The 230,686-nt window shown below is 61.2% G+C and carries 211 protein-coding genes, 3 tRNA genes and 5 pseudogenes (2 of these 219 only partly in view); 106 read left to right on the forward strand and 113 right to left on the reverse strand.

Going from position 1 to position 230,686, the window contains the following annotated elements:
- The 4 genes in view from HPTL_RS06695 to HPTL_RS06710 are tightly spaced (at most 7 nt apart) and all read right to left on the reverse strand, a layout consistent with a single transcriptional unit that may run on beyond the window.
- Positions 1-606 carry the 5' portion of a PqiB family protein gene (locus HPTL_RS06695; RefSeq protein ID WP_170141293.1) on the reverse strand. It extends 1,065 nt beyond the left edge of the window, so 606 of the gene's 1,671 nt are visible here — the first part of the coding sequence; the start codon lies at positions 604-606; its stop codon lies off the left edge, out of view.
- The gene (locus HPTL_RS06700) at positions 593-1,228 is read right to left on the reverse strand and encodes a paraquat-inducible protein A (protein ID WP_119335292.1); all 636 of its coding nucleotides are present in this window, start codon (positions 1,226-1,228) and stop codon (positions 593-595) included. The genes HPTL_RS06695 and HPTL_RS06700 overlap by 14 nt, the downstream gene beginning before the upstream one ends.
- Entirely contained in the window at positions 1,210-1,854 is a 645-nt protein-coding gene (locus HPTL_RS06705; protein WP_119335293.1) for a paraquat-inducible protein A, read from the reverse strand. The genes HPTL_RS06700 and HPTL_RS06705 overlap by 19 nt, the downstream gene beginning before the upstream one ends.
- A gap of 7 nt (positions 1,855-1,861) precedes the next feature.
- Positions 1,862-2,602: a ComF family protein gene (locus tag HPTL_RS06710; RefSeq protein WP_119335294.1), complete on the reverse strand. Its 741-nt coding sequence runs from the start codon at positions 2,600-2,602 to the stop codon at positions 1,862-1,864.
- Positions 2,603-2,631: 29 nt separating this feature from the next.
- Between HPTL_RS06710 and bioB the strand changes: the two genes are divergently transcribed.
- From bioB to bioD, 6 genes are read left to right on the forward strand one after another with little or no spacing between them, the layout of a single operon-like run.
- Positions 2,632-3,621: a biotin synthase BioB gene (gene bioB / locus HPTL_RS06715; protein WP_119335295.1), complete on the forward strand. Its 990-nt coding sequence runs from the start codon at positions 2,632-2,634 to the stop codon at positions 3,619-3,621.
- Positions 3,618-4,994 (forward strand): adenosylmethionine--8-amino-7-oxononanoate transaminase, encoded by a 1,377-nt coding sequence (locus HPTL_RS06720; RefSeq protein ID WP_119335296.1) that lies wholly within the window; start codon positions 3,618-3,620, stop codon positions 4,992-4,994. Before bioB ends, HPTL_RS06720 begins: the two co-directional genes overlap by 4 nt.
- On the forward strand, positions 4,991-6,208 hold the full coding sequence (gene bioF / locus HPTL_RS06725) for an 8-amino-7-oxononanoate synthase (RefSeq protein ID WP_119335297.1): 1,218 nt from the start codon (positions 4,991-4,993) through the stop codon (positions 6,206-6,208). The genes HPTL_RS06720 and bioF overlap by 4 nt, the downstream gene beginning before the upstream one ends.
- Positions 6,208-7,041 carry a methyltransferase domain-containing protein gene (locus HPTL_RS06730; protein ID WP_119335298.1) on the forward strand — a complete coding sequence of 278 codons (834 nt, stop codon included), beginning with the start codon at positions 6,208-6,210 and terminating at the stop codon, positions 7,039-7,041. Before bioF ends, HPTL_RS06730 begins: the two co-directional genes overlap by 1 nt.
- A complete protein-coding gene (locus tag HPTL_RS06735) occupies positions 7,038-8,930 on the forward strand; it encodes an ATP-binding cassette domain-containing protein (protein ID WP_119335299.1) in 1,893 nt (630 codons plus the stop codon). The genes HPTL_RS06730 and HPTL_RS06735 overlap by 4 nt, the downstream gene beginning before the upstream one ends.
- 13 nt (positions 8,931-8,943) lie before the next feature.
- Positions 8,944-9,591, forward strand: coding sequence for a dethiobiotin synthase (bioD, locus tag HPTL_RS06740; RefSeq protein ID WP_119335300.1), 648 nt, complete (start codon positions 8,944-8,946; stop codon positions 9,589-9,591).
- Positions 9,592-9,661: 70 nt separating this feature from the next.
- Here the strand turns inward: bioD and HPTL_RS06745 are convergent, their stop codons facing one another.
- The 16 genes from HPTL_RS06745 to HPTL_RS06825 form a co-directional block, all read right to left on the reverse strand.
- Positions 9,662-10,219 carry a DUF3782 domain-containing protein gene (locus HPTL_RS06745; RefSeq protein ID WP_119336112.1) on the reverse strand — a complete coding sequence of 186 codons (558 nt, stop codon included), beginning with the start codon at positions 10,217-10,219 and terminating at the stop codon, positions 9,662-9,664.
- Between the two features lie 248 nt (positions 10,220-10,467).
- Complete coding sequence (locus tag HPTL_RS06755) at positions 10,468-11,019, reverse strand: chromate transporter (protein ID WP_119335301.1); 552 nt, start codon at positions 11,017-11,019, stop codon at positions 10,468-10,470.
- Complete coding sequence (locus HPTL_RS06760) at positions 11,016-11,621, reverse strand: chromate transporter (RefSeq protein ID WP_119335302.1); 606 nt, start codon at positions 11,619-11,621, stop codon at positions 11,016-11,018. Before HPTL_RS06760 ends, HPTL_RS06755 begins: the two co-directional genes overlap by 4 nt.
- A gap of 24 nt (positions 11,622-11,645) precedes the next feature.
- On the reverse strand, positions 11,646-13,484 hold the full coding sequence (gene ggt, locus HPTL_RS06765; protein WP_119336113.1) for a gamma-glutamyltransferase: 1,839 nt from the start codon (positions 13,482-13,484) through the stop codon (positions 11,646-11,648).
- A 28-nt stretch (positions 13,485-13,512) separates the two neighbouring features.
- Positions 13,513-14,835: a histidinol dehydrogenase gene (gene hisD, locus HPTL_RS06770; RefSeq protein ID WP_179949075.1), complete on the reverse strand. Its 1,323-nt coding sequence runs from the start codon at positions 14,833-14,835 to the stop codon at positions 13,513-13,515.
- A complete protein-coding gene (gene hisG / locus HPTL_RS06775; RefSeq protein WP_119335303.1) occupies positions 14,816-15,472 on the reverse strand; it encodes an ATP phosphoribosyltransferase in 657 nt (218 codons plus the stop codon). The genes hisD and hisG overlap by 20 nt, the downstream gene beginning before the upstream one ends.
- 9 nt (positions 15,473-15,481) lie before the next feature.
- Positions 15,482-16,753, reverse strand: coding sequence for a UDP-N-acetylglucosamine 1-carboxyvinyltransferase (murA, locus tag HPTL_RS06780; RefSeq protein ID WP_119335304.1), 1,272 nt, complete (start codon positions 16,751-16,753; stop codon positions 15,482-15,484).
- A gap of 4 nt (positions 16,754-16,757) precedes the next feature.
- Positions 16,758-17,012 carry a BolA family protein gene (locus HPTL_RS06785; protein ID WP_119335305.1) on the reverse strand — a complete coding sequence of 85 codons (255 nt, stop codon included), beginning with the start codon at positions 17,010-17,012 and terminating at the stop codon, positions 16,758-16,760.
- A gap of 32 nt (positions 17,013-17,044) precedes the next feature.
- On the reverse strand, positions 17,045-17,824 hold the full coding sequence (locus tag HPTL_RS06790) for an ABC transporter permease (RefSeq protein ID WP_179949096.1): 780 nt from the start codon (positions 17,822-17,824) through the stop codon (positions 17,045-17,047).
- 16 nt (positions 17,825-17,840) lie between these two features.
- Positions 17,841-18,569 carry an ABC transporter ATP-binding protein gene (locus HPTL_RS06795; RefSeq protein ID WP_119335307.1) on the reverse strand — a complete coding sequence of 243 codons (729 nt, stop codon included), beginning with the start codon at positions 18,567-18,569 and terminating at the stop codon, positions 17,841-17,843.
- Positions 18,566-18,829, reverse strand: coding sequence for an STAS domain-containing protein (locus HPTL_RS06800; RefSeq protein ID WP_119335308.1), 264 nt, complete (start codon positions 18,827-18,829; stop codon positions 18,566-18,568). The genes HPTL_RS06795 and HPTL_RS06800 overlap by 4 nt, the downstream gene beginning before the upstream one ends.
- A complete protein-coding gene (locus HPTL_RS06805; protein ID WP_170141294.1) occupies positions 18,822-19,496 on the reverse strand; it encodes an MlaC/ttg2D family ABC transporter substrate-binding protein in 675 nt (224 codons plus the stop codon). Before HPTL_RS06805 ends, HPTL_RS06800 begins: the two co-directional genes overlap by 8 nt.
- A 10-nt stretch (positions 19,497-19,506) precedes the next feature.
- Positions 19,507-20,289, reverse strand: coding sequence for an MlaA family lipoprotein (locus HPTL_RS06810; protein ID WP_145981797.1), 783 nt, complete (start codon positions 20,287-20,289; stop codon positions 19,507-19,509).
- A gap of 5 nt (positions 20,290-20,294) precedes the next feature.
- Positions 20,295-20,753 (reverse strand): outer membrane lipid asymmetry maintenance protein MlaD, encoded by a 459-nt coding sequence (gene mlaD, locus HPTL_RS06815; protein WP_119335311.1) that lies wholly within the window; start codon positions 20,751-20,753, stop codon positions 20,295-20,297.
- A 1-nt stretch (position 20,754) separates the two neighbouring features.
- On the reverse strand, positions 20,755-21,537 hold the full coding sequence (mlaE, locus tag HPTL_RS06820) for a lipid asymmetry maintenance ABC transporter permease subunit MlaE (protein ID WP_119335312.1): 783 nt from the start codon (positions 21,535-21,537) through the stop codon (positions 20,755-20,757).
- Complete coding sequence (locus tag HPTL_RS06825) at positions 21,534-22,337, reverse strand: ABC transporter ATP-binding protein (protein WP_197713621.1); 804 nt, start codon at positions 22,335-22,337, stop codon at positions 21,534-21,536. The genes mlaE and HPTL_RS06825 overlap by 4 nt, the downstream gene beginning before the upstream one ends.
- Before the next feature lie 143 nt (positions 22,338-22,480).
- Between HPTL_RS06825 and HPTL_RS06830 the strand changes: the two genes are divergently transcribed.
- Both HPTL_RS06830 and HPTL_RS06835 read left to right on the forward strand, forming a co-directional pair.
- A complete protein-coding gene (locus tag HPTL_RS06830; RefSeq protein WP_119335314.1) occupies positions 22,481-23,164 on the forward strand; it encodes a FlgO family outer membrane protein in 684 nt (227 codons plus the stop codon).
- A complete protein-coding gene (locus HPTL_RS06835; protein WP_145981798.1) occupies positions 23,164-23,763 on the forward strand; it encodes a FlgO family outer membrane protein in 600 nt (199 codons plus the stop codon). Before HPTL_RS06830 ends, HPTL_RS06835 begins: the two co-directional genes overlap by 1 nt.
- Before the next feature lie 63 nt (positions 23,764-23,826).
- On the opposite strand, the gene HPTL_RS06840 is transcribed toward HPTL_RS06835, so the two are convergent.
- Positions 23,827-25,809, reverse strand: coding sequence for a monovalent cation:proton antiporter family protein (locus tag HPTL_RS06840; protein WP_119335316.1), 1,983 nt, complete (start codon positions 25,807-25,809; stop codon positions 23,827-23,829).
- A gap of 58 nt (positions 25,810-25,867) precedes the next feature.
- Between HPTL_RS06840 and HPTL_RS06845 the strand changes: the two genes are divergently transcribed.
- The 9 genes from HPTL_RS06845 (at position 25,868) to dacB (ending at position 33,144) form a co-directional block, all read left to right on the forward strand.
- Positions 25,868-26,866: a KpsF/GutQ family sugar-phosphate isomerase gene (locus HPTL_RS06845; protein ID WP_119335317.1), complete on the forward strand. Its 999-nt coding sequence runs from the start codon at positions 25,868-25,870 to the stop codon at positions 26,864-26,866.
- Positions 26,867-27,400 carry a KdsC family phosphatase gene (locus HPTL_RS06850; RefSeq protein WP_119335318.1) on the forward strand — a complete coding sequence of 178 codons (534 nt, stop codon included), beginning with the start codon at positions 26,867-26,869 and terminating at the stop codon, positions 27,398-27,400.
- Positions 27,397-28,032: an LPS export ABC transporter periplasmic protein LptC gene (lptC, locus tag HPTL_RS06855; RefSeq protein WP_119335319.1), complete on the forward strand. Its 636-nt coding sequence runs from the start codon at positions 27,397-27,399 to the stop codon at positions 28,030-28,032. Before HPTL_RS06850 ends, lptC begins: the two co-directional genes overlap by 4 nt.
- The gene (gene lptA / locus HPTL_RS06860) at positions 28,029-28,586 is read left to right on the forward strand and encodes a lipopolysaccharide transport periplasmic protein LptA (protein ID WP_119335320.1); all 558 of its coding nucleotides are present in this window, start codon (positions 28,029-28,031) and stop codon (positions 28,584-28,586) included. The genes lptC and lptA overlap by 4 nt, the downstream gene beginning before the upstream one ends.
- Positions 28,583-29,371: an enoyl-CoA hydratase gene (locus HPTL_RS06865; RefSeq protein WP_119335321.1), complete on the forward strand. Its 789-nt coding sequence runs from the start codon at positions 28,583-28,585 to the stop codon at positions 29,369-29,371. Before lptA ends, HPTL_RS06865 begins: the two co-directional genes overlap by 4 nt.
- Before the next feature lie 100 nt (positions 29,372-29,471).
- Positions 29,472-30,059, forward strand: a complete 588-nt coding sequence (locus HPTL_RS06870) for a phasin family protein (RefSeq protein WP_170141295.1) — start codon at positions 29,472-29,474, stop codon at positions 30,057-30,059.
- Between the two features lie 160 nt (positions 30,060-30,219).
- Entirely contained in the window at positions 30,220-30,423 is a 204-nt protein-coding gene (gene lptM, locus HPTL_RS11630) for an LPS translocon maturation chaperone LptM (protein WP_119335323.1), read from the forward strand.
- Entirely contained in the window at positions 30,410-31,690 is a 1,281-nt protein-coding gene (gene lysA / locus HPTL_RS06880; RefSeq protein ID WP_197713622.1) for a diaminopimelate decarboxylase, read from the forward strand. The genes lptM and lysA overlap by 14 nt, the downstream gene beginning before the upstream one ends.
- A gap of 17 nt (positions 31,691-31,707) precedes the next feature.
- The gene (dacB, locus tag HPTL_RS06885; protein WP_119335324.1) at positions 31,708-33,144 is read left to right on the forward strand and encodes a D-alanyl-D-alanine carboxypeptidase/D-alanyl-D-alanine endopeptidase; all 1,437 of its coding nucleotides are present in this window, start codon (positions 31,708-31,710) and stop codon (positions 33,142-33,144) included.
- 131 nt (positions 33,145-33,275) lie between these two features.
- On the opposite strand, the gene pnp is transcribed toward dacB, so the two are convergent.
- The 8 genes from pnp to purL form a co-directional block, all read right to left on the reverse strand.
- A complete protein-coding gene (gene pnp, locus HPTL_RS06890; protein ID WP_119335325.1) occupies positions 33,276-35,417 on the reverse strand; it encodes a polyribonucleotide nucleotidyltransferase in 2,142 nt (713 codons plus the stop codon).
- Positions 35,418-35,488: 71 nt separating this feature from the next.
- Positions 35,489-35,755 (reverse strand): 30S ribosomal protein S15, encoded by a 267-nt coding sequence (gene rpsO / locus HPTL_RS06895; protein ID WP_119335326.1) that lies wholly within the window; start codon positions 35,753-35,755, stop codon positions 35,489-35,491.
- Positions 35,745-36,809, reverse strand: coding sequence for a tRNA pseudouridine(55) synthase TruB (truB, locus tag HPTL_RS06900; RefSeq protein ID WP_119335327.1), 1,065 nt, complete (start codon positions 36,807-36,809; stop codon positions 35,745-35,747). The genes rpsO and truB overlap by 11 nt, the downstream gene beginning before the upstream one ends.
- Entirely contained in the window at positions 36,784-37,203 is a 420-nt protein-coding gene (gene rbfA, locus HPTL_RS06905) for a 30S ribosome-binding factor RbfA (RefSeq protein WP_119335328.1), read from the reverse strand. The genes truB and rbfA overlap by 26 nt, the downstream gene beginning before the upstream one ends.
- A 10-nt stretch (positions 37,204-37,213) precedes the next feature.
- Positions 37,214-40,159, reverse strand: a complete 2,946-nt coding sequence (gene infB / locus HPTL_RS06910; protein ID WP_119335329.1) for a translation initiation factor IF-2 — start codon at positions 40,157-40,159, stop codon at positions 37,214-37,216.
- 13 nt (positions 40,160-40,172) lie between these two features.
- Positions 40,173-41,645: a transcription termination factor NusA gene (gene nusA / locus HPTL_RS06915; RefSeq protein ID WP_119335330.1), complete on the reverse strand. Its 1,473-nt coding sequence runs from the start codon at positions 41,643-41,645 to the stop codon at positions 40,173-40,175.
- 25 nt (positions 41,646-41,670) lie between these two features.
- Positions 41,671-42,105: a ribosome maturation factor RimP gene (gene rimP, locus HPTL_RS06920; protein WP_119336116.1), complete on the reverse strand. Its 435-nt coding sequence runs from the start codon at positions 42,103-42,105 to the stop codon at positions 41,671-41,673.
- A 121-nt stretch (positions 42,106-42,226) separates the two neighbouring features.
- Positions 42,227-46,177, reverse strand: coding sequence for a phosphoribosylformylglycinamidine synthase (gene purL / locus HPTL_RS06925; protein WP_197713623.1), 3,951 nt, complete (start codon positions 46,175-46,177; stop codon positions 42,227-42,229).
- 97 nt (positions 46,178-46,274) lie between these two features.
- Here purL and HPTL_RS06930 point away from each other — a divergent pair, with 97 nt between their 5' ends.
- The 9 genes from HPTL_RS06930 (at position 46,275) to trmD (ending at position 53,386) form a co-directional block, all read left to right on the forward strand.
- On the forward strand, positions 46,275-46,853 hold the full coding sequence (locus HPTL_RS06930; RefSeq protein WP_170141296.1) for a CBS domain-containing protein: 579 nt from the start codon (positions 46,275-46,277) through the stop codon (positions 46,851-46,853).
- Positions 46,850-47,632 (forward strand): phosphatase PAP2 family protein, encoded by a 783-nt coding sequence (locus HPTL_RS06935; protein WP_170141297.1) that lies wholly within the window; start codon positions 46,850-46,852, stop codon positions 47,630-47,632. The genes HPTL_RS06930 and HPTL_RS06935 overlap by 4 nt, the downstream gene beginning before the upstream one ends.
- A 17-nt stretch (positions 47,633-47,649) precedes the next feature.
- Positions 47,650-48,495, forward strand: coding sequence for a lysylphosphatidylglycerol synthase domain-containing protein (locus tag HPTL_RS06940; protein WP_119335332.1), 846 nt, complete (start codon positions 47,650-47,652; stop codon positions 48,493-48,495).
- Positions 48,492-49,538, forward strand: coding sequence for a glycosyltransferase family 2 protein (locus tag HPTL_RS06945; protein ID WP_119335333.1), 1,047 nt, complete (start codon positions 48,492-48,494; stop codon positions 49,536-49,538). Before HPTL_RS06940 ends, HPTL_RS06945 begins: the two co-directional genes overlap by 4 nt.
- Entirely contained in the window at positions 49,535-51,118 is a 1,584-nt protein-coding gene (locus tag HPTL_RS06950) for an ArnT family glycosyltransferase (RefSeq protein ID WP_119335334.1), read from the forward strand. Before HPTL_RS06945 ends, HPTL_RS06950 begins: the two co-directional genes overlap by 4 nt.
- Entirely contained in the window at positions 51,115-51,813 is a 699-nt protein-coding gene (locus HPTL_RS06955) for a hypothetical protein (RefSeq protein ID WP_119335335.1), read from the forward strand. Before HPTL_RS06950 ends, HPTL_RS06955 begins: the two co-directional genes overlap by 4 nt.
- 62 nt (positions 51,814-51,875) lie before the next feature.
- Complete coding sequence (gene rpsP, locus HPTL_RS06960) at positions 51,876-52,124, forward strand: 30S ribosomal protein S16 (protein WP_119335336.1); 249 nt, start codon at positions 51,876-51,878, stop codon at positions 52,122-52,124.
- 20 nt (positions 52,125-52,144) lie between these two features.
- The gene (rimM, locus tag HPTL_RS06965) at positions 52,145-52,660 is read left to right on the forward strand and encodes a ribosome maturation factor RimM (protein ID WP_119335337.1); all 516 of its coding nucleotides are present in this window, start codon (positions 52,145-52,147) and stop codon (positions 52,658-52,660) included.
- A 12-nt stretch (positions 52,661-52,672) separates the two neighbouring features.
- Positions 52,673-53,386 (forward strand): tRNA (guanosine(37)-N1)-methyltransferase TrmD, encoded by a 714-nt coding sequence (gene trmD, locus HPTL_RS06970; protein ID WP_197713624.1) that lies wholly within the window; start codon positions 52,673-52,675, stop codon positions 53,384-53,386.
- Here trmD and HPTL_RS06975 read toward each other — a convergent pair.
- Entirely contained in the window at positions 53,376-53,828 is a 453-nt protein-coding gene (locus HPTL_RS06975; RefSeq protein WP_119335338.1) for an Hsp20/alpha crystallin family protein, read from the reverse strand. The two genes, trmD and HPTL_RS06975, sit on opposite strands and share 11 nt — an antisense overlap.
- 187 nt (positions 53,829-54,015) lie before the next feature.
- Between HPTL_RS06975 and rplS the strand changes: the two genes are divergently transcribed.
- On the forward strand, positions 54,016-54,405 hold the full coding sequence (gene rplS, locus HPTL_RS06980) for a 50S ribosomal protein L19 (protein ID WP_119335339.1): 390 nt from the start codon (positions 54,016-54,018) through the stop codon (positions 54,403-54,405).
- A gap of 61 nt (positions 54,406-54,466) precedes the next feature.
- Here rplS and lptG read toward each other — a convergent pair whose 3' ends face one another.
- Entirely contained in the window at positions 54,467-55,558 is a 1,092-nt protein-coding gene (lptG, locus tag HPTL_RS06985) for an LPS export ABC transporter permease LptG (RefSeq protein WP_119335340.1), read from the reverse strand.
- Positions 55,555-56,619: an LPS export ABC transporter permease LptF gene (lptF, locus tag HPTL_RS06990; RefSeq protein ID WP_119335341.1), complete on the reverse strand. Its 1,065-nt coding sequence runs from the start codon at positions 56,617-56,619 to the stop codon at positions 55,555-55,557. Before lptF ends, lptG begins: the two co-directional genes overlap by 4 nt.
- Positions 56,620-56,643: 24 nt before the next feature.
- On the opposite strand from lptF, the gene HPTL_RS06995 reads away from it, so the two are divergent.
- From HPTL_RS06995 to HPTL_RS07035, 9 genes are all read left to right on the forward strand, one after another.
- Complete coding sequence (locus HPTL_RS06995; protein WP_119335342.1) at positions 56,644-58,194, forward strand: leucyl aminopeptidase; 1,551 nt, start codon at positions 56,644-56,646, stop codon at positions 58,192-58,194.
- A gap of 9 nt (positions 58,195-58,203) precedes the next feature.
- Complete coding sequence (locus HPTL_RS07000; protein ID WP_119335343.1) at positions 58,204-58,629, forward strand: DNA polymerase III subunit chi; 426 nt, start codon at positions 58,204-58,206, stop codon at positions 58,627-58,629.
- The gene (locus tag HPTL_RS07005) at positions 58,626-59,042 is read left to right on the forward strand and encodes a hypothetical protein (RefSeq protein ID WP_145981800.1); all 417 of its coding nucleotides are present in this window, start codon (positions 58,626-58,628) and stop codon (positions 59,040-59,042) included. Before HPTL_RS07000 ends, HPTL_RS07005 begins: the two co-directional genes overlap by 4 nt.
- Positions 59,043-59,073: 31 nt before the next feature.
- A complete protein-coding gene (locus HPTL_RS07010) occupies positions 59,074-61,929 on the forward strand; it encodes a valine--tRNA ligase (RefSeq protein ID WP_119335345.1) in 2,856 nt (951 codons plus the stop codon).
- 109 nt (positions 61,930-62,038) lie between these two features.
- A complete protein-coding gene (locus tag HPTL_RS07015) occupies positions 62,039-62,803 on the forward strand; it encodes an ABC transporter substrate-binding protein (RefSeq protein WP_119335346.1) in 765 nt (254 codons plus the stop codon).
- Between the two features lie 34 nt (positions 62,804-62,837).
- The gene (locus HPTL_RS07020; protein WP_119335347.1) at positions 62,838-63,596 is read left to right on the forward strand and encodes an amino acid ABC transporter permease; all 759 of its coding nucleotides are present in this window, start codon (positions 62,838-62,840) and stop codon (positions 63,594-63,596) included.
- A gap of 3 nt (positions 63,597-63,599) precedes the next feature.
- A complete protein-coding gene (locus HPTL_RS07025; protein WP_119335348.1) occupies positions 63,600-64,346 on the forward strand; it encodes an amino acid ABC transporter ATP-binding protein in 747 nt (248 codons plus the stop codon).
- Between the two features lie 21 nt (positions 64,347-64,367).
- Entirely contained in the window at positions 64,368-64,967 is a 600-nt protein-coding gene (locus tag HPTL_RS07030; protein WP_119335349.1) for a MarC family protein, read from the forward strand.
- 33 nt (positions 64,968-65,000) lie between these two features.
- Positions 65,001-65,942 carry a DMT family transporter gene (locus HPTL_RS07035; RefSeq protein ID WP_119335350.1) on the forward strand — a complete coding sequence of 314 codons (942 nt, stop codon included), beginning with the start codon at positions 65,001-65,003 and terminating at the stop codon, positions 65,940-65,942.
- Positions 65,943-65,997: 55 nt separating this feature from the next.
- Here the strand turns inward: HPTL_RS07035 and HPTL_RS07040 are convergent, their stop codons facing one another.
- The 3 genes from HPTL_RS07040 to HPTL_RS07050 form a co-directional block, all read right to left on the reverse strand.
- Positions 65,998-66,228 carry a sulfurtransferase TusA family protein gene (locus tag HPTL_RS07040; protein WP_119335351.1) on the reverse strand — a complete coding sequence of 77 codons (231 nt, stop codon included), beginning with the start codon at positions 66,226-66,228 and terminating at the stop codon, positions 65,998-66,000.
- A gap of 41 nt (positions 66,229-66,269) precedes the next feature.
- Positions 66,270-67,526: an ArsB/NhaD family transporter gene (locus tag HPTL_RS07045; RefSeq protein WP_119335352.1), complete on the reverse strand. Its 1,257-nt coding sequence runs from the start codon at positions 67,524-67,526 to the stop codon at positions 66,270-66,272.
- Between the two features lie 26 nt (positions 67,527-67,552).
- Positions 67,553-67,646: transfer RNA gene (locus HPTL_RS07050), tRNA-Ser, on the reverse strand.
- A 75-nt stretch (positions 67,647-67,721) separates the two neighbouring features.
- On the opposite strand from HPTL_RS07050, the gene HPTL_RS07055 reads away from it, so the two are divergent.
- Positions 67,722-68,588 (forward strand): fumarylacetoacetate hydrolase family protein, encoded by an 867-nt coding sequence (locus HPTL_RS07055; RefSeq protein ID WP_119335353.1) that lies wholly within the window; start codon positions 67,722-67,724, stop codon positions 68,586-68,588.
- Between the two features lie 39 nt (positions 68,589-68,627).
- Positions 68,628-70,037 carry a dihydrolipoyl dehydrogenase gene (locus tag HPTL_RS07060; RefSeq protein ID WP_119335354.1) on the forward strand — a complete coding sequence of 470 codons (1,410 nt, stop codon included), beginning with the start codon at positions 68,628-68,630 and terminating at the stop codon, positions 70,035-70,037.
- 122 nt (positions 70,038-70,159) lie between these two features.
- On the opposite strand, the gene HPTL_RS07065 is transcribed toward HPTL_RS07060, so the two are convergent.
- From HPTL_RS07065 to HPTL_RS07100, 8 genes are all read right to left on the reverse strand, one after another.
- Entirely contained in the window at positions 70,160-71,134 is a 975-nt protein-coding gene (locus HPTL_RS07065; protein WP_408610117.1) for a cytochrome-c peroxidase, read from the reverse strand.
- Positions 71,135-71,291: 157 nt separating this feature from the next.
- Entirely contained in the window at positions 71,292-72,614 is a 1,323-nt protein-coding gene (gene rimO, locus HPTL_RS07070) for a 30S ribosomal protein S12 methylthiotransferase RimO (protein ID WP_119335356.1), read from the reverse strand.
- Entirely contained in the window at positions 72,601-73,176 is a 576-nt protein-coding gene (phaR, locus tag HPTL_RS07075; RefSeq protein WP_119335357.1) for a polyhydroxyalkanoate synthesis repressor PhaR, read from the reverse strand. The genes rimO and phaR overlap by 14 nt, the downstream gene beginning before the upstream one ends.
- A gap of 99 nt (positions 73,177-73,275) precedes the next feature.
- Entirely contained in the window at positions 73,276-74,022 is a 747-nt protein-coding gene (gene phbB, locus HPTL_RS07080; RefSeq protein ID WP_197713625.1) for a beta-ketoacyl-ACP reductase, read from the reverse strand.
- Between the two features lie 116 nt (positions 74,023-74,138).
- Entirely contained in the window at positions 74,139-74,879 is a 741-nt protein-coding gene (gene phbB / locus HPTL_RS07085; RefSeq protein WP_119335358.1) for an acetoacetyl-CoA reductase, read from the reverse strand.
- A 63-nt stretch (positions 74,880-74,942) separates the two neighbouring features.
- The gene (locus HPTL_RS07090; RefSeq protein ID WP_197713626.1) at positions 74,943-76,736 is read right to left on the reverse strand and encodes a PHA/PHB synthase family protein; all 1,794 of its coding nucleotides are present in this window, start codon (positions 76,734-76,736) and stop codon (positions 74,943-74,945) included.
- 18 nt (positions 76,737-76,754) lie between these two features.
- Complete coding sequence (gene pgeF, locus HPTL_RS07095; RefSeq protein ID WP_170141298.1) at positions 76,755-77,513, reverse strand: peptidoglycan editing factor PgeF; 759 nt, start codon at positions 77,511-77,513, stop codon at positions 76,755-76,757.
- A 17-nt stretch (positions 77,514-77,530) separates the two neighbouring features.
- Positions 77,531-78,481: an RluA family pseudouridine synthase gene (locus tag HPTL_RS07100; RefSeq protein ID WP_119335360.1), complete on the reverse strand. Its 951-nt coding sequence runs from the start codon at positions 78,479-78,481 to the stop codon at positions 77,531-77,533.
- Between HPTL_RS07100 and HPTL_RS07105 the strand changes: the two genes are divergently transcribed.
- Positions 78,480-79,277 carry an outer membrane protein assembly factor BamD gene (locus HPTL_RS07105; protein ID WP_119335361.1) on the forward strand — a complete coding sequence of 266 codons (798 nt, stop codon included), beginning with the start codon at positions 78,480-78,482 and terminating at the stop codon, positions 79,275-79,277. The two genes, HPTL_RS07100 and HPTL_RS07105, sit on opposite strands and share 2 nt — an antisense overlap.
- Positions 79,278-79,405: 128 nt before the next feature.
- On the opposite strand, the gene HPTL_RS07110 is transcribed toward HPTL_RS07105, so the two are convergent.
- Together HPTL_RS07110 and ppsA are read right to left on the reverse strand one after the other, a co-directional pair.
- Positions 79,406-79,482, reverse strand: a tRNA-Arg gene (locus HPTL_RS07110).
- A 71-nt stretch (positions 79,483-79,553) separates the two neighbouring features.
- Complete coding sequence (gene ppsA / locus HPTL_RS07115; protein WP_119335362.1) at positions 79,554-81,917, reverse strand: phosphoenolpyruvate synthase; 2,364 nt, start codon at positions 81,915-81,917, stop codon at positions 79,554-79,556.
- A gap of 96 nt (positions 81,918-82,013) precedes the next feature.
- Between ppsA and ppsR the strand changes: the two genes are divergently transcribed.
- The 4 genes from ppsR (at position 82,014) to HPTL_RS11635 (ending at position 87,661) form a co-directional block, all read left to right on the forward strand.
- Positions 82,014-82,853 carry a posphoenolpyruvate synthetase regulatory kinase/phosphorylase PpsR gene (ppsR, locus tag HPTL_RS07120; RefSeq protein ID WP_119335363.1) on the forward strand — a complete coding sequence of 280 codons (840 nt, stop codon included), beginning with the start codon at positions 82,014-82,016 and terminating at the stop codon, positions 82,851-82,853.
- A gap of 13 nt (positions 82,854-82,866) precedes the next feature.
- Complete coding sequence (locus HPTL_RS07125) at positions 82,867-84,078, forward strand: DUF2863 family protein (RefSeq protein ID WP_119335364.1); 1,212 nt, start codon at positions 82,867-82,869, stop codon at positions 84,076-84,078.
- A 43-nt stretch (positions 84,079-84,121) separates the two neighbouring features.
- Positions 84,122-86,584 (forward strand): DNA internalization-related competence protein ComEC/Rec2, encoded by a 2,463-nt coding sequence (locus HPTL_RS07130; protein WP_119335365.1) that lies wholly within the window; start codon positions 84,122-84,124, stop codon positions 86,582-86,584.
- A 252-nt stretch (positions 86,585-86,836) separates the two neighbouring features.
- Positions 86,837-87,661 (forward strand): alpha/beta fold hydrolase, encoded by an 825-nt coding sequence (locus HPTL_RS11635; protein ID WP_408610118.1) that lies wholly within the window; start codon positions 86,837-86,839, stop codon positions 87,659-87,661.
- Between the two features lie 222 nt (positions 87,662-87,883).
- Here the strand turns inward: HPTL_RS11635 and feoB are convergent.
- The 4 genes and pseudogenes from feoB to HPTL_RS07155 form a co-directional block, all read right to left on the reverse strand.
- A pseudogene (gene feoB / locus HPTL_RS11365) lies at positions 87,884-90,028 on the reverse strand (ferrous iron transport protein B); the annotation flags it as partial.
- On the reverse strand, positions 90,025-90,315 hold the full coding sequence (locus HPTL_RS07145; RefSeq protein ID WP_170141299.1) for a FeoA family protein: 291 nt from the start codon (positions 90,313-90,315) through the stop codon (positions 90,025-90,027). The gene HPTL_RS07145 and the pseudogene feoB, both read right to left, overlap by 4 nt.
- Before the next feature lie 70 nt (positions 90,316-90,385).
- Positions 90,386-91,078 (reverse strand): lipoprotein-releasing ABC transporter ATP-binding protein LolD, encoded by a 693-nt coding sequence (gene lolD, locus HPTL_RS07150; RefSeq protein ID WP_119335369.1) that lies wholly within the window; start codon positions 91,076-91,078, stop codon positions 90,386-90,388.
- Complete coding sequence (locus HPTL_RS07155) at positions 91,071-92,318, reverse strand: lipoprotein-releasing ABC transporter permease subunit (protein WP_119335370.1); 1,248 nt, start codon at positions 92,316-92,318, stop codon at positions 91,071-91,073. The genes lolD and HPTL_RS07155 overlap by 8 nt, the downstream gene beginning before the upstream one ends.
- A gap of 30 nt (positions 92,319-92,348) precedes the next feature.
- On the opposite strand from HPTL_RS07155, the gene HPTL_RS07160 reads away from it, so the two are divergent.
- From HPTL_RS07160 to HPTL_RS07180, 5 genes are all read left to right on the forward strand, one after another.
- The gene (locus tag HPTL_RS07160; RefSeq protein ID WP_119335371.1) at positions 92,349-93,377 is read left to right on the forward strand and encodes a hypothetical protein; all 1,029 of its coding nucleotides are present in this window, start codon (positions 92,349-92,351) and stop codon (positions 93,375-93,377) included.
- 5 nt (positions 93,378-93,382) lie between these two features.
- Complete coding sequence (gene recJ, locus HPTL_RS07165) at positions 93,383-95,116, forward strand: single-stranded-DNA-specific exonuclease RecJ (protein WP_285614348.1); 1,734 nt, start codon at positions 93,383-93,385, stop codon at positions 95,114-95,116.
- Between the two features lie 43 nt (positions 95,117-95,159).
- Positions 95,160-96,297, forward strand: a protein-coding gene (prfB, locus tag HPTL_RS07170; RefSeq protein WP_119336123.1) for a peptide chain release factor 2 whose coding sequence is annotated in 2 segments (ribosomal slippage) — positions 95,160-95,240 and positions 95,242-96,297 — 1,137 coding nt in all. Because the reading frame shifts where the segments join, the coding sequence is not laid out codon by codon here.
- A gap of 34 nt (positions 96,298-96,331) precedes the next feature.
- Entirely contained in the window at positions 96,332-97,162 is an 831-nt protein-coding gene (gene map, locus HPTL_RS07175) for a type I methionyl aminopeptidase (RefSeq protein WP_119335372.1), read from the forward strand.
- A 17-nt stretch (positions 97,163-97,179) separates the two neighbouring features.
- A complete protein-coding gene (locus HPTL_RS07180) occupies positions 97,180-99,780 on the forward strand; it encodes a [protein-PII] uridylyltransferase (protein ID WP_119335373.1) in 2,601 nt (866 codons plus the stop codon).
- 39 nt (positions 99,781-99,819) lie between these two features.
- On the opposite strand, the gene HPTL_RS07185 is transcribed toward HPTL_RS07180, so the two are convergent.
- The 27 genes and pseudogenes from HPTL_RS07185 to HPTL_RS07315 form a co-directional block, all read right to left on the reverse strand.
- Positions 99,820-100,389: a DUF1640 domain-containing protein gene (locus HPTL_RS07185; protein WP_119335374.1), complete on the reverse strand. Its 570-nt coding sequence runs from the start codon at positions 100,387-100,389 to the stop codon at positions 99,820-99,822.
- 85 nt (positions 100,390-100,474) lie between these two features.
- Positions 100,475-100,990 (reverse strand): TIGR00645 family protein, encoded by a 516-nt coding sequence (locus tag HPTL_RS07190; RefSeq protein ID WP_119335375.1) that lies wholly within the window; start codon positions 100,988-100,990, stop codon positions 100,475-100,477.
- A 104-nt stretch (positions 100,991-101,094) separates the two neighbouring features.
- Positions 101,095-101,892, reverse strand: coding sequence for an undecaprenyl-diphosphate phosphatase (locus HPTL_RS07195; protein ID WP_119335376.1), 798 nt, complete (start codon positions 101,890-101,892; stop codon positions 101,095-101,097).
- A 45-nt stretch (positions 101,893-101,937) separates the two neighbouring features.
- Positions 101,938-102,987: a hydrogenase expression/formation protein HypE gene (gene hypE, locus HPTL_RS07200; protein ID WP_119335377.1), complete on the reverse strand. Its 1,050-nt coding sequence runs from the start codon at positions 102,985-102,987 to the stop codon at positions 101,938-101,940.
- On the reverse strand, positions 102,987-104,711 hold the full coding sequence (locus HPTL_RS07205) for an enoyl-CoA hydratase-related protein (RefSeq protein WP_119335378.1): 1,725 nt from the start codon (positions 104,709-104,711) through the stop codon (positions 102,987-102,989). The genes hypE and HPTL_RS07205 overlap by 1 nt, the downstream gene beginning before the upstream one ends.
- Positions 104,711-105,874: a hydrogenase formation protein HypD gene (gene hypD / locus HPTL_RS07210; RefSeq protein WP_231999970.1), complete on the reverse strand. Its 1,164-nt coding sequence runs from the start codon at positions 105,872-105,874 to the stop codon at positions 104,711-104,713. The genes HPTL_RS07205 and hypD overlap by 1 nt, the downstream gene beginning before the upstream one ends.
- Entirely contained in the window at positions 105,871-106,095 is a 225-nt protein-coding gene (locus HPTL_RS07215) for a HypC/HybG/HupF family hydrogenase formation chaperone (RefSeq protein WP_119335380.1), read from the reverse strand. The genes hypD and HPTL_RS07215 overlap by 4 nt, the downstream gene beginning before the upstream one ends.
- Entirely contained in the window at positions 106,052-108,547 is a 2,496-nt protein-coding gene (hypF, locus tag HPTL_RS07220) for a carbamoyltransferase HypF (protein WP_231999971.1), read from the reverse strand. The genes HPTL_RS07215 and hypF overlap by 44 nt, the downstream gene beginning before the upstream one ends.
- A complete protein-coding gene (hypB, locus tag HPTL_RS07225; protein WP_119335382.1) occupies positions 108,532-109,491 on the reverse strand; it encodes a hydrogenase nickel incorporation protein HypB in 960 nt (319 codons plus the stop codon). Before hypB ends, hypF begins: the two co-directional genes overlap by 16 nt.
- A gap of 12 nt (positions 109,492-109,503) precedes the next feature.
- On the reverse strand, positions 109,504-109,845 hold the full coding sequence (gene hypA, locus HPTL_RS07230; RefSeq protein WP_119335383.1) for a hydrogenase maturation nickel metallochaperone HypA: 342 nt from the start codon (positions 109,843-109,845) through the stop codon (positions 109,504-109,506).
- Entirely contained in the window at positions 109,838-110,614 is a 777-nt protein-coding gene (locus tag HPTL_RS07235) for a hypothetical protein (RefSeq protein WP_231999972.1), read from the reverse strand. The genes hypA and HPTL_RS07235 overlap by 8 nt, the downstream gene beginning before the upstream one ends.
- A 23-nt stretch (positions 110,615-110,637) precedes the next feature.
- Entirely contained in the window at positions 110,638-111,081 is a 444-nt protein-coding gene (hybE, locus tag HPTL_RS07240) for a [NiFe]-hydrogenase assembly chaperone HybE (RefSeq protein ID WP_170141301.1), read from the reverse strand.
- On the reverse strand, positions 111,078-111,290 hold the full coding sequence (locus HPTL_RS07245; RefSeq protein ID WP_119335386.1) for a rubredoxin: 213 nt from the start codon (positions 111,288-111,290) through the stop codon (positions 111,078-111,080). Before HPTL_RS07245 ends, hybE begins: the two co-directional genes overlap by 4 nt.
- Positions 111,287-112,150 (reverse strand): hydrogenase expression/formation C-terminal domain-containing protein, encoded by an 864-nt coding sequence (locus HPTL_RS07250; RefSeq protein WP_170141302.1) that lies wholly within the window; start codon positions 112,148-112,150, stop codon positions 111,287-111,289. Before HPTL_RS07250 ends, HPTL_RS07245 begins: the two co-directional genes overlap by 4 nt.
- Entirely contained in the window at positions 112,147-112,578 is a 432-nt protein-coding gene (locus HPTL_RS07255) for a thioredoxin domain-containing protein (RefSeq protein WP_119335388.1), read from the reverse strand. Before HPTL_RS07255 ends, HPTL_RS07250 begins: the two co-directional genes overlap by 4 nt.
- Positions 112,575-112,880, reverse strand: coding sequence for a HypC/HybG/HupF family hydrogenase formation chaperone (locus tag HPTL_RS07260; protein ID WP_119335389.1), 306 nt, complete (start codon positions 112,878-112,880; stop codon positions 112,575-112,577). The genes HPTL_RS07255 and HPTL_RS07260 overlap by 4 nt, the downstream gene beginning before the upstream one ends.
- Before the next feature lie 2 nt (positions 112,881-112,882).
- Positions 112,883-113,518, reverse strand: coding sequence for a HyaD/HybD family hydrogenase maturation endopeptidase (locus HPTL_RS07265; protein WP_197713630.1), 636 nt, complete (start codon positions 113,516-113,518; stop codon positions 112,883-112,885).
- Between the two features lie 5 nt (positions 113,519-113,523).
- Positions 113,524-114,228 (reverse strand): Ni/Fe-hydrogenase, b-type cytochrome subunit, encoded by a 705-nt coding sequence (gene cybH / locus HPTL_RS07270; RefSeq protein WP_119335390.1) that lies wholly within the window; start codon positions 114,226-114,228, stop codon positions 113,524-113,526.
- A 10-nt stretch (positions 114,229-114,238) separates the two neighbouring features.
- Positions 114,239-116,038, reverse strand: coding sequence for a nickel-dependent hydrogenase large subunit (locus HPTL_RS07275; RefSeq protein ID WP_119335391.1), 1,800 nt, complete (start codon positions 116,036-116,038; stop codon positions 114,239-114,241).
- A gap of 16 nt (positions 116,039-116,054) precedes the next feature.
- Positions 116,055-117,131, reverse strand: a complete 1,077-nt coding sequence (locus tag HPTL_RS07280; protein ID WP_119335392.1) for a hydrogenase small subunit — start codon at positions 117,129-117,131, stop codon at positions 116,055-116,057.
- Positions 117,132-117,150: 19 nt separating this feature from the next.
- Complete coding sequence (locus HPTL_RS07285; RefSeq protein WP_119335393.1) at positions 117,151-117,735, reverse strand: HupE/UreJ family protein; 585 nt, start codon at positions 117,733-117,735, stop codon at positions 117,151-117,153.
- Positions 117,736-117,864: 129 nt separating this feature from the next.
- Positions 117,865-118,005, reverse strand: a pseudogene (locus HPTL_RS11640) (ATP-binding protein); the annotation flags it as partial.
- Between the two features lie 45 nt (positions 118,006-118,050).
- A complete protein-coding gene (locus HPTL_RS07295; RefSeq protein ID WP_119334379.1) occupies positions 118,051-119,217 on the reverse strand; it encodes an IS256 family transposase in 1,167 nt (388 codons plus the stop codon).
- Positions 119,218-119,249: 32 nt separating this feature from the next.
- Entirely contained in the window at positions 119,250-120,527 is a 1,278-nt protein-coding gene (locus HPTL_RS07300; protein WP_119335395.1) for a PAS domain-containing sensor histidine kinase, read from the reverse strand.
- A 12-nt stretch (positions 120,528-120,539) separates the two neighbouring features.
- The gene (locus tag HPTL_RS07305; RefSeq protein WP_119335396.1) at positions 120,540-121,964 is read right to left on the reverse strand and encodes a nickel-dependent hydrogenase large subunit; all 1,425 of its coding nucleotides are present in this window, start codon (positions 121,962-121,964) and stop codon (positions 120,540-120,542) included.
- Positions 121,961-122,998, reverse strand: coding sequence for an NADH-quinone oxidoreductase subunit B family protein (locus tag HPTL_RS07310; RefSeq protein ID WP_197713631.1), 1,038 nt, complete (start codon positions 122,996-122,998; stop codon positions 121,961-121,963). The genes HPTL_RS07305 and HPTL_RS07310 overlap by 4 nt, the downstream gene beginning before the upstream one ends.
- Entirely contained in the window at positions 122,988-124,502 is a 1,515-nt protein-coding gene (locus HPTL_RS07315) for a sigma-54-dependent transcriptional regulator (protein WP_119335397.1), read from the reverse strand. The genes HPTL_RS07310 and HPTL_RS07315 overlap by 11 nt, the downstream gene beginning before the upstream one ends.
- Before the next feature lie 103 nt (positions 124,503-124,605).
- On the opposite strand from HPTL_RS07315, the gene HPTL_RS07320 reads away from it, so the two are divergent.
- From HPTL_RS07320 to HPTL_RS07370, 11 genes are read left to right on the forward strand one after another with little or no spacing between them, the layout of a single operon-like run.
- A complete protein-coding gene (locus HPTL_RS07320) occupies positions 124,606-126,381 on the forward strand; it encodes an NADH-ubiquinone oxidoreductase-F iron-sulfur binding region domain-containing protein (RefSeq protein ID WP_170141303.1) in 1,776 nt (591 codons plus the stop codon).
- Between the two features lie 43 nt (positions 126,382-126,424).
- Positions 126,425-127,153: a 2Fe-2S iron-sulfur cluster-binding protein gene (locus HPTL_RS07325; RefSeq protein ID WP_119335399.1), complete on the forward strand. Its 729-nt coding sequence runs from the start codon at positions 126,425-126,427 to the stop codon at positions 127,151-127,153.
- Positions 127,150-127,719 carry an NADH-quinone oxidoreductase subunit B family protein gene (locus HPTL_RS07330; protein WP_119335400.1) on the forward strand — a complete coding sequence of 190 codons (570 nt, stop codon included), beginning with the start codon at positions 127,150-127,152 and terminating at the stop codon, positions 127,717-127,719. Before HPTL_RS07325 ends, HPTL_RS07330 begins: the two co-directional genes overlap by 4 nt.
- An 8-nt stretch (positions 127,720-127,727) precedes the next feature.
- On the forward strand, positions 127,728-129,269 hold the full coding sequence (locus HPTL_RS07335) for a Ni/Fe hydrogenase subunit alpha (RefSeq protein WP_119335401.1): 1,542 nt from the start codon (positions 127,728-127,730) through the stop codon (positions 129,267-129,269).
- Complete coding sequence (locus HPTL_RS07340) at positions 129,266-129,868, forward strand: hypothetical protein (protein WP_119335402.1); 603 nt, start codon at positions 129,266-129,268, stop codon at positions 129,866-129,868. Before HPTL_RS07335 ends, HPTL_RS07340 begins: the two co-directional genes overlap by 4 nt.
- A gap of 46 nt (positions 129,869-129,914) precedes the next feature.
- Complete coding sequence (locus HPTL_RS07345; RefSeq protein ID WP_119336126.1) at positions 129,915-130,871, forward strand: TAXI family TRAP transporter solute-binding subunit; 957 nt, start codon at positions 129,915-129,917, stop codon at positions 130,869-130,871.
- A 17-nt stretch (positions 130,872-130,888) separates the two neighbouring features.
- Positions 130,889-133,495 (forward strand): TRAP transporter permease, encoded by a 2,607-nt coding sequence (locus HPTL_RS07350; RefSeq protein ID WP_119335403.1) that lies wholly within the window; start codon positions 130,889-130,891, stop codon positions 133,493-133,495.
- Positions 133,482-134,267 carry an enoyl-CoA hydratase/isomerase family protein gene (locus HPTL_RS07355; protein WP_119335404.1) on the forward strand — a complete coding sequence of 262 codons (786 nt, stop codon included), beginning with the start codon at positions 133,482-133,484 and terminating at the stop codon, positions 134,265-134,267. Before HPTL_RS07350 ends, HPTL_RS07355 begins: the two co-directional genes overlap by 14 nt.
- Position 134,268: 1 nt before the next feature.
- On the forward strand, positions 134,269-136,449 hold the full coding sequence (locus tag HPTL_RS07360) for an acetate--CoA ligase family protein (RefSeq protein ID WP_119335405.1): 2,181 nt from the start codon (positions 134,269-134,271) through the stop codon (positions 136,447-136,449).
- A 17-nt stretch (positions 136,450-136,466) separates the two neighbouring features.
- A complete protein-coding gene (locus HPTL_RS07365) occupies positions 136,467-137,267 on the forward strand; it encodes an enoyl-CoA hydratase-related protein (RefSeq protein ID WP_119335406.1) in 801 nt (266 codons plus the stop codon).
- Positions 137,268-137,278: 11 nt separating this feature from the next.
- Positions 137,279-137,821, forward strand: a complete 543-nt coding sequence (locus HPTL_RS07370; protein WP_119335407.1) for a hypothetical protein — start codon at positions 137,279-137,281, stop codon at positions 137,819-137,821.
- A 34-nt stretch (positions 137,822-137,855) separates the two neighbouring features.
- Here HPTL_RS07370 and HPTL_RS07375 read toward each other — a convergent pair.
- Positions 137,856-137,940, reverse strand: a tRNA-Leu gene (locus HPTL_RS07375).
- Between the two features lie 166 nt (positions 137,941-138,106).
- Here HPTL_RS07375 and HPTL_RS07380 point away from each other — a divergent pair.
- The 9 genes and pseudogenes from HPTL_RS07380 (at position 138,107) to HPTL_RS07420 (ending at position 145,358) form a co-directional block, all read left to right on the forward strand.
- Positions 138,107-138,493, forward strand: a complete 387-nt coding sequence (locus tag HPTL_RS07380; RefSeq protein ID WP_119335408.1) for a DUF302 domain-containing protein — start codon at positions 138,107-138,109, stop codon at positions 138,491-138,493.
- A 133-nt stretch (positions 138,494-138,626) separates the two neighbouring features.
- Positions 138,627-139,058, forward strand: a complete 432-nt coding sequence (locus HPTL_RS07385; protein ID WP_119335409.1) for a MerR family transcriptional regulator — start codon at positions 138,627-138,629, stop codon at positions 139,056-139,058.
- Positions 139,055-141,661 carry a heavy metal translocating P-type ATPase gene (locus HPTL_RS07390; protein ID WP_119335410.1) on the forward strand — a complete coding sequence of 869 codons (2,607 nt, stop codon included), beginning with the start codon at positions 139,055-139,057 and terminating at the stop codon, positions 141,659-141,661. The genes HPTL_RS07385 and HPTL_RS07390 overlap by 4 nt, the downstream gene beginning before the upstream one ends.
- Position 141,662: 1 nt before the next feature.
- Complete coding sequence (locus HPTL_RS07395) at positions 141,663-142,019, forward strand: cupredoxin domain-containing protein (protein ID WP_119335411.1); 357 nt, start codon at positions 141,663-141,665, stop codon at positions 142,017-142,019.
- Positions 142,020-142,102: 83 nt separating this feature from the next.
- A pseudogene (locus tag HPTL_RS11595) lies at positions 142,103-142,276 on the forward strand (BufA1 family periplasmic bufferin-type metallophore); the annotation flags it as partial.
- A 53-nt stretch (positions 142,277-142,329) separates the two neighbouring features.
- Positions 142,330-143,214 (forward strand): MNIO family bufferin maturase, encoded by an 885-nt coding sequence (bufB, locus tag HPTL_RS07405; RefSeq protein ID WP_119336127.1) that lies wholly within the window; start codon positions 142,330-142,332, stop codon positions 143,212-143,214.
- Positions 143,214-144,029 carry an HvfC/BufC N-terminal domain-containing protein gene (locus tag HPTL_RS07410; protein WP_119335412.1) on the forward strand — a complete coding sequence of 272 codons (816 nt, stop codon included), beginning with the start codon at positions 143,214-143,216 and terminating at the stop codon, positions 144,027-144,029. Before bufB ends, HPTL_RS07410 begins: the two co-directional genes overlap by 1 nt.
- Positions 144,030-144,103: 74 nt before the next feature.
- Positions 144,104-144,556, forward strand: a complete 453-nt coding sequence (locus HPTL_RS07415; RefSeq protein WP_197713830.1) for a DoxX family protein — start codon at positions 144,104-144,106, stop codon at positions 144,554-144,556.
- 16 nt (positions 144,557-144,572) lie between these two features.
- The gene (locus HPTL_RS07420) at positions 144,573-145,358 is read left to right on the forward strand and encodes a YiiX/YebB-like N1pC/P60 family cysteine hydrolase (protein WP_119335414.1); all 786 of its coding nucleotides are present in this window, start codon (positions 144,573-144,575) and stop codon (positions 145,356-145,358) included.
- Here the strand turns inward: HPTL_RS07420 and HPTL_RS07425 are convergent.
- The 3 genes and pseudogenes from HPTL_RS07425 to HPTL_RS11645 form a co-directional block, all read right to left on the reverse strand.
- Complete coding sequence (locus HPTL_RS07425) at positions 145,293-146,666, reverse strand: IS701 family transposase (protein WP_119335415.1); 1,374 nt, start codon at positions 146,664-146,666, stop codon at positions 145,293-145,295. The genes HPTL_RS07420 and HPTL_RS07425 overlap by 66 nt on opposite strands.
- A gap of 182 nt (positions 146,667-146,848) precedes the next feature.
- Positions 146,849-147,085 carry a zf-HC2 domain-containing protein gene (locus HPTL_RS11195; RefSeq protein ID WP_231999974.1) on the reverse strand — a complete coding sequence of 79 codons (237 nt, stop codon included), beginning with the start codon at positions 147,083-147,085 and terminating at the stop codon, positions 146,849-146,851.
- A gap of 85 nt (positions 147,086-147,170) precedes the next feature.
- Positions 147,171-147,497, reverse strand: a pseudogene (locus HPTL_RS11645) (sigma factor-like helix-turn-helix DNA-binding protein); the annotation flags it as partial.
- A 114-nt stretch (positions 147,498-147,611) separates the two neighbouring features.
- Here HPTL_RS11645 and metG point away from each other — a divergent pair.
- Both metG and HPTL_RS07440 read left to right on the forward strand, forming a co-directional pair.
- On the forward strand, positions 147,612-149,807 hold the full coding sequence (gene metG / locus HPTL_RS07435) for a methionine--tRNA ligase (protein ID WP_119335417.1): 2,196 nt from the start codon (positions 147,612-147,614) through the stop codon (positions 149,805-149,807).
- Positions 149,808-149,832: 25 nt separating this feature from the next.
- Positions 149,833-151,524, forward strand: coding sequence for a SulP family inorganic anion transporter (locus HPTL_RS07440; protein ID WP_119335418.1), 1,692 nt, complete (start codon positions 149,833-149,835; stop codon positions 151,522-151,524).
- Here HPTL_RS07440 and dnaE read toward each other — a convergent pair.
- The 3 genes from dnaE to HPTL_RS07455 are packed head-to-tail and all read right to left on the reverse strand — an operon-like array spanning position 151,518 to position 158,354.
- Positions 151,518-155,048 carry a DNA polymerase III subunit alpha gene (gene dnaE / locus HPTL_RS07445; protein WP_119335419.1) on the reverse strand — a complete coding sequence of 1,177 codons (3,531 nt, stop codon included), beginning with the start codon at positions 155,046-155,048 and terminating at the stop codon, positions 151,518-151,520. The two genes, HPTL_RS07440 and dnaE, sit on opposite strands and share 7 nt — an antisense overlap.
- A complete protein-coding gene (locus HPTL_RS07450; protein WP_119335420.1) occupies positions 155,045-156,025 on the reverse strand; it encodes a quinone oxidoreductase family protein in 981 nt (326 codons plus the stop codon). The genes dnaE and HPTL_RS07450 overlap by 4 nt, the downstream gene beginning before the upstream one ends.
- Before the next feature lie 13 nt (positions 156,026-156,038).
- Entirely contained in the window at positions 156,039-158,354 is a 2,316-nt protein-coding gene (locus HPTL_RS07455; protein WP_119335421.1) for an NADP-dependent malic enzyme, read from the reverse strand.
- A 192-nt stretch (positions 158,355-158,546) separates the two neighbouring features.
- Here HPTL_RS07455 and HPTL_RS07460 point away from each other — a divergent pair, with 192 nt between their 5' ends.
- The 12 genes from HPTL_RS07460 (at position 158,547) to HPTL_RS07515 (ending at position 169,698) form a co-directional block, all read left to right on the forward strand.
- Complete coding sequence (locus HPTL_RS07460; RefSeq protein WP_119335422.1) at positions 158,547-159,905, forward strand: Na(+)-translocating NADH-quinone reductase subunit A; 1,359 nt, start codon at positions 158,547-158,549, stop codon at positions 159,903-159,905.
- Entirely contained in the window at positions 159,905-161,116 is a 1,212-nt protein-coding gene (locus tag HPTL_RS07465; RefSeq protein WP_119335423.1) for an NADH:ubiquinone reductase (Na(+)-transporting) subunit B, read from the forward strand. The genes HPTL_RS07460 and HPTL_RS07465 overlap by 1 nt, the downstream gene beginning before the upstream one ends.
- A complete protein-coding gene (locus tag HPTL_RS07470) occupies positions 161,103-161,930 on the forward strand; it encodes a Na(+)-translocating NADH-quinone reductase subunit C (protein WP_119335424.1) in 828 nt (275 codons plus the stop codon). The genes HPTL_RS07465 and HPTL_RS07470 overlap by 14 nt, the downstream gene beginning before the upstream one ends.
- Positions 161,927-162,586 (forward strand): NADH:ubiquinone reductase (Na(+)-transporting) subunit D, encoded by a 660-nt coding sequence (locus tag HPTL_RS07475; RefSeq protein WP_119335425.1) that lies wholly within the window; start codon positions 161,927-161,929, stop codon positions 162,584-162,586. Before HPTL_RS07470 ends, HPTL_RS07475 begins: the two co-directional genes overlap by 4 nt.
- A 1-nt stretch (position 162,587) precedes the next feature.
- Positions 162,588-163,193: an NADH:ubiquinone reductase (Na(+)-transporting) subunit E gene (nqrE, locus tag HPTL_RS07480; protein WP_119335426.1), complete on the forward strand. Its 606-nt coding sequence runs from the start codon at positions 162,588-162,590 to the stop codon at positions 163,191-163,193.
- Positions 163,194-163,213: 20 nt separating this feature from the next.
- The gene (gene nqrF, locus HPTL_RS07485; RefSeq protein ID WP_119335427.1) at positions 163,214-164,428 is read left to right on the forward strand and encodes an NADH:ubiquinone reductase (Na(+)-transporting) subunit F; all 1,215 of its coding nucleotides are present in this window, start codon (positions 163,214-163,216) and stop codon (positions 164,426-164,428) included.
- Between the two features lie 21 nt (positions 164,429-164,449).
- Positions 164,450-164,647, forward strand: coding sequence for a (Na+)-NQR maturation NqrM (gene nqrM, locus HPTL_RS11650; protein WP_119335428.1), 198 nt, complete (start codon positions 164,450-164,452; stop codon positions 164,645-164,647).
- The gene (locus HPTL_RS07495) at positions 164,641-165,045 is read left to right on the forward strand and encodes a CBS domain-containing protein (RefSeq protein ID WP_170141304.1); all 405 of its coding nucleotides are present in this window, start codon (positions 164,641-164,643) and stop codon (positions 165,043-165,045) included. The genes nqrM and HPTL_RS07495 overlap by 7 nt, the downstream gene beginning before the upstream one ends.
- Before the next feature lie 74 nt (positions 165,046-165,119).
- A complete protein-coding gene (locus HPTL_RS07500; RefSeq protein ID WP_119335430.1) occupies positions 165,120-166,040 on the forward strand; it encodes a branched-chain amino acid transaminase in 921 nt (306 codons plus the stop codon).
- Between the two features lie 10 nt (positions 166,041-166,050).
- Complete coding sequence (locus HPTL_RS07505; protein WP_119335431.1) at positions 166,051-166,263, forward strand: zinc-finger domain-containing protein; 213 nt, start codon at positions 166,051-166,053, stop codon at positions 166,261-166,263.
- Positions 166,263-167,660 carry a phosphomannomutase/phosphoglucomutase gene (locus HPTL_RS07510; RefSeq protein WP_119335432.1) on the forward strand — a complete coding sequence of 466 codons (1,398 nt, stop codon included), beginning with the start codon at positions 166,263-166,265 and terminating at the stop codon, positions 167,658-167,660. The genes HPTL_RS07505 and HPTL_RS07510 overlap by 1 nt, the downstream gene beginning before the upstream one ends.
- A gap of 178 nt (positions 167,661-167,838) precedes the next feature.
- Positions 167,839-169,698, forward strand: a complete 1,860-nt coding sequence (locus HPTL_RS07515) for a GGDEF domain-containing protein (protein ID WP_119335433.1) — start codon at positions 167,839-167,841, stop codon at positions 169,696-169,698.
- 63 nt (positions 169,699-169,761) lie between these two features.
- On the opposite strand, the gene alaS is transcribed toward HPTL_RS07515, so the two are convergent.
- Genes alaS through HPTL_RS07545 form a run of 7 tightly spaced genes read right to left on the reverse strand, consistent with a single transcriptional unit; the run spans position 169,762 to position 181,387 of the window.
- On the reverse strand, positions 169,762-172,365 hold the full coding sequence (gene alaS / locus HPTL_RS07520; protein WP_119335434.1) for an alanine--tRNA ligase: 2,604 nt from the start codon (positions 172,363-172,365) through the stop codon (positions 169,762-169,764).
- Between the two features lie 36 nt (positions 172,366-172,401).
- Positions 172,402-174,402 carry a VC_2705 family sodium/solute symporter gene (locus tag HPTL_RS07525; RefSeq protein ID WP_119335435.1) on the reverse strand — a complete coding sequence of 667 codons (2,001 nt, stop codon included), beginning with the start codon at positions 174,400-174,402 and terminating at the stop codon, positions 172,402-172,404.
- A 12-nt stretch (positions 174,403-174,414) separates the two neighbouring features.
- The gene (locus HPTL_RS07530; protein WP_197713635.1) at positions 174,415-176,613 is read right to left on the reverse strand and encodes a 3'-5' exonuclease; all 2,199 of its coding nucleotides are present in this window, start codon (positions 176,611-176,613) and stop codon (positions 174,415-174,417) included.
- The gene (locus HPTL_RS07535; protein ID WP_119335436.1) at positions 176,613-176,993 is read right to left on the reverse strand and encodes a response regulator transcription factor; all 381 of its coding nucleotides are present in this window, start codon (positions 176,991-176,993) and stop codon (positions 176,613-176,615) included. Before HPTL_RS07535 ends, HPTL_RS07530 begins: the two co-directional genes overlap by 1 nt.
- On the reverse strand, positions 176,965-179,694 hold the full coding sequence (locus HPTL_RS07540; RefSeq protein ID WP_119335437.1) for an ATP-binding protein: 2,730 nt from the start codon (positions 179,692-179,694) through the stop codon (positions 176,965-176,967). Before HPTL_RS07540 ends, HPTL_RS07535 begins: the two co-directional genes overlap by 29 nt.
- Positions 179,687-179,842: a hypothetical protein gene (locus tag HPTL_RS11280; protein ID WP_170141305.1), complete on the reverse strand. Its 156-nt coding sequence runs from the start codon at positions 179,840-179,842 to the stop codon at positions 179,687-179,689. Before HPTL_RS11280 ends, HPTL_RS07540 begins: the two co-directional genes overlap by 8 nt.
- Before the next feature lie 12 nt (positions 179,843-179,854).
- Positions 179,855-181,387, reverse strand: coding sequence for a M48 family metalloprotease (locus HPTL_RS07545; RefSeq protein WP_119335438.1), 1,533 nt, complete (start codon positions 181,385-181,387; stop codon positions 179,855-179,857).
- A gap of 66 nt (positions 181,388-181,453) precedes the next feature.
- Between HPTL_RS07545 and moaC the strand changes: the two genes are divergently transcribed.
- On the forward strand, positions 181,454-181,942 hold the full coding sequence (moaC, locus tag HPTL_RS07550) for a cyclic pyranopterin monophosphate synthase MoaC (RefSeq protein WP_119335439.1): 489 nt from the start codon (positions 181,454-181,456) through the stop codon (positions 181,940-181,942).
- 43 nt (positions 181,943-181,985) lie between these two features.
- Here the strand turns inward: moaC and HPTL_RS07555 are convergent, their stop codons facing one another.
- From HPTL_RS07555 to HPTL_RS07605, 11 genes are all read right to left on the reverse strand, one after another.
- The gene (locus tag HPTL_RS07555; protein ID WP_119335440.1) at positions 181,986-182,822 is read right to left on the reverse strand and encodes a substrate-binding domain-containing protein; all 837 of its coding nucleotides are present in this window, start codon (positions 182,820-182,822) and stop codon (positions 181,986-181,988) included.
- A gap of 54 nt (positions 182,823-182,876) precedes the next feature.
- A complete protein-coding gene (locus tag HPTL_RS07560; protein WP_170141306.1) occupies positions 182,877-183,602 on the reverse strand; it encodes an ATP-binding cassette domain-containing protein in 726 nt (241 codons plus the stop codon).
- 2 nt (positions 183,603-183,604) lie between these two features.
- Positions 183,605-184,312 carry an ABC transporter permease gene (locus tag HPTL_RS07565; protein WP_119335442.1) on the reverse strand — a complete coding sequence of 236 codons (708 nt, stop codon included), beginning with the start codon at positions 184,310-184,312 and terminating at the stop codon, positions 183,605-183,607.
- A 15-nt stretch (positions 184,313-184,327) separates the two neighbouring features.
- Positions 184,328-184,579 (reverse strand): hypothetical protein, encoded by a 252-nt coding sequence (locus HPTL_RS07570; RefSeq protein WP_170141307.1) that lies wholly within the window; start codon positions 184,577-184,579, stop codon positions 184,328-184,330.
- 56 nt (positions 184,580-184,635) lie between these two features.
- Positions 184,636-184,893, reverse strand: coding sequence for a MoaD/ThiS family protein (locus HPTL_RS07575; protein WP_119335444.1), 258 nt, complete (start codon positions 184,891-184,893; stop codon positions 184,636-184,638).
- A gap of 9 nt (positions 184,894-184,902) precedes the next feature.
- A complete protein-coding gene (locus tag HPTL_RS07580) occupies positions 184,903-186,204 on the reverse strand; it encodes an NAD(P)/FAD-dependent oxidoreductase (RefSeq protein WP_119335445.1) in 1,302 nt (433 codons plus the stop codon).
- Between the two features lie 75 nt (positions 186,205-186,279).
- Positions 186,280-188,130 (reverse strand): aldehyde ferredoxin oxidoreductase family protein, encoded by a 1,851-nt coding sequence (locus HPTL_RS07585; protein ID WP_119335446.1) that lies wholly within the window; start codon positions 188,128-188,130, stop codon positions 186,280-186,282.
- Between the two features lie 13 nt (positions 188,131-188,143).
- The gene (locus tag HPTL_RS07590; protein ID WP_119335447.1) at positions 188,144-188,617 is read right to left on the reverse strand and encodes a 4Fe-4S dicluster domain-containing protein; all 474 of its coding nucleotides are present in this window, start codon (positions 188,615-188,617) and stop codon (positions 188,144-188,146) included.
- A gap of 77 nt (positions 188,618-188,694) precedes the next feature.
- Positions 188,695-189,552: a putative bifunctional diguanylate cyclase/phosphodiesterase gene (locus HPTL_RS07595; protein WP_170141308.1), complete on the reverse strand. Its 858-nt coding sequence runs from the start codon at positions 189,550-189,552 to the stop codon at positions 188,695-188,697.
- Positions 189,553-189,607: 55 nt separating this feature from the next.
- The gene (locus HPTL_RS07600; RefSeq protein ID WP_119334379.1) at positions 189,608-190,774 is read right to left on the reverse strand and encodes an IS256 family transposase; all 1,167 of its coding nucleotides are present in this window, start codon (positions 190,772-190,774) and stop codon (positions 189,608-189,610) included.
- A 32-nt stretch (positions 190,775-190,806) separates the two neighbouring features.
- A complete protein-coding gene (locus HPTL_RS07605; RefSeq protein ID WP_119335449.1) occupies positions 190,807-192,606 on the reverse strand; it encodes a sensor domain-containing diguanylate cyclase in 1,800 nt (599 codons plus the stop codon).
- Between the two features lie 71 nt (positions 192,607-192,677).
- Here HPTL_RS07605 and corA point away from each other — a divergent pair, with 71 nt between their 5' ends.
- Genes corA through HPTL_RS07625 form a run of 4 tightly spaced genes read left to right on the forward strand, consistent with a single transcriptional unit; the run spans position 192,678 to position 199,641 of the window.
- Positions 192,678-193,640, forward strand: coding sequence for a magnesium/cobalt transporter CorA (gene corA, locus HPTL_RS07610; RefSeq protein WP_119335450.1), 963 nt, complete (start codon positions 192,678-192,680; stop codon positions 193,638-193,640).
- Positions 193,641-193,689: 49 nt separating this feature from the next.
- Complete coding sequence (locus HPTL_RS07615) at positions 193,690-197,607, forward strand: glycosyltransferase (protein WP_119335451.1); 3,918 nt, start codon at positions 193,690-193,692, stop codon at positions 197,605-197,607.
- Positions 197,604-198,443, forward strand: coding sequence for a glycosyltransferase (locus HPTL_RS07620; protein WP_119335452.1), 840 nt, complete (start codon positions 197,604-197,606; stop codon positions 198,441-198,443). The genes HPTL_RS07615 and HPTL_RS07620 overlap by 4 nt, the downstream gene beginning before the upstream one ends.
- Positions 198,444-198,462: 19 nt before the next feature.
- Positions 198,463-199,641 carry a DegT/DnrJ/EryC1/StrS family aminotransferase gene (locus HPTL_RS07625; protein ID WP_119335453.1) on the forward strand — a complete coding sequence of 393 codons (1,179 nt, stop codon included), beginning with the start codon at positions 198,463-198,465 and terminating at the stop codon, positions 199,639-199,641.
- A 12-nt stretch (positions 199,642-199,653) separates the two neighbouring features.
- On the opposite strand, the gene HPTL_RS11205 is transcribed toward HPTL_RS07625, so the two are convergent.
- The 4 genes and pseudogenes from HPTL_RS11205 to HPTL_RS11210 all read right to left on the reverse strand — a co-directional run bounded on the left by HPTL_RS11205 (position 199,654) and on the right by HPTL_RS11210 (position 202,327).
- Positions 199,654-200,409 carry a methyltransferase domain-containing protein gene (locus tag HPTL_RS11205; protein ID WP_145981801.1) on the reverse strand — a complete coding sequence of 252 codons (756 nt, stop codon included), beginning with the start codon at positions 200,407-200,409 and terminating at the stop codon, positions 199,654-199,656.
- 121 nt (positions 200,410-200,530) lie between these two features.
- Positions 200,531-200,941, reverse strand: a pseudogene (locus HPTL_RS11285) (IS701 family transposase); the annotation flags it as partial.
- Positions 200,884-201,183, reverse strand: coding sequence for a transposase (locus HPTL_RS07635; RefSeq protein ID WP_119335455.1), 300 nt, complete (start codon positions 201,181-201,183; stop codon positions 200,884-200,886). The pseudogene HPTL_RS11285 and the gene HPTL_RS07635, both read right to left, overlap by 58 nt.
- 28 nt (positions 201,184-201,211) lie before the next feature.
- On the reverse strand, positions 201,212-202,327 hold the full coding sequence (locus HPTL_RS11210) for an ATP-grasp domain-containing protein (protein WP_145981802.1): 1,116 nt from the start codon (positions 202,325-202,327) through the stop codon (positions 201,212-201,214).
- A gap of 145 nt (positions 202,328-202,472) precedes the next feature.
- On the opposite strand from HPTL_RS11210, the gene HPTL_RS07640 reads away from it, so the two are divergent.
- From HPTL_RS07640 to HPTL_RS07680, 9 genes are all read left to right on the forward strand, one after another.
- Positions 202,473-203,981: a GGDEF domain-containing protein gene (locus HPTL_RS07640; RefSeq protein WP_119335456.1), complete on the forward strand. Its 1,509-nt coding sequence runs from the start codon at positions 202,473-202,475 to the stop codon at positions 203,979-203,981.
- An 80-nt stretch (positions 203,982-204,061) separates the two neighbouring features.
- Positions 204,062-204,994 (forward strand): flagellin N-terminal helical domain-containing protein, encoded by a 933-nt coding sequence (locus HPTL_RS07645; protein ID WP_119335457.1) that lies wholly within the window; start codon positions 204,062-204,064, stop codon positions 204,992-204,994.
- 88 nt (positions 204,995-205,082) lie between these two features.
- Positions 205,083-205,520, forward strand: a complete 438-nt coding sequence (locus HPTL_RS07650; RefSeq protein ID WP_119335458.1) for a flagellar protein FlaG — start codon at positions 205,083-205,085, stop codon at positions 205,518-205,520.
- Positions 205,521-205,553: 33 nt separating this feature from the next.
- Positions 205,554-206,921 carry a flagellar filament capping protein FliD gene (gene fliD / locus HPTL_RS07655; protein WP_119335459.1) on the forward strand — a complete coding sequence of 456 codons (1,368 nt, stop codon included), beginning with the start codon at positions 205,554-205,556 and terminating at the stop codon, positions 206,919-206,921.
- Between the two features lie 10 nt (positions 206,922-206,931).
- Complete coding sequence (gene fliS / locus HPTL_RS07660; RefSeq protein WP_119335460.1) at positions 206,932-207,348, forward strand: flagellar export chaperone FliS; 417 nt, start codon at positions 206,932-206,934, stop codon at positions 207,346-207,348.
- Between the two features lie 9 nt (positions 207,349-207,357).
- Positions 207,358-207,666 (forward strand): hypothetical protein, encoded by a 309-nt coding sequence (locus tag HPTL_RS07665; RefSeq protein ID WP_119335461.1) that lies wholly within the window; start codon positions 207,358-207,360, stop codon positions 207,664-207,666.
- Complete coding sequence (gene fliK / locus HPTL_RS07670; RefSeq protein ID WP_119335462.1) at positions 207,663-209,345, forward strand: flagellar hook-length control protein FliK; 1,683 nt, start codon at positions 207,663-207,665, stop codon at positions 209,343-209,345. Before HPTL_RS07665 ends, fliK begins: the two co-directional genes overlap by 4 nt.
- Complete coding sequence (locus HPTL_RS07675; RefSeq protein ID WP_119335463.1) at positions 209,345-209,662, forward strand: EscU/YscU/HrcU family type III secretion system export apparatus switch protein; 318 nt, start codon at positions 209,345-209,347, stop codon at positions 209,660-209,662. Before fliK ends, HPTL_RS07675 begins: the two co-directional genes overlap by 1 nt.
- A 52-nt stretch (positions 209,663-209,714) precedes the next feature.
- Positions 209,715-210,476 (forward strand): flagellar brake protein, encoded by a 762-nt coding sequence (locus HPTL_RS07680; protein WP_119335464.1) that lies wholly within the window; start codon positions 209,715-209,717, stop codon positions 210,474-210,476.
- A 74-nt stretch (positions 210,477-210,550) separates the two neighbouring features.
- Here the strand turns inward: HPTL_RS07680 and fliE are convergent, their stop codons facing one another.
- The 3 genes from fliE to HPTL_RS07695 are packed head-to-tail and all read right to left on the reverse strand — an operon-like array spanning position 210,551 to position 213,466.
- Positions 210,551-210,877: a flagellar hook-basal body complex protein FliE gene (gene fliE / locus HPTL_RS07685; RefSeq protein ID WP_119335465.1), complete on the reverse strand. Its 327-nt coding sequence runs from the start codon at positions 210,875-210,877 to the stop codon at positions 210,551-210,553.
- Between the two features lie 11 nt (positions 210,878-210,888).
- Positions 210,889-212,319 carry a sigma-54-dependent transcriptional regulator gene (locus HPTL_RS07690; protein ID WP_119335466.1) on the reverse strand — a complete coding sequence of 477 codons (1,431 nt, stop codon included), beginning with the start codon at positions 212,317-212,319 and terminating at the stop codon, positions 210,889-210,891.
- Positions 212,312-213,466, reverse strand: coding sequence for a two-component system sensor histidine kinase NtrB (locus HPTL_RS07695; protein ID WP_170141311.1), 1,155 nt, complete (start codon positions 213,464-213,466; stop codon positions 212,312-212,314). Before HPTL_RS07695 ends, HPTL_RS07690 begins: the two co-directional genes overlap by 8 nt.
- Before the next feature lie 128 nt (positions 213,467-213,594).
- On the opposite strand from HPTL_RS07695, the gene fliF reads away from it, so the two are divergent.
- From fliF to fliN, 9 genes are all read left to right on the forward strand, one after another.
- Positions 213,595-215,391 carry a flagellar basal-body MS-ring/collar protein FliF gene (gene fliF, locus HPTL_RS07700; protein ID WP_145981804.1) on the forward strand — a complete coding sequence of 599 codons (1,797 nt, stop codon included), beginning with the start codon at positions 213,595-213,597 and terminating at the stop codon, positions 215,389-215,391.
- Positions 215,388-216,395, forward strand: a complete 1,008-nt coding sequence (fliG, locus tag HPTL_RS07705) for a flagellar motor switch protein FliG (RefSeq protein WP_119335469.1) — start codon at positions 215,388-215,390, stop codon at positions 216,393-216,395. The genes fliF and fliG overlap by 4 nt, the downstream gene beginning before the upstream one ends.
- A gap of 6 nt (positions 216,396-216,401) precedes the next feature.
- A complete protein-coding gene (locus HPTL_RS07710) occupies positions 216,402-217,241 on the forward strand; it encodes a FliH/SctL family protein (protein ID WP_119335470.1) in 840 nt (279 codons plus the stop codon).
- 22 nt (positions 217,242-217,263) lie between these two features.
- Complete coding sequence (gene fliI, locus HPTL_RS07715) at positions 217,264-218,628, forward strand: flagellar protein export ATPase FliI (protein ID WP_119336129.1); 1,365 nt, start codon at positions 217,264-217,266, stop codon at positions 218,626-218,628.
- A complete protein-coding gene (fliJ, locus tag HPTL_RS07720; protein ID WP_119335471.1) occupies positions 218,625-219,086 on the forward strand; it encodes a flagellar export protein FliJ in 462 nt (153 codons plus the stop codon). Before fliI ends, fliJ begins: the two co-directional genes overlap by 4 nt.
- Positions 219,083-220,684: a flagellar hook-length control protein FliK gene (locus HPTL_RS07725; RefSeq protein WP_170141312.1), complete on the forward strand. Its 1,602-nt coding sequence runs from the start codon at positions 219,083-219,085 to the stop codon at positions 220,682-220,684. Before fliJ ends, HPTL_RS07725 begins: the two co-directional genes overlap by 4 nt.
- Positions 220,685-220,767: 83 nt before the next feature.
- The gene (locus tag HPTL_RS07730; protein ID WP_119335473.1) at positions 220,768-221,370 is read left to right on the forward strand and encodes a flagellar basal body-associated FliL family protein; all 603 of its coding nucleotides are present in this window, start codon (positions 220,768-220,770) and stop codon (positions 221,368-221,370) included.
- Positions 221,371-221,387: 17 nt separating this feature from the next.
- Positions 221,388-222,437 (forward strand): flagellar motor switch protein FliM, encoded by a 1,050-nt coding sequence (gene fliM / locus HPTL_RS07735; protein ID WP_119335474.1) that lies wholly within the window; start codon positions 221,388-221,390, stop codon positions 222,435-222,437.
- A 95-nt stretch (positions 222,438-222,532) separates the two neighbouring features.
- Positions 222,533-223,003: a flagellar motor switch protein FliN gene (gene fliN, locus HPTL_RS11655; RefSeq protein ID WP_197713831.1), complete on the forward strand. Its 471-nt coding sequence runs from the start codon at positions 222,533-222,535 to the stop codon at positions 223,001-223,003.
- Positions 223,004-223,077: 74 nt separating this feature from the next.
- Here fliN and htpG read toward each other — a convergent pair whose 3' ends face one another.
- The 3 genes from htpG to HPTL_RS07755 are packed head-to-tail and all read right to left on the reverse strand — an operon-like array spanning position 223,078 to position 226,435.
- Positions 223,078-225,006 (reverse strand): molecular chaperone HtpG, encoded by a 1,929-nt coding sequence (gene htpG / locus HPTL_RS07745; RefSeq protein ID WP_119335476.1) that lies wholly within the window; start codon positions 225,004-225,006, stop codon positions 223,078-223,080.
- A 26-nt stretch (positions 225,007-225,032) separates the two neighbouring features.
- Positions 225,033-225,584, reverse strand: coding sequence for a transcription elongation factor GreB (greB, locus tag HPTL_RS07750; RefSeq protein WP_119335477.1), 552 nt, complete (start codon positions 225,582-225,584; stop codon positions 225,033-225,035).
- Positions 225,585-225,589: 5 nt separating this feature from the next.
- Positions 225,590-226,435: an endonuclease/exonuclease/phosphatase family protein gene (locus HPTL_RS07755; RefSeq protein ID WP_119335478.1), complete on the reverse strand. Its 846-nt coding sequence runs from the start codon at positions 226,433-226,435 to the stop codon at positions 225,590-225,592.
- A 155-nt stretch (positions 226,436-226,590) separates the two neighbouring features.
- Between HPTL_RS07755 and HPTL_RS07760 the strand changes: the two genes are divergently transcribed.
- Complete coding sequence (locus HPTL_RS07760) at positions 226,591-229,500, forward strand: adenosylcobalamin-dependent ribonucleoside-diphosphate reductase (RefSeq protein WP_119335479.1); 2,910 nt, start codon at positions 226,591-226,593, stop codon at positions 229,498-229,500.
- A gap of 86 nt (positions 229,501-229,586) precedes the next feature.
- Here the strand turns inward: HPTL_RS07760 and HPTL_RS07765 are convergent, their stop codons facing one another.
- On the reverse strand, positions 229,587-230,009 hold the full coding sequence (locus HPTL_RS07765; RefSeq protein WP_119335480.1) for a type IV pilin protein: 423 nt from the start codon (positions 230,007-230,009) through the stop codon (positions 229,587-229,589).
- 10 nt (positions 230,010-230,019) lie between these two features.
- A protein-coding gene (locus HPTL_RS07770; RefSeq protein ID WP_119335481.1) for a pilus assembly protein crosses the window boundary here: on the reverse strand, positions 230,020-230,686 show its 3' portion. 2,960 nt of this gene lie beyond the right edge of the window; the window shows 667 of its 3,627 coding nt (coding positions 2,961-3,627); its start codon lies beyond the right edge, outside the window — the gene reads right to left on this strand; the stop codon is at positions 230,020-230,022.

Genomic DNA, 230,686 nt, shown 5'->3' on the forward strand with positions numbered 1-230,686 from the left:
ATCCAGTGCCGCACCGACCACTTCCCCAACGGCCAAACCGCGAAAGTAGAGGGGCGTTCCCACCTCGAGCGGCGCGGCGGTGCGCGACGTCAAAACGAAACGTTTCCCGCCACCCTCGGCGGACACCAACGGCGGTTCGTTCAGCCCTTGATAGTGGGATTGCCGCGCACCGTTTTTCCCCGGATCGAACGTTATGTACGCTCCAGACAGCAAGGTCTCCAGCCCGGTAACCGCACGCGCCGTCACACGCGGTTTCACCACCCAGAAGCGGGCATCCGCTCGCAGGTGTCTCGCCACGTCCCGGTTGATCGATAGCGTCACGACCACTTGATCGAGCGCTGGATCGAGCGTCACTACGGTCACCCGACCCACTTCCACCTCTTTGTAGCGAACGCGCGTCTTACCCGCTTCGATCCCGGCAGCGGTTGGAAAACGAACGGAAACCGTCACTCCCGCGTCACGCCACGCCTGATACCCCACCCAAAACGCGATCACCAACGCCGTGATCGGCAACAACCAAATCGCCCAGCGCGCGAACCCGGCACCACTCGGCGTCGCAGGCTGAGCTTCCGGCAATTGGGTCAAAAGATTCTCATGTTCCGTCAAAATCGGACTCCCACCACAACCACCGGGGTCGAAAACGCTCGGTGGCAACCATCGTGAGCACCACCACCGCGGCAAAAGCAAGCGTTCCGGCACCCGGTGTAATCGCCGCAATCTCGCCGAACTGCACCCATGCAGCCAAGAGCGCAACGACGAAGACATCGACCATCGACCAGCGACCCAACCAGCCGATCCACCGCAACCACCGCACCGCGACCGGTTGCCAACGTCGGCGGCGCGTGCCACTCACCCAGAGCACGAACCCCAGGACCACCATCTTCGCGAATGGGATCAAGACACTGGCCACCAGCACGATCGTGGCCAGCCCCCACGAACCGACCACATAAAGGTGGATCACGCCACCAATGAGCGTACTCGGTTCCGAACGTCCCAAATTGGCGACCGTCATCACCGGTAACAGGTTCGCCGGAAAGTAGAACGCAAACGCCGCAAGGAGCAGCGCCCAAACCACGCGTCGTTCTTGCGCGGTCTCTTCAACGCGCGGCAACGTGGCCCCACAGACCGCGCAGCGGCAGCGGTCACGGGTGACCCGGCGGTTGATCGCGCCGCAATGGTCACAGCGCGCCCACCCCAACATCGTAGCGGTCACGAAACGCGGTGGCATGCCAGCCAATCCGCACGGTAGCGATCCCAATCGAAAAGCGCGTGGATCACGGCCAACGAAACGGTGAAACCAACGAACGCCCACAGGCTGAGCCCCGGAAGCAGACGCGCCATATCCCCAAGTTTCACCACCGCGACGACCACGCCCAATAGAAAGACATCGAGCATCGCCCAGTGGCGGTGCCAGTGGGCATACCGCAACAACAGACGAATTCCGGGAACCGTTCGACGGCGCCACAAGGGAACAAAAAGCCACGTGTAGGTCAGCAACAACGCAAGCGGCGCAAAAACCGTCGTCGCTGAAACGATCGCGGCCAAACCCGTTTCATGCCCCCGCGCAAGCGCCGCAGCCAACGTCCATAACGTCACCTCGGTAACCTGCCCGAAAAGCTCGAGCTGCGCAAGCGGCTGCACGCCGCTCGCAAACCACAGCACCCACGCAGTGACCACCCACGGCAGCAACGCGCGAAACGGCACGCCGCTGCGCCAAACAACTGCGCCACAACGCGGACAATAGGCACGCTTACCCCGCAGCGGCTTGGGCAACCGCGTCACCAGATCACATTCAGGACAGACCACCACCTCTGCGCGAGCCACCCACCCCCCGGTTCGAACAGCCGTTTTCATCGTGCCATTATATCGTGCCGTCCCCAGCGGAAGCGGGCGCTGCGGTCCGCGCAGCGACCAAGAGATGGACTGCGTTCGCTCCGGCTGCCCGCAATGCTTCGCTGGCTGCAGCAAGCGTCGCCCCGGTGGTCATCACGTCGTCGACCACCATCACGTTTCGTCCCGTCACCAGGCGGCGATCGCGCACGACGAACGCCTGCGCGACGTTTTCCACACGGTGCGCGCGATCAAGGGTCGCCTGCATCGCCGTTTCTTTGCACCGCCGCAACCCGTCCGCCTGCCAAGGAATGCCCCAGATACGCGCAACCGTCCGCGTGATCTCCGCCGCCTGATTGAACCCGCGCGTTCGTTGCCGTTCTGGAGCAAGCGGAATCGGCAGCAGCAAATCGCCCCGTGGTTCGGCGGTAGTGGCAAGTGCCGTGCCCAACGCCGTCGCATACGGTAACGCCCGGTGGAATTTCAAACGGTGCACCCAGCGATCAACCGGGGCTCGGTACCAAAACGCCGCTTGCGTCGATTGAAAGCTGGGTGGTGATGCCGCGCAGCGCGTGCAGACCCCAGCGGTTTCGCCGCCCCCCGAAGCGAGCGCTTCTCCGCAACGCACGCAGGCTTGCCCGGCGTCCCACCACGGCAACGCCTCGGCACACCGGTCACACCACGGCGCGTCGCCATAATGCGTACGTTCGCAGCCGATACAAACAGTTCCTGTCAATTTCGTCAAAATTCGCGTAAAATCACTGCTGATCATTTCAACGCTTCCTTGCTCTGGAGAATGCGATGGCCTCCGTTCTTACTGCCCCCGCCGCAACTACCCGCACCTCAGAAACCTCATTCGAAGCGCGCAAGGCCCAGCTACGCGAATGGTTCTCACTGCCGTTTTTCGACCTGCTGCACCGTGCGCACGAAACCCATCGCCGCCATTTTCCTGGCCACCGCGTGCAACGCTCCACCCTCCTGTCGATCAAAACCGGCGGTTGCTCCGAAGACTGTGGCTACTGTTCGCAGTCGGCACGCTACGAAAAAGCTACCGGTTTGTCTCGGCAACGGCTCCTCTCCGTCGACGAGGTGCGCGCCCGCGCCGAAGCAGCCAAGGCAGCCGGAGCCAGCCGTTTCTGCATGGGCGCGGCGTGGCGCGGCCCCAAAGGCCAAGACCTGGATCGGGTGGCGGAACTGATCGCCTCCGTGAAAGCGCTGGGGCTCGAAACCTGCGTCACGCTCGGGATGCTCACCGACGACCAAGCGGCCCGTCTCAAAGCGGCTGGGCTCGATTACTACAACCACAACGTCGACACCGCTCCCGAATACTACGACCAAGTGATCACCACGCATACCCTGCAAGATCGGTTGCGCACGTTGGAGGCGGTACGCAAAGCAGGGATCAAGGTTTGCTGTGGTGGCATCATCGGCATGGGTGAGACCCGCGAAGACCGTATCAGTATGCTCGCACTCTTGGCCGATCTCGACCCGCCGCCCGAATCGGTACCGATCAACCAACTCGTCCCGATTCCCGGCACCCCACTCGGCGATCAACCGCCGCTCGACCCATTTGAATTCGTCCGCACCATCGCCGTTGCCCGACTGGCGATGCCGACCAGTTACGTCCGCCTCTCCGCCGGTCGCAAAACGATGAGCGACGAACTGCAGGCGCTCTGCTTCTACGCCGGCGCCAACTCGATCTTCTATGGCGACGCGCTCCTCACCACCGGCAACCCGGACGTCGCGCACGACAACGCACTCTTCGAACGCTTGGGGCTGCAACCGGAATGAGCAGCGCACACCAGCTTGTCGAACGCTCCCTAGCGGCAATCTGGCACCCGTGCACGCAGATGCAGCGTCATCTGCACCCGGACCCGGCACGCCGCATTCCCCTGTTACCGGTGGCGCGGGCCGAAGGGCCGTGGCTCTTCGACCCGGATGGGAACCGCTACTTCGACGCATTCAGCTCTTGGTGGACCACCCTTTTTGGTCATTGCCACCCGCACATCGTCGCCGCGGTGCGCGAACAGATCGCGACGCTCGACCACGTACTCCTTGCTGGCTGCACCCACGCCCCAGCGGTAGAACTCGCCGAAAGGCTTGCGGCAAAAACCGACGGCACGCTGGGACACGCCTTCTTCGCGTCGGATGGCGCCAGCGCCGTCGAAATTGCATTGAAATTGGCTGCGCACTACTGGCGCAACCAGGGTTTTCCTGAGAAGCACCGCTTCGTGGCCTTTGCCGGCGGCTACCACGGGGAAACGGTTGGCGCACTTGCGGTCACCGACATCCCGATCTTTCGTGAAGCGTACGAACCGCTCATCCGCCCCGCGGCGATGATGCCGTCGCCCGATACACGTCGCGGCCCCAATGCTGCGCACGAAGCGCTTGCCGCGCTCGCAGAATACTTGGCGGTACACCACGCAGAAACCGCTGCGGTCATCGTCGAACCGCTCGTGCAGGGCGCTGGCGGCATGGCGATGCACCCGCCGTCGTTCCTGAATGCGCTGCGCGACCTGTGCACCCGCCACGACGTGCTTCTCATTTTCGACGAAATCGCCGTCGGCTGCGGCCGCACCGGTCGTTTCTTCGCCCATGAGCACGCGGGTGTCCGACCGGACCTCCTCACCCTCTCCAAAGGCATCACGGGCGGCACGCTTCCGCTTGCGGTGGTGCTTGCGCGCGACGAACTCTTTCGCGCGTTCCTTGCCGACGAAGTCACGCGCGCCTTTCTCCATTCCCACTCCTACACGGGCAACCCGCTTGCCTGCCGCGCCGCATGCGCCACGCTCGACCTCTTGGACAATCCGGAGGTTTGGCCACAGATCGAAACGCTCGGCGCTGCGTTCGAAGCGGCGATGGCTCAAGTCGCCGCGCAGGTGGGTGGGGTTCACCTGCGCCGCACCGGCACGATCGTTGCGTTCGACCTCCCTGACGCCCCAGGCGATTTCGCCCCGCGGGTCGCGAAAGCAGCGCTTGCGGCAGGGCTCCTCTTGCGCCCCCTTGGCAACACCTGCTACGTGATGCCGCCGTTCGCCACCCCGCCGGAACTGGCCGAATGGTTCGGCACGCAGTTGTTGCGCACCCTCACGCAGGTGCTCGAGACCGCAGCCGCATCGGACTGCTTTCAACCGGCACACCCTCAGGAACCGCCGCTGCCATGACCGCGCACGATCCTTGGCAACTGCCTGCCGAATGGCTCGCGCAACGGCGAGCGCAGGGGCTCGAACGCCGCCACCGCCCCTTTGCCCCCAGTTCAACGAGTGGGATCGCCCATGCCCGCAATCGGCAATGGGTCAATTTCGCCAGCAACGACTACCTGGGGCTAGCCCACCATCCGGCGGTGATCGCAGCGTGGCAGGCAGGCGCCACGCGCTGGGGCGTGGGGTCCACCGCGTCGGCGCTCGTCTGCGGCTATACCGAAGCGCACGAAACGCTCGAAAGCGCGCTCGCCGCGTGGCTGGGCTTCCCTGCGGCGCGGCTCTTTACCTCCGGCTACGCCGCGAACCTGGCTGCGGTGACGATGCTCGCAAGCGAATCCCCTTCGACGACCGCCATTTTTGCCGACAAGCTCGTCCATGCGTCGCTCATCGACGCGCTGCTTCTTGCACGTGCCCACGGGGCGCACGTGCGCCGCTACCCGCACCGGGACACCGAAACGCTGGCGCGCTGGCTTGCCGAAAGCCCTGCCCCCCTCAAAATCATCGTCACCGACGGTGTCTTCAGCATGGATGGCGACATCGCGCCGCTTCCTGAGCTCGCCTCCCTTGCCGAACGCCACCGCGCGTGGTTGATCGTCGACGACGCCCACGGCATCGGGGTGTTGGGTAAAGGACGCGGCACGTTCGCCCATTTCGGCCTGACCCCACCACCGCATTGGCTCTGGATCGCTACCTTTGGCAAAGCGGTGGGCGTTGCCGGTGCGGCGATTCTGGGGAGTAAAGATGCGATTGCTTGGCTCGACCAAAGCGCGCGCACCCACATCTACACCACCGCAATGCCACCGGCGCAGGCAGAAGCGCTCAACGCAGCGATCACCGTGATCCGCACCGAACCGGAGCGGTTGGCCCACCTGCACCGCTTGATCGCGCAATGGCGTTCCCTCGCCCAAACGCTTGCCGCAACAGCAGCAACCCCGCTCGAATCGGCAACCGCGATTCAGCCGCTCGTTGTCGGCGAAAGTCAGCGCGCCCTGCACCTCGCGCAGGCGCTCGAACGAAGTGGTTTCCTGGTTCCAGCAATCCGCCCCCCAACCGTTCCGCCCAACACGGCGCGCCTGCGCATCTCGCTCTCGGCAGCCCATGAGCCGGAACACCTCGTGCACCTTGCCGCTGCGCTCCAGAACCTTTTGGCACCACCGCACAGGAACGGAACGTGATGGCAAAGCGCGCACAAATGCCACCCAGTGCCGCAACACGTGAACCGCCCGCCGCCCCCAAAGCGCGCGTTCGCGCCGCGTTTGGGCGACGCGCGTCCCACACCGCGCACCACGACGTCGCGCAGCGCAAGATCGCCGCAACACTCTTTGCCGCGCTCGACGCCGCGATAGCCGCAGCCGAGGCCCCGTTGCCGCAAACGCCATGGTTGCTGGATGCGGGCTGTGGGGTGGGCCGTGACCTGCCGCACCTCAAAGCGCGTTTTCCCCACCATCGTCTCCTCGCGTTGGATGCGGCTCCGGCGCTGCTCGCGACCCTACCGCCCGAATTGGCCACCCCCATCGTGGGCGACCTCGAACAGCTCCCGTTCCCTACCCAAACGCTCGCGCTCTACTGGAGCAACTGCGCGTGGCAGTGGACGACACCGGCGCTGGTCGTTGGCGAACTCGCACGCACGCTGGCGCCGAACGGCTGGGCCGCACTCAGCATCGTGCTCGCCGGTACTTTTCCCGAACTCGCCGCCGCGTTTTCCGAATTGGACGAACCGGCACCGCTTGCACCATTAGCGGACGAATCGACCTGGCGGCAGGCATTTGCCTGTCATCCCTGGCGCACCCTCCACGGTACGCACCACACGATCCCCCTCTTCTTCGCCACGCCACAAGAACTCCTCGCCTCGATTCGTGGTGTTGGCGCAACGGCCACCCCGAAAACGCCCCACCGCTTCGACCGCACCCGACCGCGCCGCCTTGCCGCCGCGCTGGAACGGCTGCGTGGCCCCCACGGAATCCCCCTCACCTACCAAATCCTGACCATTTTGGCGCAACGACCATGATCCAATTGCGATCGCTCACCTTCAGCCGCACCGACAAGCGCCTGGTGGAAAACGCCACATTGCAAATCCACGCGGGTTGGAAAGTCGGCGTCACCGGCGCCAACGGCTGTGGCAAATCGACGCTGTTTGCGCTGCTGCACGGTGACCACCACCCCGACCACGGTGACCTGGAGTGGCCAGTCACCTGGCGGATTGCGCACGTCGCCCAGGAAACCCCTGCCGTTGACACCCCGGCTATCGAATATGTCTTGGATGGCAACACCGAATTGCGTCGCCTCGAACGTGCGCTCGCGGAAACGGAACGCGCACACGACGGCATCCGCATCGCCGAGCTCCACGAAGCGCTCGCCGCGATCGACGGCTACGCCGCGCGCGCCCGCGCCGCGGAGATCCTCGACGGGCTCGGTTTTTCACCCGCAGCGCAGCAGCGCCCCGTCGCCACCTTTTCCGGCGGATGGCGGATGCGCCTCAACCTGGCCCGGGCTCTTGCCGCAGACGCGGAGTTGCTCCTTCTCGACGAACCGACGAACCACCTCGACCTCGACGCCGTGTTGTGGCTGGAAACGTGGCTGCAGCGCTCGCCCGCCACGCTTCTCGTGATTTCGCACGACCGCGAACTCCTCGATACGGTCGCGACCCACATCCTCAGCTTCGAAAACGGCACCCTTCGCCTCTACACCGGCAACTTCACCACGTTCGAACGCACGCGCGCCGAACAGTTGGCCCACCAGCAAGCCCTGTACGAAAAACAGCAGCGCGAAATCGCCCATTTGCGCGCATTCGTCGAACGCTTTCGCGCCAAAGCCACCAAAGCGCGGCAAGCGCAAAGCCGCTTGAAGGCGCTTGCCCGCATGGAACTGATCGAGGCGGCGCACGTCGACTCCCCGTTCACCTTCCGTTTCCTCCCACCAGAGGGAACCTCCGACCCACTGCTCACGCTGGAAGCGGCCGCGGTCGGCTACGACGGGAAACCGCTACTGACCGATATCGACCTCACGATCCGCCCCGATACCCAGCTTGCGCTGCTGGGCCCCAACGGTGCCGGAAAATCGACACTCATCAAACTCCTTGCTGGGGAACTGCCGCTCCTTGCGGGCAAGCGGACCGAAGGGCGAAAACTCAAGATCGGCTATTTTGCGCAGCACCAAATGGAACGGCTGCGGCCACACGAAACGCCACTGCAGCACCTGATCCGCCTCGAACCGACGACGCCGGAACAAGAGTTGCGTGATTTTCTCGGCCGCTTCGATTTTCGCGGTACTGCAGCCGACACCCCCTGCCGCGCCTTTTCGGGTGGTGAAAAGGCGCGGTTGGCGCTCGCGTTGCTGTTACGTACGCGCCCGAACCTCCTCCTGCTCGACGAGCCCACGAACCACCTCGACCTCGAAATGCGCGACGCATTGACACGCGCCCTGCAAGAGGCCGAGGTCGCCGTCGTGCTGGTTTCGCACGACCGTTACCTGCTGCGCGCCACCGCCGACACCTTCGTACTGGTCGCCGACGGGCGGGTAGCGCCTTTCGACGGCGACCTCGACGACTACGCCAACTGGCTGGCGCAACGCCGTCAAACCCACCGCGCCCCGACCGTCGCAGACCGTTCGGCCAAAGCGCAACGCATCGCCGACCGCGCCGCGCAAAAAGCCGCACAAGCGGAGCAGCGGCGCTTGGAAAAAGCCGCAGCGAAATGGGAAGCAGAAATCGAAACACTAACCGCTGCGCTGCACGCAGTCGAAGCGCGGCTGGCCGATCCGGCACTTTACTCTGACCGCGCCGCTGCCGACGCCGTCGCCCGCGAAGCCGACGCGCTGCGCGCCCAAATCGCTGAGGCCGAAACCCAATGGCTCGAAGCGCAAACGGCATTGGAAGCACTCACCTTGGCGTCTGAATGAGGAGGACCTTGCCATGACCGCAACCGCCTATTTCGTCACCGGCACCGACACCGAGATCGGCAAAACCACCGTAACCGCGATTTTGTTACGGCAAGCCGCCGCAGAAGGAAAGCGCGCTGCGGGACTCAAACCGATCGCAGCCGGGGTCGAAGCGTCCGGAGCGAATGCCGACGTCGCTGCGCTCATCGCCGCAAGCAACGTCCCGCTACCCCGCGACGTCGTCAACCCGTACTGCTTCGCCGAACCGATCTCGCCGCACCTCGCGGCGCAACACGAAGGGGTCACGATCGACTTCGCGGTCATTCGCCGCGCCGTGGACACCGCCCGAACCCAGTGCGACCTCCTCTTCGTCGAAGGGGTGGGGGGTTTTCACGCGCCACTCTCAGAAACCACGACGGTTGCCGATCTGGCGGTTGCGCTCAACCTTCCCGTGCTTTTGGTGGTCGGGATGCGCCTGGGCTGCCTCAACCACGCGCTGCTCACCGTCGAGGCGATCACCGCGCGCGACCTTCTTTTTGCCGGTTGGATCGCCAACCAGATCGACCCCGAAATGGCTGCGTTCGCAGAAAACCTAGCGACACTGCAAGCGCGCCTCTCGGCACCGTGTTGGGGCGTCGTTCGCTATGGCGCCCACGCATTGAGCCACCCCGTTACACCTTAGCCGGGTAATGGTAAGGGGAGCGCATGCTCGCTCGGTTATGTTCCTCTATTCCAACACGTACGGGAAATGCTCACCACGTCCGCGGCGTAAAACCCGGCTGGTTGCACACCACCACGTCGTCGTCGGCCTGAACGAGCACGTAAAGCCCTTGTTTTTCGGCGTAGCGCACCACCTCATCCGGCGCGCCCATCGCCGCCACCGCCCCGTGCAGGAGTTTGTCGGCGAATTCGGGAAACGCCGCTTTGAAGCAGGCAAGGCGCTCCAGGTGTTCGTCGACGTCGTCGGTGGTCAAGCGGCTTTTGCACTCCACGGCAATCGCGTGGTCGCCGTTGATCACCAAAAGGTCGATCTCCATCACGGTCTGGCCCGCGTCGTCACGCGCGCGCACGTTGGGCATCACCCGATGCACGGGAATGCCCTGCTCTTGAAAGAGGCGCACCACCGCGGGCTCGACCATGTCCTGCACGAACTGGCCCAGGCGGTTCCCCAGACGCCCCAACTGGCGTTCGAGCGCGCGGATTCGGCGGTCGGTCTCTTGCATGCGGCGATCGGTCTCCTTGCTCTGTTCGGCAAGGCCCAGAATCATCGCTTTGAGGTCGTCCCAAGAGATTTCGGTGGCGGTCGTCATGGTTGGGTCGGCGTCATTTCTGAACTCACAAACCATCAACCATTTTACCACTGCGCTTTGCGTCATCCGGGCGCTACGGAATCATCTACCGGTACCTTCTCGATGTCCCACACCTCACTGCCAAAGCCGCGCAGCCAACGGTCAAGCCGCTGGGAGTCAGGTAGCGTTGCGGTAATGAGCAAAAGGTCTGCATAGCTTATGCAACTAACCCCCGATCGTCCTACTGCAACGCTTGAGCACGATGACGCTCACCCATAACCCAACGCACCGACCAACCCGCCCATCAAAATCAACCAGATCGGGGCCAGTCGGGTGCGGAGCATGCACCAAACCGTCACGGCAATCAGAAGGATTGGACCCCATGGAACCGTTTCTGCGCCATCCAGGAAGGGTTTGAGTAACACCCAACTGGTAGCCAGAAGAAGCCCCACGGTCATCGGCGCCAAACCTACGGTGAAGGCTTGTACCCCCACGGACGTTCGGTGGGTGCGCAGCCAACGGCTGACCCGCAAGGAAAGCAGTGTCGAGGGCAGCAAAATGCCGCACAATGCGGCGAGCGCACCCACGAGCCCAGCGATCTGATATCCGACCACAGCAACGAACGTGACGTTCGGGCCTGGCGCGGCTTGCGCCAACGCGATCGAGGTCACGAACCCGGTCTCGTCGAGCCAGCCGCGCTCGACGACGAAATAGCGGTGCATCTCCGGCGCTGCAGACATCGCGCCCCCGATCGAAAGCAGCGAAAGCAACAAAAAATGGCTGACCAGGTCGAAGAGATCTGCCGCTGAGAGTCCATTCACTCTCGATTCTTCCCCGTTTCTTGGCGCGCGAGCTGGCAAAACGCAATCCCCCATCCGGTTCCGCCAACGAAGAGCACGACCCAAACCAGAGGCACGTGCCACACCGCCACCAGCGCCACCGTGACCCCGACCAAAAGCAACGTCACACCGCGACCCAATGGGTTTCGGCGTAATGCGGCAATGAGCTTGATCGCCATCGCGATCATCAAGCCTGCCGCGACCGCTCCCATACCGCGCAGTGCGCCCGCCACCATGGGCAAATCGGCAAACTGCTGGTAGCTGGCGGCAAGGGTCAAAACGATGGCGATTGGCGCGGTCAACATCCCGGCAAGCGCCGCGAGCGCGCCTGGCCAACCGAAGAAACGATCACCAAGCATCAACGCCAGATTGACGACGTTCGGCCCGGGCAGCACTTGGGCAACCGAATAGAGCTCGAGGAACGCCTCGCGGCGTAACCAGCGCTTGCGATCCACCAACTCCCGCTGCGCAACGGCCAGAACACCACCGAAACCTTGGAGCGCCAGGACGGTGAACGTCACAAACAACTCAACCAACGATTGCGGTCGGGAAGTGGGTTCGTGTTCGGGTGCCGAATCGTTCATGGAGAAACGCTACGCCGTTTCAACCTAAAACCCCGCCGCTACCCCTTCGCGCCGCGAATCGGCCGCCCCCAGCCAGCGCCCTCCCCTAAGCCCATTCGCCAATGGGGCAGGCGTGCCGTCGCGCAGTGGCGCCGTGCGAACGATCGCGTGAATGCCGCTCGCCATCTCGCGCGCCCGCACCTGATGCCCTTTCGCGGTGAGCGCCGCGGCTACCTCAGGCGTATCGAGCACCGTGCCTGCTTCCACCCAGGTGGTGGCGCTGCGCTGCGCGCCGAAGTGCGGCTGTTCGATCGCGTCGGAAAGCGGCAGACGCCAGTCGATGAGGCCGATGAGCGTCTGCGTCACGTAGTGGATGATCGCGCTACCTCCCGGTGACCCCAGCACCGCGAGCAGATCGCCGGTGTTGGCATCGAATACCATCGTCGGGGCCATCGAACTGCGCGGGCGCTTGCCGCCTGCGACGCGGTTCGCCACCGGCCGCCCGTTTTCGTCGACAGGACGAAACGCAAAATCGGTGAGTTGGTTGTTGAGCAAAAACCCTTCGACCATCAGCAGGCTGCCGAACGCGTGTTCGATCGAACTGGTGAGCGCCACCGCCCGTCCGGCGCCATCGATGATCGACAGGTGGGTGGTCGACGGAAACGGCACCGTTTCTCCTCTTCCCCACACCGTTTCGTCCGTCACTCCCGGCGGCTGTCCGGCGACAGGGGTACCGAGCGTGCGCTCGCGATCGATCAACTGCGCCCGTTCTGCCAAATAGCCCGAATCGAGTAGCCCCCGGACGGGCACCGCGACGAAATCGGGATCGGCCACGTACCGTTCGCGGTCGGCGAACGCCAAGCGGTACGCTTCGCTGACCAAATGGATCGCCTCGGGAGAATCGGGCGACAACGCAGCCAGATCGAACCGCTCCAGCAGTTTCAACGTTTGCAACACCGTAACGCCGCCGGAGCTGGGCGGCGGCATGCCGCAGATCCGAAAGCGCGCGCGGTAGGTGGCGCAAACCGCTTGGCGCACCACACTGCGATACGCTGCCAAGTCATTTTCGGTCATCAGTCCCGGGCGCGGGTCTTGGGCGATGCGGGTGACGATCGCGCGCGCAATCGCCCCGTGGTAGAACGCATCCGCGCCGTGCGTTGCGATCGCTTCGAGCGTTGCCGCGAGCTCCGGATTCTTCAGCCGGGCACCCACCGGCTTCGGATCGCCTTCTGCGGTCAAAAAGAGACGAGAGACCGTTTCGCCGCGGGCGCGAATACGCTCGACGTTGCGGGCGATCAGCGCATGCAGGCGCGGCGAGATCGCAAATCCCTCCCGGGCGATGCGTATCGCAGGCGCAAAGAGTTCGGCCCAGGGCAAATTCCCGTGCGCGCGGTGCGCCGCTTCGAGCATCCGCAGCAATCCGGGTACCCCAACCGACAAGCCGCTATCCACCGCAGCGAAAAAGGGAAGCGGCTTGCCGTCCGCATCCAGAAACCGATCGGCGCGGCTTGCGAGCGGTGCGGTCTCCCGCCCGTCGTAGGCGTGCACCTGCTCCGTGCTCGGATCGAAAAAGAGGAGAAAACCGCCGCCGCCGATTCCCGAGGATTGCGGTTCGACGACGTTCAAGACGAGCTGTGCCGCGATGGCTGCGTCTACCGCACTCCCCCCGCGACGCAGCATTTCAAGTGCGGCCTCGGTCGCCAACGGGTGCGCGGTCACCGCGATGGCACGATCGGCACTGGCAGACGGACGAAGCTGCCGCCCGGCTGCCCCTTCGGGCGCGATCGTTTCGGAACCTTTCGCACCGCCTGCGAACGCAACCCCGGCGGTGCAGAGCAACAGTGCAAAGGCGCACCACCACCGCGCAATGCGGCGCGGTGCCACCGTGCGCCCGGCACGCCGTTCGAACACGTTAGCCCCGGAACCGCGCCGATGCGGCGTGCGCGGCAAGCCCTTCCCCGTCGGCGAGCAACCCGGCGATCGGCGCGAGCTTCGCGGCTCCTTCGCGCGAGACTGCAAGGAGACTGGTGCGTTTTTGAAAGTCCCAAACGCCCAAGGGTGAGGAAAAACGAGCGCTGCGCATCGTCGGCAGTACGTGGTTGGGCCCCGCGCAGTAATCCCCGAACGCTTCCACCGACCAATGGCCGAGGAAGATCGCGCCGGCGTGGCGGATCTCCGGTTCCCAGGCTTCGGGGTCTTCGACGGCGAGTTCGAGGTGTTCTGGCGCCACCCGGTTGGCGATCGCAATCGCGGCAGCACGGTTGGGCGCGTAGATCAATGCGCCGCGATTCGCGAGCGACTGCGCGATGATCGCCCGGCGCGGTTGCTGGGGCAACAACCGCGCGATCGATTCCTGAACGCGCTCAAGGAACGCGCGATCGGTGCTCACCAAAATGGCTTGCGCGAGTTCGTCGTGTTCGGCTTGGGCGAAGAGGTCCATCGCCACCCAGTCGGGGTTGCCGGAACCATCGTTCAGGATCAACACCTCCGACGGCCCGGCGATCATATCGATCCCCACCACCCCGAAAACGCGCCGTTTCGCTTCGGCAACATAGGCGTTTCCTGGGCCGACGATCTTGTCGACCTGCGGGATCGTCTGCGTGCCGTACGCGAGCGCCGCGACCGCCTGCGCCCCGCCGATCGTAAAGACCCGATCGACCCCGGCGAGATAGGCTGCGGCGAGCACGAGCGGGTTGCGTTCGCCGTGCGGCGTGGGGGTCACCATGATCAATTCGGAAACACCAGCCACTTTCGCCGGAATCGCGTTCATCAATACCGAACTCGGGTACGCGGCGCGTCCACCCGGCACGTAGAGCCCGACGCGGTCGAGCGGTGTCACCTTGAGCCCCAAGCGCGTTCCGTCGGCCTCTTCGACCATCCACCCTTCGGCTTTCTGCCGTTCGTGGTAGCGGCGTATCCGTTCCGCGGCCACTTCGAGCGCCGCCCGCTGCGCGTCGCTCAACGCGCGCCATGCCGCTTCCCATTCGGTACGTGGCAGCTCGAGTTCAACCATCGCGAGCGCGTCAAGCCCGTCGAAGCGGCGGGTGTATTCGAGCACGGCGGCATCCCCGGTGGCACGCACCGCGCGCACGATCTCGTCGACCCGCTCGACGATCGCACGATCGGTGTCGCTCTCCAGCGTGAGCAGCACGTCGAGCGTCGCAAGAAAATCGGCTTGGGTCGCGTCGAGCCGACGCACCTCGGGTACGACGAACTCATTGGGCGATTCGGTCACGGCTCTTCTCCTCGAAAACGTCGATCAGCGGCTGCAGGAGCGCACGTTTCACTTTGAGTGCCGCCTGATTGACCACCAGGCGGCTCGAAATCGCCGCGATGGTCTCCACTTCGACGAGACCATTGGCGCGCAGCGTAGCGCCCGTGGACACGAGATCGACGATCGCATCCGCCAGGCCCACGAGTGGCGCCAGTTCCATCGAGCCGTAGAGTTTGATCAGGTCGACATGCACCCCTTTCGCGGCGAAGTGGGCACGGGCGCTCTTGAGGTATTTCGTCGCGACGCGGATGCGACTGCCCAACCGAACCGCCTGCGCATAATCGAACGTGCGCGGCACCGCGACACAGAGCCGGCAACGGGCGATGCCGAGGTCCAGCAGTTGGTAGAGCCCCTCCCCACCGTGTTCCAGCAGCACATCCTTGCCGGCAATGCCCAGATCGGCGCCACCGTACTGGACGTACGTAGGAACGTCGGTAGCGCGGACGATCAAGAGCCGCACGTGCGGCAAATTCGTAGAGATGATGAGCTGGCGCGACGCTTCGGGATCACAGGTAGGGGTGATACCCGCTGCGGCCAACAGCGGCACCGTCTCTTCGAAAATGCGCCCTTTCGATAGGGCCAGGGTAATCGTTTCCATGCCGGGATTTTAGCCGATTTCGCCGCCATCCTCGGTCAAACGCGCGACCTTGGCACCCAACGCCCGCAGTTTCGTTTCGAGCCGCTCGTAACCACGGTCAAGATGGTAGATGCGGTCGATCACCGTCTCTCCTTCGGCGACTAGCCCAGCAACCACCAGCCCCGCCGAAGCGCGCAGATCGGTTGCCATCACCTCGGCCCCTTCCAGGCGGTCGACGCCTGTGACGACCGCGGTGGCCCCGTCGATATGGATGTTCGCGCCAAGGCGTTGCAACTCCACCGCGTGCATGAAGCGGTTTTCGAAAATCGTTTCGCGAATCACCCCGCTACCCTGCGCCACCGTGTCGAGCGCCATGAATTGCGCTTGCATGTCGGTAGGAAAACCCGGGTACGGGGCAGTGCGGATATCGACTGCTTTGAGTCGCGCGGGCGCAGTGAGCGCAATCCAGTTCTCGCCACAGCGAATCGCGCACCCCGCTTCGCGCAGCTTCGCGACCACGGCATCGAGCGCCGCAACGGGCGCGTCGCGGAGCACAATCTCCCCCCCCGTGATCGCCGCGGCACAGAGGTAGGTTCCCGCCTCGATGCGATCGCTCATCACCCGGTAGGTTGCGCCGTGTAGCCGTTCGACCCCTTCGACCACCAAGGTGTCACTGCCAATCCCCGAAATCCTCGCGCCCATCGCCACCAAGAGGTTTGCCAAGTCGGCGACTTCCGGTTCGCGCGCCGCGTTCTCGATCACCGTGACGCCGTCAGCGAGCACCGCAGCCATCAAGAGGTTTTCCGTACCGGTCACGGTGACCACGTCGGGTACGATCCTCGCCCCAGTTAGGCGCGCCGCGCGGGCATGGATATTGCCGTGCACCACATGCACCTTTGCGCCCATCGCAGCAAGACCCTTCAGGTGCTGATCGACCGGGCGCGCACCGATCGCGCAGCCGCCGGGCAGACTCACTTCAGCTTCGCCCACGCGCGCAAGGAGCGGCCCAAGCACCAGGATCGACGCGCGCATCGTCTTCACCAGCTCGTAGGGTGCCACCGGTGCGGCGATGGTGGCGGCGCACAAGGTCACGGTGTCCCCTTCGCGCGACACGGTGACTCCGATCCGCGCCAGCAGCTTCAAAAGCGTTTCGACATCGTTGAGCGCAGGAACCCCGGTGATCGTCACCGGCTCAGCGGTGAGCAGCGCGGCACAGAGCATCGGTAACACCGCATTCTTCGCGCCAGAACAGGCGATTTCGCCCTGCAGACGCTTGCCCCCGACAATGCGCAATTTCGCCACGACGTCACTCCGAATCAGCGTTTTGCGCCTGACACTCCGCCGGGGTCAACGTGGTCAATTGCAGCGCGTGGATCTCGTTCCCCAGTTCGGGACCGATCGCCCGATAGACCAACTGGTGTTGCGCCACGCGCCGTTTGCCTTCGAATGCCGAGGAAACCACGAGCGCGGTGAAATGGACGTTGTCGTCGCTCACCACCTCGACGATCGCATCAGGTATCGCCGCCTGAATGCGCGCTTGGATCACGGACGCGTCGATCATCCTGCTTTGCTCCTTTCCCATCTGAGCCACGTTCACTGCCGCAGTTTGTAACCCGCAGCAATCCAACGGTAGGCCCACGCGACCACTACGAACGTGGTCAACATCCCTACGGCAAGGCTCAGCCGCGGATCGGTATCCGATTGTCCGAAAAAACCGTAGCGAAACCCGTCGATCAAAAAGAAAAATGGGTTGAAATGGCTGACCTTCTGCCAGAACGGGGGTAGTGCCGCGACGGAGTAGAAGACGCCCGAAAGCATCGTCAACGGCATCACCAAGAAATTCTGGAACGCCGCCAAGTGGTCGAACTTTTCGGACCAAATTCCGGCGATGATGCCAAAAGACCCCATGAGCAGCGCGCTCAAGCACGCGAACGCCAACGCCCACAGCGGTTCAGCGAACGGCAAATCGACGAACGGCGCCGTGACGAGCAACACCGCTGCGCCAACCACCAGCCCCCGCAGCGTCGCGGCCAGTGCGTACCCCCAGAAAAAAGTGGCATTCGAGAGCGGCGTGAGCAAAATGAAGACCAGGTTACCGGTGATCCGACTCTGGATCAGCGACGAACTGCTGTTCGCAAAAGCGTTTTGCATCACGCTCATGATCGCCAGCCCTGGAATCAAAAAGGTGGGGTAGGCCACTTCGCCATATGTCGTGACGTGGCGATCGAGCACGTTACTGAAAATCAGCAAAAAAAGCAGCGCATTGAGCACCGGTGCCGCGACCGTCTGCAGCGCCACCTTCCAGAAACGGAGCACCTCTTTGGTGAACAACGTGACGAATGCGACCCATTCGGCATGGGGCGCAGCTTCGATGCTCGGTTGCGGGCGATCAAGCGGTGCCACGCATCACCTCCAAAAAGACGCTCTCCAAATCCTTCCCGCCGGCGCGCGCGAGCAGCTCTCGAGTCCGGTCGAGCGCAACGATGCGTCCCCCTTTCATCATCGCGATGCGATCGCACAGCGCTTCGGCCTCTTCCAGATAGTGCGTCGTCAAAACGACGGTGTGTCCCGCCTTGTTGAGTTTCATCACGAATTGCCAAAGACTTTGCCGCAGTTCGACATCGACCCCGGCAGTCGGCTCGTCGAGGACGATCACGGGCGGCCGATGCACGAGCGCCTGCGCGACCATCACCCGCCGCTTCATCCCGCCCGAAAGGGTACGAAGATTGGCATCAGCTTTCGCGGCAAGCCCCAGCCCGACGAGCAACTCGTCGATCCACGCCTCGTTGTGCCGAATGCCGTAATAGCCGGACTGAAACCGCAGGCACTCACGCACGGTGAAGAAGGGATCGAAGACCAACTCCTGAGGCACGACACCGATCGCGCGCCGCGCGCGGCGGTAATCGGTAGCGACGTCGAACCCCATCACCCGCAGCGTCCCTTCCGTGGGTTTCGCGAGCCCGGCGAGCATCGAGATGAGGGTCGTCTTGCCCGCACCATTGGGACCGAGCAGCCCGAAGAACTCCCCTTGCGCAACGGTGAGGTCGATTCCAGCCACTGCGGCGAAGTCACCGAAACGCTTCACCGCGCCACGAATCTCGATCGCAGACGGTTTCATGAGACGAGTGACGCAACGCCGTAGATGTTGGCCAACGCAACCGCACTTTCGGGTAGGTTTCTAACCGTGATCGTCGCCCCGTCCCGGTTCGCACGGCGCCTCCACGCCAGCAACAACGCGATCAATGCCGAATCACAGGCACGGACCCCACTGGCATCGACCGTGATCGATGCCGCACCCGCAGGATAGCGATCGACCCACTCGTGCGCGGTATAGACGGTGACCACCCCCGAAAGCGCAATCACACCCCTGTCAGCCATGGGTTCCCTTTCCTGGCTCGGGCACTGGGTCGGTCTCCCCTTTCGCGTTTTTCTCTGCCAACACCCGGATCAAGCCGTCGATCCCACCGCGGTTGATCTCGGCAGTGAAGCTTCCGCGGTAGTTGGTCACCAGACTCACGCCTGCGATCACCACGTCGAAGATCCGCCAACCGTCGCCGCTGTTCTGCAACACATATTGCACTTCGATCGGTTCGCTTCCCGCGCGAACGATTCGCGCCGCGACACGGACGATCGGATCGTTCGCGCCCCTCCTTTGGGGCAGAAACTCGAGGGTTTCGTCTTTGTACGCTTTTGCCGCGTTCGAGTAGGTGCGCAGCAGCAGTTTTTTGAACTCATCGGTGAGCTGAGCGCGCTGTTGCGGCGTGGCTTGCCGCCAAGCCGGGCCGACCGCCAAAGCCGTCATGCGCGGCATGTCGAAATAGGGGAGGATGTTTTCCTCGACAAAGGCAACGAGCGCCTCCCGACTGGGTTCGTCGGTCACCGGATGCGCTTTCAGGTAAGCGAGTACAGAATCCGAAAGCCGCTGCACGAGCGCAACCGGATCTTCTTCGGTTTTTGGGGTTGCCGCATAAACTCGGCTGCCCGGCGCAATCGCCAAAACCGTCACACCCAAGATCCCAGTGAGGAATGCACGCCGTCTCACCATCTTTTCGTTCCTATTCATAATTTTCATACACGATGGGGGGATTGCCGTCGTAAATCAGATACTGGCGCCGTTGCAGATAGGAATCCCGGACATACGCATATTTGTCGATCGCCGCATCCGCCTGGGCATCGAGCGGCAACAGCCGTGCCCGGGTTTCGACGATATCGAGACTCTTGACCGCGAACCGCGCGGTGTCATCCTCAAGGTGGGTGGTGGGATCACCGAATCGATCGACTGGCCATGCGGCGGCGTCGCGTAAGGTTCTTGGTCCCAGAATAGGAAGTACCAGGTACGGGCCGCTCCCCACGCCCCAACGCGCCAGTGTCTGGCCAAAATCTTCGTTGTGTTTGGGGAGCCCGGCTTCCGACGCGATATCGAGGAGGCCGAACAACCCGAAGGTGGAGTTGAATGCAAAGCGCATCCAGTCGTTTGCTGCGGCACCGGGTTTGCCTTGCAACAAATTGTTGAACCCGATCCAGAGATCCCCCAGGTTTCCGAAGAAGTTGCTCACCCCTTTTTTCACCGGTTCCGGCGCCACGGTGTCATACGCTTGCGCCACGGGCTTCACCACCGCACGATCGAGCGCCTCATTCACCGCGAACATCGTGCGGTTGAACCCTTCCCATGGGTCGACTGGCGTTGCGCGCACCGCGGCGTTCGTCGACGGCGCATCCGCGCTAACCCCGCCCCGCTGAACGGCGGTCGCACAGCCGCTCAGCGCAACCGCGAGCGCCCCGATCGCCACCGCGCACCCCAGCCAAGAACCGAAACTTCTTTGCGTCATGTGCCGCATGCGCTTCACTCCGCCGCCTTATTGACCAAAAACTGGCCGATCAATTTTTCCAATACCACCGCCGATTGCGTCAGCAAAATGCGGTCGCCATCCTGGAGGTTTTCCAGATCCGCGCCCGCTTCGATCCCCACGTACTGTTCCCCCAGCAACCCCGCGGTCAAAATGCTCGCGCTCGAATCCTTCGGAAAGGGGATATTCCTGCTGAGTTCCATCGTCACCTCAGCGCGGTAGCTCTTCGGATCGAGCCGAATCGCGGTCACCCTTCCAACCAACACCCCGGCACTCTTCACCGGCGCTTTCACCTTTAATCCGCCGATATTGTCGAAATAGGCGACGACGCGGATCGTCTCGCCGTCGATCCGCGACGTTGCGGCACCGGAGACCTCGAACGCGAGGAAAAAGAGCGCCGCGACCCCCAGCAAAACGAACAGTCCGACCAAAACGTCCCAACTCTTGCGTTCCATCTCACCGTCCAATGAACATGAATGCGGTCAGCACGAAATCGGCCGCCAACACGGCCAACGCCCCATAGACCACGGTTTTGGTGATCGCCCGCGAAACGCCTTCCGCGGTCGGCGTACAACTCCACCCTTGAAAAACGGCGATCCAGGTGACGATCACCCCAAAGACGAAACTTTTCACGATGCCGTTGCGCACGTCTGCATCGAAATCGACCGCGTTCTGCATCTGCGACCAGAAGGTCCCGTGATCGACACCGATCACCACCACCCCAATGAACCAGCCGCCCAAAATCCCTACCGCGGAAAAGATTCCCGCGAGTAACGGCATCGCAATCACCCCCGCCCAGAATTTCGGAGCGATGACGCGCGCGATCGGGTTCACCGCCATCACATCCATCGCGTCGAGCTGCTCAGTGGCCTTCATCAGTCCGATTTCCGCGGTCATCGCGCTGCCGGCGCGGCTTGCGAACAACAACGCAGCAACCACCGGCCCGAGTTCGCGCAGCAGCGAGAGCGCCACCACCCCGCCCAGCGCGGTCTCCGAGCCGAAACGTTGAAGCGTATCATACCCTTGCAGCCCCAACACCAAACCGACGAACGCCCCCGAAACCACGATGATCAGGATCGACAGCACTCCGGCGAAATAGAGGTCACGGATGAGCAACGGCACCCGGCGAAACGTCATGCCGGAGTGGCGCAACAACGCGATCACGAACCGCGCTGCAAACCCCAGTTGCACCACCGTGTCGATCGTTGCCTGCCCCAGGCGCGCAACTGCGTTGATCATATCTCCTCCATCAGCGCTTCGGCAAGCGGCGGCGCCGGATAGTGGAAAGGGGCAGGCCCGTCGATTTCGCCATGGACGAACTGGCGCACGTAGGGATCGCTCGCGTTGCGGATTGCATCCGGCGTACCGTGCGCGACGATGTGCCCGCGCGAGACGAAATAGACATAGTCGACCAACGCGAGCGATTCGACCACATCGTGGGTGACCACTACCGACGCTGCACCGAGCGCATCGTTCAGACGGCGAATCAGCGTTCCGATCGTCGCGAGCGAAATCGGGTCGAGCCCCGCGAACGGTTCGTCATAGAGGATCAACTCCGGATCGAGCGCAATCGCGCGGGCCAGCGCCACCCGCCGCGCCATACCGCCCGAAAGCTCACTCGTTTTCAAGCGCGCGGCGCCCCGCAACCCAACCGCTTCCAGTTTCAGCAACACCAGGTCGCGGATCAGCGGCTCCGGCAACCGGGTATGCTCTCTGAGCGGGAATGCGACGTTTTCGAATACGTCGAGATCGGTAAAGAGCGCCCCGAATTGAAAGAGCATCCCGATACGGCGCCGCAGCGCGTAGCGTTGCGCTTCCGAGGCTTGATCGAGCCGGACACCCAAAACCTCGACGGTGCCGGACCATGGGCGTAATTGCCCGGTCAAGAGGCGCAGCAGCGTCGTCTTGCCCGAACCCGACCCCCCCATGATCGCGACCACCTGGCCGCGATGAACGGTGAAGTCGATGCCGTGCAGGATCTGCCGCGTCCCATACCCGGCGTCAACCCCGGACAACGAAGCGACCAATCGTTCTGTCACGCAATAAGCCATTTTTGAGCGAAGTCCTCATTATACCTGATCGGCAACGTGCGCAATTGCGCGCGTTTTTCCCCGTAAAATCCCCTAAAGTTTTTCGCTGGGTTGCCGATAATCGAGGCAAAGCACCATCAGGAGTCGAAAGCATGACACCGCGTTCTCTCTTAGGGGTTCTCTTTGCGGCACTCACGGCTGCCGGCTGTTCGTCGGTCACGGTGAGCGCACATCAAGAAACCCCCAACCCAACCGCGAATGGTGCGCGACACGAAGCCGTCGCATCCGAGTACGGCGCTGCCATGCCGTCGATCGAAATGCGCCCGGCGTTCCGCCCGCACCGTCAAGCGACCGCAGCCCCGCTTTCGGTTACCGAAGCGCTCAACTTGATGGCGGAACAGCTCGACGCCAATACCAAACACAAGAGCGCCTATCCCGCAGTGCTCGCCGCGACGTTCGTGAACCTGGACCGGATCGACGACACCTCACCGCTCGGGCGGCTGCTTACCGAAGGGCTGGTCGCGCGCTTGCAGGTTCGTGGCTGGAACCTCTATGACGTGCGCCTCAGTAAAGCGGTTGCGGTCACGCCAGAGGGCGAGTTCGTCCTCTCCCGCGATCCCAAGCGGCTCGAATACCAGTATGCGGCTGCGGCCGTACTCACGGGCACTTACACCGTGACCAGTAACGAGGTCATTCTCCACGCACGGATCACCGATGTCGCAACCGGCGTCGTGGTGGCCAGCTCTGAAGTGCGGCTTCCCATCGACGACGAGGTAGCCCATCTCCTCACCGATCACGACAGCCTGCGCCCGATGCGGATCATTCGGGGCCACTGATGCGGCAACGCCCTGACCGCAGTCACGTGACGAGACGGCACCAGTGGCTGCAACGCTTCGCGATGGTCGCACTAGCGAGTACGCTCGCAGCGTGCGCGCAGTCGGCCGTTGTCGAACCGCGCACAGAATCGCTGAGCGATTGCGCCACGTTACTGCACGAGCGGCTGGGTGCAGACGCCGCGCAACTGTGCGGCTGCCAGGGCTTGGCGTGCACGACCCCGGTGGTCATCACCGATTTCGTCGCCGTTGACGATTACCGGTCGCAACGGCTCGGCAAACGCCTTGGAGAAGAGTTTCGCTTGGCGTGGCAACAACGTTGCCAGCGCCCGGTCCGTACCGTCGAACTGGCAGCCGACTTTCGCCTCGATGAAACCGGGCTGCGCGCGCTCACCCGCGACGTCGCGCAATTGATGACCACGACCACCGCGGACCCGCTCGCTTTCGTCGGCACCTACCGTTTGGAAGGAACCGAGCGCATCCGCTATTTCATCCGCCAAGTCCACCTGCCCACGCAAACCACCACGACCATGGCAGGAGGTTACTTGCCGCGCCGCTGTATCGACCCCCTGACGCCGCTGCCTTCGCGTCTCACGCAGTAGGTTCACGAAGGAGGCGTCAGAATAGCCCTCTGGGAGGGTTGTTCGCGCATCGGCCAGCGACGCTCAATCAGGCCCGGCAAGAAAGCGCTCGCGCGCCGCTTCGAGCGCCGCCATATCCCCGCGCACGATCAGCGCATCCCCGCGCTGCAAACGGAAACTGGCGTCCGGAGCCGCACCACGAATCCCCCGACGCCGCACCGCGACCACCTCGACGCGCAACGTATCGAGCGCAAGCGCCCCGAGCGTATGCCCGACCCACGGGGAATCGTCGGCAACCACGAAGGTATCGAGCCGGACACCGTCTGCGTCGTGTTCCTCATCCGCAGCGTCGCTCACCCCGGAAAAGAAACCGCGGAAAAGCCCATAACGCTCTTCGCGCAACGCGCGCAGACGGCGTACCAGTTTCGGCAACGGCACCCCGATCAATGCCAACGTCTGCACCGCCATCATGATGGCCACCTCGATCGCTTCCGGAATCACCTCGGACGCGCCAGCGGCGAACATCCGCTCGATGTCGCCCTCATCACGCACCCGGACCACCACGGGCGCCTCTGGCCGCAACGCTTGAACCGCCGATAGGATGCGCAGCGCTGCGTCGCGATCGGCGAAGGTGACCACCACCGCTTGCGCCCGCATTAACCCGGCCGCTTTGAGCACCTCGGTGCGCGCCGCATCCCCATACACGACGTTTTCCCCTGCCGCTTGCGCCCGCCGCACCCGTTCTGGATCGAGGTCGAGCGCAACCACGCTGATTCCCTCCTGGTCAAGGAGCTTAGCCATATGCTGCCCGGTTCGACCATAGCCCAGCAGCAGTACCGGCGCCTTGATCTTCACCGTCCGCGCCGCAATCTGCGTGAGCTCCAACGAGCGCCGCGTCCATTCGCTCGCCACCACGCGCAAAACGATCTTGTCGGAAAACTGCACGATCACCGGCGCGATCAACATCGACAACACCAGCGACGCCGCGATTACCTGTGGCCACGGTTCGGGCATCAACCCGTGCCGCTCGCCCAAGGCAAGGACCACGAAACCGAACTCCCCCGCCGTACACAACCACAAAGCGGAGCGCAGTGCGGTGCTTGCGTCACTGCCCAACACCCGTGATCCTGCCCAAACGATCACCCCTTTGAGGATCAGCACCACCACGATCGTCACCGCAACCCAAGGCAGAAAGCGAAGCACCACGCCGATGTCGAGAAACATCCCGACGGTGATGAAAAAGAGCCCCAGGAGCACGTCGCGAAACGGCTTGATATCCTCTTCCACCTGGTAGCGGTATTCGGTTTCGGCAATCAACATCCCGGCCAGGAAAGCCCCGAGCGCGAGCGACAACCCCAGGAGCTCGGAAAGCATCGCCATGCCGATCGTGACCAAAAGGACGTTCAACGTGAAGAATTCACTCGAGCGTTGCCGCGCCACCCAACCGAACCAGCGGCGCATCACGGGTTGGCCGAAGCGCAACACGAGCGCCAGCGCCACCGCCGCTTTCACCAGCGCCAGCCCCATCGGCAAGAGCCACTCTCCCCCCGCTTCGCCCCTGCCGAGCGCAGGCAGCAAAATGAGGATCGGCACCACGGCGAGATCTTGAAAGAGCAACACGCCGATCACTTCTCGCCCGTGGGGTTTTTCCAACTCCATCCGCTCGGTGAGCAATTTCGACAAAATCGCCGTCGAGGACATCGCCAACGCAGCGGCGAGTACGAAAGCACCGATCCACGGCAACCCCAGGGCCCCACCGATTCCCATCAACACCACGATCGTCACCAAGACCTGGATCGCCCCAAGGCCGAAGACGACGCGGCGCATCGCCTTGAGGTGACCCAGCGAAAATTCCAAACCGATCGAAAACATCAAAAAGACGATGCCGAATTCAGCGACGAACTGCGCCGTGGCAGGATCGCGAACCAGATTGAGGGTACTGGGGCCGACGAGCACCCCGACCATCAAATAGCCGATGATCGGCGGCAAGCCCAATTGCCGCGTGAGGCCCACCGCGACCACCGACCCCGCCAGAAGCCCAACCAGCAAAAAAAGGCTTTCGTGCATTCCGTTCCCCGACAGATGGGTTTGCTATACTACGCGCCAGTATAGCGGAAAGGACAACATGGCCGAATCGTCAGCGTCCATCGACCCAGAGCACCTGATCGCTCGGGGCGAAACCACATTGGCGATCGAAATCGCTGGGCTTGAGGCGGTCAAAGCACGCTTACGGGGCGACCAGAGTTTCGTCCGCGCCGTCACGGTGATCCTCGAAGCCAAAGGGCGGGTGATCGTGACCGGCGTGGGGAAATCGGGCCACATCGGGCGCAAGATCGCCGCCACCCTGGCTTCGACCGGCACCCCCGCCTATTTCGTCCATGCGGCGGAAGCCGCGCATGGCGACCTCGGAATGATCACACCCGAAGACGTGGTGATCGCGATCTCCTATTCGGGCCAATCGGACGAACTTCTGACCATCCTGCCAGCGATCAAACGCTTCGGCGCCCACCTCATAGCGATCACCGGCCGAGCCCATTCGCCGCTCGCACAAGCCGCCGAGGTCCATCTCGACGTCTCTGTACCGCAAGAGGCGTGCCCGCACAACATCGCGCCAACTGCGAGCACCACGGCGACGCTCGCGCTCGGTGACGCGTTGGCGATGGCGCTCTTGGAAGCGCGCGGTTTTGGTCCAGACGATTTTGCCCGGACCCACCCCGCCGGTGCGCTGGGGCGGCGGCTGTTGCTGCGTTTGAGCGACGTGATGCGGCCCCGCGCCCGCTGTCCGGTCGCAACAACCCAGACCCCGTTCACCGAAGCGCTCTTGACGATGACCCAAGGCGGCATGGGGATGGTGATCGAAGTGGACGAGCACGACCGTCCGATTGGCATCTTCACCGACGGAGATCTGCGCAGACTCCTGGAGCGCGGCACCGATTGGCGCCATGCCCGTTTCGGCGACGTTGCCCACCCTGCCCCCAAGACCCTCCCGGCAACTGCGCTTGCCGCCGAAGCGGCCCACTTCATGGAGACGCACCGCATCAACCACATCCTGGCCGTGCACGCAGACGGAACCCTTGCGGGTGCGGTCCATATGCACGATTTGATGCACGCCAAGGTGATTTAGATGAATGCTCAAGCGAAAGCGCGCGCCGTGCGTCTGATGGGATTCGACATCGACGGGGTGATGACCGACGGCCGCCTCTATTACGGTCCCGACGGCGAAACCCTAAAAGTTTTTCACAGTCGCGATGGACACGGCCTGAAACTGCTGATGCGCGCCGGAATCGTCGTCGTGGTGATCTCGGGGCGGCGCTCTGCAGCGCTCGAAGCGCGCTGTGCCGAACTCGGTGTGCACGAATGCCACTTGGGTGTCGAAGACAAACTCGCGACGCTGCAAACCATCCTTGCCCGGCGCAACTTGACGCGCCAACAGGCCGGATATATGGGCGACGACATCGTCGATCTCGAAATTCTCTGCCAGTGCGGGTTTTCGGCGGCGCCTGCCGACGCCCATCCGGAGGTCTGCGCCCGCGTCGACTACCGTGCGGCGCTGCCTGGCGGTCACGGCGCCGTCCGTGAAGTGTGTGATTGGCTGCTCAAAACGCAAAACCGTTACCAGCAGCTGGTTCAAGAAGCTTTGGGGTCCGCTGCGCCATGATGTTGACGGCATCGACCGCTCGTACCACGCTCCTCTTGACTGCGTTGGCGGTGATCGCCTCAGGGCTTTGGTGGCTTGCCGAGCGCGAAATGGCCGCACTCACCCCCCCTTCGCCACCGGCGCCGCAGATCGACGGCACCGCCTATCAGACCTTCACCCGCATCTATGACCGATCGGGCCGGTTGCAGCAGACGCTCACCGCGGCGCGGCTTGACCACGAACGCCTCAGTGCACAACTGCTGCTCACTCAGGTCACGTTCGAATCGTTCCGCCCCCCATACCATACCGTGGCATTCGCCCAACAGGCGCGGTGGCTCGAAAACGAAGGGCGGCTCGACCTTTGGAATACGGTGCGCATCCGCCGCGATACGCTCGATGCCCCGCCGCTTGCGCTCGCAACGGAAGCGCTGACGCTCTGGCCCCATGAAGGGCGGGGCAGTAGCGCGACGCAAACCTGGTTACTCCAAGGGGCGCGTTGGGCTGTCGGTGATACCCTGACTGCCGAACGCGACTTCACCCATATCGTCTTGGCCGGAAACGCGCACGTTCACTGGCCGGCGCCGCCTTCGCCTCGGCAACGCGTACCGCAACCCAACGCACCCTCCGCACGACCCGGTAAAGGATCAGGATGAGCACGCTTGTCTGCAGCCATTTACGCCCGCTCGCGTTGACCGCACTCACAGCGCTGATCGTGGCATTGCCCGGACCACTCTACGCGAAAAAGAGCGATCGCGACCAACCGGTTGCAATCGACGCCGACCGGATCACCGTCGACGAACGCGAACGCACCCACCGCTTCGAAGGCAACGTCCTGCTGCGCCAAGGTACGCTGGAGATTCGTGCCGACGAGGTGATCGTGACACAGGACGACCAGGGGTTTCGCACCGGAACCGCGATCGGCAAAGGGCGCTTGGCCACCTTTCGCCAACAGAAAGAGGGTTCGGACGAATGGATCACGGGGCAAGCGGAACGGCTCGACTATGACGCGCGGGCCGAACGCTTGACGCTGACCGGCCGCGCCCGCGTCACCTCGGGTGCCGACATCGTCGAAGGCGCGGTGATCGTCTATGAAGTGGTCAACGAAACCTATCGCGTGACCAAAAGCGGCGCGACCTCCTCTGCCCCGAACGGGCGGGTGCGCGCGATCATTCAACCCAAAAACCCACCCAAGGAGCAAAAACCATGAATGAAACCAGCCATTCATCCGTCGTATTGACCGAAGTCCATGGCAAAGTCGGGCTGATCCGCATCAATCGCCCGGAACGGATGAACGCGCTCAATGACGCGGTGGTCGATGCGATCGGCGCTGCGCTCGACACTTTTGAGGCCGACGACGCCATCGGCGCGATCGTCATCACCGGCAACGAAAAGGCCTTCGCGGCGGGTGCAGACATCGGCGCGATGGCCGAGTTCGACTATCAGCACGCCTACCGAACCGACTACATCACCCGCAACTGGGAGCGCGTGAAGACCTGTCGCAAACCGATCATCGCTGCGGTTGCCGGCTATGCGCTGGGGGGCGGGTGCGAGTTGGCGATGATGTGCGATTTCATCATTGCCGCCGACAACGCGAAGTTCGGACAACCGGAGATCAAGCTCGGAATCCTACCCGGTGCCGGCGGAACGCAGCGGTTACCCCGTGCGGTCGGAAAGGCAAAAGCGATGGACATGTGCCTTACTGCGCGCTTCATGGACGCGGAAGAGGCCGAACGTGCGGGGCTGGTGTCGCGGATCGTCCCCGTCGACCGATTGCTCGACGAGGCACTCTCTGCCGCGCAGACCATCGCCTCGTACTCGCTGCCCGTGGTGATGATGGTCAAAGAGTGTGTCAACCGTGCGTTCGAAAGCTCGCTTGCCGAAGGGCTCCTCTTCGAGCGCCGCGTCTTCCATGCCGCGTTTGCGCTCGAAGACCAGAAAGAGGGCATGAAGGCGTTTCTGGAAAAACGCCCGCCCCAGTTCAAAAACCGCTGAGTTGTGCACTGCACAAAAAAATGTTGACTTTCTCCCGATGGGTCGCTATAGTATGGATTGTTGCACTGCAACATTTTTGAACTCATCGGGAGGTATCGCCATGAACACGCAATTCATTGAACAACTCGCCAACAACCAGCGCAAAATTTCGGAAGCCTGGCTCGCCATCGCCAACCAAAACTTCGCGCTCGGCGAAAAGCTCACCAACATCACGCTCGAAATGCTGCGCGGCAACATGGAGCGTTTCGCGCAACAAAGCCAGGCGCTCGTGACGCAAAAAGATCCGCAAGCTGCGTGGCAAGAGGTGCAGAAATTCGTCACCAGCAACGTCGAAGAGCTGGTGAACCAGCAGCGTCAAGTCGCGGAGCTTTTGAAACAGCACCGCAACGAGCTCAGCAAGGTCGCCGAAGAGCAGATCAACGCAATCAACAAAGAGATCGCAGAGCTCCTCGACAACCTGGCCAAATCGGCCCCTGCTGGTTCGGAAGTCGCGATCAACGCCGCGAAGTCGGCATTGGCCGCTACGAGCGCTGCCTACGAAAACATTCAGAAAGCGTTCCAGCAGGTGAATGAAATCGTCGAAGCGAACCTCTCCGCCGCGGCGAACGCCGCGACCAAAGCGGTGAGCGCCGCTGCGCAAACCGCGCAAAAAGCGCAACCGGCTGCGGGCGCGAAGAAGTCGGCGTAATGCGCGGCTGACACCACACCGGTTGTGGGGGTGCGTGCAGATCACCTGAGCGTTGCCCTCAGTTCCAGGATCCTCAACGCCCTGTTTCGTGCAGGGCGTTTTGTTTGGCAAAAGCGCCGCTCCTTTGTTACGATTTCGCTTTTGTTGCGACGAACCGGCCATGCGTCTGAGATTGCTGTTGCTTGTTCCGTGCGCGCTTGCACTCACTGCCTGTGGCGTCAAAGGGCCATTGACCCTACCACCAAAACAAACGTCCGCACAAGCGGCCTTTGCAGAGGAAGCGCCGCTGGCATTCTCACCTACTTCGGCAGCCACGGCCCTATTTGCCCCATTGGAACCCAGCCACGATCATGACGCCGTCTGACCTTTTTCCCATGCCGACCCTTTCTCGTCGAAACGGGACGCTCACGTTGGAAACCACGCCGTTAACCGCGATCGCGGAAAGCTACGGCACACCGTGCTACGTCTATTCCGAAGCGGCGATCCGCGCGGCGTGGGCAGCCTATCGCGAAGGGCTGCCCCCAGAAGCCGGCACGATCCATTATGCAGTCAAGGCGAACAGCAACCTGTCGATCCTGCGCCTTTTCGCCGAGCTCGGCGCGGGCTTCGACATCGTCTCGGGTGGCGAACTCGAACGGGTGGTCGCAGCAGGCGGAAAACCGGAAACGGTGGTCTTCTCCGGTGTCGGCAAAGCCGTCTGGGAGATCGAACGCGCACTCGAACTCGGCATTGGCGCGTTTCACGTCGAGTCGCTCCCCGAACTCGAACGCATCGCGACGATCGCGCAGGCGCACGGTGTCACGGCACCGATCAGTTTCCGCGTCAACCCGGACGTCGACCCGAAAACCCATCCCTATATCGCCACGGGTCTGGCGCGTAGCAAATTCGGTGTCACTCTTGACGAAGCGCGCATCGGCTACCGACAAGCGATGGACCATCCCGCGTTGTCCGTGGTCGGGGTCGCCTGCCACATCGGCTCGCAACTGATTGACGACGCGCCACTCATTGAGGCCGCGGAACGAATCCGTCGTTTTGTCGAAGAGCTCGCTGATGAGGGCATTCGGCTCACCACGATCGATCTCGGCGGTGGCATCGGGATTCGCTATCGCGACGAATCGCCGCTGGACGTCGCCCAAACGCTGCGTCGCCTGCGTGCGGTTTTCGCTGGTCGTCCCGAACGGCTCGCTGTCGAGCCCGGTCGCTCCCTCGTCGGTGCGGCGGGGCTGTTGCTCACTCGTGTCGAATACGTCAAAATCCGCGATGACCATACCTTCTTCGTCGTCGACGCCGCGATGAACGACCTGATGCGACCGGCACTCTACGAAGCGTGGCATGAGATCGTCCCGGTCGTCGACCGCCCCGAGTGCCTGCCGCGTACTGGCGACGTCGTCGGGCCGGTGTGCGAAACGGGGGATTTCCTTGGTCTGGGCCGCACGCTCGCTGTCGCAGCGGGCGACCTGCTTGCCGTTCTCTGCGCAGGTGCTTACGGCATGACGATGAGCTCGAATTACAATACCCGCCCCCGCGCCGCCGAGGTTTTGGTGCGCGACAGCAGCCACCAGCTCATCCGACCCCGTGAGAAACGGGAGCAACTGTGGGCGGACGAGTTCGCGCTGCTGCCCAACGCGTAAGGCGCGGCGTCCCGACGATGGCGAAAAAGGGGCCCCAGGCGCGCGCTCCACTTGCCTGCGCGCTTGCTTTTTTGCTGCTTCTCCTGCCCGAACTGCTACTTGCTGCGGGATTGCCCAGCGCGGTCGCCAAAACCCTTACCCAAGCGGGTATCCCCACCGAATCGCTCTCCGTCTGGATCGCGCCGCTTGACGGCCGCGACGGGCCAAAACTCTACTACCACGCGGACACCCCGCGCAACCCCGCTTCGGTGATGAAGCTCATTACTACCTTTGCCGCGTTCGAAACCTTTGGCGCGAGCGCACGATGGCAGGTCGTGTTGCAAACCCGTGCCGAATGGCAGGGAGAGACGCTCTATGGGACGCTTGAGCTCGTCCACGATGGCGATCCGGCACTCACTGCCGAGCGGTTGTGGACGCTCCTTCGCACCGCACGCGCGATGGGCATTCGTCGCATCGCGGGCTTTACCGTCACTGCGCCCGCGCTTCGTCTGCCGCACTGGGACCCCAACGCGTTCGATGGGCGCGGACAAGCCCCCTATACCCAAGGACCGGCGGCGGCGCTCGCGCACTTCAACGCGATCGTCGTGACCCTTACCCCACACCCTGACGGAACAAGGGTGGTCGCCACCACCCACCCTCCCCTTCCCCTGCCGCTCGATACCCAAGCCCTAACTGCTGTGCCAGGGGGATGTCCGCAAGAGGTGCGCCATTTGGTTGAGGCAACGTTCGTCTCCAACCGCCTCGTGCTCTCTGGGCGCTACCCGATCGCGTGCAGCACCCAGACGTTGGCGCTCGCGCCGCCAGACCCGAACCGTTACGTCGAATGGCTCTTGACCGCGATCTGGCAAGAACTGGGCGGGACGATCGACCCAAAATTGGCACGCCCAGAACGCGCGCGCGCCCCGTTTCGCATCGCGGCGAGCGAATCGCCGACCCTCACCGAAATCGCGTATCAGATGAACAAATGGTCGAACAACGTGATCGCACGTCAGCTGCTTGCCCTCATCGGGTACGAAACTGCGCCCGATGCTTCGGACCATGTCGCAGCCGGACGCGACGCAGCGTTGGCGCTTCTGCGTGCGCGCGGGATCGACGACGGCCATACGGTGATCGACAACGGTGCAGGACTTTCGCGCACCGCACGCATCACGGCTCGGACACTCGCGCAACTCCTCACCTATGTGTCGCAACAGAACTACGCTGCCGAATTTTTTGCCGGGCTTCCACGCCTCGGGGAAGACGGTACCGCACGACGTCGGTACCACCACCATCCGCTCGCCGGTGACGCACACGTCAAGACCGGGACGTTGCGCGACGTACGGGCGCTTGCCGGGTATGCACGGGACCGCAACGGCAGGCCGTACGTGGTCGCGATCCTGCTGCAACACCCCAACGCATCCGCTGCCGCTTCGGTTTTTCCCCTGCTTCTGACGTGGTTGGCACAACACGGCTGACCACCGCTGCGCGCAACGAATAAACGCCAAATCCACCGCTGGGTTTGGCGTTTTGCGAAGCGCTGATCGGTGAGGAAAAACCCGCAGCGCGTTCGGATCGCGGGGCGCCTGTGGCCGCGGGCGTGACGGCGCTATTGCGCGCCTTCTTCGGTTGTGGCGCCTTCCGTGGATGCCGCGCCGCGTTCCTCCTGCGCGACCCCTTTGAGCGAAAGTTTGATCCGGCCGCGATCGTCGGTCTCGAGCACTTTGACGCGGATTTTTTGCCCCTCTTTGACGTAATCGGAGACATTATTGACGCGCTCGTTCGCGATCTGTGAGATGTGCAACAGCCCATCGCGGCCGGGGAGGATGTTTACGATCGCACCGAAGTCGAGAATCTTGAGGACCGTCCCTTCGTACTCTTTTCCGACCTCGACTTCGGCGGTGATCGCCGCAATGCGCTCTTTCGCTGCGTCGATTCCAGCGGCACTCGAAGAGGAAATGGTCACGGTACCGTCTTCGGCGATCTCGATCACCGTACCGGTCTCTTCCTGCAGCGCCCGGATCACCGCCCCGCCTTTGCCGATCACGTCGCGGATCTTGTCGGGATGGATCTTGATCTGTGCCATGCGGGGGGCGTAGGCAGAGAGCTCACCGCGCGCTTCGCCCATCGCCTCGCGCATCAACCCCAGGATGTGCAGACGCGCCTCTTTGGCTTGCGCGAGCGCCACCTGCATGATCTCTTTAGTGATCCCTTGGATCTTGATGTCCATCTGCAGTGCAGTGACGCCATCCTCGGTTCCCGCGACCTTGAAATCCATATCACCAAGATGGTCTTCGTCGCCAAGGATATCGGTGAGGACTGCGAAACGGTTCCCCTCTTTGATGAGCCCCATCGCCACTCCTGCGACATGCTTCTTGAGGGGCACCCCTGCGTCCATCAACGCGAGTGACGACGAACAGACGGTGGCCATCGAACTCGACCCGTTCGATTCGAGGATTTCGGAAACGACGCGGATCGTATACGGAAACGCTTCCTGGCTGGGGATGAGCGCTTTCAGCGCCCGTTTCGCCAGGTTGCCGTGGCCGATTTCACGCCGCTTGGGAACCCCGAAACGCCCGGTTTCGCCGGTCGAAAACGGCGGGAAATTGTAGTGGAGCATGAACGGTTCGCGGTATTCGCCCGCCAGCGCGTCGATGATCTGCTCATCCCGCCCCGTTCCGAGCGTCGCCACCGCCAGCGCCTGGGTTTCGCCACGGGTGAACAGGCACGAACCGTGGGTGCGCGGCAAAACGCCGACACGGATGTCGATGGGGCGCACGGTGCGGGTATCGCGCCCGTCGATGCGCGGTTCGCCCGCGAGGATGCGGCCGCGAACGATTTCCGACTCCAGGTCGAAAAGGATCGCGTTGATTTCGTTGAGGGACGGCATCGGCTCGAACGATTCGAGCACCGCTTGCGTCACGTCGGCGCGAATCGCCTTGAGCGCGTCGTTGCGCGCCTGCTTGGCTGGAATCGCGAACGCTGCCGACAGCCGCTCATGCGCCAGTTCCCGGATGCGCGCTTTGAGCGCTTCGTTGGGCTGCGGCGGCTGCCAATCCCAAGCGGGTTTCCCCGCTTCGGCAACCAGTTCGCGGATCGCTTCGATCGCGACCTGCATCTGTTCGTGGCCAAAGACCACCGCGCCGAGCATCACCTCTTCAGGAAGCTCTTTCGCTTCCGACTCGACCATCAGCACCGCGTTTTCGGTACCTGCGACGACGAGGTCGAGCGCGCTCGTTTTGAGCGCGCTTTGCGTTGGGTTGAGTACGTATTGGCCATCGATATACCCCACCCGGCACGCCCCCACGGGGCCTTGGAACGGAATCCCGGAAAGCGAAAGCGCCGCGCTTGCAGCGATCATCGCCGGAATATCGCCGTCTATCTCGGGATTGAGCGACAACACCTGGACGATCACCTGCACTTCGTTGGTGAAACCGTCCGGAAAGAGGGGACGAATGGGGCGGTCGATGAGGCGCGACGTCAAGGTCTCTTTTTCGCTCGGACGCCCTTCCCGCTTGAAAAAGCCGCCAGGGATACGCCCCGAAGCGTAAAACTTTTCCATGTAATCGACGGTGAGCGGGAAGAAATCTTGCCCCTCTTTCGCCTCTTTGGCGGCGACGACGGTGGCGAGCACCACCGTTTCGTCCATGTCGACCAGCACGGCACCGCTTGCTTGGCGTGCCATTTCCCCCGTCTCGATGCGAACGGTGTGCTGGCCAAAGGTAAAGGTTTTGCTGACTGCTTGTGGCATAGCGTTTTGTGTCTCCCGAAACCGAAGAGCCCTCGTCGGGGACGAGGGCTCTTCTTCGTGTGAATAAGCGGTTATTTGCGCAGCCCCAGACGTTGAATCAGGGCAAGGTAACGGTCAGGGTCGGTCCGCTTCAGGTAATCCAAGAGCCGCCGACGCTGTGAGACCATTTTCAACAGACCACGACGCGAATGGTGGTCTTTCTTGTGGGTAGCGAAATGCCCTTGCAACCCGTTGATACGGGCAGTAAGGAGCGCCACCTGGACTTCCACCGAACCGGTGTCGTTTTGGCCGCGACCGAATTCGGCAACGATTTTCGCTTTGGTTTCTTTATCCAGCATAACGGTACTCTTTCACATCCTCAAAGGTTCGGTTCCAGACAACGTCATTCCCGATGGCTTCAGGCAGCGTTGGCGAAGAATGCAGTAGTTTAGCAACAACTCGCTTGGGCGACAAGACCCCAGCCTGCAGCTGCCATTCGCCGACACCCAAAAACCGGTAACCGGTCCCGTCGCGAAGGTAGACGCGAACCGATAGTGCCCGTTCCGTTGCGCGCAGTTGCACCCCGCTGTTTGATTGCGGTGCCAAGCGATGTGCATTCGTGCGCTCGCGAAGCGTCACCGGCTGCCCGTGCCGAAAACGCTCGGCCTGGGCCGAGTCCAGAGCGATTGCAGGCAGGTGACGAACGAGGGTGTCGACCGGCAGCAGCCGCGCGCGCGTGTGTTCCGAAGGAAGTGCGCACCACGCCGCCAGCGACAAAGCTGCGTCACACGAAAAGGGCCCAACCGCGTCGCGGTGCAGCTGATCGACGTGCGCCGGAACGCCAAGCGTCGTCCCGATCGCTTCGGCCAGCGCGCGGATATAGGTCCCTTTGCTGACGGTGGCGCGCAGCACCGCGCGTTGCGCGGCTTCATCGAACGCGATACATTCCATCAGGTGGATCGTCACCCGCCGCGGTTCCCGCGCCACCGTCACCCCTTCGCGCGCCAACTGATAGAGCGGTTTACCGTCCCGCTTCAACGCCGAGACCATCGGTGGAATCTGTTCGATTTCACCCAGGAATTGGGGCAATACCGCCTGCAGCGCCGTTTCGGTCACCGAAGTTTCCGCAGTGCGCACGACCGCACCCGTCGCGTCACCGGTGTCGGTCGCTGCGCCGAAAACCACGCGAAACGTATAGGTCTTGTCGGCCTCCAACCACGCTTGGGCGAATTTGGTCGCTTCACCAAACGCGATCAGCAACAACCCCGTCGCCATCGGGTCGAGCGTTCCGCCGTGCCCCGCTTTCGCGGCGGCAAGGTGGCGCCGCAGTTGCTGCAACGCCTGGTTGCTCGAAAGGCCGCTCGGCTTATTAAGGAGCGCAACCCCGTCAATCGCGTCGCTGTGTCGCGCCATCGTCACGCTCCGCTATTTCATCCGTTCGCACTACGTCGCTTGCGCGTTCGGCTGCGACGCGGTCGATGAGTTGCGTGAGCGCAACGCCGCGCTCAATCGACGTATCGTGGAAAAAATGGAGCTGTGGCACCTTATACGTGGTCAATCGCTTCGCCAAATGCTGGCGCAGGAAACCTTTGGCACGTTCGAGCCCGGCAATCGCCTCGCGAACCCGTTCCGCCCCTTCCCAACTGGAGAGGTACACCTTCGCGTGCGACAGATCGTTCGAGACCTCGACCGCGGTAATCGTGACCACGCCAACGCGCGGGTCTTTTACCTCGCGCCGGATAAGCTCGGCCAGGTGCTGTTGGATCGCATCCGCAACGCGTCGGGCGCGGGGAAAGTCTTTGGGCATCGATCGCTCCTTACAGCGTGCGTGCAACCTCTTTCACTTCGAAGACCTCGATCTGATCACCTTCCTTGATATCTTGGAAGTTCTTGATCGAAAGCCCACACTCGTAACCCGCTTTGACCTCACGCACGTCCTCTTTGAACCGTTTGAGCGAATCGAGTTCGCCTTCGTAAATCACCACGTTGTCGCGCAACACCCGAACGCGGGCGTTGCGGCGTACCACCCCTTCGAGGACGTAGCAGCCAGCGACGGTTCCCACTTTCGGCACGCGGAAGGTCTGGCGCACTTCGACGAGCCCCAAGGTCTCTTCCTTGCGCTCAGGCGACAGGAGGCCGGCCATCGCCGCTTTGACTTCGTCGACCGCATCGTAAATGATGTTGTAGTAGCGGATGTCGACGTCGTAGGTCTCGGCCAGTTTGCGGGCGTTCGCGTCGGCCCGCACGTTGAAACCGATGATCACGGCGCCAGAAGCCTGCGCCAGGTTCACGTCGCTTTCGGTGATCCCGCCCACGCCGGTATGGACGACCTGCACCTGAACTTCGTCGGTGGAGAGCTTGGTGAGCGCTTGGGAAAGCGCCTCGGCAGAACCCTGAACGTCGGCCTTGACGATGATCGGCAATTTCTTGACATCGCCCTGCCCCATCTGGTCGAAGAGGTTTTCCAGTTTGAGCGCTTGGCTCTTCGCCAGTTTCTGTTCACGATACTTGCCTTGGCGGTAGAGGGCGATCTCCCGTGCTTTCCGCTCGTCCGGCAAGACGTAGAACGCTTCACCCGCTTGCGGCACCTCCTCGAGGCCCAGGATCTCCGCGGGCATCGAGGGGCCTGCTTCGTCGATCTGCCGCCCGGTTTCGTCGAGCATCGCGCGCACACGACCCCACGTGGCACCCGCCAAGACGACGTCCCCTTTGTGAAGTGTCCCGCTTTGCACCAAAACGGTGGCAACCGGCCCGCGCCCGCGGTCGAGCCGCGCTTCGATCACCAACCCTTTCGCGGGGCCCGTTTTCGGCGCCTTGAGCTCGAGCACCTCGGCCACCAGCAGGATCGACTCCAAGAGATCATCGATGCCTTGCCCGGTCTTCGCCGAGACATTGACGAAAATGGTGTCCCCACCGTACTCTTCCGGAATCACCCCTTCGGCAACCAGCTCCTGGCGGACACGATCCGGGTTCGCTTCGGGCTTGTCGATTTTGTTCACGGCGACGACGATCGGCACGCCGGCTGCTTTGGCGTGGTGGATCGCCTCGCGGGTCTGTGGCATCACGCCGTCATCAGCTGCAACGACCAGGACGACGACGTCGGTTGCCTGCGCCCCACGGGCCCGCATTGCGGTAAACGCCTCGTGGCCCGGAGTATCGAGGAAGGTCACCACCCCTTTGGGCGTCTCGACGTGGTACGCGCCGATGTGCTGGGTGATGCCCCCTGCTTCACCGGCAGCCACTTTGGTGCGGCGGATATAGTCCAAGAGCGACGTCTTACCGTGGTCGACGTGCCCCATCACCGTGACGACCGGCGGCCGCGGTTCGGGTGTCCGGTCGAGTTCGGCGCCAAACGTTTCCAGGAACGCGTCGGGGTCGTCGAGTTTCGCTGCAACCGCCTTGTGCCCCATTTCTTCGACCGCGAGCATTGCGGTCTCTTGGTCGAGCACCTGGTTGATCGTCGCCATCACCCCCAATTTCATCAACGTCTTGATGAGGTCGACCGCTTTGACCGCCACCGCGTGCGCCAATTCGGCCACCGTGATCGTTTCGGGAACATGGACTTCGCGCACGATCGGTTCGGCCGGGGCTTGAAAACCGTGGGCTTCGTCGCGCTGCTGGCGTTTGGTGCCCTTCTTCTTGGTTCCTTTCCCTTTCCAGCCGCTCTCGCCATCGTCGAGCGCGCGCACCTTGAGGCCACCCTTGCGGTTGGCCCGCTCTTCGCGCTCTTTCTCCTTGTTTTTCTTGCCTTTCTCTTTTGCCTTCTTGGCCGCATCCGCTGCTACCGCAGCAGGGGTCTCTGATAAAGCGCTACTGTCCGCTTCGGGCTTCTTCTCCTCCTCAGCGGCAGCCTTTTCGGCAGCCTCTGCTTGTTTGGCTGCCTGCCGCGCCGCTTCACGCGCCCGACGTTCGCGCAGTTCCGCTTCCTGAATCGCGCGCAGTTTCGCTTGCCGCTCGGCTTCGAGGCGGCGCCGCTCGAGCTCTTCCGGAGACAAAACCGGGTGCAAAGTCCGATCCTTCGCAACCGCTTCGGTCGGCTTCGCCTCTTCTGCTTTCTGCGCTTTCGCTTTGCGCTTGGCACTGCCTTTACCCGGCTCAGCGACCCGCTGCGTCTTGCCGTCCGCTTCCGGGGCCTGAGGTGCAGCTTCTGGCTGCGCCGCCTCGGTGGGTGCGTTCGATTCCGCCTGGGCGGATACGTCGGTCACATCACCCTGCGGCACGGCAGCCTTCTCTTCCGTAGTGGAAGAACCTACTGCTTCCGTTTGCGTGCGCGCGCTTTCTGGGATTTTTTTGCTCGGTTGGGCAACCGCTTCGGCAGCCGGTAAGGTTGCGTGTGCCGTTTCCGTTTTGGCTGCATCTAAAGCGTGCGCTTGTGGCTCGGAAACGCTCGGTGCCGGCGGGGGCGTTTCGCCAGCACGCAGTGCGGCTTCCACCTTCGCTTTCTCTTCCTGCGTCTTCGCCAGAATTGCTTCTTTCTTCACCAAGACCCTTTTTTTGCGCACTTCGACCTGCACCGTGCGGGCGCGCCCAGAAGCGTCGGTGGCACGGATCGCAGTGGTCTCTTTGCGCTTGAGGGTGATGCGCTTCTCGCCATCGGCGCCATGTTGACGCTTCAGGTAATCGAGCAGTTTGGCTTTGTCGTCTGCCGTGAGTGGACTATCGGGCCCTGCGGTGGAGACTCCGGCTTCGCGGAGCTGGGTAATGAGTTTGTCGACGGGGACGCCCAACTCTTGCGCAAAGGCTTTGACGTTTTCGGTATCCATGGCGGCTCCTCCCTTATTCGAACCAGTGGGCGCGCGCCTGGCTGATCAGCGATGCGGCCCGGTCAGCGTCGATCCCTGTGATCTCGACCAATTCGTCGGTTGCCAGCTCGCCCAGATCGTCGCGCGTGACGATGCCGGATTTGGCCAGTTTGACCGCGATTTGACGATCCATCCCTTCCAATGCCAACAACTCGGGCTCCAGTTTCTCGATCGCCTCCTCTTCGGCGATCGCGTCGGTAAGCAACGCGTTGCGCGCGCGCTCACGCAACGCTTGCACGATCTCCTCATCGAGCCCTTCGATCTCCAGCATTTCCGCGATCGGAACGTACGCGACCTCTTCGAGCGTGGTAAACCCTTCGTCGATCAGCAGATCGGCCAGATCGTCGTCGACGTCGAGTTTTTCCATGAAGAACTGGCGCAACGCCTGTCGCTCCGCCTCTTTGCGTTCGAGCGACTCCGATTCGCTCATCAAGTTGATCGTCCAGCCGGTGAGCTCGGAGGCTAGCTTGACATTCTGCCCGCCACGACCGATCGCGATCGCCAGGTTGGCGTCATCGACCACGACGTCCATCGCGTGCTTCTCTTCATCAACGACGATTGAAACCACTTCTGCGGGCTGCAGCGCAGCAATCACGAATTGCGCTGGATCCGGCGACCAGACGATGATGTCGATGTGCTCCATCGCGATCTCTTGCCGCACCGCCATCACGCGCGTCCCTTTCATCCCGACGCACGCCCCCACCGGGTCCAGCCGTGGATCATGTGAATGGACCGCGATCTTCGAGCGTAGGCCCGGGTCGCGTGCGCACCCTTTGATCTCGATTATCCCTTCTTCGATCTCCGGCACCTCTAATTCGAAGAGCGCGACGACGAATTCGGGCGAACTGCGCGACAAGATGATCTGGGGCCCGCGCCCCTGACGGTCGATCCGTTTGACCACCGCCCGCACGCGGTCTCCGACGCGCAACACTTCGCGCGGAATCATCTCTTCCCGCGGCAACAGCGCTTCCAAGCGACCGATCTCGACGAAGGCATTTCCTCGCTCCATGCGCTTGATCACGCCGGTGACCAGGCGATCGTCGCGTTCCAGGAACTCTTTGAGCATCTGCTCGCGTTCCGCGTCGCGAATCTTTTGCAAAATGATCTGTTTCGCGGTTTGCGCGCCGATTCGTCCGAGCTCGACCACCGGGATCTCTTCTTCGTAGTAGTCACCGGGCTTGATGTCTGGCTTGAGCTCGCGGGCGTCGATCAGCCCCATTTCCCGTTCGTCGTTCTTCACTTCGGCATCGGGCAGCACCAGCCACCGGCGCCACGCGCGATAGGTGCCGTGCTCGCGATCGATCTCGACCCGAACGTCGGCGTCTTCATGCAGATGCTTTTTCGTGGCCGAAGCAAGCGCCGCTTCGAGCGCGGAAAAAACCACATCCTTCGAGACATTTTTTTCGTGCGCCAACGCATCGACCAAAAGCAACAGTTCCCGACTCATCGCAACGTCCTTTCCTTCATTCTTTTCATTCGAAGCGCGGCACCAAGCGCGCTTTGTCCAGCATTTCCCACGCGATCACGACCTCGACGCCGTCGTCCAGCATCAGGGTCACCGATTGGTCGGTAACCTGGGCGATCTGCCCGACGAAATTGCGCCGCCCGTCGATCGCTTCCCGGGTACGCAACTGTGCCCGTTCCCCCAGGAACCGGGCAAAATGGGCCGGTTTTTTCAACACCCGGTCGAGCCCGGGGGAAGAGACCTCCAAACGGTCGTAGTCGACCCCTTCGACCTCGAAGAGGTGCTGCAGTTGGTTACTCACCCGCTCACAATCGTCGAGCGTGATCCCGGTGGGCGCATCGATGAAGACGCGGATGAGCCGCCCCCGCGGGCTCAATTCCAAATCCAGCAGCTCGTAGCCAAGCCCTTCGGCTACGCGTTCGATCATCTGTTCCAGGTTCATAAGACTCACAAACAAAAAATGGGCGTTATCGCCCATTTTCCGAAAAAGAGACGGAAACGGCGAAGCGGCAGTCAGCCACTTCGACAATCTCTATTATGATAACCCGAATCGCGACAAAAGGCTAGCCTACCCAGCGACGCGCGTTGGCAAAGAGCCGATACCAGGGGCTTTTCTCGCCGAGCCCCTCTGGCGCCCAACTCCACTGCACCGTTCGGAAGGCCCGCTCCGGGTGCGGCATCAAAATCGTGAACCGTCCGTCCGCTGTCGTGAAGCCATTGAGCCCGCCCGGCGAGCCGTTCGGGTTGAACGGGTAGCGCTCGGTGGCGCGGCCATAATGGTCGATGTAGCGAATCGTTGCCAACGCTTGGTGTTGCCGCTCCGGATCCTCCCAATGCGCACGCCCTTCTCCGTGCGAGACGACGATCGGTAACCGCGCCCCGGCCATATCGGTAAAGAGGATCGAGGGGCTGGGCAATACCTCGACCATCGCGAAACGCGCTTCGAACCGTTCGGAACGGTTGGCGACGAACTTCGGCCAGTGTTCCGCTCCCGGGATGATCGGCGCCAGGTGTGCCATCATCTGACAGCCGTTGCAGACCCCGAGCGCAAAGGTGTCCGGACGGGCAAAAAATTCGCTGAACTGCGTTTTCAGCGCGTCGTTGAAGAGGATTGCCGTAGCCCAGCCACGCCCGGCGCCCAGCACGTCGCCGTATGAAAACCCGCCACACGCGGCAAGCCCTACGAAATCGCTGAGATGGCGCCGCCCCGCAATGAGGTCACTCATCGTCACGTCAACCGCCTCGAATCCTGCCGCGTCGAATGCAGCGGCCATCTCACGGTGGCTGTTTACCCCCTGTTCGCGCAGGATCGCAACCCGCGGGCGCACGCCGGTGGCGACGAACGGAGCGGCAGGGTCTTCGTCGGGGTCGAACGTGAGCACGCAATGGAGCCCCGGATCTTGGGCATCGCCCAACGCCTCGAACTCGGATTCGGCGCAGGTTTCATCGTCACGCAGGCGCGCGATGCGTCGGCTCACTTCGCTCCAACGCTGCCACAGCACGGTCCGCTTCTCGTGAAAGAGGAGCGAACCTTCCAGCCAAATCCGCAATTCGTCGTAGGTATTGAGGGTTCCAACGAAATGGAACGTCAGCCGATATTTCTGCAAAATCGCGAGCACCACATCGCGATCGCTGCGCCGAATCTGCACGAGTGCACCCGGCGCTTCGCTAAATAGCGCGGCAAGCGCCGCGTCGTTGCGCCGCCCAACCACCGTGTCGTTGCGCTTGGTGTAGTCGATGTCGTGCGTGGCGCGGTCATACGCCAGGGTGTCGAGCTGCAGCGTCACCCCCACCCCTGAGGCGAACATCATCTCGGCCGCGGTCGCGAGCAGCCCCCCATCGGAACGGTCGTGGTAAGCCAGGATCAGATCGTTGGCTTTGAGCGCCTGCAGCGCTTCCCAGAACGCCACGAGGGTTTCCGGCGCGCAATCGGGGGGGGTTTCTCCTTGCGAATCGAACACCTGCGCAAAAATCGAGCCACCCAAGCGGTTGCGTGCGCCGTCCAAGTCGATCAGCAGCAGTTCGGTTTCGGGGGTGTCGCGATCGAGCACCGGGGTGAGAGTCCGTCGAACGTCGGCGACCGCGGCAAAAGCGGTACAGATCAGGGAAACGGGTGCGATCACCGCTTTGGCTTCCCCCGTTTCGGGGTCTTGCCAGACCGTCTTCATCGACAACGAATCTTTGCCCACGGGGATCGCAAGCCCCGACGCGACGCAGAAATCACGCGCCGCCTGCACGGCACGGTAGAGGTTCGCGTCTTCGCCACGGTGCCCAGCTGCGGCCATCCAGTTCGCGGAGAGTTTCACCGTGGTGAGCGGTCCGCGCACATCCGCTGCCCCCAGGTTGGTGACCGCTTCGGCAATCGCCAGGCGAACCGACGCCGCGGGGTCGTTGATCGCCACCGGCGTGCGTTCGCCCATTGCCATCGCCTCACCGGCGAACCCGACGAAATCGGCGGCGGTCACTGCGACGTCGGCAACTGGCACCTGCCAGCGCCCCACCAATTGGTCACGCGCGGTCAAGCCACCGACGGTGCGGTCACCGATCGTGATCAGGAACTTCTTGCTTGCCACTGCCGGATGCGCCAGGACGCGCATCACCGCGTCGCGCACGTCGATCGCAGTGAGATCGAACGGCGGCAAGAAGATCGTTCGGCTGGCTACCACCCGCTTCATGCGCGGTGGTTTGCCCAGCAGCACTTCCATCGGGAGCGCTACGGGATCGTTGCCGAAGAGGCGATCGTGCACGCGGAGCATCCCATCTTCGGTCGCCTCGCCGACGACCGCGAACGGGCACCGTTCCCGGGCACAAATCGCAGCGAACCGCTCCAGTTGCGTCGGATCGATCGCCAGCACGTACCGCTCTTGCGCCTCGTTACACCAGATTTCACGCGGGCTCATCCCGGGCTCTTCGATGGGCACCTCGCGCAACTCGATCGTAGCACCCAGTCCCGCCCCATCGACCAGTTCGGGAAGGGCGTTCGAAAGGCCCCCGGCACCCACGTCGTGGATCGAGAGAATCGGGTTCTCTGCCCCCAAGGCCCAACAACGGTCGATCACCTCCTGACAACGGCGCTGCATTTCCGGGTTGTCACGTTGCACCGACGCGAAATCGAGTTCCGCGTCGTTCGCGCCCGTAGCCATCGACGAAGCCGCACCGCCACCCAGACCGATGAGCATCCCCGGCCCACCCAACTGCACCAGGAGCGTTCCGGGCGCAAAGCCGACTTTGTGGCTCTGTTCCGCCGCGATCGCCCCCAAGCCGCCTGCGATCATGATCGGTTTGTGGTAGCCGCGCACCTCGCCCTGGACTTCACGTTCGAACGTGCGGAAATAGCCACAGAGATTGGGTCGCCCGAACTCGTTGTTGAACGCCGCGGCGCCAAGCGGCCCTTCGATCATGATCTCGAGCGGCGACGCGATCCGATCGGGCTTGCCGTAGGGTTTTTCCCACGGCTGCACGAAATCGGGCAAGTGCAGATTCGAGACGGTAAACCCAGCCAACCCCATTTTCGGGGAAGCGCCCCGCCCGGTTGCCCCTTCGTCGCGAATCTCGCCGCCCGCCCCAGTCGCGGCACCCGGATAGGGAGCAATCGCAGTGGGGTGGTTGTGGGTTTCGACTTTGCCCAAAAAATGGGTAGTGGTTTGGTGCGCGCGCCAGACCCCGTCCTCATCCGGAAACCACCGCGCCACGGTCCGTCCGGTGAAGACCGCCGCGTTGTCGGCGTACGCGACCACCGTGCCCTCCGGATGCGCCGCATGGGTATCCCGGATCATCGCAAAGAGCGACTGCGCCATCGGCCGACCGTCGATTACCCACTCGGCATTGAAAATCTTGTGACGGCAATGTTCCGAATTGGCTTGCGCGAACATCGTCAGTTCGACGTCGGTGGGATCGCGCCCCAGTTCGGTGAAAGCGGCGAAGAGGTAATCGATCTCGTCTTCGGACAGGGCAAGCCCCCATTCGCGGTTCGCCCGTTCGATCGCGGCACGCCCCTCGCTCATCACCGGCGCGGTGGCGAGCGGTTTCGGGGAATAATGGGCAAAGAGCGCCTCTCCTGTCTCGGGGTCCTTCAGGATCGATTGCGTCATCCGATCGTGAAGCAAGGCAGCGACCCCGGCTTGTTGCTCGCCGGTCAAGCTGCCCCATTCGGCAACACGAATCGCCGTACCGTGTTCGATGCGCTTCACCGCAGTCAACCCACACTGGTGCAGGATTTCGGTGGCCTTCGACGACCACGGTGAGATCGTCCCCAGCCGCGGCGCCACCAGGAACCCTTCGCTCCAACGAGGCGTTTTTTGCCGTTCTCCCTGCAAAATTTGGGCCAAACGCGCATCCAACGACGTCTCATCCCCGTGGTCCGGCGCCATTTCGAGCCAATACCACGCGTACGCGGTCAGCGTCACACGGGTGCCCAACGCACGCGACACGCGCGCACTCGCGCTCGCTTCGCGCGCCGCAGACCAGGTTCGGGAACCAAGGAAATGCCAAATCGTCATTGCAGAAGCAGGCATGCCGAAACGCCTTTCACAGAGTCCGTTGCGATCAACCGCAATTGTACGCGGTTCTTTCGCTACAATGAGAATACGCTCGGCACACAAGGAGACTCTCATGACTGGAAAAGCGCTGCAACCGATCCCGTTCCCCCACAAGCCCTTTCTGTTGCAACCGCCGCGCGCCGATCAGCCGGCCACGCTCGACGCGCCCGCAATCGAGGTGCTGACCGATTTTTCCCGGACACCGCCGGTGGTCGCCACCCCGGAAGAGTCGGTGGTAGACGCCGAGCAGCGGATGATCCGCCGTGGCGTGCGTTCCGTACTGGTCCTCAACGCAGAGGGACGAATCGTCGGCATTCTCACCGCTGCCGATATCTTGGGCGAAAAGCCCCTGCGTTTTGCGCAAGACAACAATCTGGCCCCCACGGAGGTTCGTGTCGGGGACATCATGACCCCGATCGAGAAGATGGATGCGCTGACCTTCGAGCAGGTCAGCCGCGCAACCGTCGCCGATATCGTCGCGACGCTCCAAGCCTTGGGACGCCAACATACGCTGGTCGTCGAAAACCGTGACGGCGAATGGGTGGTTCGCGGCATCTTCTCCTCGACCCAAATCGCGCGCCAGCTCGGTACCGAGGTGCCGATCCTCGTGAAAGCCCGCACTTTTGCCGAAATCGAAGCCGCATTGAAGTGATCCGCTCGCTCCTGCTCTTGGCGCTGCTCTTTTTGGGGAGCGGGTACGGGCTGGCGACCCTTCCGGCAAACGAGACGCTCTTTCGCGTCCTCAACGAGGGCGCGGCGGGGCTACCCGCTTCCCTCTGGACAACGCTCACCAATCTGGGTGCGACGAGCGTCGCGGTGGCGCTGCTCGTTGCCGTCACCCCGTGGACGATGCGGCCGTTGTGGCTCGCAGCACTTGCAGCCTTTCCCACGACGCTCGTCGTCCACGGCCTCAAAAAAGCAGTTGCAGCTCCCCGCCCCGCCGCAGTGCTTGATCCCCACCAGATCGTCTGGTTCGACCTGCTTCCCAAAAGCGGCGCGTTTCCGTCCGGTCATACCGCAACCGCAGTTGTCCTGGGTGGCGCGCTCCTTTGCGGGTTAGTCGTGCGTCGTGATCGGTTCGCAAGCCGACAACGCACTCTGCCCCCCGCACGGATATGGCTCGTCGGCGCTGGGGTCGTGTTCCTGGTTTCCGCGATCGCGTTTTCGCGGATCGCCGTTGGCGCCCACTGGCCCAGTGACGTGATCGGCGGGCTCGGCGCGGGGCTCTTTGGCTTGACCGTTGCCGCTTTTCTGATTCGCCGTTTTCCCGAACCATCCCCACAAACGACCCGATTTTTGCTTGTCGGAGGGCTTGCGACGGCTGCCTACGCCCCTTTCGACCACGCAATTTATCCCAGCGGCGCCGCGCTCGTCTGGGTGGTTGCGCTCGCGGCGTGGGTCGGCGCCATACGGCGTTTGGGGGGGCAGTAGTGGGCCGAGCAGTTCGCATGATGGTCGCGATCGCCGTCACCGTCGGGTTGGCGGCGTGGTTCTTCCACCAGTACCACGACGCGGTCACCACCGCGCCTTGGCAGCAGTGGAACCTGCGCGATTTCGCTGGTCCTGCGCTTCTCATCGTCGCAAGCCACCTGCTGCGTGCGGCGCGCCTCCATGCGGAACTGCGCGCGCTCTCTTTTGCTGCCTGTTGGCGACTGCTTGCGTACCATACCTTCTGGGTCAATATCCTGCCGATGCGCAGCGGCGAGATGGCGCTGCCGTTGCTCCTCGCGCGACACCACCAGGTTCCACTCGTTCGCGCCACCGCAACCCTTTTGTGGCTGCGCGTGCAGGATCTGATGGTGCTCATCCTCCTGGCAGCGATTCTCTGGCCTGAACTCCCCTTGTTCGTCCGTTTGGGTATCGTCGCACTCCTCGTTGTAGCCCTCCTGCTTCTGCCCTTTTGGCTGGCGCTCGTGGAACGGTTGCGTTGGCCGTGGCTTGAACGCTTCATCGCCGCGCTGCGCATCGCGATTACCCATTCCCACTCTGTCTGGCATTGGACGATTGCCAATTGGTGTGTCAAAATCGCGGCGGTCGGGTGGCTTCTCGCTGCACTGCTGCCACTCGACGGTTTCGCAGCGTTGGGTGGCGCATTGGCCGGAGAACTCGCGGCGATTCAACCCGTTCAAGGCATTGCCGGATTTGGTCCTTATGAGGCGGCAGTGGCTGCGCTGTGCCAAACGTTTTATGCGATCCCCCTCGCTTCTGGCGTCGTGGCGGGGTTTGCCGCACACCTGCTGCTGTTGGCCGTGAGTACACTCATGGCGTTTTTGGCTTGGATCGGAAACCAATGAATTTGCCCGAACACCGTCTGTCGATCGTGGTCCCGTTCTACAACGAAGAAGAGAACATCGCGCCGTTGGTGGCGCGGGTGCATGAAGCCTTAGCCAACTACCCCTATCCGTGGGAGCTGATCTTGGTCGACGACGGTTCGACCGACCACACCTTGGAACGCATCGTCGAAGCGCAACAACACTACGGCGGCCACGTCCGACTGGTTGCGTTGCAACGCAATTTCAAACAGACCGCAGCGATGCAAGCCGGCATCGACGCAGCGCGCGGCGACGTGATCGTCACGATGGATGGCGATTTGCAAAACGACCCGGCGGATATCCCCAGGCTCGTCACCCGCTTGCTCACTGAAGACTTGGATCTCGTCTCCGGTTGGCGCAAAGAGCGAAAAGACGACTTTCTGCTGCGCACCTTCCCCTCGCGCCTGGCCAATGCGCTGATCGGGCGAATTACCGGTGTGAAGTTGCACGATTATGGATGCAGTCTCAAAGCGTACCGGGCTAGTGTCCTGAAAAATGTCACACTCTATGGCGAAATGCACCGCTTCATCCCGGCGTGGATGGCCACGGTCACCCACCCGCGTCGCATCGCAGAAGAAGTGGTAACGCACCACCCCAGGCGTTTCGGACAGTCGAAATATGGACTGTCGCGCACGTTTCGCGTGATTCTCGATCTGTTGTTCGTCTATTTCTTCATGCGCTTTCGCACCCGGCCCGGCCACTTCTTCGGGGGCATCGGGATTGCAGTGGCCGCCCTGGGCGGCTTGATCTTGGCCTACCTTTTTGGCGTCAAACTTTTTTTGGGAGAATCGATTGGCGGGCGCCCCTTGCTGCTGGCCGGTTTTTTCCTGGTTTTGAGCGGCGTGCAGTTCCTCACCACCGGCGTCCTTGCCGAGATGCTGACGCGGGTCTATCACGAATCGGGACGACGAACGCAGTACCAGGTGCGTACGATCACCCCTGCGGATACCGAAGCAGAGTGGCATGAGCCCGCGCAGTCCGAACCGAAAACGAACGATCCCGCACACGGAGTCGCATCCGTATGAACGGACGGATTGGGTTTTGCCCCGAACCGGTGGCAACGTCGCTGCGCGTCCGTAGCGTCTGGGCGCTCTTGCTGCTCTCCCTGGTCGTTGGTTTCGTCTTTTTTGCCCATTTGGGGGGGTACCCGCTCTTCGATGTAGACGAAGGGGCATTCGCGGAAGCCACGCGCGAAATGCTCGCCAGTGGTGACTACGGCTTTCCCATGCTCGACGGCGCCCCACGTTTCGACAAACCCATCCTCATCTACTGGTTGCAAGCAGCAGCGATGGCGCTTTTTGGTGTCGATACGTGGAGCGCGCGCTTGCCTTCCGCTGTCGCCGCGGTACTTTGGGTCTTCGCGACCTGGCATTTTGCCCGGCATCGCTTCGGCGCACGCCCTGCGCTCCTAGCCGCAACCATTCTGGCCACCGCAATCGGCCCGTGGGCGATCGGTCGTGCAGCGACTGCCGATGCGTGGTTGAACCTTTGGCTCGCGCTCGCTGCGTTCGACGCTTGGCGCCACATCGAGTCGCACCGCCGCGCCCCGCTGATTCGTGCCTATTTGTGGATGGCGCTTGGCTTTCTCACCAAGGGCCCCGTTGCGGTGCTCGTTCCTGGAGCGGCAGTACTCCTTTATTGCACGGCGCAACGCGAATGGCGCAGATTTTGGGCGATGCTGCGCGACCCCATCGGTTGGCTGGTGTTCCTTGCGGTCGCCCTTCCCTGGTACGGTTACGCGTTGTGGCGTGAAGGGTGGGCGTTCGTCGAAGGATTTTTCCTCAAGCACAACGTGCAGCGTTTTGCCGACACCTTGGAACGACACGGCGGCGATTGGTGGTATTTCCTTGCGGTCACACCGCTTCTCCTCGCACCGTGGACCTTCCTGCTCGTTCCCGCCCTCACCCGGATATGGGCCGACCGCACCGTGGCGCTACGCCGTTTTCTCTGGTTCTGGGCGGTTTTCGTCGTGATCTTCTTTTCGTTGGCCCAGACGAAACTGCCCCACTACGCCCTCTACGGCATCACGCCGCTCGCCCTTTTGCTCGCCAATCACCAGGACCATGCCCGTGGGAAATGGTTGGCGACCGTCCCCGTGCTTGCGGCACTCATCGTCGTGATCACCGCAACCCTTCCTGCGCTGCTGGTCGAAGTGGCGCAACGCTCGGATCGGCTCTCCCCCTTCCACCAAGCGCTTGCCGCCAGCGCTTTGGAAGCGTGGCCCGTTGAAGCGTACCTCGCTGCGGGTGCGGTACTTCTGCTCATCGTTGCGTTTTGGCGTTGCCAAGCACTGCTCAGCTCGGAGATCAGCGCTCTCCTGAGTGCCGCGGTGGTGTGTCTCTGGTTGGCGTTCCGTCTGTTACCCTGGGCCGGGGAGGTGCTACAAGGCCCCATTCAACGCGCGGCGGTTGCCGCGCAGGGGAAAGCGGTGGTCAATATCGGGCTTCGGGCACCGAGTTTCAGCTTTTACCGTCAAGCGATCACGCCGAAACGTCCGCCCGAACCGGGTGAGTGGTTCGTGACTCGGATCGATCGACTGCCTGAATTCCCTTATACGCTTCGTTACGAAGCACGTGGCGTCGTGCTGGGAGAACGAACACCATGAACCTGCGGCCGTTGCGTTTCACCCTGACGTTCGTTGCGATCGCGGCAGTCACGACACTTACCCTGCTGTGGATCGCGCCGCCCCCACATGCCGATGGGGAAGCCACCCCCCCGTGGCACGCTCAACAAAGCGGTGGGTATTGGGAAATCATGGGATGGACGCTGGGCGCCACCACGCCCGAACAGGTCGCGAAACGGCTCGGCAGCGACGTCCAGTGGGCAATTCTGCGTCGACCGGGGCAAGCCGTCGTACTCGAGGGCTGGGTACCCGACTTCGCCGTCCATGGGCTAACGGGAAAATTGCTGCTGCAATTCGAACTGCCGGAACCGTTGCAGGCGCTCGCCGAAGCCGAAGGACGGGGCGCCGAAATCACGGCAAGCGGCAACCTGCGACGCGAATTCGACCCCTTGCACCAGAGCGACCCCCGCTGGCGACAGGCAACACGGTTGCAACTGCTTACCTTCCTACCGAGTGTGCGCATCGATGCCGCTACCCTCGAAGCACGCTTCGCTGCGCTGGGGACAACGCCACGCCGCTGGCAAGACGAAACGCAAGCGACGCACTGGCTCTATGCGCTTTCCTGCGCCGCACCTTGTACGCCCTTGGGCGTCCATATTGCATTACCGGCTGAAAACGGTCGCCCGGTGATCGAGTACGCGCTCCTCGAACGGTTCGCTGCGCTCCTCCCTTCTTGATTTTCCCGCCTTTTTCGTTATAATGCGCTGCTTTCCCAACTAACGATTAGGAATCGACTCTCATGGTGGTGATTCGTCTTGCCCGTGGCGGCGCGAAAAAGCGCCCGTTCTATAGCGTCGTCGTTACCGACTCGCGCAATCGGCGTGACGGTCGTTTCATCGAGCGTGTCGGCTTCTACAACCCCGTGGCCTCTGGCAACGAAAAGCCGCTGTCGCTCAATCTGGAACGCGTCGATTATTGGGTAAGCAAAGGGGCGCAGCTTTCTGACGCCGTTGCGCGCTTGGTGAAGCAAGTCCGCCGCGCTGGCTAACCCGTTTTCGTATCGCTGCAATGAGCGAGGTCATCGTACTCGGACGACTTACCTCGCCCTTTGCGATCAAAGGCTGGTTCAAACTCCACCCTTTCGGCGACGACCCCGAATCGTGGCAGGCAATGCCACAGTGGTGGGTGTCGCCGGAGAGCGGCGCGCCACTCGATGCGTGGCAGCAACTGACCTTAGAAGCGCTAACCCCACATGGAAAAGGGTGGATCGTCAAATTTCAGGAAATCTCCGACCGCACTGCTGCGGAAGCGTACCGTGGCTGGTACGTCGGGGCGCCGCGTTCCGCACTGCCCGAACCCGAAGCCGACGAATTTTACTGGGGCGATCTCGTCGGCTGTAGGGTCGAAACTCCAAAGGGCCAGGTGTTGGGCGTGGTGATAGAGCTCATTTCGGCCGGTGCGCACGATGTCTTGGTCGTGCGCAATGACAAGAAAACGCACCTCATCCCGTTCGTCCGCGCCTATGTCCCCACGGTGGATCTCAACGAGCGGCGAATCGTAGCCGATTGGTCCCCCGAATGGTGATCTGACCCGTTCGTGCGTTGCGACATCGTCACCCTTTTCCCCGAAATGTTTGCCGCGCTCACCGAGTACGGTGTGACGGGACGCGCCGCGAAAAGGGGGCGTTATACGCTCGTCTTCCACAATCCTCGCGACCACACCCCGCTCCCCCATCGTCAGGTGGACGATCGCCCCTACGGCGGGGGACCCGGCATGGTCATGCGGCCCGAACCCCTCACCGCGGCGATCCGCGCAGCGAAAACCGCCCAACATACTGAGCTGGGTTTCACCGGCCCGGTGATCTATCTTTCACCCCAAGGCAAACGCTTCACCCAAGCCGATGCCCACCGGCTTGCGCAGTACCCGGCGTTCACGCTGTTGTGTGGACGTTACGAAGGGATCGATCAGCGCGTGATCGACCTCGAGGTCGACGAAGAGCTGTCGCTGGGTGATTTCGTCTTGAGCGGTGGCGAACTCGCAGCGATGGTGGTACTCGACGCCACGATTCGGTTGCTTCCCGGTGTTTTGGGTGATGCCGAATCGGCCCGTCGCGACTCGTTCCAGGCGGGCTTACTCGACCATCCCCACTATACGCGCCCGGAAACCTTCGAAGGGTTACGTGTGCCCTCGGTACTGCTTTCAGGCAATCACACTGCGATACAAAAATGGCGGCAGGCGCAAGCGATGGAACGCACTGCGCGCTGCCGCCCCGATCTTTTGGACGATCGCAAAGACGCATTCAACCCTTGATTTCGATCCGTTTCGGCTTCACCGCTTCACTCTTGCCGATCCGTACTTCGAGCACCCCGTCTTTGAACTGCGCGGAGATCTGATCCGGATCGGCATCTTCGGGCAACGTGAAGCTGCGAACGAACCGACCATAGACCCGCTCGACGCGGTGATATTTCTTGTCTTTCTCTTCTTTCTCTTGTTTGCGTTCGCCACTGATCGAAAGCACCCCGTTTTCCAACGTCACATGGACGTCGTCCTTCGCAAGGCCGGGCAAATCGGCTTTGATCAGATAGCCGTTTTCGTTCTCCTCGATATCGACGAGCGGCGCCCAGTCAGCCATCCGCATCGCTTCCTGCCCTTCGCTGCTCGGCACGAGCGAACGGCTCATCAACGCCGCCAGTCGATTTTGCAGTTCTTCCAGTTCCCGAAACGGATTCCATGGCATGATGCGCGTGGTCATGGTGACACCTCCTTTCGTTGCTTTCCCAATCCTGGACTTTTATTTAGGTGCACGCTTCTGCTTTTCAAGAGGTCGAAGCAAGGAATGCACCCGCTTTTCTTTTTGTTTCACTTTGGTACAATTCCAGCTTTTCACTGCACCACCAACCCTCGGGTTGCTCTGGGCACGAAGTCGAAAGGAGCCAATCATGAACCTGTTGGAACAACTCGAACGCGAAGAGATCGAACGCCTCACTCAGGGTAAGACCATCCCCAACTTTCGCGCGGGGGATACGGTGAGTGTCGCAACGCGCGTCGTCGAAGGGAACCGTACACGGATTCAGAACTTCGAAGGCGTCGTGATCGCCAAACGCAATCGCGGGCTCAACTCGTCGTTCATCGTCCGCAAAATCTCTTCCGGCGTCGGGGTCGAGCGCACCTTCCAACTCTATTCCCCGCTCATCGAGTCGATCACAGTAGTGCGCCGCGGTGACGTGCGCCGCGCCAAGCTCTACTACCTGCGCAACCGCTCCGGGAAGTCGGCGCGTATCAAAGAGTTGGTTGGCGCCAAAGCGCAGAAAGCCTCGCGCGCCATCTAACCCGCTTTTCTCGATCCCGCAAAAAGCCCGCGAATGGTTCGCGGGCTTTTTTACGATTCCTTCAACGTTGTTCGATCCGCCACCACAAGGCGATTGCCAAGAACGCAAAGAAGAGGAGCGGCAGCAGCGCGGAAACGAACGGCGAAACCCCCCAAACGGCAACGATTCGGTCGCTCAGTTGCGTGAGCAGGAAAAACGCCACGCCCAACATCGTCCCGGCAAAGACCCGCCACCCCAACTGCACCGTTCTGCTGTGCCCCATCACGAAAGGAACGGCAAGGGTGGCCATCACCACCAACAAGAGCGGCAACAAAACTTTACGCCAAAACGCTGCCTCGAACGGTTTGCTCTCTCCCCCGTTCTTTTGCAAAAATTGAATGTAGCGGTAAAGGACGTCGAGCCTCATCCGCTGCGGTTCGACCCAGAGCACTGCCAGTGTTTCCGGCGTGAGCTCACTACGCCAGAAGTGGTCCCGGAGCGTTTCCTGACGGACTGCGTCATCCTGAAAGGTACGCCGCTCGACCTCGGGAAAGTACCATCCCTCTTGCGCTGCATCGTAAATCCCTTCAGGCGCATGATCGATCGCCTGCAACCGCGGTTTATCGCCCGGTTCGAGCCGATACCACCAGACATCGCCAATCGTTTGCGCGTCGCGCACGGCACCGATGTGCACGAAACGGTCCCCATCGCGGACCCACAAACCGCGTCGCGGCGAACGCTGCGCCGCATCGACGCCGATCCCCTCATCCCATTGCCGCGCCAGCCGTTCGGTCACCGGTACAACCCATTCGGCCAGCGCCATCGTCGCCGCGGCGACCGCCAGCGCGGCAATCGCAACCAGCCGCCACAATCGATAGGGGGACAACCCCACGGTGCGCAACACCGCCAACTCCGAATGACGCGCCAGTTGCGCCAATGCGACCAACGTTCCTACCAACAACGCAACCGGTGCCATTTCGACCCAGCGGCCGGGTTGCAACAACAGCGCGTACCCCAATACCCGAAAAACCGTCCATCCGGGTTGTCCCAAGCGATCCAGTGCGTCCAGAAAATCGAAAAAGAGCAACAAGCCGCCAAAAACCGCGCCGACCAAAAGGGTTCCGCGCAGAATGTTCCCGACCAGCCAACGCGATACCAGGTGGTTGCACATCATCGCGTCCGCCTCATGCGCCAGAGATAAACAAGCACCAGCAGCGCAAAAAAGAGCAGGTGTGGTGCCCAGAACCCCACGGCAAAGGACGTTCGACCCCGAACGACGTACGCCTGAGCGAGCGACAACAGATTGACATAGGCGAAGAACACGAGGAGTGCAACGAAGAGCGTCACACCCCGCACCGTACGCGGTTCTGCCTCGGCAAGGGGTAACGCGAACACCATCAGCATTACCGCGGCAAACGGTAAGCCGAAACGCTGCACCAACTCACCTGCCGCCGCCCGGTGCCCCTCGTGCGCCATCTGCCACAGGGACGCGGTCGCGACGGCACGGACACGCTGCACCTCGGAAACCGGTTTGGGCGGTGTCACCCAAAGCGCCTGTTCGCGAAATTCGATCACCCGAAAGGCCAAAGGAGACGCCCCCTCCTCATACCGCGCTCCCGACGCCAAAACCACCCATTTGCCATCGTCGCGATTTTCGACGCGCGCACCATCGGCAACGACGATCATTTGTCGCCCCGCTTGCCACTGGCGCATGAAAAAGAGGCCCACGGCATCCTCGCCGCGCGGAGCGACGAATAGGACCCGGTGCCCGTCCTTCGACTCGCGAAAAATCCCGGGGGCAACAGTCTGCGTCTCGTCTCGTGCTTGTGCCGCAGCTTTCAAACGATCCTTCTGCTGCTCGGCAAAGGGCACCAACCACGTCGTCAAGAGCGCGAGCCCCAGCGCCAAGACCATTCCCAACCCCAACACCGGCACCGCCAACCGCCAACGCGACACCCCCAACGCGCGCCAAACGGCCCATTCGCTGTCTCGCACCCAACGCTGCATCACAAGCAGAGTCGCGGCAAACGCACTGAGCGTCACGATGAGCGGCAGCTTCTCACTGATGGCCCACGGCAGATACGGCAGATAGAGATCAGACGGGAGGTCGCCGGCGGCAACCGTACCCAACAGACGCACCATCGACACCGCGGTCAGGATCAATATGAGTGCCACCGCGATGAGTAGCGCCGTGCGGCCGATCTCGGCTAGAATGGAACGGTCGAAAACTTTCATAGAAACACAGGGAGCAGTAAACTTATGAAATTTACCATATCGGATCTCCCCTTCGAAAAGATTGCGGCAACGACGCTCGTCGTACCGCTCTTTACCGACGAAACCGATCCCAATCGGGAACGGCTCGACAAAGTGACGAAAGGCAAATTCGGTCGCTTGTGGGCGCAAGAGGTCGACCGCGACGTCGTTGGGCAAATCTTCCGCTACACCGATCTTCCTGGCCTTGCGGCTTCACGCCTTCTGGTAGTTTCCCTCGGGGAACGGGGCAAATTCACCGCGCAAAAATGGGCCAAAGCAGCACAAGCCGTCGCGACCGCGCTCGCCAACGGCCCGATCGGCTCGGCTGCGCATCTTTTAGCAAGCGTCGACCTGCCGCAGGTGCCGCTCGCGCAACGGCTGCGCCTCCTCACCTATTGGTTTCGTCAGGCACAGTACCGTTACGATGCCACGCTGGGCGAAAACAGTGCCAAAGCGAAAGCGCCCAAAGGGGCGGATCGCGTCGAACACCTGATCCCGGAAGCGGCAACGGACGCTCTTTACCGCGCGGTTGCCGAAGGGGACGCGATTGCCGAAGGGGCGCTCCTCACCCGCCAACTCGGTGACCTACCCGCAAACGTCTGCACCCCCGAATACCTCGCGGAAACCGCTGAAAACCTGGCCAAAGCGCACGATCTGAAATGCCACGTGCTCGACAAAAAAGAGGCGGAAAAACTGGGCATGGGCGCCTTTTTGGCGGTTGCGGCCGGAGCCAAGCGTCCGCCGAAGCTCATCGTGCTCGAATACCGGGGTAGCGGCGTGAAGAAAGCGGAACGCAAACCGATCGCGCTCGTGGGCAAAGGGATCACCTTCGACACCGGCGGGATCTGCCTCAAACCCGCGGCGCAAATGGATGAGATGAAATACGACATGTGTGGTGCAGCAACGGTATTGGGGACGATGAAAGCGATCGCGCTCATGGCGCTGCCGCTTGACGTCGTCGCCGTGATCCCTGCCACCGAAAACATGCCAGGCGGAACGGCAACGCGTCCGGGTGACGTCGTCACCACCCTTTCTGGGAAAACGGTCGAGATCCTCAACACCGACGCCGAAGGACGGCTGATCCTCTGCGACGCACTCACCTATGTGCAACAGCGCTACCGCCCGAGCAAAGTGGTCGATATCGCGACGCTCACCGGCGCGATCATCATCGCACTGGGTAAAGTCGCAACAGGCCTCATGGGCAACGACGACACGCTCCTTGCCGAACTCAAAGCCGCTGGCGACGAAGCGTTCGATCGCGCCTGGCCGCTTCCGCTCTGGGACGATTACCAGGAGCTCCTGAAGAGCCGTTTTGCCGACATCCCCAACATCTCGAGCGGGCGCGACGCGGGTTCGATCACCGCAGCGGCATTCCTCTCCCGCTTCATCGAACCGGGCACCCCGTGGGCCCACCTCGACATCGCCGGAACCGCATGGCTTAGCGGCGAACAGAAAGGAGCAACGGGCCGCCCGGTGCCGCTCCTTACCCACTGGTTGCTGAAAGAGGCCGAACGCGCCCAAACGGCGCACGCCGAAACGGACCAACCGGCCGACTGACCCGCGACGATGGTGTGCCGCGTCCGCTTCTTTCCCGATCAAAGCCATCCGCTGGATACCGCGGTGCGCCTCATCGAGCGCGCCTATCGCAGTGGCCGCCAGGTTGCGGTTCGTCTCGAAGACGAACCACAACTGGCGGCGCTCAGCAAAACTTTGTGGGAATCCCGTCCGGGGTTTTTTCTGCCCAACGTCCGGGTGAGTGACCCCATTGCCGCAGAAACCCCGATCGTTTTGCTGCTTACCGAAGAGACCGTTCCCACGCCACGCCCCGTTTGGGTGAACTTGGCGCGCGCCGCGTTTGCGTCGCTCCCGGACTGCGAATGGCTTTTCGAAATCGTCGGAACCAGTGAAGCGGACAAAGCGCCCGCGCGTGAACGCTACCGATACTACCGCGCTTTGGGTTGCGCGGTCGATGTTGCCCGAGGAACGCCATGATGGTTCGCCCCCCTTTTGCCGATGACGACCGACCCGCATGGGCGTCTTCCTTGCGTTCAACCCCAAGCACCGCTACGCTTACCTCGCCGGAAATCCCGCCGGTACCGCTCGACGCGTTGCCGGTGTTGACCGAAAAAGCGGAGTTCGCGCCTTCCCAAACCGTGCAAGCGCCTTCCGGTGCGCCGCCCACGCCAGAAACAGCCACAGCCACACCGACGTCACCCGGAGCGTCTGCCCCAGCCATGAACGCTCCAGCCCTCACCACAGAAGAGGATGACGAAGCGTTTGCGCGTTGGGTTGCCGAACGCACCGCAGCGCTCGTGCACGAAGAGCTGACGGCGCTCACCGAACGGGTCCTTGCGCGGCTCGAATGGGAGCTCAAGCAAAAACGGCGCGGGCGCAACCGGCTATAATTTGCCTTTTACCGACGCAACCCGGACGACGATGGAACTCGAAAAAAGCTTCAATCCTGCTGCGATCGAACAACCGCTCTACCGCCATTGGGAAAGCGCGGGTTACTTCAAAGCGGGTTTCGACCCCGACAAAAAACGCGCCTACTGCATCCTGATGCCCCCGCCGAACGTCACCGGAACGCTCCACATGGGGCACGGGTTCAACCAGACGATCATGGATACCCTCATCCGCTGGCGGCGGATGAGCGGCGACAACGTGCTCTGGCAACCTGGCACCGACCACGCCGGTATCGCCACCCAGATCGTCGTCGAACGCCTGCTCGAAAAAGAGGGACTGACCCGCCAAGAGCTCGGCCGCGAAAAGTTCCTGGAGCGCGTCTGGCAGTGGAAAGAGTACTCGGGCAGCACCATCACTCAGCAGATGCGTCGGCTGGGTTCCTCTCCCGACTGGAGCCGTGAGCGCTTCACGATGGATGAGGGGCTATCACGCGTCGTGATCCAGACCTTCGTTCGCCTCTACCGCGAAGGGTTGATCTACCGCGGCAAGCGGCTCGTCAACTGGGACCCCAAGCTCAAAACCGCCGTTTCGGACTTGGAAGTGAATGCGGAGGAAGAAGACAGCTTCCTGTGGTCGATCCACTACCCGCTTGCCGACGGTCCCGTCGATGGCGTCGAGGGCGTGATCGTCGCAACGACCCGCCCCGAAACCCTCTTTGGTGACACCGCGGTGATGGTTCACCCCGACGACGAACGCTACCGCCACCTCATCGGCAAAACGGTCTTGTTGCCGCTCGCGCACCGCCGAATTCCGATCATCGCCGACGAAGCGGTCGACCCCACCTTCGGGACGGGCTGTGTCAAAGTCACACCGGCGCACGACTTCAACGACTTCGCCGTGGGGCAACGCCACAACCTGCCGATGATCAACATCATGCGGCTCGACGCCCACCTCAACGACAACGTCCCCGAGCCATTCCGTGGGCTCGACCGCTTCGTGGCGCGCGAACGCGTGGTCGAAGCGCTCAAGGAACAGGGGCTGCTCGTCGACGTCAAACCCCACCGCGCGATGATCCCGCGTGGCGACCGCACCGGTGTCGTACTCGAACCGATGCTCACCGACCAGTGGTTCGTCGCCACCACCAAGCCTGCGCCCGACGGCAAATCGCTCGCGCAGAAGGCGCTCGAGGTCGTCGACAACGGCGAAATCCGTTTCATCCCGGAAAACTGGACCAACACCTACCGTCAGTGGCTCACCAACATCCAGGATTGGTGTATCTCGCGCCAACTCTGGTGGGGGCACCAGATTCCCGCCTGGTACGCAGCCGAAGACGAGGGCAAAGAGAACCCGCGCTTCTGGGTTGCCCACGACGAAACGGAAGCGGCGCAATTGGCTGCTGCCGATGGCTACACCGGCCCGCTCGTGCGCGACCCTGACGTGCTCGACACCTGGTACTCCTCTGCGCTTTGGCCCTTTTCGACCCTCGATTGGACTCCGGAATACCCAGCGCGATCGAACCCGGCGCTCGACCTCTACCTCCCCTCGTCGGTGTTGGTGACCGGCTTCGACATCATCTTTTTCTGGGTGGCGCGCATGGTGATGATGACCACCCACATCACAGGGAAAATCCCGTTCCGCGACGTTTACGTGCACGGGCTCATCCGAGACGCCGAAGGGCAGAAGATGTCGAAGTCGAAAGGGAACGTACTCGACCCGATCGACCTCATCGATGGCATCTCGCTCGATGCACTCATCGAAAAGCGCACCTTCGGTTTGATGAACCCGAAGCAAGCCGAAAGCATCGCGGCACGCACCCGCAAAGAATTCCCGAACGGGATCCCCGCGTTCGGCGCGGACGCGTTGCGCTTTACCTTCGCCAGTCTCGCCTCACCCGGGCGTGACATCAAGTTCGACTTGAACCGGTGCGAAGGGTACCGCAACTTCTGCAACAAATTGTGGAACGCCGCGCGCTTCGTGTTGATGAACACCGAAGGACACGATTGCGGCTTGGCAGACCACCAGCCGAATGCCTGCCAAGGCGAATACCTCGACTTTTCGTTTGTCGACCGTTGGATCGTCTCGCGACTGCAACGCGCCGAACACGAAGCCGACCAGCATCTCAACGCCTACCGTTTCGACCTTTTGGCACGCACCCTCTACGAATTCATCTGGGACGAGTATTGCGACTGGTACCTGGAGCTCGCGAAAGTCCAGCTCAAGAACGGCACCGCGGCCCAACAACGCGCCACACGGCGAACCCTTCTGCGGGTATTGGAAGCGACATTGCGCCTTGCCCATCCGGTGATTCCCTTCATCACCGAAACCCTGTGGCAAGCCGTCGCCCCGGTTGCCGCGCGCAAAACCACCGACTCGATCATGCTCGCGCCCTACCCTGTCGCGCAACCCGAACGTATCGACGAAGCGGCGGAAGCCGCGATGGCCGACCTCAAAGCGATCATCAACGAAGTGCGCAGTATTCGCACTCAGATGGGGCTCAAACCCGGCGAACGTGTTCCGTTGCTCGTCACCGGCTTCGACGCCGCGCAAGCCGAGCGGTTTGCCCCTTACATCGAAGCACTGGCCAGGGTCTCGGCGGTTCGAGTCGTTCCCGAACTGCCTGAGCAACTCCTTGCCCCAGTCGCCGTTGCCGCAGGCGGGCAATGGATGCTCGAAGTCACCGTCGATCTCGAAGCCGAAAAGGCTCGGCTGACGAAAGAGCGGCAGCGGCTCACCAACGAAATCGCGCGCGCCCAAGGGAAACTGGCAAACGAAGCGTTCGTTACGCGCGCTCCTGCAGCGGTCGTTGCCCAAGAACGCGAACGTCTGGCGAAATTCACCGAAGAGTTGGCCCAGATCGACGCACAGCTGGCCAGACTCGAACGGCGCTAATCCCCTAGCAAAAATACACGCCCCTGTCAAGGCGGGAAAATCCCGCTTTTCCCGCCTTGACCATGCCACTACAATCGTGCGGTTCGTTCGATTGCGTGGAGGTACCGCGATGAAGCGCCTGCTGATCACTGTGTTTGCCGCATTGTCTGTACTGACTGCCCCAGCATGGGCACGGGACTGGCAGACCATCCAGGCTTCTGGGAAACTGCACGCGATCACCGAGGGCGCTTTCTACCCCTTCAACTACTTCGAAGGACAAACGCTCACAGGGTTTGAAGTGGAACTCGCTGAAGCGATCGCCAAAGAACTCGGGCTTGCCATCGAATGGCGTACGGTGCCCTTCGACGCGCAGATCGCTGCAATCCAGCAGGGACGGTACGACTTCGCAATCGCTTCGCACGGGTACACCGAACAACGCGCCAAAGCGGTCGATTTCACCAACCCGCACTATTGCACCGGCGGGATGATCGCGGCCCGCAAAGACGGCCCGTTGACCGTCAAAGCGCTGGCTGGAAAAACGGTGGCGGTTCAAATTGGCACCAGCTACCTCGAAAACGCACGCAAAATTCCCGGACTCAAAGCGCTGAAAACCTACAAATCGGACCCGGAAGCGTTCGCAGCGCTCAAAGCCGGCAAAGTCGACGCCTGGATCTCCGACCGTTTTCTGGTCAAAGCCACGCTCGAGAAAAACGGTGATCCCAACCTGGCAGCTGGCGAACAAGTTTTCTATGAGCGCGTCTCGATGATTCTGCAAAAGAACAACCCCGAACTCAAGGAAAAACTCAACGAAGGGCTTGCCGCGATCATGCGCAACGGTGTCTACCAACGCCTGTCGCAAAAATACTTCGGCGAAGACGTCTCCTGCCCCGAGTGATCTCGGTTGATCCTGCGCGGAGCTCGACCCCATCATGGACTGGATTCGCCACCATCCTGGCGCAGCGATCTTTACCGCGCTGATCGGTTTGTTGATTTTCCTCTGGGGGATGGCGATCCCCCTCTCCTACGCCCCAGAACCGATCGGCCCCGCGGCGGAGCTCTTTGCCGAAGGAACGCGGGTGACCGTCGGGCTCACGGTCGTCTCCGGTCTTGCCGGGCTGGTCCTTGGTGTCCTCGTTGGATTGGGTAACCTGTCCCCGATCAAACCGATCCGTTGGTTCTGCGCGTTTTACGTGTGGGTCCTGCGTGGCACCCCGCTCCTTCTGCAAATCTTGTTCGTCTGGTTGGTCCTTCCCACCCTCTTGCCCGCGGAATGGTCGCTCTCTGACTTCATCCTGGCCGCAATCGCCCTTTCGCTCAACATCGGCGCCTACAATTCGGAATGCGTCCGGGCCGGCATCCTTGCCGTTCCCCATGGGCAGATCGAAGCCGCAAAAGCGCTCGGGTTCTCCCCCTTCCAAACCTTCTGGGACATCGTCCTGCCCCAAAGCATGCGGATCGCGCTCCCGGCTTTGGCCAACAACCTGGCGTCGCTCGTCAAAGATTCGTCGCTTGCCTACGCGATCAGCGTGGTCGAACTCACGATGGTCGGCTACCGCATCCAAGCCGAAAGTTACCAACCGATCCCTGTGTTTCTGACCGTCGGAGCGATCTATCTCATTCTCACTACGGCGTTTACCACCATGACCAACGCGATCGAGCAGATGCTCGACGTCGGCCGGAAGCGCTGAATCATGAACGAACACCCGATCATCGAAGGGATCGACGTCCATAAACGGTACGGCGCTTTTCACGCGCTCAAAGGGGTGACCGCCCGCTTCTATCCCGGCGAGGTCACCGCCATTTTGGGCCCCTCCGGTTCGGGCAAATCGACTTTCCTGCGCATGCTCAATCGGCTGGAAAAACACGACGCGGGCCAAATTTTCATCGACGGCATCGAACTCAACGACGATCCGAAGCACCTGGCTGCCATCCGACGGGAAGTCGGGATGGTGTTTCAGAATTTCAACCTATTTACCCACCTCACCGTTCTGCGCAACGTCGCTCTGGCACCGATGCGCATTCGTAAAGTCGCCCGCAAAGCAGCGGAAACGAGAGCAATGGCGCTTCTTGAACGGGTGGGCTTGGCCGACCACGCGCACAAATACCCGATTCAACTCTCAGGGGGGCAACAACAGCGCGTGGCGATTGCCCGCGCACTGGCGATGGACCCCAAAGTGCTCCTCTTCGACGAACCGACCTCCGCCCTCGACCCCGAAATGGTCAATGAGGTTCTGACGGTAATGCGCGAACTGGCCCACACCGGCATCACGATGCTCGTGGTCACCCATGAGATGGGATTTGCCCGCGAAGTCGCCGATCGCGTCCTCTTTTTCGACCAGGGCAGCATCCTGGAAGACACCACGCCAGACCGCTTCTTCAACGATCCGGCACACGAACGCGCACGCGCGTTTCTGGCACAAGTCAAACACGGGTTCTAAAATTTTCCGCTTCGGTGCGCTATGACCAACGAACTGCTCTCGCTGCTCGTCCTGTTGCTGATCCTGTTGGATCCGGTTGGCAACATTCCACTGTTGATCTCGTTGCTGCGCGGCGTCGCCCCTGAGCGACGCGTCCACATCATCGTGCGGGAAAACCTGATCGCAGCAGCACTGCTCGTCCTCTTCGTCTTTTTTGGCGACTGGCTCCTTTCCACCCTACGCCTCACCCCTGCTGCGTTGGAAATCTCGAGCGGAATCATCCTGTTTCTGATCGCAGTGCGTATGGTTTTCCCTTCGCCCACCTCTGCACCCGAAGAGGCGATGCGACAAGAAGAACCGCTGATTGTACCGATTGCCGTTCCGATGATCGCCGGCCCTGCGGCGCTTGCCACCGTATTGCTCACTGCGCGCCAAGGGTTCGAACCGCTCACCCTGATCCTGGCGATTCTGGCGGCAGTAGCGATCAATACCGTTGCCCTTTTGGCGGGCGAGCGCATTGCGCAACGCCTAGGTCGCGCCGGTATGGCTGCAATGGAACGGCTGATGGGGCTGATTCTCACGACGATGGCCGTGCAGATGCTGATATCCGGTTTGCGCGCCGCCTTTTTCGCCGCGTCGTGAGCGTCACGATCAGCCACCATTAGGTAACCGACGATGAGCCCCCGTACTGCCGACCTGTTGCTGCTCACCGCTGCAGCCATCTGGGGCAGCACCTTCGTGGCCCAAAAAGAAGGGATGGACCATTTCGGTCCGTTTCTCTATACGGGTCTGCGTTTTTTCTTGGGTCTGTCGCTCTTGGTTCCGCTGGCGCTAAGACAATGGCATACCTACCGCCGGCGCCATGCCACGCCCACGCCTCGGCAGCTCTGGCCCATTGCCGGGTTGGGACTCTTGCTCGGTACTGGGATCGTCCTCCAACAGATCGGGATCGTTTCCACTACGGTCAGCAATGCGGGCTTCTTGACCGCGCTTTATATTCCTCTGGTCCCGATCCTCGCGTGGTTACTCGACGGCAACCGACCCCATTGGCTCGTTTTCCCGCTCACACTCCTCACTTTTTTTGGCACCTTCCTCTTGGCTGGCGGCCAGTTCGACGGGTTCAACCGTGGTGATGGGTGGGTCATCCTCAGTAGCCTCTTCTGGGCACTGCACGTCCATTTCGTCGGTCACGTCGTCGCCCGCTTAGGAATGCCCATCGTGATCGCGTTCGGGCAATATCTGGTCTGTGCGGTGCTGACGACTGCCCTAGGGTTGCTGTTCGAGCCGTTCGACCTGGCTGCGCTTCAGGCCGGTTGGCTGACGATCGCCTACGGCGGGATACTCTCGGTTGGTATCGGCTTTACCCTGCAGGTGATCGCACAACGCCACACACGCCCTTCGGAAGCAGCGATCATTCTGAGTTCGGAAGTGCTTTTTGCGGCGCTGGGGGGCGTTCTCTATTTCGGCGAACGGCTGACTCCGCTCCAATGGCTCGGCGGGTTGCTGATTTTCGTCAGTATCGTCCTCATCCAGCTCCCGTGGCCTAAGCGCGCGATCGCTGCCGCACCTCAGCACGGCACGACGCTATGCGCTTCACAAAAAGAAGAGCGCTCTTGACGTCGCGCGCAACGGGATTTCCGTGGCTCACGTGACCACCGAAAACCCTTGTTGTTTACCGCCGCTTGAGAAAAAATTCGAACGACTTGTCGTCGCGTTCCGTCACCGCCAACAGTTCGTTTCCGGACTGTTTGGCGAACGCCGTGAAATCGGGCACCGAACCCGGGTCCGTGGTCAGCACGCGCAGCACTTCGCCCGATTGCATTTCCGCGAGCGTCTTTTTCGTCTTCAAAATGGGCAGTGGGCAGTTGAGCCCACGCGCGTCCAATTCACGATCGAATTCCATTGGGTTCCTCATCCAGGATATTGGGGATGGCTATTTTACCGTCAAGGCGCAACGAGCGAAAACCACCCGAGCACGACGAACAGGGAAGAGAAGGTTACCCAAACTCCGGAACGCAGGTAGGTCGTAAAGCCAATGACCACGCCGTAACGCGCCGCCTGCTCAGCGACGATCAAATTGGCGATGCTGCCAACCAGCAAAAGATTTCCGGCAAAGGTACTGACCACCGCCAGCAAATACCAGAGCGACACCTGGTCGGAGGGCAAGAACTGCATGAGCAGCATCACCGCAGGGACATTGCTCACGATATTGCTCAGAACCACTGTCAACGTCGCGAAAAAGAGCGGATGGGTGACCTCACCCCCTCGCTGCGCAAACCACGCCATCACCGCATCCGGCGCCCCCGTGGTACGGAAGAGACCGACGACGACGAACAATGCCAAAAAAAGGGTAATCAAATGCCAATCAACCCGCTCCAACAGTGCTCGGGTGGCCATCCGTCGCGAAAGCAGCAAAAGGCCAGCACAAACAAGCGCCGAATGTTCGCGGGGAATTTCGGTAAAGAAAAGGGCCACCAAACCCGCCAAGAGGGCGATCCCCTTGCCGCTCTGCCAGGCATCGAAGGGCGGCTTTCCAGACGCCAATTCGGCAAGGTCAATCATGCCGACAGCCCGCTTTGCGAGCGCGCCACGAAATTGCCACCACAGAATGGCGTACGCAGAAGCCAACGACAACACCACGGGAACCGCGCTCCACGCCGTATAGGAGCCAAAATCAAGCGCACCAACCTGTCCGATCAACATATTTTGGGGATTGCCGATCAGGGTAGCCGCCGAACCGATGTTCGCTGCCATCGCTAGCCCCAACAGGTGCGGCAGTGGTGCAATGCGTGCGGCGCGGCAGGTTTCCACCAACACAGGGGCAACCGCCAAGCAGATCACGTCGTTGGAAAGAAACGCCGCAAGCGCCGCACTCGCTGCCATTTGCCACGCCAGGAATCGTCGAGGCGATTCGCTCACGGAGTCCACCAGCCGAAGCGCCAAAAACGTGTAAAAACCCCCCAGTCGCAACTGCGCTGAAAAGAGCATCAACGCATAGAGAAGTGCCATCGTCGGCCAATCGATGAGCAACGTGAGGGTTGCGGCATCGGCGTTCGCGACCAAACCCATCGCCAACGCACCAAGGAGCGCCACCCCAGTGCGATCGATCGCCAATCGCGGCAGCCGACCCAATGCGATGCCCAGATAGGTGAGAAGAAAGAGCGCGATCAGCGCTTCATTTTGGGTGGGTGACCAGGACATTCAGGAAAAGAGGATCGCAGAACGGGTGGCGGAGACGGAGGGATTCGAACCCTCGATACCGGTTTTAGCCGGTATGCTCCCTTAGCAGGGGAGTGCCTTCGACCTCTCGGCCACGTCTCCGGAAAGAGCCGCCATTCTACCCGAAAGCGGTACAATGGGTCAATCTTTGTGTGTGCCACGCAGAAAGGAAAAACGGTGAAACTGGCTCGCTATGGACTGCCAGGACAAGAACGTCCGGCGCTGGTCGACCCCGATGGGCAGCTACGCGATCTCTCAGCACTCATTCCCGATCTCACCGCCACGCACCTCACCCCAGAAACACTCGATGCGCTGCGCGCCCTCGACCCTTATCGCCTGCCGTTGGTCAGCGACCCGGTTCGTTTGGGCGCGCCATTTACCGGCACGCAAAAATTCATTGCGATTGGACTCAACTACCGCGACCATGCGCGAGAAGCCAACCTCCCCATTCCCGAACGGCCGGTGGTTTTCCTCAAAGCGACCAGCACGATTCAGGGGCCGAACGATCCCATTATCCCGCCACCGGGCTTTTCGAAACTCGACTTCGAAGTCGAATTGGGCGTGGTGATCGGGTCCGTGACCCGACAGATCCCCGTTGCGCGCGCGTTGGACGCCGTTGCGGGTTACTGTCTGATCAACGACGTTTCGGAACGCGCACTGCAAATGGAAGCCGGTGGCGGACAATGGGCGTTGGGTAAAAGCTGTGACACGTTCGGCACCGTCGGCCCGTGGTTGGTCACCAAAGACGAGATCCCTGATCCGCAAGCGCTCACCCTCTGGCTCGACGTCAATGGCGAACGTCGGCAAACCGGACACACGCGTGAGATGATTTTCACCGTGGCTCAGTTGATCAGCTACCTCTCCCACTACATGACCCTCACCCCCGGTGATGTGATCGCCACCGGAACGCCTGCAGGCGTTGCGATGGGAGAGAACCCGCCGCGCTATTTGCAAATCGGCGACACGATTCATGCCGGTTGCGACCTGCTTGGCGAACAACGGCAACGCGTGCTGGCCCCCGGTTCGTCCTTCTCACCATGTTAGAATGAATAAGTCTTTCATGATTTACTACTGGAGAATTCCATGACCTCCGCCACCCGTTCTGTCGACGTTGCGATCATCGGTGCCGGAACCGCAGGGCTCTACGCGCTGCGCGAAGTGCGCAAACGCGGGTGCTCCGCGGTGCTCATCGACCATGGTCCGCTCGGCACCACCTGTGCCCGGGTGGGCTGCATGCCCTCGAAAGCTGCGCTGCACGTGGCGCACCTGTGGAACGCCGCACGCACTGCCACACACTGCGGGTTTCCTGCACCTGCGGCTGGTAGCGAACCCGATTTGACCGCCGCATGGGCAGAGGTGCGGCGCAAACGTGATTTTTTCGCGGACCGCACCGCAGAGCGGACCAGACAGTTCGCCGGGGACGATTTGATCATGGGCAGTGCCCGCTTCATCGCTCCGCACGCGGTCAAGGTGGCGCGCGACGACGGCGAAAAGGTGATCGTCGAAGCCAAAGCGTTCGTGCTGGCGGTGGGCTCTCGCCCCTTCCTGCCCCCAAACCTGATGTCGATCAACGCTACCCGGCTCTTGACCACCGATTCCCTGTTCGAGATCGACACACCCCCGCGGCGGATCGGTGTCGTAGGGCTTGGCGCGATCGGCATCGAAATGGGACTTGCGCTCTCCCGCTTGGGCGTAGATGTAGTGGGCGTCGAGCAGGCGCCAACCTTGGCCGGCATCAGTGACCCGGAAGTTCGGGCCAAAGCGCTTGCCCGTTTTCAGCGTGAGTTCCCGATTCGCCTGGAAACGGCCGCAACGTTCGAAGAGCGTGCTGCGGACATCCTGATTCGGTTCCCCGACAGATCGCAAGCCGTTGTCGATGCGCTTCTGGTCGCCACGGGACGGCGCAGCAACCTGGATCGCGTCGATCTGCCGGCAGCAGGCGTCACCCTGAACCCACGCGGCTTTCCGGAACGTTTCGATCCCGAAACGTTACAAGCCGGGGGCGCGCCCATTTTCATCGCGGGCGACGCCAATGGGTTGCTGCCGCTCATGCACGAAGCGGCCGTGGAAGGGGGTGCGGCAGGCAGAAACGCGGCGCTGGTGGCGAAGGGAGAAACCCCGCTTCCGCGCAAAGTGCTCCCCCCGTTGGCAATCGTTTTCAGCGACCCGGACGTGGTCCGCGTTGGCGCACGCTTTGCCGATCTCGACCCAGAAGCGATCGTGATCGGTACCGGTAAGGGCGAAGAGAATGGTCGTTCGCGGGTGCTCGACGAAACCGAAACGCTCGTTCGTGTCTATGCCGAGAAGGGAAGCGGTAAACTGCTCGGCGCCGAACTCGTCGCGGCACAGGGGGAGCACTTGGGCCACTTTTTGGCGCAAGCGATCGCACGCGGGGAAACCGTGCGGGATCTCCTGGCGCTCCCTTACTACCACCCGACGGTAGAAGAGCTCTTGCAAAGCGCCCTTTTGGACGCCGCAAGCAAGGTAAAGTAACCAGTCAGGCTCTTCAGGCGGTACTGCCGCTTGCATCGGCTCCCTACGGTATAGGGGGCTTCGCCAAGCGGCAGTCGACCCAAAATTTGCCTCAAAGGGTCAAACTCAGAACATCGGTCCCATCATTTGAACGGATCGGGGCGGGGTGTATTGGGTCCTGATGCGGGCAAGAGCGGAAGGACATCTTGCGGACGTTCTCCAGTCAAGGCATGGAGAAAGGCAACAATTTTTTTCACCTCATCGTCACTGAACGTTCTGCCAAGTTGGAGACGCCCCATGAGGACAACCGCCTCTTCGAGCGTACTGGCTTCGCCATCGTGGAAGTATGGGTAGGTGAGCTCAACGTTACGCAAAGTTGGTACTTTGAAAAACCAGCGGTCCTCATCCTTCTTGGTGACTGCAGCGCGCCCTTCAGCCGGAGAGGAACTCCGGTACGGCTCAACCACCCCCATCTTCTGGTACGAATTCCCACCTAAGTTGGGCCCATTGTGACAGGCAACACACCCGCTTTCGTAGAAGATCTTCAACCCAGCGATCTGTTCGGCTGTCATAGCCTTATCATCGCCTCTTAACCAGCGATCGAAGGGTGAATTGGGTGTAACCAGTGTCTCTTCATAAGCTGCAATGGCATCGGTAATGTGGTCCAACGAGACTTTGTCCGTGCCATAAATTGCCTGAATCTGCGAAACATATCCCGGGATAGACTGAATCACCTCAACGGCCAAGGTGTGAGGCATTGCCATTTCGACGGGAGCTTGAATCGGCCCAGCAGCTTGTTCCTTCAAATTGGCAGCTCGACCATCCCAAAATTGCGCCAAATTGAGCTTGGAATTGAATACCGTTGGTGCGTTCACAGGCCCCGGTTGCCACTTATGACCGATGGAAGTCTTGAGATTGTCGACCCCACCCAACATAACGTTGTGGCAGGTGTTGCAGGAGATGATCCCAGACATCGACAATCTGGGGTCGAAAAAGAGTTGCTTGCCTAATTCAACTTTAGCTTTTTGATCAGCAGAAATAACGACTGGTTGTATGGGTTGTATCAGCTTTGCCACCTCAGCCCGCAGTTGCGCGTCTGCAATTGCGACACTGCTCATCCCGACAACCGATAGCGAAACGATTAGCTTCCGTACTTTCATGATTACGCTCCCTGAGAAAAACTACTAACAGGGTAGCGCAATAGCACAAATTTAGTATTGATTTAGGTCAAGTGACGTGATTTTCAAAAACAATGACCTCGATTGATAAATACAATCAGACCGTCTCCGCATAGAGATCATGGACGTCGCAATCGACCACCCGCACACGGGCAAACTCGCCGGGGGTAAGCGCCGCGCCATTGGCGACATAGACCAAGCCGTCGATTTCCGGCGCATCGGCCGCCGAGCGGGCAACCGCGCCCTCTTCGTCGATTTCCTCGACGAGGACGTCGATTTCCCGCCCGATCCACCGCTCGAGCCGCTGCGTCGAGATGTCCTCTTGAAATGCCAACAGCCGGATCCGCCGTTCTTCACGGATCGCTTCCGGGACAGGATCAGGGAGTTCGTTCGCCGCTGCTCCCTCGACGGGCGAATAGGGGAAAACTCCGACTCGGTCGAGCTGCGCCGCTTCTAAAAATTGCAACAGCAATTCGAAATCGTATTCGGTTTCGCCTGGGAAACCGGTGATGAAGGTGGAGCGAATGGTGAGATCGGGGCAGATCGACCGCCATTTGCGAATGCGCTCCAAGACCTTTTCGGTAGCGGCTGGGCGCTTCATCAACTGGAGGATCTTGGGGCTTGCGTGTTGAAAGGGGATATCGAGGTACGGCAGGATTTTCCCTTCGGCCATCAGCGGAATCAGCTCGTCGACGCTCGGGTAGGGATAGACGTAGTGCAGGCGAACCCAGACCCCCAATTCGCCCAAGAGCTTGGCCAATTCGGTGAGTCGCTGTTTGACCGGTCGCCCCTGCCAGAAACCGGTGCGGTAGTTGAGATCGACCCCATAGGCGCTCGTGTCTTGTGAGACGACCAGAATCTCTTTGACGCCAGAGGCAACGAGCGCTTCTGCCTCTTCCATGATTTCATGGATGGGCCGGCTCACCAGGTCGCCACGAAGTTGAGGAATGATGCAAAAGGTACAGCGGTGGTTGCACCCTTCGGAAATTTTCAGGTACGCATAATGCGCCGGAGTGACCCGTACGCCTTGGGGCGGTACGAGATCGACGAACGGATCGTGGGGTTTGGGCAGATGGCGATGCACGAGCGCCATCACTTCGTCGGTGGCATGCGGCCCTGTCACCGCAAGCACCTTGGGGTGGGCTGCAAGGATCACGTCACGGCGCGCCCCCAAACAGCCTGTGACGATCACCTTACCGTTTTCCTGGATCGCTTCGCCGATCGCGTCGAGCGACTCTGCCACGGCTTCTTCGATGAAGCCACAGGTATTGACGATGACGAGATCGGCTTCGCCGTATTCGGGCGTGATTTCATACCCTTCGGCACGAAGTCGCGTCAAAATGCGTTCGGTGTCGACGGTGGCTTTGGGGCACCCCAAACTCACCATGCCGACGCGCGGCGTGGGGTCACTTCGATTCATCTTGCGATTGCGGGTTTTTCGAGGTGGGATTGGATTTGGGATAGAAAGCTTCGAACCAGCTCAGCGCTTGGCGCTGCATCTGTTGGTTCATTTGATGCCATAAGTTTTGGGTTTGCTCGAGGTAGGCATCAAGCATCGACTGCATCGCTTTCGGTTGCAGTGAAAGAAACTGGGCGAGGATCTCTGGCCCCATCACCGCGTTGTCACCGTAGATTGCGCGAAAGCGCTCTTGCATGCGGCTTTGCAGTTCCAGGAACGTTTTCAGGCTGTTTTCCAGGTATTGACCAAAAAGCGTCTGCGACGCCTGGCCGTAGAAACGAATGATACTGGCGAGCATTTCGGTGGAAAAGATGGGCTCTCCCCCCACCTCTTCTTCCATCAAAATCTGCAGCAAAACGCTGCGCGTCAGATCTTCTTGCGTTTTGGCGTCGATCACACGCACCGGCTCGTGATGAAGGATCATCTCTTTGATTTCCGCCAGCGTGATATAGGTGCTGGTTGCGGTATCGTAGAGCCGCCGGTTGGGATATTTCTTGATGACGCGTTCGCTTCCCGCGTTCATGGAACACTCTCATGGTCACGCGGCTCGGCCGCAATCGGGCAATTATACCGCCGTTCGCAGCCCAGCCGCCAAAAAGTCTCGTTTCGTCAAACGAGTGGCTCAGTACATGTGCAGACCGCCATTGACGTTGAGCGTTGCCCCCGTGATGTAAGCAGCTTTCTCACTGGCCAAGAACGCGACGCACGCCGCGATCTCTTCCGGTTTGGCCAGGCGCTTCATCGGCACGGTGTCGATGATCGCTTGCCGGATGTCTTCGCGGATCGCCATCACCATCTCGGTGGCGACGTACCCCGGCGCGATCGCATTCACCGTCACCCCTTTAGCAGCGAGTTCGAGCGCCAGTGCTTTGGTGAAACCAAGGATCCCGGCTTTCGCTGCGGCGTAGTTGGTCTGCCCCGCTTGCCCTTTGACGCCATTTACCGAGGAGATGTTGATGATCCGCCCCCAGCCCCGTTCCGCCATCTTCGGCGCGATGTCACGGGTGACGTTGAACATGCTGTCGAGGTTCACGCGCAGCACGGCGTCCCATTGCGCCTTTTCCATCTTGTGGAAAAATTTGTCCCGCGTGATCCCCGCGTTATTGACCAGGATGTCGATCGGCCCCACTTCGGCTTCGATTTTCGCGACCATCGCTTTGCACTGGTCGTAGTCGGCAACGTCAGCCTCGGCGGCTACGAAATCGAAACCTTGTGCTTTTTGTGCAGCCAGCCACTCCTCCTTCTGCGGGAAGCCCGGAATGCAGTTGGCAACGACGCGATACCCCTCTTTGGCGAGCTCATGGCAAATGGCCGTTCCGATCCCGCCCATGGCGCCGGTTACCAGTGCGATACGTTGTGTTGTCATCATGACTCCCTTCGTTCGGTGTGTTGAATAAAAAAAACCGCTTGGTGGGATGCCAAGCGGTACTATTGTATCGCGAAATTGTTGCGCTGCAACAATTTCGCGTTGAGGGATGGTCTCCCTCAATACATATGTTGTCCTCCGTTGATCGCGATGTTGGCACCCGTGACGAACGCCGCTTCGTCGCTCGCCAGGTAGGCGACGAGCCCCGCTACCTCTTCCGGTTTACCCAGACGCCCCAACGGGATCTGCGGCAGGATTTTGCTTTCGAGCACCTCTTTGGGAATCGCCATCACCATCTTGGTACCGATATAGCCCGGCGAAATGGTGTTTACCGTCACGCCATATTTCGCGACTTCGAGCGCGAGCGACTTGGTAAACCCGTGCATCCCGGCCTTGGCCGCCGCATAGTTGGTTTGCCCAAACGCCCCTTTCGTGCCATTGACCGACGAGATGTTGATGATGCGCCCCCACCCCTTCGCGATCATATCTTCGATCACCTGCTTGGTCATATTGAAGACGCTGTCGAGGTTGGTGCGCAGCACCGCATCCCAGTCGGCTTTGGTCATTTTCCGGAACGTCATGTCCCGGGTGATCCCCGCGTTATTGACCAAGACATCGACGGGCCCGACTTCGGCTTTGACCTTCGCGACACATTCGACGCACGAGTCGAAGTCGGCGACATCGACGGGATAGGCCCGGAAGTGGTAGCCCATCTCCGCCATTTTGGTCAGCCATTCGGGGGCTTTGGTGTTGTTGAGCGAATGGGTGACGACGACGCGATACCCCATCGCAGCGAGTTTGATGGCGATCGCTTCGCCCAACCCCCCCATACCTCCGGTTACCAATGCGATGCGACTCATGATTGCTCCCTCCTTGTGGTGTTGAAAACCATTTGACCCTCCCTTTTTCGATTCCACCGCTACTCACACGGCCGCGGCTTCACGCGATCCTCGCACGAGCGGCAGCGCCGGTTCTTTGACGTAGCGTCCCGGAGCGGGTTCGATCGGTGGGTATGTGTCGTTTCCGAGCGACTCACGCGCAGGCACCGTTTTCCCTTTGTGCTCCTTCAGCCAATCGGCCCAATCGTTCCACCAACTCCCGGGGCATTCGCGCGCCGCGGCAAACCATTCGTCCGGCTCCTGCGGCAATTCGGGATTGACCCAATAACTGCGCCGATTCTTCTTCGCGGGATTGATCGCACCCGCGATATGACCGCTTGCGCCCAACACGAACCGTTTTTCACCCCCCAAAAGCTGCATCGAATGGTATGCCCCGCGCCACGGAACGATGTGGTCTTCCCGCGCCGCCATTACGTAGGCGGGCGCGGTGATGGCACCGAGATTGACGGGGTACCCGAGCATTTTCAGTTTGTTGGGCAGGCGGAGTTCGTTTTCCAGATACATATGGCGCAAGTAGTAGGTGACGAACGGCCCGGGCAGATTGGTGCTGTCGCTGTTCCAATAGAGCAGATCGAAGGGCTTGGGTTTTTCCCCCTTCAAATAGTTACCGACGACGTAATTCCAAATGAGGTCGTTCGCGCGTAACATCGAAAAGACTTGCGCCAGTTCCGACCCCAACATCAAGCCACCTTGGCCGATCGTCGCCTCCCGCGCCGCAACGCTCGCCTCATCGACCAGGCACCCCAGTTCCCCGCTTTCGGCAAAATCCAAGAGTGTCGTCATCAGGGTCAGACTATGCACGGGCGGATCGCCACGGGCAACCGCAACGGCGAGCGCCGACGCCAGGATCGTTCCGCCGACGCAGAATCCCAACACGTTGGGATCGGGACAACCGGTGATTTCCCGCACGACTTCGAGCGCTGTGAGCGGCCCCAACGCCAGGTAGTCGTCCCAGCCGAAATGGGCCTCGGAAACCCCTGGGTTTTTCCACGAGATGAGGAAAACCGTATGCCCTTGTTCGACCGCAAAGCGCACGAGCGAACTTTCCGGCGCAAGATCCATGATATAGAATTTGTTGATGCACGGCGGTACGAACAAAAGCGGCCGCTCGCCGACGGTTTCGGTAAGCGGTGCGTATTGGATGAGCTGCATCAACGGGTTTTCATAAACGACCGCACCCGGGGTCACCGCGAGGTTCTTCCCCACTTCGAACGCGGTTTCGTCGGTCATCGAGATGCGGCCTTTGCGCAGGTCTGCCAAAAGGTTTTCGATGCCGCGACGAATGCTCTCCCCCTGCGTAGCCATCGCCGTTTCGATGAATTCCGGGTTGGTTGCCGGGTAATTACTGGGGGCAAGCGCGTCGAGCCATTGACGCACCACGAATTTCACCCGGCATTTGGTCTTTCCGTCCGGGAAATCGGACGCTTCGACCAGCTCCATCACCAGTTGGCTGAACACGAGGTACGACTGCCGCCAATAGTCGGCAATCGGGTTCGCTTTCCATGCCGGTGCGGAGAAACGCCGGTCCCGCTCGACCTCCGGCACCACGGGTTCGGTGCGGTGATGGATGAAGCGATCCCACAATTGGCTCTGCGCGCTCAGCCACCGATTGCCCCATTCGCGCCACTTCTCTGGCCGCTGCATCCAGCGCGCGAAAAGTTCCGTGAGCTCGGGTGGCATCGGCGGCAGCGCGGGCATACCCGGAAAAGAGGGCATGCCTCCGCCCGGCATGGGGAAGTTCGGCACGCCAGGAAATGGGCTACCGCTGGCGGCATTGGACATCATCGCGGCGGGAAACGCGAAGGGAAATGGTTGCATCGGGTGACTCCTCCTCTCCTAGGGGTATTCTGGTCGCGGTTGTAATGCGGCCAACGTCGCGAACCGCCCGGTGCGCGGTCCGTCTCGGCGATGAGAATACCACAGCCCATTTTCCCAGGTACAGAGTCCGCTGGGAATAACGGATTGGGCGCCCAAACGCTTCAACTGCTCGGCGGCAATCGCGCCAAGGTCGACCGTGTAGTGGCTCGCGCGCCTTCCGTTACGCACGGCTTGTGCCACCCAAGGACCGAGTGCCCTGAGCGCTTCGACCACCGGGGCATCGACCTCGTAACACCGGCCGCAGATCGCGGGACCGATCCACGCGGCGAACGGGGCATCCCCGAGCGCTGCGACAGCGCGCGCCAAGATACCAGCAGCCAGCCCTCGCCACCCTGCATGCGCCACCGCAAGCCGCGCCCCATCGCTCCGTACCAGGACCACCGGCAAGCAGTCCGCGGTAAGTAGCGCCAGCCAACGCCCCGCGCGCGCCGTGGTTGCCCCGTCGGCTTGCGGAGGAGCGTGGCCGGATGGATCGGCTGCGTCCGCATCCCAAATGGTCGTGCCATGCACCTGCTTGAGCCACAGTGGGTCGCTGCCCAAGGTTGCGCGCAACCGCGCGCGGTTTTCCGCAACTGCGGCCGTGTCGTCGCCAACGTGGTCAGCCAGATTGAGCGCGTGATAGCCACCTGCGCTGACGCCACCGGTACGCGTCGTTAGCCGGATTGTCACGCCGTAGGAGCGCAGTGCAGAAACAGTAATGAGCGGTAGTTCGTTCATCTTTTCGTCATAGCTCCTCATTGCATTGCGCGCAACGTCTGCACCAGTGCATCCAAGTCGTCCGGCAGCGGCGAATGAAACGTCAGCACCTCGCCATTGACCGGATGGCGGAACGTAAGGCGACAAGCGTGCAGTGCTTGGCGTGCCAATGGCCATTGGCGCACTTTCGCATTGCCGTAGAGGGGGTCGCCAATCAGGGGGTGGCCCAGATGGGCGAGATGGACGCGAATCTGGTGGGTGCGCCCCGATTCGAGATCGCACTGCACGAGGGTAGCCGTGTCGCCGAACGTTTCCAACGGCGTCACGTGGGTGACGGCAGGTTTGCCATGCGGCACCACTGCCATCTTGACCCGCTGCGTGGGGTGGCGTCCAATCGGCGCCGACACGGTGGTCTTGCGTTCGATCCGCCCGACGGCGATCGCCCAATAGCGGCGCGCGATCGTGCGCTCAGCCAGCGCCGCGACCAATTGCTGATGGGCAACAGGCGATTTTGCCACCACCATCAGTCCGCTGGTCTCTTTGTCCAACCGGTGAACGATGCCCGCGCGCGGGAGGTTCGACAGCGCGGCGTCGTACGCCAAGAGCCAATTCATCAGGGTGCCACTGCGGTGACCCGCGCCCGGATGGACCACCCAACCTGCCGGCTTGTCGAGCACCAGCAGATGATCGTCTTCGAAGACGACTGGCAAAATCCGTGGCTCTGGCCGATCGTCGCATACCGATTCGATCGTGACGGCAGCCACCACCTCAGCGCCCGGCAGCAACGTATGTTTTGGTGAACAGACCGGTTCGCCGTCGACGAGTACGCACCCGTCTCGAATCCACCGCTGCCACTGTGAGCGGGAAAATTCCGGTGCGTGCTCGGCGAGCCATTTGTCCAGGCGCACGAACGACGCATCGGACGCGACCCGCCAATGGTATTCCGTTCTATAATCGTCAAGCTCTTCCACAGATGAGATAGTATTCATGAAACGCTGGTTTCTTGTGACGATGGCCGCCGCAACACTTGCCGGCTGTGGGTTGCTCCCCGAAAAGATCGACGAAACGCGCTCATGGAACGCGCAAAAGCTCTATAGCGAAGCGCGGGCGGCGATGGACGATGGCGACTATCAGCGTGCTGCCGAGCTCTTGGAAAAGCTGGAATCGCGCTACCCCTTCGGCCGTTATGCGCAGCAGGCGCAAATCGAAACGGCCTATGCTTACTACAAACAAGGGGAGCCGGAGCTCGCGCTGGCGGCGATCGAGCGCTTCTTGCGGCTCCACCCGGACCATCCGAACCTCGATTATATGCTCTACCTCAAAGGGCTGATCCTCTTCAACGAAGACCGCAGCCTCTTTGCCGCGCTCGGCAACCAAGACATGAGCGAGCGCGACCCGAAAGCGGCAAAAGAGTCGCTTGAAGTCTTCCTGGAGCTGTTGCGCCGCTTTCCGGAAAGCAAATACGCGGAAGACGCCGAGGCGCGGGTGATCTACTTGCGCAACAGCCTGGCGCGGCATGAGCTCCACGTGGCCCGTTACTATCTCAAGCGCGGCGCTTATCTGGCCGCGGCCAACCGCGCGAAGGTAGTCGTGACCGATTACTCCGATACCCCGCTCGTCGAAGACGCGCTCTGGTTGATGCGCGAAGCGTATGACCGCTTGGGGCTCACCGATCTCAAAACCGACGCGGAACGTGTGTTACAACTCAACTTTCCCGATTCCGACTACCTCAAATATGGGGAGCGGCGAAGTAAAGACGAAAAACCGTGGTGGCAGTTCTGGTGATCTGTCACGCGGTTTGATCTCTTTCGCGCCGAGAGCCTGATGAAGCGCCCACGATGGGCGCTTTTTCGTCTTCATTTGCGTGCAAAAAACAAAAAGCCCCGGATTGAACCGGGGCCTTAGGTATTCTTTGGCGCGCCCGGAAGGATTCGAACCTCCGACCACCTGGTTCGTAGCCAGGTACTCTATCCAACTGAGCTACGGGCGCTTCGCGTTGCGCGAGACCGTTATTCTAGCAAAACCGCATGCCTTGTCAACGGCCCCGCAGACGCTTTAGGTTTATTGCTTGCGGTGGTTCGCCAGTCGCAACCAGGTATCGATCACGGTATCCGGGTTGAGGGAAATCGTTTGAATTCCGCGATCCATGAGCCACTCGGCAAAGTCGGGGTGGTCCGACGGCCCTTGGCCGCAGATCCCGACGTACTTCCCGAGTTTGTTGCACGCGTCGATCGCCATCCCAAGGAGGATGCGAACCGCCGGATCGCGTTCGTCGAACGATTCGGCAACCAACCCCGAGTCGCGGTCGAGCCCAAGGGTGAGTTGGGTGAGGTCGTTCGAACCGATCGAGAAGCCGTCGAAATGCTGAAGGAACGCTTCGGCCAACAGCGCGTTGCTGGGGACCTCACACATCATGATGAGCTCAAGCCCGTTTTGGCCCTGCACGAGGCCATTTGCCGCGAGGAGCTTGATCACCCGTTCGCCCTCTTTCACCGTCCGGACGAACGGCACCATGATCTTGACGTTGGTGAGCCCCATCACGTCGCGGACTTTCTTGAGCGCTTCGCACTCCATTTCGAAGCAGTCGCGAAAGCTCGGCGCAATGTAGCGTGCAGCACCTCGGAAACCGAGCATCGGGTTCTCTTCTTCCGGCTCGTAGATTTCACCGGCAAGGAGTTTGCGGTATTCGTTCGACTTGAAGTCGGAAAGACGAACGATCACCGGGTTGGGGTAGAACGCCGCAGCGATCGTCGCGACCCCTTCGGCCAGTTTTTCGACGAAGAAGGCGCGCGGGCTTTCATAACCCCGCGCACGGCGCTCGATCTCTTCGCGGATCGACGCCGGAATGCGGTCGATTTCGAGAATCGCGCGCGGGTGGATCCCGATCACGTTGTTGATGATGAACTCAAGCCGCGCCAACCCGACACCGGAGTTGGGAATCTGGGCAAACTCGAACGCGAGCTCCGGGTTGCCGACGTTCATCATGATTTTCACCGGCAATTCGGGCAGTTCGCCGAGATCGGTGCGCTGCACTTCGAATTCGAGCGCCCCACGATAGACGTAACCGGTATCCCCTTCCGCACATGAGACGGTAACCGTTTCACCGTCTTTGAGGACTTCGGTGGCGTCGCCACACCCGACGATCGCAGGCACCCCCAGTTCCCGCGCGATGATCGCCGCGTGACAGGTACGCCCACCCCGGTTGGTGATGATTGCCGCGGCGCGCTTCATCACCGGCTCCCAGTTGGGGTCGGTCATGTCGGTGACGAGCACGTCACCCGCCTGCACTTTTTCGATTTCGCTGATGTCTTTGACAATACGCACTTTACCGACGGCGACCTTCTGGCCGATCGCCCGCCCTTGCACGATCGCTTTGCCGTGCTGCTTGAGGCGGAATTTTTCGAGCACGCGGCCACTTTCCTGAGATTTGACCGTCTCAGGACGCGCTTGCAAGATGTAAATCTTGCCGTCGATCCCGTCTTTGCCCCATTCGATGTCCATCGGCCGCCCGTAGTGCTGCTCGATGATCAGCGCATAGCGGGCGAGTTCGAGGATATCCTCGTCGCTGATACAGAAACGATTGCGCTCTTCCGGGGTGGTGTCCACCTCTTTGACGCGCCCTTCTTCGCCGGGCGTCGTGAAAACCATCTTGATCAGTTTGGAACCGAGCGAACGGCGGATGATCGCCGGTTTGCCCTGCGCCAAGGTAGGCTTGTGCACGTAGAATTCGTCCGGGTTCACTGCGCCCTGGACGACCATTTCCCCCAGGCCGTAGGAGGCGGTGATGAAAACGACGTCGCGAAAGCCCGATTCGGTGTCGAGCGTAAACATCACCCCGGACGCACCGACGTCGGAGCGCACCATTCGCTGCACCCCCGCCGAAAGCGCCACCTCGGCGTGACGGAACCCTTTATGGACCCGGTACGCGATCGCACGATCGTTGTAGAGCGACGCAAACACCTCTTTGATCGCGTGCAGGATGTTTTCGATGCCGCGCACGTTGAGCAGCGTCTCCTGCTGCCCCGCAAACGAGGCATCGGGCAAATCTTCCGCAGTAGCCGACGAACGGACAGCGAAACTCCCTTCGCCATCCCGAGTAATTTCCGCGTAAGCGGCACGGATCTGCGCCTCCAGCTCCGCGGGGAACGGCGCCTCCATCATCATTTGACGGATCGCAGCGCCGGTGCGCGCCAGTGCGGCAACATCGTCGACATCGAGCCCTTCGAGCAGATCGTGAATCTTTTGCCGCAACCCATTGTCGTCGAGGAAGCGCCAAAAGGCCTCGGCCGTCGTGGCGAAACCATCCGGCACGCGGACACTGTCAGGCAACTGGCTGATCATTTCACCCAGCGACGCGTTCTTGCCACCGACTTGGGCCACATCGGACATGCGCAACTCGCGCAATGGGATCACGTAACGGGTCATGCCAATACTCCCTGGAGGATCGGATAAAATAACTAGCCATTATTCTAATGGCTTTGCCACCATTTCTGTCCTTTTCTGCCAATCGAGGATGCCCAGATGCCGATTCCGCGCAAACGCCACGTCTTTTATGTCTCCGACGGTACGGGCGTGACCGCGGAGATGTTGGGCGAAAGCCTCCTGGCCCAGTTTCCCGACCTCGACTACGAGGTGGTGCGCGCCCCGTTCGTCGATTCCCCGCAAAAAGCGGGCGAACTGGTCAGCAAGATTGAACGGGTCGCCCAAGGAAGCGGTTTTCGTCCTATCGTCTTCTCGACGCTGGTCAAACCGGAAGTCCTGGCCGTGATCCAGAACGGTCCCGGCCTGGTGATGGACCTCTTCGGCGCCTTCATCGACCCGCTTGAGCGCGAATTCGGCATGGAGAGCACCCACACCGTCGGCCGCTTTCACGGAATGCGGGACACGCACAGCTATCACCGCCGCATCGAGGCGATCAACTTCGCATTGGCGCACGACGATGGCATTACCCAAGACCATACGCTGGTCGAAGCCGACATCATCTTGATCGGGGTTTCGCGTTCGGGCAAAACCCCGACCAGCCTCTACCTTGCGATGACCTACGCGATCAAAGCGGCCAATTACCCATTGATTCCCGAAGACCTAGAGCGCATGCGCTTACCGGAAGCGCTGCGACCGCACCGTGAAAAACTCTTCGGGCTGACGATTGCACCCGAACGCTTGGCGCAAATCCGTTCCGAACGGCGCCCGAACAGCGCCTACGCCGATTTGGCGAATTGCCGCCGTGAAATCGAACTGGCGCTGGAGTTGATGCGACGGGAAGGAATCCCGTGGCTCGACACCACGACGAAGTCGATCGAAGAGATCGCCGCAGTGGTGATGCTTCATCTCGAAAAAATCCGCCGCTATCAAGACTTGTAACGAAAGGGAACCGATGAACAATCCCAAAAATCCCCAACCCAAAAAACGACGCAACCGCCCCAGTGCGATGGCACCGAGCGCCGAGCACCTCTGCTGGCTGGCTCAAGGCCTGGCGCGTTCAGGCAGCCGAGTCGAAGACCGTTGGTGGGAGCAACAGATCGAAGCCGCGGTTCGTCAGCTTCTCGAGGAAGGCAACGACAACGTGATCGAACAGGCGCTCGAACACCTCTACCGCAGCGACGAATCGGCCTACGGAGAGCTGTTGGATGCGGTGGAGAGCGAAGCCGAAGTCGTCACCGGCGAAAAGGAAACGCTGCTCCTGATTGCCGCGCCGGTACTGGCGTGGTCCCGCTTTTCGGTGCCCGCGAAGACCGTTCCCACCGCTGCGCTCGAACACCTGCGCACTGCATTGGCTGCACACGTCTTCGCACCAGGGGTTCGGTTTGCGATCGCGAACCACCTCTTCAGTCCCGACCAACTCCCAGACGGCTACATTCCCACCCAACGCCTGCTCAAAGCGATGCAGAACGCGGCGCTCGCCAACGAAGACTACCCGGTGGACAGCGACCGCCTCAACGAAACGATGGTGTTTCTCTCCGACATCCGTTACTTGTTGATCGCGGCAGCGATTCCGAATGGAGAAGCGATCTTCCGTTGGCACTTGCCGGAAGGGGATCGCGAGCAAGCGTTTGCGGCGTGGCGCAAACGGGCTCATCCGGTATTCGAACGGCTGCTGATCGGCTGCGGTATCGAATTGGAGCCGCCTGACGCTTACTTCACCGCCAGCCGCAAAGCAAACCGCGACTCGCGCGTTTTCGCGATCTTCGCGGCGGTCGCCTACTTGGCAACAGAGTTCGATATCGCGTCGAGCCGTCTGCGCGCGGTGATCGCGCCGTGTGAAGGCAACGGCGAATTCGAATACCGCATCGGTTTTTGCTTGAAACCGAGCGGCCAAGTGATCCATGGGGTGCCTTGGCCGCTCATCGGTACCGACGAAAACGAAGAAGAAACGGTCGAACGGATCGTTGCGACGCTGCGCGACAGCGGTGTCACCGATACGTTGGTGCTGCGTCGAACGCTGCCCCTCGAATTCTGCGAGGATTGCGGCGCCCCGCTCTTTCCCAACCCCCATGGGGAACTGGTCCATGCCGAAATGCCCGGCGAAAACCCCAACGGGGAGGAACCATCTGGCCATGGCAATCCCCCGCCGCGCTACCTCCACTGACCCCAGCACGGGCCGATCGCGCCGCTGAGCGTGGAGTGGTGCGATGCCGATCGTTGCCCTTGCCGTCGGTTTTCTCGTTGGCGCGATCGCATGGCACCATACACCTACCTTCCCCACCGGAGCCCTCACCTGGGGTGCGTGCGCGCTGGGCTTCGTTCTTGTCGTATGGGCGCTGCGAAGCGGAGTGCTCACGCCACACGACGGAACAGGGGCGTGCGCCAGCAGCACCGGACGCCTGGGATGGCTGGGGTTATGGGTTGGCGCGGCACTCATCGCATGGGGAAGCACCGCTGAGCGCAGTCGCTCTTTTTTTGACGACACGCCACCGGAATCTTGGTTCACCAGCCGAACGCTACCGGTCACGCTCACGGTCTTGGAGCGGATTCCCCTGGCTGGCGGGCCACCGCGCGCGATCGTCGCTGTATTATCCGATGGTACAGAGCGCCATCGCGCCCGCCTCACCCTACCGGACAACATACCAAAGGGCGATTGGTTGCCCGGCTCGCGGTACCGCGCAACCGTGCGGCTGCGGCCGATTCGCGCAAACGTTCAGCCTGGCGCGTTCGACAGCGAATGGTGGGCCTTTCGCCACCACCTCCACGCTTGGGGCACGCTCATCAGCGCCACCCCACTGGAGGACGACCCCGGTTGGGTCGATGCGTTTGCTCGCTTGCGAATCCATCTGGCAGAGCGCCTCGAGCAATTGACCCCACGGCACGGGGCGTGGCTGCGCGCGTTGGCGCTGGGCGATCGTTCGAGTTTCGACGATACCACGTGGCAGTTGGTGCAACGGACCGGAACCGCCCACCTCGTGGCGATTTCGGGGATGCATGTCACGCTGGTGGCGTGGCTCTTGGGCGGCATTGTTCAGCGCCTATGGCAACGCGCCCACCGCGCCACGCTGTGGCTGGCCGCGCCGCGCGTCGGCTGGTTGGTCGCGATCGCCGTAGCCTGGGGCTACACCCTCCTTGCCGGATTGGGCATTCCCGCGGTACGCGCGGCACTCATGCTCACCATCGCCGGCTTCGCGATGCTCCATGCGCGGCGCATACCCGCCACGAGCATTTTGGCGACGGCGTTGGTCGCTGTCCTCATATGGGATCCTTGGGCGGTAGGGGATGCCGGTTTTTGGCTCTCGTTCGTTGCGGTTGCGCTATTGATCCTGCTTGGGCGCACGGAAACGGACCTTCCCGACACGGAGGAGATCCACACACGCGCGGACTCCCTCGGGCAGCGTCTCCGTGCAGCAACCCGGTCGTTCGTGACCCTCCAATTGACACTGACCTTGGCGCTCGCCCCGCTCACTGTGCTCTTCTTCGGGCAAGCCGCACTGGTCGGGGCCGTTGCCAACTTCTTTGCGATCCCGCTCATCGCCTACGCGGCAACACCCCTGGCGCTCCTGCTCCTGATCGTGCCTTCTCCCTTTTTGGGGCAGCTCTTCGATGGTCTGATCGAACGAACACTCGATCTCCTGATCTGGGCCAGCCACCTCCCGGCAGCGGTACTGACCGCGCCCGAAATCCCCACCGGTCTCTGGTGGGTTGCCGCAAGCATCCTGCTGCTTGCGCTCTTTCTGCCCCGGGGGATTGCACCGCGCCTGCTGGCCCTGCCAGCACTGCTGTTGCTCTTTTCCCCTGCGCCGCAACGCCCCGAAACGGGCGCTGCGCAGATTACGGTACTCGACGTCGGTCAAGGGCAAGCGATTCTCATCACCACCGCTCACCACGCGCTCCTTTACGACACCGGCCCAGCGTGGAACCGATGGGACAGTGGGCGCACGCTCGTACACCCCTTTTTGCAGCGAAGCGGCATCACGCGGCTCGATGCGGTCGTGCTTTCCCATTTCGACCGCGACCACACGGGCGGTTTTGCCGCGGTGGCGCAAACGCTTCCCATTGCCGCAGTCTGGTACGGCGCGCCACCCGATCAGCCTCCGCCCGATGAGATCGCACCGCTCCTCGAGCGGCTTGCGGCCCGCCCGTGTCTGCGTGGAACCGAATGGGAATGGGATGGCGTGCAGTTCGCGTTCCTTTGGCCAACGGACACGCCGCGTCAGAAAGCGCTGAGCGACAACGGAGCGTCGTGTGTGTTGCGCGTCACGAGCCGGGCCGGCACCCGTTTTCTGGTGAGTGGCGACCTAGGGGCACGCGAAGAGGAGCAGCTGCTTGCAATGGAACCGCAGCTCGCAAGCGACGTCGTGGTCGCTGGGCACCACGGAAGCCACACCTCGTCGTCACCCTCGTGGGTGACCGCGCTCAACCCGCGCTATGCGCTCGTGAGCGTCGGTGCGTTCAACCGGTTCGGCCATCCCCGCTGCGACGTTTTGGAACGCTGGCGCACGCACGGCGCGACGATACTGCGCACCGACCGCGACGGAGCGCTCACCCTGACACTTCCGGCAAGCGGCAACGCAATCCCAGTGCGCACCGCACGCAGCGAGAACGCGCGCTACTGGCATCGCCCCCTTCCGGCATTCGCCGAATGTGGTGACAGCCGAAAACGGTGATCGGAAGCGTTGTTCGTTATTCCGTGGTAAAAGATCGACAGACGAAGGAGACTCGAGATGCAATTTTGGCAACGGCTGCAAGCCCTTTTCACCCCGCGGGGTCGCTCCGCCCACCCGGAACAGGACACCGCATCGACGTCGGCGAACACACACACGTCGGCAAAAGGGGCCTCCGTTCCCGAACCCCAAACGCTGCCCCATCCACCACGAATCGATTGGGTGAACTGCATCAATACCGCTGGAACCCACCGCATGATCTACTACGAATGGGGCGCGCCCGACAATCCCGAAGTCGTCTTTTGCGTTCATGGTTTGACGCGAACCGGGCGTGATTTCGACGCGCTTGCTGCCCATTTGAGTCGCCGCTATCGGGTGATCTGTCCCGACGTCGTCGGGCGCGGACTCTCGGACTGGCTCCCCAACAAGAGCGAATATGCGATCCCGCGCTACGTGAGCGATCTCAATACGCTCATTCAGAAAATCCGACCCCAGAAACTCTACTGGGTGGGTACTTCGATGGGCGGGTTGATCGCAATGGCAATCGCTGCGCAACCTACTTCACCGATCGCAAAACTGGTGTTGAACGATGTTGGTGCCGTGCTCAGTCAAGCGTCGTTACAACGGATCGGCGCGTACGTCGGCGCCGAGCCGCAATTTGCCACGTTCGACGATGCCGTTCAGTACGTACGTACCGTCAGTGCCCCGTTCGGCCCACTCAGCGAAGCCCAATGGCGCCACCTGACGTGGCACGCCGTCCGACAGGAGCTGGGCGGGCGATGGGTGTTGCGCTACGACCCGGGAATCGCCGTCCCGTTTCGCATCGCGTTCCCTGCACAGGATATGGCGCTGTGGGAACTCTACGACGCGATCCGCTGCCCGACGCTGCTGGTGCGTGGTGCCGAATCGGACCTCTTGACGCGGGACGTCGCCGAAGCGATGACGCGCCGCGGCCCGCGCGCGCGACTTCGCTTCGATCGCGGGAGCCCCCGTTGGCGTAGGCTCGACAACGGCACCCCCATCGGGGCGAACGGCACAACGGGCGGAACAGCCCACGCACGACAAGGCAACGCCCGGTGACGTCCCTCTCACTTGGTCCGGAGCAACGGTCCAGTGCGCGGCGACGCGTTGTAGGATGCGCACCACTGCGGTCATCACAAGCACCACGACTCCGACCCGAAGAAGCGCCGGTACGGGTTCGCGGAAGAGCACGTCCCCGGCTTGGTAGGTCAGCGTCGCCAGCGAATAGGCGAGCGTCAGACTCCAAGCGCCGGAAAAGAGCGCCCAGCGCCACCCCAACTCCCGCGCAATCGCAGCGAGCGTCGCCGTACACGGGAAATAGAGCAATACGAAGACCAGATAGGCGAACACCGCCGCAGGGCTGGTAAATTGGTCGCGCAAATGGGTAAGCGTCTCGTGATGCACGTCCAACGCCGCCCCTTGGTCACCGAGCGCAGCATGAAGCCCCAAGGGGTCGAGGATCGCGCCACCCAATGAGGAGAAATAACCCGGCACGGTTCCCCACGCCGAACGTAGCGCAGCGATCACATCGGATAGGGACGTAACCGGCGGGGCTACTGCCGAATCCTGGGCGGCCGTCTCCCCCCGATAGAGCGCATCGAGCGTGCCGACGACCACCTCTTTGGCCAGCAATCCAGTAAAGAGACCAACCGTTGCCGGCCAATTGTCCTCCTGCACGCCGATGGGCTCGAGCGCTGGCGTAAGCCCATGTCCCACCGCACTCAAGACCGAATCGGGTCGATTCGGCTCTCCGAACGTACCATCGGTACCAACAGCGCTCACCATCTGCAAAACGACGACGATGGCAACGATGACACGCCCAGCGTCGATCACGAATCCCTTGAGTTTGTGCCGAATGTTGAGCGCCAGATTGAGCAGCGAGGGACGGTGATAATCCGGAAGTTCCAGGACGAGCGCCTTTGCCATCTCGGATCGCATCGCGCCACGGAACAGCCACGCGGTCAGTACCGCAGCGGCGATACCGAGCAGATAGAGCGCAAATATCACCAAGGCGCCCTGGTGGGGAAAAAAGGCAGCGGCAAAAAGGGTGTAGACAGTAAGCCGCGCAGAGCACGACATGAACGGCGCCATCACTACGGTCACCAGGCGATCACGCGCATCAGGCAGTGTGCGACACGCCATCACCGCAGGGACATTACACCCCATCCCAACGACCAACGGCACGAAGGTCTGCCCGGAAAGCCCCAGCCGCGAAAACGCCCGGTCCATCAACACCGCTACCCGCTGCATATAACCGCTCTCTTCGAGCAGCGAAAGAAAGAGAAAGAGCGCAGCGATCACCGGAATGAAACCGGCAACCACCTGAATACCGCCGCCAACCCCATCGGCAAGGAACACCACCAACCACGAGGGCGCTCCCCAGGCAACAAGCAGCGCACGCACCCCGTCGACAAAAAGCGCTTGCGCGGTTCCTTCGAATGCGGGTTGCAATGCATTGCCCAAATGAACCGCCATTGCGAAAACGGTGTAAAGAATCAGGAAAAAGAGCGGGAGCCCCCACCGCGGGTGCAAAACCCAATGGTCGATCCGTTCGGTCCAAGTCGCCAGTTCTTGGGGGGAACGATGCTCGACCGCCGCAGCGATGCGTTCCGCACACGAAGCAAAGGCGCTGCTTAGCACAAGCGGCAAGGATTCCCCCGTGTCCGCTTCGATACGCGTCCGCGAAGCACTGGCCTTTTCACGCAGCCCTGCAGGCGCCGACGCGGGATCAAGCAGCCACCCCAACACCTGCCAGTCGCTGACTGCCTGAGACGAAACGCTGGTTGCGCGTTGGGTCTCAAGGTGTTGCCGCCGAAGCGTCGCAATCGCCCTGTGCAGCGGTTCTGGCCATTCGTGCGCCCACCGATTCGTCTGGGTTCCGAGCGTTGCCCGCAGGCGATGCCGCAAACGATCGATGCCTTGGTTGCGATAGGCACAAACCGCAACGACCGGGCAACCCAATCGCGCCTCGAGCGCTGCAGTATCGATCGTCAACCCCATTTTGGCTAAACGGTCGACGCGATTGAGCGCCACCACCACAGGCAACCCCATGCTGAGCAGTTGCAATGTGAGTCCCAGATGGCGCTCGAGTTGTGTGGCATCGACCACATTGACGACGAGATCGACTGTTTCGTGGACAAAGAACGCCCGGACCACTGCCTCATCAAGACCACTCAAGTGATCGGGCACGAGCGAATAGACGCCGGGAAGGTCGATCACGGTCACGCGAACGCCGTCACCGAGGTCGGCAACACCCGTTTTGCGCTCGACCGTCACCCCCGGCCAGTTGCCCGTTGCTTGATGCGTTCCGGTCAAACGATTGAAGAGTGTTGTCTTGCCGCAATTGGGCTGCCCCACCAACGCGATGCGATTGGTTTGTGCCGGTGCCACGGTGGGGACCGACTCCTGCGTGCAGCATGCCTTCATTGCCGCTCCTCGTTTCCTCCGGCTAAGATCACCACTTGGATCCGATCCGCGACGGCCTTGGCCAAGGCATAGCGACTGCACCCCACCTGAACGACACAGTGATTCGCGCGATGGTGCGCCATACGGACGCGCCGTCCCGGCAAGAAACCCAGATGCAGCAAACGCAAACGCTCTGCATCCGACCCCTCGATCGCCGCCAAGATCGCGGAAGCACCCTGCGCGAGTTGCCAAAGGGGTTGCGTCGTTTGTTCAACCGACGGCTCGACGGAGCGATGGGTCTGGGTCACGGCAATCACTAAAAATAAAAATGAGAAACATTCTCTTTTTTTGAGATTTTAGGAGCCTTACGCGCTGATGTCAATTCGGACCTCCGCCCTCAGTCAGCCTTCCGGCAACCAGATGGTAGGTGCGATCGAGTCGCGCGGCCAAGGTTTCGTCATGGGTCACGACCACGAGCGCGGCGCCGCGCTCGCGCGCAGCCGCTTGCAACAACGCAAACACCTGTTCGGCGTTCCCGCGGTCGAGATTCCCGGTCGGTTCGTCGGCCAACACACATGCCGGTTGCGTCACCAACGCGCGCGCAATCGCCACCCGCTGGCGCTCACCGCCCGAAAGCTGAGCCGGACGGTGGTGCGCTCGGTCAGCCAACCCCACGGTGGCCAGCAGCGCGCGTGCGCTCCGTTCTGCCGACTCGCGCGCTTCACGCCGGATCACAAGCGGCATCATGACGTTCTCGAGCGCCGTGAATTCCGGCAACAGGTGGTGGAACTGATAGACGAACCCGAGCGCCTGGTTGCGCAAGCGCCCCTTCGCACGCTCGGAAAGCGTGTGGATGCGCGCGCCCAACAACACCACTTCGCCTGCTGTCGGGGTGTCGAGCCCAGCCAACAGGTGGAGCAACGTGCTCTTACCCGAGCCAGAGACCCCAACGACCGCCACCGACTCCCCACGGCGTACGGTCAAATCGACCCCGGAAAGCACGCTCACCGCCGTACCGGCATCCTGGTAGCGCTTGGATAACCCCTGCGCGATCAAGACCGCTTCACTCATGGCGCAACGCCTCCGCAGGTTGCACGTGCGCGGCGCGCCAACTGGGGTAGAGCGTCGCCAACAGGGTGAGCGCAAACGAAACCCCCACCACCAGCACCACGTCACTCGCGAGCACCTTGGACGGCAAGTCGCTGATGAAATAAACCTCTTTGTTCCACAACGTCGCGCCGGTGACCGCTTCCAAAAACGCCACCACTTCGGGCACGTGGTGCGCCAACCACAACCCCAACACGGTGCCTGCAGTGAGCCCGATCACGCCGATCGCAGCGCCCTGAACGACGAAGATCGCCAGTATCGAAACGGGCGCCGCCCCGATCGTACGCAGAATCGCGATATCGGCTTGCTTGTCCTGCACGCTCATCACCAGCGTCGAAACCAGGTTGAACGCAGCCACCGCGACGATCAAAAAGAGGATCAACGTCATCATCGTCTTCTCCAACTGAACCGCGCGGAAGAAATTGGCGTGGCGGCTGGTCCAATCGGAGAGCCACAACCCCGCTGGCAACTTCGGCGCCCATTCTCGAACTTTGCGCGGTGCGGCAAGCGGATCCGTGAGCCGAATCCGAACGCCGGTGACCGCATCCCCCATCCGAAAAAAAGCTTGGGCATCGGCAAGCGAAAGCAACACCAACCCGGAATCGAACTCATACATCCCGGAATCGAAAATCGCCGTGACGCGAAATGCCCGCATCCGTGGCTGCAGCCCGGTGGGACCAAGCATCGCGTCGGGCGCGATCAGAACCAGTGAATCCCCAAGATCGATTCCCAACTGGCGGGCCAAGTCGATGCCAATCGCGGCGTGAAACGCACCTGGGGTGAGCGTGTCCAGCGATCCGGCCTTCACGAACCGCTCCCATGCCCCCACCTGCGCCTCTTGCCGGGATAAGACGCCACGCACCATCACCCCGTGCGCCACACCGCCGTGGGTGGCCAACGCCTGTCCTGAAACGAACGGCGCGGTGGCAACGACCTCTGGATCGGCGCGCAACTGCTGCGTGACAGGCTGCCACGCTTCGAGCATGCCCCCGCTACCGGTCACTTCGAGATGCGCGGCAACCCCCAAAATCCGTGCCCGCAACTCCTCCTGGAATCCATTCATCACCGACAGCACCACGATGAGCGCCGCCACACCCAGCGTCATTCCCAACATCGACGCAAGGGCGATGAACGAAACGAACCCACCTTTTCCGTGCCGCTGGCGGCGCACGTACCGCCAACCGACCCACCACTCGAACGGCAAAGCGCTCTCCTTTCCGGTACCATTACGCCTATGGAGCTGATTCTACCTGGCGCGCTGTGGCCCAACCCCAATGCCACGGCGTTTGCCCCCATCGAAAGCCACCCGACGTTGGCGCGCTGGCTTGGGAAAAGCGTCCGCACGCCGCACGCACGATCGTATCAAGAAATCGTCGCCGACCGCATCGGAGTACCGGCGCACACGACCGCCGAACTGCGCTGGCGGGGGGAAGCGCTCGACCGTGCGCGCACCATCGCGCCGTTTTCTGCCGACAGCGGGACGATCCTTTGTGCCAATCCCGTTCACCTCTACCTGGCGCGTGACCACCTGGTCGTCACCGAACTGGGGGAAACCGCGCCACACCGGGAGGAAGCCGAACAGCTTGCCGCCGAACTCACCGCACTGATCCGAACCGAATGGCCGCAGGCAGCGCTGCGCGTGGCGACCCCAACCCGCTGGTACCTGACGGGAATTCCCTCCGACGCATGCGCGAACACCACGTTCACCCCGCTTGCCGAGGCATCGAGCCGTCCGTACGCCGAGGTCCTGCCGCACGGTGCTCACGCCCGCGCGTGGCTGCGCCGCATGAACGAATGGCAGGTTTTTCTTGCCAACCACCCGATCAACCGCGCACGCGAGCAGCAAGGACTTCCGCCGATCAACGCGCTGTGGCTCTGGGGCAACCACCCCGTTACGTCACCGAATTCAGCGAAACCGCGTTCCCAACCCTTGCACGTGTTCGTCAATGACGACGCCGATCCGATCCTGTTGGGTTGGCTAGCGGCGCAGCGCATTCCATTTACCTGCCATCGTTCCTGGCCGACCGCATCAACGCACCGTCCCGATCTCGTCATCCTCGACACCCTGGCCGAAGCGGCGCGGCGGCTCGATTGGCATACTTGGCAACACGCACTTTCGGATTTGGAAACCCATTGGTTTTCTCGTTTCCCGCGACCACCACGGGTGATTCACCTGGCCGCGACACGGGCGGCAATCACCGCCACTCCCGTTTGGTGGCGCTGGTTTGCCAAACCGGTATCACTGGAGCGGTTCAACCGTTGATGCGCATGATGACACCCCATCGCTTCCAGATCCGCACCGCCCCCGCTCGCGTCGTCCACCGCCTGCAACAAGCCGGTGCTGATCCGCTCATCGCGCGGCTCTATGCAGCGCGTGGCGTTTCCGACCCGAGCGAACTCAGCACCGCGCTCACCGCGCTCCCCCCACCCGAAGCGCTCAAAGGGATTGACGCCGCGGCGACGCTTCTTGCCGAGGCGATCGAAGCGGGCGCGATGCTTGTCGTGGTCGGCGACTACGACTGCGACGGAGCGACCGCAACAGCGCTCGCGGTTCGCGCGCTCAGGGCGATGGGCGCACGGGTCGACTACCTGATCCCGAACCGTTTCACCGATGGCTATGGCCTCACGCCGCGCATCGTCGAAATCGCGGCGCAACGTTTCGCGCCTGACCTCCTCATCACCGTCGACAACGGCATTGCCAGCCACGAAGGGGTTGCGGCTGCTGCGCAACGCGGCATCGACGTCGTGATCACCGACCACCACCTCCCTGGCGCGTCGCTCCCTGCAGCGAGCGCGATCGTCAACCCCAACCAACCCGGCTGTCCTTTCCCCAGCAAAACCATCGCTGGGGTAGGGGTGATCCTCTACGTGATGATGGCACTGCGCAGCGCGCTGCGCGCGCGCGGCTGGTTCGGCGCCCACCGTCCCGAACCCAATCTCGCCCAGTGGCTCGATCTGGTGGCGCTGGGTACCGTAGCCGACGTCGTTCCGCTCGAACATACCAACCGCATCCTGGTCGCGCAGGGACTGGCACGGATTCGCGCCGGACGGATTTGCCCCGGAATCGCGGCGCTCTTTCACGCCGCGCGACGCGACCCCCGGACGGCAACGACGCAAGACCTTGGCTTTTTCATCGCGCCGCGGGTCAATGCCGCTGGGCGCTTGCAAGAGATGACCGTCGGCGTCGAATGCCTCATCACCGACGACCCCATTCGGGCACAGCAATTGGCCGCGACGCTCGACCAGATCAACCGGACGCGGCAGAGCATCGAAGCGAAAATGAAAGACGAGGCGTTGGCGCTCCTCGACGGCGAACCGCTGCACGAAAAGCAGACGTTGACGCTCTTTCACCCCGAATGGCACCAAGGGGTGATCGGCATCGTCGCCGGCCGCATCAAGGAGCGTTACCACAAACCGGTGTTCGCGTTCGCGCCGCACGAAGACGGGCTGGTGAAAGGGTCAGGGCGCAGTGTCCCTGGGCTGCACCTCCGCGACGCGCTCGACTGGATCAGCAAGCGCGAACCCCAATTGCTCATCACCTTTGGCGGCCACGCAATGGCCGCTGGGGTGACGTTGCGCGCCATTGACCTCGATCGCTTCGCCAATGCGTTCGAGGCCGCCGCAGCCACGTTGGCGCCGGAAGGGCTCGACCCGCGCACGGTGACCACCGATGGCTCCTTGGCGTGTGACGCGCTGACGCTGGAGACTGCGGAACAGTTGGCTGCTGGCGTCTGGGGACATGGCTTTCCCGCCCCGCTCTTCTTCGATTCGTTCGAATTGCTCGAGCAACGGCTGGTCGGCGATGCCCACCTTCAACTCCGCCTTCGACGCACCGACGGCACCGCAGCGCCCCTTTCGGCGATCCTTTTTCGCCACCGTGATACGCTACCACCGCGCTTTACCGGAGCGTATCAACTCAACGTCGACCGTTGGGGCGGAAACCAACGTCTGCGGCTGCACATCGAAACCGTTGCACCGTCCGATGCGCCGAATCTGGGATAATTGCACACTAATCACGTAGCACAGATGGAGAAAGCAAACGATGATGGATCCGCAAGAGATCAACGCGATCGAAGGACAACTGCGCTCGATCCTGGAGCGTAACGACGAACTCCGGAGGTATCTTTGACTACGCCGACCTGAAGCGGCAACTCGAAGAGACCGACCTGGCGCTGCAAGACCCGGAAGTTTGGAACGATCCCGAAAAAGCGCAGGCGCTCGGCAAGCAAAAACGACAACTGGAAGCGCTGATCGAACCGCTCGAAACCACTGCGGACGAGGCCAAGGGCCTCCTCGAACTCTTGGAACTGGCGCGCGAAGAGCAAGACGAAGCCACCCTGACTTCGATCCGTGACGACGCCAAGCGCCTCGACGACGCGATCGCCAAGCTGGAGCTGCGCCGGATGTTCAACGACCCGATGGATCCGAACAACTGCTTCATCGAGATCCAAGCGGGCGCGGGCGGTACCGAAGCGCAGGACTGGGCGTCGATGTTGCTGCGCATGTACCTGCGCTACTGCGAGCAAAAAGGGTTCGAAACCGAAATCCTCGAAGAATCGGAGGGCGAAGTCGCTGGCATCAAAAGCGCGACGGTAAAAGTAAGTGGCGACCACGCGTACGGATATCTGCGCACCGAAACGGGCATTCACCGCCTGGTACGCAAGAGCCCGTTCGACGCGAACGCGCGCCGCCACACCAGTTTCGCCTCGGTCTTCGTCTACCCCGAGGTCGATGAGAAAATCGAGGTCGAGATCAACCCTGCCGATCTGCGGATCGACACCTACCGCGCGTCGGGTGCCGGGGGACAGCACGTGAACCGGACCGATTCGGCGGTACGCATCACCCACATCCCAACCGGTATCGTCGTCCAGTGCCAGAACGACCGCTCGCAACACAAAAACAAAGCCGCGGCGATGGCGATGCTCAAATCGCGCCTCTATGAACTGGAGTTGCGCAAACGGCGCGAACAACAGCAAGCGCTGGAAGAGTCGAAGAGCGATATCGGCTGGGGTCATCAGATCCGCTCCTATGTGCTCGACCAATCCCGCATCAAGGATCTGCGCACCGGAGTCGAGATCGGCAACACCCAAGCGGTACTCGACGGCGACCTCGACCCGTTCATCGAAGCCGCGTTGAAGCAAGGCGTGAGCGGCACGAAACCTTCCGTCACGGAAACGGAGTAACCGAGACCCTCTCCCCCAACGGAGCGCGAACCCCATGGCCATCGACATCAAAACCCCTGAAGAGATCGAAGCGATGCGCGTCGCGTGTCGCCTTGCCTCCGAGGTGCTCGACTACATCACGCCGTTCGTCCAACCCGGCGTGACCACCGCGGAACTCGACCGCCTGTGCCACCGCTACATCGAAGAGGTGCAACAAGCGGTCGCAGCGCCGCTCAACTACCCACCGGGAAGTCCGAACCCCTTCCCCAATGCGATCTGCACCTCGGTCAATCACGTCGTCTGCCACGGGATTCCCAACGAAAAACCGCTCAAAGAGGGGGATATCGTCAACCTCGACATCACCGTACAGAAAGACGGTTGGTACGGCGACACCAGCCGGATGTTCGTCGTCGGCAACAAACCGTCGATTTTGGCGCGGCGGCTCGTCCAGGTAACCTACGAATGCCTGTGGTTGGGGATTGCGGCGGTCCGCCCTGGCGCACGGCTCGGTGACATCGGCGCGGCGATCGAACGCCACGCCCACCACCACGGCTACTCGGTGGTGCGGGAATATTGTGGCCATGGGATCGGTCGGCGCTTTCACGAAGAACCACAGGTACTCCATTACGGCAAACCGGGAACGGGCATCGAACTCGTCCCGGGAATGACGTTTACCATCGAACCGATGATCAACGCGGGCAAAGCGCCCACGTCGGTGCTCGCCGACGGTTGGACGGTGGTCACCAAAGACCGCAGCCTCTCTGCCCAATGGGAACATACGGTCCTCGTCACGGAAACCGGCGTCGAGGTACTCACCACCTCGGTAGGCTGTCCGAAACCACCCGAAATCGTCCGCGACCGTTTCGGTGACGGATTCATCGGCTAGCTTCGGACTTGTTCGCGATGTCCCCGTCGGTCTCTCCCCACTTGTCCGCGATCGCCACCCGCCTGGCCGAGGGCCGTGCGCAGCTCGCGGCACAATTCGCGGATGGAACCCTAACCCCTTTGCAATACCTCCATCGCCACGCCCGGTTGGTGGATACCACACTCGTTGCGCTCACCCGGGCTGTTCCGCTTCCCCGTGGCGCCAGCATCTTGGCGGTAGGGGGTTACGGGCGGCGCGCGCTCTACCCGATGAGCGACATCGACCTGATGCTTTTGGTCCCCGCGCCGTTGCAAGGGGCGGACGAAGCGCGCGCGCAAGCGTTCGTCGCCGCGCTGTGGGACGTCGGGCTGGAAGTCGGCATGAGTGTGCGCACCCCAATGGAAGCGCTCACCCTCGCGGGTGAAGACATCACCGTCCAGACGAACCTGCTCGAAGGACGACGGGTTGCGGGTGCCGTCTCGTTGGCCAGTGATTTCCTTGCGGCGTTGGGGCGTGCGCTCGATCCGGCCGCTTTTTACCGCGCCAAAGCAGCCGAACAGGAGCGCCGCCACAGTCGTTGGCTTTCCCCTTATACCCTGGAACCCAACGTGAAGGAGCACCCAGGTGGGCAGCGCGATTTGGATCTGCTCCTGTGGATCGCCCAAGCATTGGGGTACCGCGGACGTTGGGCGGCGCTCGCGAAAGCGGGGCTGTTGCTGCCAGAAGAGGCCCGGGAGCTCGACCGACGTCAACGCTTTCTGGCGCGGGTGCGTATCGCGCTCCACCTCCTGGCGAAACGGCGGGAAGACCGGCTGCTCTTCGACTACCAAAACGCATTGGCAACCCAATTCGGCATTCGCGCGCACGGCGAGCAGCGTCCAGCCGAACGCTTCATGCGGCAGTACTACCTGAACGCGAAGATCGTGCTGCAGCTCAACACCGTGCTCATGGCCGCGTTTTCCGAACGCCTTTTCCCCACCGAAACGGAATCGGCCGAGCCGATCGATGAATACTTCGTGCGTCGCGGCAACCGACTCGATCTGGCCCACGACGCGGTCTTTGCCGACCATCCCGAAGCGTTCCTCACGCTCTTCCTGCGCATGGCCCAACACCCCGAACTCACTGGGCTCACCGCGCGCGCCGCACGGCGGCTTTGGGCCGAGCGTGACCGCATCACCTCCGAATACCACCGTGACCCCAGCCACCAACACCTTTTTCTCGAGATTCTCAAACAGCCCCGCGGCATCGTCCATGAGACGCGGCGGATGAACCAGTTTGGAATCCTTTCGCGCTACCTACCCGCGTGGCGGCGCATCGTCTGCCAGATGCAGTACGACCTCTACCACGAGTACACGGTGGACCTCCACACCCTGATGGTGATCCGAAACCTGCGCCGTTTCACGATGGAGGAACACGCACACGAATACCCCGAAATGACTGCGCTGATGAGCGAATTCGGGGAACCCTGGCTGCTCTATCTGGCCGCGATCTTTCACGACATCGGCAAAGGGCGCGGGGGCGACCACAGCACGATCGGTGCGGAAGAGGCGCGCGCGTTTCTCAGCATTCACCCGATCGACCCCGAAGCGGTCGACCTCGTTGCCTGGCTGGTGCAAGAACACCTGACGATGAGCCGAATCGCGCAGAAAGAGGACATCACCGATCCGGAAACCATCGCGCGTTTCGCGACGCTGGTGGGCGACGAACGGCGACTGATCGCGCTCTATCTCCTCACCCACGCCGACATTCGCGGCACCAGCGCCAAAGTGTGGACTCCTTGGAAAGCGCGCCTACTTGCCGATCTCTTCCACGCCACCCGGCAATGGCTCCAGCAGCACCCGGCGAACGCGGTTGAGGCGCTTCGGCGCGGCGAACCGCTCCACGAACGGCAAGAACGCGCCCGCGCGATCCTGCGCTTTCACGGCATTCGCCCAGGCGAGGAGACCGCGTTCTGGCGCCGGGTAGGCCAAGACTATTTCCTTCGCCACCACGCCGAGACCATCGCGTGGCACACACGGGTCCTCTACTGGCGTCATCAAACCGGCAAACCGGTGGTTCGCGCCCGCCTCCTACCTGACGGCAGCGGGGTCCAGGTGATGGTTTTCGCCCCGGATGCCCCGTTCTTGTTGGCGCGGTTATTGGAGGTCTTCTACTGCTTGGATGCCGACGTCTGGGAGGCGCGGATCTACACCACGCCCGACGGCTGGGCGCTCGATACCTTCGTCCTCGACTTCCCGCCCGACCGCCCTACCCGTGAGACGCTCAACCTCTTGGAATATGAACTGAGCGCCGCGCTGGACCAACCCACCCCCACGCTCCCCGAACCGCCGCGCTGCCAACGCCGGCTCCCCCGGCTTGTCCGCCACTTCGGTTTTCCGCCGCAAGTGACGATTACCCCTGATGAAAGCGGCAAGCGGTTCGTCCTTACCGTGATCGCGCTCGATCGACCGGGGACTCTACTTGCGATCGTCACCGCGCTTGCGCATTGGGACGTTTCGATCGAGCTTGCCCGCATCCACACGGCCGGCGAACGCATCGAAGACGCGTTCGTCGTCAGCGGCCCAGGACTCGACCGTCCCGAACGGCAAAACGCGATCATCCAAGCGCTGACTCGGGTATTGGAGCGGTTGGGTGCGTAAGTAGCCCCAAACCGTTTATCGGGAAAACCCGCGCTACCGCTAACCGTGCGGCCAGAGCCGCCACAGAAGCAGCATCACCGCGCCAAATTGACTCAGCCAGAAGAGAAAACTCCACTTCAGAATCGACGAGCGGGTCTCGGCAGCGGTAATCGCCACCTGGGCCCGAACCGCCTCGATCTCTTTGGTGAGATCCGCGCGTACCTGCTCGATCTCTTTGACGAGCTTGAGTTCGGTCGCTTTGACCTCGCCCCGAACCTGCTCAATCTCCTTAGTGAATTCCGCGCGTAATTGCTCGATCTCTTTGGTGAGATCCGCGCGTACCTGCTCGATCTCCTTGGTGAGCTTGAGTTCGGTCGCCTTCACCTCACCCCGAACCGCCTCGATCTCCTTGGTGAGCTTGAGTTCGGTCGCCTTCACCTCACCCCGAACCGCCTCGATCTCCTTGGTAAGCTTCAGTTCGGTTTCGGAGAGGTGGCGAACGGTAACCAGATAGTCGAGATGGGGATAACGCGACTCCAGGAGATCAAACGCTTCAGCGATGACCCGGGCCCGCGTCTCTTCGTCTGGCGCGTGACGTAAGCGATCATAGAGGTCAAGCACTGCGCTCATGGTGCGCTCCTCACGTCTCATGTCCGTTATTCTCGCACACAATGCGCTTCTTCGACAGTACGCGTTCGGACGCTATGACGAGCTGTCAGTGACCGCTCGCCCCGCCGCGCTGGATCCGATCCATGATCGCATACAAGAGCGCGGAAAAGACGAAAACCAAGTGCAGCCCCGTTTGCCACCAAAGGACCCGGTCTTCGATGTTGTGGACGTTGAGGAACGACTTCAGGAGCTCGATCGCCGAGATCGCGACGATCGAACCGATCAGTTTGATCTTGATATCGGCAAAACCGATATGACCCATCCAGTCGGGACGATCTTCGTGGCTATGGAGATCTTCCATCTTCGAAACGAAATTTTCATAGCCACTGAAGATGATGATGAGGATCAGGTTCATCACAAGCGCCGCGTCGACGAGTGACAACACCCCGACGATCACCTCGGATGAGCTGGCAGTGGGCAGAGCGATCACCATCTCCCACCCCTGCTTTGCGAACTTGTAGAGCATCACCAGAAGCGCGCCTACCAGCCCAAGATAGACTGGCGCGAGCAGCCAGCGCGACGCAAAGAGCAGATGTTCGATCCCTTTCTCAACGTGACGCATTCGTTTCCCCCTTCTCTGATCTACAGCAATGGGCAGGGACAGATAACCTACCGATCATACGCATCGAAAAACGCACGCTTTCGCCATTCACAATTGCTCCATTCCTAGCGAACCAGAACCCACCACACCACTGCCGCGAGCGCGATCCGATACCAGGCAAAGAGCGCGAACGAATGGCGGCTGATATACGCCAACAACCAGCGCACCGCGACCAACCCCGCGACGAACGCCGCAACAAACCCGACCGCGATCTCGTGCAGGTTCGTGACCGTCAGCGCGTGCCAATCTTTGGCCAGGGTGTAGAGCGTTGCAGCGAACATCGTGGGGATCGCCAGAAAAAAAGAGAATTCGGTCGCAGCGGTACGGGAAAGACCAAAGAGCAGCCCACCCAAGATCGTCGCGCCCGAGCGGCTCGTGCCAGGAATGAGCGCCAAGCACTGCGCACACCCCACTTTGAGCGCATCAATCCAGGTCATCTCCTCGACACACGCAATCCGCGGTGTGGGGCGAAGCCGCTCGACGAGGAGGATCGCGACCCCGCCTAACGCCAACGTGGTCGCGACCACGGCTGGCGAAAAGAGGTGCGCTTTGATCGCTTTGCCGGCCAGCAACCCCACCACCGCAGCGGGCAGAAACGCGACGAAGAGATTGACGACCAGCCGAACGGCCGGGGCGTCGCGCCGCAGCAACCCGGTGAGGACCGCGGCGATTTTCCCGCGGTAGTGCCAGCAGACCGCCAGAATCGCCCCCAATTGGATCGCGATCGCAAAGGTCTTGTCCGCTTCGCTCGTGCGCGCCAACCACGCCTGCGCCACGATCAAATGCCCGGTGGAAGAGATCGGCAAAAATTCGGTCGCGCCTTCGAGTAACCCCAGAAGGAGCGCGATCGCGGTGTTTTCCATCTTCGGCTCGCCCCAAACGAAAAGGGCGATTATACTGAGTGGGCGTCAGCAAATGCGCGGCAGCGGATCGGCGTGCAGCCAATCGAGGAGCCGCATCCCGCCAAACGGGGTGCGCAGCTGGACGAATGCGTGTTCATCGGCCACCACCGTACCGATCCGCGCCGCATTGCGTCCCAGGGGATGGGCGCGCATTGCTGCCAAAAGCGGCTCGCTCGCCTCTGGCGGACAGACGACGAGCACTATCCCTTCGTTGGCCAAATGCCACGGTTCGATCCCCAGGAATTCACACGCACCAGCGACTTCGTCCCGCACCGGAATCGCTGCCTCTTCGAACACCATCCCAACGTTTGCGACCTGCGCCATTTCGTTTGCGGCAGCCGCCAGCCCGCCCCGCGTCAGATCCCGCATCGCACGGATCGGCGCACCCGTTTCGCGCATCGCGGCAATCAACGGGGTGAGCGCGGCACAGTCCGATTCGACCGGTGTCGCCAACGGTACCGCTTGGCGGGCCGCCATGATCGCGATCCCATGATCCCCCAGGGTACCGGAAACCAGAACGTGGTCGCCCGGCTGGATCGCGCGCGCACCCCACGTTTGGGTTGCTGGCGCAACGCCCACACCCGTCACCGCCAGATAGAGCCCATCCCCTTTACCCCGTTCGACCACTTTGGTGTCGCCCGCAACGATCGCCACCCCCGCCGCTGCGGCCGCCGCCGCAACGTTTTGCACCACCCGCTCGAGCGTCGCCAAGGGCAAACCCTCTTCGAGCAGCACACCAATGGTGAGGTACTTCGGGGTCGCGCCGCGCACCGCCAGATCATTGACGGTGCCATTCACCGCCAGTGTCCCAATGTCGCCCCCAGGGAAGAAGAGCGGCGTGACCACATGCAGATCGGTGCTCACCACCGGCACCATCCCTTCGGCAAGCGCCGGGAGCACGGTGGCGTCCTCTTGCTGCGCCAGCCATTCGTTGTGCCAATGGCGCGCAAAAAGCGCATCGATCAATTGCGCCGTTGCCCGGCCACCTGCGCCATGGGCAAGCGACACCACGCCATTGGCGATGTCGAGCGGGGTTCCGAAAGGTCGTCTGGCCATTACACCTCCATGAAGAGCGATTGCCGCTGCGCACGATTCGGTGCACCTTCGCGTCGATAGCCCACCTGCCGATGACGCGCAAGGTGGAGCGGGGTCCAAGAGTGGGGCGTGCGATGGACGAAATGGTAGCGCGCCACATGGTACGCGGGGTCGAACCCATAGAAATTGTTCGCCATCGCTTCGAGTTCGTGGCGGCGATATTCCGCAAGCGGGCGCACGGCTTCGTCGGCCGCACGCAAAGCGGCTTTGCGGGCAAGGAAGGCAGTAACCGCTGCGGCATCGTCTGCCAGCCGCTGCGCCTCTTGCCGCACCGAAGCCGCGAAACCGTCACTGGGAAGCACCGCGTCGTAAAACCCGAGCGCAACCGCCTCTTCACCCAAGATAGGCAAGCGATGCGCCATCAGTTGCGCAGTCCCCGCATCGCCCAGCCGCTTGGGCAAGAGGTAGGTCCAAAATTCCGAACCGTAGAGATTGCCCATGTTTTTGTAATGCGGATTGAGCACCACGCCCTGACGGACCCAGACGAAATCGCACGCACGCGCGAGAAAACAGCCGCCTGCCGCTGCGTTCCCTTCCAGTGCCGCAACGGTGATCTGTCCCGAATGGCGAATCAAGGCTTCCGCGACATCGTCGATCGCTTCGATATTGGCCATCGACGCGTCGGCGGGGCGCTCCGCTGCTTCGATCACGTGGAGGTGGATCCCGTTGCTCCAGAAACCGGTTCCTCCAGCCAATACCAAAACCCGTGTCGGGCGGGCAAACGCCCACCGCAACGCAGCCAAGAGCCGCTGACACTGCGGAGTACTCATCGCGCCGTTATAGAACCGGAACGTCAAGAACCCGACCGCCCCGGTTTCACGGTAGGCGATCTCCTGCCAAGTCGGCTGGGACGCTTCCCAATAACCATTCCCCGGAATCTCCGGATACGCCGCGGCCTCGGGGAACGCAACCAGCGCGGGCAGCTTCACCCCCCCTTCTTGCCGCACCTGACCGACCCAGACCGCCCCGTCGCGGGTCGCGACCAACAGCGCTTCGTCACGCCGTCCGATCACCATACCCGGCTCGGCACGATGCGCTTCCGCTTCCGGATGCAAGTCGAAGAGACGACAGCGTTTCCCCAGAAGCGGCGCGACCACGCCCGGCGCGCCGTCGGAAGCGTTCGCGAGCCGCAGAATGGCTTCTGTCGTCGTCGATGCCCAATCGATCGTGCGCTGTGCCGCGGTCAATGCCGGACGAAAAACGCCTCTTGGGGCCGGTTCCGGCACTTCGCCCCGCGCCAGCCGCGCCAATGCCTCGCGAACCGCGTCCACCGCCGCCTCCGTGACCTCACGACGGTAGAGATCGGCTTTGCGCGCCGGCCGCATCGCGAAGGTGCGGTACGCCCAGATCGGCCCGGCGTCGTATTCGGCCACGGCTTGAAGCACCGTCACACCCCACGTGGGTTCCCCGCGCAGGATCGCGTGGTCGAGCGCGTTTGGCCCTCGGTCGCCCGGTGGTCCGGGATGGACGATCAGCGTCGGCACCTGCCGCCACACTGTTTCCGGTACTTTACGTTTGAGGAACGGCGCGACGATCACTTCCGGTTGCCAGAGCGCCACCGCCTCTTCGGTCACTGCGTCGCTGATGTCGAACTCGACGCTCACCTCGTGACCGTCACGGCGCAATTCGGCGTGGATCCGCTGACTCAAGCTGTTGAACGCATGGACCAAAAGCAGGATACGCATCACACCTCCTCGGCTTCGACTGCGGCGCTGCGCTCCTGGAAGCGACCGTAGTGGTAGTACGCCGCGCACGCCCCTTCGGACGAAACCATGCACGAACCAAGCGGCGTTTCCGGCGTACAGGCCTTGGCAAAGAGCTTGCAATCCCGCGGCGATTTGTGACCGCGCAGGATCGCCCCGCATTCACACGCCGGGTGATCGGAGATTTCCGGTGCCGGGATCGCAAAGCGTGCTTCGGCGTCGAACTCGGAAAATCCTGCGCGGATACGCAATGCGGAATAGGGCAATACCCCCAAACCTCGCCACGCGAAGGTTTTCCGCAATTCGAAGACCTGCGCCACCAGCGCCTGCGCTTTGCGGTTCCCGTCGCGCGTCACCGCGCGGGTATATTGGTTTTCGACTGCCGCACGCCCCTCATTGACCTGACGCACCAAAAGCAGCAGCGCGTGCAGCACGTCGAGCGGCTCGAACCCAGCGATCACGACCGGCTTTTGGTACTCTTCCGCGAAAAATTCGTAAGGACGCGAACCGATGACGACGGAGACGTGCGCGGGGCCGACGAAACCGTCGAGTTGCGCGCTTCCCCAGCGCCGCGCCTCGCTCGACTCGAGGATGCTCATAATCGCCGACGGGGTCAGCACGTGGCAACAGAGCACCGAGAAATTCCGTAGTCCTTTGGCCTGCGCGGTCAAGATCGCCGCTGCGGTAGGCGGCGTGGTCGTCTCGAAACCGATCGCGAAGAAGACCACCTCGCGTTGCGGGTTGGCTTCGGCCAACGCCACCGCTTCCAATGCGGAGCCGACCATGCGCACGTCCGCTCCCTGTGCCTTCGCCGCCAAGAGCGATTCTCCTTTCCGGGCCGGGACGCGCAACACGTCGCCATAGGCGCACAGCGTCACATTCGGCTGTTCCGCGATCGCAATCGCTTGCGCCACGCGTCCCGGAGGCAATACACAGACGGGACAGCCCGGACCGTGGATCATCCGCAGGTTGGGGGGCAACAGCGCCGGAATGCCGTAGCGCGCGATCGCATGGGTATGGCCACCGCAAAACTCCATGAACCGGTAGGTGCGGTTCGGATCGACCTCGGCGGCGATCTGCCGAGCAAGCGATTGCGCCAGCTTGGGATCGCGAAACTCACGGATGAAGCGAAGGCCCGCCATCATGCCGCTCCCGTCTGCCACTCAGCCATCAGCGCAAGGGTGCGTTGCGCCTCTTCGGGATCGAGCCGGGTCAAAGCGAAACCGACATGGACGATCACGTAATCGCCCACGGCCACCTCATCCAAAAGCGCGGTGCTCACCACCTGTTTCGTTCCGCCGACCACCACTTCTGCCTGCCCGTCAGGCAAAAGCGCAACCACTTCTGCGGGTATTGCCAGACACATCGCTTGTTTCCTCTCTGCTGGACCTTTGGGAGGCGGTCATCGCGCACCGAGCGGCCAGGACCAACCATGCTTGGCCAAGCGCAATGCCACCGTCATTTGCCGGAAGTTGCTGCGCCAACCGTAACGTCACACCGTAGCGCGCACAAGCCGCCGCAGTGGCGTCGATGAGTAGGCGGTTTTGCCAACACCCGCCTCCGCCCAAAAGGATGGGGTCGGTCAGGTGCGGACGCGCGCGCGCCACGAGCGTTTCGGCAATGACGTGGTGAAACGCTGCGGCCCACTCAGGTATGGCCACCGCGTGGGCAACGCTTGCCACCCACGACCACCACCCGTGCCAATCGGTTTCGGGTTCCCCATGGTGCTTCCCTTCGGTGGCGGGCAGTCGCGTGAAACTCGGCGCACACTCGGCGTCGAACGCCCGCGCCGCTGCGCTCTCGAGCCGCAACGCTGCCTCCCCTTCGAACGTGTTATATGCACACAGCCCCAAAAGCGCCGAAACGGCGTCGAACCAGCGCCCTACGCTCGACGTGGTCCCGATCGACCCGTTGGGGCACGAACGGAGCCAGCGCCACAGTCGTTCGACCTCGGTAATCTGCGGCCAACGGATACCGAGCGCCTGCGCATGTGCGGCGCGCCGTGCCCACCATCCGTGCAGCACGGCTTCCTCCCCCGTTGCGCACGCCAACACCGCAACCGCAAGCCGCCACGGCTCTCGTGCGGCGCGATCCCCTCCCGGCAGCGGAAGCAGCGGAAAATGGTCGAGCCGCCGCCACTGTCCGCACGCGTCAAATTGCAGCAGTTCCCCCCCCCACGCTTCGCCCCCTTCGCCCCAACCAAAACCATCGAGGGACCACCCCACCCAAGGCCCTGCGGTTTCCAGCGTGGTTTCGGCAATCACCGCCGCAAGGTGCGCCGGATGGTGCCAGACCGGAATGCACTGCGCTTGCCACTCTGCCGCGAGCTGCTCGGCAAGGCGTCGGGAAAGGGCGTCGGGGTGGGTATCATGGGCAATCCAGCGCGGTGTCACGCCCAGCCACCCGCGCCAATGGGTCAATGTGCGCCACGCATGGTCGAAGGTGTCTCGATTGGTCAATTCGCCCAGATAAGGGGTCAAGTAGGCTTTGTCAGAAACGACGAATGCCGCAGCCAGTTTGAGATCGCTGCCAAGCGCCACCCCCGGTTCGTCCGCCTCTACGCCCCCGAGCGCGACCGCTTCGGGCACGAAACCCCGCGCGCGGCGGATGAGGATCAGCTTGCCGTCACGGCGTGTGCGCACCACCGAATCGTCTGCCCGTTGCGCGATCGGACGGTCATGCGTCAAAAAGCCGTCCACACAGTCGGCCAATGCCGCAAACGCTTCGCAGTCGTCGGCCGCGAGCGGCGCGCCGCTTCGGTTGCCGCTCGTCATGACCAAAAAAAGCGGATGCGGTTCGTCGAGCCAATCCGTACCGACGGGTCGTCCTGCGGCTTCGTGCCACAACAGGAGATGCAGCGGTGTGGTTGGGCGCATCACCCCAAGCCACGCCAACCCGGGGGCCAAAGCGCCGAGCGCCGCATTCGCCGCGGTATCCAGATCGCGCCGAATCGCAGTCAGCACGATTGGGGCTTCCGCGCTTTCGAACACCCGCCGTTCTGCCTCCGTCCACTCGACCCATTCGGCAAGCGACGCAGCGTTGAGCCCCATCACCGCCAACGGCTTTGTGGGCCGCCGTTTGCGCGCCCGCAACGTCGCGACCACCTCCGGTGCGCGCGCGTCGCACACCAATTGAAATCCGCCAAGCCCTTTGAGTGCGACGATGCCACCTGCTTGTACACACGCCAGCGCCGACGCGATCGGATCTCCTGGAACCGGTTGACCGCTGCGATCGAGGAAGCGCAACTGCGGCCCACACACCGGGCACGCGGTGGTCTCGGCGTGAAAGCGGCGGTTCGTCGGGTCGTCGAATTCCCGCTGACATTCGGGACAGAGGGGAAAGGCGGTCAATGTCGTCGCGGCCCGCGCGTACGGAAGCGCGGTGCTCACCGTGTAGCGTGGCCCACACGCGGTGCATGCCACGAACGGATAACGCCAGCGTCGGTCGTTGGGGTCGCAGAGCTCGGCGACACAGTCGCGGCAGACCGCACGGTCGGGCGCGAGCGCCAATCCGCTATCCCCCCCGTTGGGCAAGATGACGAATGTCCGTTTGCCTTCCTCAGCCGTCCGTTGGACCAGTTCCGCAAACCGTTCGGGGGGGTCGGGGCAGATCTCGATCGCGTCGATACGTGCAGAAGTAGGCGCTTCGGCGCGGAGTCGTTCCAGGAAACGCGTGACGTCACCGTCCGTGACCGCGACCTCGACGCCCCAGCCGACGTTGCGCACCCACCCCGCAACACCGAGCGCGTTGGCCAAGCGGGCGACGAAGGGGCGGAACCCCACCCCTTGCACGCGCCCGCGGATCAGGAAGCGACGCACGCGGCGTAACGCCTTTCGATCCACGCCAACCACTGGTCGAACCCTTCCCCGGTTCGCGCCGAGACGAGCAGCGTTTCGATCCCTGGACGCACACGGACCGCGTAGTCGCTCGCTTGTGCGACGTCGAACGGGACGTAAGGCAAAAGGTCGATCTTGTTCAACACCATCACGTCGGAGACGGCGAAGATGTCGGGGTATTTGAGCGGTTTGTCCTCTCCTTCGGTCACCGAAAGCAACGCCACCTTCGCGTGTTCGCCCAAGTCGAACGCCGCCGGGCAGACGAGATTGCCGACGTTTTCGATCAACAGGATCGCCCCTTCCGGGGGATGGAGCGCTTCGAGCGCATGGCCCACCTGGTGCGCGTCCAGATGGCATCCCTTTCCGGTGTTGATCTGGATCGCTGGAATTCCGGTCGCGCGGATCCGTTCGGCATCGTGGCTCGTCTGCTGATCCCCTTCGATCACCGCAAGCGGGTAGCGCGCTTTGAGCATTTCGATCGTTTTGACCAGCAGCGTCGTCTTGCCCGACCCTGGGCTCGAAACGAAATTGAGGGCGAGGATGCGCCGCTCGGCAAAGAAACGGCGGTTCGCTTCCGCGAAGCGGTTGTTATGACTCAGAATGTCCTGCTCGATTTGCACCATGCGCGTTTGGCTCATGCCCGGCGCATGGGCGCGCGCCGGTCCGACGCCGAAATCGATCCGTCCTTCGACGCTCGTTACGTGCTGAGCCGGAGCCTTGTCATGGGGATGGGCGTGCGAATGGGCATAATGCGGATGGTGGTGGTCGTGGTGATGGTGGTCGTGGTGGTGGTAATGGGGATGATGGTCGTGGTCGTGGTGGTGATGGTGATGGTGATGGTAGTCGTGAGAATGACCGTGGTCCGGTTCGTGGTCGTGGTGATGGGGTTCGATCGTGGCTGAGCCACAGCCGCATACGGTGCACATCGTCCGCTCTCCTCATTCGATCTCGATCGCCTGTACCCGCATTTCGGTACCGGCAGTGGGTTGTAACTGGTAACCGCCGCATTCGGGGCACGGATCGGTGCGCGCAGCAATCGGAACCGTCCGTTCGCACCGCCAGCAGTAGGCGGCACCATCGATCCGCTCGATGCGTAATTCGGCGCCTTCGGCAAGCGTACCACGGCTCACCGCGTCGAAGCAGAAGGTGAGCGCCTCGGGTTCGACGCACGAAAGCGCACCAATCTCCACAATCACCGAACGAATGCGCCGCGCGCCTTCCGCGGTGGCTGTCTCTTCGGCAAGCCGAACCACGCTTTCGGCGAGCGCCATCTCATGCATCGTGTACCTCCAAACGGTACGGCACACAGGGGTCGAGCGCGACCACCGCCGCACGGCCCAACCGTTCTGCCGCCACCAAAGTGGCGCAAGGAACCGTTTCAACCCATTCGCGTAGCCGAGCGCCCTCGGCGCAGAGCCGATCGGTGGGCGCTTCGATCGCATAACGGATCACGCGCCCGTCACAGACCACGGCGCGGTGCGTGAGTTCGCCGCGAGCCGTATTCACCGTCACCTGGTTTTCGCCATTTCGCCGCTCGACACGCAGGTTCAACCAGCCGCGCACTGCTTCCCGCGGAAACCCCAAATCGCGTTGAATCCGAGTCCATCGCGCCCGCATCGCCGCCCCAAGCGCCGGAACGGCTGCTTCCCAGTAGCGCACGAACGGCAAGACGATCGGTGCCAGCCGCGTTTCGACCCACGCACTGCGCACTGCTTCCGACTGGTGTGCCACCTCACTCTGCCACTCCCGCAGCGCAGTCAGATCGGCGGTTTCGCCGATCGTTTCCGGCCAGCGCTGCAGGCAGTGGAGCAGATGTTCGCGCATCGCCTCCTGCCAAACCCGTTCCGCTGCTTTGTCGTCTTCCACGCCCAATGCCAGCGCCAACCGGGCTGCAAACCGCTGTGCTTCCCGACAGACGCCATAAAGAAGCGCTACCCACTGTTCGACCGCTTCTGGTGACTGCCCCTGAAAGCGATCGGTCACGGCCGGACGGGAAAGCTGGGTCGAAAGGATCTGTACCTTCTGCGTCGCTGCGTACCAAGTAATCACAACTCGAAAACACCCAACCGCTGTCATGATTGCCCGATCCGTTCTGGTTCCGGCAGCGACAAGGCTGGCCGTTCCAGCGCTGCGAGCACGGCCCACGCGGTCATTCGCGCTTCGTGCTGCGCGCCGAACTCCGAGGGCGGGGAAAAGAGTGAGCAAGTATGGTAGCGACCCACCCCCGCCATCTCGGCAACCAGGAATTCGTAGATCCCTGACGGAAAGCGCCAAGCGTAACGCTCCCCGAGCGGTGTTTCGGGCCAGCGCGGATGCGCTGGCAGAATCACGAGACTCACCGTCCAAGGGGCGATCACCACGGTGAGCCAATGGTTATCGATCGCAGGCGACTGGCGCGGCGCCAAAACCTCGACCGAAAGAGCCGGGTTACAGAGCGGCAGATCGGCCATGCGCTTTGCCGTCTCGTGCCACGCGCTCTGTAACGCTGCGTGGGGGGACGCGGGCCAAATCGTCACGAACGGGTTACCATGAATTTGTGTTTCGGCGCCTGGCATTGCGGGCAGCTCCACGTCTCTGGCAAGGCCGAAAACGCAGTACCTGGCGCAATGCCATGTTCGGGGTCACCCCATTCCGGTTCGTAGCGCCACCAGCAGACACCGCATTCGAGCACGGCGTCTGGGGGGGCGTCGCGGAAACTCCCTTCGAAGATCGGCTGCGCGTTCATCGTGCCAGCTCCGCCAGATAGTCGGCCAGCCGCGAACGGGTGAGCGCCAAATCCTCTGGTGCCGCACGCACCACCTCGGGCAACCGCGTCACTTCAATGGTATCGAGGATCAACGCGTCCATACTGTTGAAATACTGCACCCGCCAGACATCACGCAAACGCGTACTCGCCACGCGGCACTGCCCGTAGCTCCGGATCGCAATCGCCACCATCGGCGGCCCCAACCAGTCGTTGAGCATCTGCAGATCGGCTGGCGTCAGCGGCAACAACGTCAGGTTCAGCACATGGACGGCGCGCCCCATCGTCCCTTTGCCGGCCCAATGGCGCAGTTCTTCGACGAGCGCAGGTCCGTTCATCACCCCGGTGGGCGCTTGCGGCGGCGTGCACACGTCATGCGACGTTGCCGACATCGCGTCCACGAGTTTCGCCGAATAGGGCGCATAGCGCCATTCGTCGCGCACCACCGCCCCATCCGCCCCCAGGACGACCTCATGCCAGATACCCGGAAACGCCGACTCGCGTACCCGAAGTGAAAACGGTGCCGCGGTCTGTGCCACTACCTCTCCAACCCCGAACGCGTCTTCGATCCAGCGCCGTTGGGGTTCGCTCAATTCGTCTACCGCGGCGACTACCGGACCCTCCGGGCATTGCGCGATCGCTTGGAAAAAGCGTTCGAGCCAAGCCACTGCGGCCTCGGAACACCCCGTTTCGCGCAACATCCAGCCGTGCGGTGCCGTAAAGGTGTGCATCTCCTTAGGAAACTGGGGAAACTCAGGTGCGTCGTCGTTCTGCGTACCCGGACCGAGCGCGACGACCGGCAACGGGAAGGGTTTGCGCGACACATTGGGATTTGGAATCATCGCGTCTCTCCTTCGGCTACTGCGCTGACCGCGCGCCATGCGGCTGCGACTTCGTCGCAATAGCTACGCCAGTCACGTAGCCCTTCGATCCGATATTCAGGGGTGCCGTCCCGACACAGAACGAGCGCAGGGAGCCGCAAAATGCTCCATTCCCGTTGCCAGCGCGCCACGCCTTCGGGAGCAACGATCCACAGCGGCACTGCAATCACGCCGAAACAGTCGGAAAGCACTTCCGGTACGATCACGCAGGCATCGAACACTTCGGGCTGTTTCGTCGGGTCGCCCGTGAGCAATACCCAGCAAAGCCCCGTTGGCCATTGCGTCGTCGTGTTCGTCACGACGGGCACGCCGTTTTTTTCCAATCGGGCCAAGACCTTGGCCAATTTCGCGCGGGCGTCGAACGCGGGTAACAACGTCTCGTGCATCATCGTGTCTCTCTGAGAAAATCGGGAAGTTCCGGCTCACGATCGAGGTCGGGGAAAAAGGCGAGCGGGTCGAACGCCGTTCCTGCTTCCGCCGCGGCAAGCGCCGCCAATGCGTCTCGGATCTGTTCCGCGCGGATAGGATCGAGGATTTCGCGAGCCACCCCTAGGTGGGTCAGCAACCACGTACCCGGCGGTTGCGGTCCGACGAGCACGCAATCGATCCATGCGGTGGCACCATCGTCCCCTCGACAGAGCGCCCGCCACCCCTGGGATTCGACCACCTGCATCGGGACACCCAGACACATCGTCAGCCCCTTCTCATTGCGAACCCAAGGAAGCGCTCATCACCGAAGCGGCACGCCGCGTCGGGCGACGGACGCCCCGCTTCGTACGGCACAAGCGCCAGTGCAGGGTCGAACGGCAGCGGGGCATCGGGCAACGTGCGCGGCGTCGGGTGGAACCCCCACCGCCGCAACCACGCCAACCCGCTCTCGACCGCAACCGGTACCTGCGCTTTGACCGCCGGGGTGAGACTCCCGCCGTAGTCTTCCAGCTCCGCAGGTTGGACACCGACGAGCACGACCGCACGAGGAAACGCATTGGTCATCTCGGCAGCAAAGAGCACCTCTTGAAAGCCGGCCTGGTGCAGACTCATCTTGTGTGCGCCCAGAAAACGCGGCACTTCGTCGCCAACCGCGACACGCAACGTCCCCGGCCGATCACCGAAATCGACCGCGTCGAAGACGAGCAGCCGGTCCGCTTGTTGCACGTAAGGCAGGAGGTACAGCCCCTGGGTACCGCCGTCCATCGCCAGCACCGCGTCCGGTAACTGCCAATGGGCCAGCAGATGTTCGATGCAACGCACCCCAAAGCCTTCGTCAGCCCAGAGGACGTTGCCGATCCCGAGAACCAGCGCACCGTACCGCTCGTCGCCACCCATCATCGCGGTCACTCCTTGTACATCCGCCAGCCGCTGACCATTGTCGAGATGAGCGATTGACGGCTCATGATGTCTTCGCGGATCGCTGCATAGACATGGAGCAGTACGAAAATCACCATCAGCCACATCCCCATGCGGTGCAGCATGTGGACCTGCAAGGAACCACCGAACGCGGGAATCACCCATCCAAAGAGCGTGTCGCTCCAGTGCCCATGCCCTGCGCCCTCGCTATAAAGCGCAAAACCGGTGGTGATCATGAAGAGCGCGAGCAGGAAGAAGAAAAAGAACATCATCAATTGCGCCAGTGGGTTGTGACCGACGTACTTTTTCGGCAGCCGTTCCAAGAAGAGGTACCAGCGCAGCTCGTAGAAGACCTCCTGCCACCACGCCTGCTTCCACACGGGAAGAATGAAGAGTTGATGCGCATGGTGGTTGCCGACGAACGCCCAGTAGATTCGCCCCAGCAACCCCACGGCGAGTACGTAGCCAGCCGCGAAATGGGCGAAACGGAGGTATCCCATCAGGAAATTGTGGGCCGCTTCTCCTGGGACAGAGGGCAACGGCAACCCGATGAAATACCCCGTCACCGCCAGCACCGTGATCGCAGCGGCGTTGATCCAGTGCCACAACCGAACCGGCGCTTCATAGACATAGACACTCTTGACCGCACGGCCGCGCCGTTCGATCTCGAGCTGATCTTCGTTCGCCAACATCGCACACCTCCTAGCGCACGGTTACGCGCGTCAATTCGCGGTCGTCCGGACTGATCACGTGGGTCGAACAGGCCAAGCAGGGATCGAACGAATGGAGCGTGCGCAAGATCTCGAGCGGCTCTTCCGGCTTGAGCATCGGCGTATCGAGCAACGACGCTTCGAACGCCCCGATCTGCCCTTTGGGATCGCGGGGGCCGCCGTTCCAAGTGGTGGGGACCACGCACTGATAGTTTTCGATCTTGCCGTCGCGAATGCGGATCCAGTGGCCCAAAGCGCCGCGTGGTGCTTCGGTGAACCCGACCCCTTTCGCTTCACGCGGCCAAGTGCTCGGATCCCATTTTTCGACGTTGGCCGTCGTCAGATCGCCCGCTTTCAGGTTGGCCATCAACTTGGCGAATTCGCGCTGCTGCAAACGGGCGCAATAGAGCGCTTCCAACCCTCGCGCTGCGGTACGGCCCAGCGTCGAGAAGATCGCCTGCACGGGCAGGTCGAGCTGTTTCAACGCCATCTCGACCAAACCGTGGATCTCCGGGTACTGCTTCGGCTGCAGATACCCAAGAACCATCCGCGCAAGTGGCCCCACCTCCATCGGGTTGCCGCGCCAGCGCGGTGACTTGATCCACGAATATTTCCCGCTCTCGTCGATCTGTTCGATTCTGGTGCGTGACCCTTTCGTACGCGGCCCAAGCTCGAACTTGTGCTCCGTGACCCCATCCCACGGGTGCAGCCCTTTCGATTCGTCGGGATAGGTGTACCAACTGTGGGCGACGAACTCTTGGATCTCCTCCGGATCCCGCAGATCGACCGAATGGATCTTGGTGAAATCGCCATTGACGATCGCGCCACGCGGCAATTGCAGATTCTCTGTGCGCGTGTCGTTGGCGCGGACGGGAATGTCGCCGTAGGAAAGGAGGTTTTTCGACGACAACCCACCGCCGTACAACCAATCCTTGTAAAACGACGCGATCGCCAAGAGATCTGGGACGTAGACTTTTTCGATGAACTCCGCGACCCGATCGATGATCGATTGCACCAAATTGAGCCGTTCCATATTGACCGCGCCCACCGCACCGCTCTGTTCGAGGTTGATCGCGCACGGAACCCCGCCGACGAGCCAGTTGGGGTGCGGGTTTTTGCCGCCGAAGATCGTATGGATCTTGACGATCTCTTTCTGGAAGTCGAGCGCCTCCAGGTAGTGCGCCACCGCCAAGAGGTTCACCTCAGGCGGCAAACGGTACGCAGGGTGCCCCCAATAGCCGTTCATGAACGGCCCCAACTGGCCCGATTCCACGAACCGCTTCAGCCGCGTTTGAATATCGCGGAAATAACCGGGCGACGAGAGCGGCCATGAAGAGATCTTCTGCGCGATCTCGGAAGTGACTTTCGGATCGGCAGAAAGTGCGGAAACGACATCGACCCAGTCGAGCGCGTGCAGGTGGTAGAAATGGACCAGGTCGTCATGCACCTGGAGGTTGAGCTGCATCAGATTGCGAATCGTATTCGCGTTCTCCGGAATCTGAATGCCCAGCGCATCTTCTACTGCCCGCACCGAGGTCAGCGCATGGGTGCCGGTACAGACTCCGCAGATTCGTTCGGTGAATGCCCACGCATCGCGCGGATCACGCCCTTTGAGGATCACCTCGAGTCCGCGCCACATCGTCCCGGTCGAGACCGCGTTACGGATCACACCGTTGTCGTCGATATTGACCTCGACCCGCATATGGCCTTCGATACGGGTCACGGGATCGACGACGATGCGCCGCCCCGCGTCGTTCAACTGAAAACCTTGAGGGGTTGTCATCTGTGCCATTGATCCTCCTCCCGCCTCATTCCGTGGTCGTGGTTTCGGGCTGCTTGCGCAAACGGGAAAGCGCCGAAACCGCCGCATGCACCGCAACGGCGGCACCCACCGCACCAGCCGCTGCTTTCCCTACCTTGTCGGCGTTCGCCTCGACGCCAAACGGCTGGATCGTCGTGACCCGGTCGTAAAAGCTCCCTTTGTCCCAGAAGCCGTCTTCCGAGCAGCCGATGCAACCGTGTCCGGAACGCACCGGCCAACTGACGCCACCATTCCACTGGATCGAGGAACAGGCGTTGTACGTGGTCGGGCCTTTACACCCCATCTTGTAGAGGCAGTAGCCTTTGCGCGCCCCTTCGTCGTCCCATGCCTCGACGAACTGCCCCGCGTCGAAATGACCACGGCGGTAACATTTGTCGTGGATGCGCTGCCCGTAGAACATTTTGGGTCGCAATTGGCGGTCGAGTTCGGGGATCCGGTCGAAGGTGAGCATGTAGGTCACCACCCCGGTCATCACCTCGGCGATCGGCGGACAACCGGGCACATTGATGATCGGCTTGCCGGTGATCACTTTGTGCACCGGCGTAGCACGTGTCGGATTGGGTTTTGCCGCTTGCACACACCCGAACGAGGCGCACGCACCCCACGAGATGATCGCTTTGGCGTCGGCGCACACCTCTTTGAGCTCTTCGATGAACGGACGTCCCCCGTGGATACAGAAGATCCCATCTTCGTTCAGCGGTGGGTTGCCTTCCACCGCGACGATATAACGCCCCTTGTACTTTTCCCGCACCTCTTCGATCACCGCCAGCGCCTGGTGACCTGCCGCCGCCATCAACGTATTGTCGAAATCGAGCGACAACATCGACAGCACCACGTCACGGGTAAGCGGATGCGCCGATCGGATGAACGATTCCGAACAGCAGGTGCACTCCAACCCGTGCACCCAGATCACTGGCGTGCGCGGCTTCGTCTCCATCGCATGGACGATGCGCGGCACCGCACTGGGCCCGAGCCCCAGCGCCGTGGCGGTGAGGCTACAAAACTTGAGAAAACTGCGCCGTGTGATCCCCTGGCGCCGCATCACTTCGTAAAAGGTTTCCACGCTACTCCTCCCCTTCTTCTCATGCGGTCAAGAGCAACGCCCCCACCGCAGCCACTGCCACGCCTGCGAAGCGCACCGCAGATGCCTCACCGGGCAAGCGCCCTGTCAGCGCCACGCGCGCCAACACAACCCCGACCCCGTGCAACACCGTGCTCATCAACGCCATTCCCGCTCCATAGGAAACGGCGAGCTGCGGCGACACGACCTCCAAGCCATGTACATGGCCGTGAAAGAGCCCGAAGAGCGCGACCATCGCGATCGCGACCGTTTCAGGAAAGCGCACCGCGAACGCCAACAACAGACCCAGGACCAAAAGCGAAAGCTGCACACCCGTTTCGGGAGCGGGTAACCCCAACCCCGCGATCGCGGTCACGAACCCGGCAACGAGTGCAGCAACGAACGCGAGCGGCAAGCGCCACGTCGCACGTCCGCCGACGAGCCCTGCCCACAGCCCAACGGCAACCATCGCCAAGAGGTGGTCGATACCGCTGAGAGGGTGCGAAAACCCAGAGAAAAAGCCCGCTACCGGATGGCTACCGGTATGCGCCCAAACCAACGACGGTGCCCACAAGAGAACACCGAGCCACTTTTTGCCGTTGTGCATGGTTACCCTCCATGGTGTTGAACGGAACCATGCGATGCAAAAAGTGTGCCAAAAAAACGATCGACGGGAAACTCGCTATAGATCAATGAGATAACAACAAAAACGATATTGATCGTCTGGTTATGATGGTTACGAAGTAACCGCTGGTAACCACAACGTAAACATCGCTCCACCATCATGGTTATTGGCCGCGCTCAGCTTGCCCCCCATCTTTTCCACCAGACCGTAGCTGATCGCCAGCCCCAAACCGGTTCCCTGTCCGGTTGTGCAACCTTTTTTCTGTAAATTTCCGTGGTGTTGGTCATGACGCCGGGGTTACGGGTTGAGGTTGAGATAGACCTTGCCGGTCATCCACTCGTCGTCGAGTTCGGCCAGCAGCGCCGAGACCAGGCGCAGGCAGGAATCCATGTTGGGGAAGATGCTGGCCACCCGGGTGCGTCGTCGCAGTTCCCGGTTGATGCGTTCCAGCCCGTTGGTGGTACGCAAACGGATACGGTGCGCAGCGGGGAAGTCGAACACCGTCAGGGATTCAGGAATCGCGGTTTCGGCCCACTCGGCCAGTTTCGGATGCTCCTTGCGCCAGGTGTCCAGGGCGGCTTTCAAAAGCCGCTCGGCTTCTGCCTTGTCCGGAGCATTGAAGATCGCGCGCAGTGTCGCGGCGACGTGCTTTTTCGCCTCCTGTCGGGTGACGAACTGGCCGGCGTTTTGCTGCAGATGGAACTGGCAACGCTGCCAGGGAACAGAAGGGAACACCGCTTTGCGGGCAGCTTTGAGGCCCGCATGATCATCCGCGATGATGAGCTTGATCCCGTGCAACCCTCTGGCCAGGAGGGATTCCAGGAAACGTCGCCAATTGATCTCGGCTTCCGACGTGGCCACCGTGCAACCGAGCACCCGCCGTTTGCCCGTCGCATCGACGCCGACGGCGATCAAGACGGCACAATCGACGATTCGCCCTTCCAGCCGCACTTTCTCGTAACGGGCATCCAGAAAGAGATAGGGCACTTCGCCCAGAGGACGCTCGCGCCAGGCCGCAAGCCCCTCGTCGAGCCTGGCGGCGGCACGGCTCACCTGGGCGGTGGAGAGCGAAATCTCCGGCCCCAGCAGGCGCTGCAGTACCTCGATCACCCGGCGGGTGGAGACCCCCTGGACGTACATCTCGGCCAGGGCCAGATGCACCGCCTGATCGGTGCGGGTGCCTTTTTCGAGGGCAGAAGGGTAGAAGTCGCCGCAACGCACCTGGGGCACCTGAAAGGTCAGCTCACCAAGGCGGGTGAGTACCGTCTTGGGTTTGTACCCGTTGGCGTAGTCACGCCGTCGCTCACTACGTTCATAGGGCGCCGCTCCAAGGAACTGGGATCGTTCGATCTTGGCGGCTTCATTGACGAGGATGCGCAGAGCCTCGCCGGCACCCTCCAGTCCGTGTTCGAGCAACACAGCATAAGCCATTTCCAAAGGATTGGTTTCGACACGCATCGCCATGATGGGCATACTCCTTTCTCGAAGTCATGGCGTCAGACCGAGCGCCGCGCACTTCCTGCCAGAGGCGCTAAACGGAATTTACAGAAAGGATGGTACACAACCCCCTGTCCCACTGGTTTCGTCGTGAAGAATGGCTCGAAGAGGTGGGGCAGATGTTCCGGTCGGATACCCGGGCCGTTGTCGACGAAATCGACGCGCCAACCGCCATTCTCTTCACGGGCGGTAATCGACAACCGCCCCTCGGGAAGATCGGCTGTCGCGTCCGCGGCGTTCTGGACCAAATTCATCACCACCTGTTGCAGCTGGCCGCTGTTGCCCCAGACGCGCATCGATTCGGGCAACGCCAGATCCACCCGGAACGCGCCACGCACCGACGACGTGACCCAATGAACACCACGCCGAATCACCTCGACCAGTTCGACTTCGTGCATCTCGCCGCCGTCGACCGCCGAAAACCGTTTCAGCGCGTCGACGATGTCGCGGCTACGCTGCGCCCCTTCTTCCAAACCGGCGATCAACCGCGGCAAATCGGCAAGCGCACGGTCGATCTTGAGCTGTTCGCGAAGTGTCTGAATCGCTGGCGCACAAGCTCCCTCGGCGGCACAAGCGGCGAAAAAGCGCTGAAACCGCTCTGCGTACCGTTTCAGCGCCAACACGTTACCCAGCACGAAACTGATCGGGTTGTTGAGTTCGTGTGCCACACCCGCAACCAACCGGCCCAACGACGCCATCTTTTCCGAATGGACCAACTGCCCTTGGGTGCGCTGCAACGCTTCGTGCGCCTCCCGCAGCGCTTCGTAGGCGCGCCGCAACTCCCCAACCGGACGCCCGGTGATCACGACGCCCGACACCCGTCCCGCAAGATCGCGCCGCACCGTACAGTTGAACGAAACCGGCGTAGACGTTCCGTCCGCGGTGACCACCTGGCACTCACAGTCGTGCCGCTCGACCACCGGCATCCCCGTGCCCCCGCAAAACCGCTCTCGGTCCGTATCGGCCAACAGGGAAAAGAACGATGCCCCGATGAGCGTCTCTTGCGCTTGGCCGACCAACCGACTCAGCGCCGCATTCACCGCTTCGATCCGCCACTCGAGGTCGCAGACGATCAGCACGTCGCTGATGCTGTCGAGCACACTGGCGAAAAATTGTCGCAGCGATTCGAGCTCGGCGTTTTTCGTCTCCAGCTCGACTTCGTAGCGCAAGAGGTCTTGGTAGACCTCGTCCATTTTGCGCACCACTTCGAGCCACACCGCGTCATCGCTGTGGTCTGCGTCGTGCTCCGTATCGTTGAAACGTGCCGCCTCTGCCACGCCCCCTGTTCCTCAATGCACGGTACAAACCATACACGGGTCGAACGATCGCACCACGTGGTGCACGAACGGCATCGCCCCCGCACCCGTAGTAAGCCCCTCCAATGCTTTTTCGAGCGGCCCCGGTTGCCCCGTCTGGTCACGCGGTGAGAAATTCCACGTCGTGGGTGCGATGATCTGATAGCGCTGGATCCGTCCGTTCGCCACCTCCAGCCAGTGGCCCAGCGCGCCGCGCGCCGCTTCGACGAGCCCGACGCCACGCCCTTCATTGGGCCAAACGACCGGTTCGATGAACGGCGCTTTGACGTCGATCTCCGTCAGCCACGCTTCGACCCACTGTACGATCCGCGCGCACTCCCAGAGCCGCGCGATGACCCGGCTGAAGAGGCTCCCCCCCCAACGCTGCACGAGATCGCGGGCAAGCGGCACGCCGGCGACCACCGCCCGCGCCAACGCCCCTGTCTCGGCCGGCGCGCCGTGATACCGCGGCGCTTTGCACCAGCTGTACGCGTCAGGCCGTTCGAGCCACGGCACGGTTTCGCCCTCGGCAGGGTGACTTGCCGCCCCACCCAACCACGAAGCCGCGACCTCCTCGACGATCGCCGCTTCATCGAGCGGCACAGACGCTGCGGTGGCACGCTCCCAAACGCCCGCTGGCCAGGCGCGGTAGGCACCATAAGAAAGAAAACGGTCGTACGCCCGACCAACGGTGAAGAGTTCGAGCGCATGCGCCACCTGGATGAAGAACGCGGCGTCGCTTTCCCGCCCCTCTGCCCATGCCAAGAGCGCATCGGCGGAGTCGAGCGCCAAGACCGCATCCAGCGTATCGCCAAAAAGCGACTCGGTGAGGTAGCGCCGCATCTGCCCCACCATGCGCAGCAATTCGCGCTGCTCCATCGCATGGATCGTCCGGGTCGTCCCACTCGGCTGCACCGCCAAAGTGTGCGGCCAGCGCCCGGCCAACAACCCCACCAGATGGAACCACTGTGCCCGCGCCGCCAACCACCGCGCGGCGCTTTCCCCGCGGTACGGTGCGAAGCGCCGCACCGCAGCATCAAACCACGGCATGGTGCGATACGCCGAATGGGTAAAGTCCGGCATGAAAAAGAGGAAAAAATGGGTGAGATGATCCGCAAGATTCTCCACCGCCAAGACGGTCTGCGCGACCAACGCCCCGTTGGGCACCGGTTTGATGCGCGCCCAGTCGGCGAGCGCTTGCGCAGCAGCCATCGATTGCGCCACCGAACAGATTCCGCAGATCCGCGGCACGATCGTCAGCGCATCGAGCGGCGCGCGACCTTGCAAAATCCGTTCGAACCCGCGAAAAAGCGGCGAATTGACCTGCGCACGCGTAACAAATCCGGCGGCATCGAGCGTGAGGGTCACCTCCAGGTCCCCCTCGACGCGGTTGAACGGCCCCAACCGCACCGTCGTCATGGTTTCGGCTCCTTCCCGCGCTGCCCCGGCAGTTCGACGACGCGGTCGGAAAGCGCGTTGCGGCGCACCCGCTTCGGGGTCGCCGATTTCGACAACGCAGCGAGCGCGACGAACCAGGCCTTCGGCATATCCGTAGGAAGCCCCACCGGGATCCCAGCCACCTTTGGCGTCTCCTGAAAGGGATGACCAGGCGCTTCGAACCCAGGCTCCGTGCAGGCGATGCACGGATAGCCGCCTTTGAGACACGAGCCGTTGCCATTCCACGGACGCTGATTGCAGTCGGCATGCGCCTGCGTTCCCTTGCACCCCAGGTGTTCCATCATGCAGCCCAACTGCCCCAGCGTCTCGGCGCTCGCTTTGAATTCGTAATACTCGTTGCGCGGGCAGCCGTGATGAACGAGGTGTTGCGCATAGAAGAGCGGTCGTCCCCACGGGTCGAGATCGTCGACCGTCACTACACCATCGGCCAGCGCGATCAACCATTCGACCAGCCACGCCGGGTGAATGGGGCACCCCGCCACATTGATCACCGGCCACCCTTCTCGCGAGCGATACTGCTTGCCCAGCAGGCCACCGCGCTGCTTTTCGGTGAATTGCAGGCCGCACGACTGCCACAGGGTGTCGTGCATCGCCGCACCGAACCCACCCCACGCCGCACACGAGCCAACAGCGATCACCCATCGCGCGTGCTTCGCCAACCGCTTGACCCACTCCGCACAGCTGTGGGTGCCCCCCAAACGATGAAACGCACCGCTGCCATTGGGACCCAGCAACATCGCCCCTTCGACGCAGAGCACGTCGAACGGTTCGTCCCCATTGGCACACGCTTCCAGTCGTTCAAGAACGGTGTCACCCCCTTCGAACGAAAACGCAGGGTGCCATACCCAGTCGATCCCACCGCTTTCCAGCACGGAAAAGCAATCGTCGGGTTCCCAACAGAGCAACGATTGGCTACAGCCCCCACACCCGGCGCTTTGCAGCCATAACACCCTGAGGCGAGGCAACGCCGTATCGCCGTTCGGATCATCCGCCACCGCTCTGCCCCTCTTCGTTCAGTAACCCCAACCGTGTCATCTTATTGCGCAAACCCACCCGAGACAACCCCAACGCCCGCGCGGTTCGCGACAGATTTCCGCGGTGTGAGGCGAATGTCTCGGCGATGATCGCTTTTTCGATCGCTTCGAGCCGCGCGCGCAGCGACCCTTTCGCCCCACCGATGATCTCCGTGAACGGGGACGATTCCGCTGTCGTCCTACCCTCCGAACCCCGCCCCGTCGTCCCGGCAACGGCGATCCGTGGCGACAGGTGGCGTTCGTGCAGCCATCCGTCTTCGCTCAACACGGCGAGACGCAAGATTTCGTTCGCCATTTCCCGCACATTCCCCGGCCATGAATAGGCAGTCAACCGTTCGAGACAAGCAGGGGTGACGCCGTGAAGCCTTTTTTGCAGGCTTTTTTCCGCTTCTGCAACCAGATGGTCGACCAGAACGGGGATATCGACTTGCCGCTCGCGTAACGGTGGCACGTGGATCGCAAAGGTCGCCAAGCGGTAGTAGAGATCCTCGCGAAACCGTCCGGCTTGCACCTCTTCGGCCAAATTCCGGTTCGTCGCCGCCACCACGCGGACGTTTACCCGAACCGGTTTGTTCCCGCCCAGCGGCCGAAACTCACCCTCTTGCAACACCCGCAGCAGTTTCACCTGAAATGCGGGACTGGTGTCGCCGATCTCGTCGAGGAACAGCGTTCCCCCGTCCGCTTGCTGAAAAAGGCCCGCACGGTCTTCGTTGGCTCCGGTGAAAGCGCCCTTGCGATAGCCGAAGAGCTCGGACTCCAGCAGCGTGTCGGGGAGCGCGCCACAGTTCTGCGTCACGAACGGAGCTTCGCTGCGCGGACTGCTGTAGTGCAAGGCTCGGGCCACCATCTCTTTTCCGACCCCTGACTCTCCGGTGATCAACACGGGAAAATCATAGGTCGCCAGCCGGGCCACCAGTTGCCGAATCTCCGCCAACGGGCTTTGCGGTGCGCACAAAATCGCGTCACACCCCAACCGATGGTACACCTCGGTCCGTTTCTGCGCCACTTGGCCCGCCAGATAGGGCGCTGAGACACGCAATTCCTGCGTCAACCGTTCGTGTTCGCGTATCAGACGCCAGAGCTCGGCCGCGCGCCGCAATACCAACAACAGTTGCTCGGGCTGCCACGGCTTGAGCAGAAATTGCCAGATACCGGCGTCGTTGATCCCGGCGATGATCGCCTCCGCGTCCGTATATCCCGAGAGGATGATCCGAATCGCCTGCGGCCAACGCTCACGGACCTCTTTGAGAAACGCCACGCCAGACGTCCCCGGCATCCGTTGATCGCACAACACGATCGCAATCGGGGCACGCTCTGCCCACGTCGTCAAGAGTTCGCGCGCCGCCTCTGCATTCGTTGCCGTGAAGACGGTGAACTCCTCTTCGACGGTGCGTTCGATCGCTTCGAGCGAACGCACTTCGTCATCGACCACCAACAACCCCAGCGGCGGTTGCGCTTCGCCCATCGTTCCCCTTCAACCTTCCCATGCGCCTGACCCTGCAGAATCTATCACAAGCACTTTACGTCCGAATTTTTTGCCTATAATGGCAACACGAGGAGGAGGAACCATGACCACCGAACGACAGCGCACGGCACCCGGGTTGCTCGCAGCGCTTCACCAAGCACGTTCGCGGTTTGGCCGTCCGCTCGACGCCCAAGCGCTCGCGGAACTGAGCACCGCATTTTCTTTACCGCCAGGCGAAATCGCCGCAACGGCCTCGTTCTACCACTTCTTCCAAACCCCACCGGCGCGCTACCAGATCCACTTCGTCGATCACGTCGTCGACCACCACGCAGGGGTTGCCGCGCTCTGCAACCACCTCTGCGCCGCGTTCGCGATCCAACCCGGGCAACGCACCGCCGACGCGCGCTTGTTCGTCGGCTGGACCGCGTGCGCGGGCCTTTCGGATCAGGCCCCGGCAGCGCTCATCAACGGTCGACCGATGCCCCGACTCGACGCGGCGCGCATCGATGCGCTCATCGAAAAAATCCAAGCGCAGATACCGATGGACCAATGGCCTACCGAATGGTTTGCGGTCACCAACGCGATCCACCGCCACGGCCCACTGCTGACCTGGCTTGACACGACACCTGCCGAAGCGGTATTCGAACACCCCACAGCGCACGATCCCGACGCGATTCTCCAGGCGGTTACCGACGCCGGTCTGCGGGGCCGTGGCGGCGCGGGCTTTCCCACCGCAACCAAATGGCGTTTTTGCCGCGAAAATGCCGACCCCGAACGATTTCTCATCTGCAACGCCGACGAAGGCGAACCGGGTACTTTCAAGGATCGGGTGCTGCTCACCCGCTACCCGGAGCACCTCTTTGCCGGAATGATCCTCGCCGCGCGTGCGATCGGTGCCGACAAAGCAATCCTGTACCTGAGGTACGAATACCAATATCTTCTGCCCCAACTCGAAGCGGCGCGCGAGCGCATCGCCTCCGCCCAAGCGACGGTGCCGCAGGCTGAGCGCGTCACCCTCGAAATTGCGCTCGGCGCTGGCGCGTACGTCTGCGGCGAAGAGTCGGCATTGATCGAATCGCTGGAAGGAAAACCGGGTCGTCCCCGAGTCCGCCCCCCGTACCCGGTGACGCAGGGATACCTGGGGCACCCCACGGTCGTCAATAACGTCGAAACGCTCGTTGCGGTTGCTGCGATCGTCGGGAACGGCGCTGCGTGGTGGCGCGCGCTGGGCACCCCCGATTCCTCGGGCCCGAAGCTCTTCTGCGTGAGCGGCGACGTCGCCCAGCCCGGCCTCTACGAATTTCCCTACGGGGTTGCGCTCGGTGACGTGGTCACCGCCGCGCGCCCACTCGGTACCCGGTACGCCGTTCAAGTCTCTGGTCCGTCCGGTACGCTCCTACCGGCCACCCCTGAGCAATTGGCGCGGCCGCTCGCGTTCGAAGCACTTCCCTGTAACGGCACCGTGATGGTCTTCGACGTCCGCCGCGACCCAGTCGCGATCGTCCACCACTTCGCGCGTTTCTTCGCGCACGAAAGCTGTGGCTTTTGCACCCCCTGCCGGGTGGGCACCCAGCTCATCGCCAAAACCTTCGAGAAGATCGCGGCTGGCTACGCGACACGTTTCGACCTCGAACGGCTCGCCCCCGCGCTCGAAGCGATGCGGCTGGCGAGCAATTGCGGTTTCGGCCTTTCTGCGGGCAACCCGGTGCGCGACCTCATCGCGCACTTCCGGCAACAACTCGAAGCGCAGCTGCAGCCCCACGACTTCATCCCCGCCTTTTCGCTCGACGCCGAACTCGCCGCGACGCGCCGCCTCACCGGCCGCGACGACCCGCACGCCCACTTGGCGCAATTCGAACAACCGGAGGTGACACGATGACCCCCCACCACGCTACCCGCGCCTACCCCAAAGAGGTCTGCTGATGCGCCCGACTACGCCCCCTTTCGCCAGCGAAACCTTCACCCTGGACGAGGAATCGATCCCGTTCGTTCCCGGACAAACCGTCCTCGAAGCGGCGCTTGCGGCAGGACGGTACATCCCGCACCTCTGCTGGCATCCCGAGATGGGCAATCACGGCTCGTGTCGACTCTGCGTCGTCGAAGCCAATGGCCGCATTCAGGCCAGTTGCGCGCTCCCGGCGCAACCGGGACTCCAAGTGGTGAGCAAAAGCGAGACGCTTACCCGCGTGCGGCGCACGCTCCTGGAAATGCTCTTTGCCGAAGGCAACCACTTCTGCCCCGGCTGCGAAAAGAGCGGGGATTGTCTGCTGCAAGCGCTCGCCTACGCCCATGGGATGACCGCGTCGCACTTCGACCCCTTCTACCCGCAGCGCCGAATCGACGCAAGCCACCCCGACCTCTGGCTCGACCCCAACCGCTGCATCCTGTGCGGACTCTGCGTGCGCGCCAGTCTGGCCGAAGGGAAAGAGGCGCTCGTGATCGGCGGACGCGGCATCGCGTCGCGGCTTCTGGCGACGAGCGCAAGCGGGCGCCTGGGCGACACGGCGCTTGCCGCAACCGACCGCGCCGCCCGGATCTGCCCAGTGGGCGCCCTCAACTTCAAAGCGGCGGGATTCACCACCCCGATCGGCAAACGACGTTTCGACCACCGCCCGCCTGAAGCGATGAGCGACAAGGAGCGCTACACATGACCTCTGCCGCACCCTCCGCGATGCCTCCCCGAAAAATCCGCATCGCCACCGCTTCGCTTGCCGGTTGCTTCGGTTGTCACATGTCGTTTGCCGACATCGATACGCGCCTCCTTGCCCTTGCAGAGTGGGTCACGTTCGACCGTTCGCCGCTCACCGACTGGAAAACGGTTGGCGAATGCGACATCGCGCTCATCGAAGGGGGCGTGTGTAACGCGGAAAACGTCGAGGTGTTGCGTGCCTATCGTCGTGCCGCGCGGATCCTGGTCGCGGTGGGGGCCTGCGCAATCAACGGCGGGCTACCTGCGCAGCGCAACCAGCATCGCGTAGAGAGGCTCCTTACCCAAGTCTTCGAAGCGGATCGCCACCTCGCGCCCGGCAGCCGCGTACCCAACGACCCGGAATTGCCGCTCCTCCTCGAACATGTCCATCCGATCCACGAAATCGTCCGCGTGGACTACTACCTACCCGGCTGCCCTCCTACAGCGGAAGTGATCTGGACCTTCCTCACTGACCTGCTCGTTGGCCGCGAACCCCACTTCCCGTACCCGACGCTGCGCTACGATTGAGAGGCACCATGACCCAGCACGCCCCCCAAGCCGTTTCCCCCCGCCCGTCGCTGCCTGCTAACGCCACCCGACGGGTTGCGATCGACCCGCTCTCCCGCGTCGAAGGCCATGGCAAGGTCACCATCTGGCTCGACGACGACGGGCAAGTGGTCGAAGCGCGACTGCACATCGTCGAATTTCGCGGTTTCGAGGCGTTCATCGTCGGCCGCCCCTATTGGGAAGCGCCGGTGGTGGTACAACGCCTCTGCGGCATCTGTCCCGTTTCGCACCATCTGGCCGCGGCCAAAGCGCTCGACCGTCTGGTCGGTGTCACGCAACTGCCCCCCACCGCCGAAAAGATGCGGCGGCTGATGCACTACGGCCAGGTGCTGCAATCGCACGCGTTGCACTTCTTCTACCTCGCGGCGCCCGACCTCCTTCTGGGGTTCAGCGCCGACCCCGCGCAGCGCAACGTCTTCGGTTTAGCCGCACAAAAACGGGAATTGGCGCGCCAAGGAATCCTGGTGCGCCAGTTTGGTCAGGAGTGCATCGAAGCCACTGCGGGCAAACGGATCCATGGCACGAGCGCCGTTCCAGGCGGCATCCACAAAAATCTGAGCCGCCGCGAACGAATGGCACTCCTTTCCCGCGCGCCCGAAATCCGGAGTTGGTGCGAAGCGGCGGTAGCGCTCATCGAGCGCCTCTTTACCGAGCATGCGCCCTTTTTTGCCCAGTTCGGTTCGTTCCAGACGAAGACCTTTTCGCTCGTTGCCGCCGACGGCAGCCTCGACCTCTACGACGGTACGTTCCGCGTCAAAGAGGCAAACGGCGCGATCCTCATCGACCACTACGACCCCAACGACTACGACCAACTCCTGGTTGAAGCGGTGCGGCCGTGGAGCTACATGAAGTTCCCCTACCTCAAGGCCTACGGCGAACCCGACGGGTTTTACCGTGTCGGCCCATCGGCGCGGCTCATCAATTGCGATCGTCTCACCACGGCGCGTGCCGAAGCCGCGCGACAGCGCTTTCTCACATTCGACCAAGGCACTGTGGCGCACAGTACGCTCGGCTACCATTGGGCGCGACTCATCGAAATGCTCCACTGTGCCGAACTGATCGAGGCACTCCTGACCGACGCCGATCTGGAAGGGGGAGAACTGCGCGCGCGCGGCCAACGCCAACACCGGGGTGTCGGCGTGATCGAAGCGCCCCGCGGCACCCTCATCCACCATTACGAAGTGGGGGACGACGACCTCATCACCTATTGCAACCTCATCGTCTCCACCACCCACAACAACGCGGTGATGAACCAGGCGGTCACCACCGCAGCGAAAGCCTTCCTCTCCGGCGTGACGCTCACCGAAGCGCTGCTCAACCACATCGAAGTAGCGGTGCGCGCGTTCGATCCGTGTCTTTCGTGCGCGACCCATGCGCTCGGACAGATGCCGCTCGTCGTCTCGCTCCACCATAAAGACGTCCCCACCCCCATCGACATGCTGGTTCGCCACAGCGACGGCACGATCGAGCGCCCCACGGCAGCGCCAGCGCTCGGGACTAAGGGTACATGACAACTCAGTACCCGGAACGGCCGTTGCTTCCCGCACCACCGCCCCCCGGTGCAATCCTCATCCTCGCCTGCGGCAACGACCTGCGGGGCGACGACGCGCTGGGCGCCCGTTTCGTTGCCGAAATCGAAAGGCAAAAGCAAACCCTCCCCCCCGCTTGGCGGGACGCGATCGTCACCCATTGGCAACTGCAATGGGGCCCCGAAACGGCGCTCCTTCTGGCGAACCGGCACACGGTCTGCTTCGTCGACGCGTACGCCCCCAACGGGATCGAAGCGTCGCCGCACGGCGCCGAACGCGCCGCAGCGCCCCCTTTTGTAGTCACCCGCCTGGAACCCCCTGACGGCACGCTCGCCCCGCTTCTTGCCAGCGTCGGCACACACCAAGTCTCGCCCATCGCACTGCTTGCTGCCGCTCGACTCCTGGGCTTGGCGCTCCCTGCGTCGCTGTGGCAAATCGCGATCCGGGGGGAGCACTTCACGTTGGGCGCTCCCCTCTCTGCGCTTGCCTCCCGTGCGCTTGCCGAGACGCTCACCTGGTTTTGGCCGTGGCTAGTGGGGGAAACCCCAATTTGCACAAATGGCACCATCACACTAAACTGATTACACAGTTTTTTCACCCACGAAGAGGAGGTAGCTGATGAAACCCATGAAATGGCTCACCGCATTGGCAGTCACCGCAACGGTGGCCAGCGCGCCGGTCACCCACGCGGCGCAATTCGTCACCATCGGCACGGGCGGCGTCACCGGCGTCTATTACGCTGCGGGTGGCGCGATCTGCCGTTTGATGAACAAAGATCGTGCCCAACACGGCATTCGGTGCTCGGTGGAGAGCACCGGTGGTTCGGTCTATAACATCAACACCATCCGGGCGGGCGAACTCGATTTCGGCGTCGCGCAATCCGACGTTCATTACAACGCCGTCAAAGGGTTGAAGCAGTTCAAAGACGCTGGCCCGATGACCGAGCTGCGCGCGGTCTTTTCGATCCATCCTGAGCCGCTCACCGTCGTTGCGCGGCCCGATGCCGGAATCAAAAACTTCCAGGATCTCAAAGGCAAGCGCGTGAACGTCGGGAACCCCGGCTCCGGCCAGCGGGCGACGATGGAACTCCTCGTTCCCGCGATGGGGATGAGTTTTTCCGATTTCGCGCTCGTTTCCGAACTCAAGGCGGACGAACACGGCGCAGCCCTCTGTGACAACAAGATCGACGCGTTCGTCTATGTCGTGGGTCACCCGTCCGCGAACATCCAAGATCCCACCACCACCTGTGGCGCCAAACTGGTCAATGTCACCGGTCCCGGCGTGGACAAGTTGATCGCGCAATACCCCTACTTTGCGCCGGCAACGATCCCCGGCGGCATGTACGCGAACAACCCCGATCCGGTGAAAACCTTCGGGGTGGTCGCCACGCTGGTCACTTCGGCGAAAGTGCCGGCGGACGTCGTCTATCAACTGGTCAAAGCGGTCTTCGAGAACTTCGACGACTTCAAGAAGCTGCACCCGGCCTTCGCCCATCTCGATCCGAAAGACATGATCAAGAACGGGCTCTCGGCGCCGCTGCATGAAGGCGCGGTGCGCTACTACAAAGAGAAGGGCTGGATGTAATCGTTTAGAGGACGACCATGGCGGAAAAACACCACGAACTCACCCCGGAAGAACTGAAACGCATCGTTGCGGAAGCAGACACCGGGGGAAGACAACCAACGGGTGTTGCGGCCATGGTCATCGCTGCCGCGGCGCTTGCCTGGTCACTCTTTCAACTGTGGCAGGCGTCGCCTTTCCCCTACCTGTTGGGGATCGGTCTATTCAACGATACCGAAGCGCGTTCGCTGCACCTGGCGTTCGCGGTCTTCCTGGGTTTTCTCTCGTATCCGGCGTTCAAGCGCTCGCCCCGTGACCGGATTCCGCTCGCCGACTGGCTGTTCGCGGCAATCGCCGCCGGGTGCATGGCGTACCTGTTTCTCTTTTATCGCGAACTCTCCACCCGTCCTGGGCAACCCACCGTGGTCGACCTCACCGTAGCGGTGACGGGGATGGCGCTCCTGCTCGAAGCCGTTCGTCGTGCGCTGGGTCTTCCGATGGTGATCCTCGCGCTCGTCTTCCTCACCTACATCTTTTTCGGCCCCTACATGCCGGAGATGATCGCGCACAAGGGGGCGTCGCTCAGCAAAGCGATGTCACACATGTGGCTCGGCACCGAAGGCGTCTTTGGCGTCGCGCTCGGCGTCTCCGCCAGCTTCATCTTCCTCTTCGTCCTCTTCGGCGCGTTGCTGGAAACCGCAGGGGCCGGCAACTACTTCATCAAAAGCGCGATTTCCCTGCTCGGTCATCTGCGCGGCGGGCCAGCGAAAGCAGCGGTCGTCGCGTCGGCCAGTACCGGGATCATCTCGGGCTCTTCAATCGCCAACGTCGTCACCACTGGCACCTTCACCATCCCGTTGATGAAGCGGGTGGGCTACCGACCCGACAAAGCCGCTGCGGTTGAAGTCGCCGCGTCGGTCGATGGCCAGATCATGCCACCCGTGATGGGGGCGGCAGCATTCCTCATGGTCGAATACGTGGGCATTTCGTACCAAGAGGTGATCAAACACGCCTTTTTGCCCGCACTCATCTCCTACATCGCGCTCTTTTATATCGTGCACCTCGAAGCGCTCAAAGCCAACATCCAGGGGCTGCCGCGTCGCGATCAACGCCCAGCACACCACCGCATCCTTTCCCTCGGCCTCAACCTAACCGGCTTCATCGTGTTGGCTGGCGTGGTCTATTACGGATTGGGTTGGATCAAAACGGTTGCGGGCGACGCCGCGTTCTGGATCATCGCCGTCGGCATGCTCGCTGCCTATGTTGCGCTCCTCAAACTCGCGGCGCACTATCCGGAGCTGCGCCTCGAAGACCCGAACGAACCCCTCGAAGTTTTGCCCGACGCAGGGCCGACGATCAAATCTGGGCTTCACTATTTGCTGCCGGTTGCCGCGCTCATCTGGAACCTGATGGTCGAAGAGCTCTCCCCAGCGCTTTCGGTCTTCTGGGCGATCGGTTTCCTGATGTTCATCGTCGTCACGCAAAAGCCGCTCTTTGCCTATTTCCGCGGCACCGGTAACTACCTTACCCAGTTGCGGCAAGGGTTACGGGACCTCTACGACGGGCTCGTGATCGGTGCGCGCAATATGATTGGGATCGGTATCGCCACTGCCGCAGCCGGCATCATCGTCGGTACCGTGACCCTCACGGGCATCGGATTGGTGCTCACCGAAGTGGTCGAAACGATCGCGGGCGGCAATTTGATCCTGATGCTCTTGCTCGTCGCGGTGATCTGTCTCATCCTGGGTATGGGGCTCCCCACCACCGCCAATTACATCGTCGTCTCGACGCTCATGGCCCCTGTCGTCGTCGAAATCGGCGCACAGAACGGCCTCCTTGTCCCGCTCATCGCCGTCCACCTTTTCGTCTTCTATTTCGGCTTGATAGCCGACGTCACCCCACCGGTGGGGCTTGCCTCTTATGCGGCTGCTGGCATTGCCAAATGCGACCCGATTCGGACCGGCGTCACCGCGTTCGGCTACTCGATCCGAACCGCGATCCTGCCCTTCATGTTCATTTTCAACACCCAATTGCTGCTGATCGGCATCGAAGGGCCGGGGCAATTCTTGCTCGTCGTAGGGAGCGCGATCCTCGCAAACCTGGTCTTTGCCGCGGCAACGCAAGGGTGGTTCTTCGCGCGCAACCGCTGGTGGGAGACGATCGCGCTCCTCATCATCTGCTTCTCGCTCTTCCGCCCCGGCTTCTGGTGGGACATGGTCTACCCGCCGTATGAACCCCACCCGGGCGTGACGCTGCTCGAAATCGCCAAAACCGCCCCCAAAGGGGCACAAGCCCGCGTCTGGGTCGAGGGCATTTCGCTGGAAGGGGACGAAGTGCGCAAAGGGGTGCTGCTGCCGCTCGGAGACCCGGCGCCGAGTCCACTCGCACGGCTGCGCAACGAGGGGCTACACGTGATGGCTATTGGCGACCAACTGCAAGTGGTCAATGTCCGCTTTGGCAGCGTCGCCGAAAAACTCGGACTGGAGCCGGGCTACGCCATCACCCAAGTAGAATTGCCTGCGGATCGGCCGGCGAAAGAGTGGGTATACTTGCCGACACTGTTTCTGTTGGCGCTGCTGGCGTGGAACCAGAAGCGCCGCAACCGATCGTCACCCCCTCCGCAGGAATCGGCTCATGTCCCAACCTGAACATCTGATCGTCACCACCACGGATCAACTCTGTGAAATTCGCTTCAACCGCCCGCACCGCCTCAATGCGGTCGTCGAAGGGCTCTATACCGAACTGCTGGCCGCGCTGGCCCAAGCCGAAGCCGACCCGGACGTGCGCGTCGTCCTCCTAACCGGGGAGGGACGCGCGTTCTGCGTCGGCGCCGACCTCAAAGCGCACCAGGCAGGGCGAACCGCGTTTGCGCGACGGCAATACCTACGGCTCGAACAGCAGGTATGCGAACGCATCTTCCATCTCGCCAAACCGGTCGTCGCTGCGGTAAACGGCTACGCGCTGGGCGCCGGTGCCGAAATGGCGGTCGCTTCGGACTTCATCGTGATCGCGGAAAGTGCCCAGATCGGTTTTCCCGAAGTGACCATCGGCAATTTCCTCGGCGGTGGGGTCACTTGGCTCTTACCCCGGTTGGTGGGGCTCGCCAAAGCCCGAGAACTTCTCTTTTTCGGCGAACGGATCGACGGTCGCGAAGCCGCGCGCATCGGGCTTGCAGCCCGAGTCTTCCCGGACGCCACCTTCCGCGAAGAAGCGCGCGCGTTTGCGCGGCAATTGGCGCAACGCGCGCCGTTCTCCCTCCAATTGGTCAAGGAACAGCTCAACCACGCAGGCGAACGCACCTTCGACGCCTGTCTCACTGCTGAACTCGAAGGAATGACCTTCGTTGCCACCACCCAGGACTGGCAAGAAGGGATCGATGCGTTCGCGGAAAAACGCGCTCCGCGCTTCCAAGGGAAATAAGATGGTCAAAGTCCGCCGCAAACGCAGTGTGCAACACCTGCCCCAACAGAGCTTCCTCCACCCGATCCTCGCCCCGGACTCGATCGCGATCATCGGCGCCTCTGCCGACCCCACCAAGCGCGGTTACAAAGCGCTCGTGGGGCTCATCAAAGACGGGTTCGAAGGCCGTATCTACCCGATCAACCCGAAAACCGACCGCATCCTCGGCATTCCCACCCTTCCCTCGGTCGATGCGCTGCCCGAACCGGTCGATCTTGCCCTCATCTGCACCCCCGCGGCAACCGTTCCCGAACTCGTACGGCAGTGCGGGGAAAAAGGGGTCAAAGGGGTCGTCGTGCTCGCCGCCGGTTTCCGGGAAAGCGGCGAAGCAGGTGCGCAGCTCGAACAGGCACTCGTCGAAGCCGCACGGGCAACGGGTGTACGGGTCATCGGCCCTAACACCAACGGGCTCTTCAACCTGCACAAAAAGGTTAACCTGTTGGGGCTCACCAACGTGCAGCCGGGTGGCGTGGGCCTCATCTCACAATCGGGTAACATGCTCCTTGCGCTGACGCTCGAAGCGGAAAATTACGGGCAAATCGGCTTTTCCACCTACGTCGGTCCTGGGAACCAAGCAGACGTCGGTTTCAGCGACTACCTGCAATACCTAGGGGAAGAGGTCAACACCGAAGTCGCCGCGTTCTACGTCGAAGGCTTCAACAACGGACGCCAATTCATCGATACCGCCCGTGCGGTGACCGCCGTCAAACCGGTCGTCGTCTACAAATCCGGCACCACCGCCGCGGGTCGCCAAGCGGCGAAATCCCACACCGGGTCGCTTGCCGGCAGCTACGCGATGACGGTCGATCTGTTACGGCAAGTGGGAATCAGCGTCGTGCACGATTCCGACGAAATCTTACCCGTTGCCGAAGGGCTATCCCGGATGCAGAAAGCTGCCGGTAAACGGGTTGCGATCCTCTCCGACGGGGGCGGACAGGCAACGATCGCAACGGACCGCTTGACCGAAGCGGGACTGGAACTCGCTACGCTTACGGAAGAGACCCAAGCGGCGCTGCGCGCGATTTTGCTGCCACACGCCAATACCAGCAACCCCGTCGACGTCGCGGGCACCAGCGACACCGACCCGTACGTACTCGCCCAATGTCTGGAGATCCTCGAGCGCGACCCCAACGTCGATCAACTCTTTCTCGTCGGGATGTTCGGCGGCTACCACCTCCGTTTCGCTGAACACCTGATCGGCCAGGAGATGCGGGCAGCGGAAACGATAATCGAACTCGTCGCACGCACCGCAAAACCGGTGGTGATCCACAGCCTCTACACCCCGGTAAAACCGCCACCGATACGCCGTCTCCGTGAAGAGGGCATCCCGGTCTATGCCTCGATCGAGCACGCCGCGCGCACCCTGGCCGCGCTTGGCGAGCGCGGTATCTACCTCAAAAACCGCAACAAACAGACCCAAGTGGTCACGTTCGAACCCGATCCTGAAGGGCTGGCGCTCTTCGAACGCGCGAACCACGAAGGGCGTAACCTCTACGAGCACGAAGCGAAACAGCTTTTGCAGCGTCATGGGGTCACCGTCCCCGAAGAAATTTTGGTGCGCCACCCCGACGAACTCGAAGGGCTCTCTGCGCGTTTCGGCCAGCAACCCTTGGCGATGAAGGTCGTCTCGCGTGACATCCTCCACAAATCGGACGCCGGGGGCGTGCGCTTGAATCTGCACAGTGACGCGTCGCTGCGTGCGGCGTACGACGACATCCTCGCTTCGTGCCGCAACTATCAACCGGGCGCGGATATCCACGGCGTCTTGGTCTCCCCGATGGCGCCGCGCGGGGTTGAAGTGATCGTCGGAGTCGTTCGCGACCCGGCGTTTGGGCCGGTCCTGATGTTCGGTCTGGGCGGCATCTACGTAGAAGTCCTGGAAGATGTTGCCTTTCGCGCCATCCCCATCTCCCGCTACGACGCCGAAGCGATGATCGACCAGATCAAAGGACGGAAAATCCTTGCGGGTGTCCGCGGCGAAGCGGCAGTGGACCGCAAAGCGCTCGCCGATCTGCTGGTGACCGTATCGGGCTTGGTGCACGCCTACCCGCAAATCTCGGAACTCGACCTCAACCCGGTGATCGCCTACCCGAAAGGGTATGCGGTAGTCGACGCCCGTATCATCTGCAACCCCGGTGTCTGACGAAACGGAGCCCACCGATGACCGCGATCCCCACCCTGACCGATGCCACACTCACCCTCGAACAGGGGGTGGCCACGCTCACCCTCGATCGCGACGACGTACGCAACGCGCTGACTGGCACCGCACTCATCGACGACATCGTCACCGTCGCCGAATGGGCGAACCGCAACGATGACGTCTCGGCGCTGATCCTCACCGGTGCTGGCGCCGCCTTCTCTGCCGGTGGCAACATCAAAGAGATGGCGAAGCGCAGCGGTGACTTCGCCGGAGACGTCGCCGAAGTCGCCGAGCGCTACCGCAGAGGGATCCAACGGATCCCGTTGGCACTCGACAGCGTGGAAATCCCAGTGATTGCCGCGGTGAACGGGCCTGCGATCGGCGCGGGGTTCGATCTCGCGAACATGGCCGATATCCGCATCGCCTCCACGCGCGCCAAATTCGGCGAAACGTTCCTCAACCTCGGCATCATTCCCGGTGACGGCGGGGCGTGGTTTCTGCAACGGCTGATCGGCTACCAACGGGCGTTCGAGCTCACCTTTTCCGGGCGCATCATCGACGCCGAAGAGGCACGCGCGCTTGGGATCGTCCTCGAGGTGGTCGAACCCGAAATGCTCCTGCCGCGCGCCACCGAATTGGCCCAACGCTTTGCCCATCAACCGAAACCCGCGCTGCGTTTTACCAAACGGCTGATGAAGATGGCGCGACGGTTGGAACTGAAAGATTTCTTGGACCTCTGCGCCCTCTTTCAAGGCGTGTGCCACAATAGCCCAGAACACCTCGCCGCAGTCGAACGGTTCTTGCACAGCAAACAACGGTAGCCAAACCCGATATGATGCGAGCACGCTGCGAATTCTCCCGCGCCTGCATCTTCGTGGCGGTCCTCTTCACCCACGTGGTCAGCCAAGCCGCAACGCTCTACCGTTGCCCAGGGACGAACGGCACGATAGTCTGGCAAGAACGTCCCTGTACGCAAGGGCGTGCGGTCACGGTAGCACCCCAGCCGCCCATCGACGCCACAGCGCCAGCGCCTTCTCCCCGGACGGCCCCATCCGCGAAGGAGAAATCCCGGAACAAAACCGCCCTCGCGCCACCACTCGACCCTGCCACACGGTTGCGCCTAGCGCAGATCGACGAAGCGATCGCGCGGCTCATGACAGAACGGCGCACGCTCAAAACGCAGCTCGAAGCGGATCTTGCCGCGCTCCGTGCCACGCCGCTACCAGACGATCCCCGTGCTTACAAAGCCGCGCTAAAAGCCCGGGAGGCACAGATCCGGGAACGCGAACGACGCTACCGTGCCGAGCTACGCGTGCTGGAAACACGCATCAAAGGGTTACAGAGTGAGGCAAAAACCTTGCGCGCGCAACGCTGATCGCATCTTGTGCGAATACTTCGGCAATAGGGTGTGGTGCCCAGGAGAGGACTCGAACCTCCACGCCTTGCGGCGCTGGAACCTAAATCCAGTGCGTCTACCCATTCCGCCACCTGGGCACGAGGCAAGATCGGAGATGGCACAGCATCCAAAACGCTACGTATTCTATCCCAATCCGTTTGGGTTGACCACAGATCATCGACACGGCCAGTTACTCTGAAAGCGCCGTGTTGCCGCGAACGCAGTATACTGCCGCAACTATTTCTTATCGAAGGAGCGGGGCACATGACCTACACGATCGATCGGATACTCACAGGCTACACCCTCGACGAAGCGGAGTCCCGGGTTCGCGATGCCCTTTCCGCACAGGGATTTGGCGTGCTGACCGAAATCGATGTCTCGGCCACCATGAAAAAGAAACTTGACAAGGAGATGGCGGGCTACAAGATTCTGGGCGCCTGCAACCCGAATATGGCCTGGCAAGCCATCGGTCTGGAACCCAAAATAGGGGCGATGCTGCCTTGCAACGTGATTCTGCGGGAAGTAGATTCTGGGATCGAAGTCAGCGCCATTGATCCTCTTGCCTCGATGGCAGCGATTGACAATGAACGCCTCAAGGCCGTGGCCGGTCAGGTACGCGATCTCCTCGCCAAGGTGATCGCAGCGCTTTGAAATCCTTTGCAACTGGGCACCAATCTGCGCACGGGTCAAGTTTGGCGTTCGAACCATTCGCGCCTGACCCTTGACCTATGTGTTACACGCATGTTGTAGACTGCCTTGACGCTCTGCCATACGGAGAAACGACATGCGTGTCAGCGAATTGGCAAAGAAGGCCGGTGTGACACCGGAAACGGTGCGCTACTACACGCGGCAGGGACTACTCCACCCGCAACGTGACCCCAACAACGGTTACCAGCGCTACGGGCACGCTGACTACCGAACGCTGGTCTTCATCCGAAAAGCCCGTCAGTTGGGTTTTTCACTGAAGGAGATCACCCAAATCCTCCGTGAAGCGGAAAAAGGGCACTCTCCCTACCCTCTGGTTCGCGATCTCTTCGAACGCCGCTTTGCGGAAATCTGCCAAAAGATCGAGACGCTCACCCGCCTGCGTGACCGTATGGCCGAAGCGATGGACACATGGCAAAGGATGCCCGATGGCCAACCCGACGGGCACACCATCTGCCGGTTGATCGAACATTGGGAACAAGAGGACGGTAACCGGGAGCGATTCCTATGAACGAACGTGCGACAGGCAACCGACTGCTCTTTCGTGTGGAAGGAATGGGTTGCCAGAACTGTGTCAAAAAGATCACGAACGCACTCATAGCGCAGCCGGGCGTGACGGAGGTTACCATCGACCTCGACGCGAAGCGAATGAAAGTCACCGCGGCGTTGTCCGCGGAAGCGATCGCCGCGATCGTCACCGAACTGGGCTACCCCACCACACCACTGACCGATGCCGAAACCCGACCATCGGCGCGAACCGCGCATGGGCATCCCACCGAACAGCACAGTGCCCAGTCAGCCGCTGAGCGCACCGCCACGAACGAAGGGAATGACGCCCCCGCCACCGCAACGGAAGCGCCCGCCGGTCGGACCTGCCAGCTCATTCTGACCGGCGTCAAGTGCGCGGCGTGCGTCGCGAAGGTCGAGGAAGCACTCAGGGGCGTACCCGGTGTGACCCGCGCGAGTGTCAACTTCGCCGAGCGCACCGCACTGGTAGAAGGGGACGCGGACTCCGACGCGCTCGTCAAGGCTGTGGAAGCCGCGGGGTACGGCGCCCAGGTGATTCAGGACGATGCTTCGGCGATGGACGAGAAAGCCGCTGCGGAACAGGCCTTCTACAAGGCCCGCCTGCGCGACATGACCGTGGCGCTGGGCCTGGGTGTGCCGCTCATGCTCTATGGCGTATTGGGTGGCGAAATGTCGGTACAGCCGGGGCTTTCCCAATGGGTGTGGATCGGCATCGGCCTGCTGACGCTGGGCGTACTGGTCAAGAGCGGCGGTCACTTTTTCAAGGGCGCCTGGAGTGCCTTCAAGGGCCACACCGCCAACATGGATACGCTGGTGGCCACCGGTACGGGAGTCGCCTGGCTCTACTCCATGGTCGTCGTACTAATTCCTGAAGCGGTCCCGGAGAGCGCTCGTCATGTCTATTTCGAAGCCTCCGCGGTGATCATCGGCCTCATCAACCTCGGGCTGGCACTGGAAACCCGCGCCCGGGGCAAGACTTCCCAGGCCATCCGCCGCCTGCTGGATCTTCAGGCGAAGACTGCCCGCGTGATCCGTGATGGACAGGAGCTGGACATCCCGGTGGAAGCGGTGCAAAAAGACGACCTGATCAGGGTACGGCCCGGTGAGAAAATTCCCGTGGATGGCGAGGTGACCGACGGCAAGAGCCTGGTGGACGAATCGATGCTCACCGGCGAACCGGTACCGGTGGAGAAACAGCCCGGCGATACCGTAGCTGCTGGCACGCTCAACAAGACCGGCACGTTTGTCTTCCGCGCCACCCGCGTCGGCAAGGATACGGCACTGGCGCAGATCATCCAGATGGTCAAGCGGGCTCAGAACGCCAAACCAGCGATCGGGCGGCTGGCGGACAAGATCTCGGCCGTCTTCGTCCCCGTCGTCATGCTCATTGCCATTGCGGCAGCACTGATCTGGCTCAATTTCGGGCCGGAACCCCGCATCGCCCATGCACTGGTGGCCCTGACCACCGTGCTGATTATCGCCTGCCCCTGCGCATTGGGGCTCGCTACCCCCATGTCCATCATGGTGGGTGTGGGCAAGGCTGCAGAATATGGCGTTTTGATTCGCAACGGCGACGCCTTGCAAACCGCCAGCAATCTGGACGTGATCGTCGTGGACAAGACCGGCACGGTGACCGAAGGCAAACCCAAGGTCGTAGCGATCGAAAGCGCCTCGCTGGACGAAAGGGAACTGCTCCGGCTCGCGGCCGGACTCGAAAACAGCTCCGAACACCCGCTGGCCCTCTCCGTGGTGGACGCAGCCCGCGAACGCGGGCTGGACATTCCACCTGCCGAGCAGTTCGAAGCCCTGTCCGGCAAGGGTGTGCAAGGTATCGTCGCGGGCAAGCGCATCCAAATCGGCCAGATACGCTGGTTCCAAGAACAAAGAATCGACTTCAGCGCCTGGCAAGACAAGGCAGATGCCCATGCCCGCAATGCCGCCACCCCGCTCTACATCGCCGTGGACGGGCAACCGGTCGGCCTGATCGCCGTCGCTGACCCCATCAAACCGGACAGCCGCGACGCGATTGCCCGCCTCCATCAGCGCGGTCTGAAGGTCGTGATGCTCACCGGTGACGTACGCACCACCGCCGAAGCCGTAGCCCGTCAGGCCGGTATCGACGAAGTAATCGCCGAAGTGCTGCCTCAGGACAAAGCCCACCACGTGCACCAGTTCAAGGCGCAGGGGCTCAAAGTGGCGATGGTCGGCGACGGCATCAACGATGCGCCAGCACTGGCGGAAGCCGACGTGGGCTTCGCGATCGGCAGTGGCACTGATGTGGCGATCGAAAGCGCCGACGTGGTCCTCATGCGGAGCTCCCTGCACGGGGTCGCCGACGCGATCGAAATCTCCGCCGCCACGGTGCGCAACATATACCAGAACCTGTTTGGTGCCTTTATCTACAATGTGGCCGGCATCCCCATTGCGGCAGGGCTGCTCTACCCCTTTACCGGCTGGCTGCTCAATCCGGTGGTGGCTGGGGCAGCGATGTCCCTGTCGTCCTTTACCGTAGTCACCAACGCCAACCGCCTGCGGTTGTTCAAACCTTCACGCGACACATCCAGCCTACCACAGGGAGGAATCTGAGATGATGCTGCTCAACCTGCTTTTGATCGGCGCGGCGGCGTTCATCATCTACTGGTTCTGGTTGTGGAAACCGGCGAGCCAGGACCTGCCCGTGCAAACACACTGGAAAATCATCGCGGAAAACGGCGCCTACACGCCGGGCGTCATCCGTGTGCCCGCTGGCCAGCCCGTCACGTTGGAGATCACCCGCAAGGACCCGTCTCCCTGTGCGGAACAGATCGTGTTCGAGGGCGCCAACGTCACCGAAACCCTGCCCCTGAACAAGACCGTGACCGTCACGGTCACCTGGCCCGCACCGGGTGAGTACCCGTTTCACTGCCAGATGAACATGCTCAAGGGGCGGGTGGAGGTGGTGTAAGAAATCGCGGTTTCTCCCCGACTAAGGCCTAACCCCGCACGCAACGGCCCCGCGGCGGGACGTATCACCTTGGGGCCAAATAAGGAAAAAACGACTGCAAAGCGGGGCCCGGAACCACCTGTGCGGGCACTTCGGTGCGTGACTACCAGGGCAACGCATGGAAACTCGTCCCGGCGGGAACGTGTGAAAAAACCCCGTCTCCCACTTCTCCAACCGGCTATGGCCAGCTGAAGCCTTTCAAAGAGAAATCGGCGTAATCGCCGTGCGTTTCCCCGCCTTTGGGTGGGGAAACGCTGCTCTGGGAATCACCATGATTCGCACGTCGCCATCGCAGCTTCCCGCACGCGCCGGAATCGGTCTCAAACCGGAACACTTCCGCGCCATCCAAGAGTCATGGCCGGACATCGGTTTTTTCGAGATTCACGCCGAAAACTACTTCGTCGCGGGCGGTCCCTTTCATCGCAACCTAGAACGCATCCGCGAACGGTACGCGCTCTCGATTCATGGCGTTGGCCTTTCACTGGGTGGTGAAGCGCCGCTTGACCGTACGCACCTGCGCCGTCTGAAACACCTACTCGATCGCTACCAACCGGAATCGTTTTCGGAGCATCTTGCGTGGTCTTCGCACCAAGGCTACTACCTCAACGACCTCTTGCCGCTTCCTTATACGAACGAAACGCTGACTCGCGTTTGCACCCATATCGACCAAACGCAAGAGGCACTGGGCTGCCGTCTGCTCCTGGAAAACCCGGCGACGTACCTCGAATTCGCCACTTCGACCTGGAGCGAAAGCGATTTCCTTCAGGAAGTCGTCCGCCGCACCGGCTGTGGGCTACTGCTCGATGTCAATAACCTCTACATCAGCGCAATCAACCACCACCGCGACCCTGTCGCGATGCTCGAAACGCTTCCCCTTCACGCGGTCGGAGAGATCCACGTCGCGGGCTTTCACCGCGACCGTGACGCTGCGGGAAGTCCGCTCCTGATCGACACCCACGGGGCGGCGGTCGATGACGCGGTCTGGACGCTCTACCAAAAAGCGTTGGCCCATCTCGGTCCGGTGGCAACGCTGCTGGAACGCGATCAGAACCTACCGCTGCTTGTCGAACTGGTTGCAGAAGCTCAGATCGCCGAGCGCTATCTCCTAGCTGCGCACCCGGAATCTGCGATTACGGCCCCGCTGGAGTCTGTGTGATGGACGCATGGACCGCTGCGCTCTTGGATCCCACACGACCGCCACCTGCTGGCCTCAAAACCTGGAACGGTTCGGATCCACTCGTGCGCTTCAATGTCTACCGCAACAACGTCGTCGTTTCGCTCTGCGAAGCCCTCGCGGATACCTTTCCCGTCACGCAAGCCATTTTGGGGCAAGAGACATTCTGGGCCGTGGCACGTGCCTACCTCGACGCTGGGAACCTACCCGATTCGCCACAACTGGTTCGCTACGGAGCCACGTTTCCGGCGTTCCTGGCTACGCTCCCGTTTGTCGACCGCTTTCCCTACCTTCCAGACCTTTCGGCGCTCGAATACGCATACGTCCAAGCGTTTCACGCCGCCGACGCTGCGGTGCTCGATCCAACCGTGCTCCAACACGCATTGACCCAACCGGAGCAACTGCCCAACGTGCGCTTCGTTTTCCATCCGTCGGTCGCTGTCATTGCGTCGCGCCACCCCATCGCAACGCTGTGGCACGCCTACCACGAAACCGCCGATGCGATCGCGTTTTCGCAAACGGCTGCGTCGATCGAACCGCGCGCCGAACCGACTTGGGTCGTGCGCAGCGAAGAAACGGTCTATGTCATCCCCGTCACCCCTGCAGACGCGCGCTGCTTGGCCGCGTTGCACCACGGCGAACCGCTCGGTACCGCGGTCGAACGAGCAGCGGCGGACGAAGCGAGTGCGTACGATCCTGCTGCGCTCTTTGCCCTTTTGCTGCGTCATGGGGCACTCACACAGCTGATTTTGCCCGAAACGCCAGGATCCAACCCTACAACGGGAGAAATGCCATGAACCCTTGGTTCAGCCGCAACACCCGAGCGGTGCTTACGATCACCGCCCGTACCGTTCGTTTCCTCATCCCCTGGATGGAACGCATCCCGCACAGCGTGATCGCACTCCTTGGGCGCTTTTCGATCGCCGCAGTCTTCTGGAAATCGGGTCAGACCAAGGTCGAAGGATTCGCGGTCGACCTCGTCGAGGGCACCTGGTCTTTGGGGTGGCCGCGCTTTGCCGATTCGACGATCGATCTTTTCCGCTACGAGTACAACCTGCCATTCATCCCGCCCGAAATTGCGGCACCGCTCGCCGCGTTCGCGGAACACCTCTTCCCGATCTTGCTCTTAGTCGGTTTAGCGACGCGGTTTTCGGCGCTCGCCCTCCTGATCATGACCGCGGTGATCCAGATTTTCGTCTATCCCGACGCGTATCCCACCCATGGTGTCTGGGCCACCGTGCTGCTCTACCTCATTGCCCGCGGCCCGGGCGTGATCGCGATCGATCACTGGGTAGCGCGCCGTTACCGCGATCTTGCGGCATAATGAATGGATGAACTCGATGTTGAAACGGGTGGGCCAATGGCTCGCCCGCTATCTCACCCGTCCGATCCATTTCCACACGCTGACACCGCCCACCCCGCCCGAACGCCTGCTCGCGGTGCTGCAGCCAGGCGACGTCCTTTTGGTCGAAGGCAACAACCGGATCAGCACCGCGATCAAATACCTGACGCAATCGACCTGGTCCCACGCCGCGCTGTTCGTCGGCTCCGAACCGTTACAGGCACGCGGCAAACCGCACGACCACTGCTTCATCGAAGCCGACCTCGTCGAAGGGGTACGCAGCGTGGGGATCACGCAATACGCCGGTTTGAACACGCGCATCTGTCGTCCCGTCGGCTTACGCCCCGAAGATCGGGAAAACCTGATTCGCTTCGCGCTCGACCGCCTGGGTAACCAGTACGACTTGCGAAACGTGGTCGATCTGGCGCGCTATCTGTTGCCCACCCCGCCGGTACCCACCAACTGGCGCCGCCGAATGCTCGCGCTCGGCAGCGGCGATCCAACGCGTGCGATCTGTTCCACTTTGCTCGCACAAGCTTTTCAAGCGATCGGTTACCCGATCCTGCCGCTCATCACGACGGAACCGATCCACTCGCCAGAATGTCTGGGCTGCCAACGCGAAATTTGGCAGATGCGCCACCACAGCCTCTTCGTCCCGCGCGATTTCGACCTTTCTCCTTATTTTGACTGTGTCACAAAATTTTTCTTCACCCTCTACCTACGCGTTCTCCCGCAGCAGGGACACCTCAGAAGCTGTCGGGCGATGTGTTGGGCAATCCAATAGCGAATCGTTGCGATCGAGTCGGGTACGTGGCGTTGTGCTCTTGGGGCTTCCCCGGGGGATATACCCTTGGGGTAAGGGAGGCGCTTTGCTGAGCGCACGGTTTTTTTTGTCAGGGTCTTTGAGTCGTTGCAGGAGCAAAAAGCCGTAGGCGGCAATCGTGAGCGTAGCATGGTGGTGAAACCCGCGCCAGTTGCGCCCTTCGTAGTGGCCAAGCCCCACTTCCTGTTTGAGTTCGCGGTAATCGCGCTCGATGCGCCAGCGCATCTTGACGGTATGAACCAGCTGCGTCAATGAGTAGGTCTGAGGAAGCGTGCAGAGAAAGTAGTGGCTCGGTTCGCTTTCCGTTTCCGGCCATTCGATGAGCAGCCACTCGGGTTCGCGAAGGGTGGATCGCCAATAGTCACGGTGCGCGGCTCGTACCCGCACCGCCGCAAAGCGTGAGCGCAACACCCCATTGCTGCCTTCGCGCCAGGTGACCGTCCGGTAGGCGCTCTGCGGAAGGCTCAGTGCCAGCGCCTTGACCGATACCGGTTCGTGCCCAGGGCTACGACGCAGGTTTTTGGCCGGTCGCCCCCGTCCTGTGTACGGTTCCGGTTGTAAGGGTTCGACCCCAGGCGGCCACACGGTGGTCGCTTCCCGTACCGCTACCGCGTAGCGAAGACCCCACGCGGTGAGTTGATCGCGAAAATGGGTGGTGTCGCCATAAACCGCATCGGCAAGCACGACCCCAGGGGGAACGCCTGCGGCAAGCGCCTCCGAGATCTGCCTGAGTGCGATTTCGGGTTTCGTCGCAAACGTCACCGTTTCCGGCACCCCCGCTTTGTTGCGCCGCTCGGGGTCATTGGCCCACGCTTCGGGTAGGTAGAGACGAAAGGCAATCGGTAGGCTTCCTTTCTCGCTTGCCAAAGAGAGCGACACAGCGACCTGGCAGTTTTCGTTTTTACCCACCTGCCCGCAGTATTGCCGGGCAACGCCCACCGAGTGGCGACCCTGTTTGGGAATGCCGGTCTCATCGACGATCCAGTAGCACGCCTCATCGAGTGCCAGGTGCGGAGCGACGATTTCGCGCACTTTGCGCAATACCGCTTCGTCCGACCACGGAGATTTCGCCACGAAGTGGTGTAGCGCCTGATGCTTGGCCTGAACCCGCTCAGGGTCAAGGTGCGCGGCAATCGGTTCGATGCTTTTGCGCGCAATCGGCAAAAGAAGCCCCCGGCAGTAGTCCTTGAGCCCCGCATGACGATCGGCGTGGCCCAGCACCTCAGTAAGCTCTGTGAGGTAGCACTCCAGTTCGTCATCCGGTGTCATTGAGACGCCCCTTCGGAACGTGGCAAGATAGAGAGAAGTCTAGCATTTTTTTGACACAGTCAAATTATTTGGCGGTGATCAAACCGACACTGGAAAGCGGGTTCGACTACAAAAAAATCCCCTGGCAAACGCCAGAGCCGAAAATCGTGACCTCGCGGTAGGCACCTTGCCACAAATCAGCTTCACTGCCGGGGCGATTCCACGCTCTGGTCGTTTTCCGGCTCAGACGCAGGCAGTTCGCCTTTGCCCTTCGCGTACGCTTTCGCCCACCGGCCCAAATTGTCGACGTGTGTCCCGAACCGGCGGCAACCCGAACACATCAACAGATGGAAACGCAACGCCCACTTCTCGGTAACGCTCAGCGGCCGTTCGCGCGCTTCGGAGAGCAAACGGGTGGCTTCCTGACAATTCATCATCATCCGTGATCCCTTTCGAACCAGCGTTCTTCGAGACACGCATCCGCGCACGATAGAGCAACACATTGACATGATTCTCGGTGAGTTCGAGATTGCGGCAGATTTCTGGCGTGGTCAGTTCCAGCATCTCGCGCATCATGAACACCTGTGCCTGTTTGGGCGGCAACCGTTCCAAGCAGAGGTGGAACACGGCCCAAAATTGCCGATCGTTTTCCGCCGCTTCCGGGTCTCCCCACGCCTGCGGGCGCGAATCGGGCAGCCAATGCCCACTGCGGTCGAACAGTTCGGTGAGCGGCTCTTCCTCTTCGTCGCGACCGACATTACCGGAAAAAGGCACAACACGAGCACGACGGCGTAATTCGTCGCGAATTGCACCATTTGGCGCCGTAACGGCTCCAGCGTTTCGCCGTGCCACTCCATCACCGAACCCCCTGATCGTCTTTGGTCGGACCCACCTACGATTATCTTACAAAGCAGTGGGAGCGCCCGCGCTATAATGGCACATTGCACTGCAACACAAGTCGAACCCATGAGCCGCAGAATCCTCGTTACCAATGCACTTCCTTACGCAAACGGCGACATCCATCTTGGCCACTTGGTGGGCTACATCCAGGCCGACATCTGGGTGCGTTACCAGCGAATGTGTGGTCATACCGTCCACTATGTCTGTGCCGACGACACCCACGGCACCCCAGTGATGCTGCGCGCCGAAAAAGAGGGCATCACGCCCGAAGCGCTGATTGCCCGAATGCGCGACGCCCACCTTGCCGATTTCAGCGACTTCCTGGTTGCGTTCGACCACTACCACTCGACCCACAGCGAAGAGAACCGCCGCTTCGCCGAAGAGATCTACCGCAAACTCAAAGCGGCAGGACTGATCGTCGAACGGGAGATCGAGCAACTCTACGACCCCGTCAAAGCGATGTTCTTGCCGGACCGCTTCGTCAAGGGAACCTGCCCGCGCTGTAAAACGCCAGACCAATATGGCGACAACTGCGAAGCGTGTGGCGCTGCGTACGCCCCCACGGAACTGATCGATCCCTACTCGGCGGTTTCGGGTGCGAAACCGGTTTTGAAGCATTCGACCCATTACTTTTTCAAACTCTCCGACCCCCGCTGTGTGGCGTTTTTGCGCGAATGGACGCGCGGAAAGAATGCGCGGGGCGAAGCGCGGCTGCCGCAACAAGCAGCGAACAAACTCAAAGAGTGGCTGGGCGACGACGGGGAGAGCCACCTCGCCGACTGGGACATCACCCGCGACGCCCCCTATTTCGGCTTCGAGATCCCCGACGCGCCGGGCAAATACTTCTACGTCTGGCTCGACGCGCCGATCGGTTATTTCGCCAGTTTCGCTGCACTTGCGGCAAAACTCGGTATCGACCCGACCCCTTACCTCGACGCAGCGGCTGCCGAGCGCGAAGGAACCGAACTCGTCCATTTCATCGGTAAGGACATCCTCTACTTCCACGCGCTCTTTTGGCCAGCGATGCTCCATTTCTCCGGGTATCGCACGCCAACGCGAGAATACGTGAACGGCTTCCTGACCGTCGATGGCGCGAAGATGAGCAAGAGCCGCGGCACCTTCATCACCGCGCGTTCGTGGCTCGATCTCGGGCTCAACCCTGAATGGCTCCGCTACTACTTCGCGACCAAATCGAACGGCACGATGGAGGATGTCGACCTTGCGCTCGACGACCTGATCGCGAAAGTCAATAGCGACCTCGTTGGCAAATTCGTCAACATCGGCTCACGGCTAGCCGGTTTCATCCACAAGAGATTCGCGGGCCGATTGGGGAACGCGAACGCCGAAGTGCTCGCCCCCTTTGCCGCGTCCTTCCGCGATCCGTCGCTCCATGCGGCGTTCGAAAACGGCGACTTCGCGGCGGTAACCCGTACGGCGATGGAACTGGCGGAAGCAGCGAACGCCTACATCAACGAAACCAAACCGTGGGAGTTGGCCAAAGCGGGGCAACTCGACCGGCTCCAGGAAGTCTGCACGACGGGGCTTACGATGTTCCGCGACATCGCCCGCCTCTTGAAACCGATCTTGCCGCGGACGGTGGCACGCATCGAAGAGTTTTTGGCGCTAGAACCCTTGGCATGGTACGGCGAATGGGCGCCGCTCCCCGAAGGCCACGCGATCGCGCCGTTCGAACCCTTGATGACCCGGATGGAGCGTGCGATGATCGACCGGCTGCTCGACGCGAACCGCGCCACGATCGCAAAAACCGATGCGCCAAACGCTGTGGCGCACTCGGCAACCGACGCAGCGCGTCCGGAAACCGCCCAGCCAAACGCAGCAGCGGTCGATGCGTCAGCCGCTTCGCATGGTGCCGCAGAGGGTGCTCTGCCTGCCCCGCAACTTGCGCCGGAGATCACCATCGAGCAATTCGCGGCCGTTGACCTGCGCATTGCCCGGATCGTTCAGGCAGAAGCCGTGCCCGAAGCGAAAAAACTGGTGAAACTCACGCTCGACATCGGCGAACGCCATCCCGATGGCACCCCGCGCTACCGCACCGTCTTCGCGGGAATCAAAGCGGCGTACGCGCCGGAAGCCCTCACGGGGCGGCTCACGGTCATGGTCGCAAACCTCGCGCCGCGCCAAATGCGCTTTGGCGTTTCCGAAGGGATGGTGCTCGCCGCGAGCGACGAATCGGGCACGGTCCCGGGGCTCTTTCTGCTGGCGCCCGATAGCGGGGCGCTGCCCGGCATGCGGGTGAAATGATCCCCTCGACACCCGTTATCAGCGCATGACGCGGCTTCCCCTCCCCAAACTCTTCACGCTCCTGCCCCACTATCGCGCCAACGATTTGTGGGCCGATCTGACCGCAGGCGTCACCGTCGGCGCGTTGGCGCTACCGCTTTCGATGGCGTTTGCAATCGCCAGCGGCACGTCGCCGTTGAACGGGGTTTGGACCGCGGTCATTGCTGGTGTTATTTACGGGCTCCTGGGTGGCTCGCGCGTTCTGGTTGCCGGACCCGCCAGCGCTTTCATCCCGCTGCTCTTTGCGATCGTCAGCCAATTCGGGCCGTCGGCGCTTCTTGCCGCCACCTGGTTTGCCGGTTTGATCCTCCTGTTGCTCGGTCTATTTCGTTTGGGCAACCTGGTCCGCCTCATCCCCAACTCGGTGATCACCGGTTTCATCAACGGCATCGCGGTGATCATCATCCTGACCCAAGTCAAGGATTTTCTGGGATTGGCGCTTGCCGTTCCCCCGAGCGGACTCGTTGGCAAGCTTCGGGCGCTTTACGACGCCCTCCCCACCCTGCAGCCGGCAAGCGCGGCGCTGGGTTTCGGTTCCCTAGCACTCCTTCTTGGCTGGACACGGCTCGAACGGCGCATTCCCAAACTCAGACGGTTGCCAGCACCCCTGGTCACGCTGGTTGCGGGAACGGCGATCGTCTGGGGGGGCGAACTCCCGGTCGCAACGATCGGTAGCCGTTTCGGCGCAATCACGAGCTCGCTGCCTGCGTTCACGCTCCCCGTGGTCGATTGGACTCAATTTACGCAACTCTTACCGGCAGCGCTCGCCATCGCGGTGCTCGGCGCCACCGAAAGCCTGGTGACGACCCGTTTCGCCGATGAAAAGATCGACGACCTCCACAACCCCAACCAAGAGCTTTTCGCCCAAGGTGTTGCCAACCTGCTCACTCCGATGGTGGGCGGCCTTCCCGCTACCGGCGCGATGGGACCCACCGCAACCAACATTCGCTGCGGGGCGCAAACGCCCATCTCTGGACTTGTGCACGCGCTCACGGTGCTGCTCCTGATCGTCCTTTTTGCCCCTGCCGCGACCCATGTCCCGTTGCCAACACTGGCGACGATCGTGATGGTCACCGCGTACAACATGGGTAGCTGGCGGCGCATGCATTGGCGGTTGCTGCGCCGCTACCCGCCCAACTACCGCTCCACGCTCCTCATCACCTTTCTTCTCACCGTGCTCTTTGAGGTGACGATTGCAGTGGAAGTGGGGTTGCTGCTGACCAGCTTCAGTTTCATCCACCGCATGACCCGACTGAGCGCGATCCACCCCATCGATTTGACCCACCACCCCGCCGCACAAGCGTTGCGCGATTCCGCGGCAGACGGCTCGGTCGAAGCCTACCGCTTCTCAGGACCGCTCTTTTTTGGGGTGGTGCCGAAATTCGACGCCCTCTTGCGGCGCAAAACCTGGCCGCAATGGGTTTTGCTCGACCTCCATCAGATGATCTCGATCGACGATGCCGGTATCGAGCTCTTCGAACGCCTCCACCGCCAGATCAAACGGCACGGTGGTTCGCTGCGGTTGATCGGTCTTCAAGCACAACCGAAACGGGCGCTCGCCCGCAGCGGTTTTCTGGCCGAACTGGGGGCGCATGCCGAATATCCGACGTTGAGCGAAGCCCTCTATGCGCTCCAAAACGAACGGGCCCCTCAGGTCACTACTGCGCCAGCTCAGTAACGCAACGCGACGTTCACTTCTGGGAACCCGCGCAATTCCGTGAGGAGCGCATCCTCGGGTTTGACCCGAATCGCGTCACGTGCGGCGCGCAGGGCCACCACTGCGCCCTCGGAAAACGTCACGCGCATTTCGATTTTGGCCCCTTCGGGCGACGCACTCGGCACGCGAAAAGCTTCGATCGTCTCGCTCAACCGTTGCGCCGAAACTGGAGAATCGACCACCGATTCGGGAATGGTGATTTCGATCGCCTTGAGTTGTCGCGCCCGCCATTGGGGAAGCGAGAGCGCCTCTTCGGCAACGACCCGAACCCCACCGCTATAGTCGTCCGGCGCAACCTTGACCCGCACGACGAGCGGTTCGTCCACGACCACGATCTGCCGCACCGCGTCATAGACTTCCCGATAAAAAAGCACCTCGCACGGTTCGCTGCCATCGTCGAGGGTCACGAACGCCATCCGACCCCGCGCCCCCATTTTGGTTCTGAGCTCGACCACGACGCCACACACCCAAACGGCGTCGCGGCTTGGAGCCAAATCCGCCAACTTGGTGGGGACGGTTTGCCGCAACTCCGCCGCAAACGCGGTGAAGGGGTGGCCGGAAAGAAAGAAACCGATCGCCAATTTCTCCTCTTTCAACCGCTCCCGTTCGGTCCACGGGCGCACTGCGGGAAATTCGGGGGTGTACGATCCGTTCGCCTCGGGTTCGTCGTCGAAGAGCCCGCACTGCTGCGCCGACGCTGCCCGCTGTTCCGCCACTTCGAGCGCGAGTCCCACACTCGCGAATAGCCGTGCCCGGTCACACAATCCGTCGGGGGCACGCAAATGGGTGTGGCCGGGAAGCGTATCGAGCGCCCCCGCGCGCACCAACTGCTCGAGTACTCGGCGGTTGACCACCCGCCGGTCGACCCGGCTCACCAGATCGAACAGATCGTGAAATGGGCCATGTTGCTGCCGTTCCGTGACGATCGCGTTCGCCGCCGGCTCCCCTACCCCCTTGATCGCACCCAAGCCATAGCGGATGGTTGCCGCGTCGATCGCCTGAAAACGGTACTCCGAAACATTCACGTCGGGCGGCAATACCGTCAAGCCGTTGGCACAGGCATCGTCGAAAAAGGTTTTCACCGCATCGGTGTCGTCCATGTCGGACGAGAGCGTCGCGGCAAAGAAGGGCGCAGGATGGTGGCGCTTGAGCCACGCGGTCTGGTAGGTCACCACCGCGTACGCCGCGGTGTGCGATTTGTTGAACCCGTATTCGGCAAATTTCTCCATCAAATCGAAGAGGCGCATCGCCAGCGCTTCGTCGTAGCCGCGCTCGATCGCTCCTTGACGGAAGATTTCGCGGTGTTTCGCCATCTCTTCCGGTTTTTTCTTCCCCATCGCGCGCCGTAAGAGGTCGGCCGCCCCCAAGGTGTAGCCGCCGATGATCTGCGCGATCTGCATCACCTGCTCTTGATAGACGATCACACCGTAGGTGGGTTCGAGACACGCCTTTAGGTCCGGGTGGAAGTAGTCGATCGCCTGCTTGCCTTGCTTGCGGAGAATGAAGTCATCGACCATCCCGGAGCCCAACGGACCGGGGCGATAGAGCGCGAGCACCGCGATGATGTCCTCGAAACGGTCGGGCTGAAGCTTCTTGAGGAGCTTCTTCATCCCTTCGGATTCCAACTGGAAGACCGCGGTGGTATTCGCGTCACGCAGGAGCTGGTAGGTTTGAGGATCGTCGAATCCCATGCGCGCCAAGTCGGGGCGTGCCCCGGTCAAGCGTTCGATCTGATCGAGCGCCTCGCGGATGATCGTGAGGTTTCTGAGCCCCAGAAAATCGAACTTCACCAACCCAACCGCTTCGACGTCGTCTTTGTCGAACTGCGACACCGGGCTGGGGTCATCGCCCTCTTGCACGAACAATGGGCAAAAATCGGTGATTTTCCCCGGTGCGATCAGTACCCCACCCGCGTGCATCCCGACGTTGCGCGTCAATCCTTCCAGCGGTTGCGCCAATTCGAACAGTTGGCGAATCGCTTCCCCGTCTTGGGGGTCTTCCATCAGCTCTTGAAGCTGGGGCTCCAGTTCGAGCGCTTTCGCCAGCGAAACCGGCTTCACCCCTTCGGTGGGAATGAGCTTCGAAATCCGGTCACACAACCCATAGGGAAGACCCAACACGCGGCCGACGTCGCGTACCACCGCTTTGGACGCCATCGAGCCGAACGTCGCGATCTGGCTCACGGCTTGAGCGCCATACCTTCGGCGCACGTAGTCGATCACTCGATAACGCTTCTCCTGGCAAAAATCGACGTCGAAGTCGGGCATCGAGACCCGTTCCGGGTTCAAAAACCGTTCGAAAAGGAGCGCATAGGAGAGTGGGTCGAGATCGGTGATCCGCAGCGCATAAGCAACGAGCGAGCCCGCACCCGAACCGCGGCCCGGTCCCACCGGCACATCGTTTTGTTTCGCCCAGTTGATGAAGTCGGCAACGATCAAGAAGTACCCGGGAAACCCCATCTGGATGATGGTGTCGCACTCGAACGCCAGCCGTTGCTCGTAACGGGGGCGCTCCCGCTCCCGCTCTTCCGGATCCGGAAAGCGCTCTTCGAGTCGAGCCGCGAGCCCACGCTTTGCTTCGCTGATGAAGAATTCGTCGAGCGACATCCCTTCCGGGGTCGGGAACGCCGGCAAAAAGCTCTTGCCCAACGTGATCGTCAAATTCGCCTTTTGCGCAATGAGGAGCGTATTCTCGAGCGCTTCCGGGAGATCGGCAAAACGATCTGCCATCTCCTCGGCGGAGAGGAAATACTGCGCTTCTGTGAACGGGCGCGGACGGTTGGGATCGTTGAGGACATACCCTTCGGCGATGCAGAACCGCACCTCGTGGGCGGTGAAATCTTCTGGGCGAAGGAACTGGATGGGATGTGTTGCGACCACCGGTACACCCAACTCTGCCGCAAAAGGGACCGCTGCCGCCAAGTATTCCGCTTCGTTGGGGAGACCCGCACGCTGCACCTCGACAAAGAACGCGCCGTCGGGAAAACACCCGGCCCAGTGGGCCAGCGCTGCTTTCGCCCCCCGTGTCTCTCCTGCCAACAATGCTGGCGCCAGCACGCCACGGGCGCCACCCGAAAGCGCCATGAGTCCGGCACACGTTTCACGAGTGAGCCACTCCGGGCGCAAGAGCGCCTGGCCACGATGCTGATTCTCGAGCCAGGCGCGTGAAACCAATTCGCACAGCTGCCGATAGCCGTCGCGGTTGCGAACGATCAAGAGCAGTTCAAGGGCACGTTCGGGGTCATTCGGCGCATCCGGGTGGGCAACACGGGCGTCAACCCCGATAATCGGCTTCACCCCAGCGCTGCGGCACGCCTTGTAAAACTTGACCAGCCCAAAGACGTTCATCACGTCGGTGATCGCCAGTGCGGGCATCCCTTCGGCGGCAGCCCGTTTCACCGCGTCCGGGATTTTGACGATCCCTTCGCGAATCGAAAATTCGGTATGCAACCGAAGATGAACGAAAGGATGCGCCTGCGTGCTCATGGCACCAGGATCGTGCTCGCTACCGTCTGCCGTGACGCCAATGCCCGATGCGCGTCGGCTGCGTCGGACAACGCAAACCGCTGCCCGATCTCGACCGTGAACCACCCCGCTTGCCACGCAGCGAACAGCTCTTCCGCCATTTTGAGGAGGTTGGCCCGCTCGGCCGTATAAGTAAAGAGCGTCGGACGGGTGAGAAAGAGTGACCCTTTCGCGGCGAGCAACCCGATATCGAAAGGGGGCACCTTACCGGAAGCGTTGCCGTACGAGACCATCAACCCCAGCGGACGCAACGAATCGAGCGAGCCTTCGAAGGTTGCGGCACCCACGGAATCATAGACGACGTCGACACCGCGCCCGCCGGTCCATTCACGCACCCGTTCTGGAAAGGACTCCCGGGTATAGACGATCACGTGGTCGCAACCGAGCGCTTTGGCCCGTGCGGCTTTGTCGTCATTGCCGACTGTGCCGATCACTTTTGCGCCAAGACGCTTCGCCCACGGCACGAGAATCGACCCCACCCCGCCGGCAGCCGCATGGACCAACAGCCACTCCCCTGGTTGTACCTTGTGGGTCTGCCGCAACAGGTACTGCGCCGTGAGCCCCTTCAGCCACATCGCTGCGGCGACCTCGAACGAGACCGCATCGGGCAATTTCACCGCGCGGTCGGCGGGAATGTTGAGCGCTTCCGCGTACGCACCCGGAGTGGGAGTGAGATAGACCACCCGATCGCCCACTTGAAGGTCGGTGACTCCTTCCCCCACCGCAACGACTTCGCCCGCTCCTTCTTGACCGAGACCAGAGGGCAGCGGCACGGGATAGAGACCGGTCCGATGGTAGATATCGATGAAATTGACACCAACGGCACGGTTGCGGACTTGCACTGCTCCAGGCCCAGGAGCAGGCAACGAGACCGGTTCCCACTGCATCACCTCAGGCCCACCGTGCTCCGAGATTCGAATCGCGTGAATCGTCGTCATTTCGTTCTCCCAATCACGTGTTGATCAAACGGTCGCGCAATTCGTGGGCGTCGACCACCGCTACCGCAGTCATATTGACCAACCGCCGCACCGTCGCCGACGGCGTCAGAATCTGAACCGGCATCGCGGCACCGAGCAGCATCGGCCCAACGGAAACGCCTTGCCCTGAAACCTGTTTCACCAGGTTGAACGCAATATTGGCGGCGTCAACGGTCGGCATGATCAGTACGTTCGCCTCACCGCTCAAGGTGCAATCTTCGTCGTCGATCAAGCGACTGCGCACCTCGTGCGACAGCGCCGCATCTGCGTGCATCTCGCCGTCCATGTTGAGATCGGGCCGCAGTGCATGGAGCAAATCACGCGCTTCGCGCATCTTGCGCGCCGAAGGGGTATTGGCGGAACCGAAATTGGAATGGGACAGGAGCGCAACCCGCGGTTCGATCCCAAAACGGGCGAACTCGTCGGCGGCCATTGCGGCGATCTGCGCCACCTGCTCGGCGGTCGGGTCGTAATTGACGTAGGTATCGGCCACCGCCAGCGTGTGCTTGCCGGTCATCACGATGTTCATCGCAGCCAAGAGTTTTGCACCCGGCGCCAAACCGATCACGTCGCGGACGTGCTGCAGGTGGTATTCGAACGTGCCAAAGGTTCCGCAGATCACCGCGTCCGATTCACCGTTCTTGAGCAGCATACACCCGATCAGCGTCGTATCGCGGCGCATACGCGCTTTGGCGATTTCCGGCGTGATCCCGCGCCGCGCCATCATCTTGTGGTACTGTTGCCACAACGGTTTGTAGCGCGGGTCGGACTCGGGATTGACCAGGTCGAAATCGCGTTCCGGTTCCAGCGATAAACCCAATTTTTTCAGCCGCATCTCGATCACCGCCGGGCGGCCGATCAGAATCGGCCGCGCCAGCCGTTCGTCGATCACCGCGCGCGCGGCGTGCAACACCCGCTCGTCTTCCCCTTCGCAGAAGATCACGCGCTTTTCCTCCATCGGCAGCGAACGCGCGACGGTAAAGATCGGTTTCATCACCACGCCGGAGTGGTAGACGAAGTTTTGCAGTTGCGCCCGGTAGGCGTCGAAGTCGTCGATCGGCCGTGTCGCAACCCCCGAGTCCATCGCTGCCTTCGCCACGGCGGGCGCGATTCGGACGATCAAGCGTGGGTCGAAGGGCTTCGGGATGAGGTATTCGGGACCAAAGGTCAATTCGATGCCGCCGTATGCGTTCGCGACCACGTCGTTCGTCTCCGCGCGCGCCAGCTCTGCCAGTGCATGCACGCATGCGATTTTCATCGCTTCGGTGATCGTGGTCGCCCCGACGTCGAGCGCACCGCGAAAGATGAACGGGAAACAGAGGACGTTGTTCACCTGATTGGGGTAGTCGGAACGGCCGGTCGCGATGATCGCATCGGGTCGAACCGCTTTCGCCTCTTCCGGCATGATCTCCGGCGTGGGGTTCGCCAATGCGAAAATGAGTGGATCCTTGGCCATCTTCGCCACCATCTCGGGCTTGAGCACCCCTGCTTGCGACAACCCCAAGAAGACGTCCGCCCCTTCGATCACCTCCGCCAGCGTGCGTGCCGATGTGCGTTGCGCATAGCGCGCTTTGTTGGGCTCCATGTCGGGCTCACGCCCTTCATAGATCACCCCTTTGGAATCGCAGACGAAGATGTTTTCTTTGCGCAACCCCAGCTGGCACATGAGATCCAGACATGCGATCGCAGCGGCACCGGCACCCGAACAAACCAGTTTGACCGCTTCGATCCGTTTGCCCACGACGATCAAACCATTCAAGAGTGCCGCAGCCGATATGATCGCGGTGCCGTGCTGATCGTCGTGAAAAACCGGGATTTTCATCCGCTCCCGCAGCTTCTTCTCGATGTAGAAGCATTCGGGCGCCTTGATGTCTTCGAGGTTCACGCCCCCCAAAGTCGGTTCGAGCGCAGCAACGATTTCGATCACTTTGTCGGGGTCGTTCGCGTCGAGCTCGATATCGAAGACGTCGATCCCAGCGAACTTCTTGAACAGACACCCCTTCCCTTCCATCACCGGCTTCGCGGCATGGGGGCCGATGTTCCCCAAACCCAACACCGCGGTTCCGTTGGTGATCACCGCAACGAGGTTGCCCCGAGCGGTGAGTTCGTAGGATTGCAACGGATCTTTCGCGATCGCTTCGCACGCGAACGCCACACCGGGTGAATAGGCGAGCGCCAGATCGCGCTGGTTGGAGAGACTTTTGGTGGGAACGACAGAAATCTTGCCCGGGGTAGGGCGGCGATGGTACTCGAGCGCTGCTTCACGAAAAGCGGGGTCGCGCGTGCTCATGGTTTCACTCCGTTCTTTTCTCTAGATGCCCGGGGGCGGGATCACGGCGAGTTTACCGCGCCCCTACCCTTTGACGGTAATTCCTCGATAAAAAACGATTGGGCCTCGCCTCCCTTCAAAAAGGGTCAATTTCGATTCAGAAAAGATAGAATAGCGTGATTTTATCCGTATGGGGAAGAAGAGAGCGCGACCATGCACACTGTGACGCTATCGCGAGGGCTCTCCTTGCCGCTGCCCGGCGCGCCCCAGCAACAAATCAGCGGCCACACGGCACCCATTCGCCGCGTGGCGCTGCTGGGACCCGATTACCGGGGCATGCGGCCCAAGCTGCTGGTTGCCGAAGGCGACCGGGTGACGAAAGGAGCACCGCTCTTTGCCCACAAAAAATTCCCGAATGTCGTGTTCACCGCACGGGCAACCGGGACGGTTGTCGCGATCGAGCGGGGCGCGCGCCGCGCGTTGCTCAACGTTGTGATCGAATGCGACGCCGACCCGAACGCCGAAGAAACCCGGTTCGAACCGATTGCGCCCGACGCTCTGCTCGACCTCGACACCGAAGCGGTCGTTTCGCGCCTCTGCGCCAGCGGTCTGTGGACGGCGCTACGCACTCGGCCCTTCGGCAAGATTCCTGACCCGGCGAGTCGCCCCGCCGCGATTTTCGTCACCGCGATCGATACCCGCCCCCTTGCCGCCGACCCAGTGGTCGTCATCGGTGAACGTCCCGAAGCGTTTCGCGCCGGGATGGCCATCCTGGCACACCTCACCGACGGCAAAATCTATCTGTGCCAAGCCCCTGGCGAACACCTGCCGATGCCCGAAGGCGCGCGTTACCGTTCCGTGGCGTTTGCGGGTCCGCATCCGGCGGGGCTCCCAGGCACCCATATCCATTTCCTCGAACCGGTTTCACTCGAACGCACCGTCTGGTATCTCAACTACCAGGACGTGATCGCGATCGGGACCCTCTTTCTGGAAGGGCGCATCGACACCGAGCGCGTCGTCGCACTGGGTGGTGAGATGGTGCGGCAGCCGCGTCTCGTGCGGGTTCCGCTCGGGGCAAGTATCGAAGCGCTGCTGGAAGGCGAACTCTGCGACGGCCCTTGCCGTCCCATCTCGGGTTCGCCGCTCGATGGACGCCGTGCGATCGGGCCGCTCGCGTATCTCGGGCGTTACCATCTCCAAGTGAGCGTCCTACCCGAACCCAAACGCGACGATAAGCCGCTGCTCGGGTGGATCAATCCGCTGCTGCCGCGCTTTTCGCTCTTTCGCGTGCTCTTCAACCGCAGTGAAGCGCCGCGCTTTACCACGGCCCAGCAAGGAAGCCCCCGGGCGATGATCCCCACGGGCATTTTCGAAGAGATCTGCCCGCTCGAGATCCTGCCAACGCAACTGTTGCGTTATCTGGTCGTCGGGGATACCGACATGGCTCAGAAATTGGGTTGCCTGGAGCTCGAAGAAGAAGACGTTGCGATCTTCTCATTCGCCTGCGTGGGGAAAACCGACTATGGCGCCTACTTGCGCGCCGCACTCGAAAAGATCGAACGGGAGGGCTAATGTCGCTCAGAGACCGATTCCACCGTTGGGAGCCCCACTTCCTGCCCGGAGGCAAATGGGAGCGGTGGTACCCGCTCTACGAGATGGTCGAAACCTTCCTCTACTGGACCAACCAGCCGACGAAGAGCGCCCCGCACGTGCGCGACGCGATCGACCTCAAGCGGATGATGAGTTATGTGGTCGTCGCACTGCTGCCCGCAGTGCTCATGGCCTGTTACAACACGGGTTACCAAGCGAACCTCGCCGTGAGCGCGTTCGGCGCCGAAAAGGGCGATTGGCGCGGCGCGCTCTATCTCGCGCTCGGCTTTTCGTTCGACCCGGAAAGCGTCGTCGGCAACTTCGTGCTGGGATTCCTCCATTTCCTTCCCATCTACCTCACCACACTGGTGGTGGGTGGACTCTGGGAGGTCCTCTTCGCCATAGTGCGCAAACATGAAGTCAATGAAGGGTTTCTGGTAACCTCGATGCTCTATACCCTGACGATGCCGCCCAACGCGCCGCTCTGGCTCGTGGCGTTGGGCATCAGTTTCGGCGTCGTCTTCGGCAAGGAGATTTTCGGCGGCACGGGAAAGAACTTCCTCAACCCAGCGCTTACCGGCCGCGCGTTCCTCTTTTTCGCGTATCCGAGTGCGATGTCGGGCGACACCGTTTGGGTTGCCGTCGATGGATACGCCCGCGCCACGCCGTTGGGAATCGGCGCATCCGAGGGCATGGCAGGTATCGCGCAAGCTGGCTACACTTGGTGGGACGCCTTCCTGGGGTTCATTCCTGGGTCGCTGGGAGAAACCTCGGCGCTCGCAATCCTCATCGGAGGGTTGTTCCTCCTCTACACCAAGATCGCCTCCTGGCGGATCGTTGCCGGCGTTGCGATCGGGGTGATCGTGACTACACTGCTCTTCAACTGGTTCGGCCCCGAAAACAACCCGATGGCGGCGATGCCGTGGTATTGGCACTTCGCCGTGGGTGGCTTGATGCTCGCGATGTTTTTCATGGCCACCGACCCCGTTTCCGCGTCGATGACCCAAGCCGGACGCTGGATTTTCGGTCTGTTGATCGGCTTCATGGTGGTGCTGATCCGCGTTGCCAACCCCGCCTTTCCGGAAGGGGCGATGCTCGCGGTCCTCTTTGCGAACGTCTGGGCCCCGTTCATCGACTATCTGGTGATGCGTTGGCATCTCTCGCGTCGGGAGCGTCGCTATGTCCAACTCTGAAACCTTCAACCTGAAAGCGATCTGGGCGCTACCCAACGACGACCTGCGTAAGATCGTCGCCGTGGCGCTCGTCGTCTGCTTCTTCTGCGCCGCGCTCGTCTCGGCCACGGTCGTGGCGCTGCGCCCACTGCAACAGCACAATCAAGCAGCATTTCGGGCGAAGAACATCGTCGAAGTCGCCGGCATTTGGCAGCCAGGCAGCCCGATTTCTCCCGCCGAAGCCCTCAAGTCGCTCGAACAGGTGTGGGTGGAGCTGGGAACGGGCCGGGTCCTCGATACCCCGCCGCCCCTACCTGCCGACCCACAAAAAATCGCGCGTGACCCCAATTGGTCGCAGCCGCTTGCCCGCAGCGAAGACCCCGCTGGCATCAAAAGGCTGCCCAAAGTGATGCCCGTCTACCTGAAGCGCGACGCGAACGGCAAAGTCACAGTGATCGTACTCCCCATCCACGGCTCCGGTCTTTGGTCGACGATGTGGGGTTTCCTGGCGTTGGAAGGGGATGGCACCACGATCCGCGGTCTCAAGTTCTACCAACAGGCAGAAACGCCGGGTCTGGGCGGCGAGGTGGAAAACCCCAAATGGCGCGCGCTGTGGCACGGCAAACGAGCTTTCGACGAACAGGGTCAGGTAGCGATCCACGTCGTCAAAGGCCGTGTCGATCCCAACACGCCGGAAGCGCAGTTCGCCGTCGATGGGTTGGCGGGCGCGACGCTCACTTCGAAAGGGGTCGATCAAACCGTCCGTTTCTGGTTGAGCGAACGCGCGTACGGACCCTTCCTGCAATCATTGAGAAGCAAGGGGGATGGGCAATGAGCGAAATCAAAAAGACCCTGACACAACCGATCGTAGCCAACAACCCGATCATCCTACAGGTGCTCGGGATCTGCTCGGCGCTTGCGGTCACCTCGAAACTGTCCACCGCATTCACGATGTCGATCGCACTCACACTCGTGACCGCGTTCTCCAACTTGTTCATCAGCTTGATCCGTGAGCATATCCCGAGTTCGATCCGCATCATCATCCAGATGACGATCATCAGTACGCTCGTGATCGTCGTCGACCAGTTCCTCAAAGCCTTCGCGTTCGAAATCAGCCGCGAGCTCTCGGTTTTCGTCGGCCTCATCATCACCAACTGCATCGTGATGGGGCGTGCCGAGGCCTATGCGATGAGCCATCCGCCTGTGGCGAGCTTCTGGGACGGTATCGGCAACGGGCTCGGGTATAGTGCGATCCTGCTCACGGTCGGCTTCGTCCGCGAACTCCTCGGGTCTGGCACGCTCTTTGGCTATCCGGTACTGCCCACGGTCAACGATGGCGGCTGGTACGTCCCGAATGGGCTTTTGCTCCTTCCCCCAAGCGCCTTTTTCCTGATCGGCCTCATCATCTGGGCCGTGCGCACCTGGCAACCGAAACAGCGTGAAACCGTGGAATTCCGTGTCCGCGCGGCGCCACAGTCGGAGGGGGTGTGAGATGGAACTCCTGAACCTCTTCATCACCGCCGTCTTCATCGAAAACCTGGCGCTCTCCTTCTTCCTGGGGATGTGCACCTTCCTGGCCATTTCGAAAAAGATCGAAACGGCCATTGGCCTGGGGATTGCGGTGGTGGTGGTGCAATCGCTCACCATCCCGCTCAACAACCTCATCAACCACTACCTGCTCGCCGAAGGGGCGCTCGCCTGGGCGGGTCTACCCGACGTCGACCTTTCGTTTCTCGGCTTTCTGAGCTTCATCGGCCTGATTGCCGCTGCGGTACAGATTCTCGAGATGTTCCTCGACCGCTACGTCCCAGCGCTTTACAATGCGCTTGGGATCTTCCTGCCGCTTATCACCGTGAACTGTGCGATTCTCGGTGGCACGCTCTTCATGGTCGAGCGCGACTACAACTTTGCCGAGAGCGTGGTCTATGGCGTCGGCTCCGGCCTGGGGTGGGCGTTGGCGATCGTGCTGATGGCTGCGGTACGGGAAAAGCTCAAATACGCCGATATCCCGGCTGGTCTCCAAGGGCTTGGCAGCGCCTTCATGACCGCAGGGTTGATGGCGCTCGGCTTCATGGCTTTCTCTGGTTTGAAACTCTGACACGCGAACGGAAGTGACTCATGATCGAAGTCATCTTGGGCGTCTTTTTTTTCGTAGCGATCGTCCTGGCGCTGGTGGCGTTCATTCTGGCGGCCCGCAAGCGATTGGTCGCAAGCGGTACGGTTCCCATCGAAATCAATGGGGAGAAAACCATCGCGGCGCCGGTTGGCAGCAAACTGCTCGGTGCGCTTGCCGACGCGAAACTCTTCGTCAGCTCGGCGTGTGGTGGTGGCGGTTCGTGCGGCCAATGCAAGGTGAAAGTGCTCGATGGCGGCGGGGCGTTGCTGCCTACCGAAGCCGCACACATCAACAAAAAGCAGGCGCGCGAGGGCTACCGCCTCTCCTGCCAGGTCACCGTCAAACAGCCGATGAAGGTCGAAGTCCCCGAAGAGGTCTTCGGCGTCAAGAAGTGGGAATGTACCGTCAAGAGCAACCGCAACGTCGCCACCTTCATCAAAGAGCTGGTGCTCGAACTGCCCCCGGGGGAAAACGTCGATTTCCGCGCGGGCGGTTACATTCAGATCGAAGCCCCGCCTCATGTCCGTCACTTCAAAGATTTCGATATCCCTGAGCCCTTTCGCAGTGACTGGGAAAAGATGGGGCTCTTCGATCTGGTCTCCCAAGTGGACGAGCCGATCGTGCGCGCCTACTCGATGGCGAACTATCCGCTGGAAAAGGGCATCATCATGCTCAACGTCCGGATCGCGACGCCGCCACGTCCTGGGCTGCCACCTGGGAAGATGTCGTCGTACATCTTCGGCCTCAAACCCGGTGACAAGGTGACGATTTCCGGTCCCTTTGGCGAATTCTTCGCCCGTGACACCGACAATGAGATGGTTTTCATCGGCGGTGGCGCGGGGATGGCCCCGATGCGCTCGCACATTTTCGACCAACTCGAGCGCCTGCACAGCAAGCGCAAGATCACCTTCTGGTACGGGGCCCGGTCGAAGAAAGAGCTCTTCTACGTCGACGACTTCAACCGGCTGCAGGAAAAATACCCCAATTTCCGTTGGTTCATCGCGCTTTCCGACCCGCAACCCGAAGACAACTGGACGGGCTATACCGGGTTCATCCACAATGTCCTCTACGAACACTATCTCAAAGATCACCCCGCGCCGGAGGATTGCGAATACTATCTCTGCGGCCCACCCGTGATGACCGCCGCAGTGACACAGATGTTGCTCGATCTGGGAGTCGAGCGCGAAAACATCCTCTTCGACGATTTCGGCGGCTGATCGAGACAAGGAGCGTCCACCATGAGTACTTTTTTGGCCACGCTTGCTGTGTTTCTGCTCTTCGTCCTCTTCGCGGCAATTGGCGTACTCTTTGGGCGGCGCGCGCTCCAAGGTTCTTGCGGTGGCCTTGGCCGTTTTGGTATTTCCTGCGACGGGGGATGCAGCCAGCCTTGCCCCCGCAAGGCGGCTGCGCAAGAGGAGAAGCAAACATCATGCTGACCGACTTCTTTGTCCGCGATTTCGTCCGCCGCGACCCGCTCGTCTTTCACCCGGAAACTGCGCTCACCGAAGCGCTGGAAGCGCTCGTCGTCCATCGCGTGAATGGTGCGCCGGTGACCGACCGTTTCGGCAAATTGATCGGTTTCTTTTCCGAAAAAGACCTGTTGAAGCCCCTCGTTGCCGATGCGTACCTCAACGAACTGGCCGGCAATGTCGGTGATTTCATGAACCGCAAAGTGGTCACCCTTGACGCCGAGGACACCCTTCTCGATGCCGCGCGGGCGTTTGCCGAGAACCACTACCATGCCTATCCGGTAGTCGAAGACGGGACGTTGATCGGCGTGTTGGACCGTTCGCGCCTCATCGCCACCATCGCAAAAATCCTCCGTACGGTCTAGGCCGCCCCCTTCTTGGCGTTCGGGCGTTGCGCTACAATTGGCGAATTACCACGCATTCCTGAGGAGCTTCGGCGATGTCGATGTCCGATCGTGACGGCACCATCTGGTACGACGGCGAACTCGTGCCCTGGCGCGAGGCCACCACCCATGTGCTCACCCACTCGCTCCACTACGGTCTAGCGGTTTTCGAAGGCTTACGCGCCTACGAAACCGAACGTGGGCCAGCGATCTTTCGCCTGCGCGAGCACACCGAACGGCTCCTCAATTCCGCAAAGATCTACATGATGCCGATCGCCTACTCGCTGGAAACGCTGATGGAAGCGCAAAAAGCGGTGGTGCGCGCCAACAACCTCACGTCGTGCTACATCCGCCCCATCGCCTTTTACGGCTCGGAAAAGATGGGGGTTTCGCCGCGCGGGGCCAAGGTGCACGTTGCCATCGCCGCGTGGCCGTGGGGCGCTTATCTCGGCGAAGAGGGGTTGCAAAAAGGAATTCGTGTCAAAACCTCGTCGTTTCAGCGCCAACACGTAAACGTCACGATGCCCCGCGCCAAAGTAGCAAGCACCTACGCCAACTCGATCCTCGCCAACCTCGAGGTCACCAGCCAAGGGTACGATGAGGCGCTGCTTCTCGACACCATGGGTTTCGTTGCCGAAGGCGCCGGGGAGAACCTCTTCCTGGTGAAGAACGGGCAACTCATCGAACCCGAGATCGCGTGCGCGCTCACCGGAATCACCCGCGACACCGTCCATCACATCGCGCGTGAGCTCGGCATTCCGCTCGTTTCGCGGCGTTTGACCCGCGACGACGTCTACATCGCCGATGAAGCCTTTTTCACCGGCACCGCCGCCGAAGTCACCCCGATCCGCGAACTCGACGACCGCGTGATCGGCTCCGGGAGCCGCGGGCCGATTACTGAGAAAATCCAAGCGCGCTACTTCGAGATCGTCAACGGCCGTGCCCCCGAATACGACCACTGGCTGACGTACGTCTAAGGAGCCCAGGATGAGCGAAAACCCGTTGGATTCGGTCCGTAAGGAGCGGCAGATCACCGTTACCGCTGCGGATCTGCCTCTGTGCTGCCCGCTCCCCGACGAACCCGTCGCCCTGTTGCATCCGCGTGTCTACCTCGACCCAGTCAAAAGCGGGAAAGCGGTCTGCCCGTACTGCAGCCGCGAATTCCTTTTCACCGGCGAACCCCCGAAAGGCCACCACTGATGACACCGTTCGTCCCAGACGCGTCGATCTTCAAAGCTTATGACATCCGCGGGATCGTCGATCGTACCCTCACCACGGAAGCCGCATTCGCGATCGGCTGGGCGCTGGGCAGCGAAGCGGTACGGCGAGGCGTTACCGAGATCGTGATCGGTCGCGACGGACGGTTATCGGGCCCGACCCTTGCCGAAGCGCTGTCGCGCGGCATTCGGCACGCTGGCGTCGGCGTGATCGCGATCGGCTGCGTTCCCACACCGGTCACCTATTTCGCCGCCGAACACCTGGGCACCCACTCGTGCGTTTCGGTCACCGGCAGCCACAACCCGCCCGAATACAACGGGTTCAAAATGGTGCTCGCCGGCGAAACCCTTTACGGGCCGCTCATCACCGACCTGCGCCGCCGTCTCCAAGAAAACGACCTCGTCGTGGCTCCGCAACCGGCAACGGAACGGGAAGTTGATGTCGTCCCTGCGTACGTCGCTCGCATCGCCAGTGACGTACGCCTGGCGCGCCCGATGAAAATCGCGATCGACTGCGGTAACGGCGTTGCTGGGGCGGTTGCGCCGCAGCTCTTCACCGCGCTCGGTGCCGAGGTGCTCCCGCTCTACTGCGAAGTCGATGGCACGTTCCCCAACCACCACCCAGACCCCTCCAAACTCGAAAACCTCCGCGACCTGGTCGCGACGGTCACTTCCCGCGACGTCGAACTCGGTTTGGCGTTTGACGGCGACGGCGATCGGTTGGGCGTGATCACCAAAGCCGGACAAGTAATTTTCCCTGACCGGCAATTGATGCTCTTTGCTGCGGACCTCCTGGCGCGCAACCCGGGCGCGACGATCCTCTTCGACGTCAAATGCAGTCGCCATCTTGCCAGGTGGATTCGTGACCACGGCGGCCAGCCGCTCATGTGGAAAACGGGCCACGCGTTCATCAAGCAAAAGCTCAAAGCAAGCGGCGCGCTCCTAGCCGGCGAAATGAGCGGCCACCTTTTCTTCAAGGAGCGCTGGTACGGTTTCGACGATGGGCTCTACGCTGCGGCGCGCCTGTTGGAAATCCTTTCGCGCCACCCGAACCCTTCTGAAGTGCTCGAAGCGCTCCCCGATTCCCTCGCCACCCCCGAACTCAACATCAAAATGGGCGAGGGCGAACCGCACCAGCTCGTCGAAAAACTCCAGCGCTACACGGGTTTCTCCGGGGCCAACGAAATCATCACGCTCGATGGCGTGCGCGTCGAATACCCCGACGGCTTCGGCCTGGTGCGGGCATCGAACACCACGCCCGTTCTGGTCCTGCGCTTCGAAGCGGAGAGCGAAACGGCGCTTGCTCAGATCCAACGCGATTTTGCGCGCGCGCTTGCCGAGGTGTGGCCGGGGATCGACTGCTCGCCGCTTTCCCGCTGACTTTTTCCCTTCGGTTGCGCTGACTTTTTTCGTTCGGTTGTCCAGCGGGGCCCAACGCGCTTTTTGGGCGCGCAAACCGTGCCGCGAGTGCGCCACAACCCTTTACCGCTGCTGGTTTTTTTTGCCGCGATCCGGTACACTGTGTAGTCAAAAAATAAAAACCGTCGCGGAGTCCACCATGCGCCTCGCCACCAAAGTCAGCGCCTTCTACCTCGCGGCAACAGCGACACTGGTGCTCGTGCTCGCCGCGGTCGCGCTCATTGCGTTCCGCGCCTTCTCGCTCACCGCCGCGACCGCGCACGCCCAGACTGCAGCGGAGATCGTCCGTGTTCACCTCACCGAGGCGATGCTCTTGGGGACGATCGGTGAGCGGCAGCGTTTCCTCGACCGGTTGCGTGATGTCCAGAATCTGCGCAGCGCCCGCATCGTCCGCGCACCGCTCGTCGATCGGCAGTTCGGCAAAAACCGGCAAGGGGAGCGCGAACCGGACGCGATCGAACAGCGGGTGCTCGAAACCGGTAAATCCTACTTCGAAACGGTCGAAACGCTTACCGAATCCTACTTTCGTGCCACCATTCCTTATGTTGCGAGCGCCTACGGCATCCCCAACTGCCTGCAATGCCACCAGGTTGCGGAGGGTTCGGTGCTCGGTGCGATCACGGTAACGATCGATCTCAACGTATTGCGCCAACATGCGATCCTCACCATCGCCGCGATCGTCGCGATCATCGCTCTTTTTGCCGTTTCCCTCCTCTGGCTTCTCAACCGGTTGCTTCGCCCCATCACCGTTACCGCCGACGAGATCACCGAAGTGGTCCATGGTGGCGTCGAAGGGCGGTTCGACCGGCGGATCGCTGCGCGCAGCAGCGACGAAACGGGTAGAATCGCACGCGAAGTGAACCGCCTTCTCGATGCGATCAGCCAAGCGCTTGCGCAGATCAACGAACCGATCGCGCGCGTCTTCGGGTGGCGCCACCAACATGACAATCAACTGCAAGCCGCCGTGCACGCGGTAAGGACGATGGCGGCGATCGCCCACTTCAAACAGACGATCGAAGAGGACCGCGAGATCTCTGAGATCTATCGCCGGCTCTACCGCCTTTCCCGTGATACCTCCGCCGTTGCCGAGGTTTCGCTCCTCGAGTGCCGCAATGACGAAATGCACGCGATTGGGGATGACGGAATGGCGCAAACCCGCTGCTGCCCCGGCTGCGATCCTGCGATCGCCGCGTCGCCCGAACTGTGCCGTGCGTACCGTACCGAGCATTGGGTCGACGGCCTTACCGACCCGTCACTCTGCGCCGCGCAAGCCGTTACGACACACCACCCAGACTGGGGTTACCTCTGTTTCCCCATCCGCTTTTCCGGTCAGGTGGGTGCCGTGCTCCAATGGCGGCTGCCACGCGCGCAGCAACGCGAAGCGCTGAAAGGGGCCGAGCAGTTCCAACGCTACCTCACCGAAGCCGCACCGGTGCTGGAATCGAAGCGACTGCTCGCCCAGCTCAAAGAGAGCGCGTTACGCGACCCAATGACCGGGTTACGCAACCGGCGCTTCCTGGAAGAGTCGATCGACCTCCTGGTTTCGCAAACCCTGCGCAACCAGCGCCACCTTGCAGTTATGATGGTGGATATCGACTTTTTCAAAGTAGTCAATGACACCTACGGCCACGATGCCGGTGACGCAGTGGTTCGCTTCATCGCCAAGCTGTTGCAAGAATCGGTTCGTACCAGCGATTGGGTAATTCGCTATGGCGGTGAAGAGTTTTTAGTGGTTCTGGTCGATACCGCAGCGGAAGCGGCAATCGCCGTCGCCGAAAAGATCCGCAGCCAATTGGAGAAGAGTGCGATTCCTTTGCCCCAGGGGCAGACGATCCAGAAAACCCTCTCGGTCGGCGTCGCCGATTTCCCGGGAGACGGCGACGCCTTCTGGCAGGTGGTGAAATACGCCGACGTTGCGCTCTATCACGCCAAAGAGACCGGGCGCAACCGCGTCGTACGCTTTACACCCGAACTCTGGCATGAAAAAGAGCAATATTGAAGAACAATTACTGACACCCGGTGCGGAGTCTGCCGCGCACCGCACCGGTATCGTGTGATTCGGTCAGGCGGCGGCCAACGCCTCAGCCAAACGCGCGGGATCACCGCCCCCCGCTTGTGCAAACTCCGGCTTACCGCCACCACGGCCACCGATGGTCGTCGCAACGCGCTTCACCCACTCGCCTGCTCTAACCTGCGCCACTGCCGCACGACCAACCGCCGCGACGAAGACGGCTTTGCCATCGATCACTGCGGCAAGGAGGACGGCCGCCTCCGGCCCCAATCGGTCCCGCGCCGACTCGGCCAAACGCTTCAACGCATCGATCGAATCAACCTCGACTTGCGCGACCAGCCGTTTCACGCCGTCGCGCGTTTCCGCCCGAGCAACGAGCGCTTCGGCTAGCGCTGCGGCAGCGCGTTCCACTGCGCGTTCGCGCGCTTTTTCCGCAGCTTTGAGGGCTTCCTGGAGCGCCGCGATCCGCTCGGGCACTTCGTCCCGAGCCACCTTGAGCCGTTCCGCGGCGGCACCCAGCGTCGCGTCGAGCTGTTGGACGTAGGCCAACGCCGCTTCGCCTGCCACCGCTTCGATGCGGCGGATGCCCGCCGCGATCGCCGTCTCCAGCGTGATCTTCACCAGACCGATGTCACCCGTACGCTGCACATGGGTCCCGCCACAGAGCTCTTTGGAACTTCCGATCGTCAGCACGCGCACCGTTTCGCCATATTTTTCCCCAAAGAGCATCATCGCACCCGAGGCTTTCGCCGCTTCGAGCGGCATCACGTCGGCAGCCACCGGGGTGTTCGCGAGCACTTCGGCAAGGATCCGCCGTTCGATCTCGGCGATCTCCTCCGGTGTCAGCGGTTTGGGGTGGGAAAAATCGAAACGCAACCGCTCCGGTGCGACTTCGGAGCCCTTCTGCTCGACATGAGGCCCCAGTACGTCACGCAGCGCTTTGTGTAAGAGGTGCGTGGCCGAATGGTGGCGGGCGGTTGCCGCACGCGCGGTGTGATCGACCCGCGCCGTCACCCGGTCACCGACCCGGATCACACCGGTTGTGACCACGCCATGATGGCCATGGACGTCGGCCCGTATCTTCTGGGTATCTTCGACCGCGAAAAGCCCGTCGGTGGCGCGCAACATCCCGCGGTCGCCCACCTGGCCGCCCGATTCGGCGTAGAACGGCGTGGCCGCGAGCACTACGACACCACTCTCTCCCTCTTCGAGCGCCGCAACCGGCGCGCCTTCACGGTAGAGCGCGACCACCTCGCTTTCGGTTTCCAGATGCTCGTACCCTTCGAAAGCGGTCGCCGGCCCGGCGTAGTCGATCGCTTCCAGGTTCACTTTGAACTTACCCGCTGCGCGCGCCATCGCCTTTTGCCGCGCCATCGCAGCGTCGAACCCCGCGGAATCGACCGTGAGGCCGCGCTCGCGCAAGACGTCAGCGGTGAGGTCCAGCGGAAAACCGTAGGTATCGTGCAATTTGAACGCCACTTCACCATCGAGCATCCGTTCGCCCCGCGCTTCGAGCTCGGCGACTGCGGCTTCCAGCATCGCCATACCGTTGGCGATCGTGGCGAAAAAGCGTTCTTCTTCCGCCTGCAGCGTCGCTTCGACTTGGTGTTGGCGCCCCCGGATCTCAGGGTACGCATCGCCCATTTCGGCAACGACGGGCGCGACCAATTTCCAGAAAAACGGCTCTCGCACGCCGAGTTTCCAGCCATGACGGATCGCCCGGCGAATGATGCGGCGCAGCACATAACCGCGCCCTTCGTTACCGGGAATCACGCCGTCGGCGATGAGAAAGGTCGCGGCACGGATGTGGTCGGCCAACACCTTGAGGCTTGGACTTTCCCGGTCCGCACACCCCGTCACCTCTTGGGCCGCTGCGATCAGCGTTTGAAAGAGGTCGATCTCATAGTTGGAATGGACCCCTTGCAAGACCGCGGCGATGCGTTCCAGCCCCATGCCGGTATCGACGCTCGGCTTGGGCAACGGGTGCATCTCCCCTTTTTCGTCGCGGTTGTACTGCATGAAGACGAGGTTCCAGATCTCGATATAGCGATCCCCGTCTTCATCGGGCGATCCCGGCGGTCCGCCCGGGATTTCCGGGCCATGGTCATAGAAAATCTCGGTGCATGGTCCACACGGGCCGGTGTCCCCCATCATCCAGAAATTGTCCGAAGCGTACCGCGCCCCTTTGTTGTCGCCGATGCGCACCACGCGTTCTGCGGGAACCCCTACCGACTCGGTCCAAATGCGGTAGGCTTCGTCGTCCTCGGCATAGACCGTCACCCAGAGCCGTTCGGCAGGAATCGCGAAAACTCGGGTCACCAACTCCCACGCGTAATGGATCGCCTCGTGCTTGAAGTAATCCCCGAAGCTGAAGTTGCCCAACATTTCGAAGAAAGTGTGGTGCCGCGCCGTATAGCCGACGTTTTCCAGGTCGTTGTGCTTGCCGCCAGCGCGCACGCACTTTTGCGCGGTAGTCGCCCGCTTGTAGGGACGTTCGTCAAACCCCAAGAAGACATCCTTGAACTGATTCATCCCCGCGTTGGTAAACAGCAACGTGGGGTCACCGTGCGGGACGAGGGAACTCGAGGGAACGACCTCGTGCCCTTTGCTGCGGAAAAACTCGAGAAACGCTTGACGAATCGCTGCGGTTTTCATCGTGGTTCCGAAAAAATGACCTAAATATCAATTTTATCACTCCGGTTGCTGCATCCTCGCGACGAACGCAGCGTCGCTTGCGCGCGCGCCCCAACCGAAAGCGCCCACCACCGCATGAGCGCCAAACCCGAACAACACCCCGAACACACCACAAGCCACCGGGTCGATTCCCCAAATTCGGGTGTCGCCGGCAAAGCCAAAGACCGGATGGTTGAGGACGTAATAGAGGACGCTCACCGCAAAGCCGCCAACCATCGCCACCACGGCCCCGACACGGGTTGCCCGCCGCCAAAAGATTCCGAGCAAAACCGTGGGAAAAAGGGTTGCTGCAGCCAGAGAAAACGACAGACCCACCAACAGCAGAATGGTATCGAGCCTGAGTGCCGCAACCCATGCCGCGAAAACGGCCGTGAGCAACAGCAAGGTTTTATTCACCAATAAGCGGCGATGGGTGCTCGACTGCGCTTTCATCAAACGCTTGTAATAGATATCGTGCCCCAACGCGTTGGAAATGGTGAGCAGTAACCCATCGGCGGTCGAGAGCGCGGAGGCCAGCGCGCCTGCCGCGACCAACCCCGCGATGGTATAGGGCAACGCGCTCAATTCGGGCAGCGCCAACACCACCGCATCGGGACTCAACCGCAATTCGGCACTTTGGATCAAACCGTCGCCATTGCGGTCGGTGAAGGTTGCCAACCCCAGATTGGTCCAATTCGCCAACCAATGGCTCGCCGCTTCGATCGACGTCCCGAACCACTGCCCCAATTCCACACGGGCAAAGAGCGCGTAGAGTGGCGCACACAGGTAGAGGATCGCCACGAAAAAGAGCGTCCATGCCGTTGAGGTGCGCGCCTCTTCGACCGTGCTCGTGGTGTAGTAGCGCATCAAGATGTGCGGCAACGCAGCCGTTCCCACCATCAAAACGAACATCAGCGCCAAGAAATTGCGCCGCTTCTCGTCTTTTTCCGCTTCGCTTTGGCCGCTCCACGCGGCGAAAAAGGGGCGAAGCGGCAGCGCCGCCCGCTCCGCGTCCGCTAAGCGCGCGATCCAAAACGCACGCGCACTGTCTGCGCCTTTCGTGAGCGCGCGCAACTCGTCCTCCATCGCACGCAAAGATTCGGGGCGCTCTCCTGCTTCGCGCGCAATCTGCCACCGCTCCCACAAACGCAATCGCTCCGGCTCGACCGACTGCGGCCAAGCAGCCAACAACTGGCGGTAATGGTCGGCCTCTGCCTGGAATTGCGCCCGCACCGCGATCTCCGCGGGATCGAACGTCACCCGCTCTTCGATCGCCCGTTCGGCCTGCGCCAATTGCGGCATCGCGAAATGGGGAATGGGGAGGTCGAACCGCTGCTGCGAAAGCACCACGAGCGGCGCAACGTACGCGACGATCAGGATCAAGTACTGGGAGACTTGCGTCCACGTCACACCCCGCATTCCGCCCAGAAACGAACAGACCAAGATACCGGCCAAGCCGACGAAAAGCCCGATTTCGAACGGCACGCTCGCAAAACGGCTCGCGACCAGACCGACCGCGTAGATTTGCGCGACCAGATAGACAAACGAAGCCAACACCACCGCGCAAACAGCCAGCCACTCCGCAGTGGGTCCGTAGCGTTCACCGACGAGCTCGGGGACGGTGAATTGCCCGAATTTGCGTAAATAAGGTCCGAAAAAGAGCGCCACCAGCACGAACCCACCGGTCCAGCCGGTGAGGTAGGCCAACCCTTCGAACCCCTGGTGGTAGATCGCCCCCGCCAGCCCGATGAACGACGCTGCACTCATCCAGTCAGCTGCGGTAGCCATCCCGTTGGCGATGCCGGGGATGCGGCGCCCAGCGACGTAGTACTCGACCACGTCCTGGGTGCGCATCGCCACACCAATCCCGGCATAAAGCGCGATCGTCGCCACCAGAAAGCACAACCCGATCACGCGCGGCGCCACACCCCACTTTTCCGCCAGCCACGCGGCACAGAGAAAGAGGGCGATACCAATCGCCAAACTCACGAAAAACCGGGCGGTGCGTGGCAACAGCATCACAACCCACCGTCAGTAACGCAATTTCGCGAGGTAGGTCTGCTGCGCCGCTTCTCGCGCGGCTTTGAGGGTCCGCACCCCCCGCTCCTCGAGCAATGGGATCATCTTCACAAACGCCTCGGCGGTGACGATCGCATCCCCCAACGCGGTATGGCGCCCGAGGATCCGAATCCCAAACCGTTCCGCCAACGCCTCCAAGCGGTTCGAATCTTGGTTAGGGAAGAGGAAATAGGCAAGCAGCAGCGTGTCGAGCACGGGTTGATCGAAACGAATCCCCAGTTTTGCCTCTTTCAGTTCCAGGAAGCGCATGTCGAACGCCGCATTGTGCGCGACCAACACGGTCCCTTCTGCATAGCGGTGAAAAAGCGGAAGCACCACCTCGGCAGTCGGCTGCCCGACCAGCATTTCGGGTTGGATCCCATGAATCGCGATCGACTCTTTCGCAAGCGGTCGCTGCGGGTCGATCAGTTGCTCGAACGCCTCTTCACGCAACACCCGCCCATTGACGATCCGCACCGCACCGATCTGGATGATCTCGTCCCCCTCAGAGGGCCGAAGTCCCGTGGTTTCGGTATCGAAAACCGTATACGCGAGCTCGGAAAGGCGGCGGTTGTCAAGGTCTCCGACATGCGCGCCCCACGCAAACAGGTCGAAATCGAAAAAGAGCGGCCGTTCGGTTTCTCTTTCCTGCCCCGCTGGCGTCACAGACGTTTGCTGTTCCCCCACCGATCCGTGTGGTTTGGGCGCAACGGCCTCTTCGGCGATCGCCAAGCGGAGAAACGCTTCGTGCCGCGCCTTGACGCGATCGAACCACATCGCCGCACCGTGCCGTTCCAACACCTCACGGACCGTAAACGGATACCGTTCGCCGCGTACGACGACCGGCTCCAGCTCCCAGCTGGAAACGATCTCGGAACTCAACGCCCCACCGTGCCAGACCAGGTCCCAATGAATCCACCCTTTGCCATCTGGCCGAACCCGAAAACGGATCGGGTCGGCGTCGTAATCGTCGCGCAGCCGCTCGACCAGTGCCGCGACCATCCGCAGCCAAGAAAAAGCATCGGCTGCAACCCAATGATCGGCCACTGCGTCACATTCCAGCCGGACCGTAACTGAGAGGCGCTCGGAAACGAACCGCTCCGCAAGCGCCACCAGCTCACTCACCGCAATCGGTTCCCTTGGCCAACGGGTCGCCAGTGTCTCACGCACCTCGTTCACCGCGCGATCGAGTCGCGTGCGCATCACGGTGAGCTCCCGCGCGATCACGTCGCGAAAGCGCGCACCCAACTCGGGACTCAAATCGGGCTGCCCGAGCATTTCGACAGCCATCTGCACGTTTGCCAACGACGCTCGGTTCCCTTCGGTCATCTCGAAAAGCACCTGACTGCGCTGAGCTTCCCGTTCGAGCATCTCGGTCACGTCATCGATCACCAACACGAACCCGCTCATCGTCGTCTCACCGCTTGCGGTAACCGGCGCCACACGGACCCGTGCCACCCGCCCCGTAGGAGCGACGATCACGAATCGAGCGCGCGGCGCCGTGTCGCCCGCTTGCAGGCGCGCGTTTACGGTGTCGAGCGCGTGCCCCAATACCGCAGGATCGATCCACGTGAACACCGTCCGCCCCAAACCCAATGCACTCGTTGCGGCAACGGCGGTTTGTTCGCCGACGAACGCTGCGACGAGCTGCCGCGCCGCTTCGTTATAGAGCAACACGCGCCCGTCGGGGTTGCAGACGACCACCGCTTCGTCGAGCTGCGCCATCAACGCCGCCAGACGATTGCGTTCCGCGACCGCACTGCGCTTCGCTTCGTCGATGCGTGCTTGCACCTCGGTCGCTGCGGCCTCTTTCGCTTCGGCCAAACGGTTTGCCGCTTCGGCAACCCGGCGCACCTCTGGCGGACCAAAACTCGGGATACGAAAACCGCTCGGAGCCGTGCGCATCACGTCGAGCTGTTCGGCCATCGCCGCCAACCCCTGGACATAGACGCGATAGAGGCGGTGGAGCGCCACCCCGGCGAGCACCAGACTCAAAACGGTGACCGCGGTTCCGATCGGCAGCCAATGCGGTGCGATCATCCGCAAGAGGTTGCGCTGGACTTCGTCCATATCCAGCCAGACGAAAAAGAGCGTCACGGAAAAAGGGATCGTCACCAACGCCGCAACCACGGCGTAGGTCAGCCAGAATCGTGCACGTGCGCCCATTGTCATCACGCAGCCTCCGATCCCAGGTGCTGTGCAACGCGTTTCAGCAGCTCTTCGGTGGAAAAAGGTTTGACCACATAGTCGTCTGCCCCCACCGCAAGCCCTTTCGTGCGCTCGACCTCGCGCCCTTTCGCGGTGAGCATGAAGATCTTGGGTTGCGGCGTGAGCTCGCTCATCCCGCGGACGGTCTGACAGACCTCGAAACCGTCTTTTCCGGGCATCATGATATCGAGCAGCACCAAATCAGGTCGCCATTTGGCGATTCGCTCGAGTGCCTCGACACCATCGCGAGCAACGGCTACCTCATACCCAGCCCGCTTGAGCAGAAATTCCAATGCAAGTGAAATCGCCTCCTCGTCATCCACCACCAAGATCTTGTGGCTCATTTTCCCTCTCCCGATTCTCTACTGAAACCGTTCCCCTTGGCAGGGTCACCACGAACCGCGCGCCGCCCAAGGGGCTCTCGTCGACCGCGATCGCGCCGCCCATATGCTCGGCGATCCGTTTGGCAATCGCCAATCCCAGACCCGTACCGGTGGTGTGCGCCCGGCTCTGCGCAGCACGGTGGAACCGTTCGAAGATCGCTTGCCGTTCTTCAGGCGGCACACCGGGCCCGTTGTCTTCGACGATAAGTCGCCAGCCCTGCGCGTCGGGTTGCAACGTCACCGCTACTCGCCCTCGGGGTACTTTCATGAATTGTACGGCGTTCCCCACGAGATTCAGCAAAAGCTGAACCAATCGGTCGTGGTCACCGAAACAGATTGCCTCCTCTTGCGGCACCACGACACGCAATTCACCCCCGCGCTCGCGCACCACCGGACGTATCGTCTCCGCCACCTCTTGCACCACCCTGCGCAGATCGACCGCCTCATGACGCCATTCGGCATGCCCGGAATCGAGCTTCGCCAGATCGAGCACTTGATTGACCAACCGCGTGAGCCGCTCACTTTCACGAACCATCGTTTGGTAAAACTTCCGCCGCGTCTCTCGGTCGATATCCGGGTCCGCCGCCAACAGCTCGGCATAGGCGCGCACCGCGGCGAGCGGTGTGCGTAGTTCGTGGCTCACCGATGCGATGAACTCGTCCTTCATCCGATCGAGCTCGCGCAACCGCTCGTTCGCCTCGCGCACCGCACGCGCCTCGTCGACCAGCGCCATCACCTCGTCCCACGCCGGCGCACGTTCCCCCAGCACACCTTCCAGCACCAACCGCGCCGCTACCCCACCGATCGCCCCGGAGAGCAGCCGTTCGGCAAATGCCACGAACGCCTCGTCGACCACGAGCGGGGCGTCCGCTGCCAACCCACGTTCGGCACGAAACGCGCGCAACGCTTCCTCCAATCGCTCCGCAGAGACGAAACGCGCCAGCACCTCCAGCACGGCGCTGCTTTGCGTCTTCGCCCGCCAATGGCTGCGCACCGGAGCCACAGAGGCATCGGCAATCGTCGCCGCTCCTTTCCGCGATGCCCGGAACAACTGATCGGCGACGAAACGGCGCGCGATTGCCCGCGTTGCGCCATCGGGAGGGCAGAGCACGGAAACGGCGATCAGCACGACTCCGTTCGCCAACACACTCCAGACCAAGCTCGCTGTGACTGGCGCCATCCCCTCGACCCCGAACAGCGCTTCCGGGCGCAACCATGCGATCCCGGCTGGCCCAACAACCAGCCACGCCTCCGGAAACCAACCGCTGCGAATGAGGAGCGGCAAAAGCGCCGTGTAGCCCCACACCACCAACCCGACGAACAACCCGGCCGCGACCCCAACCGCAGACGCGCCTGGCCAGAGAAACGCCGCGACGACCGCCGGGGCGAGCTGAGCCACACCCAGGAAACTGACCAAACCGATCGCGATCAGCGCGTGCGACTCCCCGGCCAAGAGAAAAAAGAGGTAACCGGCTGCGATCACGGCTACGATCACCGCGCGCCGCACCCACAAGAGATGCCCGGCTGCAAGCGTTTTCCCGCGACGAAGCCACCAAGGCGCCACCCAATCGTTCGAAATCATCGTAGCGAGCGCGACGCTTTCCACGATCACCATACTGGTCGCGGCCGAAATCCCCCCCAGGAAAACCACCACCGCCAACCAGTGCTCATGCAGCGCCAGCGGAACGGTCAACACGAAACTGTCGGAAATCACCCCCTCGGGTAACAACACCTTACCGAGAAGCGCGACCGGAACCACGAAGAGGTTGAGCGCCCAGAGGTAGAGCGGAAACTGCCATGACGCACGGGTCAAATGTTCGGCACGGACGTTTTCGACCACCAACACCTGAAACTGCCGCGGCAACAAGACAAACGCCACACCCGCCAAAACGATCAACGCCAGCCAGTCGCCATACCCCATCGCGGCAACCGCGTCGATTTTCGGGACCGCTTGCCACGCGTCCCACCACGCAGCGCGCAGCGCACCCTCTGCGTCGCCCAGCAGAACGGCACCGATCACCACCCCAAGCAGCAGAAACGCACCGAGTTTCACCGCCGACTCGAACGCCACCGCGGCCACCAACCCTTCGTGCCGCTCGGTGACGTCCAATCGCCGTGTCCCGAAAAGGGCGGCAAAAAGCGCCAACACCACCACCAACCAGAACGTCCGCGCCGCCTCACCGCCCGCCCCGCCCGAAACGATCTCAAACGCCAGCGCGATCGCCTTCAACTGCAACGCGACGTAGGGAATCGAGACCACGACGAGCGCCAGCGCCACCCACCGCCCCAAACGGGCGCTATGGCCGAAACGGGTGCTCAAAAGATCCGACAGTGACGTGAGCCGCAACGATTTGGCAACGCGCAACATCGGAACGAGCACCAGAGGAGCAGCCAGCATCACGAGGGTCGGTCCGAAGTAGATCGGCAAGAACCACAGCCCCCGCTCCGCCGCAACGCCGACGCTGCCAAAGAAGGTCCAAGCGGTGCAATAGACGCCGATCGAAAGCGAATAGACCCAGGAGCGATCGATCACGGAACGGTGCTGCGCCGCGCGGCGGTCGGCCCAAAAGGCCACGGCAAACAGCAACAGGAGATAGCCAAACGCCGCCGCTGCCGCAACGCCCGGTGCCACCAGCCCCAAACCGCGCGTCGCTTCAGCCATCGCGCCCTGTCCCCGCCGCGAACACGATCGCAACCAACCAAGCGGTGAACACCCAGACGAGTTGCGCACTACCGCTTTCGGGAATCGCCAGCAACGGGTAACTCACCGCCCATAACAACCCCAACGCCAGTGCCACTGCTCGCCCCATCGCACGCACCCCTCAGCGCACGCTACGCCCCCGCTCTCTCTGTTCGGCGCGGATCGCCTCGCGCATGCGGTTCGCCCGCGCCTGCACCTCAGCCACCCAGATGTCGTCTTCCCGTCGCGCCAACCGCGCCTTTTCGAATTGATCGAGCGCCGCCTGCCATCGCTCGTCGAGCGCGAACCGCTCCCCTTGCGCCCGATGCTGCCACGCCTGATCCCCACGCGCCGCAGCCACTTCACCCAGTAAGCGCCACGCCAAATCGCGCTTCGGATAGCGCTCGACTCCTTCACGCGCCTGCTGCCACGCCCATTCCCGCTCTCCCGCTGCGATCGCAGTACGCACCGCGGCAGCACGCAGCGCCAGCGATTCGGGCTGCGCCGACAGCGCCCGCCGCAAAACGGCGAGCGCCTCCGCCAAATTGCCCAAAGCACGCCAGGCTTCCGCCTCCCAGAGCGCACGCCACCGCCCCTCGGGCCACTGTTGGACAAAGCGAACGAGCCACTCCTTAGCCGCAGCCCGCTCCCCGGCCCGCAGTGCCGCGCGCACGCGCCACACCTGCCCGACCGGATCTTGCGCCGCCGCACGCGCCTGAGCGAGCGCCTCTCCCGCCGTTCCCCGTTCGGCCAACACGGTGCCGCGAACGAACGCGAACCCCCACGGATCGAGCGCCTCTTTGCCCGCCGAACCGAAACGGGCGCGAAATTCGCCGCTCTGAATACGGTTGTCGAGGTCGGCGATGCGTTCGATCGTCAAGGGATGGGTGCGCAGATAGGGGGGAAAACCGGTTTCACCTAAGCGGGTGGCGTTGAGCAACCGCCCAAAGAAACGCACCGCCCCTTCGGGCGCAAAACCGGCGCGGGCCAAGAGATCCAACCCCACTCGGTCGGCATCGCGTTCGAACGCGCGCGAAAAGGCCAATTGCTGCTGCGCCGCTGCAGCCGAGCCCGCTGCTGCGGCCGCCTCTGGCAACTGTCCGGTACCGGAACGCGCCGCGAGCGCCGCGATGATGAGCGAACCCAACACCCAAAGCGACGCCCCTTTCTGCTGTTCCAGCATCTGCGCGATGTGGTGCTGCGCCACGTGGGCCACTTCGTGCGCCGCTACCGCGGCCAGTTCCGCTTCGCTTTCGGTTGCCGCGATCAACCCGGCATGAAAGCCCAAATACCCCCCCGGGAGCGCAAACGCATTGATGGTCCAATCTTTGAGCAGAAACGCGGTGAAAACCGGCAGATCGAGTCGCCCCGTGAGTCCAGCGGCCAGCTGTTGCGTCAAACCAGTTAGATATTCGGCCAACGCTGGGTCGTCCCAATAGCTGGGATCGCGTTCGCGGATTTCGCGCATCGCCGCACGCCCCACCGCCGCCTCTTCCTGCGCCGAAAAGACCGTAGCGCTCGAACCACTCAAGTCGGGCAATTGAAACGCTCCGGCTACCCCCGACACCGCCAGTCCCAGAAACCCCACGAAGCGGCGGCGCATCGATCGATGATGCGACGGGTGGCTGTGCGCCGCAACGCCCCGCTCCGGTTCGCCATACCGCATGTGCGCCATCGCGCCTACCTCAAATCCTGCTTTTTCACTATGATACGCTTTTCAGCGCAAGGACGAGGCACGGCAATGAACGATCTCACCCACTTCAACGCGCAGGGTGAAGCGCACATGGTCAATGTGGCCGCGAAACGGGAAAGCCATCGCGTCGCGATCGCGAGCGGCCGTATTCGCATGGCACCCGCCACTTTCGACCGCATCCTGGCAGGCGACGCCAAAAAAGGGGACGTGTTGGGGGTGGCGCGCGTTGCGGGCATCATGGCGGCGAAGCGAACCGGAGAGCTGATCCCCCTTTGCCATCCGTTGCCGCTCACCCATGTCGCGATCGACTTCACCCCGGAACCCCCCAACACGATTCACTGTACAGCACGGGCAGAGACCGTCGGACGTACCGGCGTCGAAATGGAAGCGCTCACCGCCGCGAGCGTTGCGCTCCTCACCATCTACGACATGGTAAAAGCGATCGACCGCGGCATGACGATCGAAGCGGTGCAACTCGAAGAGAAGCGCGGCGGAAAATCGGGTTCGTGGCGACGCGAACCCACTGCGCACCCCTAACGCCTACGCACCCGCGAGGGCAAAGCCCGCTGCAGACCGCGCGTCAAGGCGCTGGCCGCAATGGATGCACCCCGTGCAACACGAACCCGTTTGCGATCGCCGTGCGCGCGTTCCAAAGCCAGTGCGCGGCGCGCCCAATAGGGTCTTGCGTGCCATGCGCCCACGCGGTTTCCCGAACCAAAATCGCGTACGGGTTGTCGAGCAAAGGGTCGGATGCGATCACCACTTTGAGATTGGGTAGCCGCGCCTGCAGCGCCAACCACGTCCCCTCGTCGACAAGCGTATAGGCGGCCATTTCGTTCGCGATCACGAGCGTCGGCCCCATGCCCTGTCCCACGGAGCGGTAACGCGTCCCCAACCGTGCGCGTGGGTCGATCTGAGCTGCCGCCCACAACGTGCGTTCGCGCGCATGGGTTCCGCTCTGATCCCCACGGGAGACGAAAAGCGCTGCGTCGGTTTCCGCAATGCGAACGAACGCGTCGGTCACCGGGCGCCCTTCCACGTCCGCCGGATCGGCTTTGGGACCAACCAACAGGAACCGTCCAATCAGCCAAGGCTTTCGGAGCCAACCAGGGTGCTGCGCCAAAAATGCGGCTTCTGCTTCGGGGTCGTGCGTGATGCCGAAGTCGGCGTCCCCTCGCCCCAACACCGCAAGCGCCTTCCCGGTACCCAAAGCCAACACCTGCAAAACCACCTGTGCCTCGCGACGCAACTGCGGTGCCAGCCACGCCAACAACCCCGAATGATCGACCGAAGTGGTCGTCGCGAGCCGAACGGCATCGACCTGCGCTTCCTGGCCCCAGCTTCGCGACACCATCCCCATGGTCAAAGCTGCGGCCAACCACCGGCGTCTGCTCCAAGTAACCATGATCTCCTCCATAACTCATCACCTTTCCCATAGACCAGATAAAACCAAAATCACCACCAAGACACCTCATTCCGGCAACCGAAACCACCACGGCGTTTCGCTGCGAATGAAGCGGCGTGCCGCCACGCTCTTCGGCGCGGCGAAAAACTGCCGGGTCGGCGTCTGTTCCGCGATCTCTCCGTCGGCCAAAAACACCACCTCGTCGCTCAACCGCGCCGCCTGCGCCAGATGGTGGGTGGTCATCACGATGCGAATCCCGCTGCTGCGCATCTCTTGGATCAGTCGCTCAACCGCCGCTGTTGCCCCCGGGTCGAGATTCGCCGTCGGTTCGTCCAGCAAGAGCAACTCGGGTTGTGCCAACCACGCCCGTGCCAGCGCCAACCGCTGCCGCTCGCCACCCGACAACCGCAGCGCGGGCTCGTTGGCGCGTTCGGCCAATCCCACCCGTTCGAGCACCGCCGAGATGCGTTTCCGCTTTGCCGACCAGCGCCCCGGCAACGGCAGTGCCGCGAACCAGAGGTTCGTTGCCACCGACGCGCGCAAGAATTGCGGCTGCTGCGCCACCCATCGGATCGCCGCCGGCGGTGTTGTCGCGCCCCGCCACGTCACCGTACCAACCGCCGGACGAATGAGTCCAGCCACCAACCGTAACAACGAACTCTTGCCGGCACCATTTTCCCCCAGGATCGCGGTGATCCCGTCACCGGCAATGCGCCAGGTGAGGTTGCGCAACACGGGTTGCGCCTCGCTGGGCCAGGAGACCCCCTGTACATCGACTGGGAGTACCGCCACCCTCACCCCTCGGCGCGCCGCCGTGCCAGCGCCTCCAGACCACTGGTTACCAGGTGAATCGTCGCGACGATCCCTACCAGCACGATGCCCAACGCCAACGCCAACGTCAAATCCCCCTTCGCCGTCTCCAACGCAATCGCGGTGGTCATCACCCGCGTCATTCCCTCGATATTGCCGCCGACGATCATCACCGCCCCCACTTCGCTCGCCGCGCGGGCAAAACCGGAAAAGAGGGCCAAGAGCAACGAAAAGCGGCAGTCGTAGATCAGCGCGAAGAGCCGCTCGGCAAACCCCAACCGCATCATCGTGAGCTCTTCCGCCAACCGCTCGCACGCCCCCTCTACCACCTGGCGGGTAATCGCCGCAACGAGCGGCGCGACCAACAGGGTTTGCGCCACCACCATACCCGCTGGATCATAAAGCCATCCCAAGAACCCCAGCGGGCCAGCGCGGGAAAGCAACAAAAAGACCACCACGCCGACAACGACAGAGGGCACCCCCAAAAGGCTTTGCAGCAACGCAACCACCAACCCACGCCCGCGAAATTGGGTCGCCCCGAGTACCGCGCCGAGCGGCAACCCGAGCAGCGCGCCAAAAAAGAGGGCCGAGCCGCTTACTTCGAGCGAAAGCCAGACGATCTCTGCCAGCGTCTCATCCCAGCGCGCGACCAATGCGAACGCTTGCGACAACGCCTCGAACGCGTGATTCATGCGATGTCTGGCCCCTCAGCCTCCGCCGCGCCGCATGCGCGCATCCAGCGTCGCCAGCAACCGCTGCGCTGCCGCGATGGCATCTTGCGCGGCAAGCACGGTGACCCGAAGTCGGGGGAGCGACAACGCGCCCAGCTGCAACGGGGACACCACCTGCCACTGCCAGCGAAGCGACCCGACCCAGGCAACTTGGGCCATCCTATCGACCTCGATATTGGGTGCCGCAGTGCGAAGCGCGCGCAACCACTCAGCCTCGCTTGCGGTCACCTCTCGTTCCTGAAGCGGAACCCAGACGGTCCCATGCTGCTCGGGCATGCCGCGCCCTACCCGCCCGCCACCGGCGGCCAGACCGCGATCTCGTCGCCATCGGCCAGCCGCGTCGTGGCCCGCTCTTCCGGAGCCAGATAGACGCCGTTTCGCAATACCAATTTGGCCTGTTCGGCAGGCACTGCAAAGCGGTCGAGCAACTGCGCCACCGTCGCATCCGGGGCCACCTCGACGACGACACGGTTGCCGACTCGCTCTGCCGCCGGCAAATAATCGGAGAGTGAGGCGAAGAGCTTCAACGTCACCTGGGTCACACTGCCTCCTTATGCAGCCAACAACGCCGAATATTGTGCCCGCGCCAGATAGGCTTCGACGAACGCCAATGGGTTCGCCAACAACCGCTCGTGCCACGGCCCAAGCGCTACCTTCCCTTGGATCAGACCGCGCAAGACCCCTACATGCTCGGTAAGACCGATCGCAGTCGCCCCGATCAGCCGGTCCTTTTGAAACTGCAAGCTGAGGTAGCGATACGCCGCTTCGTCCACCCATTCGACGCCGCTCCCCTCCTGGTTCTCTGGTACCCCCTGCCACTGACCAAACGAGGTCGACACCAGCCCCAAGGTTTCGAGTACGTTGATCGCCAACACCCCTTTGAGGGTAGCGTGCCCTCCGGCCATATTGACCGCAGCGACCCGTGCCTGATCCACCGCGTTGGGTTGAATCGCAGCAACCAAGTGCTGACCCGTGAACAGGTCGGGTGCCTCGGCGCAGTCGCCGGCGGCAAAGATCCCAGCCCCTGCGCTTTCCATGCGCTCATTGACGAGCACGCCGCTTGCGACATGCACCGGTGTTCCTTCCAGGAACGCCACGTTCGGCTTGACCCCAGCCGCCACGATCACCATGTCAGCTGGCAACCGTTCGCCGTTCGACAGCTGCACCAATAGCGGTGCGCCGTCCGGTCCCGCAGCGGTGTCGTTACCCTGCCCCGCACCCAGCGCAATGGCGTCGATGCGCGTTTCGGTAAACACCTGCACCCCTTTTTCCTCGACCCAGCGGCGAATCAGGTTTCCCGCCACGGGCGTCATCATCCGCGGCACCATCCGATCACCGAGTTCGACGATCGTGAGCTTTGCACCCGCTTTGACGAATGCTTCCAACAGGATCGAACCGATAAAACCAGCGCCCATCTGCACCACCCGTGCCCCCGGCTGCAAACGCTCGGCAATCGCGCGCGCATGGGCCAAAGTCCAGCACGGAGTCACCCCGGGCAGATCGATCCCGGGAATCGGCGGCAGAATCGGCGAAGAACCCGTAGCCACCAACAAGCGGTCGAAATGCTCGCGATGTCCGTCCGCGAAAAGCACCGTACGCGCGGCCGTGTCCACCGCCACCGCCCGTCCCTCACGCAGCGTAATGCGCTGCGCCGCGAAATACCCCTCTTGTTTGCGCAGATACGTTCCACGCTCGTCGATGTTCCCTTCCAGAAGGTACGGGATCGCCATCCGCGAATAGGGCGGCTCCCCCTCACAACCATAGAGCATGATCTCATCTTCCGGCGCATACCGGCGTAGCGTCTCCGCAGCGACAACCCCTGCCGGGCCATTACCCAAAATCAGATGACGCATCACACAACTCCTCCCAGCAAAAAGGGCTGTCGCATGCCCGCAACAGCCCCATCGGTGTTTACGCTAAGACCCCGTTCACACGTCGACACCCAAACGGGCCAACGTTTCCGGCTTCGGCACACCGTCTGCGGTCCAGCCGCGCACTTCGTAGTATTTCGGGAGCATTTCGCCCAAGCGGTTTACCATCCCTTTCGCGGGACCCGTCGCTGCTGGCTCTTCGAGCAGCCGTTTCGGCAGCGTGTCGTCCTTTGCGGAAAAGCCAGCTCGCGTGTTGAACCACCGCTCCAGGTTCCAGACCCGCTCGCCCACTTCAAGCAGCCGTTCTGGTGTCCATTCTCCCGGAATCGCCGCGTCGAGCTGCGGCGCGATGTCGGCAACCGTCCAGGCGAAACTGGTAAACACGCAGATCCCAGCGGAATCGAACGCACCGGTGGCATCCTGGAACGCCTTTACCAACTCCGGTTTTCCTTCCGTGGTGAGTGGGTCCGTCTTCTCCGGTATACCCAGGATTTCCGACGCCACGGTATAGCCGCGCAGATGGCACGCGCCGCGGTTGCTGGTCGCGTACGCGAGCCCCATCCCTTGGATTCCCCGCGGGTCGTACGCCGGAAACTCCTGCCCTTTGACCGTCATCGAGAGTTCCGGATGGCCATACTTCTCACAGAGCCGCTTCGAACCTAACCCGACGTCGCGACCGAACCCTTCGCCCTTCGCAGTCAGTTCAGCCAGTTTCGCAAGCGCTTCCGCCGAACCGAACGGCGCCGGAAAGCCGATCTGTTCCGCAGTGAGTACCCCGCGCTCATAGAGCTCCATCACCGCGGCTACGGTCGAACCGAACGAGATCGGGTCCATCCCTTGTTCGTTGCACAAGAGGTTCGCATACTGCAACGCTTCGAGGTCGTCGACCCCGGTATCGGCCCCCAATGCCCAGGCTGCTTCGTATTCCAAACCTCCGGACGCCCCCCAATATTTCGGGCTGTTTTTCACCGTGAAGTGGTTTTTGTCGATCTTCGAAATCCGACCACACGCAATCGTGCACCCGAAACAAGCTGCGTTGGTCACCAATTGCGGTTTACCGTCGCTGGGCCGCGGGCGGTGCATCGCTTCGCCTGAGATCGCATCGGCCCCTTCGAACTGTACTTCGCGCATGTTGCGCGTAGGCAACGCCCCCACTTCGTTGATCACGTTCATCAACACCTGGGTGCCATATTTCGGCAACCCTTGGCTGGTCACCGGGTTGGTCGCCAGCACTTGCTTTGCGGCGTTCGTTGCCGCCAAGAACCGTTTGAGATCTTTGACCTTGACCCCTTTGGTCCCCCGCACCGCCACCGCTTTGAGGTGCTTCGAACCCATCACCGCCCCAACGCCGGAACGCCCGGCTGCGCGGTGCAAGTCATTGACGATGCACGAAAAGAGTATCTGATTCTCCCCCGCACGGCCAATCGACGAGACGCGAATCAGCGGATCTTGGTGCTTCGCCTTGATCCACTCCTCGGTCTCCCAGACGCTTTTGCCCCACAGTTCGGAGGCGTCTCGCAGTTCGGCCTGGTCGTCTTCCACGTAGAGATAGACCGGTTTTTCGGCACGCCCTTCGAAAATGATCATGTCCCAACCGGCAAATTTCAGCTCAGCGCCGAAAAATCCCCCGGAGTTGGAACACGCGATCGCACCGGTGAGTGGCCCTTTCGTCACCACCGTGTAGCGCCCACCGGTCGAGGCAATCGTCCCCGTGAGGGGCCCGGTAGCAAAGATCAATTTGTTTTCGGGCGAGAGCGGATCCACCTTCGGATCGACCTCTGCAACCAGATACCGGCTTGCCAACCCCCGCGACCCCAGGTACAACTGCGCCCACTTTTCGTTGAGCGGTTCGGCTTGGCAGGCCCCCGTCGTCAGATTGACGCGCAAAATGCGGTTTGCGTAACCCATCGTACCCTCCTCCTTACGCCAACACCGCAGCGGCGGTTTTCGCTGCCCATTGTTGCATTTTGTTCAACCCCGCCCAGTCGGCCTCCACAAAGGTGATCGCGCCGGTAGGACACGCCGCAGCGCACGCCGGGTCTCCGCCGCAGAGGTCGCACTTCTGCACCTTGCCGGTCTCCTGCACGTAATTGATCGTGCCAAACGGACACGCGATCGTACACACTTTACATCCGACGCAGGTCCCTTCGTCGACCACCTTCGCCCCCGTGCGTTGGTCCAGACGAATCGCATCGACCGGACACGCGTGCAGACACCACGCTTCGGCACACTGGGTACAGGTATAGGGAACTTTTCTGCCTTCATGCTCGAAATTGAACACCTTGATGCGGGATTTGCTCGTTGCGATCACGCCGTAGTTTTCGATCGAACAAGCCATCTCGCACTGCAGACAACCGGTGCATTTCACCGGGTCAATCGCCAGAACCTTCCACATGCAAGTCTCCTTCTTTGGTGTGAACGCGTCAAATGGCTATCGCGTGGCACAAAGCTTACGACGTGATAAGAAAAAATTCAAGAGCGATTAGCAGAGCTTGTGCGCCGCAACATCCAATCACGAAAAGCCGAAAACGGCATCGGACGGGCAAAGAGATAGCCCTGTGCTAAAGCGACTCCGTTGCACCGCAAAAAGTCGGCCTGCTCCGCGCGCTCCACCCCTTCGGCAACGGTATCCATCTGAAGCGCTTTCGCGATCCGCACGAAGCTTTCGACCAGCGCATCGGCTGCCGACGACGAACCGATCGCCTGAACGAACATCGCGTCGATCTTCAACAGGTCGAACGGCAACGCGCTCAGATAGGCCAACGACGAATAGCCCGTTCCGAAATCGTCGATCGCCAACCGCACCCCGATCGCTTCCAACTCGGCCAATCGCGTGCGCGCTACGGGCATATCGGCCATCATCGACTCGGTCAGTTCGAGCTCCAACGCAGACGGCGGGACATCGAACCGCCCCAACGCCTCCTTGACAATCGCTGTGAAATCGTCTCGCACCAACTGCGTCACCGAGACATTTACCGCAACGCGCGGCGGTGCAACCCCTTCTGCTGCCAACGAGCACCACTCCCGCAACGCTTGTTCCAGCACCCAATGCCCGATCGGGACCATCAACCCAGTAGCTTCTGCCACAGGAATGAATTGCGCGGGGGAAACCAACCCCTTTTCAGGATGGTGCCAACGCAGCAGCACCTCCGCGCCCGCCACCGCTCCAGTCGCCAACGCGATCTGTGGCTGCCACCACAGCGACAGCTCCCCACGCGCCTCCGCACCATTGAGTGCGCTTCGGATCCACTCTTGCGCATGAAACGCCTCGTCTTTTTCGGGTGCATAGCACACCACCCGCCCACGCCCGGTTTCTTTGGCCCAGTACATCGGTTGTGCAACCTTTTTTCTGTAAATTTCCGTGGTGTTGGTCATGACGCCGGGGTTACGGGTTGAGGTTGAGATAGACCTTGCCGGTCATCCACTCGTCGTCGAGTTCGGCCAGCAGCGCCGAGACCAGGCGCAGGCAGGAATCCATGTTGGGGAAGATGCTGGCCACCCGGGTGCGTCGTCGCAGTTCCCGGTTGATGCGTTCCAGCCCGTTGGTGGTACGCAAACGGATACGGTGCGCAGCGGGGAAGTCGAACACCGTCAGGGATTCAGGAATCGCGGTTTCGGCCCACTCGGCCAGTTTCGGATGCTCCTTGCGCCAGGTGTCCAGGGCGGCTTTCAAAAGCCGCTCGGCTTCTGCCTTGTCCGGAGCATTGAAGATCGCGCGCAGTGTCGCGGCGACGTGCTTTTTCGCCTCCTGTCGGGTGACGAACTGGCCGGCGTTTTGCTGCAGATGGAACTGGCAACGCTGCCAGGGAACAGAAGGGAACACCGCTTTGCGGGCAGCTTTGAGGCCCGCATGATCATCCGCGATGATGAGCTTGATCCCGTGCAACCCTCTGGCCAGGAGGGATTCCAGGAAACGTCGCCAATTGATCTCGGCTTCCGACGTGGCCACCGTGCAACCGAGCACCCGCCGTTTGCCCGTCGCATCGACGCCGACGGCGATCAAGACGGCACAATCGACGATTCGCCCTTCCAGCCGCACTTTCTCGTAACGGGCATCCAGAAAGAGATAGGGCACTTCGCCCAGAGGACGCTCGCGCCAGGCCGCAAGCCCCTCGTCGAGCCTGGCGGCGGCACGGCTCACCTGGGCGGTGGAGAGCGAAATCTCCGGCCCCAGCAGGCGCTGCAGTACCTCGATCACCCGGCGGGTGGAGACCCCCTGGACGTACATCTCGGCCAGGGCCAGATGCACCGCCTGATCGGTGCGGGTGCCTTTTTCGAGGGCAGAAGGGTAGAAGTCGCCGCAACGCACCTGGGGCACCTGAAAGGTCAGCTCACCAAGGCGGGTGAGTACCGTCTTGGGTTTGTACCCGTTGGCGTAGTCACGCCGTCGCTCACTACGTTCATAGGGCGCCGCTCCAAGGAACTGGGATCGTTCGATCTTGGCGGCTTCATTGACGAGGATGCGCAGAGCCTCGCCGGCACCCTCCAGTCCGTGTTCGAGCAACACAGCATAAGCCATTTCCAAAGGATTGGTTTCGACACGCATCGCCATGATGGGCATACTCCTTTCTCGAAGTCATGGCGTCAGACCGAGCGCCGCGCACTTCCTGCCAGAGGCGCTAAACGGAATTTACAGAAAGGATGGTACACAACCCAGTACATCGCCAAGTCGGCAGCGCGCAGCAACGCTTGCGGGTCGCTGCCGTGCTCCGGAAAGCACGCCACCCCGATACTGGCACTGGCGTGCCACGAGACAGCTCCCAACGCCACCGGTTCAGAGAGGTGGCTAAGCAGTGTTTGCGCCACTCTGATCGCTTCCTCTTCCCCTACACCGTCGAGCAGCACCGCAAACTCATCGCCCCCCAAGCGCGCAGCGAGGTCACTGCGTCGCAGCGACGTTTTCAAACGCGCCGCCATCTCGATCAAGAAGCAGTCGCCGGCCTCATGCCCATGGGTGTCGTTCAACGTCTTGAAATGGTCGAAATCGATGAAAAGCACCGCAAGCCGTGTCCGCTGTCGTGCCGCGCGCAGTACTGCTTGCTTGAGCGATTCCACGAAAAGGCGACGGTTGGGAAGATCCGTGACAGGATCATGTAGCCCTACGTACGAGAGCCGCTCCTCCAACGCGTTGAGCGCGGCTATTTGCTGGTGCAGAACCTCGCGTTGCTTTTTCAAGCGCCCAACCGCCACCCGAAGCCGCCGCCGCAATCCGTCGAGCGCTTTCGCCAAAAGATAAAGTTCCCAAATGGCTTGCTGGCGCGGGACCGCAGTATCGAACTGCTGTTTGCCGATCGCCTCTGCCGCCGCGGCCAAGGTTTGAAGCGGTTTTGCCAGCCGCTTGGCCCAACGCATGCTCAACACCCGCGCCAACAGAAAACTGAACACCACCACCAAAAGCCAACCGCCAACCCAGAGGTACCAATCGGGAATCACATGCGCAAGCGGCGTAATCAACCACACCTGCCACGCCAACCCGGGCACCCTCAAATCATGAACCGTGCCCACCCACCACGTACCGTTGTCGAAAAAGAGCGTGGCCTTCCCAAAATGGCGCAACAGCTCAGACCATGGGGATTGTGCCAGTGGCAATTGCGGCAACACGTCATTCTCACCGGCTTCAGATGCCATGGGAATCCCTTGCGAATCAGCGATCACCCGCCCCGCACCGTCGCTCACCACAACCCGCCCTGCCAGCTGTGCGGCGGCATCTCTCGCTACCTGCTGCCACTCGACCAACCGGACGTCGAACCCCATAGCAACAAAACCGCTGCGGTCATCCCACCACCCGATCGACGCCGTTACGCCAGTCTCCTGGGTCGTGAAAAAACGGTACGGTTCCGACCACGCTACCTGTCCGGGATGTTCACGTGCCAACCGATACCACGCGCGATCCCGGGGATCATAAGGCAGGTAACGCATTTCCTCTCGGACCGTTTTCCCTTGCTCGTCGAGGAACAGAAAACGGTGCCGATCCCCCCACTCCGTCCGGTCGGTCAACCGAACCAGAGGAAGCAACTCCGGTACCGCCAGATAGAGCCACCCCACCCCCGCCTCGTTCCCCGCAACCACGGAGGTCACGATCGGAACGGTTTCGATGACCGTCCGGGCGCGGGCGATGAAACGGTCGAGCCCGTCATACGGCTTTGGCCCAAAATGCGCCGGGGGCGTCACCCGTAACAGCGTCGTCACAGGCGCGAACGACGCGTGCATCTGTTGTTCCACCGCAGCGGTCCGGGCAGCAAAAAGCGCATTCGCCCGTTCCACCAGAAGCGGCGCGACCACCAATACCAGTAGCCCAACCCCCGCCAGCAGCGCGGTCAATAGCGCAACGACAAAGAGCCGCAGCGACAAATAGCGGGAAAAATGGACGGGTCGCTGTATCATCGCACCCTTCGTCACGGTTTCGTCAAGGTCATACACTATAATAGCCGCAAAATGGGTCAGGGTCACACCACATGCTCCGCGCATTCACCAGCAAGAACGGCTGTCTCAGCGAACTCCGCCTCCCGGAAAATGCCTCTGAGCGCCCCGATTCGCTCAACGTCGCCCTTTGGATCGACGCGATCGACCCCAGCCCTGAAGAGCGCAGTCAGATCGAGCGCATCATCAACGCCGAACTGCCCGACGTAGACGATGTTGAAGAGATCGAAGCCTCGGCCCGTTTCTTCGAAGACCAACAAGGGCTGCACATCCACTCGCTGTTCCTTGCCCAGGAAGAAGGACGGCACATCACCTCAACGGTCGCATTCATTTTGCAACCGCAGCGGTTGATCACCTTTCGCGAAGAAGAGCTTGCTGACTTTCGTCTGCTGCGCATGCGCGCCCGGCACGGACAAATCCCGGCCAGCGACCCGATGACGCTGCTTGTGACCATTCTCGAACAAAAAGTCGAGAACCTGGCCGACACCATCGAAGACCTCCACCGGCGGCTCGAGGACGTCAGCGTGATGGTGCTCGAAGAAGAGAATGCCGACCTCGAAGAAGCGATCGACCGCCTGGCCAAAATCGAAAACAGCAACGGACGGATCCGGCTCTGTCTAATGGATACCCAGCGGGCGCTGGGTTACCTCCTGCGGCAACTCAAAAACAGCAACCCAGAACTGCAAGAAAACTGCCGCGAAACGATGCGCGACATCGAAACCCTGATGAGCCACACCACCTTCGTCTTCGAAAAAGTCAACTTTCTCATGGACTCCGCGCAGGGGTTCATCAACATCCAGCAAAACCAGATCATCAAAATCTTCTCGATCGCCGCGGTGGTTTTCCTGCCGCCCACGCTCGTTGCCAGCATCTACGGCATGAACTTCGATCACATGCCAGAACTGCATTGGGAGCTAGGCTATCCTCTGGCGCTCCTGATGATGGTGATTTCGGGAATCGCACCCTACCTTTACTTCAAGCGCAAAGGGTGGTTGTAACGCGGTTGCGGCTCGTTATAATGAAGAAAAACGCAGGAGGAGGTCCCGAATGCCCATTATCGAAACCCAAAACTTTGGGCAAAAAATCACCGTTGGCGTCTGCTCGCAGCATCCGCTTTCCCACTTCCTCCTCAACCTGCGTATCCTCAATCCGCTCAAAGCGCTGGCGCACCACGTCCGCTTTCGCCTCATCCCCTCCCCCAGTCAATTCGAGGAGGGCTGTGACCTCTACCTCATTCACCGCGACTTCGTCAACGTCCATCATTACGAATTCGTCACCGAAAAGCTCGTCCCTAACTACCCCTGCCTCTTTGAAATCGACGACAACCTCTCCGCGCTGCCGCCCAACCACCCCGAATTCAATTACTATGCGTCAAGCATCATCGGCGCAATCGACAAGTTCCTCAAAAATTTTCCTGAACTCCCTGTCATCACCACCACCCAACCCCTTGCCGAAACCCTGGGGGCGCCGCATCGACCGTGCCACCTCTTCACCAATCACCTGCCCGCTCAGTTCATCGCGGAAGCTCGCCGTGCCCGGCCAGCGAAACAGAGCGATGCCCCCATCCGCATCGGTTTTGCCGGTACTCCCAGCCACACACCGGACCTGAAAAAGATCGAAAGCGCGCTCCTGCGCATCGCCAGCCTGTACCGAGAGCGCGTAGAGATCGTTCTGATGGGCGCCTGGACCCAAGACCTCGAAGCGTGCGAGCAAGTCCGCCTGATCAAAACCCCGGTCGACTATTGGAACTACCTCCCCACACTCGCCAAATTCGACCTCGACATCGCGCTCGCGCCGCTCGACGACACCCCGTTCAATCGCTGCAAGTCGGACCTCAAGTGGGTCGAATACAGCGCGCTCAGTATCCCTACCCTCTGCTCCGACGTCGCCCCGTTTGCCCAAGCCAAAGCCCTCGGCTTGGCCAAAGTCATCCCCAACGACCCGGAGCAGTGGTTCGCCACGCTCATCGACCTCATCGAAAACCCAGCAGCGCGAAGGGAACTTGGTGAGGCTGCCTACGCGTACGTCCGCGAACACCGTACACTGGAAGCCCACGCGGGTGAATACGCCGCGATCCTCAACACGGTCTTGCCCCCCGAAAAACAACTCCCTCCGCCCTACGACCTCACCATCACCCCCGTCACCCTCCCTACACCGGAAGCGATCTACAACCCGGAAGACCGTTTTGAGGCGTGGCGCAAACGCCGTTCTCTGCAAGAAGCGGACGCAGAAGTTTTCGCGGAACGGATGATGAGTTGGGCGCATCGCCCGGTCGTCACCCTCATCACCTTTGCCCGCCAATCGGACCTGCCGCTGCTTGCGCAGACCACCGATTCGCTGCAAACCCAACTCTACCCCCACTGGCGCTGGATCGTCGTCTCAGACCAGCCGGTTCCCGATCCTATTTTCGAACAAGCCGATTTCCTGGGCTGGCTGCAACTCGATACCCTAGACGCGCCAGAAATCGTTGCACAGGCGGTCAATGCGCTACTGCCCGAATATGGCGGGGATGCGGTTGCCGTGCTCCCCCCCGGTTTTCAACTCGCACCCGAAGCGCTGCTCCTTGTTGCCGAAGCGATGGTCGACCACCCCCAAGTTGCCGCGGTCTATAGCGACCACGACCATCTTCAAGGAGAGACCCGCTGCAGCCCCTGGTTCAAACCCGACTTCGATCGGACACTCCTCTACGGCTTTGATTACATCGGCCCCGCCGTATGGTTTCGCACCGAAACCCTCATCGCGCTGGGGGGCTTGCAACCCTACCCGAACGCCGAACGGTACGACGCCTTGTTACGCCTCAGTGAAAGACCTGAAGCGCGTATCCACCACATCGCCGAGCCGCTCCTCTCCATTCCGGAAGCGACGAACCAACGACCTGCCCCCGTCGATTCCGAACCCAGCGCCGAATCGCCAGAGGCGCTCGCGCGCCGCTTAGCGCTCGAAGACCATTTTGCCCGTACCCAGCAACCGGTCACGATTCTGCCCGGGCTTCTACCCGACACCTGGCGGATCGAACGGCAAGTGAGCCTCTTGCCCAAAGTGAGCGTGATCATGCCGGTTGCCGACGTCTACCACCTGGCCGAAGCGGCGGTGACCTCACTCATCGAACACACCCAATACCCCGATTGGGAACTGATCCTGGTCGATCACGCCACCACAGACCCCGACATCGCCGCGCTCTTTGCCGAAATCGGCGCGCACCACCCGAACGTCACAATCGTGCGCGACGAAAACCCCTACGCGCTGGCGCGCCTCTACAACGTCGGCGCAGCGGCAGCAAACGGTGAGATCCTGGTTTTTCTCCACTGCGACATCGAAGCTCGCGAACCCCATTGGCTGGAGCGGCTGGTGCGCGAAGCCCTCGACCCCAAAGTAGGGGCCGTTGGGCCGCTCCTTGTGCAGCCCGAATTCAGCCTGATCGACAACGCTGGCTACTGGCTGGGCGGTAGCGACCTCTGGGCTCCGGCACGCCCTGCCTACCGCGGAACGAGACTCAACGACACGGGCGCACTCAAACAGCTTGCACTCCCCCACCGGGTGAGCGCCCTCTCCTCGGTGGGATTTACCACCCGTAAAACCCTCTTTCATCAACTCGGCGGCTTTGATCAAGAAACCTTTGCGCTGACCGACTTTGAAATCGACTATTGCCTCAAAGCCGAGGCAGCCGGCTTCGAAATCCGTGTCCAACCCTTAAGCCGCCTCATCCACCACGAGAGCGCCGTCGTTGGGCGGATGTTGCGCAAACCCTTGGCGCTTCTTCAGCACCAAGAAGCACGTACGCAAACCCACCGTGCGCTCTTTGCGCGCTGGGGCGAACGGCTTGTCGTCGATCCGTTCGCATCTTTGCACTTCGACTACGCCGCCACAACCCCTACGCTCGACCTCAATTTCCCGCTCTCTTGGCAGCGCCACCACACCAACCGCATCAAAGTGCTCGGCTTCCCCGTCAGAGGGGGAAGCGGCCAGTACCGCGTTCGCATGCCGCTGAAAGCCTTGGTGCGCGCCGGATGGGTACAAGCCGAATCGGTACCCGAAGAGGTAGCGCGTTTGCCGAGCGTAAGCGAACTCGGCAAACTCAAACCGGATGTGATTTTGCTCCACCAACGGCTCGGACCAGCAGTCGAAGAGACCGTTGAAGCCTGGAAAAGCCTCTACCCCAACCTGCGTCTCATCTTCGGCATGGACGATCGCTTAGACGCTGTTCCGCGAAAAAGCAGTATGTACCACCTTGCGCGCCGCACCACGCCAGACGCACGGGCGCGCCTACGCAAAATGTTTGCGCTTGCCGATGCGGTCGTCGTTAGCACCGACCCTCTTGCCGAACTGGTGACCGATATCGCCCCTGGCACCGAGGTCCATGTCATTCCCAACGCGATTGAATGGGAGACGTGGGAGCCGCTCTACCAAGAACTCGAACAAAAACGCCGCCACCCGCTGCGCCCATACCGCAAACCGCGCGTCGGCTGGGTGGGAGCAATGCAGCACCGCGGCGATTTAGAACTGCTGATTCCAGTGATCGAAGCCACAAAAGACGAAGTCCATTGGGTTTTCATGGGAATGTGGCTTCCCGAATTTGAACATCTCGTTCCCGAGAAACACGGATGGGTAGACTTCAACGACTATCCGAAAAAAATGGCAGAGCTCGATCTCGATCTAGCTTTGGCACCGCTTGAGTACAATGAATTCAACGTAGCAAAAAGCAATTTGAGAATTATTGAATATGGAGCACTGGGGTATCCGGTTATTGCCACAGATATTACTCCATATCAAAAAAACAATCCTCCAATCACTCTGCTTCCTAACAAACCGAATCAATGGATCGAAAAAATTCTATATATAGCATTAAGCAAAGATTTCTCAGAGTTCAAAGGTATCAATGAATGGGTAAGAATGAACTATACTTTAGACAAAACCAAAAAAGAATGGAATGAGATCTTTTGCAATACTCAAGGACAGGATAAATGAAAAAACCAAAAGTAGCCCTCTACGTACCGGTATACAACCAGGAAAATTATATATTAGAATCACTCCAATCAGCATATGAACAAGATTATGATAATTTAATTATTTATATTGCAGACGACTGCTCGACCGACAATTCATATTACCTTGCAGAAGAATTCGTCAAGAATAATAAAACAAAACATGAAGTAGTGCTCAAAAGAAACCCAAAAAACTTAGGTCCAATTGAAAATACACTGATCTCTTTAAAAGAACTTGAAAAAGTAGCCGATCTTGTTGTTCTCCAGGCGGGTGATGATATATCTTATCCAACAAGAGTATCTACGCTTACAGAGCTTTGGATCAGCCTAGGAAAACCTCAATACGCGTATATTCATACGCCAGTCGAAATAATTGACCATCAAAGTATAACAAAGACGGTTTGGACGCCACCAATAAACCATAAACCCATAAATGAATCAAATTTAGCCGTTACCCCTACATCCCAAGGTCTTGCAATCGGTGCATCGGCAGCATATACACCATCACTCGTACTAGAGAGCCCATTTCTTTTTCCGAATTTATATGCAGACCAAGTTTTAGTCTTTAGATCATTCCTAAAAAAAAATCTTATATACTGGGGTGAAACGCTAATCAAATATAGATTTGGTGTAGGCATTTCCAGTCCATATGTAAGCAGAAGCGAATATGAAAAGAGAATAACACTGTCAACCATAGACACTCTTAAGCAAAGAAGAATAGACGCACTTCTCAACAGAAGAGAACAAACAGCCATGCTAATTTCTAATGAGATTTTAAAGTGGGAAAAATTGGCAAAATTTAAAGGTCTTATAGATTAGTAATAGAGAGAAAATCATAATGAAAAAGATAGGCAAAAAAAAAGATTTAGCTATTTTCGGCGCATCGCCTGCATTTCAAGAACCAATCCATGTAGGATACCCTAACATTGGCAATAAAGAACTTTTTTTGAAACTAGCGGATAAAATACTTGATAGCCGTCGATTTACAAATAATGGCCCCTTAGTTCAAGAGCTTGAACAAAGAATTTCTAAATACCTCGGTGTCAAACACTGTATTGCACTTTGCAACGGTACAATTGCTCTAGAAATTGCAATTCGTGCCTTGGAGTTAAAGGGTGAAGTAATTGTACCATCGTTTACCTTTATAGCCACAGCTCACGCCCTGAGTTGGCTTGGGCTAACGCCTGTGTTTGCAGACATAGATCCGAAAACTCACTGCCTTGATCCAAATTCAGTACGCAGCATGATCACCCCACAAACATCTGGCATACTAGCAGTTCATCTTTGGGGTCGTCCATGCGATATTGAAGCATTACAAGAAATCGCAGAATGCTACAATTTGGAATTGCTTTTTGATGCAGCGCACGCTTTTGGATGTTCTTACCGTGGAACAATGATTGGAAATTTTGGACGATGCGAAGTTGTTAGTTTTCATGCTACTAAATTTTTCAATACTTTTGAAGGGGGAGCAATTTTAACAAATGATGATCAACTTGCGGACAAAATTCGCTTAATTAGAAATTTTGGTTTTACCGGTTACGATCAAGTTGATCATATTGGCACTAACGGAAAATTACCCGAAATATCTGCTGCTATGGGTATTTCAAATTTAATGGCAATTAACGATTTAATACGGACAAATCAAAGAAACTACAACCTTTATCTCCGTTATCTTGAAGACATACCCTTTATCAGTATGATAAGATATAACTCAGTTGAGCACAACAATTATCAATATATTGTCATAGAAGTCGATGAACAGTCTCCAACAACTCGTGATGATATAATTAAAATATTACATGCCGAAAATATACTAGCAAGAAAATACTTTTGGCCCGGCTGTCACAATATGAAGCCGTATCGAAATCTATATATAGATGCAAATCGATTTTTGAAAAATACAAACGACGTAGCAAAAAGAGTTATTGTGTTACCCAACGGATATCATCTATCAGAATCAATGATAGAAACAATCTGCTCAGTCATAAAAATCGCCACATCTAATAAGATTTTCTAAAATTAAATTTTATTACTTTAAGCTCTTAAGCAAAAAAATTGGTCTATTTAAAAACTCGCCAATTTCATTAAAACGAGTTAAATTTTGAATCGATTCTGGCTCGAATTTTCCACTTCTGGGATCATATATACCAATATAATCAATACTCCAGTATTTTTCGGTTGCTCTATAAACAAATTCTATCATTTCAGATTTAGTTCCTTCTTTAAAAAGTGGCAGGTTTTTGTTTCCTTTCCAATTGTAACCAAGTTGTAACCATAAACGTCTCGTATAAAATGACAAATTTTGTAGAGACTTCTGAATCATCTGCAACGCCTCCTCACTGGAATTGCATTCATTAAAATCACTGCCAATGTGATGAAGAACGTTTAGACATAGAGTTATATCAACTGGATGGTCTTGAATATTTTTATTATCGAACAAAAAATATTCATTTTTTACCTCAAGAACATCATTAAGACCGAGTTCATCAGCAATACATTTTAAAAATTTAGCATGATACTCAAAACCTTCATATGCAATAACCTTTTTTGCGCCTGACTCAATGCATGAAAGCGAAAAAAAACCAATATTTGCTCCAATATCAGTTACAATTGCGCCACGGAAAAAACCAAACTGATCCATTAATTGAAATCTTTCCGCTTCAAACTTGGAAAAGCGGTGATTTATTTTCAACTTTTCTTGCAAAATAGGATGCAGCATCTGGTAGTTGCCGTGTTTACCATGACACCCTGAATAAAGAAAATCTACGCATTTAGATGGTAACATTTACAGATCCTTGTAATAAAACTCGAACCACGCTAAGTAAAAAATCATTTTTCTGCCAATAGCAAAGGCGCCTTCTACTTTGACTGTGTCATAAAAAAATTTTGACTTCCCCACCCCCTACCTACGCGCTCTGCCGCAACACGGACATCGCGCAAGCGCTCGGGCGATGTGTTGCGCAATCCAATGACGGATCGTTGCGATCGAGTCGGGTACGTGGCGTTGTGCTCTTGCGCTTGCCTCGTGGGAGGTACCCTTGGGGTAAGGAAGGCGCCTCTGGGAGGATACCGTTTTTTTTATCCCAGCCCTTGAGTCGTTGCAAAAGCAGAAACCCATAGGCGGCGATCGTAAGCGTAGCGTGGTGGTGAAACCCACGCCAGTTGCGCCCTTCGTAGTGGCCAAGCCCCACTTCTTGTTTGAGCTCGCGATAGTCACGCTCAATGCCCCAGCGCATCTTGGCGGTATGAACCAGCTGCGTCAATGCGTAGGTTTGAGGCAGGGTGCAGAGAAAGTAGTGGCTCGGTGCGCTTTCACCACAAAGTGGTGCAGCGCCTGGTGCTTGGCTTGAACCCGCTCAGGGTCAAGGTACGCGGCAATCGGTTCGATGTTCTTACGCGCAATCGGCAAAAGCAGCCCCCGGCCGTAGTCCTTCAGCCCCGCGTGTCGATCAGCGTGGCCCAGCACCCCAGCTACTTGCGTAAGGTAGCATTCCAGTTCGTCAGCCAGCGTCATCGAGGCGTTCCTTCGGGATAAATCAAACAACTGGCAGTGTAGCATTTATTGACACAGCCAAACTATCTATTAACTATCTATTATATTTAGTTCCGCTATAAACATCCCAGTATTGCGATATCTTAATTATTTCCTCATCAGTCAAATCATTTACCAATGGATATCTTTTTAAAATAGAAAGGTTCTTAACAATCTCATCATGCCAAGCGTACCAGTTAATTTTGAGAGGAGAGCATAATTCATCAGCATCAGTATATGAATCTTCTCCTTCAATCGACTCAAAAATAAAATTATTTATTATTTGCGGACATGTATCAATTGCAAGCTGCAATGGCCCCCAAAATCTTGGGTTTGCTTCAATAAATTTAGGAACTCCGCTTTCATCTATGATAAATTCAATCATAATTGGGCCATAAAAACCTAACTGATGTAATGAATCTGCAATTAAATTCTCACTAACAACTTTTGGTGAGTCTATTGATCTTGCTAGAACAATAGACTTTCCATTAGGTTGTTGCAACAAATTTGCCTGCCAAAAGTAACAAAAGAGACCGTTTTTTCTTACATACATACACAAATATAAACTTTGACCCTTGATAAATTCTTGAACAAACCATATTTTCTCATTAATTTTTTTTCGGGACTCATATATATCTTTTTTTGTTAAGCAAATAATGGGATATAGCGTTCTGTTGTTGACAATATTTTTACGCGGTTTAAAAACACACTTTTCCAACAAGATGGCATCTTTCAAACTATATATTTTTGGCGACTCAATTCCTATTTTCTCAAAAAAAGCAGTATTTGAAATTTTATTCGTAAGAAGAGAATAAGTTTTTCTTTCAGGCAATGGTACATTAATATCAAGATACTCCAACTCTTCTCTATTGTCTAAAACAAATTTATTTAAAAATTCAGTCGTAGGGCAGTAAATTATCTTATCTACTTTCTCTTTTATTTTAATTCTCTCAACAATTTTTTTAAAAATTTTAATATTCAAATCCTTATTGTATCTTACTAAAACTATTCTTTCCGACCAGGGACTATAAATCAAACGATCGTACTTATCGCGTGCCACAATATAAAAGCTTATTTTTCTTTCAGAAAAAAAACGACACAACGCCCAGACAGCACGCTCATTATAGCCACTAAACACCAAAAAGCATATTGATTTATTTATAAATGTCATCGGTTCAAGCCGTTATCTTGCTATCGACTCATTTGGTAGATCAGCCATTCGACTATGAACAGCTGCAAGCAAGTTGTGATTCACTTTGAAGCTCATTGCACAATATAATAGCGATTCTGGAACCGTTTGCAAGAGTCTCTCCTCTATGCTCCTGAAGCACCCCACCGAACTCGCTAAAGAAACGCTCCTCAGACTAGCCGAAAAGCGCCTACCGCCCACGCCTGAGCATTTTACTCGGATGTACTGTGCGCTTGCGGGCATTCCTGAGCCCATACCTGAGCGGTTCCAAAAGCTCTTGGATCTCCCCTGGAACGATCTTGTCCGCCGTCTGATCGCCGCCTGGGAGCTGCCCCACCGCGAGTGGACCACAGAGATGAAGCGCCGATCGCTGGAGCGGGTGCTCGCCACCAAAAACCCCGAACGGCTTTTCGAGCGGCTCAGTAACCTGGTAGAAGCGTGGAAACGGGCGCCCACCCGCGATGCCGATTTTGTCGGTGAAAACGAGTCCGAAGCGAACGCGCCAGAAGTCGCTCCGCCTACCCCCGCTCCACTTCCGGAATCCGGGCGATCTGCTGAACTCGAACCCCCTTCGCGCGAAACCGTGGTTCCTTCGTATGGCACTGATTCGGCTCGTGACGACGCCGCCGTTCTGATCGCCGAACTGGTCCATCTCCTTGACGTGATTCTGCGCAATATCGTGCTTTTCACTCCCCATCCGGAGTGGCTCACCGGACAGATCGAACTGCTGCGTCAAGCCCTCCCCGAAAGCCCCCAATCGCAAGCTGACCTTGGGCGATTGCGCGAAGCTGAATTTCGCCTGGAAGCCACGCTCAATCGTCAGGCTGAGATCGTTACCGCGCGCCGTGCTGCAGAAGCGGAACTCAAGTCGCTTATCGCCCATTTTCTCGACGAAATCGCCGGCGTGACCAATCTTTCCGCCGATTATCAGAAAGAGTTGGAAGCAGCCGCCGATATCATCGAAAAGGCATCGGACCTGGCTGAAGTCTCGCCGCTGCTGCAACGGCTTCTCCTAGACACACGGGCAATGCATCAGGAGATGAGCCGCTCGCACCGTGAATTGGCTGCGGCGAAAGCCCAGGCCGAGCAAGCGGACGCGCGGGTCAAAGCGCTGGAAGCACAAATTGCCGCATTAAGTGCGCAAGTGGCCCGCGACCCGCTTACGGGGCTTCTGAACCGGCGTGGTCTGGAGGAGAGTTTCGCGCGCGAAGCGAATCGAGCCCAACGGTTGGGTTCGCCCCTCTGCGCGGCACTTTTGGACATCGACAATTTCAAGCAACTCAATGATACATTGGGACACCAAGCGGGCGACGAGGCGCTCGTCTATCTGGCCCGGATGGCGCGTACCCATTTGCGCGCGCAAGATATCGTCGGTCGATACGGTGGTGAAGAGTTCGTCTTGCTGCTTCCCGATACCCCGCTCGACCAGGCCGCCGAGGTCATCCGGCGTCTGCAACGCGCGCTCACCCGCGAACTCTTCTTCTACGGCGACAACCACCGCGTGATCACCTTCAGCGCGGGCGTCACTCCTGTTTTGCCGGGCGAAGCGTTAGAGACGGTGCTTGCGCGTGCCGACGCCGCGATGTACGAAGCCAAACGCAGCGGCAAGAACCGTGTCATCGTCAAAAAACCCTAAAGCTTTTTCTCGTTGCGTCGTTAACACACGCAAAGTCTGACGGCTTGAGATCAACGAGTTACAAGTGAAAGGAGCTAGCCATGAGCGTGATCAACACCAACATCATGAGCCTCAACGCACAACGCAACCTCTACAAAACAGGGCTCGACATGCAGACTGCAATGCAGCGGTTGAGCTCGGGTCTGCGCATCAACAGCGCGAAAGACGACGCCGCGGGGCTCGCGATTTCCGAACGGATGACCTCGGGGATTCGCGGGATGACCGTTGCAGTGCGGAACGCCAACGACGCGATCTCGATGGCGCAGGTCACCGAAGGGGCGCTGGGGCAGATCGGTGATATTCTGCAACGGATGCGCGATCTCGCGGTGCAATCGGCGAATGCGACCAATTCCACTGCCGACCGCGATGCACTGCAGAAAGAATTCCGCCAACTGCAGCTCGAAATCGAGCGCATTGGTCGGGATACTGAATTCAACGGCGTGAAGGTTCTTTCGGCGGCAACGAGTGCTGCCGCGTTCGTCTTCCAAGTGGGGGCCAATTTCTCCGGGACAACCACCGCATCGGGGTTTGATTCCAACGGCGTCTATACGGCGGGCGGCGCGAGCACGATCACCGCTTCCGACAAGATTGGCTTTGATGCCCTCAGCATCTTCTCCTCAGGTAATGTGGGTTCCGCGATTGCGGGCGGGTCTGCCGCGGCAACCAGCTCGGCAATCACCATCTCAGCGGTCGATGCCGCGCTTTCGGCGATCAGCGCAGTCGATGCGGCGCTCAAAACGGTGAACGACATCCGCGCTACGCTCGGTGCAGTGCAATCGCGCTTCCAGGCCACGATCAACAACCTGCAAGTGTCGATCGAAAATCTCTCGGCCTCGCGCAGCCGCATCCGCGACGCCGATTTCGCGCAAGAGACCGCCGCGCTGTCGCGCGCGCAAATCCTGCAGCAGGCGGGTACCGCGATGCTCGCGCAGGCGAACGCGGCGCCTCAAAACGTGTTGAGTCTGTTGCGCTAAGCAAACCGCGTAACATTCGGGTAAGGGCTAAGGCGGCGGCGCGAGGGAGACCTGGCGCGCGCCGCCTATCGACCATGAGGAGACGACGATGAGCACTACGCCCACGGTATCGTTACCGCAACAGAGCGCGACGCAGATGGTTCGCGATGTCACGCCGCCGCCTGCTGTTCGGGCAACGGAGACGGAAAGGAATCTGCACCAAAACCGTGCGGTTCCGGGTACGGAACGCCCAACGCCACAGCAGGGGGCAACCAACACCGCGCCACAGCAGGCCACCGCGCCACAGCCCAACGCGCCACTCGATCAGCGAACCGTCGAAGATGCCGTACGAAAGGTGCAGAAAACCGTCTCAGCGCTCAACAGCGCGTTACAATTTCAAATCGACCAAGATACGGAAAAACTGGTGATCAAGATCATCGATAGCAACACGAAAGAGGTGATCAAGCAGATCCCGCCGCAAGAGATCTTGGAAATCGCCAAAGCACTGGATAAACTGCAAGGATTGCTGGTACGCGAAAAAGCGTAAGCAAACTCTGCCGCACGGCAAAGGAGGTGCGCGATGGCCATCACAGCAACCGGAATTGGCTCTGGGCTCGACATCAAAGGGCTTGTTGCCCAAATAATGCAGATCGAACGGCAACCACTGACCCGCCTGGAAAACCGTAAAACCCAACTGGAAAACCAGATTTCGGCATTTGGCCAGATCAAGTCGGCAATTGCTGAACTCAAAACGGCGCTCGAAGCGCTCGGCAAAAGCGAAACTTTTGGCGCAACGAAAGCCACAGTTCCCGCAAACGCCGACTTCACTGCAGTAGCGAAAGCCGGTGCTGCGGTGGGCTTCTACGATATCTCCGTGCAGCAGCTCGCTACCCAGCAGCGGGTAGCAACGAGTGCCACGACCCAATTCGACCCCTCTGGCGGTGGCACCCTCGCAATTACCGTAGGCAGTAACACTGTCTCACTCAATGTGGCTAGCGGCACCACGCTGCAACAGTTACGCGACCAGATCAACAATGCCAATGCCGGCGTCACGGCGACAATCATCAACAACGGCGGAGTGAACCAGCTTGTTCTCTCCAGCAAGGAGACCGGTGCAGCCAACGCTTTTACCCTCACCGGCACTGGAGCGCTTGCGGGACTCAGTTTCTCCGACCCCAACACTCTTCCCACCAACTCGAGCAGCACACTCTATCGTGTGCAAAGCGCCCAAGATGCCCAGTTGACGGTCAACGGAATCAGCATTACCCGCAGCAGCAACCAGATCAGCGACGTGATCGACCACGTCGCGTTAACGCTCACAGGCGCCTCCAATACAAGCAAAACGCTCTCTGTCACGCAGGATCTCGATCCGGCGAAAAACGCGATCAAAAAACTTGCCGATGCCTACAACAGTCTGATGACGAAGATCGATACCCTGGGCGGTTATGACGCCGAGAAGAAGAGCCCCGGCGCCCTCTATGGGGATGCGAGCTTGAGGGGGTTACGCAACCAGTTACGGCAAGTGCTTGGACAAGAGATCGCGGGGTTGGGCGCCTTTGGCCGGTTGCATGATTTTGGAGTGGAATTCGACAGCACCGGTCGGATGAAAGTCAATGACAGCATACTCACCGACGCCCTCACCAACTATTGGCGGGATGTAGCGAGTTTCTTTGCAGGGGTGGGCAGCACCGAGGGGCTTTCGACGCGTGGCGCCGCACTTGCCGAAAACTATATCAAAAGCTCCGGACTCATCGACTTACGGGTGAAGGGGCTACAGCAGTCGGTTAAGCTCATTGACAAACAGAACGAAGCGCTGCAGAATCGTCTGGCTCGCATCGAGGAGATGTATTTGCGCCAATTCAACGCAATGGATGGCATCGTCGGGCAAATGAACGCAACCGGCATCTACCTGACGCAGCAATTGGCGCGGTTCAATAACAACGGCTAGGAACCGCATTATGCTCAATCGCAATACCGGTGTCGGCGCCTACCAGCAGGTCGACCTCGAAACCGCCGTCCAGACGGCGGACCCGCATCGCTTGATCCTGATGCTTTTCGATGGCGCGCTGATGGCCATCGCACAAGCGGAAGTGGCGATCGAACAACGCAATATTCCACAACGCGCAGCTGCGATCAACAAAGCGATCGCGATCGTCATCGAAGGTCTGAAGGCCGCGTTGGATCTCGAGGCCGGTGGCGAACTGGCCGACCGTCTGGCTGCGCTCTACGATTACATCGCGGAGCGCCTCACCCACGCCAACGCACTCAACAATGCTGCACCGCTCAAAGAGGCGGCCAACCTGTTGCGTACCATTCGGGACGCGTGGGCCGAAATGCCTGAAGAAGCGCGGAAAAAGACCTACGCAACCTCGTAGGGATATACGGTGACATACGCCTCGTCTGGAAACACCGCGCCACATCATGCACTAGCGGAACACTGCCAAGCGCTGCGGGAGGCGCTCGAACGCAACGCGTGGGAAGAAGCGGAGACCATTGCCAAAAAACTACCCCTACTCATCGAAGCGGATCGCAGGGCGAGCAGCGAACCATCCGTCGATGCAAAGGAGCGCCGCACCGCGTTGCTTGCGGCACAGGAGGCGCTGAACGAAGCGCGCACACACCTCGACCCTGCTTATCAGAGTCTGTGCAAACTACTCACCGCATGGAACGTTCTCCCTCCTGATCCCAGATGATCCCTCCAGATCTGGCCGCGCGCATCCGTCTTTTCAGCCAGGAATTGACGCCGGAAACGACAGCACCGCGCGTCGAGGCGCTACACCGCATCACACCGGTCAGTCCCACCGCGATTGGACTGCCGAGCGCCTTGCAAGAAGGTCAACGTTTCCAAGCCACTATTCAGCGGCCGCTGCCCAACGGTACCTTCTTGGCCTTGGTGGCAGACCAAGAGATGACCTTGGCGATGGATCGTCCGCTGAAAGCGGGTGACACGCTGGAACTGGTGGTGATGCGCCGCGAAGGAAACCAGGTCTGGGCCCGAGAAGCGTCTGCCCCCGCTCCGAGCACGCCACCGCATGCTCCCCCGAGCAACCCAGCGGCGCAAACGCAATTTTCACAAACCGCGGCGCTGCTTCGCCAACTGATCACGACCGCAGAACCCCAAAAACCGCTTCCGGTATCGATTGCCGCCCCTTCATCCTCATCCGCGGCAAGACCCAATCCGGTAACCACGCCTCAGCCAACCGCAACGCCACCACCCGCGGCACAAGCCCACACGCCTGCACAACCTAGCGCCGCGCAGCAGGCAGCGCCCGCAGCGCAATCCCACACGCCAGCGCAGATTACCGCCGCGCAGCATGCGGCACGCAGCTCCCCTACTTCGCTACGAACACCACCAGAAAGCCCCACACTTTCAGGACAAGCCACTGCACAAAATCCATCATTTTCCCCCACTTTGGCGCGCTACCCCTTCTCGGCAGCCCTTCAAAACACGCCCGAAAACCCACCGCCATATACGGCGCTCCGCTCGGTGTTATCCCCTGTCGATGCCCGACTCCAGCAAACCCACGCGCCGCTTTTACCTTCTCAACTTGCCGATACCGTCCGCCAATCTGGTCTCTTTTACGAATCCCATCTGGCACGGTGGGCCCAAGGCCACTATCCGATTACCGAATTGCAAGCCGAACCTCAGACCCAACGTGTCCCTATCGGTCAGGAGGCGACGATCGAACGGGAGCGTACCGCGATGCAATCGGCGCTCGCGAGTGCGTTTGCCCCGCTTGCGGCATCTGCTCAAGCCGCAACACCCCGCTCAACCTCCCCTACGGACAAGCTCCTGGCATTGGTCCAACGCCTTTTGGGTGTGGAGTTGGGTAATGACAACGCGGACACCAACCCAGCGGCCGCCTCAACCCGCGCTGCTCCAGGTACCGCGCAAACATTCCCAGCCGGGGCATCGACCGAGACAACTGCCCAGGAACCGCTGCGTCAGTCGTCTGCCGCGTCCTCAACGCAAACGCCGATTCCCGAGCGTCTGCTGCCACTCGTCCAACGACAACTCGACGCGCTGGCGTTTGGCCGTGTCGACCTCCTCTTTTCTGCATGGCCTGGAACCGAGGTTCGCTGGGAGATCCGCGACGAAAACCGCGACAGCCGCCACTCCGGCTCCGAGGCAGACGAGCCGTCCCCAGTATGGCGCTCCAAACTGATGCTTGATTCGGAAACGCTGGGCAAGATTGCATTCTGGGTCGAGTTCGCACCGCAAGGAATGCAGGTCGCAATTGCTGCCGCGTCCGAAGAGACGGCAACGCTCCTCAAAGCGCGGATGCACGAACTGCTTGCGGCGTTCGCAAGCGACGAACTTCCGGTGCAGAAGATCGAGTGGCGCCCGTTTATTGATGCGGAAACCGTCTGATGGCCGAACGAAACGATACCCGCGATAGCCGCTCCCAAGCTGCTTCCCGCCCCGCCGCGGTTGCGCTCAAATATCAACCGGGCGACGATGCGCCCCGTGTCGTCGCCAAAGGTCAAGGGATCGTCGCGCAACAGATCATCGAGAAAGCCAAAGAAGCGGGAGTTTTCGTCCATGAATCCCCAGAGCTGTTGAAGCTCCTGATCGGGCTCGACCTGGACGCGCGCATTCCGCCAGAGCTCTATGTCACGGTTGCCGAACTCTTGGCATGGGTGTACCGTGTAGAGCAGCAGAAAAAAGGGATCATGGACAAATTGTGATATAAATGCGGCAAGAACACCCAATAACGATACGTTCGCAACCACGAAGATCATGAGTTCAACCCAGGAACCGTTGCGTTTGGTCGACTTCGATCGCTACGCCGATCACATCGTCACGCATCCGAAAGAGATCGATTTCATTTTGCGCAACTTATGGCAGCAACGGACGAACCTCGGTCTTTTCGTCGCGCAGCGCTATGTGATGCCCACCCAGATCGTTGGCTTGGCGGACCACGCGTTGTTCTTCGATCTCAGCCAAAATGAAGCGCTCAACCAAAGCGTAGTGGAAAAACCGGCGGTTTGCCAGGGAAAACTCGACGGCATATTGACCCAATTCGCGGTCGAATCGTTGCGTTTAGCGCATTACCAAGGCACGCGCGCCTTTCAAGCGCCACGACCAACAGGAATCCTCCGGCTGCAGCGTCGCGAATATTTCCGCGTCCATGTACCACTATCCCACAACGTCGTGTGTAAAGTGAATACCGCTCCGCCCGGTGCGCCACCGCACCTCGTCCCGTTTCGCGTGCTCGACGTCAGCAATGGCGGTGTGGCGATCCTCATCCCGCCCGCTTCGTTGAAGGTCGTGCCGGGTCACATCTTTCACGATTCGATTCTGGTGATCCCTACGGTCGAACCGCTCGTGGTTTCCTTGGAAGTGCGTAACGTCTACCACGTCACCAACCGCCTGGGGCAGTACGTGGAGCGAGCGGGGTGTCGCTTCATCAACCTGCCACCCGCTGTCGAAAAAGCATTGCAGCGCTATATCTTTACCGTTCAGCGCGAAATGCGCCTTCACGACAATCGCGTTTCCTGATACGTTCCTAGCTCGTTGTTTGCAGCTGCCTTGCTCGTAAGCTGCCCTGTAGCGCGGAAAACCTGCGCCCCACGTCAAACCGGCATATTCATGATGTCCTGATAGGCACTCACCAACCGGTTACGCACCTGAACCATTTGATTGAACGAAAGGGACGCTTTTTCCAGGTCGACCATCACGTCGGCCAGATTGACGTTGGGGTCCCCCGCAACGAACCGTTCGGCTTGCGCTTTCGCCTCGGCCGATTGCGCGCTCACCTCTTTGAGCGCTTGGTCCAGGACTTGGGCAAAATCGGTCGTCCCACGCTCCGCTTCTGGCTGTTGCGCAGCCGATGTCCCTTTCGCGAGCGCTTGTGCCTGTTGCATTTGAGCGAGCAATTGGTTGATCGCGTTGGTGTCCATCGTCTGACTCCTCAGGCTTCGGGGACGTCGAACCCCGCTTCGCGGTACTTCCGCAACCGGTAACGCAACGTCCTTTCGGGCATGCCCAGCCGTTGCGCCGCCCGTTTTCGGGACCCTCCCTCTTCGGCAAGGATCCGTAAGATTTGTTCCCGCTCCCAATCCCGTAACGATACCGCACTTTGGCCATTTTCGTTCGTCCGGGTATCACGCCGCGGCAGGGAATCGCCTTCGGCCTGCTTGCCCGCTACCCATTGGGGCGTGGCGCGTTTTTCTACCGGATCAAGGCCGTCTGTTACTGGGGCATCGTTCGGCAAACAGTGGCGCAACGTCTTCCCGTCGATCACGTTACCCGGCGCAAGGATCAGCGCGCGTTGCAGGGTATTGTGGAGTTCACGCACGTTGCCCGGCCACGAATAAGTAAGCAAGATTCGTTCCGCTTCTTCGGTGATCCCGGGAACCACCCGCCCCCATTCCGCAGCCAGGCGCGAAAGAAAATAGCGCGCCAAGGGAACGATATCCGCGGGCCGATCGCGTAACGGCGGGATCGCAATAGGAAACACGTTCAGACGGTAAAAGAGGTCCTCCCGGAATCGCCCGGCCGCGACTTCGTCGGACAGATTGCGGTTGGTGGTGGCAATGACCCGAACGTCGAGCGGAATCGCCTTTTTTCCGCCCAAGCGCTCGACCTCTTTTTCTTGCAGTACCCGAAGGAGCTTCGCTTGCAGCAAGAGCGGCATTTCAGAAATCTCATCCAGCAGGATCGTTCCCCCTTGCGCCTGCTCGAATTTTCCGGGCTGCGCCGTGGCCGCACCGGTAAAGGCTCCTTTCTCATGACCAAAGAGCGTCGCTTCGAGCAAAGATTCGGGGATCGCCGCGCAGTTGATCGCGACGAACGGCCCGGTTTTGCGCAGGGAAATCGCATGAATCAGCCGCGCAAACACCTCTTTCCCAACGCCCGATTCCCCCGTGAGCAGAACCGTGGCGTCGGTTGCGGCAACGCGTTCGGCAAGCGTGCGCACCGCTTGGGTTTTCGGATCCTCTGCGATCAGGTCGGCAACCACGGCGCTGCCGCCCCACTGCGCGTAGCGTTCGATCACCGCTAAAAGTTGCCGACTTTCGAACGGTTTCAATAGAAATTCACACGCGCCGCTTTTCATCGCGCGTACCGCTGCAGGAACGTCTCCATACGCGGTCATGAGCGCCACCGGCAAGTGCGGCAATTTTTGCCGGACCGCATCGAGCAGTGCCAACCCGTCCATCGGCACCATCTTGAGATCGGTGACCACCATGGCCACGGCATGGCGATCGAGTAGTTCGAGCGCTTCGGGTCCGGATGCAGCCACCAACACCCGATACCCTTGCGCCGTCAGGATCAGCTCCAGCGCTTCACGCAAATCGGGGTCGTCTTCGACGATTAGGATCGGGAGCGAATGCTCAGACATCACGGCTCCTCACGGTACAAGGGAGTCGAACGATAAATGTGGTCCCTTCGCCCGGTTCCGAACGCACCTCGATGGTTCCGCCGTGCGCGGTGACCACTTCGTGCGCGATCGCCAGACCCAACCCGGTGCCATCAGGACGCGTCGTAAAAAAAGGGGTAAAGAGTCGCGCCCGCAAAGCGTCTGGAATGCCCGGCCCATGGTCGGCAACGACGATTTCCCACTGGTCTGCAGTCGCACGCGCCCCCAGACCCACCCATGCCGCTGCCTGCCCTTGTTGCACGGCAAGGGCGTTCTCGGCAAGGTTGATCAACGCCCCTAAAAGGGCCCGTTCGTCGCCGATCACCACCGGTGCATCCGCTTGCGGTGCGAACAACCGTTCGAGCACGACTTTTTGCGCCTGGGCTAAGGGCTCGACAGTCGACCACCACTGCGTAAAAAGATGGGGGAGCGAGATCGGTTCCCGCGCTTTCAGCCCCCCGCGGGCAAAAATCAGCATATCGGCAATCAATTGCTCCATACGGTGCAACCGTGCCTTGACCCGCCCTGCCAGTTCAATGCGACGCGCTTCGTCGAGCCCAGGTGTCGTCAAATGATCGAGAAACAGCAGCGCCGCAGCAAGCGGGGTTCGCAACTGATGGGCAAGCCCGGCAACCAACTCCCCCATCGCTGCCAAGCGCTCCTGCCGCGCCATCGCTTCGCGCAGCCGAGTGGCCTCGGTGACATCCTGCACCACGACGAGCTCCCCGCCTTGGTCGGGGAGCTGCGACCAGGTGAGCGTCAGCCGTTTCTCCCCATCCGGCGCCGACCACAAGACCTCGTCAGGGGCTTCAGTCGGCCGCAATTGCTGCGCGAAGCGCTGCCAGGCGGTTCCAACTGTGAGCGCCGTTCCGAACCATTGCCGCGCCGTTTCGTTCGCTTCGACAACCTCCCCTTCGGCGTTCAACACCACCACCGCCACCGGCAACGCTTGCATCAAGACGTCGAGCCGTTCGGTGAGCCGTTCCGCGCGCGCCTCCAACTGAGCATACGCCGCGGTGAGACGGTCGGAAGCACGCATGAATTCCGCGAACGCCGCAGCCAACTGTTCCGGCGTCATACCCGCGGCGTCCGGCTGTTTCACAGAAAAGGCGCTTGGTGCTTGTGTCATGTCGGCCATTGTAGCCGAACGCACACTCCGGCAACAATTGCCGGCGACTTTTGCCGCTTTTTCGCCCGCTGCCGGGCGTGGCAGTCGACGACAATAATGACAAAGAGACGTCACAGGACCAACGGATCATGGCCGAAGCAACCGCTGAAATCGGTTTGAATGCGGCTGGCGGTGCAGCCCAAGGGGGAACACCGGAAGCGGCAACGAAACCTGCCCCGTGGCAACCTTTCGTCGACCGTGTCGCGGCATGGAGCCCGCAACAGAAATTGGCCGCAGGCTCAGCGCTGGCGCTCGCGCTCGCAATGCTGGTCGGCGTCTGGCTCTGGTCTCAACCCGCCGATCAAGCCGTGCTTTTCTCCAACCTCGACCCCCAGGACGGCGGCGCGATCGTCGAGCAGCTCAAGCAGCAAAACATTCCTTACGAATTGGCGCAAGGCGGTAGCACCATCCTGGTCCCGGCCCAGCAGGTGCATGAACTGCGCTTGCGCTTTGCCGCGCAAGGGCTTCCGAAAGGGGGAACGGTGGGCTTCGAGCTGCTCGATCAACAAAAATTGGGGATCACCCAATTTGCCGAGCAGGTGAATTACCAGCGTGCACTCGAAGGCGAACTGGCCCGGTCGATTGCCACCCTGGCTGCGGTGACGCAAGCGCGCGTTCATCTGGCGATCCCGAAGCGGACGAGTTTTCTGCGCGATCAGCAAAAACCGACGGCGTCGGTCGTACTCCACCTCCGCCCTGGACGTTTCCTGGACGAAACTCAGATCGCTGGCATCCGCCACTTGGTCGCCTCCAGTATTCCCAACATGGATCCTGCGGACGTCTCGATCGTCGATCAAAACGGCAAATTGTTGACGATGGCGCCTGACCCCCTCTCGCAAACGCTCAGCGCCAAACAATTGGCCTATCGCCACGAACTCGAAAACCGCTACCGTGAGCGGATCGAATCGCTCTTGGCGCCCGTCGTCGGCAAACCCAATTTCCGCGCCGAAGTCTCGTTGGAGCTCGACTTCGACCGCATCGAACGGACCGCTGAGACCTATCGCCCCAACCCTGCGCCGAATCAGGCGATCCGCAGCCAAGAGATCCACGAAAAATTCGGCAACGATGCACTCCCTCAAGGCGTTCCTGGCGCGCTCACCAACCAACCCCCTGTGCCCGCCACCGCCCCGATCACCAACCCAGAAGTCCCGCCAACGGGCAGCGCTACCGGCGTGCAACGCGAACGGTCCGCAACGATCAACTATGAACTCGATCGCACCATCGAACACGTGCAAAAAGCGCAAGGCGCGATCAAGAAACTGGCCGTTGCGGTCGTCGTCAACCAGAAACGGGAAAAGACGAAAGAGGGAGAGGTCGTCATCCCGTCGGATGCCGAATTGCAACAACTGGAACAACTGGTAAAAAGTGCGTTGGGTTTCGACCCGAACCGGGGTGATACCATTACCGTTCGTGGCGTGCTCTTTTCCGATCTACCCGAGACCGACAACCGCGCGTGGTGGCAAAAACTCCTCGAAGACCCAGAAATGCTCGAAATCGTGCGCGAACTCTTGCGCTTCCTCACGGTAGTCATCGCACTCACCCTGATCTACTTCGGGGTGATCCGGCCGTTGCTCCGCGCGGTCGCACCCCCCAAAGACGAAGGAAAGACCGAAGAGGAAGCGGGAACGGCTGCTGCCTCCCATGCCGCAGGCGGTGCCGCCACTGCTGAAACGCAAGGTGGCGCACCGACTGCGCAATCCGGTAGCACCCTGGTTGGCGGGGAAGGTGGGAAAACCCCTGATGCCCTCGTCCACCTGTCGCAATTGACCCCCGCCGACCCCTTCGAAGAAAAACTGGCGACGCTGCGCGAGCTCACCCAAACCAACCCGAAACTGATGGCCAACCTGATCAAAGAGTGGCTCGAGGGTGAGGAGAAGAAGTCATGAGCGGCAAAGACAACCCGGCAATCGAAAAAGCGGCCACGTTGCTCGTCACCCTGGGGCCAAGCGAAGCCGCTGCCGTCTTGAAGCACCTGGGGCCGCGTGAAGTGCAGACCCTTGGGATGGCGATGGCCTCGCTACCACCCAAACCCCGGGAAGAAGTCGAAGCGCTCTTGGACGAAGCAATCGCCCATTTCCAGAAAGGGGCACCGATCGAACCCGATCCCGAACAAATCCGCCAAATGCTCACCCAGGCGCTCGGGGACGACAAAGCGAGCCACATCATCGGCAAGATCCTGCAGGGATCCGACACAGGGGCGATCGAAAGTCTCAAATGGCTCGACCCTGGTACCGCCGCCGACCTCATCAAGAACGAACATCCGCAGATCATCGCAACCATCCTGGTCCATCTCGACTACGATTTCGCGGGTGAAATCCTCAAGCGCTTCCCGGAACGGCTGCGCAACGACGTGATCCTGCGCATCGCAACCCTTGAAGGGGTGCAACCGCAGGCGCTCAAAGAGCTCAACGAAGCCCTTTCGGAGCTGCTCGCCAACGCCTCGTCGAGCGCGAAGGGGAAAGCCGCTGGCGGCGTGCGTCACGTTGCCGAAATCCTCAACTTCGTCGGTGCGCAGATCGAAACCGAAGTCCTGGACGCGGTGCGCGAATACGATCCCGATCTCGCGCAGCGGATCATGGACGAAATGTTCGTCTTCGACAATCTGCTGGAGATGGACGACCGCAGCATCCAGACGCTGTTGCGCGAAGTGGCGAACGATCAGCTGGTCTTGGCACTCAAAGGAGCATCGCCCGAATTGCGCGAAAAGATCTTCAAGAACATGTCGCAACGCGCTGCGGAGATGTTGCGCGAAGACCTCGAAAGCCGGGGCCCGGTGCGGGTCTCCGAAGTCGAAGCGGCACAGAAAGAGATCCTCAAAGTGGTGCGGCGACTCGCCGAAGAGGGTCAAATCATGCTCCCGAGCAAAGGGGGCGACGAAGGGTTCCTCTAATTGCGTATGAGTATCGAACGTCACCAAGCCAGCGGCCTCTATCCGCCCCTGCCCCTTCCCTCGTTCGACGAACCGGAACGCGGTGCGCGATCCGGCGGGAACGCCGTGGCGCCTCCGTCCCAGCACCCGTCCGATGCAACGCCCTACTCATCGTCCCTACCGACCGCGAGCGACCTGGAAGCGCTCATCGAATCGACACGCAAAGAGGGGTTCGACGAAGGGTACCGCGCTGGTTTCGCGCAAGGGAAAAGCGAAGGCTACCAAGCCGGGTTCAAGGAGGGACACTCGGCTGGATTCGCGCAAGGCGAAAACGAAGGGCGCGAAGCGGGCCACCAGGAAGGGTACGCTGCGGGTTTTGCTGAAGGGCAAGAAGCTGGAAAAGCGGCTGCATACGCCGAATGGTCGCCCAAGTGGGAGGCGCAAACCGATGCGCTTACGAAAATCGTTACCCAACTTTCGGCAGCCACCCAACAATTGCCGCAGCAACTCGCCGAACCGGTCACGGCGCTCGCGATCGAAATCGCCCGTGCTGTGGTGATGGAAAACCTCAGAACCCAACCGGAATCGGTCGTCGCGGTAACCCGACAGATTTTGGAAACGGAATTGCGCCGTCCCGTCACCGTGAGACTCCACCCCGACGATCACGCCCTCGTGACAAAGAACCTCACACCGTCCGAAGCCGTCCGTTTCGTCCCGGATCCGGAACTCGCCCACGGCTCCGTTTGCGTAGAGGGCGATTCGTTCCTTATCGACGGTACGGTCGCGAGCCGTTGGCGTCGAATCGTGTCGCGGCTCTACCCCACAGCAGCAACCTGGGAACCCTCCGATGACAGACGTGAAGATTGAGCTTGCAGCGCCGCTTGCGCAGATGCTGGCGACCTTGACCGAAGAGGTCAAAACGACGTCGGCACTTACCCCAACCGGTAAGCTCACCCGCGTGAGCGGCCTCATCCTCGAAGCAGAGGGGATCCGCTTGCCGGTTGGCGCCACCTGTCGCGTGGCACTGGCCGATGGAGCCAGCGCGGAAGCCGAAGTGGTCGGCTTTCGTGACGAGACGCTCTACCTCATGCCCACCGAACCCCTCTACGGCGCGATGCCAGGAGCTGCAATCACCGTTGCCGATTCCCCCCCATTGCCACTTCGTACCGACCGCATCCTTCATCCCAAACGCCGTCGCACCGACCGCGCCAAGCACCTTCCGGTCGGCACTGGGCTCTTGGGCCGGGTCGTCGACGGTAACGGCCGCCCCCTCGACAACCGCGGTCCGCTCCTCGACGTCGTGCCCCGCTCGCTTGCCGCCCGCCCGATCAATCCGCTCGAACGCAAGCCGATCACCCAACCGATCGACGTCGGTATCCGCGCGATCAACGGATTGCTCACCGTCGGCTCTGGGCAACGCATCGGCCTATTTGCCGGAACGGGGGTCGGTAAATCGGTCCTGTTGGGGATGATGGCCCGGTACACGGACGCCGACGTCGTCGTGGTCGGACTGATCGGCGAACGCGGTCGGGAGGTGCGGGAATTCATCGACGACATCCTGGGACCCGAAGGGCTGGCACGCGCCGTGGTTGTCGCCGCACCTGCCGATGCCAATCCGCTCGTGCGCATCCAAGGCGCGACCTATGCCACGACCATCGCAGAGGCGTTTCGCGAACAGGGACTGCGCGTCCTCTTGATCATGGATTCGCTTACCCGTTTCGCGATGGCGCAGCGCGAAATCGCGCTGTCGATCGGTGAAGCGCCGGTGACCAAAGGGTATCCCGCGTCGGTTTTCGCTCGCTTGCCCGCACTGGTGGAACGCGCTGGCCAAGGGCGAGAAGGCGAAGGCGCGATCACGGCGTTCTACACGGTTCTCACCGAAGGCGACGACCTTCAAGACCCGATTGCCGACGCCGCGCGCGGCATCCTCGACGGGCACATCGTGCTCTCCCGCGAACTCGCCGACGAAGGGCACTATCCGGCGATTGCGATCGACCAATCGATCTCACGGACGATGCCGCAAGTGGTCACCCCCGAACAACTCAAACTGGCGACGCGCTTCAAAAGGCTTTGGTCCCGCTACCGCAACGCGCGTGACCTCCTCTCGGTGGGCGCGTACCAGAAAGGAAACGATCCGGAACTCGACGAAGCGATCGCGCGACAACCGGCACTGGCACGCTTCCTGCAACAAGGAATGCGGGAACGCGCGACGTTCGAAAGCACCGTGCAACAACTGGCTGACGTGTTGGCATGACCCAACGGCAAACCCTCACGACGCTCCGCGACCTTTTGGCAGAAGCGGAAACCCGTGCTGCGCAACGGTTCGGCGCCGCGAACCAGGCGTGCGCCGAAGCGCAAAGGAAGCTGCAGACGCTCGAACAGTTCCGTGACGAATATCGCGATAAGTACCGTGCAGCGCTCGAGCGCGGTGACCCGTTTGCGCTCCTTGAGAACCTGCGCCAGTTCCTGGCGCGGCTCGATCAAGCGATCAACTTGCAAACAGACGCAGTAGCGCACGCCGCGCAAGAAGTGGAGCAGGCCCGCGCGGCGTGGCAAGCGGCGATGGGCAAACGCAAAGCGTTCGACCTATTGCTCGCACGACAAACCGCCGCCGAAAAAGCGCAGGAAGAGAAGTCGGCACAAAAATTGCTCGACGAATGGGCAAGCCTGCGTGCGATTCGCACGCACGACAAGGGAGGAACCCACCGATGAGTATCGCTGCAACCACAAGCCCTGTGATCCAGAACTTGCGTCCAGGAAACCGCGCTGCTGCCGGTGAGGCATCGAGCGGAGTTGGCCAAGCCACTCCGGAAAATGTCCTTTCGGTTTTTGCGCAACTCTTGAAACGCACAAGCGCCACCCCGAACGCCGAAAACAGCGCCAACTCTGGCACCCACCGGGCCGAACCGAGCGGACCCGAAGGAGCGTCGAATCCCGAAAACCCGGATTCGACGCAACTTGCACAAGCGCTTGCGCAATGGCTCGCCACCTGGATTGCTGCGCAGCATAAATCCACTGCGCAACAGGGATCGACCCAACCTTCCGAACCGGACGCACCGGCAACAGCCAGCGCGACACTTTTTGCCGCGAGCAACGACAGCGCGGCGAAACTTGCCGCGATGCTTTCCGCGCTTTCTGCGCAAACAGAAGTGCAAGGCGTGCCGCTCCTGAAACAGATCCAGCAGATGCTGGAACAGCAAAATGCAGCGCTTGCGGTACAAGATGTACAGCCCAGTGAATCCAACGAAAACAACGCCGCAATGGCGCACCTGCGCCAAACCCTCGCGCAACTTTTTGCCGACGACCGTGCGTTGCGCGAACGGTTCCTGACCCTGCTGCGTGCGCACGAAGCCGCGCAAGGGTGGCGTGAAGCTGCAGCGCTACTAGAAAATGCCTTGCCTGGAAAAGGCGCTGCCGTACTTGGTAACGTGCCCGCACTGCCCCTTGGTTTGGCGCAATGGCTCGCGAACCTCGACATCGATACCGAACCTACATCGACCTTGTCCTCGGGCGTTGCCGAAACCCCGCTGTGGCAACGCCTGTTACGGGAGTGGCGGCAAAGCGACGGAGATGGTGCGCCCCCCACAGCGCTTTCGGCGCTTCTGAAACCCGCTGACAGTCCGAATATGCGCATTGAAAAGCTGACGGCGCCACTGATGCCGAACGATGCGCAGCCCGCTGACGCGCTTGAGACACAGCGCACCGTGATCGAAGATAAACTGGGGCTGGAAAAGCGCCTGACGCAAGCCTCAGGGAATGCAGACTCCCTGGCGCGTGCGGATGGTCGATTGGCTGAAAACCCATTCGCGACACCCGGTGCATCGACGGTGCCACGCGCCGCATTCGAAACGATTCGCTCCCCGTTAAACCAACCGGCGCAATGGGCGATGGAAACCGCAGAACGTCTCGTCTGGCACGCCGGACAAGGGGTGCATAAAGTGGAACTCCAACTCAATCCACCCCATTTGGGGAGACTCGAAGTATCGCTGCAACTCAACCAAGACCACCTTACCGCGCACTTCGTCGCCGCGACCCAAGCAGCGCGGGATGCGCTCGACCAGGCACTACCGCGGCTCCGGGAGCTCTTACAACAGTCCGGCATCCAGCTCGGCCAATCGAGCGTTTCCAGTAACGGCGCCGATCACGGCGGCTCGACGCCGTGGGAAAACCCCCAACACGCACGCAGCGCCTGGCCGAGCGAATCGGCGCTGAGCACATCGGTTCTCACCATGCAGCCGGAATCGTCCCGCCCGCCGCTGCTGTCGCCCACCGTTCGTGCTGGCCGCAACGCATTTGACGCATGGGCGTGATTACGCCGCTTTTCGGGCGCTTTTTTCCCTTCGGGTGCGCGATAATTCGGTTATGATGGTCTCTGACGAAAGGAGAGCAACCCATGGCGAAAGAGGCACCCAAAGAGGAAAATGGCCAAGAAGCGGCTCCGGCGAAATCGGGCAAAGGCAAACTCGTCATCATTTTGCTGATCGTCTTGATCATCCTGTTGCTTTCGGGCATGGGGTTCATGGCTTTTCTGCTGCTCAAAAAGAAAGGGGGTGACAGCCACGGCGACGAGGCCGCAGCGGTCGAACACGCGCAACCGGCTGCCAAACAGAACGCCCCTGCCGCACCACCGCCCGTCGTCGTCGACCCCGGAAAGCCGCCCGTTTTCATCTCGCTCGATCCCATCGTCGTCAATCTCGCACCCGGCGAAGGCGAACGTTACCTGCAAGTAGTGATCGTGCTGCGCGTTGCCGACCAACAATTCGACGCGGCGATCAAGCAGTTCATGCCGGAGATCCTCCACCGCGTCAATCTGCTCCTCTCCAGCAAATTGCCTTCCGAACTTGCGACACCGAAAGGGCGGGAAGAGTTGGCGATGGACATTCGCGACACGATCAACCAAGTGCTGGGCTACCCGCCGCGCCCGCGTGACATGCAGCAACTGGGCCCCAGCGGCCCAGTTCAGGCGGTGCTCTTCCGCTCGTTCATCATCCAGTAACACCACAGGGGGGTTTCGTGGACAGTTCCTCCGAATTTCTCTCGCAAGAAGAGGTCGACGCGCTCCTGCGGGGCGTGACCGGCGAGGAGGATGAGCCGGAAACCCCCACCGAAGAGGAAGAAGGGGGGATTCGCCCCTACAACCTCGCCACCCAGGAGCGGATCGTTCGTGGGCGCATGCCCACGATGGAGCTCATCAACGAACGGTTCGCCCGCTACCTTCGGGTCGGTCTCTTCAACTTCGTTCGCCGCAACATCGAGGTTTCGGTCGGCGCGCTTCACGTCCAAAAATATGGCGAATTCCTGCGCAATCTGGTGATCCCCACCAACCTCAACCTCGTTCAAGCCAAACCGTTTCGTGGCAACGGCTTGATCGTGATGGAACCCAACCTGATCTTCCTCATCGTCGATATCCTCTTCGGCGGTGACGGCCGCTTCCATACCCGCATCGAAGGTCGGGATTTCAGTCCCACCGAACAGCGCATCATCCTGGGGCTCCTCAACGTCATCTTCGAAGACTACCAGCGGGCATGGGCGCCGGTCTATAAAATCAAACTCGGCTACGTCCGCTCCGAGATGAACCCGCAATTTGCCAGCATCGCCACGCCGTCGGAAATCGTCGTCGCGTCCCAGTTCGTGCTCGATCTGGGCGTCGGCCAGGCCAACCTCCACGTCTGCTGGCCCTATTCGATGCTGGAACCGGTACGCGATCTCCTCTACTCGACGATGCAAAGCGACCAGATGACGCACGACTCGCGCTGGACACGGAACCTAGCGCGGCGGCTTGTCGAAGCCGAAGTGACGCTCAATGCGGTCTTGGGTCACGGGCAACTGACGTTGGGCGATCTGGTCGATCTGCGCGTCGGTGACGTGATCCCGATCGAAATCCCGGAGCTGGTTACCGTTTATAGCGACGGCGTTCCGGTGATTCGGGGCCATTACGGAACGCGGAACAAACACTATGCGGTGAAAATCCACCACTTCGTAGCCGAAGAGGAACCGCCAGACGAGCCGCCAAACGGCACGCCGCAGGAAGTGGATGAGCCAGCCGAAAGCACCGAGGAGTAAAGGCCATGGTCGATGAGAACAAAACCCCGCAAGAGCCGGAACAAGAGACAACGGCAAGCGAAGAAGAGGTCACGCCGGACGATTGGGAAGCGGCGATGCAAGAGCAGGCCGCGCAAGAAGCCGCTTCCGAAGGCAAAAACGGCGAAGGCGGCGTCGATGAAGCGGCGCTTGCCGACGAATGGGCTGCCGCGCTTGCCGAACAGGAAGGCGGTGCGTCTGCCGAAGAAAGCCCTTATGCCGCGAAACCCGCGAAAGAGCTGTTCCCCGATTTCGGCGGCCCAAACCAGAAAGTTGAAAACCTCTCCGATTTTCAGATGATCATGGACATCCCGGTCCAGATCACCGTCGAACTGGGCCGCACCAAAATGCCGATTCGCAACCTCCTGCAGTTGGCGCACGGCTCGGTGATCGAGCTCGACGGCCTGGCGGGTGAGCCGATGGACGTGCTCGTCAATGGCACGTTGATCGCGCAGGGTGAAGTCGTGGTCGTCAACGAGAAATTCGGGATTCGCCTCACCGATATCATCACCCCCGCGGAGCGGATGCGTAAGCTCCGCGGCGGATGATCGTGATTGCTCCGGCGCGCCGATTGCCGGCCGCGCAGCGTTGAACGTAAGCCGTACCCGCGGCCGGTTTGGCGTTATCCAACCAACAACCGGTTGACGCGCTTGACGAAGCCGGCGGGATCTTCGAGCGCGCCGCCTTCGGCCAGGAGCGCCTCTTCATAGAGCAGTTGCGCCCATTCGGCGAACGCATCCCCTTCGCTGCTGGCTGCCCGCGCAAAAAGGGGATGGTCGACATTGACCTCGAGCACCGGTTCGACCGCGGGCGCTTTTTGCCCCGCCGCCTCCAGAATGCGCTTCAAGTGCAGCGTCATGCCCCCTTCCTCGACCACCAGGCACGCAGGAGATTCGGTCAGCCGTGCCGAAGGGCGCACCGCCTTCACTTTGCCTTTGAGTGCCTCCTCCAGCCGCTTGAGCGTCGCGTCGTGCGTCTTCGCAGCGCTCTCCACCGCGGTTTTTTCCGCGTCATCGAGCGCTTCGATTTCGTCCGCGCCCCGCGTGACGCTCACCAAGGGCTTGCCTTGGTATTCGGTGAGGTAACCCGTCCACCACTCGTCGATCCGGTCGGTAAGGAGCAGCACCTCGATCCCTTTCTTCTTGAAGAGCTCAAGGTGGGGGCTATGACGCGCCGCCGCGAGCGAATCGGCGGTGAGGTAGTAGATCTTCGTCTGCCCCTCCTTCATCCGCGCCAGATAATCGTCGAGAGAGACGGTCGGCTCGTCCCCTTCACTTGCCGTGGAGACGAACCGCAACAGCGCGGCGATTTTCTCGCGGTTGGCGTGGTCCTCACCGATCCCTTCTTTGAGGACACGTCCGAACGTTTTCCAGAAGGTGGCATATTTCTCCGGTTCGTTCTTCGCCAGCTGCTCCAGCAAGCCCAACACCCGCTTGGTGATCCCGCCGCGAATCGCGTCGAGCGCTTTGGCCTCTTGCAGCATTTCCCGAGACACGTTGAGCGGCAGATCCGCAGCATCGACCACCCCGCGCACGAAGCGCAAATAGTGCGGCAAGAGCCGCTCCGCGTCCTCCATGATGAACACGCGCTTGACGTAGAGCTTCACGCCATGACTCGGTTTCGGGTCCCAGAGATCGAACGGCGCGTGCTTCGGCAGGTACAGTAGGAGCGTATATTCGTGTTTCCCCTCCACTTTGGCATGGAGCCACGCGAGCGGCTCGTCGAAGTCGTGTGCCACGTGGCGGTAGAAGTTGCGATACTCTTCGTCGGTGATCTCACTCTTTGCGCGTGCCCAGAGCGCCGTTCCCTGGTTCACCTGCTCCCATTCGCCGGTTCGACGGTATTCGCCCTTCTCCTTGTCCCACTCCTCTTTCGGCATCAAGATCGGCCAGAGGATGTGCTCCGAATACTTGTGGATGAGCTCAGTGAGCCGCCAACGGGAAAGGAAATCACGCGCCTCCTCTTTCAGATGGAGGATCACTTCGGTACCGCGCTCGGCACGCGTCAGCGGCGCCACCGTGTACGCAGACGCCTCATCGCCGCTCAACGTACAGCGCCACTCGACACCGCTTTCTGGCGGCAAGCCCGCTTTACGGGTACGCACCGTGACCGAATCGGCAACGATGAACGCGGAATAGAACCCGACGCCAAACTGCCCGATCAGCAGCGAATCTTTCTGCGCGTCGCCAGAGAGGTTGCGGAAAAACGCTTTTGTCCCGGAGCGGGCGATCGTCCCCAGGTTTTCGATCACCTCGGTTTCGCTCATCCCGATCCCGTTGTCGCGCACGGTGATCGTTCCTGCGGCTTTGTCATAATCGACCCAAATCTTGAGCTCGCCCGAACCTTCGTAGAGCTCTGGGTTCGTTGCCGCTTCGAACCGCAGTTTGTCATTCGCGTCCGAGGCGTTCGAAATCAGCTCGCGCAAAAAGATTTCGGGGTTCGAATAGAGCGAATGGACCACCAGGTGCAGCAGTTCCTGCACCTCGGCCTGAAACGGGAGCGTTTTACCCGCGGGTTGCGCCTGACTCGTCACCGTTTCGTTCGCGTTCATCACCAAACACTCCTTGTTCGACTCATTCATACCCGATACTGCACATCGACGATCTCGAGCACCCGCACCCCACCGGGAACGGGAACCCGAACCTCGTCACCCACTTCGCGCTTCAAAAGCGCTTTGGCAAGCGGAGAAATCCAGCTGATCTTCCCTTCACTCGGGTTGGCTTCGTCCACACCAACGATCTGCCAGGTCTCTTCCGTCTCGGTTTGGACGTCATAAACCGTCACCGTCGCGCCGAAATAGACGCGGTCGGTGGCTTCCCGCGCCGCCGGATCGACCACTTCGGCGCTTTCCAACCGTTTCGTGAGATAGCGTATGCGGCGATCGATCTCACGCAAGCGCCGTTTGCCGTAAATGTAATCGCCATTTTCGGAGCGGTCGCCGTTGCCTGCGGCCCACGCGATCACCTCCACGAGGCGCGGTCGCTCGACTTTCACCAGATGCTCGAACTCATCGCGCAACGCCCGATAACCCGCCGGCGTCATATAGTTCTTGAAACCGGCCACTGCGGCTACCTCCGGCACTTCGAGATCCTCTGCTTCGTCCGACTCCTTGACGAACGCTTTGCTCATCGGTGTTACTCCGGCCAGGAAAGGGTCAAAACCACCGGCTGATGGTCACTGGCAGCAGTCTCCGTGCATACCTCAACCGCTACCACCTGTGCCACCAAATCGGGCGTCACCCACGCGTAATCGCAACAGTACGGGTGGTCCGGCCACGGTGCGCCGTGCAAACCCACCGTATGCGCATGGGGCTTGCCGGGGTGCGCGACCGTCCACGCGTCGACCCAGCGGTTTCCCGCTGCCAACGCGCGATATTCTGGGGATTGTGGCGAAAAATTCAAGTCCCCGACGAGTACGGCGGGCGGCACAATCCCCTTTCGGCTCCCTCCTGCCTGAGCGTCGCCGGTCTGCGCCTCCCCGCTGGGCACCGATTCCACGACCATACGTTTCAGGGCTTCGACCTGCGCCATCCGCTGTCGCGCACAGTAATATTCGAGGTGGGTTCCCACCACCGTGAGCATCCGCCCCGCGATCGCGACTTCCGCGACCACCGCGGTACGCGGCAACCATTTTGCTGTGGTGGCCGGAGGCGCCGGGAGCGCAACCGACCGCCACGCCCGAATCGGATGGCGGCTTCCCAGCCAATTGCCGAAGCGTTTGCGCCGCCCGTCGCTGCGCGCGGTGTCGATCCCCGGCGCATAACACCCCGCGTACTCAGGAAGGGCGGCGGCCAGAATCGCCACCTGGTCGGCATCGTCGTTGTCGGGTAACTCCGGGTAGTGCTGTGCCACCTCCTGCAGGACGACGATATCGGGCGCAATGCGGCGTATTTCCGCAATGATCCGATGCCAATCGACCCGGCAATCGGCGCCTCGACCCCACTGGACGTTCCAACTCATTATCGTGACAGCGTTTTTCATTTTCGCCCCCGATTACATATATAGCGCCTATATTATTCTTTGATCACTATCCCTAGTGCCTTCCGGGTTGACAGCCCGCATTGTCGACGCTAGACTGGTTCACCGATCCTTTGCTCGACCTTTTTGTCGTTCGATTATCTTGGGAGCAAACCACCATGTCTACCCGTGCCACGGCAAAACCGACCGTTGCCAACCTTCCCCCGCAAGAGATTTCGTTGGAAGTCTTGTTAGAGAAGTACGCCAAAGACGGCGAGCGCTCGATCGAAGATGTTCGTCGTCGGGTGGCACGGGCGCTTGCGAGCGTCGAACAAGAGAGAAGCCGTAAGCATTGGGAAGAACGTTTCCTCTGGGCCCAAGAAAACGGCTTCATCCCTGCTGGCCGCATCAACAGCGCCGCGGGTACGAAACTGCAAGCGACCCTCATCAACTGCTTCGTGCAACCGGTAGGCGATTCGGTCACCGAAGTGGAAGATGGCTACCCTGGAATTTACACCGCGCTTGCCCAAGCCGCAGAGACGATGCGCCGTGGCGGCGGTGTCGGGTACGATTTTTCCCGCATTCGCCCGCGGGGGGCGCGCGTCAAAGGAACGCAATCGAACGCTTCTGGCCCGGTCTCGTACATGCGCGTCTTCGACCGTTCGTGTGAAACGGTGGAATCGGCTGGCGCGCGGCGCGGTGCGCAGATGGGGGTGCTGCGCTGCGACCACCCCGACATCGAAGAGTTCATCCACGCGAAAGACCACGGCGATCTCACCAATTTCAATATCTCCGTGGGCGTGACCGACGACTTCATGCGCGCCGTCGTCGAAGACCGCGAAGTGGAGCTCGTCCATAAGGCGGAACCGGGCGAAGAGTACCTGGCCCAGGGCGCGTACCAACGAGAAGACGGGCTTTGGGTCTACCGCAAAGTGCGGGCGCGCGACCTGTGGGACCAGATCATGCGCTCCACTTACGATCACGCTGAACCGGGGGTGCTCTTCATCGACCGGATGAACGCCGACAACAACCTCTATTACTGTGAGCGGATCGAAGCGACCAACCCCTGCGCCGAACAACCCCTTCCCCCTTATGGGTGCTGCGACCTCGGGTCGATCAACCTCACCCTTTTCGTGCGCGATCCCTTCACCGAAAAGGCGCGTTTCGACTTCGCCGCGTTCGAAGAGGTGGTCGGCGTTGCGATTCGCATGCTCGACAACGTCTTGGACGTCACCCATTGGCCGCTCCCGGAGCAGCACCGCGAAGCGATGAGCAAACGCCGAGTAGGGCTCGGGTTTACCGGGCTTGGGGACGCGCTCATCATGCTGCGGCTCAAGTACGACAGCGAAGAAGCGCGGCAAATGGCAGCCAGCATTGCCGAACGGATGCGCGACGCCGCTTATCTCGCAAGCGTGGAGCTTGCGAAAGAGCGCGGGGCGTTTCCGCTCTTCAACCCCGATCTCTACCTCACTGGCGGCAATTTCGCCTCGCGGCTACCCGAAGCGATCAAAGCGGAGATCCGCAAACACGGCATCCGCAACTCGCACCTCCTGTCGATCGCTCCTACCGGCACGATTTCGCTTGCGTTTGCCGACAACGCCAGCAACGGGATCGAACCGCCCTTCTCCTACACCTACACGCGGCGCAAACGGCAACCGGACGGCACCTTCAAAGAGTATCCGGTGGAAGACCACGCGTGGCGCCTCTACAAGCACCTGGGGGGTGACGTCAACAACCTGCCGGAATACTTCCGCTCCGCGCTCGAAATCTCCGCAAAAGACCACGCCGCGATGGTCGCAGCAGTAGCACCCTTCATCGACACCTCGATTTCGAAGACGGTGAACGTCCCCGAAGACTACCCGTACGAGGATTTCCAAGACCTTTATTTGGTGGCGTGGCAATCGGGCCTCAAAGGGCTGGCGACCTACCGCCCCAACTCGGTTCTGGGGGCGGTGCTTTCGGTCGAACCGAAGAAAGCCGAAACCCAAAGCGGAGCGACCGCAAACGCCGAAGCGATCGCGTTTGCCGATGCCAACCGGCGGCTTTCGCTCGCGAAGCTTCCGGCCCCGGTTCTTGCGAGCCTGCGCTGGCCGGGCCGTCCGGAGCTTCCCGACGGCAACCCGGCGTGGTGCTACATGCTCAACACCCCGGAAGGGGAGTTCGCGCTCTTTGTCGGCCACATCGAACAAGAGCAAGGGGCATTCCCGTTCGAAGTGTGGGTCAATGGCGCGAACCAGCCACGGGGCCTTGGGGCGGTTGCGAAAACGCTTTCGATGGACATGCGCGCCAACGACCGCGCCTGGCTCAAGATGAAACTCGACACCCTGGCGACGATCGCGAGCGACAAAAGTTTCGAAATGCGCTTTCCGCCAAACGGCGAACCGCGGCGCTTTCCCAGCGTCGTCGCAGCGTTTGCCGAAGTGATCCGCTACCGCTGTGAGCGTCTGGGCGCGTTTGCCGACCTCGACGCCGGTGAAGGACTTTTCGGCAGCCACACGCCAGTAGTCGATTGCCTCTTTTCGCGCCATGAGCCGCGCACCGGTGCCGACGGGACGCTCTCCTGGACCGTCGACGTACAAAACCCCACCACCGGTGACGACTTCGTGCTCGGCCTCAAAGAGATCACCCTGCCGGCGCCCGACGGCAACGGCACCGTCACCCGCCCCTACGCCGTCTGGCTCGCCGGCAACTATCCGCGCGCGCTCGATGGGCTCACCCGTATTCTGTCACTCGACATGCGGGTGATCGACCCGGCGTGGATCGGGATGAAGCTGCGCAAACTGCTCAACTACCCCGAACCGCTCGGCGACTTCATCGCGTTCGTGCCGGGCGAGCGGCGGCAGACGAACTATCCGAGCACCGTCTCGTATGTTGCACAACTCATCATCCACCGCTACGCAATGCTGGGCATTCTCGACGAGCGTGGCTACCCGGTGCAAGAGATGGGTTTGATGCAACAGCCGCACCGCGACGACGAACCGCAGTTGATGCAGGGCAAACGCTGCCCCGAATGCGGCAACCAGACGATGATCCGCAAAGACGGCTGCGACTTCTGCACCGCGTGCGGCGCGGTGGGGGCGTGCGGCTGAAGCGCACGGTTCAACCCAACGCTTCGCTTTCCCGCGGGCGGTCGAAACGACCGCCCGCGGGGCGTTTCACACACCGGCTCGTTTTTTCATCGGCTCCAACACCCCGCAGTGGTGGGAGAACGCACCCCAGCTTGGTTGAGCGTCAGCGTGCCGCACGAATCACTTGCCTGCGCCCCCTGCGGCACCGCCTGGAGCGTAAAGGTGGTTGCGGTGGGGTTGCCCGAAAAGGAAAAGGTATAGTAGTCGGCCAGATCTTGACGGCACTGCGTGTTGGGAAGCGACACAGCAGTGCCGCTGCTGTCTTGGTCATACCGCAAGTTGGTGGTGTAAAAGCGCTCCATCCACTGCGCAAGCTCCACCAAACACCCTTGCGCCGCCGAACGGCGGGTTTTGAGCACGTGGTTGCGGTAACTCGGGTAAGCGATCGCCGCCAGGATCCCGATGATCACCACCACCACCATCACTTCGATGAGGGTGAAGCCGCGGTTCTTTCGATCACCCAATATCATGCTGTTCCTCTCAATTTTCTAAAATGATCTCACGCCAAGAAATTCGCCCTTTGAATGGTTGAACCCCCACGTTGATCCGCACAGACTCCACCGTTCCCCTCGAGCCGCCTACAACCAGGCGATCACCCACGATCACCGGCTCGCTCGGCATGCCAACACCCAAGTCGACCCCACCAATCGGCTTATCGTTGAGCGTGTCATCCGAAAAATCCTTGTTGTCATTGAGGTCGAAGAAACCGTAGGTCAGACGCCCGCCGGTAAAGGGGTTGATCGCATTGTCGAAACCATCCCCACCGGGTAGACAGGGATCGCTCTTGGGAATGATAGAACTGGCGATCAATACCGGCTCCGCGCCGGTAAAGAGCTTCGATGCGGTCACGATCCGTTCCCCGGGCCGCGTCGTAAAATCGACGAACCAGCCCTTTTTGCCAACCATATCACCTGCAGAAGCCGCGCCAAAGGTCCGAACCGGTTTCCCGTCAAAGGTTCCTTCGCTCTCGATCGATCGCTGCTTCAGATCAGAGCGACCGGTAATTGGCGTCCCCTCATCGATCAGCCCGTACCAACTTTGCACCTGGGTATCACCAGGGTCGCCGCTCCGGAAATAACTCCCTGTACCAAAGAAGAGATAACGCTTGTTGTAATTGGGATCGTCTGGTACCGGATTCACCGCAACC

Source organism: Hydrogenophilus thermoluteolus (assembly GCF_003574215.1).
Classification (GTDB): domain Bacteria; phylum Pseudomonadota; class Gammaproteobacteria; order Burkholderiales; family Rhodocyclaceae; genus Hydrogenophilus; species Hydrogenophilus thermoluteolus.

Bases quoted from the DNA above. Each gene is read 5' to 3' on its own strand.
- HPTL_RS06700 (WP_119335292.1), bottom strand. From the start codon at position 1,228: ATGCCACCGCGTTTCGTGACCGCTACGATGTTGGGGTGGGCGCGCTGT.
- HPTL_RS06705 (WP_119335293.1), bottom strand. From the start codon at position 1,854: ATGAAAACGGCTGTTCGAACCGGGGGGTGGGTGGCTCGCGCAGAGGTG.
- HPTL_RS06710 (WP_119335294.1), bottom strand. From the start codon at position 2,602: ATGATCAGCAGTGATTTTACGCGAATTTTGACGAAATTGACAGGAACT.
- bioB (WP_119335295.1), top strand. From the start codon at position 2,632: ATGGCCTCCGTTCTTACTGCCCCCGCCGCAACTACCCGCACCTCAGAA.
- HPTL_RS06720 (WP_119335296.1), top strand. From the start codon at position 3,618: ATGAGCAGCGCACACCAGCTTGTCGAACGCTCCCTAGCGGCAATCTGG.
- bioF (WP_119335297.1), top strand. From the start codon at position 4,991: ATGACCGCGCACGATCCTTGGCAACTGCCTGCCGAATGGCTCGCGCAA.
- HPTL_RS06730 (WP_119335298.1), top strand. From the start codon at position 6,208: ATGGCAAAGCGCGCACAAATGCCACCCAGTGCCGCAACACGTGAACCG.
- HPTL_RS06735 (WP_119335299.1), top strand. From the start codon at position 7,038: ATGATCCAATTGCGATCGCTCACCTTCAGCCGCACCGACAAGCGCCTG.
- bioD (WP_119335300.1), top strand. From the start codon at position 8,944: ATGACCGCAACCGCCTATTTCGTCACCGGCACCGACACCGAGATCGGC.
- HPTL_RS06745 (WP_119336112.1), bottom strand. From the start codon at position 10,219: ATGACGACCGCCACCGAAATCTCTTGGGACGACCTCAAAGCGATGATT.
- HPTL_RS06760 (WP_119335302.1), bottom strand. From the start codon at position 11,621: ATGAACGATTCGGCACCCGAACACGAACCCACTTCCCGACCGCAATCG.
- hisG (WP_119335303.1), bottom strand. From the start codon at position 15,472: ATGGAAACGATTACCCTGGCCCTATCGAAAGGGCGCATTTTCGAAGAG.
- HPTL_RS06785 (WP_119335305.1), bottom strand. From the start codon at position 17,012: ATGATCGACGCGTCCGTGATCCAAGCGCGCATTCAGGCGGCGATACCT.
- HPTL_RS06795 (WP_119335307.1), bottom strand. From the start codon at position 18,569: ATGAAACCGTCTGCGATCGAGATTCGTGGCGCGGTGAAGCGTTTCGGT.
- HPTL_RS06800 (WP_119335308.1), bottom strand. From the start codon at position 18,829: ATGGCTGACAGGGGTGTGATTGCGCTTTCGGGGGTGGTCACCGTCTAT.
- HPTL_RS06805 (WP_170141294.1), bottom strand. From the start codon at position 19,496: ATGGTGAGACGGCGTGCATTCCTCACTGGGATCTTGGGTGTGACGGTT.
- HPTL_RS06810 (WP_145981797.1), bottom strand. From the start codon at position 20,289: ATGCGGCACATGACGCAAAGAAGTTTCGGTTCTTGGCTGGGGTGCGCG.
- mlaD (WP_119335311.1), bottom strand. From the start codon at position 20,753: ATGGAACGCAAGAGTTGGGACGTTTTGGTCGGACTGTTCGTTTTGCTG.
- mlaE (WP_119335312.1), bottom strand. From the start codon at position 21,537: ATGATCAACGCAGTTGCGCGCCTGGGGCAGGCAACGATCGACACGGTG.
- HPTL_RS06830 (WP_119335314.1), top strand. From the start codon at position 22,481: ATGACACCGCGTTCTCTCTTAGGGGTTCTCTTTGCGGCACTCACGGCT.
- HPTL_RS06835 (WP_145981798.1), top strand. From the start codon at position 23,164: ATGCGGCAACGCCCTGACCGCAGTCACGTGACGAGACGGCACCAGTGG.
- HPTL_RS06840 (WP_119335316.1), bottom strand. From the start codon at position 25,809: ATGCACGAAAGCCTTTTTTTGCTGGTTGGGCTTCTGGCGGGGTCGGTG.
- HPTL_RS06845 (WP_119335317.1), top strand. From the start codon at position 25,868: ATGGCCGAATCGTCAGCGTCCATCGACCCAGAGCACCTGATCGCTCGG.
- HPTL_RS06850 (WP_119335318.1), top strand. From the start codon at position 26,867: ATGAATGCTCAAGCGAAAGCGCGCGCCGTGCGTCTGATGGGATTCGAC.
- lptC (WP_119335319.1), top strand. From the start codon at position 27,397: ATGATGTTGACGGCATCGACCGCTCGTACCACGCTCCTCTTGACTGCG.
- lptA (WP_119335320.1), top strand. From the start codon at position 28,029: ATGAGCACGCTTGTCTGCAGCCATTTACGCCCGCTCGCGTTGACCGCA.
- HPTL_RS06865 (WP_119335321.1), top strand. From the start codon at position 28,583: ATGAATGAAACCAGCCATTCATCCGTCGTATTGACCGAAGTCCATGGC.
- HPTL_RS06870 (WP_170141295.1), top strand. From the start codon at position 29,472: ATGAACACGCAATTCATTGAACAACTCGCCAACAACCAGCGCAAAATT.
- lptM (WP_119335323.1), top strand. From the start codon at position 30,220: ATGCGTCTGAGATTGCTGTTGCTTGTTCCGTGCGCGCTTGCACTCACT.
- lysA (WP_197713622.1), top strand. From the start codon at position 30,410: ATGACGCCGTCTGACCTTTTTCCCATGCCGACCCTTTCTCGTCGAAAC.
- dacB (WP_119335324.1), top strand. From the start codon at position 31,708: ATGGCGAAAAAGGGGCCCCAGGCGCGCGCTCCACTTGCCTGCGCGCTT.
- pnp (WP_119335325.1), bottom strand. From the start codon at position 35,417: ATGCCACAAGCAGTCAGCAAAACCTTTACCTTTGGCCAGCACACCGTT.
- rpsO (WP_119335326.1), bottom strand. From the start codon at position 35,755: ATGCTGGATAAAGAAACCAAAGCGAAAATCGTTGCCGAATTCGGTCGC.
- truB (WP_119335327.1), bottom strand. From the start codon at position 36,809: ATGGCGCGACACAGCGACGCGATTGACGGGGTTGCGCTCCTTAATAAG.
- rbfA (WP_119335328.1), bottom strand. From the start codon at position 37,203: ATGCCCAAAGACTTTCCCCGCGCCCGACGCGTTGCGGATGCGATCCAA.
- infB (WP_119335329.1), bottom strand. From the start codon at position 40,159: ATGGATACCGAAAACGTCAAAGCCTTTGCGCAAGAGTTGGGCGTCCCC.
- nusA (WP_119335330.1), bottom strand. From the start codon at position 41,645: ATGAGTCGGGAACTGTTGCTTTTGGTCGATGCGTTGGCGCACGAAAAA.
- rimP (WP_119336116.1), bottom strand. From the start codon at position 42,105: ATGAACCTGGAACAGATGATCGAACGCGTAGCCGAAGGGCTTGGCTAC.
- purL (WP_197713623.1), bottom strand. From the start codon at position 46,177: ATGCCTGCTTCTGCAATGACGATTTGGCATTTCCTTGGTTCCCGAACC.
- HPTL_RS06930 (WP_170141296.1), top strand. From the start codon at position 46,275: ATGACTGGAAAAGCGCTGCAACCGATCCCGTTCCCCCACAAGCCCTTT.
- HPTL_RS06940 (WP_119335332.1), top strand. From the start codon at position 47,650: ATGATGGTCGCGATCGCCGTCACCGTCGGGTTGGCGGCGTGGTTCTTC.
- HPTL_RS06945 (WP_119335333.1), top strand. From the start codon at position 48,492: ATGAATTTGCCCGAACACCGTCTGTCGATCGTGGTCCCGTTCTACAAC.
- HPTL_RS06950 (WP_119335334.1), top strand. From the start codon at position 49,535: ATGAACGGACGGATTGGGTTTTGCCCCGAACCGGTGGCAACGTCGCTG.
- HPTL_RS06955 (WP_119335335.1), top strand. From the start codon at position 51,115: ATGAACCTGCGGCCGTTGCGTTTCACCCTGACGTTCGTTGCGATCGCG.
- rpsP (WP_119335336.1), top strand. From the start codon at position 51,876: ATGGTGGTGATTCGTCTTGCCCGTGGCGGCGCGAAAAAGCGCCCGTTC.
- rimM (WP_119335337.1), top strand. From the start codon at position 52,145: ATGAGCGAGGTCATCGTACTCGGACGACTTACCTCGCCCTTTGCGATC.
- HPTL_RS06975 (WP_119335338.1), bottom strand. From the start codon at position 53,828: ATGACCACGCGCATCATGCCATGGAATCCGTTTCGGGAACTGGAAGAA.
- rplS (WP_119335339.1), top strand. From the start codon at position 54,016: ATGAACCTGTTGGAACAACTCGAACGCGAAGAGATCGAACGCCTCACT.
- lptG (WP_119335340.1), bottom strand. From the start codon at position 55,558: ATGATGTGCAACCACCTGGTATCGCGTTGGCTGGTCGGGAACATTCTG.
- lptF (WP_119335341.1), bottom strand. From the start codon at position 56,619: ATGAAAGTTTTCGACCGTTCCATTCTAGCCGAGATCGGCCGCACGGCG.
- HPTL_RS06995 (WP_119335342.1), top strand. From the start codon at position 56,644: ATGAAATTTACCATATCGGATCTCCCCTTCGAAAAGATTGCGGCAACG.
- HPTL_RS07000 (WP_119335343.1), top strand. From the start codon at position 58,204: ATGGTGTGCCGCGTCCGCTTCTTTCCCGATCAAAGCCATCCGCTGGAT.
- HPTL_RS07005 (WP_145981800.1), top strand. From the start codon at position 58,626: ATGATGGTTCGCCCCCCTTTTGCCGATGACGACCGACCCGCATGGGCG.
- HPTL_RS07010 (WP_119335345.1), top strand. From the start codon at position 59,074: ATGGAACTCGAAAAAAGCTTCAATCCTGCTGCGATCGAACAACCGCTC.
- HPTL_RS07015 (WP_119335346.1), top strand. From the start codon at position 62,039: ATGAAGCGCCTGCTGATCACTGTGTTTGCCGCATTGTCTGTACTGACT.
- HPTL_RS07020 (WP_119335347.1), top strand. From the start codon at position 62,838: ATGGACTGGATTCGCCACCATCCTGGCGCAGCGATCTTTACCGCGCTG.
- HPTL_RS07025 (WP_119335348.1), top strand. From the start codon at position 63,600: ATGAACGAACACCCGATCATCGAAGGGATCGACGTCCATAAACGGTAC.
- HPTL_RS07030 (WP_119335349.1), top strand. From the start codon at position 64,368: ATGACCAACGAACTGCTCTCGCTGCTCGTCCTGTTGCTGATCCTGTTG.
- HPTL_RS07035 (WP_119335350.1), top strand. From the start codon at position 65,001: ATGAGCCCCCGTACTGCCGACCTGTTGCTGCTCACCGCTGCAGCCATC.
- HPTL_RS07040 (WP_119335351.1), bottom strand. From the start codon at position 66,228: ATGGAATTCGATCGTGAATTGGACGCGCGTGGGCTCAACTGCCCACTG.
- HPTL_RS07045 (WP_119335352.1), bottom strand. From the start codon at position 67,526: ATGTCCTGGTCACCCACCCAAAATGAAGCGCTGATCGCGCTCTTTCTT.
- HPTL_RS07060 (WP_119335354.1), top strand. From the start codon at position 68,628: ATGACCTCCGCCACCCGTTCTGTCGACGTTGCGATCATCGGTGCCGGA.
- HPTL_RS07065 (WP_408610117.1), bottom strand. From the start codon at position 71,134: ATGAGCAGTGTCGCAATTGCAGACGCGCAACTGCGGGCTGAGGTGGCA.
- rimO (WP_119335356.1), bottom strand. From the start codon at position 72,614: ATGAATCGAAGTGACCCCACGCCGCGCGTCGGCATGGTGAGTTTGGGG.
- phaR (WP_119335357.1), bottom strand. From the start codon at position 73,176: ATGAACGCGGGAAGCGAACGCGTCATCAAGAAATATCCCAACCGGCGG.
- phbB (WP_197713625.1), bottom strand. From the start codon at position 74,022: ATGATGACAACACAACGTATCGCACTGGTAACCGGCGCCATGGGCGGG.
- phbB (WP_119335358.1), bottom strand. From the start codon at position 74,879: ATGAGTCGCATCGCATTGGTAACCGGAGGTATGGGGGGGTTGGGCGAA.
- HPTL_RS07090 (WP_197713626.1), bottom strand. From the start codon at position 76,736: ATGCAACCATTTCCCTTCGCGTTTCCCGCCGCGATGATGTCCAATGCC.
- pgeF (WP_170141298.1), bottom strand. From the start codon at position 77,513: ATGAACGAACTACCGCTCATTACTGTTTCTGCACTGCGCTCCTACGGC.
- HPTL_RS07105 (WP_119335361.1), top strand. From the start codon at position 78,480: ATGAAACGCTGGTTTCTTGTGACGATGGCCGCCGCAACACTTGCCGGC.
- HPTL_RS07100 (WP_119335360.1), bottom strand. From the start codon at position 78,481: ATGAATACTATCTCATCTGTGGAAGAGCTTGACGATTATAGAACGGAA.
- ppsA (WP_119335362.1), bottom strand. From the start codon at position 81,917: ATGACCCGTTACGTGATCCCATTGCGCGAGTTGCGCATGTCCGATGTG.
- ppsR (WP_119335363.1), top strand. From the start codon at position 82,014: ATGCCGATTCCGCGCAAACGCCACGTCTTTTATGTCTCCGACGGTACG.
- HPTL_RS07125 (WP_119335364.1), top strand. From the start codon at position 82,867: ATGAACAATCCCAAAAATCCCCAACCCAAAAAACGACGCAACCGCCCC.
- HPTL_RS07130 (WP_119335365.1), top strand. From the start codon at position 84,122: ATGCCGATCGTTGCCCTTGCCGTCGGTTTTCTCGTTGGCGCGATCGCA.
- HPTL_RS11635 (WP_408610118.1), top strand. From the start codon at position 86,837: ATGATCTACTACGAATGGGGCGCGCCCGACAATCCCGAAGTCGTCTTT.
- lolD (WP_119335369.1), bottom strand. From the start codon at position 91,078: ATGAGTGAAGCGGTCTTGATCGCGCAGGGGTTATCCAAGCGCTACCAG.
- HPTL_RS07160 (WP_119335371.1), top strand. From the start codon at position 92,349: ATGGAGCTGATTCTACCTGGCGCGCTGTGGCCCAACCCCAATGCCACG.
- recJ (WP_285614348.1), top strand. From the start codon at position 93,383: ATGATGACACCCCATCGCTTCCAGATCCGCACCGCCCCCGCTCGCGTC.
- map (WP_119335372.1), top strand. From the start codon at position 96,332: ATGGCCATCGACATCAAAACCCCTGAAGAGATCGAAGCGATGCGCGTC.
- HPTL_RS07180 (WP_119335373.1), top strand. From the start codon at position 97,180: ATGTCCCCGTCGGTCTCTCCCCACTTGTCCGCGATCGCCACCCGCCTG.
- HPTL_RS07185 (WP_119335374.1), bottom strand. From the start codon at position 100,389: ATGAGCGCAGTGCTTGACCTCTATGATCGCTTACGTCACGCGCCAGAC.
- HPTL_RS07190 (WP_119335375.1), bottom strand. From the start codon at position 100,990: ATGCGTCACGTTGAGAAAGGGATCGAACATCTGCTCTTTGCGTCGCGC.
- HPTL_RS07195 (WP_119335376.1), bottom strand. From the start codon at position 101,892: ATGGAAAACACCGCGATCGCGCTCCTTCTGGGGTTACTCGAAGGCGCG.
- hypE (WP_119335377.1), bottom strand. From the start codon at position 102,987: ATGGCCAGACGACCTTTCGGAACCCCGCTCGACATCGCCAATGGCGTG.
- HPTL_RS07205 (WP_119335378.1), bottom strand. From the start codon at position 104,711: ATGCGTATCCTGCTTTTGGTCCATGCGTTCAACAGCTTGAGTCAGCGG.
- hypD (WP_231999970.1), bottom strand. From the start codon at position 105,874: ATGATGGCGGGCCTTCGCTTCATCCGTGAGTTTCGCGATCCCAAGCTG.
- HPTL_RS07215 (WP_119335380.1), bottom strand. From the start codon at position 106,095: ATGTGTCTGGCAATACCCGCAGAAGTGGTTGCGCTTTTGCCTGACGGG.
- hypB (WP_119335382.1), bottom strand. From the start codon at position 109,491: ATGTGCACCGTATGCGGCTGTGGCTCAGCCACGATCGAACCCCATCAC.
- hypA (WP_119335383.1), bottom strand. From the start codon at position 109,845: ATGCATGAGATGGCGCTCGCCGAAAGCGTGGTTCGGCTTGCCGAAGAG.
- HPTL_RS07245 (WP_119335386.1), bottom strand. From the start codon at position 111,290: ATGAACGCGCAGCCGATCTTCGAAGGGAGTTTCCGCGACGCCCCCCCA.
- HPTL_RS07250 (WP_170141302.1), bottom strand. From the start codon at position 112,150: ATGATTCCAAATCCCAATGTGTCGCGCAAACCCTTCCCGTTGCCGGTC.
- HPTL_RS07255 (WP_119335388.1), bottom strand. From the start codon at position 112,578: ATGATGCACGAGACGTTGTTACCCGCGTTCGACGCCCGCGCGAAATTG.
- HPTL_RS07260 (WP_119335389.1), bottom strand. From the start codon at position 112,880: ATGTGTCTGGGTGTCCCGATGCAGGTGGTCGAATCCCAGGGGTGGCGG.
- HPTL_RS07265 (WP_197713630.1), bottom strand. From the start codon at position 113,518: ATGATGGGTGGCGACGAGCGGTACGGTGCGCTGGTTCTCGGGATCGGC.
- cybH (WP_119335390.1), bottom strand. From the start codon at position 114,228: ATGTTGGCGAACGAAGATCAGCTCGAGATCGAACGGCGCGGCCGTGCG.
- HPTL_RS07275 (WP_119335391.1), bottom strand. From the start codon at position 116,038: ATGGCACAGATGACAACCCCTCAAGGTTTTCAGTTGAACGACGCGGGG.
- HPTL_RS07285 (WP_119335393.1), bottom strand. From the start codon at position 117,735: ATGCACAACGGCAAAAAGTGGCTCGGTGTTCTCTTGTGGGCACCGTCG.
- HPTL_RS07295 (WP_119334379.1), bottom strand. From the start codon at position 119,217: ATGGCGATGCGTGTCGAAACCAATCCTTTGGAAATGGCTTATGCTGTG.
- HPTL_RS07305 (WP_119335396.1), bottom strand. From the start codon at position 121,964: ATGACGACGGTGCGGTTGGGGCCGTTCAACCGCGTCGAGGGGGACCTG.
- HPTL_RS07315 (WP_119335397.1), bottom strand. From the start codon at position 124,502: ATGGGCGAAGCGCAACCGCCGCTGGGGTTGTTGGTGGTCGATGACGAA.
- HPTL_RS07320 (WP_170141303.1), top strand. From the start codon at position 124,606: ATGACCACCGAACGACAGCGCACGGCACCCGGGTTGCTCGCAGCGCTT.
- HPTL_RS07325 (WP_119335399.1), top strand. From the start codon at position 126,425: ATGCGCCCGACTACGCCCCCTTTCGCCAGCGAAACCTTCACCCTGGAC.
- HPTL_RS07330 (WP_119335400.1), top strand. From the start codon at position 127,150: ATGACCTCTGCCGCACCCTCCGCGATGCCTCCCCGAAAAATCCGCATC.
- HPTL_RS07335 (WP_119335401.1), top strand. From the start codon at position 127,728: ATGACCCAGCACGCCCCCCAAGCCGTTTCCCCCCGCCCGTCGCTGCCT.
- HPTL_RS07340 (WP_119335402.1), top strand. From the start codon at position 129,266: ATGACAACTCAGTACCCGGAACGGCCGTTGCTTCCCGCACCACCGCCC.
- HPTL_RS07345 (WP_119336126.1), top strand. From the start codon at position 129,915: ATGAAATGGCTCACCGCATTGGCAGTCACCGCAACGGTGGCCAGCGCG.
- HPTL_RS07350 (WP_119335403.1), top strand. From the start codon at position 130,889: ATGGCGGAAAAACACCACGAACTCACCCCGGAAGAACTGAAACGCATC.
- HPTL_RS07355 (WP_119335404.1), top strand. From the start codon at position 133,482: ATGTCCCAACCTGAACATCTGATCGTCACCACCACGGATCAACTCTGT.
- HPTL_RS07360 (WP_119335405.1), top strand. From the start codon at position 134,269: ATGGTCAAAGTCCGCCGCAAACGCAGTGTGCAACACCTGCCCCAACAG.
- HPTL_RS07365 (WP_119335406.1), top strand. From the start codon at position 136,467: ATGACCGCGATCCCCACCCTGACCGATGCCACACTCACCCTCGAACAG.
- HPTL_RS07370 (WP_119335407.1), top strand. From the start codon at position 137,279: ATGATGCGAGCACGCTGCGAATTCTCCCGCGCCTGCATCTTCGTGGCG.
- HPTL_RS07380 (WP_119335408.1), top strand. From the start codon at position 138,107: ATGACCTACACGATCGATCGGATACTCACAGGCTACACCCTCGACGAA.
- HPTL_RS07385 (WP_119335409.1), top strand. From the start codon at position 138,627: ATGCGTGTCAGCGAATTGGCAAAGAAGGCCGGTGTGACACCGGAAACG.
- HPTL_RS07390 (WP_119335410.1), top strand. From the start codon at position 139,055: ATGAACGAACGTGCGACAGGCAACCGACTGCTCTTTCGTGTGGAAGGA.
- HPTL_RS07395 (WP_119335411.1), top strand. From the start codon at position 141,663: ATGATGCTGCTCAACCTGCTTTTGATCGGCGCGGCGGCGTTCATCATC.
- bufB (WP_119336127.1), top strand. From the start codon at position 142,330: ATGATTCGCACGTCGCCATCGCAGCTTCCCGCACGCGCCGGAATCGGT.
- HPTL_RS07410 (WP_119335412.1), top strand. From the start codon at position 143,214: ATGGACGCATGGACCGCTGCGCTCTTGGATCCCACACGACCGCCACCT.
- HPTL_RS07415 (WP_197713830.1), top strand. From the start codon at position 144,104: ATGGAACGCATCCCGCACAGCGTGATCGCACTCCTTGGGCGCTTTTCG.
- HPTL_RS07420 (WP_119335414.1), top strand. From the start codon at position 144,573: ATGTTGAAACGGGTGGGCCAATGGCTCGCCCGCTATCTCACCCGTCCG.
- HPTL_RS07425 (WP_119335415.1), bottom strand. From the start codon at position 146,666: ATGACACCGGATGACGAACTGGAGTGCTACCTCACAGAGCTTACTGAG.
- HPTL_RS11195 (WP_231999974.1), bottom strand. From the start codon at position 147,085: ATGATGATGAATTGTCAGGAAGCCACCCGTTTGCTCTCCGAAGCGCGC.
- metG (WP_119335417.1), top strand. From the start codon at position 147,612: ATGAGCCGCAGAATCCTCGTTACCAATGCACTTCCTTACGCAAACGGC.
- HPTL_RS07440 (WP_119335418.1), top strand. From the start codon at position 149,833: ATGACGCGGCTTCCCCTCCCCAAACTCTTCACGCTCCTGCCCCACTAT.
- dnaE (WP_119335419.1), bottom strand. From the start codon at position 155,048: ATGAGCACGCAGGCGCATCCTTTCGTTCATCTTCGGTTGCATACCGAA.
- HPTL_RS07450 (WP_119335420.1), bottom strand. From the start codon at position 156,025: ATGACGACGATTCACGCGATTCGAATCTCGGAGCACGGTGGGCCTGAG.
- HPTL_RS07455 (WP_119335421.1), bottom strand. From the start codon at position 158,354: ATGAGCACGCGCGACCCCGCTTTTCGTGAAGCAGCGCTCGAGTACCAT.
- HPTL_RS07460 (WP_119335422.1), top strand. From the start codon at position 158,547: ATGCACACTGTGACGCTATCGCGAGGGCTCTCCTTGCCGCTGCCCGGC.
- HPTL_RS07465 (WP_119335423.1), top strand. From the start codon at position 159,905: ATGTCGCTCAGAGACCGATTCCACCGTTGGGAGCCCCACTTCCTGCCC.
- HPTL_RS07470 (WP_119335424.1), top strand. From the start codon at position 161,103: ATGTCCAACTCTGAAACCTTCAACCTGAAAGCGATCTGGGCGCTACCC.
- HPTL_RS07475 (WP_119335425.1), top strand. From the start codon at position 161,927: ATGAGCGAAATCAAAAAGACCCTGACACAACCGATCGTAGCCAACAAC.
- nqrE (WP_119335426.1), top strand. From the start codon at position 162,588: ATGGAACTCCTGAACCTCTTCATCACCGCCGTCTTCATCGAAAACCTG.
- nqrF (WP_119335427.1), top strand. From the start codon at position 163,214: ATGATCGAAGTCATCTTGGGCGTCTTTTTTTTCGTAGCGATCGTCCTG.
- nqrM (WP_119335428.1), top strand. From the start codon at position 164,450: ATGAGTACTTTTTTGGCCACGCTTGCTGTGTTTCTGCTCTTCGTCCTC.
- HPTL_RS07495 (WP_170141304.1), top strand. From the start codon at position 164,641: ATGCTGACCGACTTCTTTGTCCGCGATTTCGTCCGCCGCGACCCGCTC.
- HPTL_RS07500 (WP_119335430.1), top strand. From the start codon at position 165,120: ATGTCGATGTCCGATCGTGACGGCACCATCTGGTACGACGGCGAACTC.
- HPTL_RS07505 (WP_119335431.1), top strand. From the start codon at position 166,051: ATGAGCGAAAACCCGTTGGATTCGGTCCGTAAGGAGCGGCAGATCACC.
- HPTL_RS07510 (WP_119335432.1), top strand. From the start codon at position 166,263: ATGACACCGTTCGTCCCAGACGCGTCGATCTTCAAAGCTTATGACATC.
- HPTL_RS07515 (WP_119335433.1), top strand. From the start codon at position 167,839: ATGCGCCTCGCCACCAAAGTCAGCGCCTTCTACCTCGCGGCAACAGCG.
- alaS (WP_119335434.1), bottom strand. From the start codon at position 172,365: ATGAAAACCGCAGCGATTCGTCAAGCGTTTCTCGAGTTTTTCCGCAGC.
- HPTL_RS07525 (WP_119335435.1), bottom strand. From the start codon at position 174,402: ATGCTGTTGCCACGCACCGCCCGGTTTTTCGTGAGTTTGGCGATTGGT.
- HPTL_RS07530 (WP_197713635.1), bottom strand. From the start codon at position 176,613: ATGACAATGGGCGCACGTGCACGATTCTGGCTGACCTACGCCGTGGTT.
- HPTL_RS07535 (WP_119335436.1), bottom strand. From the start codon at position 176,993: ATGAGCCACAAGATCTTGGTGGTGGATGACGAGGAGGCGATTTCACTT.
- HPTL_RS07540 (WP_119335437.1), bottom strand. From the start codon at position 179,694: ATGGCTGAAGCGACGCGCGGTTTGGGGCTGGTGGCACCGGGCGTTGCG.
- HPTL_RS11280 (WP_170141305.1), bottom strand. From the start codon at position 179,842: ATGGGGCGAGCAGTGGCACTGGCGTTGGGGTTGTTATGGGCGGTGAGT.
- HPTL_RS07545 (WP_119335438.1), bottom strand. From the start codon at position 181,387: ATGGCGCACATGCGGTATGGCGAACCGGAGCGGGGCGTTGCGGCGCAC.
- moaC (WP_119335439.1), top strand. From the start codon at position 181,454: ATGAACGATCTCACCCACTTCAACGCGCAGGGTGAAGCGCACATGGTC.
- HPTL_RS07555 (WP_119335440.1), bottom strand. From the start codon at position 182,822: ATGGAGGAGATCATGGTTACTTGGAGCAGACGCCGGTGGTTGGCCGCA.
- HPTL_RS07565 (WP_119335442.1), bottom strand. From the start codon at position 184,312: ATGAATCACGCGTTCGAGGCGTTGTCGCAAGCGTTCGCATTGGTCGCG.
- HPTL_RS07580 (WP_119335445.1), bottom strand. From the start codon at position 186,204: ATGCGTCATCTGATTTTGGGTAATGGCCCGGCAGGGGTTGTCGCTGCG.
- HPTL_RS07585 (WP_119335446.1), bottom strand. From the start codon at position 188,130: ATGGGTTACGCAAACCGCATTTTGCGCGTCAATCTGACGACGGGGGCC.
- HPTL_RS07590 (WP_119335447.1), bottom strand. From the start codon at position 188,617: ATGTGGAAGGTTCTGGCGATTGACCCGGTGAAATGCACCGGTTGTCTG.
- HPTL_RS07595 (WP_170141308.1), bottom strand. From the start codon at position 189,552: ATGTACTGGGCCAAAGAAACCGGGCGTGGGCGGGTGGTGTGCTATGCA.
- HPTL_RS07600 (WP_119334379.1), bottom strand. From the start codon at position 190,774: ATGGCGATGCGTGTCGAAACCAATCCTTTGGAAATGGCTTATGCTGTG.
- HPTL_RS07605 (WP_119335449.1), bottom strand. From the start codon at position 192,606: ATGATACAGCGACCCGTCCATTTTTCCCGCTATTTGTCGCTGCGGCTC.
- corA (WP_119335450.1), top strand. From the start codon at position 192,678: ATGCTCCGCGCATTCACCAGCAAGAACGGCTGTCTCAGCGAACTCCGC.
- HPTL_RS07615 (WP_119335451.1), top strand. From the start codon at position 193,690: ATGCCCATTATCGAAACCCAAAACTTTGGGCAAAAAATCACCGTTGGC.
- HPTL_RS07620 (WP_119335452.1), top strand. From the start codon at position 197,604: ATGAAAAAACCAAAAGTAGCCCTCTACGTACCGGTATACAACCAGGAA.
- HPTL_RS07625 (WP_119335453.1), top strand. From the start codon at position 198,463: ATGAAAAAGATAGGCAAAAAAAAAGATTTAGCTATTTTCGGCGCATCG.
- HPTL_RS11205 (WP_145981801.1), bottom strand. From the start codon at position 200,409: ATGTTACCATCTAAATGCGTAGATTTTCTTTATTCAGGGTGTCATGGT.
- HPTL_RS07635 (WP_119335455.1), bottom strand. From the start codon at position 201,183: ATGCTACACTGCCAGTTGTTTGATTTATCCCGAAGGAACGCCTCGATG.
- HPTL_RS11210 (WP_145981802.1), bottom strand. From the start codon at position 202,327: ATGACATTTATAAATAAATCAATATGCTTTTTGGTGTTTAGTGGCTAT.
- HPTL_RS07640 (WP_119335456.1), top strand. From the start codon at position 202,473: ATGCTCCTGAAGCACCCCACCGAACTCGCTAAAGAAACGCTCCTCAGA.
- HPTL_RS07645 (WP_119335457.1), top strand. From the start codon at position 204,062: ATGAGCGTGATCAACACCAACATCATGAGCCTCAACGCACAACGCAAC.
- HPTL_RS07650 (WP_119335458.1), top strand. From the start codon at position 205,083: ATGAGCACTACGCCCACGGTATCGTTACCGCAACAGAGCGCGACGCAG.
- fliD (WP_119335459.1), top strand. From the start codon at position 205,554: ATGGCCATCACAGCAACCGGAATTGGCTCTGGGCTCGACATCAAAGGG.
- fliS (WP_119335460.1), top strand. From the start codon at position 206,932: ATGCTCAATCGCAATACCGGTGTCGGCGCCTACCAGCAGGTCGACCTC.
- fliK (WP_119335462.1), top strand. From the start codon at position 207,663: ATGATCCCTCCAGATCTGGCCGCGCGCATCCGTCTTTTCAGCCAGGAA.
- HPTL_RS07675 (WP_119335463.1), top strand. From the start codon at position 209,345: ATGGCCGAACGAAACGATACCCGCGATAGCCGCTCCCAAGCTGCTTCC.
- HPTL_RS07680 (WP_119335464.1), top strand. From the start codon at position 209,715: ATGAGTTCAACCCAGGAACCGTTGCGTTTGGTCGACTTCGATCGCTAC.
- fliE (WP_119335465.1), bottom strand. From the start codon at position 210,877: ATGGACACCAACGCGATCAACCAATTGCTCGCTCAAATGCAACAGGCA.
- HPTL_RS07690 (WP_119335466.1), bottom strand. From the start codon at position 212,319: ATGTCTGAGCATTCGCTCCCGATCCTAATCGTCGAAGACGACCCCGAT.
- HPTL_RS07695 (WP_170141311.1), bottom strand. From the start codon at position 213,466: ATGACACAAGCACCAAGCGCCTTTTCTGTGAAACAGCCGGACGCCGCG.
- fliF (WP_145981804.1), top strand. From the start codon at position 213,595: ATGGCCGAAGCAACCGCTGAAATCGGTTTGAATGCGGCTGGCGGTGCA.
- fliG (WP_119335469.1), top strand. From the start codon at position 215,388: ATGAGCGGCAAAGACAACCCGGCAATCGAAAAAGCGGCCACGTTGCTC.
- HPTL_RS07710 (WP_119335470.1), top strand. From the start codon at position 216,402: ATGAGTATCGAACGTCACCAAGCCAGCGGCCTCTATCCGCCCCTGCCC.
- fliI (WP_119336129.1), top strand. From the start codon at position 217,264: ATGCTGGCGACCTTGACCGAAGAGGTCAAAACGACGTCGGCACTTACC.
- fliJ (WP_119335471.1), top strand. From the start codon at position 218,625: ATGACCCAACGGCAAACCCTCACGACGCTCCGCGACCTTTTGGCAGAA.
- HPTL_RS07725 (WP_170141312.1), top strand. From the start codon at position 219,083: ATGAGTATCGCTGCAACCACAAGCCCTGTGATCCAGAACTTGCGTCCA.
- HPTL_RS07730 (WP_119335473.1), top strand. From the start codon at position 220,768: ATGGCGAAAGAGGCACCCAAAGAGGAAAATGGCCAAGAAGCGGCTCCG.
- fliN (WP_197713831.1), top strand. From the start codon at position 222,533: ATGCAAGAGCAGGCCGCGCAAGAAGCCGCTTCCGAAGGCAAAAACGGC.
- htpG (WP_119335476.1), bottom strand. From the start codon at position 225,006: ATGAACGCGAACGAAACGGTGACGAGTCAGGCGCAACCCGCGGGTAAA.
- greB (WP_119335477.1), bottom strand. From the start codon at position 225,584: ATGAGCAAAGCGTTCGTCAAGGAGTCGGACGAAGCAGAGGATCTCGAA.
- HPTL_RS07755 (WP_119335478.1), bottom strand. From the start codon at position 226,435: ATGAAAAACGCTGTCACGATAATGAGTTGGAACGTCCAGTGGGGTCGA.
- HPTL_RS07760 (WP_119335479.1), top strand. From the start codon at position 226,591: ATGTCTACCCGTGCCACGGCAAAACCGACCGTTGCCAACCTTCCCCCG.
- HPTL_RS07765 (WP_119335480.1), bottom strand. From the start codon at position 230,009: ATGATATTGGGTGATCGAAAGAACCGCGGCTTCACCCTCATCGAAGTG.